Origin of the sequence: Tumebacillus lipolyticus, assembly GCF_042682745.1 — a bacterium.
Taxonomy (GTDB): Bacteria; Bacillota; Bacilli; order Tumebacillales; family Tumebacillaceae; genus Tumebacillus_A; species Tumebacillus_A lipolyticus.
The window spans coordinates 1-203,066 of sequence record NZ_JBHUIO010000011.1; the positions used below are offsets into that span (position 1 = coordinate 1).

Here is a 203,066-nt window from a genome sequence, read left to right on the forward strand (position 1 = left end):
AAAGTTTGTATCTTGACTCGCATCTCTCTTCATAACACTCGTTTAGTTTTCAAGGATCAATCATCTTCGCCACAGTGGCGACGTTTCATAGATTATCACATCGCCGCTATCAAGTCAACTGGTAAGTTATCCGCATCATTCATAGCTTCGTTTGCGGCGACAGGGACTATCTTATCACGGCATCCGTCCCATCACAATCCTCCGTTTCGCAGAAACCAAAACAAATTCACACATCGCGCTAGAAGAGCGACCGATACGCGCCAGATGCGCGCATTTCCGCCCGCAAACACTAGATCAACAAAAGCAATAAGAAAAGGCTCCCGCAAGATGCGGAAGCCTTTTCGAAACGAGATCTTACTTGAATTGGGAAGCGATTTTATCCCATTGGTCACGAGAGATCTTCAGATCGTTTTTCGTGATCGCTTGCTCCGGGTAGCCGCGCAGAACTTCGTCGTACGCTTGCTTTTCCGGGTTGTGGTACAGAACGCCCGTCACCAGTTCTTCGTGCTCTTCGATCTTGTGAATCGCACCGAAACGGTCGGTCTTGTCGTAGCTAGCATCTTCGTCGACGTTGACGAGGTTTGCTTTGTAGAAGTCGTACGTGTTCACCTTGTTAAAGGTGACGCAAGGAGAATAGATGTTGATCAGGGAGAATCCGCGATGCTTCATCCCCTTCTCGATCAGCTCGGTCAGCTGTTTCAGGTTGCCCGAGTAGCCTTGAGCAACAAAGCCACAGCCTGCCATCAGCGCCATTTGCAGCGGATGTACCGGCTCCTCAACAGATCCTTCCGGAGCTGTCTTGGTCTTCGTCCCTTTATCGGAAGTCGGAGAGGTTTGACCGGTGGTCAAGCCATAGATATGGTTGTCCATGACCAGATAGGTGATATCGATGTTACGGCGCATCGCATGGACGAAGTGACCCATCCCGATGCCGTAGCCGTCACCGTCACCGCCAGCAGCTACAACGGTCAGATCGCGGTTGGCCAGCTTCACAGCGGTTGCCACCGGCAACGAGCGACCGTGCAAGGAGTGGAAGCCGTAGGAACCCATGTATTGAGACAGTTTACCCGAGCAGCCGATACCCGATACGGTCACCATTTCCTCCGGCTCTAAGCCGATGTTGACAGCCGCCTTCTGCAGAGCTGCCAGAACGGTGAAGTCCCCGCATCCAGGACACCAGTTCGGTTTTTCAGCACGAAAATCAACGAGAGTTGCCATTAGAGCGTCACCTCTTTCTTCAAGCTGTCCGCAAGAGCTTTCGCCTTCGCGTAGATTTCGTTCACCAGGAACGGATCACCGCTGTACTTCAGGCAGGACTCGTATTTGTTGTGGTCGCCGTTGATAAATTGGCGCAGCTGGTTTTTCAACTGACCATGCGAGTTCATCTCGGTCACGAGAACTTTCTTCGCATTGGTGATGTAAGGTGCGATCTCCGCAGCCGGGAACGGCAGCAGGCGAGCCAAGCTCAGATGCCCAACGCTCACGCCTTCAGCGGTCAGTTCCTCATACACTTCACGCTGCGGGCCGGTGATCGAGCCGAAATCGACGAGCAGAAGCTCTGCGTTCTCCGGTCCCACGTAGGAAACGCCCGCGAGATCTGCAAAGTTCTCCAGCTTCTTCGCGCGCTTTTCCATCTGCTTCACGCGCAGTTCCGGCTCTTCCATCTCAACGCCCACTTCATCATGCTCGTTGCCCATCGCCACAAAACGACCGTTCTTTTGGCCCGGGATCGAGCGGAAAGAAACGCCATCTTCAGCGGTGACATCGAAGCGCTTGAACGCGCCTTTTTCCAGTTCAGCCAGCTGCTCGTCAGAGATCAGCTTGCCGCGGTTGACCATAAATTTATCATAGTCGATCGAAGAGATCGTCTGCTTGTTCATCCCCATGTACAGGTCGGTTGCCACGATGACCGGACATTGGTATTTCTCTGCCAGGTTGAACGCTTCCATCGTGAAGTAGAAGCACTCTTCCACGCTGCGCGGCGTCAAGATGATGCGCGGGATTTCGCCGTGCGAACCGTACATCATCGTGTAGACGTCAGATTGCTCCGTCTTGGTCGGCAAGCCGGTCGAAGGGCCAGCGCGCTGAACGTCGATGATGACGAGCGGAGTTTCGGAGATGCCTGCCAGGCCGAGCGCTTCCATCATCAGCGAGAAGCCCGGGCCGGAAGTTGCGGTCATCGAGCGAACGCCGGTGTAGTTTGCACCGATCGCCATCATGACTGCTGCGATCTCATCTTCCGCCTGAACGACAGTGCCGCCAACTTGCGGGAAGTTCTTGATGATCTGATACATGACTTCTGTCGCCGGAGTGATCGGGTACTGTGCGAGCAAACGGCAGCCGCCAGCGATCGCGCCGAGCGAAACAGCTTCGTTGCCGGAGATGTACAGGCGCTCCGGCTTCAGTACCGGACGAGCCGGCAGCTCCAGCTGTGCGGAGAAGTTCTCTTTGTAGAAATCATAGCCCTTCTGGATCGCAGCGATGTTGCTCTCGACGATCTCGTCGCCTTTCGAGCCGAACTTGTCGAGCACGACCGAGCGGAAATCTTCTGGAGTCAAGCCGATGATCGCCGCGGTCACGCCCATCGAGACCATGTTTTTCATGATCGGGCTGCCCGCTTCTTTTGCCATCTCAGTCAGCGGAACCGGACAGATGTTCACTTTGTCGTTCTCCGGTACAGATGCATCCTTGATCGCAGTGTCATAGATCAATACGCCGCCTGCCACCAGCTCGTGGAAGTTGTGGTTGATCGTCTCTTGGTCAAACGCGAGCAAAATGTGCAGATCGTCGCCATGATGCCCTGTGAGATCAGAAGTTACGCGAACTTTACCGTTCGTGTGTCCTCCTTTGATCAAGGACATGAAGTGACGATACGTGGAAACATAGTAACCGAGTCGGAACAGCGACAGTGCGAAGATCTCCTGTGTGGAGTCGATGCCCTCGCCTTGTGCGCCGCCTACTTTCCAGCCTAAATCTTTGATCACGATGGTTCACCCCTGTTTATAAAACTTTATGGATAACAACCCTGTATCAGTGAAGAAACAGCATCTGTTCCATTGTATCAACAGTATAGCAAAAATAGAATAGGCTCGCACACAAAAAAAGAGATTTTGCTGTTTTCCCTGCTTTTTTGTACTGATCGGTCAGGCCAGTGCCATCCTTCCACACCTTCTGTATCACCGTTTCCAACAAAAAAAGACCTCGGTTCAACCGAGGTCTTTTCCGCCCGCTCTTCACTAGGCGCGCAGCGCTTGATCGAGATCGGCGATGATATCCTCCACATCCTCGATGCCGACCGACAGACGGATCAGGCCGTCGGTGATTCCCGCCGCCTCGCGATCCCCCTTCGGCATGATCGCGTGCGTCATCGACGCAGGATGCTGAATCAACGTGTGCACATCTCCGAGCGATACTGCCAGATGGGCGAGTTTCACATTGTTCATCACCGATTTCCCTTTTTCGAACGACTTCACTTCAAATGCGAGCGTGCCGCCAAATCCGCTCATCTGCTTCTTCGCCAGCTCATGCTGCGGGTGACTTTCAAGTCCCGGATAGTAGACGGCGGTCACCTCTGGATGAGCTTCCAAAAAGTTGGCCACTTTTAATGCATTTTCATTATGCTTCTCCATCCGCAGCGCCAGCGTGCGCACCCCTCTGTTCAACAAAAACGCATCGAACGGCCCCATGATCGGCCCGATCTCCTTGAGGTCAGCAAAGAGCGGCTTGATGATGTCGCTGTAACCGACCGCGATCCCGCCCACCACATCGCCATGCCCGCCGATGTATTTGGTCGCCGAGTGGATCGACACATGCGCTCCGAGGTCGATCGGACGCTGAAAATAGGGGGACATAAACGTGTTGTCCACCACAACTTTGATCTCCGTTCCTTTGGTCAGCTCGGCGATCGCTGCGATGTCTGCCATCTTCAGCGTCGGGTTCGCCGGCGTTTCCAAATAGATCACACGCGTGTTCGGCTTGATCGCATCTTTCACCTTTTGTACATCAGATGTGTCGACCCAATCGATCTCAACACCATATTTGTTTTTCAGCGTCTTTTCGAACAGAGCGAAAGTCGCACCGTACAGCGCATCTGCTGCCACAACATGATCGCCCGTTTTCACAAGATGAAACATCACCGTCGAGATGGCAGCCATCCCCGAACCGAAGCAAAGTCCCGCCTCTGCATTTTCTAACGCGGCAATCTTTTCGGCCAACGCATCTGTATTTGGATTGCCCAAGCGGCTGTACTTGTAGCCCGGGTCTGTACCGCCAAAGCGAGCCGCTCCTTGATCCGCATTTTCGAACACAAAAGTTGACGTTTGGTAGATCGGCATGTTGTGCGACCCTGTTGTCGGGTCCACCTGATGTCCCGCGTGCAAAATTCTCGTCGAATAACCAAGCTTCGAAAAATCGTGCTTTTTCATCTGAATGCTCCTCTCGACTATTTCCTTGGAAATAATCATCTTTTTCAACAAAAAACGATTCTTTTTGCATCATGGTGCAACATGTTGGGCAAGCTATTTCAAGCTGTACAACCTACACTTCGAATGGAGTGACACATCACCATGCAACCACGAAGTATGGTGATGGCCGCTTTTACCTCTTTGACGCTACTGGTTACAAGCGGCCATCACGCGAGCGAGTCGGACCGGACGTTACCGTCTCTGATGGCTCCCAACCTTTCAACTGCTCAAGCAGCGCCTCAAAAGCTATTTGTTGAGCACACCGTGCAAGCAGGGGATACTTTGTATAGCATCGCCGCACGCTATAACACCAAAATCGAACACATCATCGGCCACAATCCGAAGGTCGAACCGCAGGCGTTGACAGTAGGGCTTGTTCTGCAAGTTCCGGCCAACACAGTTCAAAAAGCCAAAACGCGCGAAGAACAAGCGCAGACTGCCGATCAGATGGTGCTCTCCTCTTCAGGTGAGCCAAACCGTTATAGTAGAAAGATTCCCTGCAAACTGACCGCTTACACCAACTCGTTCGAATCGACCGGCAAGCATCCTGGCGATCCTGGCTATGGCATCACTGCGAGCGGTCGCGCGAGCAAAGAAGGTTTGACGATCGCTGTCGATCCAGCGGTGATTCCGATGCACAGCGTAGTCTACATCCCCGGCATCGGCGTGCGGTACGCCGAAGATACAGGTGGGGCTGTCATCGGAAACCACATCGACGTGTTCTACAATGATGATCAAGACGCACAAAACTTTGGTGTCAAAAACAATATAATGGTGTACGTGCTAGAAGAAGGTCCAAGGGAGTCGTAAGGCTCCCTTTTTCATTGTATCACGATCGGTTAACTAGGCAATAGATCCGACAGAGGATCGCACACCTTTTTGAGCAAAAATCGGCCGCATGCTGCGCGAAAAAAGCTGTGGCGATTTGGCAATCCCCGTCTGGAAGTCCCCATCTGGAAATCCCTGCTCCCCGTCAGGCGAGCGCTACGTCAGTGACACATAGCTTGCGATCGAGCTTTTGATCGTATCGAAGTCTGTCGCATGCGCCTGCACCATCGCGTAAACACCGTCTGTGGACAGCTCGCGATAGTCATGTGCCAGCAACTTGCGGAAGCGAACCGCGTCGATAAAATGATCGGCAAACCCCTTTTCAAACACACCTTCCTCCGTCAAGATCAAAAAGATGTCTTCGTAGCTGGCCGGATCGCGCATGATCAGCGCGTCGATGATCAGGTTGCCGATATCTGTCAGGCATTCCAACGCAATATGTAAGGCGCGCTCCGCAGCCGCCTGCAACACAGGCTGTGCTTGAAACTCTTCTTGCGAGTGAGATTGCAAGGTGCGGAGGATAGCAGATTGTCGATCCATCACGTCAAGGTGGCTGCGAATCTGCGAACGATGTTGATCTGTAATAAACATTGCAACTTGAACCCCCTTTGAAAAATTTTGTTCATTTCCTTATTGTACCGAGAAAACGCTTTCGAGTCCATGTGACGCCGATTGTCGCTTCATTGACGGTGTTTTAGCAGAGTGGTACAATGGCGGCAGTTTTTTGTGCCCGAATTTCATCGTAGAAAGTGGGTAGCTCGCTTGTCGACAAACGGACGATTCCAGCTACATGTCATCACCGACGGCAAACGCTCGGTGGAAGAACTGCAAAAGATCGTCAGCAAAGCGGTACACGGCGGCGCTGACGTCATTCAACTTCGCTATAAATCGGCTCCCGCTCTCGACCTCTATCGGCTCGGCGAGAGCATCCAACCTCAGATACGTCGTGAGGGGGGACGCCTGTTGATCAACGACCGCGTCGATGTTGCGCTCGCTTTAGATGCTGGCGGTGTTCACCTGGCAGCCAAAAGTTTGCCGATCTCCGCTGTGCGCCCTCTGTTCGGCCAAACATCTGACAAGCTGGTCGGATGCTCCGTTCACAGCGTCGAAGAGGCAGTGACAGCGGAGCGGCTCGGCGCCACCTATGTCACCTACGGGCACGTGTTCGCCACAGGTTCTAAGCCAGGCCTGCCTCCGCGCGGGCTGGATGCCCTGCAGAGCGTCGTCGCGGCGGTAAACATTCCGGTGCTGGCGATCGGAGGCATCACCACGGAGAACATCGACGATGTCCTGTCGACAGGTGTGGCGGGGATCGCCGTCATCTCGGCGGTCATGGAAGATCAGGACCCGGAGCGCGCCTCGCGAGCACTGCGCGAGAAGATGGACGCTTCGCTCCATCGACCGCGCTACGCTCTGCCCGGCTGTAAGTAGAAAGGAGTTTTCATCATGACGGGAACTAGATACCAGACGGACGCTTTGATCATCGGCGGCGGCGTGATCGGCTGCGCGATCGCCTATGAGCTTGCCAAAGCGGGCGTAAAGGCGCTCGTGCTGGAAAAGGAGACGCTCGGCTCTCAGTCGACGCGCGCTGGAGCGGGCATGCTCGGCGCGCAGGTGGAGATGATGGAACCCGGCCCCTTTTTCGAGCTTGGCATCAAAAGTCGCGCCCTGTTCCCCAACCTGCAAGAAGAGCTCCGCGAACTTTCGGGCATCGATATGGAGTTGCAGACGCCCGGCATCTTCCGCGTCGCGGTCGATGAAGCGGATCGCGCCGCGCTGCTCGCCCGCCAAAGCTGGCAGACGGCGGCCGGTCAACGCGCCGTGTGGTTTGAAGATGAGGAATTGCGCAGCGAGTTGGGCGACCTGCTCACGCCAAAATTTGGCGCGCTCTACCTGCCGGACGATCATCAGGTTCGCAACCCGCAGCTGCTGCTCGCCCTTGCCGCCTCTGCGAAGCGGCTTGGCGTCCAGTTTATCGAGCAGACGGCGATGGTCGGATTTCTTGAGGAAAACGGCGCTGTCGTCGGCGTCAAGACGATCGAAGGCGAGGTTCGCGCCAACCGCGTCATCCTGGCGGCCGGGGCGTGGACAGGTCTGATCGCCAACCAGCTCGGGCTTGAACTTCCCATCTATCCGGTCAGAGGGCAGTCCTTCTTGCTCGACTCGTTCGCGCCGCCGACACCGTTTACGATCTATACGCACGGCTGTTATATCTTGCCCAAGCGAAACGGACAGGTGTACGTCGGGGCGACCGAAGAGCCGCAGGCAGGCTTTGATCGCCGACCCAACCTTCGATCGCTCGCCGTGTTGTCCACGCAAGCGATCAACCTGTTCCCCTCGATCGGCCAACTGCCGTTCGCAGCTCCCTTGGCTGGACTTCGCCCGGGCTCTCGCGACGGATTGCCATTCCTCGGCCCTGTTCCCGGCATCGAGGGACTGTATCTCGCATCGGGTCACTTCCGCAACGGTGTTCTGCTTTCGGCGATCACCGGGCGAGTGATCGCCGAGCTGCTGACCGGCAACGCGCCATCTGTCGATCTCACGCCGTTTGCGGTCGATCGCAAGGTCGTTCCACAGACGGCAGATACGACTCCTACGCACAGCATTTAGACTGCCCCATCCGCAGAAAAAAGAGCGCTCCGTCGATCCCTTTCGACAGAGCGCTCTTTTGGTGATTTACCCTGATGCAAGATCAGCTGCGCTGTGCAAGCAGGGGAGCGAGCAGATCGTGAAGCGCCGATTCCAGATACGGTTCGATCTGCAACAGCTCACAATAGGCGCGATATTCTTCCGCCAGCTTGCTGACATCGCCTTTGCTCTTTTGCTTCACCGCGCGGATCAACAAATTTTTCGGCGTATGCTCCAGATCGATAAACTCCAAAATCTGCGCTCGATAGCCGACCAACTCCAAAATTTGGGCACGCACCGCATCGGTCGCCAGCGCGGAGAATCGCTCTTTGAGGATGCCGTGCTTCAACAGCGGCGAGAGCGTCTCATTTTCTATCTGTCCGAACAGCTCATGCTGACAGCAGGGGACCGACAGGATGACCTCCGCGCCCCAGCGCACCGCTTTCTCAAGCGCCGCGTCTGTCGCCGTATCGCAAGCGTGCAGGGTGACGACCATGTCGACCTGCTCCAACTGATCGTAGCGGTTGATGTCCCCGACCAAAAAGTTCAAGTTATCGTACTGCAGCGAGGTTGCCAAAGCGTTGCAATGCCGAATCACATCTTCCTTCAAATCCAATCCGATCACGTTCAGATCAAACCCTTGCTCCTCTTTCAAAAAGTGGTACAAGGCAAAGGTCAGATACGATTTCCCACAGCCGAAATCGACGATGTTCAATCTGCGCTCTCGGTTCAGAAAAGGAACCACATCGTCGATCATCTCCAAAAAGCGATTGATCTGGCGAAATTTATCATACTTTTTCGCCAGCACCTTCCCCTCTTGATTCATCACGCCGAGCTCAATCAAAAACGGGACCGGTTTGCCCTCCGCCAGCAGATACTTCTTCTTGCGGTCATGGACAAGTTCGACGTTCGCTTTTGTCGCCTTCTGCTTGAGGATCGTCACCTTCTCCTTCTTCGAGATCAGCACCTGATGATCCGCCGCTTGGCTGTGGAGCATCGCCTGCCGAAACACCGTCTGCAGCAGATCGCGCAGCTTCGCATGCGCCTCCGATGGCGTCAGGTTTTCATTGGTCGTCTTCTTCTCGAAATGATAGGTGAACTGATATTTGAGCTCCTGTTTGACCAGCACCGGCTTGACGGTCACCTTGCGAAACGAAACTTGGTCTTTCTGCCGCAGATTGCTCAAGTTCGCCTGCGTGAGCTTCTGACCATCGATCAGTTCGATCAGCAGGGATTCTAACGTCGTCATTCGAATCTCCTCCACGTCGTTGCGAATAAAGAAGCACATCCCCCAAAGGAAGGATGTGCTTCGTCGATCTTAGAAGTGGGTGCGACGGCGCCCGCTTCTGCCGTCGCGATTGCCGCCCTCGCGGCCTCCTTCGCGACCACCGTCACGGCTTGCGTAGCTACCACCTTCACGGTTGCCGTAGCCACCGCCGTCACGGTTGCCATAACCGCCGCCGTCACGGCTGCCATAGCTACCGCGCTTCTCGCCATACCCGCTGCCATAACCGCCGCCAGATGCGCGACGATCTTTGTTGTAGCCGGTGCCGGTGCCGCTCTTCTTGTAGCCACCACCGCCGCCGCTGCCTCCGGTGCGACGATCGCCATAGCCACCGCGATCACCGCCGCGATAGCCGCCGCCACCGCTGCGACGATCGCCATAACCACCGCGATCACCGTAGCCGCCCGTGCGGTTTTGTTGGCGCTGTTCACGGAAGCGCTTGGAGAAGTCGATCACTTCGGACAAGCTCTTGTCGATCGAGGACAGCTCTTGGTCGCCGACCAGATCATCGCCGATGATCTTCAGGGCAGCTGCCAGCACGGCAACCGAGTTGTGCTGGCTGAGCAATTCGGCAGCCAGCTCTTCAAACTGCGAGCCGGTCTCGTCGATCTCGGCAAGCACCTTTTGCATGATTCGCGCTTGTTGACGCTCTTTGAGCTCCATCAGCGTCGGCAACAGCGACTTGTGGATGCGCTTGCCGATCGCCGACTCGATCATGCGCAGCAGTTTGAACTCGCGCGGGGTGATCAGAGTCAGCGCCTTGCCTTCCCGTCCGGCGCGACCGGTACGGCCGATGCGGTGAACGTAGGAGTCAACATCCTGCGGGATGTCGTAGTTGAAGACGTGCGTGACGCCCTCCACATCCAAGCCGCGCGCCGCCACATCGGTTGCGATCAGCAGGTCGATCGTGCTCTGACGGAACTGATGCATCACCTGATCGCGCTCGCGTTGGGTCATGTCCCCATGCAAGCCGCTGGCGAGGTAACCACGGCTTTGCAAAACGCGCTGCAGCTCATCGACACCTTTTTTCGTGCGGCAGAAGATCACGCCGAGCTCAGGAGATTCGACATCGAGCAGACGGGTCAGCGCGTCCACCTTGTTCTTCTCCGCCACTTCGTAGTAGATCTGAGCGATCTTCGGCGCGGTCACGCCTTGCGGTTGGATCTTGACGATCTGCGGGCTGGTCATGAACTTCTCGGCCAAGCGACGAATCGGGTCTGGCATCGTCGCGGAGAAGAGCAGCGTTTGGCGCTCGGTCGGAATCTCTGCGAGGATCGACTCGATATCCTCCAAGAAGCCCATGTCGAGCATCTCATCCGCCTCGTCGAGGATGACCACTTGCACTTCGTTCAGCTTGATCGTGTTGCGGCGAATGTGGTCGAGCAGACGACCCGGCGTACCGATGATCATCTGCGGGCCACGCTTCAGCGCCTTGATCTGACGCTCGATCGGTTGGCCGCCATAGACGGGCAGAACGTTCACTCGCGAGTATTTGCCAAGCTTGGAAGTCTCTTCCGATACCTGGATCGCCAGCTCGCGCGTCGGCGCCAACACCAGCACCTGAATCGCTCGTTTCTCCATATCGATCCGCGAGATCGTCGGGATGACAAAGGCGGCCGTCTTACCGGTGCCCGTCTGCGCCTGCCCGATCACATCGTGCCCTTCGAGGGCGAGCGGAATTGTTTCGCTCTGGATTGGAGTCGCTTGCTCGAACCCCATCTCTTCAAGGGAACGCATGATATCTTCCCGTATATTTAACTCTTGAAATGTTGCCATTCTAGTTCCTCCTATTTTTCAAAAACCTTGCTGGTCGTAGTATGCCCATTTTGTGCAGAAAAAAAGAAGAGCATTTGGAGCTCTTCCCGGCCTTGTGTGCTCACTCAACTAATCATTATACAGCAAAACCTTCTCACGTGCGAACTTTTTTCCAATCACCGCGAACAACTTTTTCCAAGCTGATCGTCTCATCTCCCCACAGCCCTTTGTTGAGAATGAATCGCACCGCAGTTTGGTCATCAAACCCCATCTGGCAAAACCCTGCCTCCGCATGTTTCACCGCCCATTTCATCTCTTCCAGCTCCAACTCCCCAAGATCGGCGACTTCGATCTTGTCCTCCGCCAAAAAGCAGACGACCGACAGCCCTTCCTCCTGCAGCTCTGCCATCGCGAGATCATGCAACAGCTCGATCGTGAACGCGTACAAGACCCCTTGCTCTGTCAGCAGCACTCTGCATTTATCAGGGTACTCCGTCTGCTTGGCCAGTTCTTTCAGGTCGCTTGGGGTCGGATCTCGATAGACCTCGTAGTAGCGCTGATCATACTTTCCGAGAAATCCGCTGTAAAAAGGCATCCGCTTGTCCTCCAACCTGTCAGGATTATCCCTCGTTTTGCCCTGCCGATCCGTCCGCCCTAGCCGCCCTAGCCGGCCTGCGACTCGCGCGAGTCCATTTCCAAATTGGCTCAAAAAAATATGTGTCAAACGCTCGGTAGAATCTGAAAAGCTTCCTATTATATTGTCTAGCAACAGGCTTAGAAACACTAGATCAAGTTCATTCCAAAACTGAGTTCAGCACGCCGTGCAACCGATCTGGGAAGTTGGTGATCACCGCATCGACACCAGCCTGGACACAGGCGCGCATCTGAGCTAGATCATCGACCGTCCACACGTTCACCATCAGCCCTGCCGCCTGAGCGGTGGCGAGCAGTTCGGACGTGACCGTCGCATAGTAGGGGTGCAGCGCCGATGCGCCGATCGCCCGCGCGTAGTGAATGACATCTTCGAGAACGCAATCGTACAACAGCCCGGTCCTGATCTCTTTCGCCAACCGATGTACAGCTTTCATCGAACCGTGATGGAAAGAGGAGACGATCACCCGCTGCTCCAGACCGTAGGCGCGGATCAGCTCGATCGTTTTCTCTTCTAAGCCGGGCATGCGAAAATACGAATTTTTCAACTCCAGATTGAGCAGCAGATCTCCGTGCGTCCGCAACACATCTTCCAGCCGGGGGATTTTTTCGCCTTGAAACTTCGCATCAAACCAGCCGCCCGCATCGAGGCGGCAGATCTCTTCGTACGTATGCTGAAAAACATAGCCCTGTGCGCCGGTCGTTCGCACGAGCGTTTCATCATGGATCACCACCGGCACGCCATCTTTGGTGATCTGCACATCGAGCTCCAATCCGTCCGCCTGAAGTTCCTTGGCGAGGCGAAACGCAGCCATCGTATTTTCCGGCGCATACCCGGATGCGCCCCGATGTGCGAGATTTAACACTCTGTGGTTCCGTTTGGTCATACGAGCACCCTTTTCTTCGTGATCTCTTCTTAATTATGCCGAATGTTGCCCAATCTGCAAATTTAACTTTCCGTAAAAGGTTTGCGGGTGTATAATGTTGGCGAAGCAAATTATTGACGAAAGAGTGACGAAAGTGGATCAGATTCACTTTCGCGAGGTGAGCACATGTCTTCTCCGATCACCCGAAAAAGCGGAACTCCCCTCTACATCCAGGTGAAGGAGTCAGTTTTAGCTGAGATCAAGCGTGGAGAGTGGAAAGCGGGCGACAAGCTGCCGACGGAGCGAGAGCTTTCCGTAAAGCTGAAGGTCAGCCGCAATACGGTATCTCAAGCATACCAGGAACTTGAAGCGGAAGGCATTCTATCTTCCGTACAAGGACGTGGTACTTTTGTATGCGACCGTGACAACGCTGTACGCTTGGAGAATCGCAAAGAACTGCTGCTGAAAATCATCGATGTCGCGATGGAGGAAGGCATGCAACTCAGTTTCACACTGGAAGAGTTTGTGGAGTTGACAGCGCTTCGTGCGAAGGAAAAGATAGACTTATTGCGTCAGGTGCGCGTCGTCTTCATCGAGTGCAACCGCGAGCAGGTCGAATATTTCGCCAAACGCTTGCAGACAGACTCGGGAGTGTCGATCACCCCGCTCGTGCTGGATGATTTCCGGCAGGATGTCGGGCGTTGGCAACCGACCGTCGCATCATCCGACCTTGTCATCACCACATTCTTTCACTATGATGAAGTTAAAGAATTGTTAGGAGTGCGTAAAAACGTGCTCGCGATCGCGCTCGACCCACAGATTGAGACGATCGTTCGCATCGCTCGCATCCCAGCCGGAAAAAAAATCGGCCTGGTGTGTAAATCTGACAATTTTGCGGGCAAAGTATTACTGGCGCTTAAAAATGCGGGGATCGACAACTTGGCGATCGAAGTGTTCGCCAGCCTGTCCTCTCAAGCGCCGATCACGGAGATCTTATCACAGCTCGATGTTGTGATCTGCTCGCCCGGACGGCGCCGCGAAGTGGAGCAATATGCGCACAGGCGTCAGGAGATCATCGAATTTGTTTACAAGCCGGATGTAGCATCGATCAATTTGTTGCGCGCCGCTTTGATAGATTTACGACGCCAATAGCATTGTGCAAGTCGACAGCGCATTCGAGACTGTAGGATTCAATCACTTTCGAATCAACGAGGAGTGGAACTAAGAATGTTAGATCAGCTTTCTTGGAAAGTTGGGGGCCAGCAAGGTGAGGGGATCGACTCCACCGGCGCAGTATTGGCAACCGCTCTGAACCGTCACGGTTATTTCATCTACGGGTATCGTCATTTCTCGTCTCGTATTAAAGGCGGCCACACGAACTACAAGATCCGCATCGCAACCAAACAGCGTTTGGCAAATGCGGACTACTTGGACATCCTGATCGCCTTTGACCAAGAGACGATCGACTTCAACGCACACGAGCTGCGCGATGGCGGCGTTCTGATCGCCGATGCGAAGTTCAACCCGGTCGCACCGGAAGGGAAGAACATCCGCTTCTTCTCCGTGCCGCTGACGAAAATCGCAGAAGACAACGGTTCGGCGATCATGCGTACGATGGTAACTGTCGGCGCTTCTGCTGCTGTGCTCGGGATCAACCCGGACACCTTCCTGTCCGTCATTCAAGACCGCTTCCTGCGCAAAGGTGAAAACGTTGTCAACGCTAACATGGATGCTCTGAGAGCGGGCATGCAATACATCATCGACCAAGGCATCGACCTGTCCGACCTTGAGTTGGCAAAAGGTGACGGCAAGGAACGCCTGTTCCTGACCGGTAACGATGCATGCGGCATGGGCTCTTTGGCAGCCGGTGCTCGCCTGATGCCGGCGTACCCGATCACGCCTGCGTCCGATATTATGGAATACCTGATTAAAAAGCTGCCGAAAGTGGGCGGCCATGTGATCCAGACCGAAGATGAGATCGCTGCGATCACCATGTGTATCGGATCTTCCTTCGGCGGTGCACGCGTCTGTACGTCGACGTCCGGCCCAGGTCTGTCCCTGATGATGGAAGCGATCGGCCTGTCTGGGATCACCGAGACGCCGCTGGTCATCTTCGACACGCAGCGCGGTGGCCCATCGACCGGGATGCCGACCAAGCATGAACAGTCTGACATGTACGCTGCCCTCTGGGGAACGCACGGTGAGATTCCGAAGATCGTACTCTCCCCGTCCAACGCAGCAGAGTGCTTCTACATGACGGCAGAAGCGTTCAACTATGCGGATAAGTACCAAGTTCCGACGATCGTCCTGACCGACTTGGCACTGTCGCTGGCCGACCAGACGGTCGAGCCGTTCGACTACAGCAAGATCACCATCGACCGCGGTCGCTTGGCAACTGCTGAAGAGCTCGCAGCGACTCCGGACGGCGAGCTGTTCAAGCGCTACAAGTTCACCGAAGACGGCATTTCCCCGCGCGTGTTCCCGGGCAGCAAAGGTGGCATCCACCACGTGACCGGCGTCGAACATAACGAAGTGGGCCGTCCGATCGAGGATGCGGGCATCCGTACCAAGATGATGGATAAGCGCTTGGGCAAATTGGCCAACCTCGAACTGCCGAACTCCTACTCGTTCAAAGGCGACGAAGATTACGAACTGTTGCTGATCGGCATCGGTTCTACCGCTGGCCTGATCGAAGAGGCGATGGAAAGAATGCACGCGGACGGTAAAAAAGTGGCTCACCTGCATGTGAAAGCGCTCAACCCGTTCCCGACCAAGTCTGTTCAATCCTATGTGGATCGCGCGAAGAAAATTCTCGTCATCGAGAACAACGCGACCGGTCAGCTGTTGAACATCATGCGCTTCAACGGCATCAAAGGCGACTTCCAATCGCAAGTCAAATACGATGGCAACCCGTACGTGCCGTCTGAGATCTATAACTTTGTCAAGGAGATGAACTAACAGTGGCGACAGTAAAAGATTTCCGTAACAATGTACGTCCGAACTGGTGCCCGGGCTGCGGCGACTTCTCCGTCCAAGCGGCCATTCAACGCGCACTGGCTGAACTCGGCAAAGAGCCGGAAGAGTGCGCAGTCATCTCCGGGATCGGATGCTCCGGTCGTATCTCCGGTTACATCCACTCCTACGGCTTCCATACGATCCATGGCCGTTCGCTTCCGGTTGCACAAGGCGTCAAGCTGGCCAACCGCAACATGACCGTAATCGCTTCTGGCGGCGACGGCGATGGCTACGGCATCGGTTTGAACCACTTCATGCATGCGGCGCGCCGCAACATGGACATCACCTACATCACGATGGACAACCAAATCTACGGTCTGACAAAAGGTCAAACCTCGCCAACTTCTGCACACGGCTTCAAGAACCCGAAGTCCACTCCAGAAGGCAACATCGAGAACTCGCTGGTTCCGACCCAAGTCGCGCTGGCAGCAGGCGCTGGATTTGTCGCTCAATCGTTCTCCTCCGACATCAAACAGCTGACCGAGATCCTCAAATCGGCGATCGCGCATAAAGGGTTCTCCGTGGTCAACGTGTACTCGCCGTGCGTCACCTACAACAAGGTGAACACGTACGACTGGTACAAAGAGCACCTCGTGAACCTCGAAGAGGTTGAAGGCTACGATCCGACCAACCGCATCCAAGCGATGAGCACCGTCTTGGAAAACCGCGGCCTGGTAAAAGGGATCATCTACCGCAACGACGAGATCAAAGCATACGAAGATCTGATCCCGGGCTATCGCGAAGAAGCGATCGTCCACCACGATCTGAAACTGTCTGCTGAAGACTTCGAAAAAGTGATGAAAGAATACGCGTAAGACGGCATCCTGCATGCCAAAAGGCGACCCGATCGGGTCGCCTTTTTATTTTCCTTATATTCCCCTCTGTTTTTACATACTCCTTCCACATTTGAAGCGTATCATTGAATTATGTTCACTCCATACGGACAAAAAGAAGCGTTCTGGGACGTATTCAATGAGAGAGATAGAAGGAAAAAGGGAGGATACTAACCTTGTCCGATTACAAAAGCACACTTTCTTCCACATCGTCACAACATGAGGGAAAAGCGATGCGCTTCGCCAGAGTGTGTATCAGGTTGCTTACAGGGGATGCCCTGAACTATATGAAAAGCATTTATTGGACGTCGAAGATCACCAACACGTTTTCCATGCCGCTGCGCGTCTTCACGCATTGGAAGACGCGCTGGAGCATCGCGAAAACGGCGACCGTCGTCGTCAAGGAGCAGTTGATCGTCGGCCGTCTCAACACGCAGATCGGCCAAAACGGTCAGGAAGGCATCGACCGCAATGTGATTCAAGTCGGAGAACAAGCGACGCTTGAGATCGACGGCAAAGTTCGCTTCGGCCCTGGTGTGCGCATTCTCGTCGGCCCGAAAGCGCGGCTGAAAATTGGGGATCGCAGCTATATCACCGCCAACTCCAAGCTGATCGTCAAGTCGGAAGTGGAGATCGGCACAGACTGCGCGATCTCGTGGGATGTTCAACTGATGGACACCGACTTTCATAAGATCGCAGCAGGTGCTGCGAACACGAAGAAAATCACGATCGGCAACAACGTGTGGATCGGTTCCCGCGCCACGATCATGAAAGGTGTCACCATCGGCGATGGTGCGGTCATCGCCGCCGGCGCGGTCGTCACCAAAGATGTTGCCCCCGGCGCGGTCGTCGGCGGCAACCCGGCACGCGTGTTGCGTGAGAACGCAAAATGGGTTCCGTAAACGATTGCAAAAAACCTGTTGACCTCAGCGGTCAACAGGTTTTTCTGTCGAGAAGCTCACGTTTTCCCGAGCGAACGCCAGCCTGCCTGCGCTCACCTCGCATACCGATGTTCCCGCGCCCGCAGCAAGGCGTGCGCATATACATCGTCCTTCAAGATTAGGCTATATGCTGCATCCGCCTTCACCTCATCGGCGGCGGGTGGCTCCGCAAACAGCCGCACCGCTTCCGTCTCATATCCGTCCGGCAAGGGGTGCATCTGTCCCACCTTTGCCACATAGATCGTCTTGACCATCGGCTCCATGCTGTCCGCTTCGATCACATACTGTCCGATCGGTTCGATCGCCGTCAGCTCGGCTCCCGTCTCTTCATACACTTCGCGAATCGCCGTCTGCAGTGTCCACTCGCCCGGCTCTCGCGTGCCACCAGGCAGTTCCCAGCCCCGTTTGCTGTGGCGTGTCATCAACAGCTTCCCTTCGAAGAAAGCGAAGACCAGCACATATCCGGCCTCCACCAGATCCTCCAGATCGAAGCTCAGCCGAACTCGCTGTCCGGCGTACGAGCCGGCAAACGTGTGCTTCATCGCCCCTCACCCCTCTGTTCCATCGAGAGTGACACCTGTTTGACCGCCGCCATCGCCTGCCCGACAGCAGACGCAATACTCGAATACAGCGGCCGGGTGCACACATCTCCGATCGCATAGACACCTTTTGCGCTCGTCCGCCCGGTGGCGTCGGTCAACAGATACCCATCTGGGTCAGCCTTGACCTGCCCCTGCAACAGCTGCGAGTTTGGCTCGACGCCAATTCGCACCAGCAGCGCTTTCACTTCTACGCGATGTGACGACCCATCAGCCGAAACGACCTCGATCGCCTCGACCGCCGAGTCCCCAAAGATCTGTTGAACGCGCGCGTGGTTCCACCTTTCGATCCGTGGATGAGCGAGCACAGGTTGAACAAACTCTTCACGCGCCCGATAGCGATCCGATCGGTGGATCAACAGCACGTCCGACCCGCGCTCCGCCAGCAAAAGCGCACCTTCGAGCGCCCGATCCCCGCCGCCGACCACCGCGACTCGCTGACCGGCAAGCAGACTGCGATCCCGTGTCGCCGAGTAGACCTCTCCTCGCTCGATCATCGCAAGCTCCCCTGGCACGCCGAGCCTGCGCTCCGCAGCGCCCGTCGCCACGATCAGCGCGCGATAGGCGATCTGTTCCGCTCGACCGTCCGCCCCTTGCACCGTCAACAGCCGCCGCGCCACATCAACATCGCGTACCGTCACCCCTCGCTGGAGCTGACAGCCGAGCCGCAGCACATGCGCTTCAAACTGCGCCTGCACATCATGTCCACTCTCGGCGGACACACCAGGATAGTCGATCACCTCGTTTTGGATCGCAAACAGTTGCCCGCCCAAGCGCTGCTCCGCCTCGATCAGCAGGTGCGACAGACCGAGCCGCTGGCACCAGATCGCAGCCGCCATACCGGCTGGGCCACCGCCAAGGATCACCACATCATGTTGTCTCTTCAACCGCTCTCCTCCCCTCCTCGCGTTCGGCCAGCTCGGCCAACAGCGATTCAAATTCGAGCCACCCGGATACGCGCGGCACATCGATCGAGCGATTGTATGGATAGTCCATCGCGACCGCAAGCCTTCCCGACGCCCGAAACGCGGTCAGATTGTGCGGAGCATCGTCGAACAGCAGATCGCCTACGATCATGTCCTTGCGATGTGCGAAGATCAGATTGGCGCTGCCGATAAACGGCAGATGCTCGTTCACCCACTGCTCTTTCTCCGTGTACGCGTATGTTCGCGAGCTGGTCACGATCAAAATATCGTACCGCTTCGCCAGCCGCTCTAGCACTTCCACCGCGTCTGGCAGAGGTGACAGCTCGCGAAACAGACCTGGCGCATCCAGATAGTCATAGATTTTTTTGCCGCATTCTGCCTTCACATACTTCTCTGTCTGCCAACACTGGAGCCGCTCCACCGACAGATCGTCCCCATGCTCCTCGTTGTACCGTTGAAACCACTCGGTCATCAGATCGACGATCACCGAGTCCATGTCTACTAGCAAGGTCTTGACTTCCACCAAAAGGCCCTCCCTGTCGTCACTCATCCAGCGTAAATGTAAGAGCCCCAAGCTTTCCTTCGATTGCAGCCGGTTCCATGCCCTTTGCTTGAATCAACACTTTGAACACCTCGCCCAGCGACTGCGGCATGAACAGCGAGAGCATCTTATGTAGTTCCTCATCTGCCATCAGATCGAACTGTTGCCGAGAGCGATTTTGCAGCTCGGCCACTTTGTGCAAAAATCCGTTTCCGCCGAGAAAATGCATCTGATCGGTAAAGCCGACCTCGAACAGTCCCGCCCGTTCGCCTCGGCGCACCAGCAGCGAAAAGTCGACATCTGCTGTCAAGTCTTGCTCGCCGACCCGCTCCAATGGATCGACCAACTTCTGCTTCCAGAATGCTCGCACTCCGGTCCCTTTGCGATGCCGGAGATACACATCTGGCGCCAGGTTGCCATAGTCGATCGTCAGCACAAATCCCGTTTCGAGCAAACTTCCCATCTGCTCGATCACAGCGCCGGCAGCCGGACACACTTCCAATCGCTCCCCGACCTGCAACAGCTCCTGCGTCGTGGCATCGATCAGCTCAAGCAAGGCTGGATCGGACAGCGCCCCTTCCACCTCGCGATATCCAGCTCCATCCTCGACGATATAATACTCCACAAAGCCCGCTTCCCGTTTGCCCAGCCGATGCACAGGCAGGGCGTCGAACAGCTCGTTGCTGAAGATGACCCCAACCTGCTTCCCCGGCACTTCATCGAGCGTCTGGTACCATTTTATCTTCCCGAGGTAGCCCCGCTCGGCAGCTGCTGCCCGCTGGCGTTCGGAAAGCACCGCCCCCTGCTCGACGATCTGATAGCGAACGGCAGCGAAAAACGCCGCGTCCCGCTCCGCCATCTGCAAAAAATCGACCGCGAGCGTCCCGACGCCCGCTCCCATCTCCAAGACGAAAAACGGGTCGGGCTTGCCGAGCAGATTCCACATCTGCCACACCTGTCGGGCCACACACGCTCCGAAAATCGGATGCACCATCGGGCTGGTGTAAAAATCCCCGCCCGGGCCGATCGTCATCGCTTGGCGGTTGTAATAGCCTGCCGTCGGATGATACAGCGCTATGCTCATAAACTCGGCGAACGTCAATTTTCCCTGCTCGCGCAACCGCTTCGCCAACTCGTTCCGAATCAACTCGCTCAACTTCGATTCCCCTTTTGAATGAATTTACAAAATCTTGTTAAAATCTTCTTGTCGAACGACTCGCTTTCCGCTATTGTATCATAAAAAGGAGGTTTCCCCTGATGCTGATCATCCGTCCTTCCACCTTGGAAGATATACCGCAACTGGTCGCCCTCGACAACATCGCTTGGGCGGACGATATCAATCCAGTTCCGATCCATTGGGACTCAACAGAGGACTATCTCTCATCCTGCCCGCCCGGCTCCCAGCTGGTCGCCGAGGAGAACGGGATCATCTGTGGCTATACGCACAGCAAAAAAGTCACCCCGCTGCCGAGCAACTCCCATGTGGCGGAGCTGGTGATCGCCGTCCATCCGGAGCATCAAGGCAAAGGCGTCGGGAAGAAGCTGTTGACAGCGCTGGAAGCGCAAACGAAGCAAGAGGGACATCGCAAGCTCACGCTCCGCGTGTTGGCGAGCAATGAGGGCGCGGTCGAGTTCTACAAGCGTTGTGGCTATCAGGAACAGGGCCGTCTGATCGAAGAGTTCTATCTGAGCGGACGATATGTGGACGACATTCTGATGTACAAAATGTTGTGATCTGCCAGCCTGTCAGCAGTTTGCAGACGGGCATACAACTTTCATTTTGCGATCACGCACAGGTCGCAGCCAACAAGAAGGGAAGGGCCTAAGCGCCCTTCCCTTCTTCTAGCGCCCGCAGGAATCGGGCCGAATCATCCACTTTGAGCAACACTCGACTCACCACTGTCCGCATGCCGAACGGCCCGTGCACAATCGCCGGTTGGTGCAACTTGATCTCCAGCTGTGGTTCTTCGAAAAACAGCACCGCATAAAACGCTTGCTTGTCGCGCTTTTCCTCATAGCTGAACGGAATGCGCTGAACGGACGCGATGTTTTGCTTATCGATCACCGCATGCGAGGTAAAGCCGATGCGCAGGTAAAGCACCTCCTCGCTCACCAGGATCGGACTGTGTTTGACCGACTTGTAATAGCCGATCAAAAACAGGATCGCGTACAGGCTGGAAGCGGTCGCCACCCACGCTGCCACAACGCTCCACAGCTCGATCACCAAGTGGAAGAGCACCGTCTCCAGCAGGGTGATGCCGACAAAGACGATCACCAGCGCCTTGATGCTGGTGTCTTTGTGATAGGTGAACGCCTCCACGCGATCTCGCTGTACCTGCTGTGGCTTGCCAAAATGAAATGCATAATAGATCATGCCAAGCTCCATCGCCAGCATCTCCACCAGCCGCGATTTGCCGAAAACATCGCCCAACGCTTTTCGCAGCGCATCCAGCCCATGAAATTCGGTCTGCCGATAGACTCGAAATCGATCGATCAGCTTGCGGATCTTCAGCAGCAGAAAGATCAACAGCCCCGCCTCGATCGCCGGTGCGAGATAGATCAGCAGATCGAAAAACTCCCGCTGCGAGGCGGGCAGGATATACTTGCCGACGAGCGTGCCCAGAAAGAAGATCGGCAGCACCGTCAGCCACGATTTTTTATGTTTGCGAACGATGAGAAAATAGTAGAGCAGCGGAATCGTAAAGGTCAGGTCGAGCGCCACGCCGAGCGCGACAGCACTTTCTTCCCCCGGAAACTTGGCGACAACCTGCAAAGCAGCATAGTCTGCACCCGCGATCAAGATCGCCAAGAGGAAAAACCATTGCATCGGTTTGATTCGAAACTGCGTAAAGCTCATTCAACCCCCTCCGATCGGTAAGTTTTACCTGTTCTTCAATCATAGCACAACCGTTTTGTCAAAGCTGTGAAGAAAGAAGCAATCATGTACAATAGAAAGCGAAAAGGAGTGAAGTCACGCAATGCAAATGCCGAAAGAATGGACCGAAGCGGAAGTCCCAGAAGGGGGAACCCTGCTTCGCAAAGAGCTATACGAGTACCAGACCGAAAAAGGAGACTTTCTGATCGAAGTCTATGAGAACCTTAAAGGCGAATATTATGCGATCGGCACCCCGATCGGCGGGGACAAGCTGATCGTCTACGGCAGCAACATCACCGTCTCGCGCGCCCTCGCACTTTCTGTCGTCATGGAAAAGATTGAGCGCGAATAAGCAAAAAAGCACCTTCTTCTCTTTCGTAGAAGAAGGTGCTTTTCATCGTTCTCCCCTCGTCGATCAAGCGAGGTAGATCATTGCTTCGGCAGCGTGTTTTTCAATTCTGGCACCCATTGCTTCATATGAGTGTTGATCTCCTCATACAGCTCTTTCGCCTTGGGCAACTGTTGCGGTGTCACATCTGCCAGCGGGTAGACCTTATATTGTCGCCAATTGCGCTTGTGCGTCCAAACGGGCAAAAAGGCTGGGTTTTTCAGAATGATCTGCTTCGCATCCCCTTTGGTTACCTTTTCCACCTCAAGCTCCAAAATGCCACCGATCTCGCGATAGATCTCATCCTGTCCCGAGATGAAGTTGCCCAGCGAATAGATGACAAATGATTTTCTGCCATCCCCATTGTCGATCCACTCCACCGGTTGCAACACATGCGGATGATGGCCGAGCACGATGTCGACGCCTTCCTTGGTCATCTCTTTCACCAGCGCCTTTTGCTCGTCGCTTGGCAAACGCTGATACTCGTTGCCAGCATGCAGGTTCAGGATCACCACATCGGCCATCTCCTTCGCCTTGCGCACCGCCGCTTTCATCTTTTCAGGGTCGATTAAGTTCACCAGATATTCCTTCCCTTCCGGAAGGGGAATTCCGTTCGTTCCATACGTATAGGCTAAGATCGCAAACTTGATATCGTTTTTCTCCACCACGCGAATCCGATCCTGGTCTGCCTGCGACTCGTTCGCGCCCACATAAGGAATCCCCAGCTCATTCCAATGCTTGATTGCGCTCCGAATCCCGCGCTCCCCCGCATCGAGCGAATGGTTGTTCGCGATCGATACCACATCGATGCCAGCATCTTTCAGCGCGTCGCCCACCTCATACGGGCTGTTGAACATCGGGTAATCGGATAGGCCGACTTCCACACCGCCGATCATCGTCTCCTGATTGGCGATGGCGAGGTCAGGCTTCAACAAGTAGGGCTTGACCAACTCGAACTGATAGCGGAAATCATAGCTCCCATCAGCCTTTTGCGCATCCTTATACAACGAAGAGTGGATCAAAATATCCCCGATCGCAGCGAGCGTCGCCTGCGATCTCACCTCTTCTGGCTCCTTCACCACTTCCGGCGGTTTTTCTTGCGGGTTCGGGTCGCTTGGCGCACCCTGATTTGAACTGCATCCACTTCCCCCGATCAACAGCGCGATCGAGAGGGCGATCATCCATGCTTTTTTCACGAAACAAGCTCCTTTTTTCCCATTCTAGCAATCCTAGCTCAATTATACAGAAATAATTTACTGATTTTAATCATTGCTTTTTCTGCCATCATCTGCTTTTCTTTTACCCCATCGGACAGAAAAAAACACTCCACCTCCCTCTATTTTCTCGACGGGGCAGAGCGTTCCTTTTTTCTGTCCGATTCTGATCAGGCTTCCGACTTGCGAATGGTCGGGTTGAGCAGCATCATCACGACCAGCAGGATGCCGAAAGCGCCGATGTACATAAAGAACGCGCTGATCGACACCATCGCCAGCACCGTTCCGGACAGGGACAGGGCGAGCGGCTGTGAGCTCATCGTCAGGACGCCGATCGCACTGGAGGCGCGTCCTAACTGCTCGCGTGGCACTTTCAGCGCAAACATCGTCGAAAGCGGCACATTGGTCATCGGCATTCCCACACCCAATACGAACATCAATCCGATCGCAATCACAAAGTTCTCGACAAAAGCGAGTGCGAAGAAGGAGAGCAAGATCAGCGATACACCGCTGATCACCAGCGCGATCTTCGGCCAGCGGGTCAGCCAGCCCAGCACGATCGAGCCTAACAGCACGCCGAGAAAAAAGGCGATTTCAAACGTTGCCAAACCGGTCGCTCCCATGCCCGATACCTCGAAGGCATAGATCGGGATCAGCACACTGCTTGGTGCCAAAAGCAAGTTTAACAAGACGACATAGTAGACCAACGAACGTAAGACTTTCGATCTCATGATCGTATGGTAGCCTTCTAACAAGCTCGTTTTGAATACGGAAAGGCTGAGCTTGCCGGCCACCACCTGTACCAATTCCTCATTGCGGATGAACGAGATCATCAAGAGCGACAGGAAGAAGGTGACCGCGTTGAAGAAAAACGCCAGCGAAAGATCGATCGCGATCAGCGCAGCCCCGATCGCAGGCGCGACCAGCATGACGATCGTGTTAAGCGAAGTGGAAAGCGACTTCGCCTGCATCAGCGCATCATCTGGCACCAAGAATCGCACCGCGACAGCCCTTGCAGGAGTGAAAAAGGCGGTGTAAGAGGCAAGGATCGCCGCAGCCACGATCAACATCCACGGCTGCAACAGCCCACCCCACCATAAGAGGCCGACTCCACCGACCACCACTCCGCGGAAAAAGTCGGCCAACAACATATACCGGCGCTTGTTGCCGCGGTCCACCATCACGCCAGCGAAGATCCCAAGCACGATGGTCGGCACAAGCTGTGCGATCAGCACGGCTGAGATCATCACCGCAGAGCCTGTCAGCTGCATCATCGCCCATGTCAAGGCGATGCGATAAATGCCATCTCCTAGATCGGCGACAAACTGCGCACATAATAGATAAAAATAGTTGCGAATTGAAAGCAGTTGTTTGTACCCGATCGGTTTCGGCTCTGCCGATTGGGTTGTCATCTGTACCTCTGCCATCTCCATCCAGCTCCTTTTCTTCTTAGGTAAAAATTATTATTAATAAAATTGATCTATTCTAACAGGTAAACAAATTGCTTATCTCAACCAGAATTATACACTAAATAAATTTTTCAGAAAATACTTGTAATTGAACTTTTTTCATGGCATTATGTAGTCAACACCAAGTTACAACCTTCATGAATATTATCAATCTCAATATTGAAATTATTAGGAGGTGTAATTTATGGAACGCAATGTAAGCATCGAGATCACGATCACGATCAAGTTCTAATTTGATTTCCGCCTAAAGGAACACAACTTAATTGATAGGAGGTGCCCTTCATGGAGCGCAACGTAAGCATCGAAATCACCATCACCATCAAGTTCTAATCTTCGTTTTGCCCGCATGAACACAACTCTCAATTGATAGGAGGTGCCCTTCATGGAGCGCAACGCAAGCATCGAAATCACCATCAAAATCAAGCTGTAATGTTCGTTTGGCCCGCATGATCTCAACTTTTAATCGATAGGAGGTGCCCTTCATGGAGCGCAACGGAAGCATCGAAATCACCATCACCATCAAATTCTAGTTCTCTCTTTGCCCGCATGATCTCAACTCTCAATCGATAGGAGGTGCCCTTCATGGAGCGCAACGGAAGCATCGAAATCACCATCACCATCAAATTCTAGTTCTCTCTTTGCCCGCATGATCTCAACTCTTAATCGATAGGAGGTGCCCTTCATGGAGCGCAACGGAAGCATCGAAATCACCATCACCATCAAATTCTAGTTCTCTTTTGACCACGCTTGAACACAACTTTTACTTGATCGGAGGTGCCTTTCATGGAGCGCAACGGAAGCATTGAAATCACCATCACCATCAAATTCTAGTTCTCACGTTCAAGTTTGAATCAAAAACCGCCTTCTCTGAACAGAGAAGGCGGTTTTCGTTTGCTTTAGCGATCGGAGCTGTCATCATAATCGTAGCGAAATCCATCTCTTGCTGCCAACGGCTGCCCGTCTCCGTCATCATCATCGTGCCCTGTGTTGATGCCGAACTCTTTCTCCCGCGAAGAGCTTTTCCCCTGCTGACTCACCACTTGTTCCTGTCGATTCGCCGCGCGATGTTTCAACGTAAAGCTCCCCTCCGTCTCCGCTTCATACTCTGCCTGCAAAGCGCTCCGAATGTGATCCTGCTTTTTCATTCTGATCACTCCTATGTAGTTTGGCTTCGACTGTAATGTACTTTTGGCGTGATAAATCTACTTTCAACGACATCTTTTTGGGCAACATCTTTTGTTTAATTGCTACGAGCCTTCCACAACTGACGTGAAAAAGGGACGGTTCCCATCCTGTAGTATCGCGTGTGCCTAATATGTTAGCGATATTGTTAGCAACCTTGTTTACGAAAATGCATGATTGGTGAAAGCAAAAAAAGACCCCGTTCGTTAGAACGAGGCCTTTGTTGTGCTACTTAAGTGATAGGCTCTGAAGGGAGCACCGAGTGCAGGGATGGTTCGAGCCCGACGATCTGCTCGAACTCATCTTCTGTAAGTTGACCGAGTTCCACCGCTTGCTTCATGTCAGACTCGGTGGCCCACTGTTCTTTGAAACACATCTTCCAAAACTCGTAATCGTTCATTACTTAACACCTGCCAATCGTGCCCGAACAGCAAGTTGCCCGAGATAGTTCAGGCGGTCTTCGGTTTGCTGCTTGCTTTTGATAAATTGAAGCTGTGTGAGTACCTCTTCCGAGGTGAATGTATCCAAAAGATCCGGAATACCTACGAGGAATACGCATGGTGCAGCTTGGATGGGGAGACCTTGAATTTCGTCGAAGCGGAGAAAATGGGTCTCCTCTTGTAGTCCTGACCGTTGAAGTGCGTCTTTAATATCGCGACTTTTGGCATCATGTGGGTTCTCGATAAACAACAATTTGTACATCACTCAAACACCTCGCTTAAAGTAGGTTAAGGTCGTACACATTAATGGATCCTATCGTTCCCGCAGCCCCGGCACCAGCTGGTACTGCTGGGGCGGAGTTGTAAAAACCGGCACCCCCGGCGGCACCACTGGTGGCATTCACTTGTATACTCCCAGAGTTAGAATACGTGCCCTTATGGATAAGGGTCACAGTACCCCCGCCGGCTCCACCACCACCGCCGCCACCACTAACATCATGGACGCTACCGCCAAGACTTTTACCATCGCCACCTTTTCCAGCACTTCCCACAGCATTGGCCAAAATTGTCCCCGTTGCCCCTATGGAAATGTTTCCACGGCATATAAGGATAATGGCGCCGCCACCGTAATTACCCCCGGGACCACCCGCTTGTGCGATCGGCGTGCTATTTCCGTTTCCGTTTGACGCACCACCGCCGCCACCTCCGCCTCCGCCAGAGTGGCTATTACCCCCGGCACCGCTGGTGGCCTGCCAATTGCCGAGTCCGTTCGATCCGCAAGCTACCGCACCGCTGGCGCCGGCCCCAGGCTGTCCTAGATTACCCGCTTTAAATGTATTGTAAGTTACCGCAGCTCCACCGGCACCACCCCCTGCAGAACCTTTCCCTCCTAGGCCGCCTAGAATAGAGCCAGAATCACTATCAGCCGATCCGCCACCTCCCCCCCCGCCAGCACCTCCACCATACCAAGTACCAGTACCACCGAAACCGCCCCTTCCGCCAAGTCTACCGGAAAGTGTAGTTCCCCCATTTCCTCCCGTGCCCCCGGCACCTCCGTTAGGAATTACAATCACTTTATTATTTGCGGGATCAAATTGCATAACGTGGCGCATAGCTACTGGAAAAGTAATTTGAGGGAGATTGGCCGTATCGATATATGCAGCTTTTCCAGAGATATCCACAGTTCCAGCGATGTTTATATTCCCACGGGCGTACACAATTAGACCACGACAACGTTTATCTACAGTGAGTACACAGTCAGCTCCGATAGAAAGATTTTCGTAGTTCTTGACTACTGTAGTTACATCTTCGGTTGGCACACTTATAATATGGGCAGAGCCTATCCGAAAACTATTGATCCAATGAGGTCTTGAGGAATAACTTTCTACATTGAAGACGAGAGCAACATAACGGGCTTGAACAGGTGCAAATACCGCGACAAATTCCCTGACCGAACTGGGATACACCGGAAGCTGGTTAGTGCCCCCATCTACCGGAGTAAAACCGTCTTTAGGTATACTCCAATTGATTCCATCTACAGAGGTGCGTACCGCATAACGCTCGCTGAACGAAATGGAGAAATTAGGGTCTGTCCATCCAGAGAACCACATATTGCGTATCCAACGCACTGACCCTAGATCTACGGATATTACTGTAGGCCGTGCTGTGTTTGTGGCGTTTGTTTTGAAGATAGTTGCACGATCGTTGTCGTACAAGTTATTTACGTTACCTCCAATTGGCGCAGTAGTCATGGCCACCGTGAGCGTAGGGGCGGTAATGGTGAGGTCTCCATCAGCCCCTGTACCAAAATAAGGCGCATTGCTATTGCCAGAAACCGCACCAACTCCGTGATCACGCAGCACACTGGAGAGCTTACTCATATGCCATCACCTCGCTTACAATCTTGTTGTTGGAATCATAGGTGATCGTCCACCGGATCGCGGAGATCACCGAGGTGCCTGCATCGTTGTAGAACTGCCAGAGAGCAGTTCCGTAATTGAAGTTCGGATCTGGGTTGCTGAGCGTCGATTGCATATACAACGTACCGTCTTCTCGCTTGTACTCGACGACCGTGTATTGCCCCATTTCGTCAGGAGCGCTTCGATAGGCACTATAGCCGTCTAGGGTTCGTTTCAGTTTTGACAAGTCAGCTTCGATCACGTGCTGAAGAACGTCTACCTTTGTCTGTGCTCCCCCTGGCGTCTCTGCCCCGATCTGCTCAGGTGTAACGCCATGCGGATTGTCCATTCGACTCGTATGCGAGTCTACTTTCTCCAGCGCCTCTACGATTCCACCCTCGATACGGTTCAAGTCTTGTTCAGTTACCACGTCATCGAATTTCCAGTTGGTTTTACTTTGGTATGGCATGCACTCTCGCACCTCCGTGATTTTAATCGTCTGTCACAAGTGATCAGCGAATCGCAATCGCTACTTCCCCTCCTTTTGTCTTTGATCGAAAAACAGACGGCAAACAAAAAAGCTCATCACAAGAGTGAAGAGCTTCGATCAAATGTCTGTCATTCGGCTATGCTTTCGCCATCCATCGAGAATTTCTGACTGAATTTCCTTACTACCATAGTACCCTGTCAAGCGAGTCCGTAACTCCGAAGAAACTCCAATACGGCTCCAACTGAACTCCAATAACGTGTGTTCAAAAAAAGGAAGCAATGCGCCCCTCATGAATCATCACTCTTTTTGCCAAGCCTGCAAGAGAACAACTCTTGAGCGCATGTCCACTATGTAAAATACTCGATCTTTGACGCGGGGAAATATTCCTCGATCAGCCCGCGCAGGTGCAAGTTAAGCCGATCCGCATCGCTGCCTTGATACACCCATTTCCCCCGTCCGTACTTTCCATACTTATATTTTCGTTTCTCTTCCTCCATCTCAAGCTTCGTCGCCGGATAGTTTTGCAAGATGATTCGCTTGGCCGCCGCCGTGAAGCGATGTTGAATCAGCTCAAACGTCAAATCCTGCTTCGCCTCTGGAATCAGCTCTCGACTCATCCGCTCGAACAGCTCTGCATACCCGTCTTCCCACCCCTCATAGATGATTAAAGGAGCGACGATAAAACCGAGCGGATAGCCAGCCTTCGCCACTTTTCCCGCCGCTTCGATCCGCGAGTCGAAGGCGGAGACACCCGGCTCAAAATTTTTGATCACATACCGTGAGTTGATCGAGAAGCGAAAGCGCGTATTCCCATTGTGAGCAGCATCGAGCAGATGATCCACATCGTCATATTTGGTAACAAACCTCAGCTTTGCGCGCTCCTGCCGCCCCATAAACTCGATCATTCGCTTCAGATTGCCCGTCAGATGTTCGACCGCGATCGGGTCTGACGTGCAGGCCGCCTCAAATGTCGTAAGCTCAGGCGCTCGCTCCTCAATATATTTTTGCGCGTTGTCTAAGATCTCGTCGATGTTCACATACACCCGCACATACGGCTTCTTGCCCATCGTCGTCTGCAGGTAGCAATAATGGCAATGGCCTGGGCAGCCAGTTGAAACGGGCAACGCATAATCGGCCGATGGCTTCGATGTATCCAACTTCATCGTCCGCTTCACGCCGACGACAAGCGTGCGCTTCGCATTGGCGTACGCTTTTGCCGGAGTATCGCCAGGTATCCCCGTCACACGATTGTGCGAAGGGGTGACCTTGATCGGGATGCCCGTCTTTTTCAATCGGCGGTAGAGCGCATCTCCCACCGGATATTCGAGCGCTTTCGGCTCGAAGAAGACCAGATCAGGATCAAAGCGCGTCACGCGATCAACTCCTTCCCGTTCGCTCAACAGTTCTATCAATAGTACCCGTTAATAGTACCCTTCAATAGTACCCGTGCAGAAAAAGCCCAAAGGCGATCCCAAATGCAGCTCCCCCCGCCACCTCGATCGGCTGGTGGCCGAGCAATTCCTTTAGCCGTCTTTTTCTGCTTCGCGCATGGGCGCGCGAGAACTTCGGATCATCCGTTTCAAGATGCTGATTCAGTTCGATCGTCAAATCGTTGATCGCAATCGCCTGCTCGCCCGCATGACGCCGAATTCCCATCGCATCGTACATCACGACCAGCCCCAAGACGACAGCCAAAGCGAACCACGTGGAACTGAGCCCCTCCTGCACGCCGATCGCCGAGGCAAGCGCGGTCACCCCAGCAGAATGGGAACTCGGCATCCCACCCGCCCCGACGATTCGGCGCCAGTCCCACTTGCGGTGATAGAGGTAGTGCAGGGGAATCTTTAAAACCTGTGCGACGATGATCGACAACAGGGCTGCTACCAGCGGGTAATTGTGCAGAACGCCCAACAGGTTCTTCACTCCTTTCCCCTCGTAGTATGGGCAAAATAAAAAAAATCCCTCATCCGTCGGATCAGGGATTTTTAACGTCTTGCCTTTTTGCCTACCAGTTCTGAATCGCGTCCACTGTCTTGCGGTCGAGCTTTTTGATCACAGCGACGAGCAGATCTGCCGCCTGCTCCCAATCTTTCTTCGAAAGAATCGCCGTGTGCGAATGGATATAGCGAGTCGCAAAGCCGAGCGCGATCGTCGGGCAACCGATGCCGGAGATGTGGAACTTGCCGCCATCTTGACCGCCTCCGGTCAGCGCGTCCACCTGCAGGTTGATGCCGAGCTCCTTCGCCGTGTCATGCACCAGGTCGCGCAACGGCACGTTCGGAATCATCGACAGGTCGTAGATAAAGCTGAGCGGGCCTTCGCCGAGATTGCATGTCTGCTGGTAGCCTTCAAAGCCCGGCGTATCATACGCCACGCCAACATCGAGCGCAAACGCAATGTCCGGCTCGACCAGGTTGGCGAGCACACCTGCACCGCGCAGCTGAATCTCTTCCTGCACCGTTGCGCCCCCGTACAGCACGTTCGGGTGCGACTCATTTTGCAGGCGCTTCATCACTTCGACCGCCAGCCCACAGCCTGCGCGGTTGTCCAACGCTTTGCCGACCCAGAGATCGCCGCCGCGCATCGTGGTGAACTCGGAGAGCGGGACGATCATGTCGCCAGGGCGAATGCCCATCTCCTCGACCTCTTCCTTGCTGGTTGCGCCGACATCGATAAACATCTCTTTGATGTCCAGCACGCGCTCGCGATCTTTCGCAGCCAACACGTGCGGAGCTTTCGATCCGACGATCCCCACGATGTCACCTTTGCGACCTTTGATCTTCACCCGCTGGGCCAAAACCACATGCGGCCACCAGCCGCCCATCGTTTGAAAGCGCAAAAAGCCTTTTGACGTCACGTATGTAACCATGAAGCCGATCTCATCGAGATGGCCTGCAAAAAGAATCTTCGGGCCGTTCGCATCCCCGACCTTTTTGCCGACGATCCCGCCGAGACGATCGGTCAGGATCTCATCTGAAACGGGAGTCAGGAGTTCGCGCATCTTGTTTCTGACCTCTCGCTCAAAACCTGGCACACCGTCCGCATCGCACAGCTCTTTTATCATCTTTGTCTGCTCATCCATTGTAGAACCCCCTTTTCTTTCCCCAAGCTTACCACTTCCATCGTACCATCTCAAAATCGTTTCGGAAAGCAAAACAATGACGTACGCTACCGATTTTATGTTAAACTTAGAACAATCAGAATACTATCGCTATTTTTATCCCATTTACATACCGTGCGTTTTTCGCACCTTGTCTTCCAAAAAAAGATCTTCCAACTTTCGATCCAACACCCGCGCGATCTCGAATGCAACGCGAAGCGACGGCGCATGTTTCCCCCGCTCGATGTTTGCCAAATAAGCGCGCGTGATCCCGACCGCTTCTGCAAGCTGCTCCTGTGTCATCCGTTTTCCCTTCCGCGCGTTGATCAGTGCTTGCCGTACCTGCATCTCGGTCGCCATGGAAAACACCCCTCCAGAATTTTGTGCTTAACTCGCACTCTCACAGACTATCATACGTTTCCTCACTCAACGATGTCAACAGATCGTGCGCTAGACGCACTGTTTTTATTCCGCACGGTGAATGATAAGATGAAAGATAGCACTTGATCAAAGAAGGTGAACAAGCTATGGGATTTCCACAGCGTCTAAAAGAGCTCCGCAAGAGCAAAAAATTGTCCCAAGAATCGTTGGGCAAAGAGGTTGGGATCGACCGCACCTCCATCTCGCATTATGAGAATAGCGAAGAGAACGACGAACGCATCCCACGCTTGGACACCCTGAAGAAACTCGCCGATTTCTTTGATGTTACGTACGACTACCTGCTGGGGCGAACCGATGCAGCAGAACCTTCCTCTCTGCTCAAGGAGTCAAAAGGTCGCTACCAAGCTGGCCGTGTGGAGCAGCCTTCCGCTGCTGATCCGGTCGAGCGCTTTTTGCTCACCCTGCCTGACCGGCTCCTTCAAGTTCCCGAACAGGACCGAGAATCGCTGATTCAAAAGCTTGAAGAGACGATCAGCGATCATATAGTGAAAGAAAACGAGACGCGCCCTTAAGAGGCGCGTCTTTTCGTTTCACATCGATCATCGAGGTTGAATTTGATCATCCCTGCAGCTGCAGCGATTTGACCGCACTCTTCTTGCAGGTGAAAAACTGCGGCTCCTGTTTCTGACCTGGCTCATAGTAGGTGAGCAGCAAGTGCTCTTCGCCCGACTCAAAGGCGAGCCCTTTCTGGTCGAGCAGTTGAAACGGCACCGTCTCCAGCAGACAGTGCTTATGAATATCCTGCTCGCTCAACTTCAGCTGCTCATACTGTTTACCGAGCACGCTCGGGTCGGCCACAAACGATTGGATGTACTGCTGAGTCGCGCGCTTGTCCAGCGTGCGCTCCCACCAGATGCCGCGCGGCTTGTTTTTGAAGCCGATCAGATAGTCGATCTTCATCAGGCCGAGCACCACCTCCGCCCGTTTCAAGCCGTGTACCTGCAGAAACTGGTGCAGGCGCCTGAACAGATCTTCCACCTGATGTCCGATGCGGTTCCACCCCTGCTCTTCCCAATAGTCGCCAAACGATTGGAAGAAGTCGAACGCAGAGGGAAACTCTTCTGCCACCAGATAGCGCACCGTGCGGTTGGTGCGATGCGCATTCCAATATTTCTCCAGCACGTCCTCCACCCGCTTGATGCGGATCACATCGTCGAAGGGCAAGACATCGTTGCTCAAGATCTCATAAGGTGCCTTGTCCATAAAATGATAGCCGTACTTCTGCGCATCGAGCCGCACCCCGACACCGCGAAGCATCTTTAAAAAGCCGAGCTGCAACTCTTCGATCTCCAGCGCAAACACATCGTTAAACGTCTTTTTAAAAGACTGATAATCTTCCATCGGCAGACCGGCGATCAGATCCAGATGCTGATCGATCTTGCCGGTGCGCTTGACGCTGAGCACCGTGTTGGTCAGCTTCTCCCAGTTCTGCTTGCGCTGCACCAACTCGTTGGTCACATCGTTCGTCGATTGCACGCCGATCTCAAAGCGAAACAGTCCGGGCGGCGCATGTTCGGCCAGATAGTCGACCACCCGCGGCTTCAAGATGTCTGCTGTGATCTCAAATTGAAACACCGTGTCCTGATGATTTTGAATCAAAAACTCGAAGATCGACAGCGCATACCGCATGTGGATGTTAAATGTGCGATCGACAAATTTGATCGTCTTCACCCCACCGTCGATCAGCCGTTTCAAGTCCGCCTTAGTGCGCTCCAGATCGAAATAGCGAACGCCCGTCTCGATCGAGGACAAGCAGTATGAGCAGGAGAACGGGCATCCGCGCGAGCATTCGAAATAGACCACGCGGTTGACCAGCGTGGGGATGTCCTCCTCCTCAAAGGGAGATGGGATCTCATCCAGCTCCAACTTCTCCCGGAAAAAGGTGCGTCGTACCGCGCCCGTCTCCTCGCGATACAAGATTCCAGGCACCGTCTCCCACCGATCGTTGCGCTCGATCGCCTGCAGCAGATGGTGAAAAGTCTTCTCCCCCTCGCCGACGACGATCGCATCCACCTCGCGAATGCGCGCCATCCACTCTTCCGAATCATAGGAGACCTCTGGCCCACCCAGGACGATCTTCACATCGGGCAACACTTTGCGCAGCATCTCCACGATCGGGATCGTCTCTTCGATGTTCCAAATGTAGCAAGAAAACCCGATCACATCCGGCTTGCGCTTGTAAATATCGGCGACGACGTTCATCGCTTGGTCTTTGATCGTATATTCGCAGAGATCGATGTTTGGAAAATCTTTTTTTGCATAGGCGCGCAGGTAGCGCAGCGCGAGTGAGGCGTGGATATATTTTGCATTGAGAGTTGCCAGCACAATTTTCATTTCGTTCCTCCGTGACTTCTAGTGATCCTGCCCTGATCATATCGTGTTAGTGAATGGCACCTTTGACAAGGAGGAGTTCGATGATCAACGTCATTCCCATCCCATTCGAGGATCGCATCGCACTTGGAATTTCGGTTGTACTCCCAAAGACCAACCTCGTGATGGTCACCACCGAAAAAGGATACATCATGTGTGGTGCGCTCGATGTCGGGCTGCTCAACGAGAAGCTCGCCAGCCGCGAGATCATCGCCGGTCGGGCGGTCGGCGTCAAGACGCTCGATGAACTGCTGGCAGCACCGCTTGAATCGACCACATTCAAGGCGCAAGAATTGGGCATCGTCCCAGGCACTTGCGGTCGCGACGCCATCAAGATCATGCTCGGTCTCGACGGCGAGGCGAAGATGAACTGACAGGCGTTCCTCCTTACTTTTCCCCACAAAGGATACACAGAAACACCCCCTGCTTTCGCGGGGGGTGTTCATTTTGCTTAGTTGCTCAGCTCATCCAAGCGAATCGCGCGGGTATGCTCCGTATGGCTCCACTTCTTGTTGTTCTTCGTAAAGTAAGCGAACAGCGTGATCGGGAACCATGTGAGCAAGAAGATGGGAAAGATCGGCAAATACAAGTATGACTTCCAATGCGCTTTTTCCAAGATCATCGAGAGCGGAAGTTGCGCATACAAGAAGATGTTGATCACCACCCAATATGGGGTCGGCAGCATCACATCTTGGATGTCGGTGATCGCCCACCAAGATGGCATCATCCACTGCAAGTACAGAATGATCGTGGTGAACAGAATGATCAGCACGCGCATCGGCTGGAACAGATAGAGAGCCGCATCGAGCATCGCCCAATTGCGGTTCTTGATGCTCTTGCCCATCAACGGCCAGAAATAGCGGGACGCGCAGTCGAAGTGACCTTGCATCCAACGCAGCCGTTGGCGCCAAGAAGCGCGCATCGTATGTGGCTTCTCATCGAACACTTTCGCGTTGTGCGCCCAGGTCGGATAGATTCCACGCTCGACACAGCGAGCGGTAAACTCCACATCTTCTGTCAAGGAGTGAGCACCCCAGCCCATTTCCTTGAGCAAATCTGCGTCGATGCAGATCCCCGTACCGCCCAGCGCGTTCGCAAGCCCCAAGTTGTAGCGGGCAAACTGCCACGTGCGGTTGGCGATGCAGTAGGAGATCGCATAGGAAGCGGTGATCCAAGTGTCGTTCGGGTTCTTCGTGCCCAGGTACCCTTGGATGACCTTGTCGCCGTTCATCAGCTTCTCGTTCATGTGTACGAGAAAGTCTTTGGCTGCCAAGTTATCCGCATCGAACATGACGACCGCATCGTACTTCTTCTCCTGTTCCCACAGGCGTTCCAGCATCCATTCGATCGCATACCCTTTGCCGCGCTTCGTATCATCAAAGCGCTCAAATGCGAGCGCATTGGCGTTGCGAACGATCTCAGCCGTGTTATCCGTACAGTTGTCACAGATGACAAAAATATCATAGAGCTCTCTCGGATATTCCAACTGATGCAGGTTTTCGATCAAAGGCTCAATTACTTCCGCTTCATTATGCGCCGCGACGAAGATCGCAAACGACTTCTTCGGCGCATGAGTTATCGTATCTTTAGGCTTTCTGTAGCCGAAAAGGGATACGCCAACCTGATAAGCACTTAAAGCACCCGTCAAACCTTGAAGTGCAATAAATGCACCGTCCGCCAGAGTTCCTAATATGCTCATGTAAGTTTTCCCTCGCTTTTGATGGTTGCATCTCTCAACCATATTTTGATTGAGAAGATCAGTTTCTGTCAACTGCAATTGTTCTTCGAAAACACATGCTAACCTACTATAACAGATATGCCTTTGCAGGACAAGTATACGCAGATCATTATAATTTTCCTGACGCTCGCACCATACATTGTAGAAAGTTTGCTCTACTGAATGCGGAGGTGAGCGTCGCTTGCTCTCAGTTCAACATCTGCTTGAAACGCACTGGCAGCTCGCCGTCGAAAAGGTAATCCCAGTCGGCCCTGTCTGGAAGATCGAAGCTGTACAGGGTGACTTCTGCTTGAAGCGCGGCAAACGCAGCCTTTCGCGCCTGATGTTCGATCATCATGCGATCGAATATCTGTGGCGACAAGGATTCACCCGCACACCTCGGCTGATCCCCACCGTTCACGGCGAAGCGATCAATCGGACGGACGACGGCAACTTTTTCCTGACCCGCTGGGTAGGCCGTCCGCTCAACCCGCACGCAAAAGCGGAATGGCTCGCCGCAGCAGCTGTGCTTGGCGATTTTCATCAGCTGTCCAGCGGGCTCTCCCTCCCGCCGCAAAGCACTGCGGTCTTCTTTTCCAGCAGATGGACGCGCCGCTTTGCGGAGCGCACCGAAGAGCTGCAGCTTGCGCTTGCGACGCTTGAGCGACCACAAAACGCTTTTGAAGATGTGGTTCGCCGCGATGCTGCACAGATTCTGTCGCAAGCGAAGCGTGCGACCGACCTGCTGATGCGATCCGACTACGAGCGAATGGTGCAAAAGGTGCAGCGGATGCCTTCGCTGGTGCACGGCAACGTCAAGGGGGAGAACTTCGCGATCGACGCTCACGGTCAGGTCTCGCTGATCGACTTTGATGCGTTTCGGCTCGACGTTCCTGCGTCCGACCTTGTCAACCTATTTCAAAACGTGCTTCCCGGCTTGAACTGGTCACCAGAAGATGCGCTCGACATCTTGGCTGCCTACCACCGCGCACGCCCTGTCGCGCCAGCCGAGATCGAAGTGCTGCTCGCCCTGCTCAGCTTCCCTCATCAGGCGTATAAAGAACTACACAAATACAAGCAGCAAGCGGATCGCCCTTTGGAAAAGGCACTGCGCAAATGGCACCCTGCTGTGAACGAAATGTATCAGACTGATGAATTTTTGAAAAAATGGGCAATTCTCCTCGAAAAACGTGTACAATAGGTAGCAGATTGAACAAGACAAGCGAGGTATTGTACACATGCTGCATTCACTGCTCGAATGGCTCTCGAGCATCGCGACAGGGCTGATCGAAACTTTGGGGCACTGGGGTATCTTCTGGGGGATGTTGATTGAAAGCGCATGCATCCCGCTGCCGAGCGAAGTGATCATGCTCTACGGCGGTTTCAAAGCGGAAGAGGGCCTGCTTTCCTTCTGGCCTGTCGTCTGGGCTGGAGTCTTCGGCAATCTGGTCGGCTCTGTGCTCACCTATTGGATCGGTGCAAGCGGCGGTCGCGCCTTTTTGCTCAAGTATGGCAAGTATATCCTGATCAGCGAAAAACATATCGTCACCGCCGACCGCTGGTTCAGCAAGTATGGCGATTGGGCTGCGTTCTTCGGGCGCAACCTGCCGGTCATTCGCACGTTCATCTCATTGCCTGCCGGTATCGCCCAGATGAACTTCTGGAAGTTCACCATCTTCACCTTTATCGGTTGCATCCCCTGGAACTTGGCACTCACATGGTCCGGATTTAAACTGGGCGCCAACTGGGCGAGCATCGAACCGTACATCAAGCCGTTCTCCTACGGCATTTTGGCCCTGCTGATCCTCGCGATCCTCTGGTTTGTCTACAAAAGCTTGCGCACACGCATCGCACATTAATCCAAATGCAAAACCCGCGCCTGCCTCGATGGCAGTGCGCGGGTTTTTTTCTTCGTCTTTCTTCTAGGCGGCTGGCTTCGCGTCACCCGCACGCCCCACGTAGATGCGATAGAGCACAAAGGCGATGATGGTGAGCAAAATCCCGCCGAGATATGGGAAGTTGATCGAGAGCGCGAAGACGGCTCCCCCCAGCGGCGGCCCGACGATTCGGCCGAGCGACTCGAAGGAGGAGAGCAGACCTGTTGCCGCCCCCTGACCGACCTTCGTGCGCTTGCTGATCAGCGCGGAGACAGCAGGGCGGATCAGGCCGTTGCCGATCCCGAAGACAGACAGGAAGAGGGCAGCCGTCCAGAAGCTGTCGGTGAGCAGGATCAGTCCAAAGCCCACAGCGGAGACCACCAGGCCGAGTTGAATGACCAAGCTCTCCCCGCGCTTCTTGATCAGGCGACCGACCAGACCCCCTTGCACAAAAGCGCCAGCCAGACCCATGATCATGAAGATGTAGCCCAGATGCACCGTGTCCAGACCGGCTTTTTCTGCAGCGTAGTAGGCGAACGTGCCTTCCAGTGCAGCCAGCGAGAAGGAGACGAAGAACATCAACACGTACAGGATCGAAAGCGAGCCGGAAAACGCGCTCCAGCGAGACTCTTGCGCCCCGCCCTTTTTCAAGCGTCGCTCAGGCGGCAGCGACTCCTTGAGCACAAACGCGACGAAGAGGAACGTGATCGCCGACACGATGCCTGCGATCAAAAATGGCGTCGAGTAGCTTTCGGCTGAGAACACGCCGCCGATCGCCGGGCCAAAGATAAAGCCGAGCCCGACTGCCGCTCCGATCATCCCCATGCCCTTGCCGCGATTTTCTGGCGAGGTGATGTCCGCCACATACGCCATGACGGTCGGCATGTTCGCCGAGGAGAGGAAGCCGGCGAGGATGCGCGAGGCGAACAGCATCCAGAGCTGATCAGAAAACGCGAAGAGGAAGAACGACAGCGACAGACCGGAGATCCCGATCATGATGACCGGCTTGCGGCCGATGCGGTCGGAGATGCCTCCCCAGAACGGGGCGAACAGAAATTGCATCACCGAGTAGGAGGCCATCAGCAGACCCAGTTGAAACGGCGTCGCGCCCAACTGTTCCGCGAAGAACGGCATGACCGGGATGATGATGCCAAACCCGAGCATGACCAAGAACATGACTGCGAACAAAATGCCCAGCGCTTTCTTGTTCACCTTCTCTACACCCTTTCTTGCTCGTTACGATTAGCGTCCGCGACGGAGCGCTTTCGCTGCGAATGCGCCGAGGAACGCACCGATCAGCGCTAAGACGATATCGGTCAAAACTGGCGTTGACGTACCCCCGATCTCGATGATGGGTCCAACGTACAGTTTCAGCATATGACCGCCGACAAACATCAATCCCTGAGCCAAAATCACGCCAAACAGAATCGAAAACAGCTTGGGCGCTTTCAATAAAATCGTCGCGATCAGAGCGCAGACGATCGCAACGCCCCAAGTGAACAGCATAAACATTCCGGACACGACAGAAGCCTCCTTTTGATCTACACGACCGCTTGCTCAATATGTACTTCCCTATTGTAGACTACTTGCCCGCTCTCTGCCACTCAAACGAAAAGCCCGGTCGTCGAGGACCGGGCTTTCGGCGTGAGAAGATTATACCAAGCGCTTCCGAATCGCACCGGAGATCGTGTCGATCGCCATGACGACAAGGATGATCCCGATCAAGATCGCACCTACGCGATTCCAATCGTGCCCGATCAAAGCGAAGAGCAACGGCGTACCGATACCGCCGGCTCCTACCATCCCGAGGACGGAGGCAGCGCGGACGTTGATCTCAAACTTGTAGAGCGCATAGGACATAAACTCAGGCAACACTTGCGGCAGGACGGAGAACCATAGCGTCTGGATGCGGTTCGCACCACAGGCGTTCATCGCCTCCATCGGGCTTTCGTCCATGTTCTCGATCGCCTCAGAGTACAGTTTGCCGATCATCCCGATCGAGTGGAAACCGATCGCCAAAACCCCGGCAAACGGACCGGGACCTACGGCGACGATAAAGATGATCGCAACGATCAGCTCCGGCAGCGTCCGGATCACGTTGAGAATCCGCTTGCCCACCGAGGAGATCCAGCGATTCTTTTTGCTCATGTTCGTCGCAGCCAAGAAGCCGAACGGAATGGCGAGGGTCGCAGCGATCGTCGTCCCGAGCAGCGCGATCGCAATCGTCATGAACATGTTGTCGATAACGCCCTCATCTTCGGGGATGAACGACCACTCGACGTCGAAGATGTCCGAGATGATCCGACCTGCGACAGGCAAGCTCTCCTTGATCTTGCTCGTATCCAATTCGATGCCCGAAAAACACCAGGCGTACAAGAGGATGAAGAAGATCACATAGAGGGCGAGCTTAATCTTCTGAAAGAGTGTCTTTGGCGGCGCTGCCAATGGCTTGTTTTGTTGGCTCATATCAATTTCTCCCGAATTCTAGTAGAGATCGTGTCAATCAAGATCACGATGATCAAGGTGAACAGAATGATCGATGCGACATGCGTATATTGGTACATCGCAAGCGCCGTATTCAATACGAGACCGATCCCGCCAGCGCCGACAAGACCGAGAATCGCGGAAGCGCGCACACAAACTTCAAACGTATAGAAAACATAAGCGACAAACGCGGGGAGCGCTTGCGGCACGACGGCAAACCCGATGTATTGCAGCTTGTTCGCCCCGACTGCGGTCATCGCTTCCAGCGGGCCTGGATCGATCGTCTCGACAGACTCGTAGGTCATCTTGGTGATGATCCCGAAGGAGAACAGCGTGAGCGCCATGATGCCCGCGAACGGCCCCAAGCCTACGATCGCAACAAAGATACCTGCGAAGAGCAGTTCAGGAATCGTCCGGGTCACGTTGAGGATCGCTCGGGTGATCAGCACCACCTTGCGGCCAAAGATGTTGCTCGAAGCGAGCAAGATCATCGGAATGGAGAGCAAGGCGCCAAATGTCGTCCCGAGGATCGCCATCTGGATCGTCTCCAGCATCGGATCGAGAATTTCAATAAAATAGTTAAAGTCGGGTGGCCAGAGCTGCGCCATCATGTCCCCGATGTTCGGAAGTCCGTCGATCAGCTCTCCGATGTCACCTTTCACGCCCCGCCAAGAGACCACATAGAGAGCTGCGAGGATCAAAAATGCGATCGTATACTTCAGCTTCGATGGAGGCTTGATCTTTTTTTGCGCTTGGCTCATACCCCTTCCTCCGTGGTGCCAAGCAGTTCGTCCTTCTTGATCTTACGGCCGTAGATCTCGGAGAACACATCGTCTGTCGCCTGCTCGACCGGACCGTCAAACACGACCTTGCCGGCGCGAAGACCGATGATGCGAGTTCCGTATTCGCGAGCCAGATCCAAGAAGTGCAAGTTGACGACGGTGGTGATCCCGAGCTCGCGGTTGATGCGCTTCAGGTCGTCCATGACCTGACGAGTGGTCAGCGGGTCCAAAGAAGCGACCGGCTCGTCCGCCAAGATGATCTTCGCTTCCTGTGCCAATGCACGCGCGATCGAAACGCGTTGCTGCTGACCGCCAGACAGCTCATCCGCACGCGCATACGCTTTTTCGCGGATGTTGACCCGATCGAGCGCATCGAGAGCAAGCTCGACGTCGCGCTTCGGCCACAGCCCGAGCAGCGTGCGCATCGTGCCATGATAGCCGACGCGCCCAGAGAGGACGTTGCGAATGACGGAGACGCGCTTGACGAGGTTGAAGTTCTGGAAGATCATGCCGATATCGCGGCGGAAGTGACGCAGTTCTTGGCCCTTCGCCTTGGTGATCGACTTGCCGTCGATCAGGATCTCGCCATCGGTGATCTCATGCAAGCGGTTGATCGAGCGCAGCAGGGTCGACTTCCCTGCGCCAGAAAGCCCAACAATAATAACAAATTCACCCGGATGAATGGTCAGATTGATATTATCCAGGCCGACGGTCCCATTGGGATAAACTTTTCTCACTTGCTTAAATTCGATCATTCTCTTCCCAACTTTCATTTCGGTCTCATATTTTGACTAGTGGATACTTCATGCGAATGGACAGGTGTCTATACGGCAACAACGTTAGAGTGTATCCAGCGAAAGGCAAGTTCAATTGTATCGAAAAGCGCTTTCAAAAGAAAGACATACTTTGTATATTTTTTTCTCGATATGTGCGCAAATCAGATGTCTTACCTCTCGTTTGCGCTATAATAGAGCCTAGGAAAGGATGGGATGACCCAATGGATCTTTCACGCGTCAATCTGATCGTCTATGATTTGGACGGAACTCTCTATGAAGATACTCACCATTTCGACTATTACGCAAACGAGTTAAAGAAGCGTTTGCATCAAGATGTGCAGGGCAAGTTTCAGTCCGACTACGAGGCTGCGCTTCAGGATGAGCACCCGCTCCGCATCGGCCGTACATATGACAGCAATCGAGATCTGATCCTCGTGCAACTGAAGGGCGAGGTCACGCAGGCGTTCCACTGGGACGGCACCGAGCTTCCAGCTGATGAGGTGCGCAAGCTCTACCCGGAGCGAGTCACCGTCAACCTCGAAGATATGTTTTCGATCGGCGACATGTGGTGGGTACCCGGTTGCATGGCGCGCCACTACGGGCTGCAAGATGCGGGGACGAGCGAAGCGTTTCTCGCCACCCGCGAGTTTATGATGGGCCCCGATTTCCAGATGAACCGCATCCCAGGCCTGATCGAATCGATCGCCACCTCTCGCTCAGGCGGCGTGAAGCAGGTGCTCGTCACCAACTCGCCAGAGGTCGACTCGACCAAAATCTTGGAGAAGCTCGGCCTGCTCGACTCGTTCGACCTCAAAGTGTTTACCGCTCGCAAACCCTCGGGTACGAAAGCGGTGTTTGCACGCATCCACGAGCAGTTCGACCTGCCGTACGAAAACTTCCTCTCCGTCGGCGACAACTGGGTGAACGAAATCCTCCCCGCCCATGAGCTCGGCTGCCAGACGATCTACATCGATCCGCATGGCATCGGTCAGGGGCTTGAGTGCGACGCGCGCGTCACCTCGATGCAAGAAGCGCTCGCCTCGATTCGCGAGGCGGGAAAATAGTCGACACGCTACAAAAGGCACAGCTGCCGATCGGCAGCTGTGCCTTTTTTGGATGAAACGCTATCGTTTGAACTTGTCCGCATCATTTTGTAGTTCTTCTGCCAGCTCGGCCAGCCCGTTCGAGTTTTCGGCGATCGTGTGCACCATCGCGACCATCTCCTCGGTCGCAGCTGTCGTCTCCTCGACGCTCGCCACGATCTCAGATGCCATCTCTTTGACGGAGAACACAGCCTCAGCGCCCACTCCGGTGATCGCTTCCTGCTCGCTCGCGCCCTGACCGATGTCGACAACTTTGTTCTCCACCTCATCGATACGATGCAGGATTTCCGCAAAGGCTGCCCGCGTCGCATGCACAGCGTCCACGCCTTCTTCGAGGCGAAGATGCAAATGTCCGGTCGTATCGCACACATCGACCACGCTCTGCTTGATGCGCTCGACGAGCCGCTCGATCTCCTCGGTGGTGATGCGAGTCTGGTCGGACAGCTTGCCGACTTCGCTGGCAACGATCACAAATCCACGGCCGTTTTCCCCCGCTCGCGCCGCTTCGATCGACGCGTTCAGCGCGAGCATCCCCGTCTGTTTGGAGATCGCTTTGATCTGCTCCACCATGATGACGATCTCTTCTGCCACCGACTGCAGAGCGAGCACCTTGCGCTCGCTCTCCTGTGCGGACGACCTGATGATCCCCATCGTGCCGATCGAGCGATCGACCTCCTGATGCCCCTTGCCGGCCGCTTCTTTCATCTGGCCAGCTGCGAGAACGGTCGTCTGCGCGTGGTGAGAGATCGTCTGCGCCCGCTCAGACAGCGTGTGCAGTTGCGCTGCCGCCTCTTCCACCTGGGTGAACGAGCGGTCGACCAGCGACCGAATGTCTTCGGCAGAGGCGGCGATCAGCTGCAGGGAACTGCGCGCCTCCTCGGTCGATGCGGCAAACTCGCGGGAGTTTTCCGCGATTCGGTCGGAGCCTTCGTGCACGCCGGCGACCAGCTTGCGCAACCCCTCCGTCATCGCAGTAAACGCGCGGGTGATCTCGCCGATCTCATCTTTGCGATCGCTCTTCAGCGACGAGCGCTTGTCGTCCGACTGCGTGAGGTCGCCGGCAGCCACTCGCGCCATCTCCCCGCTGATGCGGCGCAGAGGACGCGATAGATTTTGATAGAACAGCCAGGAGAGCAATGCTCCGATGACGACCAGCAGGCCGATCGCCACCGAGCCGACCAACAGCAGGTTCGCGCGCACCTGTGCGCCCGTCGCCGAGACAGTTTCTGAGGCCAAGAAGCCGATCGGCTCGCCGAAGATGTCGACCAGCTTGTCGGCGCTCTCCGTGTGCTGACCAGACTTCGAGGCGGTCGAGGTGATCTGCGGCTGTTCGGTCGCACGCACTTCGGAGGCCAACAGCGGCGCTCGGCTCACATCGAACTCCTTGTTGGTCGAAACGACATTCTCCCCGTCAAAGACTGTGATGTCCGTCCGGTTGACACCGCGCACCGTCTCCAAAAAGTTTTCATTGACACTGCGGGTAAAGATCAGCACTCCGTTTGTCGGAGCGGTGCCCTCCTCGTTGGTGATCTTCGATAACGAGACCATCTGCAAGCCGCGCTCCGTTCGGATCAGGCCGATCATCCCCATCTCTTTGCCCATCTGCTCGACCATCTTCGGCAATTGCGCATCGAGGAAGAACGGTTGGTGCTCCCGCTTGATGATCAGATCACCCTCAAGATCGGTGATGTAGACAGAGGAGAGCGTCCCGACCACATCGAGCACCGAGAGCACGCTCTCTTCAAGAAACGCGCGGTTCCTCTCGGCGATCGCCTTATGATGTTCAGCCCAGAAGGCATTGTTCTTCACGCTCGACGCTAACTGTTCACCAACATAGTCGAACATCTGGTGGGCCGCTTGCAAATTGCTTGCCCCGCGCTCCGACTCGATGTCGTTCAAACTCGATTGAAGATCTTGATAAAACCACAGGCCCGCTGCGGAGAGCGGGACAAAAAGCAGGATAAAAATAGTGAGCAATATTTTAGTAGTGATTGAACTCCCCATTCTGGACTCCCCCTCGCCCATGACTTTAGACCCAAGGATAGTATTTCTACACCTGCCACCTTTTACCTCCCTTAAATCTGACAAAGAGGAGAATTCAGAATGGAGTTTTCACTATTTTAAGATGCGCTCATGGATCAGGTAGGCGACGCCATCCTCATCATTGCTTCTCGTCGTCCAATCGGCCGCTCGCTTCAGCTCTTCCACACCTTGCGCCATCGCGACGCCAAGACCTGCATACTCGATCATCTCCATGTCGTTCAAGTTGTCACCGACCGCGACCACCTCTTCGGCGGCGATGCCGAACTGTTTGGCCAGATGATCGATGCCAGCTGCCTTGCTCGACGCGTGATCGAACATCTCCAAGAACGTATACCCTGGGAAATCATAGGTCGAGACGAACATGCTAAACTTGTGATCGTCGATCTTCTTCAGGTCTTCGATCAACGGATTGACCTTTTCCGGCCGATCGATCAGGAGCACTTTCAACGGGTCGATTCCGGTCAGCTGCCGGAAATCTTCCACCTGCCGCGAGATGCTCGGGTCGCGATTGACAAACAGATAGGCTGCGTCAAACCCAGGGTCGCGATCATAGTAGGTGTCGATGCCTTCGAACGTGTGGACGAAGATGCTCGACCACAGTCCGTGACCGGCGATCACGTCTAAGATCTTGTGCGCCGTATCCACCGGAAGCGGACGGTGCAACAGCGTCTCTTTCTTCAGCGGGTCGACGATCACCGTTCCGTTCCCGAGGATGACCGGGACGTTCAAGCCCAACTCCTCGACCAGCGGGAGCACGCCCCGTAGGTTGCGCCCGGTCGCAAGCGTCACGATCACCCCTTCCGCATGAAGTTTGCGCACCGCGCTTTTAACTCCTTCTGTCAGGCGACCTTGCGAGTTGAGCAAAGTGCCGTCGATATCAGATACGATCATCTTGTAGTTCATGCTGCCGTTCCCCTCTCTAATCTCTCAGCGCATCCAGCCAGCCGCGAATCGGCTTGTAGTTTCCTTCCCCGCGCAAAACCTCTTTCGGGCAGAAGATGCGAAATTTTGATTCGGGCACCAGCGACCGCACCAGGGCGGAATGCTTGGAGATGTCGTCCAGTTGGCGCCCCTGCTCATCGATCAGGTTGATGCCCTGCATGTACATGTGGTATCCGTCTGTCGTCGCCGTTTGAAACGACAGGTAATAGTCCGGATCGACGCCGTGCGAGCGGAACATCTCCGCGATCGTCTCGCGCTCCACCTCTTTGAGCGCCCGCGTATCGACCGACCCGAACAGGCGGCGGTTGGTCAGACGGTCGGCAAGATCGCGCAAGATCGGGTCCTGCGCCCGCATCCAGCGCTGCAGCGTATAGGTCATCACGCTCTCGTCCAGTTCGAGATATTCCTTGACGGTGATCTCTTCGCCGGAGAAGAACGGCTTCAGCTCATCCGGCAAAAACAGATCCTCGTTTCGCTCCCACAGCTTTTGGGCGCGGGAGACCACATGGCGCAACAGCACATCGCTGCCGACCGTCACCGGATGCAAGTACACCTGCGAATACATAAAATAGCGGGCTAGGATGTATTGCTCCACCGTCTTCATGCCCGACTTTTTCACCACCACATCATCGCCGTGCGGGCGCATGATGCGGATCAGTCGCTCCAGTTCGAACGTCCCATAGGTCACGCCCGTGTTCAGCGCATCGCGAAGCAGATAATCCATCCGATCCACATCGAGCTGAGAAGAGATCAGCTTGACGACCAGCGGATATTTGCTCTTTTTGGCGATCACGCTGGCAACATCTAAGGCGAACGCATCATCGACTCGCTTCAGAATGTCATTCACTTCCGGGTCCTCGATCAGAATGCGCTGCGTCCACGTCTCATGATGAAAGGGAAAGACGCTTTCGATCGTATGGGAAAACGGACCGTGTCCGATATCGTGAAGCAGAGCGGCGCACAGGGCGAGCATTCGAACCCGCTCATCGCCCGGCCAACCGAAATTGCGATCAAAATGGGACAGCACCTTGCGCATCGTCTCATACGTCCCGAGCGAGTGGGTAAACCGGCTGTGCTCCGCACCGTGAAACGTCAAAAAGGATGTGCCCAACTGCCTGATGCGGCGCAAGCGCTGAAACGCTCGCGTGTTGATCAGATCCCAGATCAGGCGGTCTTTCACATAGATGTAATCATGCACCGGATCTTTAAAAACCTTCTCTTTGTCGACCCATTCGACCATAAAATCCTCCCGTAAACTTGTCTGTCCTTCAGGAGAAGGATATCATATCTCTTTGAAAATCACATAACCTACAAGGAGTCTTTTCTGACAGGCATGGTTTTTTTCACTAATCTTTTCTATAATAATCATGGATCAAGACAAAACTACTTGCGTTCAAAGGGGTACTAAGAACGATGAATAAACACGACCGACTGACGTATCTGTTTGATCGATTGACAGAAGAGCAGCAACAGGACCTGCTCAACCTGATGGAAATGTGGAACAACATGCCGCGCCCGGCAGAAGGCGCGGGGGAGACGACGCTCAATCCGGCGCTCGAAGAGACGCTCGGCCGCGAATGGATGTGTCTGAACGCCTTGAAGAAGGTGGTGGCGACACATTTCCAACCGCGCTTAGAGCTCGGCTATGTCGCCTTCCACCCGTATCTCGACTCCGTCTCCAACGCCAAGTCTCGCCAAGCAGCCAAGACGATGTACACGCTCGAAGCCGCCTATGAGCTGAAGCGCATCTTCGAAGCGGAGCCCGACTCCGAGCTGTTCACCGGAGAGGTGGCCGACACGCTGCACTCCCTTTTGCATGCCAACGAGGAGGCGGACCGCTAAGCGGAGCGGTTTGATCGCGCTGACCGCTTTACACCACCTGATTACGACCCGATCGGAGGAGATCACATGGTAGAGATCGCCGTTGGCGTTCCAGCACCAGATTTCACACTGCCGGCAAGCGACGGAAATCATGTTCGACTGAGCGATTTCCGGGGAAAAAACGTTGTGCTCTACTTTTATCCAAAGGATATGACGCCAGGATGTACCCAACAGGCGTGCGATTTTCGCGATGCACACGCGCCCTTCGAACAGGTCGACGCGGTCATCCTGGGCATTTCGCCCGACCCGATCAAGCGACATGAGAAGTTTATCGAAAAGCATCAGCTGCCGTTTCTGCTGCTCGCCGACGAGCATCATGAAATCTGTGAGCTCTACGGGGTATGGAAAGAAAAGAGCATGTACGGCAAAAAGTTTTGGGGCGTTGAGCGCACCACCTTTCTGATCGACAAAGAGGGGAACATCGCGCAGATCTACGCCAAAGTGAAAGTCAAAGGCCATGTCGAAGCGGTGCTCCGCGATGTGACAAGCAGCTGATCGCAGATGATGAAGCATTCCTCATTCAAAAGGTACAGACATCCTCTTCAGGAGGGCGACAGAAGTTGCCCTCCGCACACCTTTCGACTCCTACGACATCACTCACACCTGAACGCGTTTTTCAAATGCAAAAGATAATCGGCAACAAGGGCGTCCGCTCGCTGTTTGCAAAAGCGATCCAACGAATATCGATTCCTGCCGGTGGCTATGTCGATACGATCATCACAGACTTGCCTGATATCCTGAACCAAACAGCTCCCTCCAAGTTCTCATTCACAAAGTTTCCTCCACACACAGATAAACATTGCGCCAGTTGGACGACACCACCTCAAGGTGCTTTCTCGACAATCTCACCAGCCTGCTCGACGAGCAATCGGTGACGATAGGGTGAGATCGCAAAAGACTGCGCGATCTGGTATCCTTTTCCTAAACAGAGACTTCCTAAACAGAGATCGATCAGATAAAAGGAGCGGACGTATGCTTTCCTTCGTGTTGAAACACCGCTATTCATTGATCAACTTTGCGCTGTGGGCGCTGTTCTTCTCGCTGGTCTATCTCGGACTGCGCTTCGCCCTGCCCTTTGTATTACCGTTGATCTTCGGCATCCTGATCACCATTCTGATGGAGCCGGTGGTCAAGCTGCTGCTCAAGGTCAAGCTGCCGCGCTGGATCGCTTCGCTGACCACCTTGATCCTCTTCTTCGGCGGAGGCGCCACCCTTTTGCTCCTGCTCGGCGCCAAGCTGATGATCGAGCTCGCCCACTTTAAAGATCGCGTGCCCGAGATGACGAAAGGCTTGGTTGGAAAAGGGTCAGATCTGCTGCATGAGGCGGTCGCCTTCTACGGCTCGCTGTCCCCGGAGATGAGCGAAAAGGTGCGGGAGAACCTCGGCAAGCTAGGCGAAGTTCTCGGCAAGATCGGCAAGGACGTATCCGACTGGGTGCTCAACGTGCTCGGCCAAGTCCCGAGCGCTGTGACGATCTTTTTGCTCTCCCTGCTGATCTCCTACTTTCTGTCCAAAGACTTTCCGCTCTGGCAGAGCCGCCTGTTCGGGCTGATCCATCCGAGCGTTCGTCAAAAAGGGGATGTCGTGCTCGACGACCTCGGCAAAGCGACGTTCGGCTATGTGCGCGCGCAGGCGATCCTGATCTCGATCACCTTCTGCCAAGTGCTGGTCGGACTGCTGATCCTCGGTGTGGACTATGCGTTCTCGCTGTCGGTGCTCGCCGCCTTTCTCGACATCTTGCCACTGCTCGGGACAGGCACGCTGTTCATTCCCTGGGCGATCTACATGTTCGTCACCGGCCATGTGAAGCTGGCTGTCGGCCTCTTGATCGTCTATGGCCTGATCGTCGCCGTGCGTCAGCTGCTGGAGCCGAAAATTCTCGCACAATCGATCGGCCTCGATCCGCTGGTCACGCTGGTCGTCATGTATGCCGGCTATCAGGCGATCGGATTCCTCGGCGTTTTGCTGGCGCCGTTTTTGATCATCACCTTCAAGTCCTTGCAAAAAGTGCGCGCCTTCGATTTTCTGATCGTCGATAAAATAGCAGACAAGAAGTGAGGAACATAGCCATATAGTAGCAATAGACAACCCGTCCAGAAGGGAGACCTCGATGAACCCTTACCTGAAAGCTCTCTGGATACTCCTGTTGATCGCAGCCGGCTATTTCATTCTGCCTCACAGCTTTCCCATCCTTGCCGCCCTGATCACCGCCGTCGTCTTAGAGCCGCTCGTCAAGCTGTTGCAACGCCTCTTCAAGATGAAGCGAATCTACGCGGTGATCGTCTCCTTCACCAGCTTTTTGTTGCTGTTTGGCGGTCTGTTGTTTTTCATCACCACGCGAATCGTCATCGAAGTGGTCGAGCTGTCCCGCTGGCTTCCCGGCTTCGTGCTCAATCTGGCCGACCCGATGCGAGAGTGGGCCAACAACATTCAGGCCTACTTCTCCTCGCTGCCGCCCGGATCGGTGCAAAATTTGCAGAGCACGTTGACCAAGACGATCGACTCCTTGAACGATCTGACGCTCTACCTGCTCAACGGGCTGGTCGGCCTGATCGGCTCGCTGCCCAACCTGATGGTGATCGCCGTCGTCTACATCATGGCGCTCTTCCTCTTCTCGCTCGACCTGCCAGCGCTGGTGCGCAGTTTTCTCGATCTGTTCGAGGAAAAAACACAGGCCAAAGTGCGCTTGGTGTTGAACAACCTCAACCGCGCGATCATCGGCTTTTTGCAGGCACAGGTGCTGATCTCCTTTCTCACCTATGACCTCGTGCTGGTCGGCCTGTGGATTCTCGGCGTCAAATATGCGCTCGCCATCGCTCTGATCATCGTGATCGTCGATGTGCTTCCCGTGTTTGGCACAGGCATTGTGATCGTGCCGTGGGCGCTGTACGCCTTCGCGACAGGCAACAGCTCGCTTGCGATCGGCCTGTTGGTCCTCTATCTGGTCATCCTCATCTTCCGGCGCATCATCGAGCCGAAGATCCTCGGCAACTCGCTCGGCATCTCTGCGCTCGCCACGCTGATCTCCATGTATCTCGGCTTCATGGTGCTCGGCTTCATCGGCTTGATCGTCGGCCCCACGCTGATCATCCTCTATCAAGCGCTTCGAGACGCCGGATTTTTCAAGATTCACATCCGGCTCTAATCTTTCTTTAAACGAGTGTTCGCTTGCTCTCCCCCCGTGATTTGTGATAATTTGAACGAAGGGAAGGAGCAGATGAACCTATGAAAAAAGCACTGTCTTCACTGCTGGTGGCCGCTCTTTGCGTAACTGCCCTCACCGGTTGCGGTGACAAACAAGCTGAGAACAACGGATCGACCGATAAACCGAAAACGGAAGTGCCCAAGCTGAACGAAGGGGAGAAGAACCCCCAAGGACAAGATCAGAACGAAGCCGAGAATGGCGAGGATAAAGTTCCAGAATCAACAGACGAGTCGCATCTGGAGATCAAGGAAGCGTTTGGCCTCTCCGGCTACCGCGCGATCTCGACTCGTCACCTGACCGGGATCGCCCTCGGCAAGCTGGAGCTGCCGATCGACGATCAGTTGCGCCTCACGCTGGCGAAAGCGATCAGCCTCGGCATTTCCGGGATCGAATGGCAACCGGAAGACGCACCGCCCGGCATCTTCTTGAGCACCGATGCTACCGAGTTTGCGATCGGCACCAAGCGCAAGAACGGCGAGCTCGTCCTCGATCGGTACAAGCTGGAAGGACAGGATTGGAAGAAGACCGGACGTGAGACCAAGCCGGGCAAATAACCGCCCGATGACACAGAAACACCCCCTCAGACAGCAGGGGGTGTTTCGCTTTTTCTACCAGTTCCGAACAGATGGGACGCCTGACGCTGACCCGCCCAGTAGAAGAGAGTGCCGATCTGCGCCACCACGGCGACGATCACAAACAATGTCTGCGCGCCCGAGCCGGACAGCGCGATCGCGCCGAGCGACGGACCGATCGAAGTGCCCAAATATTTAAAGTTCTGTGTGCCAAAATAGGCACCGCGCATCCCCTCGGGAGCCAGCCGATCGAGCAGGACGCTTCCGGCTGGAAAGCACAACACCTCGCCGAGCGTGAAGATCACCATCGCGATGATCATCATCGTCCAACCGTCCGCGACGGCGAATCCGAGAAAGCCGAACGCATAGAGCAGATTGCCAATCCAGATGTTTTGCAGCGGGGTCCGCCGTTCCGCCCAGGCGGAGAGCGGCATCTGCAGCAAGACGATCAGCACCGCGTTTATGGTAAGCAAGATGCCATAGAGCGTCACCCCCGCTTCGAACTGAAAGCCGACGTGCTGCGCCAGATTGGTGGTGATCTGGGAGTAGCAGAGCGTGCCCATGATGCTGCCGAGGATGAACAGCAGGAGCGCTTTGTCACCCCATACCGTCCAGAGCGCCTTGCGAAACGTCACGACCTCCTTTCGTTCCCCCTCCGCTTGCACCACTTCAAATCGAGTCAACAACACCTGCATCATCACGGCAAACCCGAGAAAGACAGCACCGGTGAGCAGAAAGGCGGACGCGCCTGCCGACATGCCGAGCGCAGCCCCGATCAGCGGTCCGACGCCCCAACCGAAATTGTTAAACGTATAGCGCAGTGAAAACACTCTGTATCGCTGCTCAGGTGTGGTCATATCGCTGAGCATCGCCTGGCCGACCGGCTCATAAAAGGCGCGACACAACCCTTGAAGGGCGGTCAGGGCGATAAACATCCAGAGCTCGGTGGCGAACGCATAGCAGGTGAAGACGGCCGTCCACAGGTACAGTGCGCTCATCATAATTTTTTTGCGGCCGAAACGATCGGATAGAGTCCCCCCGATAAAACCGCCGATCATCTCACAGAACATGCCGAGTCCGATCGTGATCCCGATCAAAGTCGGGCTGAGGTCGAGCTGCCGCGAAAGATAGAGCGCCAGAAACGGCATGCTCATCGAGGAAGCGACCCGGGCCATCATCGTGCCGAACAGGATGGAATGAACGATCGGATGATAATTGCGAAAATATGCTTGTAAGCGATTCATGATAGCTACCTCCTCGCAACTGCTTGATCTGTATGGTACTCCACATTCGGCAGTTTGTGTTATAGAATATTGATAGCAACCAATTCAAATATTCTATAACACGAGGCGCAAATGAATCTGGAAAACTTGGAAATGTTTCTGATGATCTCTCGCTTTGGCTCGATCAACAAGACGGCCGAGACGTTGTTTTTGGCGCAATCGACCGTCACACACCGCTTGAAGCAGCTGGAAAAACAGCTGGGAGTCACCCTGTTTGTCCGCACGGCGAACGGAGTTTCGTTGACCGCCGAAGGAAAAGGGTTCGTTCCAGTCGCCACCAGCATCGTCGAACAGATTCGCACCTTCACGCAAAATACAGCCCTGCTCAAACCGCTGACGATCGCTGCGGGCAAAGCGTTCGCCTCCTACGAACTTCCCCGCTTGCTCGGGCAGTACCGCAAAAACCATCCCGCTCTTCGCTGCTATGTGAAATCGACCTTGTACGAGGAGTCGATCACCGCGCTGCTCACCGGAGCGGCCGATATGGCGTTGCTCGGCAACGAAGTCTACCATCCACAGCTGTTGCAGATCGACCTGCCGAGCGACCGCATCGTGCTGATCGTAGCGCCCGAGCACCGTTGGGCCTCCGGTTTTAGCGGGTTTTCCGACTGGGGCGCCCAAGAGATGATCGTGTTTGGCGATGCGTCCGCACCCTTCCGCCAGCGCGTCGACCGCTTTTTGGTCGAGCGGGGCGTGTTTCCCAATGTGATCATGGAGCTCGATTCGTTCGGATCGGTCAAGCAGATGGTGATGCAAAACCTCGGCGTCGCGATGCTCCCCGAGCGGGTCATCCGCGAGGAGGTCGAGAGCGGACAGCTGATCGCACACGATCTTGCTGAGGGGACGCTCACCCGTCCGACGCTGATCGCCTATCCGAAACACAAACAGCAAGATCGCGACTTTCAATCCTTTCTCTCCTGGATCGTCGCCAACTATTGACCTGCTTCCCAACGAAGCAGGTCTTTTTGTTTGCCTTCTTATCCCTATCCATGACTGAGAAACAATTTCATGTAAGAAAAATACACATTATAAAATATCTCTAAATTGTAATTTTGTTTATTGACAGAAATATGAGATTCATGATAGTCTTGCATTAAGAATTATATATACTATGTTACTAGTTATTAGGAGGTTAAATCGAATGTTCAAAAAGATGTTGGCTTCAATCGCTCTTTCCGTAACTGTAATGGCTGCTGCTGTAGCAGTTCCGGGCATGGTTGCTCCGCAAACTGCGGAAGCTGCTTTCTCTGCACCGCTGTTTAAGCAAAACGCTTCTCCGTGGGGAACCGCGCTGATGGGCGGCGGCGACACGATGACGAAATCCGGTTGCACCGTGTCTTCTGTCGCGATGGCACTCCGCCACAAAGGCATCACCATCAGCGGCTCTGCTGCTGATCCGGGCACCCTGAACACCTGGCTGAAGAGCAATGGCGGCTACTCGGGCAACCTGCTCGTATGGGGCGCTGTACCGAAGCTCTCCAGCAAAATCACCTTCGACGGCCGCTACACTTCCGGCACCAGCCTGTCTGCAGCTACCCTGCGCTCCTACCTGGACGGCGGCAACAAAGCGATCATCGCAAACGTTCGCTCCGGCGCACACTGGGTACTGCTGACCAACCACAACGGCGGCACCGTGTTCAACGTAAACGACCCGGGCTACAGCACGACCACTCACAACTACTCCGACTTTGTCGGCTACGGTGTATACACCATCAACTAATCACGATCTCGTTGCGCGCACCGCTCAGGTACCGCAGCGAAACGCCAAGAAGACCACCCATTCGGGTGGTCTTCTTGCGCGTCAAGCTATCGTCGAAACTGATTGAGCAGCGCGGACATCTGCTCTTGGCTCAGCTGCAGGTTCTCTTTGACCGTACCATGCTCGGTCGCCCCGAGCACCACCTCATGAAAGGCGGGACGATCTTCTCGATAGATGATTCCGGTGCAGACGCCTTGCGCTTCATGCACGCGACGCATCGCTTCGTATTTGTCAGCTCGGTCATAGTCGAGCTGATCGAAATTCACAATCTGCTCCTTGAACCATTCGTACGTGTTCACCCGATTGAACGTGACGCAGGGCGAGAAGATGTTGACCAAGGAAAAACCTTTGTGTTGCATCGCTTCGAACAGGATTTGGGTCATCTGCTTCAGATCGCCAGAAAACGCTTGGGCGACGAACGACGCCCCTGCGGTCAACGCCAGTTCGATCGGTTTGATCGGCTCTTCGGCAACGCCGGCCGGAGTGGTTTTCGTCTTGAAGCCCTTTTTGGAAGTCGGGGAAGATTGACCGGTGGTCAGCCCATAGATGTGGTTGTCCATCACCACATAGGTGATGTCCACATTGCGGCGGCAGGCGTGAATGAAATGCCCCATGCCGATCCCATACCCATCCCCATCGCCGCCCGCTGCGATCACGGTCAGCTCCTGATTGGCCATCTTGATCCCCTGAGCGGTCGGCAGCGATCTTCCGTGGAGGGAGTGAAAACCATAGGAGCCAAAGTGTTGCGATATTTTGCCCGAGCAGCCGATCCCCGAGACGCAGCAGACGTTCTCCGGCTCTAAGCCCATCTTGACGCAAGCCTGTTGCAGTGAAGCCAACACGGTAAAATCACCGCAGCCTGGGCACCATGTCGCTTTTTCATATCGAAAATCTGCTAAGGTAGCCATGATCTGATCACCCCTTCACAAACGACACAATCTCGCCCACAGTAAACGGATTGCCATCATATTTTGTCAGCGTTTCTGTCTTGTCATGATAGCCGAGCTGCTGGTGCAACAGCGCGGTCAGCTGGCCGGTGAAATTGTTATCGATGACGACCACCCGCTTGGCGGCTGCCATGCGCCCGTCGACCGCCTCCGCCGGAAATGGCATCAGACAGCGCAATTGCAGGTGACCGATCGACATTCCCTCCAAGCTGTGAATCGCCTCTTCGATCTGCGCGTGTGTGGAGCCGAAGCCGATCAGCAGCACCTCTGGCGAATCCGCCCCGCTGTAATCCACGCCCCAGTCGTTCACTTCCCGCCGCAACGGCTCCAGCTTCCGAAAGCGCTTCTGCATCTGCGCGATGCGCATCGGCACATCTTCAATCTCCAGGCCGGTTTCCTCATGCTCGTTGGTCAGCGCGCAGTAGCGACCATTGGTCATGCCGGGGAACGAGCGCGGTGAGATGCCATCTTCGGTCAGCGCATAGCGCTTAAACGCACCCTTTTCCAGCGCATCGAGCTGCTCTTGCTTGACCAACGCACCGCGATCGATCTGAAAGCGAGCGAGGTCGAGATCAGAAAAGGTCATCTTGTTCATCCCGATCAGCAGATCGCTCAACACGATGACAGGACACTGGTACTTTTCTGCCAGATTGAACGCATGAAACGTCTGGTAAAAACAGTCTCGGATCGATGTCGGTGCCAGCACGATGCGCGGAATCTCACCATGCGACCCGTAGAGCGCTTCGTTCAGATCGGACTGCTCCGTCTTGGTCGGCAGGCCGGTCGACGGCCCGCCGCGCTGTACGTCGACGATGACCAACGGCGTCTCCGAGATCCCCGCCATGCCGAGCGCTTCCATCATCAGCGAAAGGCCCGGTCCAGAAGTTGAGGTCATCGAGCGCACGCCGGCATAGTTGGCACCGATCGCCATGATGCAAGCGGCGATCTCATCTTCCGCCTGCAACACCTTGCCGCCAAAATCTTTCATGTTGGCCAACAGCCAATACATGATCTCCGTCGCCGGGGTGATCGGATAGGCGGCCAGGATGCGACATCCGCCGAGTAAAGCGCCCAGACCGATGCACTCGTTGCCGCTCATCAGCAAGTTTGGCGTTGCCGGCTTGGTCGCCGGCGATACCGGACGCTGGACATGCGGATAGTTTTCCTTCAGATAGTCGTACCCTTTGTTAAAAGCGGTCTTGTTCAGCTCGACCAGCTCCGCACCTTTTTTGCCAAACTGCATCTCGATCACTTCATAAAAGTGATTGGGCTCGATGCCGAGCACATAGGACGAGGCGCCAGCAGCCACCATGTTTTTGATGATCACATTGCCGAGATCTTTCGCCATCTGCGACATCGGCACCGAGCAGATCTGCAGCCCTTCGCGCTTCGAGCTGCTTTCAAACTTCGCGTCGTACAGGATCACGCCGCCTGCGATCAGCTCATCCTCGTTTTCGTCGATCGTCGTCTGGTCAAACGCGATCAGAATATCGAGCGTGTCGCCATGATAATCGACCTGTTTCGCGTTGTCAGCTCTGATCTTGTAATTGGTATGGCCGCCTTTGACCAGCGACATGAAATGGCGGTAGGCAAATATGTAATATCCCATCCGGGTGAGGACTGTCGCCAAGATCTCGCCAGTCGAGTCAATCCCTTCGCCTTGTGCACCGCCCACCTTCCAGGTGAATTGATCGGTCATAACTGTCACCTCGTAGTCCATTCTTGTGGAGCCTGTTCTGACGGTAGTATGTCCAACTTCTGCTCCCTGATGCTAAGCAGCGGCACTACCGCGAACAGCAGGATGATCACCGCCGCCACCACGCCCGAATCGTTGACCAGAAAGGCGGCGCTCGCCGTGACCAGCTGGACTTTCGCGTTGTGCAGCAAAAAGGGAGTCTGCATCCCGCGCATCCGCCAGACCAACAGCGTGATCATGATCAACAGCAACAGCTTGCCCCAAGCGGAAACGCGCAACAGGTGCAAGTTGAGCTCCACCTTGCGCAGGGCGATCTGCGACAGCTCCCCATAGTTGCCAGTCAGCAGGAGCGATGCTGCGCGGCCGATGTGCGTCTGCTCTCCTCCGAGGTTAAGAAAAAAGAGCAACACCGCTCCTCCCAGTCCGGCCGCACCGAGCCACAGCCAGTGGCGAGCGGTCAGCTTCACCTTGCTCCGCGCCAGCAGCACATATGCTGCTCCGACAGCTGCTGCGATCGCTCCGCCGGCGTTCGTGCCGAAAGCGGGCACTGCAAACAGGTAGACGATGGCGAGAAACAGGAGTGTGGTGATCAGCTTTTCCTTAGCTGGACGCAGCTTGAACAGAACGCTCTGCAACAGGAGCGCCGCGCCGAGCAGGATGCCCATGTACTCGTTGCCGATGCCGTAATAGCGCGCCCCGACGACCGGATCGTAGGAAAACAACGACCGTTTCATCAACGGCGCACCAAGCAGCATGTCGCCCAAGATCATGACGACGAACAGCCCTGCGATCACCCCCAAGCGCACCACGCGGTCGCGCAGGAACTGCAGCGCCCCCCATCCGACCAGCGCGAGCAGGAGGGAATCGAGCACCACCTGCTGTTTTGTCAGCGGCTCGAAGAGCGGTACGCACAGCCAGATCAGCGGGAAGAGCAGCAGGAATTCGGCGAGCGGGGCCAGCCAGAACAGCCATGCCTGTCGAAAAACGGTTCCGATCAGCAGCAGCGCCGCCACCCCGATCCAGACGTTCAGCCACGGCTTGACGAGCAGACTTCGAGCGCCCCCTTGCAACAGCATCTTCTCGATCATGCTCCCCCCCACCGCGCTCTTCATCTCGTCTGGCGAGGTGGTGGTCGAGGCAGGCTGTCCCAGAAACGGGTAGCGCGCCGGATCGCCGCCGAGCGCGCGCACCACAGTCGGAGCGAGATCGTAGTTGGCGATCAACCCGGCTCGCTTCGTCGTGCTCGACGTGAGCAGGCTGCCCGGTGCAACATCGCCACCTGCGAGGAAGACAGGCGTTAACTGTGAGGTTTCCGGCAGCGGGGATACGTCGGGCGAGATCACGAGCAGCGTCAAGTTCGCTCCGACATGGGGCAACAGCTTCCCGACCAACCGATCCGCTTCGGCGATCGTCTGCTGGTAGATTCGCTCGACCTGTGCGTCTGTCAGCATGTCTTTCACCTGTTGCAACCGCCCCATGTCACCCGTTTCCAGCACGATCAGATCGGAGCTGTCTTTGAGCTGCAAAAATTTTTGATAAAGCCCGTCCAGATCGCTGCGCACCCCAAAGGGCCGCGTCCGATCGACGAGCGGCGGGACTTGCAGGCTGCCGCTGTCCACCGTGCCGCGCTCATCCATGGCGATCAGCGCAGCGGGGCGATCGATCTGACTGCCGAAGTCGGCGTTGCCGAGCAGCGCAGTTCTGCCGCCCAGATCGTGCACAGCGCTTCCCAGCAGCCCAGGCAGGACGCGATATTTCACCTCCGCCATCGCAGACTTGATCTGCGGCAATTGCGGCACCACCACTTCGCTTTCCGGCGTGCGACCGAGATGGCGCACATACAGTTCATGCCCGGTGACCGGAAGCATCTCTTCGCGAACCTGTTCATCAGCGCCGTAGGCGAGCACGCGAGCGAGCGGGGCGCTCGCCTTCGCGCCCGCACCGATCGTCAGGTAGGAGTTCGCCTCCGACTTCGCGCCCAGCGTGTTGTGGTTCATCACCCCGACAGCTCCGATCGCTCGCATCTGCGCGAGGTTGGGCAGCTCATCCCCGATCATCGCTCGATGCGACAGGCCGTTGATCACCACCACGACCACCTTGTGATCCAGCGCGGCCGATGACTGTTCAGGCGCAAAACAGGGCAGCAGCAACAGCGCGATCAGCAGCCAGATCACCCTCATAGGAGCACACCTTGCCGCTTGGCGATCACTTCACGGTATTCGCGTAGTGTCGCTTCGATCATCGCCCGTTTGGAAAAGTGCAGCTCCGCTCGCCGTCTGCCTGCCGCGCCGAGCTGCGCGCGCCGATCTGCATTTTGCAAGAGCGACCGAATCGCATCTGCCAGCTCCTCCGCCGACCGCGGTCGAACCAAAAGCCCCGTCTCGCCGTGCACGACCACCTCGGGCAGGCCACCCACATCGCTTGCGATCACCGGGCAACCTGCCAGCATCGCTTCGATCGGCACGATTCCCAAGCCCTCCGCATAGGACGGTTGGACGACAACATCGACCGCCGAGAACAGCCGACCGGCCTGGGGCACATCGCCGAGAAAGCGCACGCGGGCAAGGCCGATCTTTCCCGCCTGCTGCTGATAGTGGGACAGCATCGGGCCATCTCCGATCAGCACCAGCTCCGCATCGCAGCCGCCGGTGAGCAAGAGGGCAAACGCTTCGATCAGCGTGGCGATCCCCTTCTCCTCGACCATCCTGCCGATCGCGCCGATCACCAACCGGTCTGCTCCTTCGCAGCCGAGAATCTGGCGAGCATGCTCGCGCGACATCATCGGCACAGGGTCGACCCCGTTGTGAATCGTCACCGCACGCCAAGCGGGCCCGCGATGCTGCATTTGCACGTCGCGGGCCAACCGATGCGAGACGGTGATCACTCGGTCCGTCTCCACCGCAAGCAGACGCTCCACCCGATCGAGCACTCGTTTGACCATCCCCCCCTGTGGCAGCACCTGATTGTGCACCGTATAGATGACCGGTGGGCGGATCGAAAGTCGGGACAAGGCGAGCCGACCGACCAACCCCGCTTTCGCTCCGTGCAGATGCACCAGCTGGAAGCTCTGCTCGCGCATCAGTTGAACCAGTTGGCGGATCGCCCGCACATCTTTGCGCAGCTGAACGCCATCGACCAGCTCCAGCGGCAGACAGGGCACACCGCTCAACTCCGCTTCCCTGCGCAGCTCAGGTGGGCAGGCCACCGTCACGCGCACCCCCGCTTCCACGAGGCCTGCGATCAGATCGAGCACGTGCCGACGCATGCCTCCCTGCATCGGACGCAACACCTGTAGCACATGAAACTCTCCCACGCGCACTCACCTCCACTCTTCCTCCCATGCTGTCCAATTTGCACGACAAAAAACCACCTGCCTACGCGGTAGACAGGTGGTCGCTGGTGATCGTTTCAACTATTTGAGCACATACAGCTTTACGTTCTGCATGCCAAACTGATTGAGCTGCGCTTGGGTGCCTTCGATGTAGATGTCGATGCGGTTCCCCTTGATCGCGCCGCCGGTGTCTTCAGCGGTGGCAACAAAGCCGCCAGCCGGAAGCAACGGCGTGTTGTACCCGGTCACATACACTTTCGTGCCGAGCGGGATCACCTTCGGATCGACCGCGATCACGCCCGGGCGAACTTTCGTTCCCGAGTACGTATAGCCGCCCCATTCGGACATCACATTGGCCGGACCGTATGCGGTCGCCGTCATGTTGATCGCCTTGCTGTACGCCATGCCCGCGACGGTCGGAGCGACAGGTTGCGGCTTCGGCTTGGCGACAGGCGCCTGCGCTGCCGGGGTCGGGATCGCCGGCTTCGTGACAGGCTGCACCGTAACTTTCGGCTTGCCGGTCATGCCAGCCGGAATGATGATCGTCTCACCCGCATAGAGCAGATCGCTCTGCATGCTGTTGATCTTTTGGATCTGTTCGACTGTCGTTTCGTATCGTTCGGCAAGATAGCCGAGTTGATCGCCAGTTGTCACTTTGTAAGGAAAGGAAATGTGTAGCTTTTGACCTGCATAGATCAGGTCGGAGTCCAATTGGTTGACCGCTTTCCAAGTCTGAACGGACGTTCCGTATTGGGAAGCCAGCTCGGACAGCGTCTGCCCCTTTTGCACGATCACTCCATCGGTGATCCCGGCCGCTTCCGCCTGCACGACCGTCACGGTCAACATGCTGACAGCGACGAGCGCTGCTGTAGCGAAGCGTTTCAGAGAGTTCACTTTCTTCTTCATCATCTTTCAAACACTCCTTCCATCGCCTGCGGAGTTAGCTGACGGGTTCGGGTGAAGGAAGTTACCCGCTCGCACCGTTGCGAGTTCACCCCAGTTGTGGTTCCTCCGCTCCTCATCAGATTTGAGGATTCGGCCTGTCTTGTGGTCGAGTGCAAGTGTAGCGCAGATGATGCATCCTTTTCACTAGCAGTTTGCTGGAAATAGAATGGAAGAATATGCAGATGTTTGCTCGATCCCGCGCGGGGACAGCGATGCGCGCGACCCAATTTCGCAACAAGAAAAAGTTCCCTTCCGAAGAAGAGAACTTTTTATGCAGGGCAGCCTGTCCAATTTTGCGTTATTTTAACACCTTGATCCACTCGATGTTCGGATCGTCCGGCCCTTGCACTGGAAGGCCCGCCTTCACATTTTCAAGGATGTACTCGATGTTGTCCTGCGTGATCACTTCACCAGGCATGATGATCGGGATGCCGGGCGGATAGACCATGACCGACTCTGCCATGATGCGACCTGCCGCCTCGCGCAGCGGCACCACCTCGGTCCGCTTGTTGTAGAAAGCATCGCGGGGAGACACGGCCAACAGCGGCATCGACGGAATGCGCACCTCTGGGAGCTCTTGCTTTTCTTGCAGCTGGAAGCGTGCGGCGATCTGGCGCAGCGCATCGAGCAGCGCTTCGACCGTCTCTTCCGTATCGCCAAACGTGACGATGCAGAGGATGTTGTACAGGTCTGACATCTCCACCTCGATATTAAAATCGGTGCGGAGAATCTTCTCGATCTCCCAACCTGTGACGCCGAGCTCCTTGACGGTGATGTTCAGCTTCAGCGGGTCGTGGGCGAACGTGGCAGACGTCTGCAAAATCTCTTCGCCGAAGCAGTACATGCCGGGGATCTCTTCATTGATCGTCCGGCGCGCGCCTTGAGCGAGGCGGATCACCTTGTCGATCAGCTCATGTCCGTGCACCGCCATGTTCTTGCGCGCCACATCGAGCGATGCGAGCAACAGATAGGAAGTCGAGGTCGTGTGCAACATCGACAGCACCGCCTGCACGTGCGCCGGCGAGACGAACCCTTCGCGAACGTTCAAGACGGAGCTTTGCGTCATCGATCCACCGAGCTTGTGCACCGAAGTCGCCGCCATGTCTGCGCCCGCCTGCATCGCCGAGAGCGGCAGTTGCTCATGAAACTGGAACAGCACGCCGTGCGCTTCGTCCACGATGACCGGAACGCCGCGCTGATGGCTGAGCTCGACGATCGACTTCAAGTCGCAGGAGATGCCAAAATAGGTCGGATTGATCAGCAGAACGCCTTTCGCATCCGGGTGGGCGTCGAGGGTGACGCGCACCGTGTCGACCGAGATGCCGTGCATGATGCCGATGTTCGAATCCACCTCTGGATGCATGAACACCGGATGTGCGCCGGAGAGGATGATCGCCGCCATGATCGACTTGTGCGCGTTGCGCGGCACGAGGATCTTCTCGCCGGGGCCGACGACCGACATGATCATCGTCATGATCGCACCTGACGTGCCTTGCACAGAGAAAAAGGTGTGGTCAGCGCCAAAGGCCTGGGCTGCCAGCTCTTGCGCTTCTTTGATAATTCCTTTTGGCGAATGCAGATCGTCCAAAGGTGCAATGTTGATCAAATCTATGGACAAAGCGTTCGGGCCAATGAACTCGCTGAATTCGCTCGGCATGCCGAAACCTTTTTTATGTGCGGGAATGTGGAACTGAATCGGGTTCCGGCTCGCGTGCTCGACGAGCTTCGTAAACAGTGGAGTTTTATTTTGCATCGCGATCAATCCCTTTCGTTTAGAAAGATAACGAATGCAATTATAGCACGCTTTTTCTGTGATTGCATTGCCGATTTTGTATAACAATAAATCTTTTTGCATAGCATATGTTCGCAATTCGAAACGTTTGTGACAGATCCGATTCTCAACCTTTCAATCAGGCTGAAACCTGACAAATGAGCGAGCTGTTCAGCTTGGTTTCGATCGACTGCTCGCACCTGCACGATCAAGCTTCCCAACCTGCGCGAACCGCCGTCACAGCGTCAAAACCAACGCAAAAATCAACCGCATGCCCTCGCACCAATCTTTACGATCCGCAATAGAATAGAAAGAGAACGGACAGCTCACAAACGATAGATCGATCCGGAGCGTTCGACCGCTCGCTCGGCGAGCAAAGTCAGAAATTTGGCAGAAGATTGACTTTCTGCCGATTCCGCAATACAATCGAAGCGCATAACAAATATGGAACCCACTCCCGTTAGGTGAGGCTCCATGGCAAACATAGGCCACTGCCCGGAAACGTCGAAAGACGCCAATGGGTAGAACAGGTTCTGCCGGCTTAAGGCTTAACTTAATGTGGCTGAGTGCAATTGCTCTACGTTGCCATGTGCTAAAACTCAACAAGGGGAAGTTGTATTTGGTGTTGTTTTGTATGGCGCCAATAGCTTTCCCTTGCCCGGGAAAGCTTTTTTTGTTGCCCTCGCACTTAATCGTTGAGGAAAGGAGGTGACGCGCTTTCGACACCCTGATCGGCAGTTATGAGACGAGCGAAGAGGACAGTTTGCAGAAAGGGGAGCGCAGAAGCGCGCCACCTTTCACTCGACAATTAAGAAGAAGGTGATCATCGTGATTCAAGTTTTCCAAACGGACAAAGACGGCAAATTGATCAAGACGGAGCAGATGGAGAAAGGATGTTGGATTCACCTGATGAATCCGACCGAAGAGGAGAAGAAGCGAGTTGTCGCCGAGCTGAGCATCGATCTGGATTTTCTGCACGATGCGCTCGATGAGGAAGAGCGGGCGCGGATCGAAAAGGATGAGGAGCAGGTGATGCTGTTTGTCGAACTGCCTTACATCTCCAAGACGGAAGCGAACGAAGAGATGTTCTCGACCGTGCCGCTGGGCATTTTGATCAAAGGGGACTACCTGCTGACCGTCTGCCTCAAAGAGACGCCGGTGCTCAACGACTTTTTTCAAGGCAAGATCAAAAACTTCTTCACGCACATGCGAACTCGATTCGTCCTGCAGATTCTGTTTTTGACAGCCACCTACTATCTGAACTACTTGAAACGAATTCATCGCAAAACGGAGCTCGTCGAGCACCAGCTGCGAGTGTCGATGAAAAACAACGAGCTCTTCTCCATGTTGGAGCTGGAGAAAAGCCTCGTCTACTTTACCACCGCCTTGCAGACGAACAAACTGCTGATGGAAAAGCTGTCCTACGGCAACTACCTGAAGATGTATGAGGAAGACAAAGAGCTGCTCGACGAAGTGATGATCGAAACCAAGCAGGCGATCAAGATGTCAGAAGTGTACAGCTCGATCTTGAGCTCGATGATGAACGCGTTCGCATCGGTGATCTCGAACAACGTCAACCATGTTGTCAAGCTGTTGACTGCGATCACGATCGTCATCGCGATTCCCACGATGGTCGCCAGCATCTACGGCATGAACGTGCAGCTGCCCATCCAAGAGAATGCGCACGCCTTTTCGATCATCATGCTCATGTCGGTCATTCTTTCCATCGCGACGACGCTGATCTTCTGGAAAAAGAAATACTTCTAGGAATCGGTCACCTGCGATCAGCTCTTTCTCGTGATCGTCGTCCGGTCAAACTCGACCGAACTTCAATATTCAACTCATCCGTATATTTATGCATATTATGCAAAAAGTGACAGCTGCTGCCTTACCGTTCGGGGAAGCTCTGCTGTCTCGATCTTATACAGTGCTGCCCCATTTCGAGCAGATCGAAGGTCGCACATCCCCTCTGCGCAGTTCCCAAGAGGCGGTGTGCGACCTTTTGCTGTTCAGGTCAGCAAGTGTTCGAAACGAGGAGACACTTCGAAAAAAAACCGCCAGGACGGCGGTTTTTTGCATCGTTACACAAGCTGTGCTTTCACTTCATCTGGCGTGTTCGCCCAGAGATCGGCGCGCAGGTTTTCGAGGAAATGCGCAAGCTTCCCCTTCTGCTCCCCGCTCAGGTTGGACAGGTCCACCTTGCCCTTCATCGCGCGGTCCATCTGATTGACCAGCGGTGCCATCGGCTTGTAGCCGACCTTCAACTCTTTGTTGATCACGATCTGCGCCGCTGTGATGCCGGAGAAACCTCGCCCTTGCTCATAGGTCTTCAGCGTGACCCACACGATCGAGACCGGCTGTCCATCCGGCACTTGGTCAGCCGAGCTGGCACCGCGAAAATCGATCCCGCGCTCCACGCGGCTCTTGCCATGAATCGCCCCTTGATCGACAAAGATCTCCTCGCCATCGATCAGCACGGCGGAGAGGGTCGCCAACTCATCTGGTGTTCCGTGTCTATCTCGTCCTGTCAGGTTCAATTCCACTTGCGATCATCTCCTTGTGAAAAGGTCTTCAGAGTGAAAAGGTCTTCAGAGTGAAAAGGTCTTCAAAATATTGTATCTGTTTTCGTCCGAAAAAACTACCGCTTCAAGCGCTCTGCGAACTCCGGTCTGGCTCCACCACTTTCCACCGCACCCAGATCAGGTTGAGCAGGTAGAGCAGACAGGTGAGCCCGAGCATCACCCGAATTCCGAACACGGCCGATCCAAGACCTCCGAACAGCGGGCCGGCAAACGAGCCGAGCAGCATCGCCGAGGCGGAAAATCCATAGACCCTGCCCCGGTGCTCTTTCGGTGTGAGCCGGCCGACCATCGCGTTTGCGGTCGGCATGATGCCGCCGATGAACAGCCCGAGACCGAAGCGAGCCGCGATGAACACCCAGATGTTCGGCGCGAGCGCTTGCGGCAGGTACATCAGCGCCGCCCCGATCATGCTGATCGTCAACACTTTGCGATAGCCGATCTTGTCGCTGCGCTTCCCGAGAAAAGGAGATGCGATCAGGTCGGCCAGCCCTGTCGCCGCCGTCGCGAACCCGGCGATGATCCCCAGATACTCAAGCCCGGTCAACTCCTTCATATAGACGGGAAGCACCGGCAGGACGCTCATCACCGAAAACTGGGCCAAAAACAGGACGAGAAACAGCGTCCGCACGCCCTTCAGCTCTTTGACTGCGCGAAACTGCTCGATGATCGACCCCTTTTTCTGCGCCCCTTTTTGCGGCGGCTCGAATCGCTCCTTCACAAAGAAGAAGGTGACCAGCGAGGCGAGCAGCGCGAACCCGCCCGTCACAAAGAAGGCGACGCGGTAATTGTGGAACAGATCGACCAGCACCCCGCCGACGAGCGGCCCGATCAGGCTGCCGAACATGCCGGCAGATGCGAGCCAGCCGAGCGCATAGCCGAGCCGCTCCTCTGGGATCACCGTCGCGACCAGCGCATTGGCGGCGGCGCTAAACCCGCTGAAGATCCCTTGGATCGTCCGCGTGATCAGCAGGTGCCATACATTTTGCGCAAAGCCCATCAACAACATGAAAAAAGAGATCGCAAACGTCGTCCGCATCACCATCAGCTTGCGCCCCTTGCGGTCTCCGATCGCCCCCCAGATCGGGGAGACGATCGCGGCGATCAAAAAATTGCAGGAGGAGATCACCCCTGCCCAGATCGCGACCGTATCCCAATTCTCAACACCCAGCTCGTTTATGTATAAGGCCAAAAAAGGACCGCTGGAGGTGAACGCCATCATCATCAGGCTCTGGACGATCGCCATGATCCACAAGGTCCGCCGCCACGAATATCCGGCTTCCTCGCTTCCGTTTTCCATTCCCACAGCTCGCTTCCCCCTCCCCCGTTTTTTTCTATTATACGAAACTTTCTGAATTATTTCGACTCCCGAAGATAATAAAAAGGGCAGGAACATCTCCTGCCCTTCTGCCTGCTCGCCGCGATGTGCTTAAAGCGCTCGATCGCGGCGAAATGCACTATAGCATCTTTTCCAAAAACTGCTTCGCCCGCTCGCTGCTGGGCGCTGAGAAAAATTCGCTCGGCGTTTTGTCCTCCAAAAGCCGCCCCTGATCGAGAAACAGAATGCGGTCGGCCACCTCGCGAGCAAATCCCATCTCATGGGTGACGATCGCCATCGTGATCCCCGTGTGTGCCAGCGACTTCATCACATCGAGCACCTCTTTGACCATCTCCGGGTCGAGCGCCGAGGTCGGCTCGTCGAACAGCAGCGCCTCCGGCTCCATCGCCAGCGACCTGGCGATCGCCACGCGCTGCTTTTGTCCGCCAGATAGCTTGGTCGGGTAGACGTCCGCTTTCTCCGCCAGCCCCACGCGCTTCAGCAGCTCCATCGCCGACGCTTTCGCCCGCTCTTTCGCCACCCCTTTGACCTTGATCGGTGCATAGGTCATGTTCTCCAGCACCGTCATGTGCGGAAAGAGGTGAAAGTGCTGAAAGACCATGCCGACATTTTGTCTGATCGTCATGATGTCTGTTTCTTTGGCGGTGATGTCCTGGCCATCGATGTAAATCTTGCCCGCAGTCGGCACTTCCAACAGATTCAAACAACGGAGGAAGGTCGATTTCCCCGATCCGGAAGGACCGATGATCGCCACGACCTCCCCTTTTTTGATCTCTGTGGAGATGTCTTTTAGCACATCCAACTTGCCAAACGATTTATACAGTTTCTCCACCTTAATCACTGCGTCGCAACCTCCTCTCCAACAGGCGCGCGCCGAAGGTCAAAGCCATGACCAGCACGTAGTAGATGATCCCCGCGACGATCAGCGGTTCGAAGTACACATATTTTTCTGCGCCGACGATCGTGGCGCGCCGCAGGACATCTGCCGCTCCGATCGTCGAGACCAGCGCCGACTCTTTGAGCAAAGCGATGCTCTCATTGACCAGCGCGGGCAGGATGTTTTTCAGCGCTTGGGGCAAGATGATGTCGATCATCATCCGGCGATATGGCACGCCGAGCGCCATCGCCGCCTCGCGCTGCCCTTTGTCCACCGCCAAGATCCCCGCGCGAATCGTCTCCGAGATGTAGGCGGCCGAGTTGAGCGAGAAGGCGAGCACGCCCGCTTCGAGCGCTGTGATCTGATATCCGGTCAACTGCGGGGTGGCAAAATAGACGATCGTCAACTGCAAGATCAGCGGCGTGCCGCGAAAGATCGACGTATAGGCGATGCCGAACCATTTGAGCGGTTTGACGCTGGAGATTTTAAATAGAGATAAGACCGTCCCCCAGATAAAGCCGAGCAGTGCTGAGAGGAGCGTATATTGCAATGTGACCTTGATCCCTTCGAGAATATAAGGGATCGAGGGCACGATGCGATCAAAATTCAGTTCCATGCCCTTGTCACCGCCCGAGTTTTATTTCGCTTCAAACCACTTTTTGATCAGCTCTTCGATCTTGCCGCTGTCTTTCAGCTCTTTGAGCGCTTTGTTGAAGTCGGCCGTCAGCTTGGAGTTTTTCGGGAAGGCGATCGCCGAGCCCGCCTCTTCCGTCTTCGGGATGGCGTTAAACTCCAGATCTTTATTCGCCTCGATAAACCCTTTGGCGACCGTGTCCTCGATGATCGCCGCATCGACGCGACCCGCTTTCACCTCTTGGATGATCTCGCCCGTCTTGTTCAGCGGCACGATGTTCAAACCTTTCATCTCTTTGGCTGCCGTCTCTTGGATCGATCCGAGCTGCACGGCCACCTTTTTGCCGCTGAGATCATCTGCCAGCTTCAGGTTGCTTCCTTTTTTGGCGACGATCGTGTTTTTCGCTTCGAAATACACATCGGAGAAGTCGACGCTCTGCTTGCGCTCCGCAGTCGGCGTCATGCCGGCCATCACGAAGTCGACAGTGCCCGCTTGCAGGGCAGGAACCAGCCCGTTAAAGTCCATATCTTTCACTTCGACCGAGTAGCCGAGCTTGTCGGCGATCGCTTTGGCGATCTCGATGTCAAAGCCGACCACTTCGCCACCTTTTGCCGTATCGTGGTATTCATAGGGTGGATAGTCTGCAGACGTGCCGAGGGTGATTTTCTTGCCGGCCTCGCCGCCCGCGTTGTTACCTGCATTGTTGTCAGTGCCGCAGCCGACGGCGCCCAGTGCGAGCACAGCTGTCAGTGCGAATGTGCAAAGAGCTTTTAATTTTTTCATCGTGGTGACCTCCCAGATTTCCTAGTCTGTGTTTACTATGCGTTAGAAACATCCGTTTCATGAACGTTGCCGACAGGTGTACAGATCGAATAATGATTTGTATCATACACCCGATCAGTATATTTATGCAATACTACAAATATATATAAAACTTTTCTGATAGTTTGCTTGCGGGTATGATAAGACAAAAGAGCATGTAGAAAGAGGGAATGTGAGGATGGAAACCAACTGGACGTCCTATTTTTCAGGACAGATCGAGGAAATCTTGACCCTGTTGCAGCACGATGTGGAGTTGGAGACGCCGAGTGATCAGAAAGAGCGGATCGACCGCCTCGGCGCGGTGATCGCCGAGCGGTTTGCAGCGCTTGGCTGTGCGGTTGACAAGATCGAGCAGCCGGTGCAAGGAGATCAGCTGCGCATCTCATACGGTGAGGGAGCGGAGCAGATCTTGGTGCTCGGACATTTTGACACGGTCAAAGAGGTCGGGACGCTGGCGCAAGAGCCGTGGCGGATCGAGGATGGCAAAGCGTACGGGCCTGGCGTGTACGACATGAAATCGGGCATCCTGTTCGCCTATTTCGCGCTGAAGGCGATGGTGGAACACGGGCTCAAGCCGAGCAAGCGCTTGGTGTTCTTCTGGAACACCGACGAGGAGATCGGCAGTCCGTCCGGGTCGGCTCCGATCTTCGAAGAGGCGAAGAAAAGTGCGTTGGCGCTGGTGGTCGAGCCAAGCTATGGTGCAGGCGACCTGAAGACATCGCGCAAGGGCGGCGGTGTGTTTACCGTGCGGGCGGAAGGCAAGGCCGCCCACGCTGGCAACGAGCATGCGATCGGCATCAACGCGATCGAGGAGCTCGCCCACCAGATCTTGACCATTCAAAGCTGGACCGACTACGACCTCGGCACGACGCTGTCTGTCGGCAAGATCGTCGGCGGTACCACCTTTAACGTCGTCCCCCAACAGGCGGAGATGGTCGTCGATGTACGGGTGCAGACGGCAGCCGAGTCGGAGCGGGTGACCAAGCTGTTCGCCGAGCTCACGCCGGTGCTCTCTGGCGCTCAGCTGCATGTCAGCGGCGAGATCGACAAGTTTCCGATGGAGCGCACAGCAGACACGGAGCGCCTGTTCCGCCACGCGCAGGAGCAAGCGCGCTTGGAAGGGTTGGCGCTCGGCGAGAAGGGCGTCGGCGGCGTGAGCGACGGGAACGTGGCTGCGCTGGCCGGCATCCCGATCCTCGATGGGCTCGGACCTGTCGGCGATGGAGCGCACGCCTCGCATGAACACATCGCGATCGAAGAGATCCCGAGGCGCATCGCGCTGCTCCTGCGGCTGCTCACAACGCTGTAACCAACCGCGTGCACGTATCCCCTCAAGCAAAAGAGCAGCCTAGGCCGGCTGCTCTTTTGCTGTCTTTCGCCCGTTTTGCAGTTTTGATTTCGACTGTGAGGTGCCGAGATAGATCGCGAAAAAGGCGAGCACAAACCCAAATCCGTGCACCCAAGTGATCGTCTCGTTGAGCAGCAGGACGGAGAAGACCAAGCTCATGATCGGCATGCCGTTCAAAAACATCGCCGTTCGTCCCGCCCCGATGACGCGAATGCCCGAGTTCCACCAGATCGCGCCCAGCGCTGTCGACACCCAGCCGGAGAAGATCAGCACGCCCCACACGAACCAGTCGGAGGAGAGCACCACGCTCTGTCCGCTGATCAGATGGTCGCCCGTCGTCGTAAGCGCCAGCAGCACGGTGGCGAGCACATGGCTATATCCGGTCACGACGAGAACGGGCGTCTTCTCCGTCGCCTTTTTGATAAACAGGCCGCTGACCACGTAGGCCAACATCGACACAAAGATCAGCAGCTCTCCTTTGCCAAAGGAGATCGAAGCGGTCCGCTCCTATGAATCGCCGAAGATGACCAGCATCACCCCGAGGAATCCGAGGCCGACGCCGCACAGCTTGCGCGCCGAAAGCGGCTCGCGCAACACAGCATAGGCGAGCAGCGAGGTCGCCAGCGGGTTCAACCCCAAGATCAGCGAGGAGGTGGACGCATCTGTCGTCTGCACGCCTGCGCTCAGCGTGATCTGATGCAAGAAAATGCCGCTCAGGGCGATCCCTGCGATGTACAGCCATTCCCGCAACGACAGCTTGACCCACCCGTACGACTTGGCGACAAACACCGCCAACAGCAGCGCTGCCGCCCCGATGCGATAGGTCGCAAGCTCAAGCGGTGGAAAAAAGCCTGATAGGTACTTGACCATCACAACGTTCAAGCCCCAGAGGATCACGACAAACAATAGCAAGGACTTGGCTTTTCTCTCCTGTTCCACAAGAACACGCTCCCACTACAGATAATTCGATTTCCGAAACGTTTACTTAACGAACGTATTATAGCGCAAGGAAGGAAGGCTGTCATTGGATGGTGTTGGATGCTGGGCAGCAAAAAGGCCCAAAACATTTCGTTTTGGGCCGTAGATTATGAAAATTTAGGTTGATAAGGCCCGACGGTGACAGCTGTCATCTTCTCCAGATCGAGCACCTCATGGGCGAGGCGCAGCGCCTCTTCCACGCTGACCGCTTCCAGCTCCGCCAAATCCTGTTCGTACGGACGATAGGTGGCAAACAGCAGTTCATCATCGATCAGCTTGTGCACTTTGTTGCCCAGCTGATCACTGCTCATCAGCAAGCTCGATTTGAGCATCGCCTTGGAGCGGAACAGCTCATCAGGCGTGATCTCCGCCTTCAGCTTGCAGATCTCCGAACTGATCTCCGCGATCACGCGATCCGTTTCGGACGGCTGACATCCTGCGTAGATCATATAAGTTCCCACATGCGGCCACCCGGAGTAGCTTCCGTCCACCTGATAGACGAGACCGAGCTCATTGCGCAAGCGCTGAAACAGCCGCGACCACGAATCGCCGCCCAAGATCGTCATCGCCACATCGAATGCAGGCAGGTCGCGGCGAGTGACCTCAGGCGCGCGAAAGCCGAGAAACACCTGCTCCTGCTCGCAATCTTCCGCTCGGTGCAATCGATCGATCTGCGAGAGCGATAGATCGGGCAGCGCTGCACGTCTGCGCGCGATGGTGCCAAAATGTTTGGCGATCACCTCGACCACCTGCTCATGCTCCACATTTCCCACCACGCCGACGATCAGGTTGTCCGGCGTGTAGTGCTGCTGGGCGAACTCGACAACATGGCGGCGCGTCAGCAGGTCGATCGACTCTGGCGTGCCGATCGTCGGGTGGGCAAACTCCCCGAGCAGCGCATGGTAGGCGAGGTCTTCGCCCCAAGCGGAAGGGTCGTCCTGGATCATCTTCCACTCTTCCTGAATCACATCTTTTTCCTTGTCAAACTCCTCGGCAGGCACATGAAAGCCGGCGATCACGCTTGCGAAGACGTCGAGGCCTTGCAGGACGGTCTCCGCCGGACCGTCCAGCTCATAGGTGGTCGATTCAAAGCCTGTGGAAGCGTTGGTCGAGCAACCGAGCCGTGCGATCTCATTGCCGAACGCCACCTGATCGAGCGCCTCCGTACCTTTGAACACCATGTGCTCCAAGACGTGGGCGATTCCTTCGAACTTGTGCGACTCATGGCCGGAGCCAACGCCAAAGCGCAGGTGTGCGACCGCACCGCGCAGATATGGAGTTTTTTCCGTCAGGATCTTCAGCCCATTGGGTAACACTGTCTTCCGAATCAATTTGCTAGCACGCTCCTATCCGAGCACCTTTTCAAACTCTGCTTCTTTAAAGCCGAACGTCGCTCGATCTCCGCGCACGAAGATCGGGCGTTTGATCAACATGCCGTCAGATGCCAACAGTTCGAGCATCTCCTCTTCGCTCATCTCTTTCAGCTTGTCCTTCAGCCCGAGCTCTCTGTATTTTTGACCGCTGGTGTTGAACAGCTTTTTGATCTCCAGGCCGCTCTTCACCAAAAAGGTGCGCAGCTCTTCCTTCGTCGGAGGATGCTCGACGATGTGACGATCGACAAACTCAACCCCGCGCGACTCCAGCCATTTTTTCGCATTGCGGCACGTACCGCACTTCGGATATTGAAGAAAAAGGGACTCTGCCATGATCGGTCTCCTCCTTATATACCTTATGTATCGGACTCACAATGCCCCCAATGTATCACGTTTGTCCTCTTTTGTCTAAATGAACGTAAGGCACACAACAGTTTTTTATGCGAAAACGGGGTATGCTGGTAACAAGAACCAACCTTACGGAAAAGAGGATGATGAGCATGTATCAAGAACCGACCCGTGAACAGTTGAAACAGTGGCTTGAAGAAGCGAAGATCATCGCCGTCGTCGGCCTTTCGGATAAGCCGGAGCGCACTTCCTATATGATCGCGGAGACGATGCAAAATCGCGGCTATCGCACGATTCCGGTCAACCCGATGGTCGAAGAGGTGCTCGGCGAGACGTCCTATCCGACGATCGACGATGTGCCGGAGAAGATCGATCTGGTCAACGTCTTCCGCAGAAGCGAAGAGCTGTACAGCGTCGTTGAGGCGGCGATTCAAGCAGGCTGCAAGCGCATCTGGGCACAGTCTGGCGTCTATGATGAGAAAGCGGCCGAGCTGGCCAAGCAAAACGGCGTGGAGATCGTGATGGATCAATGCATCGCGGTCGCGCACACCCAGTTGGTAGGAGGACAATTCTGATGGCGAAGCTCGATTTCTACTTTGACTATGCCTGCCCTTGGTGCTACATGGCGAGCTATACGGTTCGCGAGCTGAGCGCCGAAGGGGTGACGATCGACTATCATGTCTGGAAGATGCCAGAAGCGGCAACGCCGCCGCCCAAGCCTGAAGGATATTATGAAGCGGCGACCGCCAAGCTGCGCGAACTGCGCACAGAGCTGAACATCCCGCTTTCCAATCCGGTGCAATCGGAGACGATCCCCGCGCTGATCGCCACCAAAGCGGCCGAAAGCTTGGGACATGCGGAAGCGTATGTGAAAGCGGTCTTCCACGCACACTGGGGCAACAAGCAGGACATCTCCAGCGAAGAGCTGTTGGTGCAGATCGCCGAGGAGATCGGTCTGGACGGCGCATCCTTTCAAAAGTTGCTTCACGAAGAGGCGGCAAAAGGCGCGTACGATGCGGATCTGCAACTGGCGGCTGAGCAAAATATCGACACGATTCCTTCCTATTTGAATGGCGGCGATCGCCTGTTGGTTCATCACTTTGAAGATATGCCGACCTTGGATCGGCTGCGCCAACTGGCAAATAACAAATAACCGTTTGACTGGGGGACGTTTTGAGTCAAAACGTCCCTCTTGTCAACTTACGCGCAGCCATTTGCACTCCGTTTGAAAGCTTGACATTATTCTGGCAAGTTGTAAACTTGAAATATGAACGGCACTACAAAACTAAATTTTTCCAGCACTCGAACTGCGAGATGCTGGTTTCGTCGTGTCGCGTAGGGGAATTTAGAGGGAAAGGAATACAAAAATTATATGGATACTTTGCGTTATGTTCAGCAGTTTGGCCGCTCGAAACGGGATAACCTGAAACCCAGTTTGTTAAGCAAGTACCATGTTGGTTCGATGATTGAAGTCTATCCGTTTCGCATTATGGACTTCGGCTGCTTTGCCTCCACCTCAGATGGGTTGAGCGGATTGATTCACAACAGCGAAATGTCCTCTGTGATGCAGACCAACTTGCAGGAGATGATCGACAAGCAAGTGCCGATCACCGCCCGCATCAATAAATTTGATCGCCGCACCGGAGAGATCGCCTTTTCACTGGAAAACAAACAGAAAGCTTCTTCGCACATCGAATCTGCGCGATCGACCGATCAAGAATCAATTGAAGTCAGCGCATCCCCCCTGTCAGAAGAGACAGAAGTCGTTCTTACAGCCGAGCCCTTGGATCTGGCGGATGACCTCCAACCTCACCAATTCAAAATCAACCAACCTGTCCATCCCGAACCCCCGATTCAAAAGTCGATTACAACCGATCTCTCCGCTCGCTTAGATCAGGAGACGTCAGACATACAAAAATTCCTAGAAGGCGTATTGAAGCAAGAACTGTCATCCGCAGCTCGCAAGATGTTGCGCGACCTGTTGCAAGAAACGTCCACCTTCCGTTTCACCTATGCGATGCAGACTGCGGTCGATTCGTTCGAACCCGATGTGGGCATCCAGCTGATGACTTCGATCGAACGCACCTTGCGCGAAAAATCATAACATAAGCATTGTTGAAAAAAGAGCTGTCCATCTCATCGAGCGCCTTGCGATCAGCTCCTCCATTCGAAGATCCCGCTTTCGAATAAACAACCCCCAACTCCACGCAGAGCGTGGGTTTGGGGGTTGTGTCGTTCCTCACTTCATCAGTTTGAGCCGCGAACCGAGCAGGTCGTCGATCATCTTCAGCTTCGGATCGTGGGTAAAATCATGCCCTTCGCCAAAATAGTGGCGGTACAGCTCCTGGGCACGCTTGTAGTCCTTTTTGACATAGAGCGAAAAAATTTCCTCCAGCTTCACTTCGTTGGAAAGCGCGATCTGTTTGTTCAGCTCGTGCGCCTCGCGGATCTCCCGTCGAAATTGATCCATCTGCAAATCGAGCTCATGAGCGCTGTCTGCCGCCTTGCGCAGTTCGGCCCGCATATCATCGGGAAGCTTTTGATCATATTTATAGCGCAGTTCGTGCTCGTTGGTCGCCCAAAAGTTCATTGCGAGCGTGCGCAGTTGAATTTCACAAAATACCTCTTTTTTCGCCGCACCATGGTAGGTCGGGTAGCGAACGATCATGTGGATCGAGCGATATCCGGAGTCTTTCGGGATCGTGATATAATCCTTCACCTCTTCGACCACGATGTCTTCGCGCTGGCTCAAGATCTCCTGCGCTTCGCGCAGATCTTCGATATAGCGCGAGACCAAGCGCAGGCCGGCAATATCCTTGACCTGCTTCTCCACCTCATCGATCCAATTGCCTGCGCCGAGCTGTACCCCTTTGCTCTCCGCCTTTTTTAACATCGACTCGGTCGATTTGACACGACCGACGACAAATTCGATCGGAGTATATCCATTTTCTTGCAGACAGCCATATTTGATGCCTTTCAGCTTGACTTTCAGCTCATCGATCGTCTGCTGGTAAGGCGCCTTCATCCGGGCCAGCTTTTCAAAATCACCCTTGCTCGGCATGTAATTCTTACTCATAGTTTCCTCCACTGTTGTTTCAAAATCATCAACTCTGTTAGAAATTCAATTCCCTCTATCAATTTCCTTCCCCTTGTCACTAAATGTTTGGTATTGTCGAAAGAAGAAGTATGATAGTATGGAAGTACCCTTTTTGGGAGGTAGAAAAAAGCGAATGAACCATTATGTAAGCGAATACGGTTCGGGAATTCCGGTCGTTTTCATACACGGATTTGCAGGCAACTCCCGCACCTGGTTGCCACAAGTTCGGATGTTTCAAAAAAAGTTTCGCGTCTTGCTCTACGACCTGCGCGGTCACGGCAAGACGGGAGGCTCCAAAGTCGATGCGTACGATGCCAACCTGTACGCAGACGACCTCGCCCTGATGCTCAAGGAGAAAGGCATCGAAACGGCGCACATCTGCTCCCTCTCGATGGGTGCGCTGGTCGCCCAAGCGTTTGCCAGCAAGTACCCGGAGATGGTGCGGACGCTCACGCTCGCCGGAGGATTCTACCGCCTGCCGTGGTACTTCCGAGCGGTGATCTCCCCGCTCAATCGCACGATGACGCGGATCATGCCGCCCAACCTCATCGTCCGCATCGGCTCGAAAGTACTGATGCCGCGCCGCCGCGAGCAGGTGGGGCGACAGGCGTTTATCAAAGCGAGCCGCGAGCTGTGCCCGCGGGAGTTTGAGAAGATCATCTCCTTTTTGACCTCGGCGAACGGGAGCGCGATCTGTCGCAAGCTGCGAGTGCCGACCCATCTGATCTCCGGAGATGCAGACTATTGGTTTATCGGTCAGGTCAAAAAGATGAAAGAGTGGATTCACGGCGCGAAGCTACACCTGTTGAAAGGGTGTGCACACGTTGTGACCATCGAGCGATTTGCCGAGTTTAACGCGCTGTACCTGGAGATCTTAGAGCGATTCGAGCAGCAGCACCAACAGTCGCTCGCCACCTAGCGCGAGGTTGTCCGACCGTAAATTTCAGATTTTTCAGCCCTGCTCCCTCTTTGCTCTAGGAGCGAAAGCAACCCCCAAACACCCTGACTCTCCGGTGTTTGGGGGTTGTTCGTTTCGGTTGCCGATTAAGGAGAGGGGGATTCTCAAGCCCCCTCCATCCATTAAACGGAGATCACCTGCAAAGCTTTCGGATAGGAGGTCAGCACCTCGACACCGTCTTCCGTGACGACCACATCGTCTTCGATCCGCACGCCGCCGACGTCAGACAGGTAAATGCCCGGCTCGATGGTGAAAACCATGCCGGTCACCAACTCATGCTCGTTGTTGCCGTGCACCGAGGGGAACTCGTGGATCTCGATGCCTAAGCCGTGGCCGACCCGGTGGTTAAAATATTCGCCATAGCCGGCTGCGGTGATCACGTCGCGCGCTGCGCTGTCGATCTCCTTTGCTTGGCGGCCCGGCTTGGTCGCCGCGATGCTGGCGAGGTTGGCGGCGAGCACCGCCTCATAGATCTCTCGCTGCTGTGCGGTCGGTTCGCCGACGACGACCGTCCGCGTGATATCCGAACAGTACCCTTCATAGACTGCGCCGAGGTCAAACAGGACAAAGTCTCCCTGTTGAATCGCTCGGCTGCCCGGCGTGCCGTGCGGCAGCGCGCTCTTCTCCCCGGCGAGCACGGTGGTCGAAAAGGACGGGCCGGAAGCGCCGAGCGCCATCATCGTCGATTCGACCACGGCGACCAGCTCCTGCTCGGTCTTGCCGATCGCGATCGCAGCGATGCCCGCTTCGATCGCTCGGTCGGCGATCTCTGCCGCCTTCTTCATGATCGCCACTTCTGCCGCATCCTTCTGCAGGCGCATGTTGAGCAACAGCTCTTCTGCCGCCACCGCTTTCTCCTCGCCGAAGACGGTCTGCAACTGCTCATAGCGCGCCACCGTCATGTGCTCTTTCTCCACCGCAAGCTTTCCGTAAGGCCCATCTCCGATCACCGTGCGGAGCTTCGCCATCGGGTCGTCCGTATCCCCCACGGTGACGATGTTCGTGCAGCCCGCTTTTTGCGCAGCATCGCGCTCAAGCGTTGGCACGAACAGCGCTGTCTCACCGGAAGCTTGGATGCAGAGCGCCATAAACCGCTCGTGCGGATGGCAATCAAAGCCGGTCAGATAAAAAACGTTCGGCGGCGAAGTCACCAGCGTCACGCCTACGTTCTCCTGTTTCATCCACTCTTTGATTCTGGACAAACGAACCTCATAAATCGACATGTCTTCCGTCTCCCCTTTTGCGCAACTCAACTTTTTTTCAGTGTATCATACTCCCTGCTAAATCGTGGCATACTACGAAAAACTTTTTCGCTGTGGAGGAGTGATGAAAGTGAGACGATTTCTGGCAGCGTTCCTCAGCTCGCTGATGCTATCCGCACTGCTCGTCCAGCCGAATGGGCTGGCGCGGGAAAGCGTGCAGATCGAAACCCCGCTCTTAAAATTTGCCGCCTTTTCGGACACGCACGTGATGGACGCTTGGAACATCGACCCTTACAAAAGAACGCATAAATTCACCCATGCGCTGCGCGACATCAAAGCGTTTCAACCTGACTTTCTCGTCATCAACGGAGATCTGAGCAACGGGCGGGAGCAGGATTTGAAGCGGCTCAAATCGATTCTGAAAGCGAATGGCAACTACCGGCTCTTTCCAAGCATGGGCAATCACGAATATTACTACCAGTGGGAAAACTCGAAGTGGAACGATGAAAAGGCGAAAGCGCAGTTCCAGCAGATGTTTGGGCTGAAACAGCTCTACTACGACCATTTTGAGAAGGGCGCTCACTTCATCCACCTCTCCCCGGAACAGTACATGCCGATGCAGAAGCAGATCGGCGAGGCCGCTTGGCTCTCCGACAAGCAGATCGAATGGTTCGAAAAGACGTTGCTCGCATCTCAGGCACCCACGTTCGTCTTTCTGCATCAGCCGCTCGACAACACCGTCGGCAAAACGGACCCCGGCGTGTCTGCCGTGCAGACAGAGAAGCTGCTCGCGATCGCCAAACGGCACCCGCAGGTGGTCTGGTTCTCCGGCCATTCCCACGTCTCGGTCACCTCCCCGACCGAGGTGGTCGAGAAAGAGGGCATCACCTTTGTCGGGCTCGGCTCCGTCTATCAGCCGATCGAGCTGGTGAAGAAGCGCTCAGTCGGCGAGGCGAATCAGGGAGAGTCCTCCTTCCGCGTCGATCAGTTTAAGAGCGAATCGCGCTTCGTCACGCTGTACCGAGACCGCATCGTCATCCGCGCTCGACTGCACCACAACAACAGCTGGGGCGATCAACATGTGATCCGCTTGAAACGGCAAAAGGCTGTTGACAAGAGATTGTCAACAGCCTGACCGCGGATCGGAACTACCTTAGATCCACTTGCTTACATAGCCGTTATAAGTCGCATAGGCGAATGAACCGGACTCGTAGCAAGAGACTTTGTACAGCCACCCGCTATAGCCATCAAAAGTGGTGTGATAGAACTGAACGGGAGCGCTTTGACAAGTGCCATAATGCGTCTGATACTCCCAGATGAACTTCTGATCATACGCTTCTGGAGCTACGACCGCGTTCACATCTTGTGGTGCTGCCGACGCTGCCGCCGGAGCCATCAGCATCGCGGACAAAACGGCCGCTGTGAGCAATTTTTTCATTGTTCAAATCCCCTCTCATCACATCATGTTATTTGAATCGATTCAACAATTTTATTATATCAAATTCTAATGAAATAACAATAGTTAATATAAGTAAAACAAATTACTATTTGTATGCATATTTTTAGAAATTCTAAATTTCCTTCCCGAAAAATCGAGAGGGTGCGGTGACCAGCGACCACTTTGTTGACGAGCATGAGCGACCAACATGCGATTTCCTGGAAATAACAACAGGCTGTTGACAAAAGATTGTCAACAGCCTGAGCGTGGATCGGATACGCCTTAGATGTACCTGCCTACCCAACCTTGATAATACCCATAGGCGAGGTTATTTTCCGGAGATTCAGAGCAATAGTATTGAGTCAACCACCCGCTATATCCATCAAAAGTGCTGTGATAGACCTGAGCTGGAGTGTTTGCACAAGTTCCATAAAACACCCGCTGCTCTCCCATGAGAAACTTCTGTTGATACGTCGCTTCTGGAGCTACTACCGCGTTGACATCTTGCGGTGCTGCCGACACTGCAGCCGGAGCCATCAGCATCGCGGACAGCACAGCTGCTGTGAGCAATTTTTTCATTGTTCAATCTCCTCTCATCACATCTAATTTTATTGAATAGAATCAATAATTTCATTATATCAATATCTAATAGAATATCAACTATTTATAAATTAATCTTTGTTCGGTTGCATATTTTTGGAGATCTCAAATTTCCCTCCCAACAAAATCGATAGGATGCGGTGACCAGCGACCACTTAGTTGACGAGCATGATCGACCAACATGCGATTTCCTGGAAATAACAACAGGCTGTTGACAAAAATCGTCAACAGCCTGTTCGTCTGTCGTAGCATCTTATCTAAATCTGCTTACCCATCCGGTATAGGTAACGCTTGCGGTGATCCCACCGTTATCGTAGCAAGAGATTTTACTCAGCCAGCCGGTAAATCCGTCAAAGGAAGAATAGTAGATGCTCCCAGGAGCGGAATTGCAATCACCATAATGGATTTTGTTCTCGGTAACATACCTTTGCTCAAACCCTTCCGGTGCTACGACCGCGTTCACATCTTGCGGTGCTGCCGACACTGCAGCCGGAGCCATCAGCATCGCGGACAGCACAGCTGCTGTAAGCAATTTTTTCATTGTACAGTCTCCTCTCATCCATCAAAATTATTGAATCGATTCAACAATTTCATTATATCGAAATATAGTAAAACTATCAAGAATTAATTTAAGTTCAATTAATTACTATCTAGTAGTATACATATTTTTAGAATTTCTAAACTATTTTCTCAAATCACTGTACACGCTTCCTCTCACCTACTTCCCTTGCACATCAACCTACCTTTCGCCTTGCCACTCTCTCTGCATTCCGAAGAAGCGATCAGCTTGGATCGTCCTCCCTCCACAATAAAAAGCACACAACGCATCGGCGAAGTGTGCTTTCCTTTTTCACATCGTACTCGCTCATCCGAACTACTTGACGGGCGAATACTCCCAGACGCCCGCATCGGTGACGCTTTTTTTGATCATCCCCTCTGCGGTCATCCAGTCGAGGTGCCCGAGCGTCTCCGACATGATCAGCGGCAGGTAGTTCATCGATTTTGGGAATAAGGTCGAACAGATCTCGATCCCCTTCCGCTTGCCCGCCTGCACCAGCTCGACGACCGACTTCGCCCGCTTCTCCTGCGAGCGAAAGCGCTTTTCGATCAGCGCGCGATAGTCGTAGATGTCTTCAAAGTGGCCCGGATAGCCGACCTTCCACTCCAGCTCATTCACTTTGCGCAGCGCTTCCCGATAGATCATCAGCGTTTTCGGGCGCTCTTCCCCCGCTGTGGACGGAGGCTCGATAAACGCGTTTGATGAGATGTTCTGCAACAGGTGATCGCCGAGCACCATCAAGCCGTCCTGCTCCTGATACAGGGAGATGTGATCCTGCGAGTGGCCAGGCGTGTAGATCACCCGCCAGCGATCGTGCCCGGGCAGGCGATCCCCCTCGTGCAGCTCCACATCGATCCCCGCTTGCCCCATCTCCTCCTGATACCCGACAATTTCGTCGACAACCGTTTGGCGCTTGATGTTGTCGGTGATGCCCATCCCCAGATAGACGCTGTCAAAAAAGCTCGCTCGCTCTGCCAAGCTCTCCGCCGTCGGCAGGATCAGCCGCTCGGTCAGCGGATGTGCGTACACTTTCGCTCCGCTTCGGCTCACCAAGCGCTCCAACAGCCCCGCATGGTCCGCATGATAATGGGTGAGCACGATCTGATCGAGATCTTCTACGCAATGCCCCAACTCGGCCAAACTTTTCTCCAGCGCCTGCTCCCCCACGCTGCTCGACGTGCCTGTGTCGATCAGCGTCAGGCACTCTTTTTCCCGGAGCAAGTATACGTTTACATCCCCGATCTCAAACGAAGTCGGGAGTGGAATTTTGTGAATGGACATGTTCTCCTCGCTCCTCTTGCACTCACTGGTCAGTTTATCTCTTCCAAAATCGTAAGCCATTTCTCGACAAAAAGGAACCCCTGTACAGAAAAAGCTCCCGCACGCTGCGCTGGGAGCCTTTCCTCTCAATGGTAAAATGAAACCTTGCCCTCTATCGTCTGCCAGCGCCCTTCGTCGCAGCGTCGGTGATCCCAAAGAGGGTCATCAGCGTCTTCCAGATCCCTCCTTTGCGGGACGAGATGCCGAACGTGAGCGTCGCCAGCAGGATCAGCAGAGCGAGCATCAACAACCATGCTTTCATCTGTTCACACCTCCGACACATAGCATGCCCTCTTGTGTGACATTTCGCACGGTGAATATCGTAAAAAGAGTGTATCCTAACAACTGTAACGATCAACTCGAAACTGTTGGAAGGGATGATTCTGATGCAAGAAAACATGACGTTGTTCGAAAAGCTGGGCGGTCAATCTGCGATCGCAGCAGTCGTTGACAATTTTTATGAGCGCATGATGAAAGATGACCTGGTCAATTCTTTCTTTGCAAACACCGACATGGAGAAACAGCGCCGCCACCAAACATCCTTTATCTCCTTCGCGCTGGGCGGTCCGAATCAATATACAGGCAAGAGCATGGCAAAAGCGCATGAAGGGATGAACCTGCAGATGGAGCATTTCATGGCGGTCGCCAACCATCTCTCCGCTGCGCTGCGCGACTTTAACGTCTCCGAAGAGGACATCCAGACGGTGATCTCCCACCTGCTCACCTTGAAAGACGATGTACTCGGCAAATAAAAATAGGGAACAGTAGAACCTAGACCAGAGCTTCCGGTCTAGGTTTTTCTTTGGGGGTGGCAAGCATGAATGTCGATGCGGAAAGTTTGAGCGAGCTGGGCGTCAAAGAAGTTCAGGCACTCGCCAAACGGCTCCAAATTCATCCTTCCTACAAAGTCGGGGGGCTGCGCGTCCGCAAAAACAAAGCGGAATTGCTGCGCGATATCAGGCGCCAAGTCGGGCGCAGCAGCTTGCAGTAAACCTCCTCGCAACCGCAAGAAAAGACGGCGCCGCTGGCCCGTCTTTTCTTGCATCCTCACCCGTTCAGTTCGATCTGATACATGCCTGGCCCCGACTCGCGCAGGCGGCGCGTCTGAATCAACGCTTGCTGTTCCTGTTCGGACAGCCCCGCAACCGATAGCTCTTCTGCAGTCACCGCATCGCCTTTCGTACCATGCAGTCGCACCAACGTCCTCAGCACGTGCGGGGTGATGATCTCCAACAGCTCAGCTCGTGAAAAGCGCATGATCTTCACCCTCCTCGATCCTCAGTTCTATCATACGTACAAACTGTTGCGGCGTAAACATAAATCACCATACCTGCGTCAGGATCGAGGAGGTTATGACCTTATGCGGAATCTGCTCACCATGCTCCAAGCGACTGTCGATGCGCATCCTGGACGGGATGCTCTGATCTGGAAGGAAGATCACCGCTGGCACCGCCAGACGTATACTGCGCTCTGGCACGAGATCGGGTCGCTCGCTCACAGCTTGCTACAGCTTGGCGTCGCTCCCCAAAGCAAGGTCGCTCTGCTCTCCACCAACCGCCCCGAATGGACGATCGCCGATTTTGCCATCCTGTTCTGCGGGGCGATCTCCGTCCCGATCTATCCCACCTCGACAGCTCAGCAGATCGGCTTCATTCTGGCGGACAGCGATGTGGAGATCCTCTTTGCAGAGACGCGGGAGTTGGCGGAGCGAGCGAAGGCAGCAGCGCCCGCGCACCTGCGCTGCATCATCCTGTTCGAATCGAGCGAATCGAGCGGTGCTGGTTCGCCGGAAGAGGCGCCATCGTGCCGCGACTATCGCGAGCTGGTGGCGGCGGGGGACGAGCTACGCAAGATCTTCGGCACGCCCCGATCGTATGAAAGCGTAGGCGAACACGAGATCGCCACCATCTGCTACACGTCCGGTACGACCGGACCGCCTAAAGGCGTGATGCTCACCCACCACAACCTGATCTGGAACATCGAGCAGTTCCATCACTACCTTCCAGTCTTACTGACCGACACCACGCTCTCCCACTTGCCGCTCTCCCATATCTTCGAGCGCACTTGCGGTCAGTTCACCATCTTGTTCGCCGGCGGCGCGATCGCCTACGCGGAAGACATGGCGAAAGTGGCGCAAAACATCGCGGAGATCAGACCGACGCTGCTGTTGTCTGTGCCGCGCTTCTACGAGAAAGTCTATGCGAGCATCATCAACAGCGCAGATCAGTTCTCCTTCTTCAAACGCCTGCTGTTCCGTGCGGCGCTGCGCATCGGCAAACAGCATCAGCAGCGCAAGACACCTTTGACCTCGCTGCTCCACCCGCTGTTTGACCGGCTGGTCTTTGCGAAGGTTCGCGCGAAGCTTGGCGGCAACTTGCGCCTGCTCGTCGCAGGAGGTGCAGCGCTCCCCCCGTATCTGGCCGAATTTTTTCTGGCGCTCAAGCTTCCGATCAGCGAAGGGTACGGCCTGACCGAAACATCTCCGGTCATCGCGACCAACCCGATCGACCAGATCCGCGTCGGCACGGTTGGCCGCCCGCTGCCCGACCTGCAGGTCAAGACGGCGGAGGATGGCGAGATCCTGGTCAAGGGACCGAGCGTGATGGTCGGCTATTACAAAAACGAGGAGGCGACCAGCGCGGCGTTTGACGAGCAGGGCTGGTTTCGCACCGGTGACATCGGCGTGTTGGAAGCGGGCTACTTGCGAATCGTCGAGCGCAAGAAAAACATCCTCGTCCTGACGACCGGCAAAAATGTCGCGCCCTTCCCGATCGAATCGGCGCTGGCCCAAAGCGCGTTCATCTCGCAGGCGATCCTGTTTGGCGACGGTCGCAAATATGTGACGGCGCTGATCGTCCCCGATTTCGCCCAGCTAAAGCTCTATTGCGAAGGGCGCGATCTGCCTGTTGCGATTCCAGATCTGCTGACGACGCAGGCGGTACATGAACTGTACGCCCGCGAGATCGAACAGGCTCTGCAAGCGTTCGCTCCCTTTGAGATCCCGAAGCGCTTCGCGCTGCTGCCCCGCGAGCTCACCCTCGAAGCGGGGGAATTGACCGCAACGCTCAAAGTGCGGACGCACGTCCTGCTCGCCCGCCACCGAGAGCTGATCGAATCGATGTATGACAGCGGTGAAAAAAAGGCTGACAACCTCTCAGCCATGTAGTAAGATATTTTGAAATCATGGAATTTGTCAGTTTGATCAGGAGGTTTACCGCTCATGCTCGGCTATTTGCGCTCTATTTTCTCCCTGCCGCCTGCTGTCCTTTTCTATCTGTTGTCAGAAATGCTCTTTGGCATCGGCATCGGCATGGCGGTCATCATGAATTTTCACTATTTGGCGCTCGGCTTTGACACGGTGGTGATCGGATTCGCTGTCGCCTGTCACACCTTGACGGTCGCCGCCCTCTCCTACCCGGCCGGGATGATCACCGACCGTTTCGGATCAAAATTTACGATGATCTTCGGCTCGTCCTTCGTCGTGCTCGGCTACTTCCTGCTCGGGATGGTCGAGACTCCGCTGCAGCTGTACCTCGTGCAGATCGTGATGGGGTTTGGCTTCTCGTTCGTCATCGCCTGTGAATTCCCCTACATCATGTCATTGTGTGAGAAAAAGGAGGATGAGACGACCGCCTACAACCTGCTGACGTCCGCGTTTACGCTCGCACTCGCCGTCGGCAACATCTTGGGCACCAAGCTGCCGGCGATCATGCCGGTGGGCACGACCAACTATCAGACCACCGTCTTCCTGATCGCCGGAGCGTTTGCGATCATGCTGTTCATGCGCTGCTTCCTGCCCGCCAAGAGCAAGCGAGTGACCGAGGCGGAAAAGCACACCCCGAAAAAGTCTGGCTGGAAAGTGATCCCGAGCAGGCAGGTGATGCTGTACGTGCTGTTTGCGACCACCAACGGATTGATCTGGCAGATGATCGGCCCGTTTGAAAACGTCATCCTGCGCGAGCGGTTCGAGCTGTCTGACAACAGCATCGGCTATATGCTGGCATTCAACTCGTTCTTGCTGTTCCTCTCCTCGCTGTTCACACCTTTTATCATGAAAAAATCTTGGCGGCGACTTGCGCTTTACTCCGCCTATGCGCTCTACATGCTGACGATGCTGTTCATGGGCTTCCATGTGATCGTCTACGCCTTCTACCTGTTCCTGCTCGGCAAAGGGTTTAGCGGCACGCTGTTCAACTCGTTTATCGACTCCTCGATGATGAAGGCGACAGCGGACAATGAGCGCGGACTGCACTCCGGCCTGCGCAACCTGTTTCGCTCAGGCGCAGGTGCGATCTCCTCTGCGTTTGCTGGCTATCTGCTGCTCGGCGGCAATTATAATTCGATCTACTTCGTGACCTTTTTCGTCATCCTGGTGCAAGCCTTGCTCTATCTGTTCTTGGTGCGCCACCAGCTCCGTCACGACCTCGGCGAATCGTTCTGATCGGCATCACCTGCAAAAAAGGAGCCCCGCACGCATGCGGGGCTCCTTCTCATTTCTAGCTGTGGATCGCGCAGGTGATCGAGCGATTACTGCTCGTTGATCAGCGCTTCCAGTTCGTCCAAGCGCTCTTTGAACACTTCGAACGCATCGTGGATCGGCTTCGGAGAAGACATGTCGACGCCCGCTCCTTTGAGCAGGTCGATCGGGTCTTCGGACGATCCTTTGGAGAGGAAGTTCAGGTAGCGCTCGACAGCCGGAGCACCTTCCTGTTGAATTTGGCGGGACAGCGCAGCTGCTGCTGCGAAGCCGGTCGCATATTTGTACACGTAGAACGCGTCATAGAAGTGCGGAATGCGCGCCCATTCGTTCTTCAGCTCCGGATCGACCACAAGCTCCGGTCCGTAATACTTGATGTTCAGGTCGAGGTAGACTTCAGACAGGAGGTCTGCGTTGAGCGGTTGGCCCTCTTCGACCAGACCATGCACGATCTTCTCAAACTCGGCAAACATCGTCTGACGGAACATCGTCGAACGGTACTGGTCGAGCGAGTGCGTCAGCAGGTACATGCGCTTCTTCTTGTCCGTCTCCTCGCGCAGCATTTTGGAGAGCATCAGGTTTTCGTTCAACGTCGATGCCACTTCGGCGACGAAGATCGTGTAGTTACCGTAGATGAACGGCTGCGTCTTCATCGTGTAGTAGGAGTGCAGGGAGTGGCCGAGCTCATGGACGGTGGTGAACACGTCGTCGAGCGTGTTGGTGTAGTTTAGGAACAGGTAGGGAGCGGATGTGTAAGTTCCCCACGAGTACGCGCCGGTGCGCTTGCCTTCGTTCGGGTAGACATCGACCCAGCGCTCATCAAATGCGCGCTGTACGGTGGTGACATATTCCTCGCCGAGCGGTTTGAGCGCATCGAGCGACATCTCTTTTCCCTTTTCCCACGGGATGGTCATATCGACAGATTCGACCATCGGCACGAAGAAATCGTAGTAGTGCAGCTCGTCAAGGCCGAGCACCTTTTTGCGGAGCGACAGGTAGCGCTGCAGTTGGTCGAGGTTGTCGTGGTTCGCTTGGATCAGGTTGTTGTACACGTCGACCGGCACGTTGTCTGCAGACAGCGACATCTCCAATGCGGAGCCATATTTTCTCGTCTTCGCGTAAAAGACGTTTTTCTTGATGCTGTTGTAATAGGTGGAGCTGAGCGTGTTGCGGAACTTGGTGTAAGAGCCGAACAGGGACTGGAACGCGCGCTGGCGCAACGTGCGATCTTTCGATTCCAGCAGGTTGCGGTAGCGACCTTCGTTCACCTCATGCTCTTCGCCTGCTGTGTCCTGAACGGACGGCATCTTCAGATCGGCATAGGCGAACAGCGAGAAGATCGAGTGCGGAGCTTCTGCGATCTCGCCCACTTTTGCCAACAGCTCTTCGAGCTCCGGGGACAGCACATGCTCTTTTTCGCGGAGCAGGCGCTCGAAGAAGATCGTGTACAGCTTCAATTCTTCCTTCTCTTCCATGAAGCGCTCCAGCGTCCCGTCTGGCAGGCCGATCAGCTCGGGGCTGAAGAAGGAGAGCTCGCTTTGCACCTCGGAGCCGAGCATCGACGCGCGCTCCGAAACGGTCTGGTAGAAGGAGTCTGCCGTATTTTGATGGTAGCGCATGTGCGCGTACACCAATACGTTGTCAAACGTCAGCCCGATCTCTTCATTCAGGCGCATCCATTGCAACAGCGTCTCCGCCGATTCGCCGAGGCGGTTGCGGAAGCCTGCCACTTGCTTCAGCAGATCTTGCACCTTCTTAAAATCTGCTTCCCACGCATCTTCTGTCGCGTACATCTTTCCCAAATCCCATTTGACATCTTCCGCCACTTGATCGCGGGTCAAAAGTTTGTCAGTACTCAAGGCAGGTTCCCCCTTTAGTCGGTTGGTTTACTCCACAACATAGCCGGACCCTTTTTCGGCCCGCTTTTTCTCAAGAATTGCAAACTCGGCGATCTCGATGAGGCCGAGCGCGTTTTTTTCAAGCAAAGCTTCCGCTCCTGCAAACGCTTGCTCCTCATCTTCAGCGAGGACGAACACCTGAGAGTCGGGGAATCCTTTCCCCTTTGCTTCGAGGCGATACAAAAACATGCAGACTCCCCCTTATACTAGCAATTATACTCGAATCTCTTAATTTTTCCATCTCTCTGGCGCGTCCTCTCGCCAAGAGGAGCCTACCGCGCGCACTCGTCCGAGTTATTTTTTTATTTTTCTGTAAAAAAGCAGTTCTCGGTGCAGGTTTTCTCGCGTACACCCTTGAACAAATACGTTGATTTCAAACTTCACTTTTTCCTCAAAGGAGGAACCTCATGGAACCGCAGATCGAACGAAGTGCGAACCGTCAGGCCAGTCTGTTCTTCTCGTTGCCGATTTTAGCTTGGGCGATGTACGACCTCGCCAACACGATCTTCTCGATGAACATCGTCTCTCGCTATTTCCCGCTCTTCATCACCGAAACGCTCGGACAGCCTGACATCGTGTTCTCGATCGCCGTCTCGATTTCGATGGTCCTGATCGCCTTGCTGTCCCCGATCTTCGGCGTGCTGATCGACGTGCGGCAGAAAAAGCGCCCCTTTCTGCTGCTCTATTCGCTGCTCTCGATCGCAGCGACCGCAGCCATCGGACTGGTCGGGCAGGCGCTTGGCACTCATCCTTCCATTTTATATGTAGGATTGGGCCTTTTTATCCTTGCGAACTTCGCCTACAACGCCTCGCTGATCTTCTACAACGCGCAGATCACCGACCTCGGCTCGCGGCGGGAGATGGGGCGCATCTCCGGATTTGGCGTGGCGATGGGCTATGTCGGCACGATCATCGGTCTGTTGTCGATCGAGCCGTTCGTGACCGGGAAAGTGCCCGAGTGGCTCTCGACCGCGCTGCTGCTCGCGCCTGTGGACGAGGCGAGCAAGGCGGGCGTCAACCTCAATGCGTTTGTGCCGACCGCCCTCCTCTTCCTGATCTTCTCCTTACCGATCTTCTTCCTCGTCAAAGACCGCCGAGAGCAGGCGATCGGAGGAGAGACATTTCAGGGTTCGATCTTCAAAGAAGGGTATGCCCGCGTGTGGCGCACCTACAAGTCGGCCAAAGAGTATCGCGGATTGTTTCGCTTTTTGATCGCCTACTTTTTCTTCACCGATGCGATCAACACGGTCATCGCCTTCATGTCGGTCTACGCCCAAGGAGTGATGGGCCTGTCCGCATCTGAGCTGACGATGTTTTTGCTGGTGGCGACCGCCTTTGCTGTGATCGGTTCGTTTCTGATGGGGTTTGTCACCGACAAGATCGGCTCGAAAAGGTCGATCTATCTGGTGCTCTGGCTCTGGGTGGCAGCGCTCACGCTTGCGGCGACCTCCAACTCGATGCCCCTGTTCTGGGTGACCGGCATCCTGATCGGGATCGGGATGGGCTCGACCTGGGTGTCGACCCGCACCTTGATCGTCGAGCTGTCTCCGCCGGAGAAGCGCGGTGAGTTTTTCGGGCTCTTTTCGCTCTCCGGCAAAGTGTCGGCGATCATCGGTCCGCTCGTCTGGGGGGTGATCACCTACACCCTGCGCGACTATGGCGACCTCGGTTCCCGCATCGCCATCTTCTCCTTGCTCCTGTTCGTGCTGATCGGCATGTGGCTGATGCGCAAGGTACCGGACGGTTCCAAAGTCCTTGACTAGTGTTGACCGGGCTTGGTCAATTCGGCATCTCATCAAAATTGCCGTTTCGAGAGATAGTCAAAATCGAAAGCATTGATAAGGAAGGGAAGTCTATTCCCTTTCTTTTTTTGCTTTTTAGACATCCTAAGAATCTTTGCTTGCACCTCTTTCGCAAAGAAAAAGCGACTTCCCCAAAAGTCGCTTTTCGCTAATTCACTTCTCGCTGCTTCAAAGGACAACTCTTGGATGTCCCCTTTAGTGGAGCTGGTGAACCCCTTTGATGAAAAAACAACATCTCAATTGAATAGCCAAGACGGATTGCGAGCCTGTAAGCTACTTGAAGCGAGGGGACATGCCTGCCGCATTCAATATTTGCAAGATAGGCTCTAGTAATCCCAACAGCGCCTGCCAGTTGCTCTTGTGTTAATTTCTTACCCTTTCTCGCCTCTACGAGAGAGTTCAATTGTCCCATTACAGCACAATTCCTTTTTGTTCGAGCTTTTGCTTCATGAAACTTTGAAACTTCGCCAGCAGTTCAAACGCTTCTTTGTGCATTCCTCTATCGATCAGATGCTCGCACAACTGATTGTTCACTTCTTCAAACTCTGCGACTTTGCCATGCTGTTGAAAAATCTTGATCGCATTGTGGAGATGCTTCTCAACTTTTTCGTTATCTCTGCGCTCACGATATACTTTTGCAAGAACTCGGTGGACGATTCCCATTGCTGGATGAAGATCAGAAAGCGATAATCTTGCACGCTCCGCATATGCCCAAGCATCTTCATATTTACCATGTTTAGAGCAGATCATAGCGATATCTGCAAAAATAGCTCCGATTTTTTCCTTTTCGGAACTATCTTGATAATGCTCCGCGATCTGCAACAATGCATCCACAGACTTCCTCCAATCTCCCTTTTTACTTTTCAGCTTGACGAGGCGATATTTTAGTGCCTGTTCCTGTTCGACGTTCTTCAACTCGTCCAAGAGCATAGATGCTCTTTCTGCATACTCCTCCGCTTTTTCGAAACACTGTGCTTTGTGATACGTCTCTGCTAACTTCAGATACGACTGACCACGTTCTTCAATCTTCCCTTGACCTTCCCCCAAGGCACCCTCATAGAACGTTGCCGCTTCTTCAAGCTTTCCCATCTGTTCGTAGACGCTTCCCAAGAGAGTGAGCACTTTGGAACGAAGGATCGGGTCATGCTCATCCACCTTTTCCAACTCCTCAAAAGCTCGTTTGGAGTGGAACAACGCAAGAGCCGATTCCCCTTTCTTCTGATAAGCGCTCCCCAAACGCATGAGGGTTGTGACGAGCATTTCATGACCTTGCTTTCGATTTGCCCACTCATACAAGCCATTCAGCAGTGTGATTGCTTCTTCAACATCCCCAAGCTCCAGATGGCAGGTCGCAAGTTCAAGATGAATTTCACTGCTTTTCATTCGAGGATGGGAACTGTCGATAAGTTCCTGCAAAAATGGGATTGCAGTTCGAAATTCCTTTGCACGAACGAACCCAACCGCCATTTTGAGCTTACTTCTAAATTCAAAGTCAAGATTTACGTCTGACAGAAGATGCTCGATCGAAACGGACAACCTTTCAGCGATAGCGACCAGAATTTTGTGCGAGGGCTTCGCTCGATCAGATTCGATCTGTGAAATCATGGATGGTGTACAAAGACCTCTTGCAAGATCAATTTGCGTAATTCCTTTCTTCAAGCGAAATTCTCGAATTCTTTTTCCAAGCGAGAACAAATCAATCACCTCCAAAAAATTATCCTATAAACAAAATAAACCACCCCATAAAATTTAGGGCGGTTTTTCTGTATATCATTTGTTGAGCATTCACTTGCACATTTTAATGTCAAATCTTTAGGTGACAATCGAGCAACACAAAAACTTATGACGGTTATGACCAAACTGTCGGTTTTACAATAAAATTTAAATCTGGCGGAGCAGTAGAAGCAACCTTACTGGAATTGCTGGCGTTTGGCGAAAACGCTACAACCGAAACTGCGATCACTACGATCACCATACCCAGCTTGAAAAGTTTCTTCACTAAAATCCCTCCTCGAAATATTCATTTTTCCTTGAAGACCTTACTTGTTCATAGTAACGCATAAGAGAAACAGCGTCACCTTTTGATGCGTAGTAATCCATAAGAGATCTACATGCTATATTACGAATCCACCGACTCATGTTTGTATCTTCACTCACAGAAATTGCAAACGACGGATTATCTTGTACGACCGAGTACATGATCTGAAACATGCCCATAAAATCGGGGTACTCACTGGCGAGAGTGGAGTTCGCCAAAATCACCTGGCTTGCTTTATCATTCTCATTAAGTTGCATCAGCACTTTAAGATAATCCTTGACAGCAAGTAGGTAAAAGTAATCGATAGATTTTAAATTATCCATAGCAAGAGTCAGTTCTTCTTTTGCCTTCTGGTAGTTCCCCATCAAATACTCAAAATGAGCAACGTTTAGCTGTGCCTTTCCGATCTGACTTTTGCTTTTCGTTTGAGCAAAATAATCTAAAGCAATATATGCGTGCGTTTTTGCCTGTTCGAAGTTTCCCCTATGCTCATCCCATTTCATTCGCGTGTAATGCACATAGCCCATCTTCTCAGGATCATCTGCAAAGACTTTCTCAACAATATTTAATGTATGTACGATATTTGTGTATTCCTTTCTGATAGTGAACGATACCATCAGAAAGGAAGTAACGTGATAAAGCAATGTACTATCACCAAACGACTCATTTACTTTCTCCGCATATTCCATTGCAGTCAAGAATGACTCGTGAGCAAGATCGTATTTTTGTAGGTAATATTGTGCGCGACCCAAATTTGCCCAACACATGCAACGCTCTGTAAAACCCAGCGCCACTTTCACAAGTTCACTCGCCAGTGTTTGGGCGCGAAGCATCGTCTCTTTCGTTCTTCGAGATGTGTTCAATAGAGAAATTAATTCTTCTTCCATTTTATAAGTATCACGTTGGCGTATACGATCTTCATCAATCTTAAGTCCTCTTGAGATATTCTCTAGTAGCGTTATCGAAACAGGACGTTCCCCTAATAATGTGAGTCTAAATGTCTCTCGATTGACTCCTAATCGCTCCGCAAACGCACGAATTGAAAAAGCATCCCCTTTTTCTTGCATCAACTCGGAAATTCTTCTCCCCAAAGGTATCTTTCCAATTGTTACACTTGCTGTATGTTCAATCGTTGACATATTCGAACCCTCCGTGAACAATATCTAATCACCTTAAAAGATATATGAACTTTCTCCCTATTTCAATTATAACAACGATCATATAATAAGTATATATTTCTATTTGAAAATATGAGCATAACGCTCGATTTGTTCACATTTGTTTACCGATACCGTTCCCTCTTTCAGATGCGCGATTAGGTGAAGATGGCGAAGATCGGAATGAAATAGAGATGAGCTTCTGTGAGCTTAAAGGGAGTTGACGAAGGGATGACAGCCATAGGGAGAACGGGTGTCCAACTTCAATTGTGCAGGAAGGTGTATTAGGGGGATTCCACATAATGCGAAAGGTAAATAAGTGTAGTACAGCTATACAGAATTTTTACTTCCATAAACTAGTAGACTATCTATATTTTATATGATATTGTAAAACAAAAATTATAAATGGAGGGATTGGTCGAATGATGACAAGCAAGCGCATGAAGAGTACCGTTGCTTTTGTGGTGGCTATTTCCTCTGTTGGAATTCTCGATGTTGCATATTCTGCATACTATAATCGAGATGCTTTTTTTTCGGGAAATGGTTTACCTGACGCAGCCATCGCTGAACTTGTGTACTGGGAATCGCAAGGAGTTTCTGACTTGGGTTACTCTGGGTTTTGCCTAGATGCTAGATGGGAGTTTGACAAAGTGGAAAATGCAGTAATAAATTTTCGGCGAGCAACATCTAACGAGATCAATAATTCAAAACTGCGGTTCTGGGCGGATGATTTCGGAGATACGTCTTGGTATGGACACATGACCCCTTACGATATATATGGAAATCCTTTAGTCAACGAAGGTACTGCTTGGAGTAAAACTGACGTTCAACTAAATGATGCTAAGATGGATAAACATAACTTTGTAGCTAATGAACGCAGAAAAGTAGTAGTTCACGAGTTAGGACATGTTTTGAGTATGAGACATCAACCTGAAGGTACAAGTTCTGTCATGCAAGATGATCGGAATACCTACTGGTATCTGTCTCCATTAGATGTTAGCAATCTTCAATACATGTACTAAAAAGGAGGGTGGAAGATGAAGAAAAGAGCATTGACCGCGACGGTTGCCGTACTGCTGATTGGTGGGATCACTATTTTCACCTTAATGAAGGAAGACCCTTATGCAAACATCGAAATCGCAACATCAAGTGCGATGTTTGAAAAGTTCCATAACATTGATGAGTTGGAAAAAGGGTCAGAACTCGTAGTGATAGGAAATTTTACAGGTGAAAGGGAATTGTTCCATCGTCCAGACAATTACGGAGGTCCAGGAATCACCCTATCCAAATCGACAGTTAATATCGAAAAAGTTCTAAAAGGGGAAGCGAAAGAAAAAGAAACGATTCCAGTGTTTGAAGAGAGCTACATCAAGAACGATTATTATGTGAACACCGCAGACTACAAATGGATGAACAAGGATGGGAGGTATCTCTTATTCCTCGAATGGAATACGAGAAAAGATACCTATATCATCGTTGGTATTTATCAAGGGAAATATGACTTGAAGCTGACAAAGAAAATAAAGCAACACGAATCCAGCAAAAAAGCATTTCTTGATTCGGAAGTTGAATTTTTGGGGCGTGACCATGAACTCGAACACTTCTACAAGCTCAAGGAAGAAGCGCTCAAGAAGTACAAATTGTAGCAAATCCAGATCCCCCAAAATAAAGGAAGTTGACGAGAACATTTGGTCAGCTTCCTTAAAAACAGAAATGACCCTCAGATCTGAGGGTCATTTTTCCATTCACGCGATTGTTCCGTTCCCTACATCTACATCCAGGAAATCTTCCGCTCTGTGCCGGTGACGATGCGATTGATGTTCGACCGGTGTAGCCAGATGAGAAAGATGACGAGGATGAAGGTGACGAGGGAGAGCGTCGTATCGCCAAAAAGGATCGAATATGTATGGGCGATGATCCCCGCCACGATGGAGGAGAGGGAAACGTACTTCGATAGATAAAGAGTGATCAAAAAGGCCGAAATCGCCACCACAAAACAGAGCGGGCTATAGAGGACCAGAACGCCAGCCGAAGTCGCCACCGCCTTGCCCCCACGAAATCCGGCAAAGATCGGAAAGCAGTGCCCCACCACCGCTGGCAGACCGGCTACCATCGGATTCAAATCGATCTGAAAAATGTACGGCAAACTTGCCGCCAAAGTGCCCTTGAGAGCATCAACAACCGTGACGATCAGCCCAGCTTTGCGTCCGAGCGTGCGAAATGTGTTCGTTCCTCCCAAATTGCCGCTGCCCAGAGTGCGAATATCAACACCGTAGCCGAGCTTGCCGACGATCAAACCGGTCGGAATCGAACCGAGGAGATAGCTGATGATCAGTACCCACAAAACTGACATGATTCTTGTGCCCCTTTCATTCCCTTGCAGGCATGTCCAATCAAGGGACTGTTCCCACATATTGTAGCACAAAACCGGCCGGGAAAGAACCGACCCGACCGGCCGCAGCAACATCAACCTCCGATCCGCACCCCCGCCTGATACACGCCAGCCCAGTACGGGTTGGACAGAGCGGCCACGGCGATCCCTCGATCCGCATCCGCATGAACGAACTGTCCGCCCCCGATGTAGATGCCAGCATGGGACATCGCCACACCTCCGATCGAAAAGAAGAGGAGGTCGCCAGGCTGCAGCTGCCCTTGGGCGACTTGCGCACCTGCGCTCGACTGCGCATAGGTGGTGCGAGGAAGCTCTACTCCTACCTGCCGATAAACGTATTGGATAAATCCGGAACAATCAAATCCTTGCGGTGAGACGCCTCCATACTGATAGGGAACCCCTTGATACTGCATCGCCACCGACACTGCTCTGCCGCCCAGCGGAGCGGTCGCGCCCGAATTGGGCTGCAAGGTTGGCGGCTGGTTGCTCGTTTTCTGCCCCGTCTGCTGTTGCGGTTTCGCTTCCCGATCTTGCGGCGATCCCGCAGCTGCTGACTCGGGTGCGGTCGGCAGTCTCATTCCACCGCGGCTGGCCAGGAGCGGTGGAACAGCTACCTGCTGACGCGCGTTCGTGTCGGCACTCCTTGTTACGATGTCCAACTGTTCGAGTTTCAGCCTGCTGGCAACCCCCTGCGCCAGATCAGCGTTCACCTCCGGTATGAACTGCTGCCGGTGCAGTTCATACCGCTCCTGCCACAGCTCTTTCACGACCGTTCTCGACGCGAGATCGCTTCTCGCTCCCCCCTTGAGCGGCGATTTGCTCGCCCAGTCGAAGCGGGGTGACATCTGCAGATCTGCCCGCTGCAGCCCGACGACCGTCGCCACGGCGTTCTGTTCCCACAGCATCGAAGAGAAAAGACCGATCAGCAAACTCTTCTTCCAATTGACCATTCTCGACCTCCTTTGAATCATTTAAGTTTGAACGCGATCGAAGCGTTCGTAACAGGATATTCGGTCGAACGAGCTGGACGGGCATCTTTTTTTCTGGACAAAAAAACGGCCCGGTCCACTCGACCGAGCCGTTTCCACTATGCATGATTGATTTCTGCACTGCTTAAAAGCTTTTGAAACGCGCTGGACGCACCGCCATCATACCCTTGCATCTGAAAAAAACGATGCGACTCCTGACGGTTGCTCATCAGCATGATCTTGGTCGCCCGCTGCTCGCGGGCAAGGTTTTCAACCTCTTGCATCAAGCGACGACCGATACCGTTTCCTCGCCGTTCCTGATGAACGACCAGATTCTCCACCACCGCATACGGCAGGGTGCCAAACTTCAGGTCTGGACAGAAGTTCACAAAAACGGTGCCATCCACCTGTCCGTCCGCTTCATGCACGAGCAGAAAGTGGTGCGGGTCCTCGGCGACCGCCTCGATGCGCGAAGCGATCACGCGAACGGGCTGACCGGGGCAGAGCTCCTCGTAGAGCCTCTGGACGGCCGCCCTGTCTTCAGCTGTTGCTCCTCTGATCAAATGCGCTCTCCCCTAGACGATCTCGACGATCTCAAATTCGATCTGACCGCCCGGCGTGTTCACGGTGATCTTATCGCCGACGGTGCGGCCGATCACAGCCGCTCCGATCGGAGATTCATTCGAAATCTTGCCATCGAACGGGTCCGATTCGGTGGATCCGACGATCGCATACGTTTCAAAGTCGCCATCCGGCAACTCTTTCAGCTTCACCGTCGAGCCGAGGGCCACCATCGATTTATCATCGTTGCCCGGCTCGATGATGCGAACGTTGCGCATCATCTTCTCAAGTTGCACGATGCGCGACTCGACGAACGCCTGCTCATCTTTTGCCGCATCGTATTCGGCATTTTCGCTCAAGTCACCATAAGAAACTGCGATCTTGATCCGTTCCGCAACTTCTTTGCGTTTGGTGCTCTTCAAAAAATCAAGCTCTTCTTCTAATTTCTTGAGCCCTTCGCGGGTCAGAAATACTTCTTTCTCGCTCATTTCGTTCCTCCTCTGGAAATTGATACTCCCAATAGAGTGTTACAGGAGACGATTCCTAATACATTATAGCCGCCACATCCCCGCAAGACAAACATTACCTGATCATCTTTGATCTGGCCGCATTCTGTAAGGGTCGATCGCCCACAGCTGTTCGCCCGGTGCGGTGTTCGACACCGGCAGCTTGCCTATTTCTCAAGCCCATGCCCCGCATAGACCGCGTCCCAATCGACCGGTCTCGCCATCCTGTTTTCGACCTTATCGATCGGTTGAAACCCATATTGCGCATACAGACCGTGCGCATCGTTCGTTCCCAGATTGAAGCTGGTGCCCTTTAGCTTGGGATGCTCGACAATGATGCCCATCATCCATTTGCTCAGCCCTCTGCCCCGATATTCGGGCAGGACGAGCACGTCCCCCAGCCAAGAAAATCGAACGAGGTCTGACACCACGCGGGCAAAGCCGACCTGCTTCGCTTGCCCCTCCCGCGGATCGCCTTCGTAGATTCCGTAGCAGAGCGTCGAATGCTCGATCGAAGCGCTGACCAGCTCCTTGCGAATCGCTTGTGCCCAATACGACTCATCGCGCAAAAATTGATAGATCATCTCGATGTCGAGATAGCTTTTCTCCGTGCTGATCGTGAAACCATCATCTCGCGTCCACAGCGTTTGCTCGTCCAAAGAAATGCACCCTCTCAAAGAGATTAGTATAAAAATACATAAAACAACATAAAAACACACTTCTTCATCGGTCGAATCGTTGCGTGGAACGATCGGATCGAAGGGAAGCAAGCGATTGTTGGGCATCGACTGCTCATAAGTTTCATCGGGCAAGGTCGCCTGCTCTCCATTTTCTCAGAATATTATAACGCTCGGAGTTTCGGGCGACAAACATTGTTTATATTCACGATTTTATCAGGTACAAGCAGTTAGATGCTTTGCTGATTGCAGATGCGAAATTTAATGACGTGGCAATCTATCAACGCTTTATTTGCTTTTTTAATATAATGTTATATAATTACAAAAAGGAGGTGGGTAATCATGAGAAAAGTGGTGAAAATTAACATGTCGAAAAACAAGGCTGTTGCAGCGATGCGCGGCAAAATCATTACAGACATCTATTTCGGCAATCCGGAAAGATGCTAGTACATCTTCGATGGCACCCGCTCTGGGTGCCATTTTTAAAATAGAGGAGGTGCCTCCCCATGCTAGATGAACGCCTGTTTGCCCGCTATCAACTGTTAAGAGAGCGCGCTTCCGATCCTGACGCATGGATTGAGACGCGGGAAGGGTCCGACCTGTGGGTCGATGGTGTAAACGTTTTTCTGACAGTCGATTCGGATGATTTCCAAGCGGGACTGGAATTATATTACCAGACCGAAACGTTCGACTCAGACTCTGTGACCTCACTTCTGCAAGCGCTGCATCGCTTTTGTAGCCAGGCTGCCAAGCGAGGAGAGTTTGAGCTGTACCAAGCGTTATGCGTCGGCATGACCGCGCTGTCGCTCCATCCTGAGATCAACGGCCAGCTGTTCAACCTGCCTGCCCAAGTGACCAACCACAGCCTCGCGCTGCTGCTGAGCCCGACCTATCATACGATCTGGATTCACAGCTACAACGCTGGGATCGAGCTCGTGCTCGATCTCGAAAAAGAGGAATATCAGATCTTCCGACCTGAACATGGACGAATCTATCAAAAAGCGATGCGGCTGGAACAAGGGACTTTTCTCAAGTTTCCCTTCCATACTTACTTTCATGAGATCGCCCATATCCTGCTCTTTCATGACCTCTACCCGCGAGTGCTGGGCACGCCGGAAGAGGAGTGGAGCATCTGGGCACACCTCGAAGCGTCGATCTCCTGCTTGGAAGAGATCGTGCTCGCTGAGATCATGAGCATGCAGGAAGACCTCTCGATCTTGCTGGACGGCTATTCGATGAGCGCGATGTATCAGGAGTATGGGGACTATCGCTTCCAAGTGTTGCGCGGCCAATCGCCAGCCGGGGTGACCGGCCGCGATCTGGCACTCTATCGCAAGCGCTGGATTCAACAAGGTCAGGGGGAGGCTGCCGTCCCTGACAACAAGGTCAAGCGAGCGATCCTTGCAGCTCATCCGGTGGCGCAGGAAAGGGAGATCGAGATCGCACGATCCTTTTCTGCCTACATCCAGAACCAACAGCAACACACGTTTTGGGGCCAGGCAGCAAGTCGGCGCAACCGAGTGTCCGCCTTCCGCGAGGTGATCGACCTGTTGCCATCCGACCCGTTTTGCCAGCAGAAATATGCGGAGTCGCTCGATCCAGATGCGTGGCGTTCGCCCGGCTCTGTCATCGCTGGGTCGCCGCCTGCGCTCTGCACGGCGACGAGACAGCGAAATCGCCAGATCTTCGAGTGGCGCGAACTGATCTGCCGCATCGCCGAACTGCGCGGATTTTTGCAACAGGAGCACGCGGAGCAAGAAGCGCTCGATGCGCTGCTCGCAATCGCTCAGCGCTCCGCTTCCGCCTTGACAGGATCGGAGCCGGACGACCTGCACGAACTGCGCGATGCCGCCCTGCATTGTCTTGCCGCTGTCTCCAACCAACCGGTGCGCGAGCGAGCCGCCCGCCTGCTCCAAAACCAGTTCACGCACCTGCTCGAACCGCATTGATCGAGCCCGTTCCTCCGCATGCGCCCAATTCGATCTAGGTGAGTGTCCTGTGCGTTTGCCCCTGCATACTGTGGGGATAACACGACAAACGGGAGGTAGTGGCCGATGTTCACCCCGCGCAAGTTTTGGCATCCGTACGTCTCACCGTTCGACCCTTGCAAGCCAATCCTTGTCAAATCCTATTCGACGCCCCCCTCGCTCTATATCCAAGTGCAACCGCCCAATCTCCCGCAGTTCGATCCCCACACCGCCCTGTGCAAAGGCACACTCTGGCCGCTGTATTACGATCCCTATCACGGCCCGGTCGAAGGAAAGCATCCGGAGGTTGAACGATGAGCAAACAGATGCCCGATGAATACTATCAACTGCTCCACGACCTGCAGACGGTCGACTTTGTCTTGGTTGAGCTTAACTTGTATCTGAATACGCACCCACATGACCGCAAGGCGATCGAGCAGTTCAACTTCTATGCGCAGAAAAAGCAGGTGCTCAAACAGCAGTTTGACGCGAAGTTCGGCCCCTTGCAGGGGTTTGGCAACTCCTATTCCAGAGCGCCATTCGAGTGGGGAGACGCTCCCTGGCCCTGGCAAGTCTAAGGAGGAGACGCAGCGTGTGGATCTATGAGAAGAAGTTGCAATACCCGGTGCGCGTGTCCAAGTGCGACCCTCGCATGGCAAAGTATCTGATCGAGCAGTACGGCGGTGCGGACGGTGAGCTGGCAGCCGCCCTGCGCTACCTGAACCAGCGCTACACCGTGCCAGATAAGGTGATCGGCGTGCTCAACGACATCGGGACGGAAGAGTTCGCCCATCTGGAGATGATCGCAACGATGGTCTATAAATTGGTCAAAGATGCAAGCCCTGAGCAATTGAAGGAAGCAGGTCTTGGGGAGCATTATGCGAACAACGACCGCGCCCTCTTCTATCACAACGCGGCTGGCGTCCCCTTTTCGGTGCAGTACATCGCCGCCAAAGGGGACCCGATCGCCGATCTCTATGAGGACATCGCAGCAGAAGAGAAAGCGCGCGCCACCTACCAATGGCTGATCGACATGACGGACGACCCCGACCTCAAGGATGGGCTCGCCTTTCTGCGCGAGCGGGAAGTGATCCACTCCCTGCGGTTTCGGGAGTCGGTGGAGATCCTCAAGGAGGAGCGCGACCGCCAAAAGATCTTCTAAAGATCTTCTAATGAAAAAAGCCCTTGCCTAAGCAAGGGTTTTTCGCCGATTCAACAGGAGCAACAGAGCGGCGCCTGCGATGAACAGAATGTCTTTGAACACATCGAGAAATCCGACCGCCTGCGCTTCATTCGGACCGAAACAGCCACAACCGTAGGGCAGAATCTCACCGTAGTTGTAGAGCAGACCGCCAGCAAATGCGAGCGACAACAGGATCACACCCCAGGCGGCGATGCGCTGTGTAAACGGGATCAAAAGCCCGATTCCGACAAACAGTTCGACGATCGGGAGCAAGATCGCCAGCAGCTTGATCGAGGCGTCAGGCAACAGGTTGTAGGAACGCAAGATTTCTCCGAATGTAAAAATGTCCATAAACTTAGCGATGGCCGACCAGAGAAAGATGCCGGCGAGAACGAGACGCAGGACGAGCTTTAGCAGAGAGATCATGCTATTTTTTGAGGAACTCTTCAAATGTGGTTTTCGATTGCTCTCCGACAAGGCGACCTACCTCCTTGCCTTCTTTAAAGTGAATCAAAGCGGGAGTGCCCTCCACTTGGTATTTTTCCCATGTTGAGTTTTTCCCGTAGATGTTGACCGGAAAGAGAGCTTCGTTCATTTGCTTCGCCATCGGGATCAGCATCGGCGAGACGACTTTGCAATGCTCGCAGCTCGGCTGATAGAAATAGGCGAAGAAATCATCCTGGCTGGAAACTTTGCTCTCCATCTCCGAGACGGAGATCTCATCTTGGTACAACGCCTTTTGCTCTTGCTTGGTCTCATCATACATGTTGGACAGCACAACAGCGCCGATCAGGATGATGACGCAAGCCACGACGGAGCCAAAGATGATCGGCAAGCGCTTTTTCTTGCGGCGCTCACGCTCACGGCGCAACTGTTTTGATTCTCGTTTTCCTTGATTGCGATCCTTTTTTCCCATCTTTACTTGATGACCTCCTCTGTCTACAAATGATCGATCAGCCTCTATTTTTCATGCCAATCTTTCATTCGCCATCATACCATAACGTCCTTCTTTCATGTTGTGACGTTTTTCACAATGTTGTCACCCCTCCCCCTCGCCCCACCATTGTTTCGCCATCTGGAGGTGCGTATGCTAAAAGCAGAAGCGCTTCTACATGAGATAGAGAAAGGGTGTGGCTTTGATGATCGATCTGCTGTTCAGCCGTATTTTAACTGGCACAACTCTCGGATTTCACATCTTTTTTGCCACGCTAGGTGTGGGGATTCCCGTCCTGATTTCACTTGCGGAGTTTATCGGAATTCGCAAGCGAGACCCAGAGTATCTGCTGCTCGCCAAGCGTTGGGCAAAAGGCTTCGTCATTCTGGTCGCCGTCGGTGTCGTCACCGGGACGACGATCGGATTTCAACTGAACTTGCTCTGGCCGAACTTCATGCAGTTGGCAGGAGAATTGATCTCCCTTCCGTTTATGATGGAAGCGTTTGCCTTTTTCTTGGAAGCGATTTTTTTAGGCATCTATCTCTACACGTGGGGTCGGTTTCGCAACCCGTGGGTTCACTGGGCGTTTTCTCTGCCGGTGATCATCGGCTCTTCGATGTCGGCAGCCCTGATCACGACGGTCAATGCGTTTATGAACGCTCCGGCAGGCTTTCGGATCGAAGCTGGCAAGCTGGTCGACATCGATCCGCTGGCTGCCATCTTCAACCCGGCGACGCCGAGCAAAGTGTTCCACGTGCTGACATCCGCCTACTTCACCACCGCCTGTGCGCTGGTCGCTCTGACCGCCTTCTATATTTTGATCCGCAAAAAGCGGATTCCCTATTTTAAAAAAGCGCTGACGCTCACGATGTCTTTTGCGCTGGTCACCGGAATCCTGACAGCTGTTGCCGGAGACGTGTCCGCCAAATATATGGCCGCCTACAACCCGGAGAAACTTGCGGCGGCAGAAGCTCTTTTTGAAACGACCGAAGGAGCACCGCTGCTCGTCGGCGGTCTGATCGATCAGGAGTCACAGGAGATCCACTACAAGATCGAGCTGCCGAAGCTGCTCTCCTTCCTCTCCTTCGGCGATTTTAATGCGGAAGTTCGCGGGCTGAACGCGTTCCCCAAAGAGGTGCAGCCCCCGGTGGAAATCCACTATCTGTTCCAAGTGATGGTCGGTGCCGGCACGTTTGGCATCCTGCTCTCCCTGCTCTACCTGTTTGGAATCTGGCGGAAAAAACATTTCCCGCAGTCGAAGTGGATGCTCGCGCTGGCCGTTCTGCTCGGGCCGATCGGCATCGTCGGCATGGAGTGCGGGTGGATTTTCACCGAGATCGGACGCAAGCCGTGGATCATCTATGGCGTGATGAAGATGGAGGATGCGGTCACCTCGATGACCGGCATCCGCGAATACTTCTTCCTCTTCGTGCTGGTCTATCTCCTGATCGCCATCATCACCAGCATCGTGATGATCCGCTTCTTCCGCAAGCGTCCGGTCGATCTCGACCCTGAGTATCAAGCGATCCGCGCGCACGAAGGAGCACACGAAGGAGGGATCTCGCAATGAGTGGGCCGGAACTGTCCATCTCGCTGCTCTGGCTGTTCCTCTTCTCCTACATCATTCTCGCGTCGATCGAGTTCGGCGCCGGATTTCTGCTCTTCTGGGCGCGCTGGCGCAAATGGTCGCGCGAGGTGGAAGAGGTGATCGAGCGGTACCTGTCTCCGTTTTGGGAAGTGACCAACGTGTTTTTGATCGCCTTTGTGGTCGGTCTGGTCGGCTTCTTTCCGCAGAGCGCCTACGTCTATGGCACCATCTTGCTCTTGCCCGGGTCGATCGCGCTGATCCTGCTGATCATAAAAGGCACCTTTTTCGCCTATTTTCACTACGCAAAAGTGCGCAAGCCGCTGCCCACCTTCCTGCAGGCGATCACCGGACTGCTGTTGCCGATGGTCTTGGTCAGCATCATCCCCGTCTCGGAAGGTGGATTTGTCACCGAAGAGGGCGGCCGCTTGGTTCTGCTGTTCGGCGAGGTGTTAAAAAGCCCCTTGCAATGGTCGTTCGTGCTGTTCGCCTTGCTGAGCGTCCTGTTCGTCTCCGCCGTGTTCTTGCACTTTTACGCGAGCCGAGCGGGGTCTGAGTCCGCGCAGGCCAAATTTCGCCAAGTGGCGCTGAACACAGGTTTGCCGGCGCTCGGGGCTGGCGCGTTCCTGCTGCTGCCGTTGGCCGACCATCGACCGGAACACTTTTTGACGCTGGCGACCGAATATTCCTGGCTGCTGTTGCTGTCCGGCTTCCTGTTCGTCAACGCGTACATGTTCCTCCAGCGCGGCAAGTGGCCTGGCATCACCTTTGTGCTGGTGATCGGGCAGTATGCGGCAGCCGTCGCAGCATACGGATATTCGCACATGCCCTATCTGCTCTATCCGCTGCTCAACATCAATGACGCCTATGTCAACCAGACGATGGCGAAGTTTCTCACCTGGACGCTCGGGCTCGGCTATCTGGTGCTGATCCCCGGCCTGCTCTTCCTCGCCTGGCTGTTCCTGTTCTCCGATTCCTACGTGAAAGGCAAGGCGAGAAACTCGTAAGCGGTGCAAAAAACGACCTGACTTGGAAACGCTAATCAAAGTCAGGTCGTTTTCCTTTCCGAAATTCACTATTCTTTCGTTTTTCGAAGGGTCGACAAGCAGAAATGGGACGTGTATAATCGGTAACAACAGAAAAAATCGAACATTGCATTGCACCCTAGAATAAATTGTTCGCTATTTCAGGAGGATCGAAAGATGGCACAATCATTTAAAGGCAAGCCGGTAGCCGACCTCGTCCGCGAAGAGGTTATCCAAGAGGTGGCAGTTTGGAAAGCGGGAGGACATGCGCCCAAGATGGCGGTGCTGTTGGTCGAAGGCGACCCCGCTTCCTACCATTATGCGCAAGCGAAGGGCAAGGCGGCGGAGAAGCTCGGCATCGACTATGAGCTGCACACCTTTTCATCCGAAGTGACAGAGGACGAACTGCTGAAGACGATCGGACAGCTCAACGAAGATCAAAGCGTGCACGGCATCATGTTGGAACTGCCGCTTCCCAAGCATATCGACACGAAAAAAGCGACCGCAGCGATCGACCCGGCCAAAGACGTGGATGGGCTGACCCCGCACAACCGCCTTGCCACCGTCACCGGCGAGGCCGGACTGTACCCGGCGACACCGCAAGCTTGCATCCGCTTGCTCAAGCATTATGGTCACACGTTGGCCGGTAAAGATGTTGTGCTCGTCGGCCGTGGGGAGACGGTCGGTCTGCCTCTGATCCACCTGCTCCTGCGCGAAAATGCGACCGTGACCGTCTGCCACTCGCGCACACCCGATATCGGTGCGCACATCCGCAAAGCGGATATCGCATTTGTCGCGGTCGGTCGCAAGCGGCTGATCACCCCCGAGATGGTTCATCCGGACCTGCTGGTGATCGATGCGGGCATCAACGAGACGGAAGACGGAGGTATCACCGGCGATGTGGCACCCGAAGTGATCGACAGCGTCGCCGGCATGTCCCCGACGCCCGGCGGTGTCGGTTCGGTGACCACCGCCCTTCTGTTCGCCAACCTGATGCGGGCGATGAAGCTGCAAAACCTGCAAGCCAAGGAGGTCGAATGCAATGGCAACGTTTGATGAAACGATTCGCTCTTTTGTGAGCAGAGCAGCTTCTGACGCCCCGACGCCCGGCGGCGGCTCTGTCGCCGCGCTCGTCGCCGCGCTTGGCGCTTCGATGACCTCGATGGTCGGCAACTTGACGCAAGGTGCCAAGTTTAGCGAGGTAGAGCCGGAGATGAAGGCGATCGTCGCGCAGATGGAAGCAGCGATCACCAGTGCTGAACGGTTGCTCGAAGCGGATATGCTGACCTTCGACCGCTACATGAGCGCGCTCAAACTGCCGAAAGACACCGAGGAGCAAAAGGCGATCCGCGCCAAGTCGCTGCAGGAAGCGACAGAAAACGCGACCGAAGTGCCGACCAACCTCGCGCAGTTGTGCCTCGACGCGCTGCAAGCTTCGAAGACGATCGCCAAGACGGCGAACAAAAATGTGATCTCCGACCTCGGCATCGCAGCCTTCCTGCTCGAAGCGGCCGCACAGTCCGCCTTGCTGACAGTGGACATCAACCTGCCCGGTCTGAAAAATATTCAGCTTCGCACCACCTATCAGGAAAAACGCGATCAGATCGAATCATCGATCATCTCGTTGCGTGACGAGATCGTCACCACCGTTCGCGAGCGCTTGGCATAAGCACAACAAAGGAAGGCCGCCCCCAATTGAATGGGGGCGGCCTTGTCGTTTGTAAAGCTTGCTGTTACACCATGCGCGGGTCCAAGAGGAACGGATCGCTCACAAACCCGACCACGATCACAAAGAACAGATAGAGCGCAAACAGGATGAAGTAGAGGATCACATAGGTGATGAACGGGCCGAAGAACGCTTTGACTCCGGAGATGTTGTAGATTTTTTTGATCGCCAGGACGCGCACGATGATCATGTAGACGAACAGTCCGAGCGAAAGCAGTTGTGTCGCCGCGCTCCAGATGATCAACTTGATAATGATCATGGCAAAATCGGCTCCGAGCTCGTCGTCGCTCAGCAGCCCCATCTCACTCTGCTCCACCAGATCGATAAAGGACGACAGGTCGAAGAACATCGTAATGAAGGGCAGCGTGATCACCGAGGCGAGCACATAGATCCATGCGGTGTAAGGTTGAATCAGCGCCAACAGACGCCGCTTTTCCAAGCGCTCTGCCGGATCGGTCGGATACTCGTTCGCAGCGACCATGCGCAATCCGAGCACGACCAGCCACTCGAAGAAAAATCGAGCGAGCACATAGGTGAGCACGATCCCAACGAGGGCGAACACGCCGATGATTCCCATGCTCACATAGAGCACCGTCAGATCGAGCGGTTCTAAGGCCACCTGATTGGCCATTTCGAAAAGTTCATTAAATTCAATCGCAAAGAAAATTCCAACCACGGCGAGACAGAGCAGATTGATCCCGACCAAAAACCAGGTCGCACCCCACGACTGACCCGATTTGCGCTCCTCAAGCAATCGATCGACCGTCGCTTGCGGGCGGAAAAGAATCATAAATAAGTTCTTGAACAAAAGAAGCGTCCACCTTTCCTCATCGCATCATAATGTTTTCCAATCAAAAACCGCCTCATCAACTCGCGCAGATGAGGCGGTTTTATCAGAGCCGCTGTGCCGTTTTGATAAACAGCGTTTCAGTGCCGCTTTGCCCGCAGATCGCACATTCGACCAAGCGAGACTCCCCTTTGTACGGATGTGCCATCGGATCGCCTTGGTCTATGTAGGCCATGACCTCTCCCGACTGCGGGTCCAGCTTGACCGACACAGGGTTTTGCTCACAGATATGAAACCTCATCTTGTTGTGGCAGCTCGGACACGCGTATGGATTCACTTGCCCACACCTCCTCAAACGAGATGTAGGTAGTATTCGGCAGCCCGACCTGCGCTATTCAGTTGGGAGGGATCGGGGACAGCTCGCCCCCGATCCTGTGTTACGCTCGGAGCAGCAGCACCACCTGATTCAACGCCGCTTCGTCCAAGCGGGTGGCGAGGCCGAGAAACAGCTTCTTCGCCTCCTGATCCTTGAGCTTGGCATACATCGACTTGGCAAGACCCAGCTTGACGAACAGCTCGTTCAGCTTCATGCGCGGAAGCTCCTGCAGCGACTGCCAGACGGAATCGAGCGTCTTCTGCCTGCTCTCCATAGATGCAGCACCCCTTTTTGGCTCAAGGATGCTAGTTAGCTTGCCCTCAGTCCAACCAATTACCCACCACCGGATAGCGGTAGTATTCGCCTTCGACCGAGCGGATGATCGCAATGATCGTCACGACAATGCCGAAGATCGCGATGACAGGCAAGAGCAGGAAGCCGATCAGCACGAGGCACAAGATCCACGCGACAATCCCTGCCACGAAGAGCGACGCATGGAAGATCAGCGCCTGCTTAGCATGATGTTTGACAAACTCATCCTCCTGTTTGATCAACATCAAGATGACCGGCAGCAGGATCGGAAAAAAGAAGTACGACACATGGGATAAGACCGCAAAAATCTTTGCTTCACTGGACAAAGTAAACGCCCCTTTCTCATATGGTTAATCATACGATACAGGGGCGAAAAAGTTTCGAAGTTTTGTCTTATTTGTGACTGTCGGTCAAATTTTGTACAGGCGCAAGGCGCGCGGTGAAGTGGCGCAAGATCTCCGGTTCGTACGTGAAGCGCACCCCTTCGATCTCATCCTTGCGCTCCAAGATGCGCGCAAACGTGTCGACGATAAAATCCATGTGGTTGTTCGTATAGGTTCGACGCGGGATCGTCAGGCGCAGAAATTCGACCGGCGAGATCAGCTCTTCACGCGTCTCCGGATCGCGGCCGAGCAGGAAGGAGCCGATCTCAACCCCGCGAATGCCGCCTTCCAGATAGAGCTCGTTGGCCAGCGCTTGCGCTGGGAAGTGCAGGTTCGGAATGTGCGGCAAAAGCGCTTTCGCATCGACGAACACCGCATGCCCACCTGTCGGGTATTGGATCGGCACCCCGATCTTGCGCAATTGCTCGCCCAGATATTCGACCTGACCGATGCGGTGTGCAAGATAGTCCTCTTCCACCCCTTCGCGCAGACCTTGCGCCAGCGCTTCCATGTCGCGGCCGGACAGCCCGCCATAAGTGGGGAAGCCTTCAAAGGGAACGACCATCGACTGGCACTTCGTGTAGAGCTCCGCATCCTCTTTGATCGCGATCATGCCGCCCATGTTGACCAGCCCGTCCTTTTTCGCCGACATGGTCAGTCCGTCCGCATAGGAGAGCATCTCGCGAACGATCTCCTGCACAGACTTATCGCCATATCCCTCTTCGCGCTGCTTGATGAAATAGGCGTTCTCCGCATAGCGCGCCGCGTCGAAGAACAGCGGGATCTGATGCTTGCGAGCGATCTCGTGCACGCCGCGGATGTTTTCCATCGACACCGGCTGACCTCCAGCCGAATTGCAGGTGACGGTGATCAGGATGAACGCGATCTCGCCTGCCGTCTTCTCTTCGATAAACGCATCCATCTTCGCCAGATCGAAGTTGCCCTTGAACGGATGGTAGGTCGAAGAATCGTACGCGTCCTCGATGACGAAGTTCAGCGCGCGACCTTTCGCCAGCTCAATGTGCGCCTTTGTCGTGTCGAAGTGCATGTTGCCGAGCACGTACTGCCCCGAATGCTTGATGATCAGCGGGAACAGCACCTGTTCAGCACCGCGCCCTTGGTGAGTCGGGATCAAGTATTGATAGCCGAGCACATCCTGCACAGATTTCTCCAAGCGGTAAAAGCTTTTCGAGCCCGCATAGGACTCATCCCCCACCATCATCGCGCCCCATTGCGCATCGCTCATCGCACCCGTTCCGGAGTCGGTGAGCAGATCGATATATACGTCCTCAGAGCGCAACAGGAACGGGTTGTAGCCCGCCTCTTTCAGCTTCTCAACGCGCTCTTCACGAGGAATCAGACGAATCGGTTCCACCATCTTAATCTTGTACGGTTCTGCCAAACGCATGAAGTCATCTCCTCCTGCCCCTTTGTCGAAAAATAGTTAATGCAAAAATCATGCCAACTATTTTTCTGCCGATTGGCGTGGACGGAGTTGCAGCTTCGAGTTTGAGAAGTTGCAGCTTTGTTTCAAAACGAGACAATGATGTATCAAAATGATACATCATTGTCTGACAAACCGTATTTTTCGAGTTTTCGGTACAGCGTCGCGCGGGAGAGCCCGAGTGCGTCAGCCGCCTCCCCTTTGGTTCGAAACGTGCGCAGCGCTTGGCGCAACAGTTTTTCTTCCACCTCTTGCAGCGTGGGAAACGTCCGTTCCGCCGCCTGTGCGAGCGGCACATCTGCCACCGCTTGATCCCCGAAGCGCTTGGGGAGATCGTGCGTGTCGATCAGTCCGTCCTCATCGAAGATCGCCGCCTGCTCCAGCACGTTTTCCAGCTCGCGAATGTTGCCCGGCCAAGCGTAGCGACGAAGCGCCTGCATCGCGCTGTCGCCGATCCGAAGCGGCGGCAGGCCCAGCTTTTTGGTGATCTTGTTGAGCGCGTACGTAGCGAAGAGCGGGATGTCCTCCCTGCGCTCCCGCAGCGGCGGAAGGTGGATGCTCACCACCTCCATCCGGTAGTACAGATCTTCGCGGAACGTTCCCGCAGCGACGCTCTCGCGCAAGTTGTGGTGCGTGGCAAACAGGAAGCGCACATCGACCTTTTTGGTGACCGATCCACCAACAGGTCGAATCTCCTGAAACTGCAGGGCGCGCAGCAGCTTCACCTGCAGGTGCAAGCTCATGTCACCCACCTCATCGAGAAAGAGCGTGCCGCCGTCCGCCAGCTCGAACACGCCGGGGCGCCCGCCCTTTTTCGCCCCGGTGAAAGCGCCCTCCTCGTGGCCGAACAGCTCGCTTTCCAACAGGTTTTCCGGGATCGCCGCACAGTTGATCGGCACAAACGGCATGCCTTTGCGCGGGCTTTGCTCGTGGATGTAGCGCGCGATCACCTCTTTGCCGGTGCCGCTCTCCCCTTGGATCAGCACCGGCGAGGAAACGCGGGCCGCCTTTGTCGCCAGCGCGAGCGCCTTTTGCATGCCTTCGCTCTCGCCGACGATCATCCCGCCGCGCCCCTCCGCATCGATCAGGCGCTCCAGATGCTCGATCGTCTCGTTCGCCTTCGAGAGCTGCTGTGCCAGTCGGCGCAAGTCTGTCTCATCGCGAAACACAGACACCACGCCGACCAGCTCCCCCTGCTCGCGAACGGGCACGATGTTCGACACGACCAGATGCTCGCCCACTTGGGTGCGAATGCCGATGCACGGCTCCCCTGTCACCAGCACGTCTACGATGTGCGCGCTGGGTATCGCATCTTTCACATGCCGACCGACCAGTTGCTCCCGCTTCAACCCCGTGATCCGTTCATTGGCCGGGTTCACGTACACGATGCGCCCCTGATCGTCGATCGCCGCCACCCCGTCGTACACATGGTCCAACACGGCTGCTGCCGTCCGCATCAACTCGTTCATCCCCATGTCCGCACCTCCTCAGCCTTCCCTGTCATTGTATCAGAAATCGGATGCCTTCTCGCAGTGGAAGTGGTATCATGTCAACGAGGTGAATCACAGATGTCCTACAAAGCGACCGTACACATCCATCCACGCGGAGAAAAAGCCATGCAGGTGGCGACCGCACGGGTGGCATTTTTAAATGGGGAACTGCAGCTGTTCGAAGTCGAAACGCCAGATGGCATGCTGTGGGAAGGCCCGCTGGAAGCGGATGAGCTGGGGCGGATGCTCGAATGCGCCTACCTCGTCCTGCTCGAAGATGGACGCAAATACCGAGTCGCACCGCAAGAGATGAGCGACAAGTGGTATGTGCAGAGGTTGTCCTCATGATCCGCATCGTATTTTTCGATGTGGACGGCACACTGCTGAGCGACAAGGTCGTCCCCGATTCGACCCGACACGCGATCTCGCTGTTACAAGCGCAGGGCATCACGACTGCCCTCGCCACCGGACGGCCTGAGTTTGAGCTGCACGAACTGCGCGAGCAACTCAGCATCGACTGGGCGATCACCTGCAACGGCGCTCATCTCGGTCATCGCGGTCAGACAGTGACGGGCACTGCGTTTTCCACAGAGCGGATCGACGAATGGGTGGAGCGCGCCCAGCGCACACCTGGCCACACGCTGCTGCTCTATGGTGCCCAACATACTTTTTCCACAAGCTCGATCGCCGACTGCCCCTACCTGTCCCAAGCGGATGAGGAGATCGGCTTTTTAGAGCCGATCCCGGTGAGTGAGGCTGGCCGATTGCCGGAGATCTACCAATGCATTCTGTTCGCGCCAGAGGAAGAAGCCAGCCCTTACACGGAGCGCTATGCGGACGAGCTGTATCAGCACCGCTGGCACCCGTGGGCGCTCGATCTTACCCCCCAAGGGATCAACAAATCGACAGGCGTGCAGCTGTTGCTCGATCGCTTGGGCATCTCCCGCGAGGAAGCTGCCGCGTTTGGCGATGGCAAAAACGACCTGGAGATGATCCAACATGTCGGCCTGGGGATTGCGATGGGCAACTCCTGTCCCGAATTGCTCGCTTGCGCTCGCCATGTGACCGCCCATGTCAAGGATGACGGCATCCTGCAGGCTGTCACCAACCTGATCTTGCCAAAGAGCCTCCGCGTCTAAGCGGAGGCTCTTTTTCTTCATTGCGCAAACGGGATGCCGATCACAAAGATCGTCCCCACCCCTTCTGTCGAGCGCACGGTGAGCATGCCGCCATGCCCTTCGATGATCCGGTGCGAAATCGGCAGCCCGAGGCCTGTGCCATGCTCTTTCGTCGTGTAAAACGGCTCGAAGATGTGCGACAGATCTTCTGCCAGAATCCCCGGCCCTTCATCGATCACTTCAAAATTCACGATGCTCGCCTCCACCTTGACGCGCAAGACGAGCTTGCCGCCCGGCGGGGTGACGTCGAACGCGTTTTTGCAGAGGTTGAGAAACACCTGCTTCATCTGCTGAACGTCGAGGTGCAACGAGGGCAGATCGCTCGGCGCGTCCACTTCGAGCATCACCCCGCGCAGATTGGATTCCGACTCGACCAAGCGCAGCACATCGATCAAAAAGGTCTGCGTGTCGACCAACTGTCGCTGCGGCGCTTGCGGGCGGGAGACCATCAGAAAATCGGAGAGGATCGTGTTCGCCCGATCGAGCTCCGGGATCAGCAGCTTGACGGTCAGATCATGAAAATTGTCCGGTTGGACGGAGCGCGACGCAAAAAGCTGTAAAAAGCCGAACACGGTGGTCAGCGGGTTGCGGATCTCATGGGCGATGCCCGCCGCAAACTGGCCGATCAGCGCAAACTTTTCATTGCGCATCATCGCCTCGCGCATCGCCAGCAACTCGGTCTGATCGTCGATGATCAGGATGTACCCGACGGGCACCCCGTGCGCATTTTTGATCGGGTTGCCGTCGATGCGAATCGTCAGCCCTCGACCGTTCAGCGTGATCGAATACTCTAGGCTCCTGATCGGGAGCCCGCGCTTCATCGCCGAGTAGAGCTTCGAATGGCTCATATCCTTTTCGGTGTAGCGCTGATACAGTTCGAGCACAGAGGTGCCCAACACCTGTTCGGCAGACAGCCCAAAGATCTCCTCCGCCTTTTTGTTGTAAGCGGTCAGCGAGAAATCTTGATTCAAGATCAACAGACCGCTGTTCATCGAGTTGAGCACAAAAGAAAACTGCTTGTGCAGGTTGTACAGCCGCTCCTTCTCGCTGACCGCCGGATAGACGATCGTCATCGAGCCGGTCACAGCTCCCGCCTCATCGAGCAGTGGGATCATCTCTTTTTCGATCAGCAGCAACCCATCTTCTTCTGAGGTCATCTCCGTGCGCAGCTTGACAGGCTCGCCGGCCATCACCTTGCGCCATGTGCCGTCCGGCTCCTGAGAACGGCTGTCCCTGACTCGCAGTTCCGCCCGCGTCATGCCGATCACCTCTTCGCGCGTCAGCTTGGTCGACTTGATCGCAAGGTCGTTCGCAAACTGCAGACGCCCCTCCTGATCATAGATCGTCACCGAGAACGGCAACTGCTCCAGGATCTGGTTGCGCTCCTGCACGATCATCCTGTTGATCTTCGCTTCCTGCCATGCATGAAACCCGAGCACCATACGATTCATATAGGTGTTAATCTTCGCAGAGAGATAGAGCATGCGCCCAAACGCTTCCTGTTCCTCATGCGAGAGCGGATAGTTTCGCATAATATGAGTGAAAATCGTCTCGTGAAACATGGTGCCGAGCTCCAACACCATCTCCAATGTCATGTTCCGGCTGCCCATCAAATAGCCAAACTCTTGCCCATATTCAAAAAACGGAATCCATGATTGCTCATTCCGCTCGCCTGTCGCCATCACTTCATTCACAAAATGGATCAACTCCCGAACGTGTTGGGAGTACGAGAGGTACTCATCTTCTTGCATGTAAGTACCTAAATCCTTCCAAAAAATCTTAAGGATCGATTCGACCACATTTACTCCCCTCCACATCGGAAGAATTTACTCCATTTAAATTTGACATTTAGCATAAAAAATCCTTCCTGTAAAAGTGAACAACAAAAAATCCCATGTCCATTAAGGACAGGGATCTTAGGAGTTCTCGACGCTGCCAGCAGCCGTTTTGCGTTTGCGCGAGCGGCGCCTTCTCTTTCTTTTTTTGCTTTCCTCACTGGAAGAAGCGGCCGTTTCACCAGACGCGTCCTCCACTTTCTCGATCGGTTGGGCGGAAGGATCGGCCTGTGGCACCTCTTTTGGAGCGCTGTTCGGCCGTTTTTTGCGCTTCAGTTTCTGCCGGGGTTTGTCCGCTCCGTCGACCGTCCGCTCCGCCGGGCGCTCCTTTTCCTGCCCATCCATCCACGCGCTGACCAGATAGTCTTCCCAGCGCAGGTGAAAGTGCAGATCGCAGATGATGCGAGCCAAGCGCAAGTTGTTCACCACATGGTCGCGGTGGCGCAAGATCAGCGCTTCCGTCTTGTTCTTGCCCTTTTCCAGCGCCAAAAACTGCTCGATGTCCGGATACTTCTCGATCACGCGCAGCACGTTGGGACGCCGCAGACCGGAGATCCCCTTGATGTTGTCGGTGCGATCCCCGAGCAATGATTTGATCGCCGGCACCTGCTCAGGCCCCACATCGAGCAGCTCTTTCACATTTTTCTCCGTCACCCAGGAGCCGGTAAAAATGCCCGAATTGATCAGGTACAGCTGAGTCTTGGCAGACACCAACTGCGCCAGATCCATGTCGCCGGAGAGCAGGATGACCTTCCGGCAGCGATGCAGCGCTTCCGCCCGCGCGGCGATCGTGCCGAGCAGATCATCGCCTTCGTGGTTGGACGCGAATAAATAAGGGATGTTCTCCTCGCGAAACTGGGCGTAGATGCTCTGTTTCAGCGGATGAACTTCCTTCGGTCGCTCGCGGCGGTTCGCTTTGTAGATCGGCGAGATCTGATGACGGAAATTGGTCGCGTCATTGTCAAAGATCACGCACATGTGCGTAGGTCGAAAGCGTCTGACCAGCTTCTTGATGATCTTCGTATACTGGGCGGACGTCTTTTCCACAATCTCCGCGGTCGCTTCCTCATAGTCGCCACGCTTCTTCGCCTTGGCGATAAAACGATACAAGACCGAATACATGATGTGATTGCCATCGATCAGCAAAAGTTGCAAAAGTATAGCCTCCTAAAGCTCTTACAGCTCATCTTCAAGATCTTCTAAGATCATCATCAGATCGGATCGAAGCACATGACCTGCCTCTTCGAGCGTCAATTGTTGCATCGGGATCGTCGCGCCACCTTGCACGAGTTGGAACAGGGCCATCTTCTCCTGCATTACCACCTGAAACTGCACATCTTCCAGCAGATGGCTGTATTCGACGAAAAGCAGGCCTGCCGCAAGCTCCTTGGGCTGCTGGGGTGAATGAGTCCGTTCAAAATTGCCCATGCGCTCCGGCAGCGGCGTGTGCTGCATCATCGTCACCAGTTCTTCGTGCGTCATCTTTCAGATCCCCTCTCTACCCGTCCGTACGATCATCTCTACTCATTATGCGCCATTCATGCAAAAAAAGACAGCGTTTCATTCCGCTGCCTCTCCCGATTATTTTTCTCTGTTGGTATGCTCTTCTGCGATGCCTGCGCCTTCCGCTTCGAAAACTGGCGAAACGTACTGTTCGACGTTCTTCCAGATGTTCAGATCATTGATGATGCTCGCAACGCGAAAGATCTCCTGGTACAGATCGCAGACGGTGTCCCAATCCTCTTCCTGTGCAGCCGCCAGCTGTTTCTTGTTGATCACCGCTTCCAGCTCGTGCACGCGATCTGGAATCCTCGACTTGATGCGCTCCCACTCTTCGATCATCACTTCCTGCTCATCTCGGCTGTACAGCAACCAGTCGAGCGAAAGTTGCGGCAAGTGGATGCCAAGCCGCTCATCTAGGACAAACTCCCACGCTTTGCTCATTCTACCGCCTTCTTCCCGCTTTAGAAATGCGCTTTCGCCAAATCTTCAAACACACTGCGAGCTAAAATATTCAAATCACAGGCGACGCTGGCAAAATCCATCATCTGATCGTTCAGCTGATGCATCTCCTCTTCGTCCTGTGCCGTGTAAATCGCTTCGATGCGATCCATCATCATCACTTCAAGCTCGGCCACTCGGTCGGTGAGCGCCGAACAGATCAACACCCATCTGGCGGCGATCCGCTTGCGCTCCTCCTCGGTAAAGCGGCTCCAATCCAGATCGGAGTTCAGCGTATAGATGCCAAGACGTGCATCGAAAGTAAAAGCTTCTGCGAACGGTCTTTGGCTATATTCGTTCATTCAGTTCCCTCATTTCTACAAGTCCTACTTCCTTGTATTGTAGAACTTCGCCCATGAAGGGTCAACGGTATCTATTACCGCCCTGCATATTTTCTTGTACAATTGAGAGAAAAGGAGGATTCTGCTGATGAAGACGATCTATACGAACGGCATGATCTACACGATGGATAGCCGCGAGCCGCAAGCGACCGCTTTGGCGATTGAAAACGGCCGAATCCTCGCGGTCGGCACGACGGAGGACATCCGCTTGCAGTGCGGACGCGCCGATGTCGAGGAGATCGACCTTGGAGGCGCGACCGTCCTGCCCGGCCTGATCGACAACCACCTGCACGTCGCCAACCACGGCATCAAGCTATCCACCCTCGACTTCACCTCCGCAACCTGCGTGGCGGAGATGTTGAAGATGCTGCGTGAATGGGTGATCACCGTGCCGCAGGGCGAATGGGTGGTCGGCGTCGGGTGGAACGAAAATCAATTTTCCGATCGCCGTCCGCCCAGCTTGCGGGAGCTGAACGAATCGGCTCCCCATCATCCGCTCCTGCTGACCCGCGTCTGCAACCACGCCTACCTCGCCAACTCGCTCGCCTTTGAGCGCGCAGGCATCACCGGGACGACTGCCGATCCGGCGGACGGCTCCTTCGGGCGCGATGCGTCTGGCGATCTGAACGGCATGATCTATGAAAACGCATCCCAGCTGCTGAAAGACCTGATTCCCAAGCGCAGTCGCAGCGAGCTGAAAGACGTCCTGCGCCGCGGCGTTCAGCATGCCACGTCCTGCGGGCTGACCAGCGTGCACACAGAAGACCTCCGCGAGCTGGACGGGTTTGTCAACACCTGGGAGCTCTACCGCGAGCTGATCGTCGAGGAGGACCTACGACTGCGCAGCAACCTGCTGATCTACTATCCGCACCTCGACGAGTTGAAGGCGACCGGGCTGACCACCGGCGATGGCGATGAATGGGTCAACATCGGCGCGCTGAAGATCTTTGCGGATGGCGCGATGGGCGGGCGCACCGCCCTGATGACCAAGCCGTATGCGGATGCGCCGCACACGTTTGGCACGGCGATCGTGTCGCCAGAGGAGCTATTGCGGATCGCAAGCCTCGGGCGGGCGCATGGGATGCCGATCGCCGTCCATGCGATCGGCGATGGCGCGACCGACATGGTGCTCGATGCGATCGAAAAAAACAGCGTCGCCGGACATCGCCACCGCCTGATTCATGCGCAGGTGTTGCGCCCCGAGCAGATCGAGCGGATGAAAAAGCTGGGCGATACGCTGGCGCTCGATCTGCAGCCGCGCTTTGTCGCCTCCGACTATCCGTGGGTGATGGAGCGCATCGCAGCGGAGCATCTGCCGACATCCTATGCGTGGAAGACGCTGCTCGACGCGGGGTTGCTCTGCGGAGGCGGCTCCGATGCGCCGATCGAGCCGATCGAACCGCTGCTCGGCCTGCATGCGGCAATCACGCGCAGGTCGCCAGGTGACACGCACGCCGGCTATCAGCCGGAGCAGAAGCTGTCCGTCCGGGAGGCGGTGCGCCTGTTTACAGTCGGCGGCACGTACGCCACGCGGGAAGAGGAAGTCAAGGGCACGATCGCACCAGGCAAATTTGCCGACCTGACCATCCTCGACCGAAACATCATGATCGAAGAGCCTGATGCGCTCTTAGCAGCGAAAGTCGTCCGCACCGTCATCGGCGGCAAGACAGTCTATGAAAAATGACAAGAGTCTGGGGATATCCCCAGACTCTTGTTTTTAACGATCCCACGGCTTTTTCTGGCTGAACTCCTCGGCCAGCTTTTTCCGCTCCTCGCGACGGGCGCGACGCGCTTCAGCACGGGACGGAGCGCTCTCATAGAGCCGCTTCTCCTCCGAAGTCTCCGGCGTCACGTGCGGTACAGGGGTCGGTCGATTGTCATCATCGAGCGCGACAAAAGTCAGAAAGGATGTCGCGCACAGCAGGCGATGTCCGGTCAGCAGATCTTCTGCCGTCACCTTGACAAACACTTCCATCGACGTCTTGTGCGTCCATGTTACGTACGATTCGAGGCAGATCGAGTCGCCTTCCTTGATCGGATTCAAAAAGTCTACCGAGTCGGTCGATGCGGTGACGACGCGCTTGCGGCAATGCCGCATCGCGGAGATCGCCGCGATATCATCGATATAGGCCATGACCTTGCCGCCAAACATGGTGCGGTGGTTGTTCGTATCGGGCGGCAATACGATGCTCGCTTTGACCGCTCTGGATTCGCTCGCTCTTTTCGATGCCTGTTGTTCGATCATCTCAATCTCCTCTTTTCTATCTCAACTCCCTTCATTATAACCAAACTGAGCGTTTGTGCACCTTTTGTAATTTTCTAAATAAATAAAGGTGGAAATGATCATTGCCATCCAAGGGCAAAACAAAACCCCTTTCTGAAAACGGACTGAACAAGAGCTTTCCACCGACGATCTGGAGATCATAATTCAGTTCCTACCGTTCAACTTTTCGCTTTGGCTTCAAACTCGCTCTTCAGCATGGAGAACATCACCGAATCGTGATAGCGCCCGCCAAAAAACATGTATGCTCGCAAGATGCCCTCCTGCGTGAAACCGCCCTTTTCCAGCACGCGCAACGAACCGACGTTTTCTGGCGAGACCAGCCCCTCGATGCGGTTCAGGTTCAGTTGATCGAACCCATACCCCAACACCGCCTGCAGCGCTTCGCTCATCACGCCTTTTCCCCACAAGGAACGGTTGAGCTCATAGCCGACTTCGGCGCGAGACGATTCTCGATCAAAGCGGTGAAACCCGATCGTGCCAATCAACCGATCCTCTTCACGAAAGGTGATCGCCCACCTGATCGCCCGGTCCTCCTCAAATGCTTGCAGGCGCCCCTCGATCGTCTGCACCGCCTGCTCAAGCTGCGTCAAAGGCTCCATCCCAAAATATCGCATCGTCTCTTCATCCGAAAAGTTTGCAAAAAAATCACCCGCATCTGTCTGGCGCAACTTTCTCAACACCAAGCGCTCCGTCTGCAACGTCGGAAAACTTTTCACCATCGTCCACTCCCATCCAACTCTACTTTAATGATCAATTAATTCCATCTTAACACATTCCAACTCCTCGCCAAGACACACCCTCCGGCATTGCCAAAAAACCAACAAAAAGCGTGTAGACCTCGCACCAAGAGCACGCTGTCTACACGCGATAAACTTAGCCTTCCTCCTACAGATCACCTTTCGTCTCGAACAGCTCCAGCCATTCTCCTTCTTGGCCGTGGAAGAACATGTAGCGCGATCCGTTGGGCAGCGTGGTGATCTCCTGATCGATCCACTTTACATCATGCTGCTTCAACCGCTCGATCTCCGCTTCGAGGTTGTCCACCTGAAAGGCGAGATGATGAACCTTGCCCTCTTGCGGCAGGTTGCCATCATACCCCTGAATCAGTTCCAACTGCGTCTGTTCCGCCCCAGGAAAGCGGAGGAATGCCAGCTCGATCACGCCGTTCGTATGCGCGATGCGGTCGACCAATTCCATGTTTAACACTTCCGTATAAAACTTGATCGATGCTTCCAGATCTTGCACCATCAGGCCGACATGTTCAATCTTGCGAATCGCCATTCTGATCAACCTCCACGCTCATCTTTACGCTTCGAATTCGCTCTTCAACAGAGCGTACACCACCGCATCATGAAAGCGCCCGCCAAAATACATGTACTCTTTCAGCACGCCTTCCTTCGTAAAGCCGGATTTTTCCAACAGGCGAAGCGAGCCGACATTTTCTGGCGAGACCAGCCCCTCGATGCGATTGAGGTTCATCTGATCGAACCCATAGGGAAGCACTGCCAGCAGCGCCTCTCGCATCACGCCTTTCCCCCACAAGGAACGGTTGAGCTCATAGGCGATCTCCGAGCGAAACCAAGCGCGATCAATATGATGATACCCGATCGTGCCGATCAACCGATCCTCTTCACGAAAGGTGATCGCCCACCGAATCCCACGATCTTCCGCATAGGTCTGCAGGTTCTTCTCGATGATCGGTTCCACCTGTTCGAGCCGAGTCAGCGGGTCCATCCCAAAATATTCCATCGTCTTCGCATCTGACAAATTGGCAAAAATCGCGCCCGCATCTGTCATCCGCAACTCGCGCAACACCAAGCGCTCCGTCTGCAACGTCGGAAAACTTTTCACTATCGCTCACCTCGATCCAACTTCACTGAACTTTTAAAATTCGGTAGACTCTATTCTACCACGTTTCCCCAGCTCGCCAAGAACAACTTCGGACAAAAAAACCTCCCGACACACGGGAGGTTCGTCACGATTCATTCGGATAGGCGAGCATTCCGCCCGTCATGTTTTTCACATTGCGAAACCCTTCCATCGTCAAAACTTGACAGACTGCCAAACTTCTTCTACCGGAGCGACAGACAAAGATGATCTCTTCCCCGCGATCCCAATCTTGGTAGCTGTCCGCCAGTTCGAACATCGGTATGTGAATCGCCTCTCGGATCATCCCCTGTTCCACTTCTTCATCGGTCCGGATGTCGATGATCTTCAGCGCTTCCTTGTTTCGCAACCGCTCCGCCACCTCAGCGGGCAATATTTCTTGCACCTTGGACATCACGTGTTTCACCTCATCAGCAGGCCCTCTTGTCGCCCATAATGCTTCAGTCTATACCCTTAGTTCCTTTTTGAAAGTAATGAACCTCACATTCGACAACTTTGCCGATTTTGAAAATAATCGAACGTCTCCTCCTTGTCCGCCTCCGACTCAAACAGGTTCAACTGCTCATAGAGCGCAACGGCAAACTCTACATAAGCATTCCCTTTTGCGGTCACAAGATTGCCTGCGACCGTCACATCTTCATCGGTAAAGTGCTCCCAAGCGAACAGATTGGCAGCCGGCTCCTCCTCTTTCGTAAAGGAGGTGGTAAACTTGCTGTCCGCCAAAACGCCTGCCGCAGCCAACAGAGCAGGTCCGGCACAGATGGCGCCGATCAGTTTACCCTGGGCATGGAACGCCCTGATCAGATTCAAAACGGCCTGTTGATCGAGCAAGTGTGATAGATCGCCGCCTGGGATCGCCAGCAGATCATACTCGGATGGATCGACCTCGGAGAGCTGCACATGCGCGACAGTTCGAAAGTTTCCAGTTCCGGTCACAAAATCGGTCTCGCGATCGGCGACCATCTCGACTTCTCCCTTTCCTTTCATAAACAATCCCACCAGGTTGACCTCAAATTCAGCATACCCGTCGTAGATCAAGATCAAAGTTTTCATCGATCCACCCCTCCTCTTGATAACCGGCGCTCTGGCCGATCTGTACAGAAGCACAGAAAATATTCCTTCTCACCTTTTCGACTGCTCGCACATCCGCTCGCTCCGCAAGTTCAGCCATTCACTTCGACTGCGCCCAGCCTTTCCGCCCCTGTGAGAGACGTGTTCGCAGTACATATCTACTCGCAGAGGATTGCCGATGTTCCTCCTCTGGCAACACGCGCCCGCCCGCTCAAAAGGACGTAGTGCTCGCTGTAGATATATGTACGATGGAAATAAGAGGAATCCTGCAATCTGCTTCCCCTCTGCCGGTCGGTTATGTGAAAGGACGATCATCCGCTCCGCAAAAACGGAAAGACCGCTGCTCGCCAAATGGCGCAACGGTCTTTCCCTTCGATCTGATCCTGCTGTTGACCACCCTGCGTCTGCTGTGGCTATCCAATTCATCAGCTCGGCAGCGCGATCAGCATTCAGGAGATCATTCGACAGAGATCTGGGCGAGTTCGTTCAATTCATGGATCAATTTTTCCAGATCGCGGAACGAGTCGACGATCATTTTGATGCGGTTCATCTGCTCATCGACAGAGGCGGAGACTTGCTCCATCGCCGCCGAAGATTCTTCGGTGATCGCCGAGATCGAAGCGGTCTCCTGCACGATCACAGAGGAGGTCGCTTGCAGCTGATGAATTCGCTCACCCATCATGTCGGAATTGCGCTGCATCTCTTCGTCATCGCGGATGACCTCGCCGATAAACGTTTGCGTTTCGGCCGTCGCGCTCATGCTCGAACGAATCGCTTCTTGCCCCTTTAACACCTGATCGGAGATGATGCGGCTCGTCTCCTGAATGCGCCCCAAGATCGAAGCGATCTCCTTGGCCGACTTTTGCGAACTCTCGGCCAGCTCTCGCACTTCATTCGAGACGACAGCAAAGCCGCGGCCATGCTCACCCGCGCGAGCAGCTTCGATCGCCGCGTTCAGCGCGAGCAGGTTGGTCTGGTTGGCGATGTTGCTGATCGTGACCAGAATATCGCCGATCCGCTCGTTCTGCTGTTCCATCTCCTGCATCGAGCGCACCGTGCCTTCGATGATTTCGAACACCCGATCCATCGCTTGGGACAGCTGTTGGATCTGTTCGCTTCCGTAAGCAAGCTTCGCCTTGCGCCCGGAGCTCGTGGCGAGCAATGTCTCGTAGTTGCTGCCCACATAGTCGATCGATTGGCCGACCGCCTGGATCGAATCGCTGATCTGCACAGAGCTTTCCGCCTGCTCGACCACACCTTTTGCCACCTCGGAGAACGCCTGTGACACCTCTTCACTGATGCGGCCAGTCACGTCCACGTTTTCGGACAGCGTGGAATTGAAAGTCTTCAGCGTCGATGTGGTCTGTCTGATGCGCTGGAGCACATCAGACATCTTTTCTTGCGCCTCGCGCGTTTTGTCGCTCTGCTCTTGCACTTTCGCTTTCAACTGCTTGCTGACGACCACCTGCATGTAGACCGCCGACAGGGCGAAGGCGAAGATCATCGCCGTATAGCCCCACGTCTGATAGAAGGCAAACGAATCGCTCACATATTGTTCATAGGCTGCGATCGCAGAATGCTGAATATAGATCAACGCATTAAATATAACGAACGATAAGAACAAGCTGATCGACAGGATCAACCGATGATTGTACAGCATGAGCACCGTAACGAAGAAAAAGATGTCTGCTGTGTAAGACCATTCTGGAAAACCTGCCATCAAGTTGTTGACAAAGTCGGACCCTTCTACCCCGAACAAAGTCAACAGCACGAGATAAGGGGTATAGAAGACGCCGATCTCCCGCTGATGCAAAAACCAGAGCAAGAGGAACATCACCAAGCCGGGCAAGTAGAAGTACAGAAAACTTTCTTCGAATTTCCCGGTGAAAATCAGTGAGGTCACCTGCCAATACAGGAACGAAGCGCCATAGAACAGCGCGAGATAGATGATCGAAATCTTGTGCTTCTGTCTCATTTCCCATCTCGCTTGCTCGAATTCGTTCTGATTGGTAATTCCGTAGATGATAGATTGTACCTTGGTCATCCAAATCCTCCATTCGATGAGAAACTGATCCTAACACTTGTACTATTCGCGCGATTCTTGCTTGAATCCTTTCGCCAAAATTAATCCCAGAATAAAAATTTGTAAACTAGATTACTATGCAATACAAATATTACTTCTTTTGACATCCTTTGAGGATTGGGAACAACTTTCTGATCATTCGCACCAAAATTGCTTTTCTCCAGCGTTTCCGGCTCGTTGCTCCCCCTAAAACATCGTACAAATTTTGAGATTTGGACCTACTTCCGCTAAAATGAGAGCAAAGGAAAAAAGTCAGCGATCGAGCGCTGACCTCAAGACTGATCGATCTGAAAAGAAAAATTCTTGAGCGGGTGAGACAGGAGTGAGCAACATGTGGACACAGACCAGCGTGACCCAAGCGTTACACCTTGAAGTTCCGATACTCCAAGCGGGAATGGCGGGCGGATCGACGACGCCCGAATTGATCGCAGCCGTTTCCAATGCGGGCGGTCTTGGCACTTTGGGTGCTGGCTATATGACTCCTGAGCAGATGCGCGGTGCGATCAGAGCGATTCGCCAGCTGACCGATCGCCCGTTTGCGGTCAACCTGTTTGTCAATCAGATCCCCACCCCTGATACGGAGCAGGTGGCGACCATCCAAAACATCATGAGCAAACACCGCCAGGAGCTGGGCATCCCAGAGCCGCAGCTCCCAAGTAAATATGCGGAAGCGTACCAAGATCAACTTCGGGTGGTCATCGAGGAAAACGTCCCCGTCTTCTCCTTCACGTTCGGGATACCGTCCCGCGAAGAGATGGATGCGCTCAAGCAGCGCGGCATCGTGACATGCGGCACCGCCACCACGGTGCGGGAGGCGATCGTCCTCGAAGAGCACGGCGTTGATCTGATCGTCGGTCAAGGCAGTGAAGGAGGCGGACATCGCGGAACGTTTCTCAGCTCGGCGGAGCAAGCGCTGATCGGCACGATGGCGCTGATTCCGCAGATCGTCGACCGGGTGAGCGTGCCGGTGATCGCAGCGGGCGGCATCATGGACGGTCGCGGCATTGCGGCCGCCCTGTCGCTCGGTGCGGATGCGGTGCAGCTCGGCACCGCCTTTTTGACCTGTTCGGAAAGCGGCGCACATGCGCAATTCAAAGAAGCGGTTCGCAACAGCACAGATGAGTCCACCGCGCTGACCCGCGCCTTTTCGGGCAAATATGCGCGCGGCATTCGCAACACGTTTCTGTCTGAGCTGGCAGCACACGATGCGGACATCCCCGAATATCCGATCCAAAATGCACTGACCCGCGACATTCGCCAAGCGGCCGCACAGCAAAACAATCCAGCCTACATGTCGCTTTGGGCTGGACAGGCGGCCGCTTTGAGCCAGTCGATCGGCGCGTCCGATCTGATGCGCAAGCTCGTCGCGCAGACGAACGAAGCGATGCGTCGCTTCTCCTAAGCACGGTCGTCGAGAGCGATCGACACGCCCCGCACCTGCCCCGGTGTTGGCCTTGCCGATCGCTCTTTCATTTTTTGACGAGTTTGACCGTTTTTCGCTTGTCATCCCGTCTTATTCAATAGGAGGTGAGCAGATGAATGATCCTGCCGATCAACAATTGGTACATCAGTCTGTGCAGGGAGATCAAGAAGCGTTTGGTCGATTGGTCAAAAAGTATTCAAACGCCGTCTACAGCGTCGCAATCGGTCTGTTGAACGATTTACACCTTGCGGAGGACATCGCGCAAGAGGCGTTTGTCAAAGCGTGGTTCAAACTGGATCGATTGCGCGAGCCGGAAAAGTTTTGTTTTTGGGTGATGGCGATCGCCAGACGTCTCTGTATCGATCGGCTGCGAAAAGATCAGCCCGCTCTGCACGCGCTCACCGATCTGGAGACGATCGCCGATCCGATTTCGCTGGATGACCAAATAGAGCGAGCGGACAGCCGGGCTGCGATCCAAAAAGCGCTCCACACGCTGGATGCAAAACATCGCACCGCCGTTGTGATGTACTATTTTGGCGGCTATCATGCCCGCGAGATCGCAACGCTGCTCAGCGTCCCGCTAACCACCGTCGAGAGCCGTCTGCGCAGAGCCAAACAAAAACTGAAAAAGGAGCTGTTCACATTGGTTCAAGAGTATGTGCATTCGAACCGGTTGGAAGATGCGTTCGAAAAAAAGGTGCAGGCGCGGATCCACTCTTTGTTTCACATGCAAATCCCCGTCAGGCAATTGGATGAATCGATCGAATGGTACAAAACGCACTTGGGCTTCGGACTGAAAGAGCATTACGGGAAATGCGCCTTTCTCAGCCTCTCCACCGGCCCGCTGCTCATGCTGTGGCAGACGGCCGACCAAACGACCGCCAATTTCACCGTCGATGGCAATACGATGCCCGTGCTGTTGTACGCGACAGACGATGTCCATGCCCTGCACGATCATCTGAAAGCGCTCGGCACCCAGATCACCCATTATCAGGACGATGGCTTTGGCTGGGTTTTGAAATTTTTTGATCCGAACGGAAACATGTGGGGCGTCATTCAGGAAAACGGCTGATCGAGGGCAAGGATGCGAATCACTCAACAACGATCTGTTCAAACTCTGAATCGTTTCATAATAAATTACTTGACTTGTCGGAATGCGTTTGACTAGAATATGTGATATTATTATGAAAATGATTCTCATTCTTCTTTGATTTCGAACTATTACCCTATGAAATGAGTGATTCGATTGCTACGACGCTTCTTTTCGTATTACCAACCTTATCGCGGACTGTTCCTGCTCGACTTTTCCTGTGCGGTGATCGCCGGTCTTTTAGAGCTCGGTTTTCCTTTAGCTGTCAATCAATTTGTTGACAAGCTGTTGCCAAGCAAAGACTGGTGGCTGATCTTGTGGGCCTGTCTGGCCCTGCTTGCCATCTATGTTCTCAACACAGGTTTGCAGTATATCGTCACCTACTGGGGGCATATGCTGGGCGTCAACATCGAGACCGATATGCGCAGAAAGCTGTTCGATCATTACCAAAAACTGTCCTTCCGCTTTTTTGACAACAACAAGACCGGTCACCTGATGACGCGCATCACCAACGACTTGAACGAGATCGGGGAGATCGCGCATCACGGGCCAGAGGACGTCTTTATTGCGGTGATGACGCTGATCGGCGCCTTTATCCTCATGCTGATGATCAACTGGGAGCTGGCGGTGTTGACCTTCCTCATCATCCCGTTTATGGCTTGGCTGACCATCCATTTCAGCAACCGGATGACCAAGACGTATCGCCGCTTGTTCGGAGATGTGGCCGACTTTAACGCGCGGGTTGAAAACAACATCGGCGGCATCCGCGTCGTTCAAGCGTTTGCCAATGAGGATCACGAGAAAGAACTGTTCAAAGTCAACAACAGCCAGTACCGCCAGACCAAGCTTCTGGCCTATAAGATCATGGCGAAAAGCATCTCGATCACCTACATGATGATGCGCTTCATCTCGCTGTTTGTGATGGTTTGCGGAACTTGGTTCGTCATCAACGGCGAGCTGACCTATGGTGGGTTTGTCGGCTTCCTGCTCTTGGCAAACGTGTTCTTCCGTCCGATCGAGAAGATCAACGCGGTCATCGAAACCTATCCAAAAGGGATCGCCGGCTTCAAGCGGTACACGGAGATCCTCGATACGGAGCCCGATGTGGCAGACGTGCCAAATGCGAAGAAAGTGGATCACTTAGAAGGCGATATCCGCTTCGACTCCGTCTCGTTCGGATATGAGGAGCAGAAACAGATCCTGAACAACTTCAACCTGGCTGTCCACGCGGGCGAAACGGTCGCCTTCGTCGGGCCTTCTGGCGCGGGGAAAACGACGATCTGCAGCCTGTTGCCTCGCTTCTATGACTGCGATCAAGGCAACATCACGATCGACGGGATGGACATCCGCCAGATGACCTTGCAGTCGCTGCGCAGTCAGATCGGCATCGTGCAACAGGATGTGTATCTCTTCTCCGGGACGATTCGCGAGAACATCGCCTACGGCAAGCTGAACGCATCGGACGAGGAGATTTGGCAAGCGGCTAAGCGTGCACAGTTGGAAGCGTTCATCCTGCAACAGCCGGAGGGAATGGATACGGTGATCGGTGAGCGCGGTGTCAAACTCTCTGGCGGGCAGAAACAGCGCCTCGCCATCGCGCGGATGTTCCTCAAAAATCCGCCGATCCTGATCTTGGACGAAGCGACCTCCGCTTTGGATACGGCGACAGAGGCTGCCATCCAGCAGTCGCTGACCGAGCTGTCAGAAGGGCGCACCACGCTGGTCATCGCCCATCGACTGGCGACCATCAAAAATGCGGATCGCATCGTTGTGGTGACCGAACAGGGTGTGGCAGAAGAAGGGCCGCATGATGAGCTCGTTGCGGCGGGCGGAATCTACAGCGCCTTGCATCAAGCGCAGTTTGGCGAAGCATCGGAGATGGCAACTGCCGCGAAGTGATCACTGCTCAACGTGAAAAGTGGATCATGAAAAAAGCACCTGCGGGTGCTTTTTTCATTGTCGGGGCGGAAACGCGCAAGATGGGCAAGGGAGCTCTCCTGTTGGGGGAGCTCCCTTGCCCATCGCTATCTGAATACCTGTCCAACTCTCTGCTGTTCTTTGCCCTTGCCGATGCAATGCCTCTGTCAAACGTCGCGTTGCACGGCACTGTTAGACTAAAAGCCGCAATATCTGAAATAGAGATTGCCAATTTCTAAAATGTGGAGTTTTTGAATATGAGCTTTGAGCTTTACGACTTTTATCAGCTGTAGGTGCAGGCGGTTGCCAGATAGGGGCTGTAATCGAACAGATACTATCATCGCGCAGTTGGATCGGACGATTCTTCTGATCCATTCGATCCATTCGATCCATTCGATCCATTCGATCCGTTCGATCCAATCTTCTTCAAGTGATTGTAAACCGACGCCTCAAAAGCGACAAAGGATCGCGAAGCGTCGGTCTGCAATCTATGTCCTCGACGATCCGTCTCAGACGATTAGAAGTGATAGATCTCTCCGCTCCCTTTAGTGTCCAGCTGCCAATTCGGCGATGCGGGTATTCACCTGATCGCCAAAAGCGCCACCATGATAGCAGATGACCGTCTCTATGTCGTAGCGGGTGAGCTTTTTCAGCGAACGCATCGCTTCGTCCAGATCGAGCGTGTACTGTGGGTCTGGGCCGAACAGTTGACCGTCCCGCACGACCATCGCATCGCCTGCGATCAGCGTCTTGCTCGGCTGATGATACAGGCTGATGTGACCCGGCGTGTGTCCGGGAGTGTCAATGATGGTGATGCCTCCACAATCGGGAAGCTCCGCTCCATCTACCACGATCGTATCAACCTGTGCGTGCGGCGGATTTTCCAGCAACCGCTTAAATGCATTGCGCCACTCCTCCGGCACATCTGGCGGAAAGTTCGCATCAACTTGAGCGATAGCCTCGTCGGTGATCTTCAGCAGTCTTTTCTCGCCTTGAATAAACGGTTTTTCAATTTCGTTGGCAAGCACCTCGATCTTTTGCTCCGACTCGGTCAGAATGTTCGGCAAACTCCCGATATGATCAAGGTCTTGGTGTGTGAGGATCACTTTGCTGAGCGTTTCAAACGAAATGCCCGCCTGCTCCATCGCTTGGCGAATCAGCGGCAGTTGACCAGGATATCCTGTATCGACCAAGACTGCCGATTGCTCGTCCCAGAGCAGCGTGGGACAGATAACGCTCTGTTTGCCCATCATGTTTGCTGAGATTTCCAGCATTTCAACTCCATTTGCGATCCGCATCGTACCCCTCCGCATCATGGTCTCTTACGAGATGTTGTTTCTCTCGTTACTCCCATATCTTAGCGGGCATACGTATGCAAGTCAAATAAAATTTTAATTATAACACAGTTTTATATTTTTGTCAATGATTTTTTCTGAACTATAAACATCACCACTGCCAACCAGACACTTCTACACTGTAGTATTCTGCACTTTGTTATTCTGCGCTTCGGTAGAGAAACCCTTACTTCCTCACTACAAAATCCCGTCCCACTTGATGATATACGTGACATTGTCCAGATTTGGCATCGGAAATTCGGAGCAAAACTCCGGCAAAGTTACCTCTAGTTTCGGATACCTGTCGATCGCTTGCTGCAAATCGAGACTGATGTCTTCAAATTGCCCTTCTTCCCCTTTCGAGTTTCGACTCACCTTGTAGAACGCAGTCTCGCCCATTCACCAACCGGTGGATCGAAGACTTGTCACAACGGCGGTCATTTCTGACCCAGGCGTAACGAGTTGATCCTACCCAATTCGGAGATTTGATAGCATTGAGCCTAGCTCCCCGCATATGATAGAATCAAACTGTACGTTCCCCATAAAATGATCGCTTTTGTGCAATGGAGACTGCTCATCATCGCATCGACGATGTCTAGGCAAGCTTTGCACAACAGTTGCTAGAAATAGACCTTTTCCTAGCCGTTTTCGTCCAAAGGAGGTCTATTTCTTTTTGGTCAGATTACACAACTAGAATTTTTATTCGCATCATTAGAAAGGGTTATTGCTCTTATGACAACCTCTCGTATGAACCACTTTACCTTCCTCACCCTTCTACTCGTCGTGGCGATCGCCGGGATGAGTCAGGGGCTGACACTGCCACTGTTGAGCGTCATGCTCGAACATGAAGGTGTCTCCTCCTTGGCCAACGGGTTCAATGCGGCAGGTCTGTACATCGGAATCTTGATCGTCTCACCTTTTATGGAATGGCCCTTGCGCCGTCTTGGCTACCGCAATACGATCTTGATCGGGCTTTGCGTCGTCACCGTGAGCACCCTGCTCTTGCCGATGTTTCGCGGCTTTACGATCTGGTTTATCCTGCGGCTTTTGCTCGGCATCGGCGATATGGCGCTCCATTATGCCTCCCAGATGTGGGTGACTGCTCTCGCTCCCCCCGAGCGACGCGGGCGCGATATGTCGATCTACGGCTTCGCATATGGAGCTGGCTTTTCGATTGGGCCGCTCGGCATGCTGCTGGTCGACTTTGGTGATTGGGTGCCGTTTTTGGCGATCTCCGTTTTTTACGCGGCGGCGTTCATTATGCTGTTCCGACTGAAAAATGCATTCCCGCTGCCAGCGGAAGCGAGCGAGAAGGGGCAAAACCGCTATCTCTATGTCCTGCGCCTCGGTTGGTTGGCGCTGATCCCGCCCTTCCTGTACGGGTACATGGAATCGGCGCTGAACGTCAATTTTCCCGTCTACGCGGTGCGCAACGGCATTCCCCTCGAATGGGTGTCCCTGATCCTGCCTTCGTTCGTCGTGGGGAGCTTGGTGCTCCAGATGCCGCTCGGACGCTGGTCAGACAAAGTAGGTCGCAAAAAGGTGATGATGGTCTGTGCAAGCACCGGTGCGCTCTGCTTTTTGTTGCTCCCGCTCGCCAGCAACAACATCCCTGCGCTCATGGCATTGCTCGCAGTGGCAGGTGCCACAGTCGGCTCGTTCTATACGCTCGGCCTCGCCTACGCGGCAGACGTTCTGCCGCCTGGCTTGATCTCAACGGCCGGTGCGATTGCGAGCATCAACTTCGGCATTGCCAACATCCTTGCACCGAACGTCAACGGTTTCTTCCTCAGCACCTCATCTCCCGGGCTGATGTTTAGCGTGCTCGGTGGCTTGTTGGCACTTTTCGTGGTGGTCGGCTATCTGTTTGGCAAGAAACCCGCCGATGTGCGGGCGATGAATAAACTGAACGAGGCAGGCTAATGCACACAGGGGAGAGCTTGGAAGGTTTGATTCGCATACCTTCTGCTCTCCCCTTATTTTGGACATTTTTACAACTGATGATTTGATCTCCGTCTCAAAGTCAGATCGACAGTTGTTTCATGTGTAAGGCTCTCGCACCTCCCTTCTACGCGGTCAGAATAATAAAACCTCCTGTGCTTTTGAACAACACCCTCTAAAGTATACATAGGAAAACCCTCTTGAGATTCCAAAATCTATTCTTAGGGATGCTTTTCTATGTTAGTAACAGGGCATAAGTATTGTATGTATCCATTGGAACTTAAGAAACAGGTGATCGAAATGCGTTTACGCGGAATGACGAAGAAACAAATAGCGGTGAAATTAGGGATTTATGATGTGAATCGTATCAAGATTTGGATGAGGAAATTTAGAGCGGACGGTGAGTTCAGTCTTGTAGACCAAAGGGGAAAACAGGAGAAGTATATGAATTGGAACGTTATGTCCGCTGATTGGAGATGGAGAATCTAACACTAAAAATAGTCTTTGAATACTGGAAAAGGAGGGGACTCGACTGAAACAAAAGGCGGTGGAAGAACTGATCACACATTATACGATTCAAGAGCTTTGTTCTGTTCTTGGTATACCACGAAGTGGGTATTACAAATATTTTAAGCGAAAAACAAAACCAGATATTAATCAACCACTCAAAGAATCCATTCGAAAGATATACGTCGTCTCATGCGAGGGGAGTACTATCGTAAACATAACTGGATCATCAATCACAAACAAGTACATCTCCTGATGCAGCATATGGGGCTTCAGTCAATCATTCAAAGGAAATTTCGTTACAACGCCTATACCAAGGCAAAAGTCAGCATCAGAGTTACTGAGAACATCTTGAGCCGTTCATTCGAGGCATCTGCACCCAATCAAAAATGGGTGACAGATGTGACTCAAATCCTGCTCATAGTTAAAAAATGTACCTATCGGTCATTTTGGACCTCTTCAACCGAGAGATGGTTCCCTGTCAGATGAGCGAACAAAATGATAACTCAATGGTGCTTTTAACGGTTCAAAAGACGATAAAAAAAGTAAGGACGCATTCACGACCATCCTGCATAGTGACCGCGGACACCAGTTTACGTCACACAAACACCACGACTTGTTTTCAAAAGTTGCAACTTCAGCGTAGCATTTCGCGAAAAGGCAATTTCCTAGACAATGCCTGTGTCGAGAGCTTCTTCTCCCATCCCAAGGCAGAAGCACTCTATCGCTATGATATACAATGTTTTACAGGAGCACTAAAGAGAATTTGAGGTTTCATTTGGTTCTGCAATGAAGAACGAACCCAACTGAACTCAAAAAAGCTGACATCTGTTTAGTCAGATGTCAGCTTGCAACCTAACAAGGTGTTTTTCGGTGTCTACAAAGTAGGTCTTGAGCAGCGTACCATCGAGGTTTCTTACCTCAACTAACAAATCGTATTGCTCGTTTCGTCAAACAGTATTGGCGATGTTCGGCTTTATTACGACTCGTTAGCATCCCTACTCCCCAGTAATCATCTACACACTCAATATCCTGCGAATGCTGTAGCCATCCGTAAAGTTCCCCATGAGGAGATTGCCAACTCGTCGTAACTGACGACAGTTCCAAAGGCGCCTTGGTTACCTCGATTTATTCTTTACTTTTTCCTTTGCAACTTTTATGAGAGACTCTTCAGAAAGTTTCTCGACTTCTTGACGTACAAGGTCTTCTCCAAAGCCTTTAATTTTTCCGTTTTCAATTTTAAATTTCCCTGAGAAAACCCCTTGAACGACATATCGAGGATACGGCCGTTCTTCATGTGGAGGGTTCTTGCTTAAAAATACCAAATACTTTCCTGGGCCAAATGGTTCATCTCCTGCAACCGATAACGTTTCGCCGTTATACGTGCCGCCCGTTTCAGTAATTACAATTTCTTGACCCTTCAATTCTTCCTCACCTTTCAGAACCTGGCTAACCTTAAACACCTTTTCAGTGAGTACTGTTCCCGAAATTTTATAAGTAAGCTTTGGCTCCTTATAATCTACCAAAAGGACATATGGTGATTCCATCAGTTCGTCTAAGTTGTCATATGCCTGATAACGCATAAGTTCAATGGCGGTAGTGTGTTTTTGTTCAGATTTTGTCTCAGTTGTGGGTTGGATATCTAGAACTTGCTTTGACACTCCAGTAGTTGATTCTAAAGATCCTCTTGTGATAAAAGTCACTCCGATGATTGCTACAGCCACTACTGCGGTACCGACTAGAAATTTTTTCATAATTCACCCTCCTGTTAATAGCCGTATTTCGACACCATTTGAGCCTTTTCGTTGACAGCTGCGTAAGTTGAAGTAACTGATTTTGCATCAGGATACATAATGAAAGTTTTACTTGTATCATGACCTGCGGCTAAGGAATGGCCCAATTCGTGACCAGCAATTGCTATCTTTTTATCTGTTCCTAGGTTGTGGACATGTGTAATAGTTTGTTCATTTAGATCAATCCACGCGAATTGATATGGAATGCTTGCATCCCAATTAGCGTAAGTTGCGGTTTCGGGGTTCTTCTTCTCGCCGTTTTGAAGAGTAACATATGTGGCACCTACCCATGCTGCATCATAAAATCTTGCAGAAGATACCCTTACCTGATGATAAGCAGGCGGATTGGATGCACCGTAGTAGTAAAAGTAATTTGCAGTCCCGAGATTGTTCCAGCCCGTTACAGCAGAGTACACCGAGTTGTAATAATTACTCGTGTCGTATACTGTAAGTTTGGGATTTTGCCAATAACCAGGGTTTAATCTCCAAGTTGTAGCAGAGGCAGAGCCTGTTGTTAGAGTCACCAGTGTAAAAGCCATAACTAACGATAAAAATCCTTTCTTATTCATAAACACACTCCTTTTTATTTTCTTCACTTACTTTTATATCAAATTTGGAAATGAAAGTCAATAACACTGATGAATTATTTCTAGATAATGACATGCTTCAGTATTTTTCTCGTTGCTAATTATATCGAGTATTAGATGCGTATCTTTGGATTGTCAAATTTCATGATGATAATATACCTATCAATATTGGTATGATGAATCGAAAATATGCCAGATAGTTCAAGGAATTCCTTACTCTTAGAGTTTGACCCCCATATGGAATAGATGGCTTACTTATGGTCGAATATAAAAAGACCCATCGATTATTGTCAACGCCGGGGTTAATTTGACCAACTATCGCTGTTTCAAAATTGACCCACCCCGGCGATTATTCGCCTACACTCTTTGGCATCCCGTAGGCACCAGACTTCATCTTCTCTCGCAAGCGATAGCTGTTCCCGCGTATATTCACGATGTGCGAATGATGGAGCAGCCGGTCGAGGATCGCTGTAGCCAATATTGAATCCCCGATAAGTTCTCCCCATTCCCTGAAGTTCTTGTTACTCGTCATGATGATGCTCCCCCGTTCGTACCGAGCACTAATCACCTGAAAGAACAGATTTGCCGGCAAACGGTCCATCGGTAGATAGCCTACCTCGTCAATCAACAGAAGCTTGGGCCGAGTGTATACTCGTAGACGCTTGTCCAATCGGTTTTCCTCGTGTGCCTTTCGCAGGTCTTCAATGAGGTGTGAGAGAGTAACGAAATATACAGATAAGCCATGCTTGATCGCTTCCATAGCCATTGCCACCGACAAATGGCTTTTGCCAACGCCTGGCGGCCCAAGGAAAAGTATGTTCTCTGTGCGAGTCGCAAAGCTCATGCTGGCCAGTTCTCGCATAAGCCGTTCATCAATGCTTGGCTGGAATGAAAAATCGAACTCATCAATTGTCTTACGATAGGGGAGGTGTGCGAGTTTTGTACGCACCTCGAAGTTACGTTGTTTACGTTGTGCGATCTCTTGCCCTAGAAAATCATTCAGGAATCCGATATAGGTGGGTTGCTCTCGCGTCGCACGCTCAAGACAAGCATCCAAGGCGGCGGCCCCTTGATAGATTCCTAGATCTTCAAGTCGACCACGGACTTGTTCTAACTCGATCATGCGCCCACCTCCACAAGTTGCTCATACACATCGAGTGAACGTACCTCGACCTGCTCAGGTGAGACCTGTTTTGCTGCCGGTTGCGGATGTGTTTTGCCATTTGCAGTCGAAAGACCCGCATACTGTTTGGGACAATTACGGATGGCTCAATCGGTGAACGGCTTCATGTCTTGCGACTCGAAGATGATTGACCCATATCTCGATCCAACCATAGCAGACTCGAACGGTCACTTCACGTCCGCTATATTGCCAAGGGACACCATAACGAACCCCATCATAACTCACAAATCCGTCTCGACTCACTCGTCGTACCTCTCGGCGGTATTTGACCAAACGATCATCTGAAGGAAGCGACTGAAGTTTCTCTGTGGAAAGCCTGTCGCAGGGACGTTCGCCTGTTGTACCATGAACTCGACGGTTTATCTCTTCACACCATATGCGTGCCTGTCGATTCAGATCGCCAATATCAACAAACTGTCGCCCTGGAATAAAGTTCTCCTTCACGAACCGAACAGCGCGTTCTACCTTTCCTTTCGTCTGGGGTCGACGTACGCGACAGACTTTGGTCAGCAACCCTATGCTGGTAGCAAAATCTTCGTAAAGCGGGTGCCAGCGCGGCTTCTTATCATCTCCCATTCCGAGTATGACTGTCTTCATGTGATCAGTCAGCATGACGCGAGGGATGCCGTGGAAGAACTCGAAAGCATGAATCATACAACGCAAGAAGCTATGAATGTCGCAACGTTTGGTGAATTCGATGTATGTGGCACGAGAGTAGCCTAGTACCATCACGAAAACTGCTACCTTGCGCTTCTCTCCATTCTCATCTACGTAATCACAAAATCCCCAGTCCACTTGCGCGTGTTCGCCTGGTTTGGTTTCGTAACGCTGAACGGCTTGCGCCTGTCTAGGCGGGCGATAGCCTTGAACATAGTCCTTGAGGATCGTTCGTCCCCCGTTGTATCCTTTCTCACGCAGAAGACGCAACAATACTTCGCAATTGTAGATTCCGTTCGCAAAACTCTCCTGCAAAAAGGGCTTAAAGGGGTCAAGTTTTGATGGCCGTTTCTGAGTACATTTGGATTGCGTCAGTTCGCGATTCCTCAGGTACTTCTGGATTTTATTGCGTGAAAATCCCGTCTCTCTGACAATGGCTCGAATACTCTTGCCCATAGCTTTCATTTCGTGTAAATTGATCACAGTCCCACCTCTTAGCATTTGGATGTCTCCCCTCGATGACTTGGCCGTTTTCGAGGAGATATTCGCTATTTGGTGGGTCATTTCTTTTTCGGCTATGCTGGGTCAATTATACTCCGGCGGTAACAATTATGATGCTTAGTAGGTCTTCAATGTTACTTGAATCTAAATGTCATTTCTCCACTCTTGGATTTCCATTGCTCGATGTTGACATATATACTCCCGCTTCTTGCGCAGTAGCTTTGCGAAAAGTGACTCGTTTCTTGGACATAAGAAAAACCTCCCGTGCTTAGGTTTATCACAACGAACCAGCATTTTCGTCAAATCAAACGAAACAATTCCCCGTTCGGTTCTCTGTAGCAGTAACTCTCGAAAGGATACACATTCCCCTACGCTTGCTTCTGCAACTCACTTTCATCATACTCCGCGACCTAGCTATCCTTACTTCCAAAGATGCGGATCACCTTCACTTTGAGCGAGTCGGTCAGTACGGAGATCAGGTCGTCCTGTTAAAGGTCAAGTCTATGGATATCACAAGCTAACGATTGCCTACAGCATGAAAATGACCTTATGATCAACAAAAAGAATGTCTATCGACTCTACAATGAACTTGACTTGCTACGACTACAACGCCAAATCAAGTTCAAACATCCACGAAAGTTTGCGGTCTAACGAGAGGGTCTCAAACCAGCTTTGGGAGACAGACATCAAGTACGGCAATGTCGAAGGAACAGAACGATTCTTCTTTTTACTCTCAATTCTTGACGTGTACAATCGCGAGACAATCAATTATCACTTCGGGATCTATCGAATTGTTAAACGAATATTATATTTTGTATTTTTCGAAAATTTCAGTACGCATATACTTGAGTCAAATCGAACCAAGGAGTGAATCATGATGAGTCTCGTGGAAAAAATTCGCAAACATCCCGACGACCTGTTTGTCGGATGCCATGCAGGAGCCGAACAATCGCAATCCCTCCATCAAGCCTTTTGACAAAAACATGACCATAGTAGGTCGAGCATTCCCTGTCAAGTTGCCTGTTGGAGACAATTTGCATTCCTAAAAGAGATCCGGGAAACCCAACCAGGCAATGTCCTCGTGGTCGATGTCAAAGGTGACGCATACAGAGCGATTACAGGTAACTTTATCCTCAGTATGGCGCAAACGCTTGGAATCGCAGGTCTCGTCCTCGATGGCTTCATTCGCGATGTTCGAGGATGCAAGGTGCTGAATTTCCCCATTTTTTGCAAGGGTGCAACAGTAGCTGCTTCCGGCAAGGCAGGGATGGATGAAGTCAACGTTCCGATCTCCTGCGGAGGTGTTTCGGTTTGACCAGGGGATATTATCGTAGGCAATGCGGATGGCGTCGTTGTCATACCACAGGCGATCGAGAACGAAGTCTTGGAAAAAGCGCTGAAGCGTCTCACGTTTGATGAGCAACGAGCTGCTCAAGTTCCCGATAGCCTCGAGGAGATCCTACGCTACATCGACAACATGCTGTCCAAAAATTGGGCATATGTATATTTTCCAATAAAAAATGACTCGCACCCCTCCGCTGTATTCCTTGCCGTAGTTTCTAGGAGCAGATTCAGGCACCTATGTAACCCCCCCTTTAAGTAGGATAGGAGGATACTTGCATTACTTACCCAACCACCATACAAGATAATACATTGATATTTCAATTAAACTATATTATTATCATATTAGTAATACAATAATTGAAAAGGGAGTGTTTCGATTTGAAAAAGAAAATGCTCATGGGTCTGTTTGCGATTACTTCTGCGCTTGTCCTTACGTCGCCCGCCAATGCGGCTGGTACCGTGAATACCACTGCGCCTGAGTTGTCAGCTGGTGTAAGCGTTCAGGCTGCTCAAATTACTCCTCTCGCTGTCCAAAAATGGGTGAGAGTCGTTCGCTATTATGATTTTGGTAAAGCCCCGGAGAAAATTTGGTATACGGACGGGAACTATGAAGGTTGGCTCTACGCCGATATCTCTTCCATTGAAATCGTAGGAGAGAAAACGAAAGTGGCTTACGAAGGCTATATCCATATCTAAGTTTTTAAGCCAACTAGCAAACTAGAATATTTTTTTACAAAAGGGATTCGGAAGCAAACACTTCCGAATCCCTTTTCGATCGGGTCGTAGGTTCTGTACCCTTACGAGCCATCTGGATTTAGTGGCATATTTCGCCGATCGCCACAGCTACGACTAATCTCATCCCCTCGACACAAAAACCCCTCCGATGTTTACCTTCGGAGGGGTTCAACACGCTACCTTCCCCCAACGAACTCGTCGTTCCGTCAAACCGCACTAGCGATTCTCAGACTCATTTCGTCGTGGTGAGCAACACTCTATCGCTTACCAAATCATTCGCCTACGCCTTACTTCCCCAACTCGCTCTCATCATACACCGCAACCCAGCCATCCTTGCTCTCAAAAATGCGAATCGCCTTCACCTTGCGCAACTCCGTCAGGGTGAACCAGTGACGCGTATTCGTCGGCACGGAGATCAGGTCGCCCGGGTACAGGAACACGTCATAGTACGTGTCATCGTTCGGCCCTTTCAGCGTGAAGATCGCCTCGCCATCGACGATGAAACGAACTTCGTCCTCCGTGTGATGATGCTCGTCTTTAAACTTGGTCAGCAGGTCTTCCAAGTTGGGCGTCTGGTCGGACAGCACGACGATGTCGGACGATTTGTACCCTCGCTTCTCCGACAGGGCGTCGATCTCCGGGCGGAACGTGTCGAGGATCGCCGCTTGCAGCTCAGAGGTCACCTGGTAGTCTTCTTTCAGCTCGGTCGGGAGCTTCGAGATGTCCCAATGTTCGTAGACGATCCCTTGCGTGTTCAGGTAGGCAGAGACTTGTTCAACACCTTCGATGCGTTCGTTCGATTCAACAAAGCGGATGGACGGCATGCGATTTCCTCCTCTGTGGTTCAATTCCCTGGTTATCTTTGATTCGCTCTACAGCGCGTTTGCAACGGCGAGCTGTGCTGCATTGCCGGAGCGCAAGAATTGCTGGTACAGGAACTGGTATTGGAACATAAACTCGAAAGCTTGGACGTGGCGCTTCGCTGCCGCCACATCTTCGCCCCAAGCGTAGATGCCATGCTTGCGGATCAGGACGCCCGGCACGCGCGGGTCGAGGCGCTTGCCGATCTCGGCTGCCAGTTTCGGAATATCGGCAAAATTCTCAACGATCGGCACCTCGATCGTCGCGCCCTCTTCCCAGATGTTCAGCCCTTTGATCAGCTCCATGTCGGTGATGGTCACCGAGCCTTGCTCCGCATACACCTCGGAGATCAGGTTGTTGTAGATCGTGTGCACGTGCAACACCGCGCCTGCCCCCGCCCCGATCTTCTTGTACACTTCGGCGTGTACCAGCGTCTCGGCAGACGGCTTGAGCGAAGTCGGTTCGAGCGCCTTGGAGTCCCCGTCGACAAACAGGATGTCGTGGATGGTCAGGCTCTCTTTGTCACGGCCGCTGGCGGTCACGCCAAACATCAAAGGATCTTGATTCAGCTTGACAGACAGGTTGCCGCTGGTCGCTGGGAACCAGCCTTTTTCCGCAAAGTTTCTCGACACGTTCACCAACTGTTCCGCGATGCGGAAACGATCTTCTTGAAAAAATGTTTGGCTCATGACAGAACCTCCTCCTTCAGTTTGTCGATCAAGTCTTGCAAGGCGCTGATGCAATCGTAAAAAGTTGCAAACTCCGCATGCGGCAGGTCGAGCTCCTGACATTTCTGCAAGAGCAGCGCGCGGGCCAACACGAAGTCTGCCTGCTTGGCCGCCTGCAGATCGGTGATGGAGTCGCCGATCACCACTTTGAACGTCCGCTCGTCTGGAAACTTGCGCAGCACGGACGGCTTGCACATCCCACAGCCGTTTTCGCACTGCTCATCACAGCTGTGCGGCCAGAGGATCTCGATGTTCTCGCCCGCAAAACTGCTTCCGTTGCAGTAGATCGGGTTCTCGATCTGATAGGGAGCGAGCAGGGGCAGGACGAAAAAGTCGATGCCGCCGCTCGTCACCCAAAAGTCGATGTTCCGCTCTTGGCAAAAGGTGAGGAATTCAGGAAACCCTGGGCGAATCGCCGCAACTTCTGCCGCGTAGCTTGCGATCTCCTCCCGCTTGTCGGAGGAGATGCCGGCGAACAGTTGTCCGACGCCGCTTTGGATCGTAACCTCTTGTCCAAGAATTTGATCCTTTATCGCCTCCCAACCGGGCGCGCCGAACTGCTCCATGATCGTGATGATCATGTCCCGCTCGGTGATCGTGCCGTCAAAATCACAGAAGATCGCGATCGATTTGCTCATGATAGTCTGACTCCTTCGCTTTCAATTTCGCTCTGAATCTATCGAGTGCTCGGGTTGCCCCACAGTGTAAGCGCGGTGCGCAATTCCTCCGATGTCTCTGCCGCCTCGGTCAGCGTTCGCCCGGCTACCACCGCTTCGATCGCCGCCCCAAAAGCGCGTCCACCTGCTGCCGCCCCTTGCGGATGTCCGTGAATGCCGCCGCCGGCGTTGATGATCTGGTCGTTGCCGAGGTCTTCGTACAAGAACGGCACCAACCCCGGGTGGATGCCAGCTGACGGAACGGGAAATGACCGATGCACGCCGCTCTGCTCTTCGCGCAAGGCGGAGGCGATCTTCAGCGTCTCCGCTCGTTCGAGCGCGACCGAACCGTAGGCGGAAGGGTAGAGCACAAAATCTGCTCCTGCCGCCCGCATCAGCTTGCCGAGCAACACCGGAGCTGCAATCCCGTACTGTGCGGAAGGGTACATCGCACCTGCAAGCGCCGGATGCGCCATGATCGGGACTGTGATCGCCCGATCGGCAGCCAATCGATGCAGCACGTCATACCCGTAGGTCAGCACGTTGAGCAGGAGCGCGCTGGCGCCTGCGTCCACCGCCCGCTTCGCCTTGTCAAAAATCTCGGTGACCGGCCCGGTCAGGTTGGCCGCGTAGAGCGTGTGCTTTCCGGTCTGTTCGCTCGCCCGCTCTACCGCTTTCCGACACGCTTCGATCCGCTGTTCAAACGGAGCGTACGTCTCGTCAAAAAAGATCTCATCATCCTTCACCAAGTCGACGCCGCCGAGCGCCTGTTGGTAGAACGCTTCTGCCAGCGCATCGATGTCATAGCCGATCACCGACTTGAAGATGCTCATCAACAGCGGGCGATCCTGCACGCCAAGCTGTTGGCGAATTCCGTCGATCCCATATTTCGGACCGGGAAACTGCTGGCGAAACCGTTCGGGCAGCTGCAGGTCGAGGAGCCTGATCTGACCGTCCATCGACAGCTTGCCGAACACGGAGGTGAGCAGCGCCGGGACATCTGGCGTGAAGTTGATCGTCGGATAGGCGATGGTCAGCAGCGCTGCGCTTTGACCATCCGCCCCTCCCCCGATCTCCTCTGCCGCCACGACATGGCCGAGATGCTTTTGCATCGACTCTTTGCGCGCTTCCGGAAGGTCGGTCCACGAGCCGACCGTCAGGCCGACCGCGATCCCTTGCGCTTTTTTCTGCCAATCTGTGCCTGGCTTGCCGTGAGCCAGATAGGTGACGTGGACGAACTCAGGTGCGTTCACGAGGCACATCCTCCTCTATCGGTGTTTTTCCAATATAAAAAGCCTCTTTCCATGTAAAGAAAGAGGCGCAGAAATTGATCTTCAGCCTCTTATCTTTCAGGATTCTTCCTGTAGGAATTAGCACCGTGTGATCATACGCTGATGAAAACCGGTTGCCGGGCATCGTAGGGCCAGTCCCTCCGCCTGCTCTGGATAAGAGTTGTCATATATGTGTGAAAAGTTCTGTAGACGATATTACAGCTAACGACGGGCGGTGTCAATGACTTTTGCGAAAAATTGATCAGAGGGAAATCCTGCACATCCGATCGACCGCTTCCTGCAATCGCGCCTCATCTGTCAGCAGGCCGACGCGCACATATCCTTCGCCGCTCGGGCCAAACCCGACCCCAGGTGCTACCATCACATGCGCCTGTTCGAGCAGCGTGTTGGCAAAATCGACCGATTTGAACCCTTTGGGCACGGGCACCCAAGTGAAGAAGGAGCCACGCGGGGTCAAGACGTCCCACCCCGCCTCGCGCAACCCGCCGACAAACACGTCGCGGCGGCGCTGGTACGTCGCTGCCAGCTCGCGCACGCACTCCTGCGAAGAGCTGAGCGCGGTGACCGACGCGCGTTGGATGAACGCTGGCAACGAGACGTAGTAATGATCTTGGATCAGGTTGATCAGGCGGATCACCTCTTGGTTGCCCAGCGCAAAGCCCACGCGCCAGCCCGCCATGTTGTACGTTTTGGAGAGGGTGTAAAACTCGACGCCCACCTCTTTTGCGCCTGGCGTTTGCAGGAAGGACACCGGCTTCTCTCCATCAAACCCGATAGCGCCATAGGCGAAATCGGAGGCGACCACGATGTTGTTCTGCTCAGCAAACCGCACCGTGTCCTCGTAAAAGGCGCGCGGCGCAACAGCAGAGGTCGGATTGTTCGGATAGTTGAGGAACATCAACTTCGCTTGGGCCAGCTTGTCCGCCGGAATCTGGCTGTAGTCGGGCAGAAACGAGTTGTCGCGCAGCAGCGGCATCATCACCATCTCAGCGCCGGAGAGCGCCACACCCGACCAGTAGTCTGGATAGCCCGGGTCGGGCACCAAGCAGACATCTCCTCGATTGAGCAAGCATTGGGAGATCTCGACGAGCCCTGTCTTCCCGCCGAAGAGGATCGCCACCTCGGTCGCCGGATCGAGGTCGACATCATGCTCCGCCTTGTACCAGTCGGCGATCGCCTGCTTCAGCTCAAAGAGGCCGGAGAACGGCGGATAGCGATGGGTGATCGGATCGAGCACTTCCTGTCGCAACGACTCCACGATGTGCGCAGGCGTCGGCAGATCTGGATTGCCTTGACCGAGGTTGATCACATCGTGACCTTGGGCGATGGAGGCGTTAACCTTTGCGACCATCGTCGAAAAAAATTGGGTGGGCAGTCCGCGCAGGCGGTCGGCCGATTGTATGTTCATGGGTGAATACCCCTTTCTGAAAAAATAAATCGCTCGCTACATACTATACGACGAGTTGAAATCGAAAGACAAGTCAAAAAATGAGCGAGCAACCTGACAGTTCTGTGCGCTTCGCTCAGATATGCGCGCAAAAAGAGGCTGTTGAACAGGTCAACAGCCTCTTTTCGCCATTAGGAAGGCATCGGCGTGGGGGTAGGTTTCGCATAGCCTTTTTTGTATTTTTCATCGATGTAGGTGCGAATCTCTTTGACCGTTTTGCCCTCTTCTTTCATCTCCGCCGCTTTCAGCGCGATGTTCATGCAGGTGTCGCAACGGGTGCCGTGGTCGTCCCAGACCACCACGCCATCTGGGCGCACATCGCGAACGAAGCACTCCGCGTTGCTCATATGCCCTGCGTGCTCGCCGCATCCGCAGTAGCAGGGGATGTATTGCAGGATGTCCACATTTTCGACAGCCGCTTTATACGAGTCTTTCATTTTGGCGTTTTTGTTCATCAGGAAAGCGGGGAGGCTCGTCTTGTTTGCCGTCGCCTCCTGCAGGTCGCCGATCGTCGTCAGCTTGACAGACTCGCCAACTTTCAGCGTTTTGTACGCTTCTGCTTGTGCACCGGCAGGGTGTCCGGTGCTGCCGCTTCCGCCGTTGTTCGTCGCAGGATGATCATGCCCTGCATGCTCATCGTTCTGCGCGGTCTTCTCCGTTGTACCACAGCCTGTCGCGACCGTGAGGGTCAACAGGCTGGCAACCATGATCTTGGTCAACTTTTTCATCGTCACTGCTTCCTCCTGCTTTGTGGGAATCCTTTATCGAACTCTGATCAATCTCATGCCGTTCAAGATGACGAGCAGCGCCGCTCCTGTATCTGCAAACACGGCCATCCAAAGGTTGGAAAGACCTGCGATGGTCAGCAGTAAGAAAGCGAGCTTGACAAGCAAGGAAAACCAGATGTTTTGTTTGATGATGCGCAGCGCAATGCGGCTGAGCCGAACGGTGAACGGCAATTTCCCGATGTCATCCGACATCAAGACGATGTCTGCTGTCTCCAGCGCAATATCCGTCCCTGCTCCCCCCATCGCGATTCCGATGTCTGACGCTGCTAGCGCGGGTGAGTCGTTGATGCCATCACCGACCATCGCGACAAGTCGATGACGCTGTTTCAGTTCGGAGATGCGCTCCAATTTTTGCTCGGGAAGCTGATCTCCGTGGTATTCGTTGATGCCCACTTCTTGCGCGATCGCTTTGGCGATGCGGGCATGATCCCCCGTCAGCATCACCGCATGTGCGATGCCAGCGCGGCGTAAACTTTTGATCGTCGCTTCGCTCTCCTCGCGGACCGTGTCCGCAACTGCGATCAGCCCGACGACGTTTTGCTCGTCCCCGATCAGCATCACGGTGCGCCCCTGGTCGTGCTGAACCGACAGGATCGTCTTCAGCCTGTCGATCCCCGAGTAGCCGAGCGACTCAAACCATGAGGGCTTGCCGATGCGATAGAGGATGTTGTCGATGCGAGCTTCCGCCCCTTTGCCAGCGTGCGCTTGGAAGTTTTGCACCGGCAGCGCGCGGATGCCTTTTTGTTCTCCGTAGCTTGTGATCGCACGAGCTAGCGGATGTTCGGAGCGCGCTTCGATCGAGGCGGCCACCGTCAGCAGCCGCTCGTCGCCAAAGCTGTCGAGCGGTTCGAGAAAGACGACCACCGGCTTGCCTTTGGTCAGCGTTCCGGTCTTGTCGAACGCGATCGCCCGAATCTGTCCCATCTTCTCAAGGAACGAACCGCCTTTGATCAGCACGCCTCGCTTCGCCGCATTGCCGATGGCTGCGACGATGGAGACCGGCGTGGAGATGACGAGCGCGCATGGGCAGGCGATGACGAGCAGCGCCAGCGCGCGGTAGATCCAGTCGCCATAAGGATCTCCGGTGAACATCGGCGGAAAGATCGCGATCAGCACGGCAAGCAGCACGACGATCGGCGTGTAGTAGGCGGCGAAGCGGTCGACAAACTGTTGCGAAGGCGCTTTTTGGTCTTGCGCCTCTTCCACCAAGTATATCATGCGGTTTAGTGTGGAATCTTCAACTTTTTTGGTCACAATCACTTCCAGCCCGCCCGTCTCGTTGAGCGTTCCGGCAAACACTTCATCGCCTAGCTGCTTCAATACAGGGATCGACTCGCCGGTGACCGGCGCTTGGTTGACGGTGGAAGCGCCCGCTTCCACACGCCCGTCCATCGGAATGCGCTCACCGGGGCGGACGATGATCAGATCCCCGATCTGCAGATCATCGACGGCGATCACCCGCTCCGACCCATCTCGTCTCACCAGCGCCTCTTTCGGGGCAAAGCCGATCAGCGAGCGGATCGAGCGGCGCGTGCGCTCCATCGTGTTCGCTTGCAACCAGTTGCCGACCGAGAAGAGGAAGACGACGGTCGCTCCCTCCGACCATTCGCCGATCGCAGCCGCACCGATCGCGGCGACGGTCATCAGGAAATTCATGTCGAGCGTGAAGGATTTTAACGCGTAAAATCCAGCTCGTGCCGCATAAAAGCCTCCGGAGAGGATGGCGATCAGGTAGAGGACGATCGAGGTCGTCTCATTCCAGCCGCCAAATTCGACGATCAGACCTGCTCCTAGAAACAGGCCGGAGATGGCGGTCAGCACAGTTCGCTTGTATGTTTCCCAAAAAGCGGGCTTGGCGCTCGTGCCCTCGCCCTGCACCGGAACGTCAGGCTGCTCAAGCGTAGTCTGCAGGACGGTCGCCCGATACCCCACATCTCTTACCGTCTTTTGAATCGATTCGAGCGATGCGTTGTGAACAACTACCATCTTGGTCGTGCTGAAGCTGACTTGCACTTCGCGCACCCCATCCAGCTTGCCCATCACCCGCTGTACGGTGCGCGCGCACTCGCCGCAGTCCATGCCGTCCACCTGAAAGACGGAGCGCGCTTCACCCGCTCTTAGATCTGCAGAGGACTCTCGCCGCTCTGCCCCATCGGGAAGCAAGGTGAGCTCCTCAAACGCAGATGAGTCTGAACAGCAGGTGTCGCCTGTAGAGCAGCAGCTGCTAGCTCCCGCAGTCTGGTCGCTCCCTCGCTCCGGCGCACAGCATGAACCACCATGTGCATGATCGTGCCCGTGTTCATACCCGTGTTCATACCCGTGTTCATGCCCGTGTTCATGCCCGTGATCGTGTTCATGATCGTGCTCATGATTGTGTTCATGCTTCTGTTCATGATCGTGCTCAGGGTTCCCGTTCCCATGTTTGTGATTCAAGGCGAATCTCCTCCTCTCCGAAAGGTGATCTAGCGGTGAGAAACGTGTTCGAGGCCCGTGTTGAAAAGCGTGAGGATATGGTGATCATCGATGCTGTAATAGGCGATGCGGCCCTCTTTGCGGCGCTTGATCGTCCGCAGATTGCGCAAGGTGCGCAACTGGTGCGAGACGGCAGACTGCGTCATGCCGAGGACTGCTGCCAGATCGCAGACGCACATCTCCTCCTGCATCAGCGCATGGATGATCTTCAGACGTGTCGAGTCACCCAGCGCCTGAAAGATCGAGGCCAACTCAACCACCTGCTCTACCGGCAGCTCCGCCGCTTTCACCCGCTCCACCGTGTCTTCATGAATCACATTGCAACAGGCTGTCTCCACCTTCGATTCCGCTTGTTTTGCGTCCATTTGCCTTCCTCCTCGTACATTCAACATATGTATATATATGATCATTTGTTCATACGTTTTCCATAACATATCGCACTTGTCCTCCACTGTCAATGCACGTCTATTTTTTTCCTCGACGAGCAAAAATCAGCAACTGCGGAATGCTTGTACGCCAACCGTTTCGTAGGATGATCATAAAAGAGAAAAAGGAGGTATTTTGCAAATGCCTATTTCTTATGCGAATGCACGAGGCTACCTTGGTCAGACTGTTGTCGCTCATTGCAGAGGTGCGAGACACGTCGGCGTCGTCCGCAATGTGACCCAAGATGGTATCTGGCTTGAACGCTCCTCTGGCAGAGGTGTACCTGTATCCGCCACTGGGAACAGCCTGAACGTTGAAACGGCAGATCGGGCGACACGAGCGGAAGGCGAAGAAGTGTTCTTTCCGTTGCTGTTTCTACCGTTCTTTACCCTGCTGGCTCTGGCGCCGTTTTACGCACGGCCCTATGGATACTGGTGGTAAAACGAAGACCAACGCTTCCCACAAGCGTTGGTCTTCTCTTCGCGCTCACTCGGAGATCGGTTGCGATCGCGATCACTCAGAGATGTTCCCCGCATTCGGGTCGGGCGTAAAATGCGGTCGATAGCCGCGATATTGCACAGTTGTCATCATGCCGGCCGCCGCATGATGCAATTCGTGACAGTGAAACATCCAGTTGCCATCGTTGTTCGCGACAAACGCCACCTCATACGTTTCACCTGGGCGCACGTTGAGCGTGTCTTTGAGCAGGGGGGAGCCCTGCAGCGGCTTGCCATCCTTGCGCAGCACTTGGAAGAAGTGACCGTGCAGATGCATCGGGTGGTCGACCGTTCCGACGTTGGTCATCGTCAGCTTCACCTGCTGTCCCTTCTGCACTTGCAGCGGTGCAATATCTGGATAGACCTGCCCATCGATCGTATAGACCGTCTCTTGAGCGCCATCTTTTTCGATCACCTTGTTGTCGAGGGTCAACTTGCGCTCCACGTCATACGCGACGTTTTGATCGATCGGCTTCGCTTGTCCATACTTGGTGATGTCGAGCAAAGGGAGCTCGCCAGGCGGCAAGCTGTAGGCGCGGTCTTTCTTGCCATCCACCTCCACATGAACGGTCATGTCTTGACTCGCCGTCGATCGATTGGCGCAGAGAATCGGGAAGTTGTCTCCCTTGGAGATCAACTCCAGATCGTATCGCTCCCCAGGCGCGATCGCGAGCAGTTGATCTGACACTTCTGGACTTCCGAGAAGCGGCTGACCGTCAACGTGGGTGATGCGAAACGGTTGGTTCGCCAGGTTGATCTGGTGTGTTTGATAACCGGCGTTGATCAGGCGAAGCTTGACCTTCTCCCCCGTTTTGACTTGCAACGGCTTGATCTGATCGCCCGCTTTTCCGTTGACCGTATAGATGTTGTACATCTGTTGCATCATCGCATCATGATCGACTGCAGGTGCCGATTCGCTGCCCCCATGCTGGCTGTGGTCAGCATTTGCACCTGCACTCGATTCCCCTTGCTTGCCATCGCCTTGACCCGCATTGCTGTTTGCGCCATGTTGGCTGTGGTCAGCATTTGCACCTGTGCTCGATCCTCCTTGCTTGCCTTCGCCTTGATCCGCCTTGCTGTTCGCGCCGTGCTGACTGTGATCCATCCCACCGCCCGATGCACCGCTCTCTCCTCCGGCTGCCAACATCTCGGGCGACCATTCATCAAGGATCAGCGTGTAATCGCGGTCGTACGTGGTCGACTCCGCTTTCGGCTCGACGATCAGCGCACCATAGAGACCTCTGTCCACCTGATTGGCGCTGTCCTGATGGGAATGATACCAATAGGTGCCCGGCACGCTCGCCGTGAACTCATAGGTGAAGGACGCCCCCGGCTGCACCGCATTTTGCGTCACGCCAGGTATCCCGTCCATCTCGTTGGGTACCGGATAGCCGTGCCAATGAATGCTCACCGGTTGCGCAAGCGAGTTCTGCAGCACCACTTTCACCCGCTGCCCCTCTTGGATGCGAAGTTCCGCCCCCGGCACCGTTCCGCCAAACGTCCAGGCGGTGATCTTCTCCACTCCCGCTTTCAGCTGCCAGCTCTCCGCTTGCGCTTTCAGCACAAACTCCCGATAGGCTCCACGCTCATCTTGCTTCTCCACACCTTGCATCACCTCTGTCGTCTTTTGCTCGATCAGCCTGTATCCCACAAAAGACGCCGCGATGATCGCACCCCCACACAGGGCGCTGATCAGGATCGTTTTTCTCATCCACACTCCTCCATTTCGCTCCTTCGATCTCTTTACGTTACCCAGCAATTGTGTAGAAATCGTGTCGATCTCGAAGCGAGTTGGGATCGTCCATAAAAAAAGAATCCTGCCATCACAGCAAGGATTCTTTCTGGATTAGGCGAGCGGCAAGGTGAAGGAAAAGGTCGTCCCGCTCCCCTCAATGCTTTCCACCCAGATCTGACCGCCGTGGCGGTCGATGATCCCCTTGGCGATCGCAAGACCTAGCCCCATGCCGCCCCGCTCGCGGTTGCGCGACTTCTCCACCCGATAGAAGCGGTCGAAGATGTGCGGCAGATCGCTCGCCGGAATGCCAGCGCCCGTATCTTGCACCTGTACGTGTAACTCCTTTTTCTCCACTCGATAGCGCAGGACGATCTGCTCCCCCTCCGCGGTGTGCGAGATCGCGTTGGTCAGCAGATTGAACAGCACCTGCTCCAACCGATCGGGGTCGCCGATCACCAAGAGCGATCCTGCCGTCCTCCGCTCCACGCGCAGCCGAATCCCTTTCTCCTCAGCAGCAGGCAGCAGCTTCGCCTCCGTCAGCCGCACGATCTCGGCAAAATCGGTCTTGACCCGCTCGACCTTCAGGCCGTCCGCATCGATTTCGGACAGCTCGGTCAACTCGCTGACCAAGCGCTTGAGCCGGCGGGTTTCGCGGACGATCAGCGCCAGATATCGCTTGCGCTCCTCCTCATCCTGCACCCAGTTCTCCTCCAGCACTTGGCTATACCCTTGCAGATAGGAGAGGGGCGTGCGCAGCTCATGCGTCACATCGGCCAAAAAATCTTGCTGTCGCTCCTCGTGATGTTGCAGCCGCGTCGCCAGCTCGTTGATCGACTTGCTGAGCTGTCCCACCTCGTCCTCGCCGCCGACCTCAACGCGCACGCGATAATTGCGGTTGGCAAGGTGTCCGGTCACATCTTTCATCTTCAGCAGGGGCGCGACCATCTGCCCGGCCATCGCATACAGCAGCCAGGCGGCGAGCATCAGCGCACCCGTTCCTAACAGCCCCATCATCAGGCGAAATTCTGTAAGCGCCTTGTTGACCGGTTCCATCGATGCGAACAGCAGCAGGGCACCATGCACTTCGCCTTCCGTCCCTTTGATCGGCCCCGCGTTAAAATAGAACAGATCCTCCATCCCCGATGGCGGATGGGTGCTGGTGCCCGTCACTCCCTGCAGCACTCGCTGCACCACGTCGCGGTCGAGCAGCTCTTCGGTGATCTCGGCCGGCAGCGTCGAGATGACCACCTTTCCGCGCTGGTCGAGCAACAGGTAGTCGCGCACCGACACTTCTGCGAGATCGGCGATGATGCTCTGCAGATGATGCTGCTGATCATCGACAGGCAATTGGCGCAGCTTCTCGCTCTCTTCGTTCAGCTCGTCGATCAGGTGGTCGACATAGAGGTCGCGCACCTGATGATCGACCAACAGGGTGAGCGGGACGAGCACCAAAATGAAGATCAGCAGTTGAAGCCCCATCACTTTGCGGCGAATGTTCATGTGAGCGCTCCGTCAAACTTATAGCCGAATCCCCAGACGGTGGCGATCCAGTTGGCCTCGCCGCCAGCTTCGCGCAGCTTTACGCGCACCTTTTTGATGTGCGTATCGACCGCTCGCAGCTCGCCCTCGTAATCGAATCCCCACAGCCGCTCGACCATCTGCTCGCGCGAGAACACCTGCCCGGGGTGCATCGCCAACAGCTCGAACAGCTCATACTCTTTCGGCGTCAACTCAAGCAGAGTCGACTCGACGCGCACCGCTTTGGCAGCGCGGTCGAGGTAGAGCGGCCCGCGGCGGATGACGCTCTTGTTTTCCGGATCTTGACGACGAAGCAACGCCTGCACGCGCGCGATCAGCTCACGCATATCGAACGGCTTGATCAGATAGTCGCTCGCGCCGAGCTCAAGCCCTTTGATCCGATCTTCTACCGTCCCTCGCGCGGACAGCACGAGGGTGGGCATCTTGCCTTGCAGTTCCTGCAACACCTGCCATCCGTCCAACTCCGGCATCATGATGTCGAGGATCAGCAGATCGACCGCTTCCCGCCTGAGCAGCTCACAGGCGGACGCGCCGCTGTCCGCTTCCAGCGTTTCATACCCTTGACTTCTCAGCGCGATCTTGAGCAATGTGCGCATATCCGCCTCATCGTCGGCGATCAAAATCCGCTCCGCCACACTCTGTCCCTCCCTTCCAAAAAAGGCTGCCAGCGGCAGCCTTCTTCATCCTGTCTTCACTTTGTTCTCGCCAAAAAAATGATCCACGACACCTGCGAGGACGGCGAGCAACAACCATTGCCACTGCACGACTGCCAAGCCGAAATGCGTGTACGGATGCACCTGCAACAGCGAGAGCAGCAGCATGGCTCCACCGAGCAGGCTCAAGGTGAACAGCCCTCGGCGCCGCAGCGCAAAGAGTCCGAATGCGATCGCCGCCTGATACAGGTTGAGCGGATGATAGCTCCCCTCGCCGATCGTCACCGCCCACGGCAGATCGGTCGCCGCTCCCGCTTTCGCATAGAACAGCGAATAGACGGCAAATCCGAGCACGAGCGATCTGACGACCGCATCTACCGCTGCCCAGCTGAAAAAGTTGTGCTTCTTCTGCTGCCAAAGCGCATAGAGCAGCGCAAACGCTAGCCCGATCCACCCGCCATACGGCACTTCGCCGTTGACCAGCGTCAGGATCGGGTGGGCAAACGACTCGCTCGGCGCGTAGACAAAGGAGAGGATGCGCGGCGTCAGCACCCAGATCGCCGCCATGCCGACCATCACATCGGTGACTTTCTCACCGCCGATTCCGCGCCTTTTGATCGCCCACCCGGCGTAGTACAAGCTGACGAGAGCGGCTATGATCCAGCCGATCAGCCCCGATTCGTCAAAGGCGATCGGGCCGAGATAAAATCCGGAAGGTAGTATCGACATCGAGCACCTCTATTGCTTCGCGTTGGCGACCAGGCGCTGCATCATGCCGTCCATCACCACTTTGCTGATCTGGCCTTTGTGAATCTCCGAGATGATGCCGTTCTGGTCGATCGCATAGGTCATCGGGACGGAGAAGATCCGGTATGCTTTTCCCGCCTTCTCCTTCTCATCGATCAGGCTGGGAAAGGTCACGCCCATCTCTTGCATAAACTTCTTGGCCTTGTCCAGATCGTCTTGGGAAGTCAAGTTGACTCCGTACACCTGCACCCGATCGCCATACTGTTTATGCACCGCTTCCAGGTCGGGCATCTCCTGCCGACATGGACCGCACCACGATGCCCAGAAGTTCAGGACGACCGGCTTGCCTTGCAGTTCGGACAGTTCGACCGTCTTGCCTTCGAACGTTTCGAGCGAAAAGTTTGGTGCGCGATAGCCGACCACTGGCATCTCCGCCACCTCGCCCGCTTTGCTCTTGTCAGCCTCTTGCTCTTTCGTATCTGTGTTGGCTCCCCCGTTGCTCAGGATGGCCGCGATGACGAGCACGGCGATCACGACCGCGCCAAGCAACAGTTTGATCGTGCGATTCAACGCGATTCCCCCCTAGAACCCGGTAAATCCGCCGAACAGCGGAATCAGCCAAGTTGTGATTTTTGTCAGCGAATCGGTCAACAGCAGGATGCCCATCAAGATCATGCCGACACCGCCGATTCTGGAGATCGTCTGGGCGTATTTCATCATCCAGCGAACCGAGCCGAGCGTATACGCCATGACCAGGAAAGGAAGGGCAAAGCCGATCGAATAGAACAGCATCAGGCTCATCCCGCTGCCCGGATTGCTGGCAGCGATCGCCAGCACAGAAGCCAGGATCGGGCCGATGCACGGCGTCCAGCCCGCCGCAAAGGAAATGCCGACGATCACAGCGCCGAGGTAGCCTGCCGGACGCCATTTCATCCGCATCTGCTTCGTCTTCAGCAGCGAATCGATCTTGATGAAGCCGGCGAGGAACAGACCCATCACGATGATCAGGATGCCGCCGATCTGCCGAATCAGATCCCCATAGTTGGAAAAGATCGCACCGAGCGAGCTTGCCGACATCCCGAGCACGACGAAGATGATCGAAAACCCGAGCACGAAGAACAGCGAATAAGTAAGCGCTTTCCGACGCACCGCCCGTTGATTGCGGTGCTCATACATCTCTTGATAGGAAACGCCGGTGATGTAGGTTAAGTAAGACGGATACAGCGGCAGGCAGCACGGGGATACGAAAGAGAGCAATCCCGCGAAAAAGGCCACGATAAACGTCGGATTGGATGCATCAAACAACGTCCGTCTCCCTCCTTATCTCTCTGAGAATTTCGGAACTTTTTTCGAAGATGACCTTACCAAATCTATCATACACCACCTGCCCCCGCCTGCACACGTCAGCCACCTGCGAAAATCGACACTCTTGTGTCGAAGTCGAATGCCCATTCGCATCTTGTGGCAAGGTAAAGGCAGAGGTGATGCTCGCATGGTTTCGTTTCTCCCCACGCTCGGTCGCGCCATCTGGGTGCTGCTCGGCGGCATCCTGTTCACACATCTCGGATCGTACATGTTGCTCCCCTTTTTCGCGATCATCCTCTCGTCCGAAAAAGGGCTTTCTTTAGGCAACACCGGACTTGTGCTGGGCGCAGGTTCGATCGCCTTTCTGATCGGCAGCCTGCTCGGTGGCATCCTGTCAGATCGCCTCGGGCGCAAGCTGACGATGGTCGGCGGACTGCTGATCCGAGCGGTCGGTCTGTTCGGCTTTATCTGGGGATACTCCTTTCTCACACTGCTCGCCACCAACCTCGTCGCCGGCATCGGCGGCGGCATCTATGCGCCTGGCGCCAAGGCGGGGATCGCAGCGCTCGCCAAAGAGGGCACCAAGACGACCGCCTTTTCCTATCGCGGGATCGCAGCCAACATCGGCGTGACGCTCGGCCCGTTGCTCGGAACCTATCTGTTGACCAAAAGTTCAACCGTGCTGTTCGCAGGCGCCGCGACCGTCTATCTGATCTTGGCGGTCGCCCACCTGCTGTTGCTGGAGCGAGAATGCATCGGCAAAGATTGCCCGCAGGTCGAGCGCGGGGGGATCAGACAGATCTTGTCCGACCGGCCGTTCCTGCTCTTTTCGATCGTGACGATCTTCGTCTGGGCGCTGTTCACCCAGTTTACCCTTTCGCTCCCCCTGCGAGCCGAACAGCTCGCGACCAGCCGCAGCATCGGCCTGATCTGGACGACCACCTCGCTCCTCGTCATCCTTTTTCAAGGGTCGGTGACACGCTTTTTCTCCAAACATCTGCACCCGCTCTCGACGATGGCCGTCGGGATGGCGCTGATCGGAACAGGGCTCGGCTCTGTCGCCCTGTCCTCCTCCTTCTGGCACCTGCTCGGCAGTGCCGTCCTGTTCACGCTGGGCGAGATGTTTGTGATGCCCACCTCCGATTCGATCGTATCGGACCTCGCCAAACCGGAGCGGATCGGAAGCTATTTCGGCGTGTCGGCGTTCGTCTTCGGCGCGGGAGAAGCGCTCGGCAACATCGCGGGAGGCCAGCTGATGCAGACTGCAGTATCGCTCAACTACCTCAACCTGCCCTGGTTGCTCTTCGCAGGTCTCGGCCTGCTCTTGAGCGGCATCTACTTTCTGCTCTCCCGTTGGCAACCGCTCGCCAAACCTCTGACGAGCGAGCTTGAACGGCAAGCAGAGCGCAGCGCAGCTCCGATCAGACGCAAGCAGAAGACATGAGAAACGGCACAGTCCCCTTTAGGACTGTGCCGATTTTTTGCGAACGATCGAGCTGCCCGCCTGCTGTTTGGCCAAAGATTTGACGTGCGCAGCCTTCGCTGCGATCTCTGACGGTTCAAGGTTGCTGTTTGCCGAAATGTCGAGCGCAGCCAGCGTCACCGACAGCTGCACGCACTCCCCTCTTTCCCGCAGATTGCCCATGATCTGGCGCACCGCCCGATCGAACAGCCGGATCGTCCGCTCCGCCAATCGGTCGACCCGCTCCGGCGAGGTGATGATCACAAAATCATCGCCACCGATATGCCCGAGAAAATCTTGGCGATCCCCATACTTTTTCACCTGCCTGTCCAAGAGGGTGGAGACAAACAGGATCATCTGGTCGCCATATTCAAACCCGTACAGGTCGTTGAACCGCTTAAAATAGTCGAGATCGACATAGAGAATCGAAAACGCATCCCCCCGCCGCACGAACATCCGCAGTTCCTCTTCGATGCGCAGGTTGCCAGGGAGGCCGGTCAGCGGATTGGCATATTTGGCGATCTCGATCTTCACCTTGGACATCACATCGAGCAGCGTCTGCACCGACACCACGCCGCGATACTCCCCCTGCGAGGTGACGATCACATCATCATAGCGCTTCAAGTTGTTGCGCCCGGTGGCGAGCGACGACACCTCATCGATCAGCATGTTCTGCTCCACCGTCAGCGGATGGGGGTCCATCAGCTCAGCGACGGTGCGCTTGTAATAGAGGGGCACACCGTATTGGGAGCCGAGCATCGCGTAGAGATGATCGCGAGTCAAGAGCCCGATCGGCCTGCCCGCGCCCGCCACCACCACCGAGGAGATCTGCCGTCTGTTTTCCAGCAGCTCATGCACCTCTTTGACCGTCGCATCGGGTGGGACGACAAATGTGGACGTCGCGATCGAGCCGACCTGCAGCATCGAGTTGTTCGGCACCTGCATCTTCTCCGTCCGCCTGCGATCGATCGACTGCATGACGCTGATCGGAATCAACAGGGTCATCTGCCGCTGGGGACGCCCGAGCAGGTAGCCTTGTCCATAATCGATGCCCAGCCGCAACAGCGTTTTGAACTCTTCCTCCTGTTCGATCCCTTCGGCGATGATCTTGCAGCGGATCTTGCGCGCCAACGCGACAAACGCCTCCAACAGCGCTTGCTTCACCGGGTCGTTATGTACACCGCGCACCAAAGACATGTCCATCTTGATAAAATCGGGACAGAGCTCGACGATCGACTGCAAGGACGAGTAGCCGGCCCCCGCATCATCGACTGCGATCAGATACCCCTGCTGGCGGTAGTGTTCCAGCGTTTTGCGAAACCCGGCGTAGTCCTGAATCGAATGGCGCTCGGTGATCTCAAACACCACCTGCGACGGCGACAGACCACAGCGGTCGAGCAGCCGCTTTGTCTCCCCTTTGGTAAACTGCGGGTCGTGGATCGTCCGCGGGTTGATGTTTAAGAACAGCTTGGCCCCCTGGGCCAGACCTGACGCCCCTTCGATCGCTCGCTCGCGGCAGATCTTCTCCAGCCGGTACAGCTCCCCCGCCTCTTCCGCATAGGTGAACAGCGTGTCCGGCCGCTGAAAGCGGCTGCCCTCAGGGCCGCGCGACAACGCTTCCCATCCGAGCGCCTCCCCCGTCTCACAGGAGATGATCGGCTGATAGACCGATTGGATCGCGCGCTGGTTCAACACCTCCTGAAATTCTTGGAGCAGCTGATCCCCGCCCTTTGCCGTCTTGCGCGCCATCTTGACCGCCTGCTTGATCGTCCGGTAGAGCTGACGTTCGAGCGGCTCATACGATCCGCTCAGCACCGCATACCCGAGGTGCAAATCGAGCGGTGCGGACAGCAGCTGCGGTCGCTTCTGATTCACATCCTGCACGATGCGGTTGCGAAACTCGGCCGCAAACTCGTACATCTGCTGCTCGTCCATCTGCGCTTCCAACTGATAGCAGACCAGAAAATCGTCGCCCCAGAAGTTCTCCACTTCCAACAGGCGATCATTGTCGATCATCTCGTGGCTGATGATCCGAATGCAGGTCTCGACCAATTCGATCAGCTCGGCTGCCGTTCGCTCGCCAAAACGCCGCTCGATCTCGGCGAACTGAACGATGTCCAAGTAGAAAAAAGCAACTTGCTCTTTCTCCGCCAACAGCTTCTTCAACCGCTTGCTCACCGGATGATACCGCATCACTTCCTTGATGATCGAGGCGCGCTCCCCATCGTAGCGCCCATTCTCTCCCAGAATAAATTGAAAAGCACGTGTCCATTCCATGACGCGCTCACCCTTCCCCAAATGCCCTATCACCAGTTTATAAATTCTATGTAAAGATTCCGCAAACGTATCCTCATTTTTTTGTGAATTTAAATTTACCGGCAGTAAACTCCACGTTTCGGCAAAAACATGGTATGCTGAACAAAAAAAGGAGTCACTGCGATGAACCCGTCTCGCCTCTTGATGCTGTTCTTGACGATCAACGTGATTAACTATGTGGATCGCCAAGTGCTTTCCGGGGTCTTCCCGCTGTTAAAAGAGCACTTTTTGTTATCCGATACAGCGCTGGGGTTGCTCGGTTCGGCCTTTATGATCACTTATTCGCTGACCTCCATCCCCTTTGGCGCTTGGTCAGATCGCTGGATGCCGCACAAGGTAGCCGCGATCGGCGTGGCGGTGTGGAGCTTGGCGACCGTCTCCTCGGCGCTCGCCTGGTCGTTCGCATCCCTGTTCATCTTTCGAGCGCTGATCGGTGTCGGCGAAGCTGCCTACGTCTCGACAGCAGGCACGATTCTCTCCAACGCCTATCCGGAGCGCAAACGCTCTGGCGTGCTCGGTCTGTTCAACCTCGGGATGCCGATCGGCGGCGCGCTCGGCGTCGTGCTCGGCGGATGGCTCGGCGCGACCTTCGGCTGGCAGTGGGCGTTCTTTCTCGTCGGGGTACCCGGCCTGATCCTCGCTTATCGAGCATGGCGCCTGCCGCTGCCCAAACAACCGACCGCTGAAAAACATGAAAAATTCAGTATTCGCGATCTTTTCCGACTTCTGAAAAACAAACCGTATCTGTACACCTGTCTCGGCTATGCGGGCATCTCGTTCGCGTTCGGCGCGATCGTGCTGTTTGTGCCCACCTTCTTTGAGCGCTCTTTCGGCTACTCGCTGGAAAAAGCAACCTTGCTGGCCGGCGGTTTGCAAGTGGGCGCCGGACTGCTCGGCGCGCCGATCGGCGGTTATATCGCCGACTTCTGGCAGAAGCGAAACGGGCGCGGTCGGGCGTACACCTTGATCCTGTCGATGGCGCTGTCAGCCATCTTCCTCTGGGGCGGGCTGATGTTCGAAAGCTTCGTCTGCTTTTTCTTCTCCGCTTTCTTCATGCTCTGGCATGTCGGCGTTGCGAGCGCTCTGGTGTTCGACGTGACCGACAAGGCGATCTGGAACACGGCGGCTGCGCTGGCTCTGTTCGTGATGCACTTTCTCGGCGACATCCCAAGCCCGGTGATCGTCGGATTCATCTCCGACCAGACCTCGCTGTTCACCGCGTTTTCGCTGCTGCCGATCCCGATGTTGCTCGCCTCCTTCTTCTTCTGGAAGGCTGGCAGCTATTTGCACAAGCGCCCCGCTATCTAAACAAAAAGCATCGCACGAAAAAAGACCACCCGCTCAGGTGGTCTTTTTCCGTCGGTCAAATCTTCCAGACGACAAACGCCATCAAGATCATGCCGATCGTAATCCAATAGGACAGCTGCAACCACTCCTGCTTCTCTTTTGTGAAGCGCTCAAGCGTCACCTCATGGACAGGTCGACCGATCTTCGGCTCATTTTTCAAAAAGATGCGCTCCCAGTTGGGCAGGTGGCGGTACAAGACGCCCGCCACCATCAAGAACAGGGCGACCTGTTCGGCGAGCACCTGCGGAGTGAACAGAAACACGCACAGCGCCCCCACGATCACAATCGTGGTCGCAATCACGATATAACGGATGAGGAAGGCCAAGATCACATAGCTGGCCACTGTGATCAGCAGGGGGTACGGTTGGAGAAACAGCAGGGCGCCGCCAGCGGTCGCCAGCGCTTTTCCGCCGCGGAATTTGGTGTACATGGAGAACACATGTCCAAGCACCGCTCCCGCCGCGGTCCAGAAGGCGAGCGTCTGATCCTGCGTCACCCACGCGGTCAACATCGTCGGGAAAAACCCTTTGCTCACATCGAGGATCAGCACGACCGCCGCCGCTCGCTTGCCGAACAGGATCAGCGTGTTCGTAGCGCCCGGATTGCCGCTGCCCTGTTTAAAAATGTTGGCGCCCTTTTTCTGGCCGAGCAGAAAAGCGAACGGCGTCGAACCTACGAGATAGCCGAACAGAAGCGCCATGCTGATAGAAAAGATCATCAAAGCTAACACACCGCCAATCATAACTGAATACAAAATTGCAAAAATTGATACAAACGGTTCAACCATCAGGCGAGACTTGCGCTAGCGCAGTCCCATCTCTTTCATCACTTTGACCACGCGATCCGGATAGTCGCTGCAGATGCCGTCGACGCCCCACTCCAGCAGTCGCCGAATGTCCGGTTCCTCGTTGATCGTCCACACGTGCACCTTCACGCCATGATCGTGGGCGACCTTGAGCATCCGCGGCGTGACCACTTTCACGCCATACCCTTTCTCCGGAACTTGAAACGCATCGACAGGAGGTTTGTAAAACTTGTGCAGCCCCGATTGCAGGTAGCAGATAAACTGGACCATGTCCCGCGTGTTCGCACCTGTCGCGATGCGGGACGAGGCCAATTTGCGAAAGCGCTTCATCGTCACGCTGTGAAACGAGGCGACCAACACTCGATCTTCCGCTTTGCACGCTTTGATCGTCTCGACCAACGCCGCTTCCATCGGCGGAGATGACTGCTTGATATCCATGTTGATGCGAATCGTCGGAAATTCGGTCAGCACGTCTTGCAGAGTCGGGATCGTCACACCGGTGCCCCGAAACGGAAACGTCTTCCCGCCATCTGGCGTAAATCGATAGCCGAAATCGAACTCGCGCAGCTCGGCGAGCGTCTTGTACTTGATCATGCCGCTGCCGTCTGTCAGCCGGTCGATCGTGTCGTCGTGGCTGATCACCACATGACCGTCCCGCGTCATGTGCACATCAGTCTCAAACGCGTCCGCGCCCATCTGAATCGCGAGCTGAAACGCTTCCAGCGTGTTGGATGGCGCGTGCGCAGATGCTCCCTGATGGGCGAGCACCATCGGGCGCGGCAGATTCAAATATGGTTTGACCCCCATACCTCTCCCCCAATTTCTTCTATTCTGGCTTGTGCAAGCCCAGTCTGTCAAAGATCAATTGACGCTTCGCTTCAAATTCTTCCACCGAGAGTACCGGCACCAGATCGGTGTCGGTGATCGGATCGGTCAATTTCAACCAGGATTTGCACCCGATGTACGACCGATCCACCTTGACCCGCTTCGGCTCGGTCAGCGCATAGGCCCGCACCGTCAAGATATGCAACGGTTTGTCATGCTTCCACTGCAGCCGTTCTGTCGCATAGTCATGCGTCATGATATGAAACGGATCGAGCTTCTTCAGATCCTCCTCCGCTTCCAGCGAGATGTCGTCCACCACGTGGGCCGCATGGGTGATCATCACTTCCTCCGGCGGGAGCTGAACGCCTTGCAGACTGCTTTCGACTCGCGCTTGAAACGCCGGCTTGATCAGGTGCGCCTTTTGATGCTCATAGGTCGGGTAGAAATAAAAGGATGTCTCCTCCAAGCGAAACTCCCTCGTCTCCTCTGTGATCCCGCCTTTGCGCACGAGCACCACCTGTTGACCGCTGGCGATCGCATCGATGCAAACCGCCCATTCTTTGAGCGCCACCTCTTTGACCGGCAAGTAGGGGCTATGCAGATCTACCGAAAACGAACGCACTCCGATTCCCATCCTCGCTCACTCCTCTCGATCGCTCGTCTTGAGCTCTTCCTTCGCCTTCCTCCGCCTACCGCTCACGATGCGCCACAAAATTGGTGTCAGCACCGAGAGGACGATCATCGCGATGATCCAGAAGCGGTACGGATACAAAACTTTCTCCAGATGGTGCAATTGATCGCTGAACAGCATGCCGAGCAACAAAAACGTCAACGTCCAAAACAGCGCCCCCAGATAGGCGACCGGGGCGAACAGACGAAATTTCATCTGCCCGAGCCCAGCCGATATCGCGGTCAGATGGCGGACCCCAGGCACGAAGTAGCCAAAGAACAGGGCGATCCCACCAAAGCGCTCCATGTTGCGCTCCACACGCTGAAGCCGCTCTTCTGTCAGGTGCAACAGCCGCCCCCATCTGGAGACGACCTCCTTGCCCAACACGCGGCCGATCAGATAGGACAGCGTGATTCCGACCGAGCTGCCCAAAAAGGCGGCGAGCAGCGCTCCAGTAAAGTTCAGATGACCTTGTGAAACCAGATAGCCTGTGAACGTGAGCAACGTCTCATCTGGCAATGGCAACCCGACGATCCCGAGCACGAGCAGACCGAACAGCCCCAGGTACCCGTATTGATCGAGCATCGAAATCAAATGTTGATCGATAACAGCATCACCTCTTCCCCCAAAACCGCTGAGCGATTCAGCCAACCGGTCGATCCGCCCCCACTCGTGCGAACGGCTGGCCGACTCTCGCTCTCCGTGCAAACTGCCTGCCCTCTGATCGTACCATTGCTTCGCTCAGATTTCACTGCTTACGTCAAATCCTGCGAGCCGAGCCATAAGTCATTCGGGAATCAGCGTGTCAAACCAGACGCCTGCCGCATAGATCAGCAGGACGGAGATGACAGAGAGAAGGACGACGATCACAAACTGTCGCATCTTTCCTCCTCCTTTCCACTAAAAAGGCATGCAGGGTATCTGCATGCCTTTTTATCCTTCCCAATTCTTACGGCGTCACACTTTCGAGTGCAGGGCCGGCGATCAGCTTTGCTTCCACTCCGTTTTCGCCCCACTCTTTGATCAGCGTGTCGATCGTCTCTTGGGCGAGCGGATACACTTGGATCATCGTCAGCATGTCGAGCATCGCCTTCTGCTCATTTTTGCGCGTGCGGGAGAGGATGTCGGCGATCAGGTCCATCTCATCAGGTGTCAACCCGCTCTCGATGGCGCGAATGTTGATCACCGTCTCGCCGAAGGTGACCTCATACACGTTGTCCTGCTCGGTCGCGATCGGAAATTCGCGCCCTTTGAAGCGGCTGGACAGCGTCATCTTTTGTACAGGGTTGAGCTTGGTGCGCTTGAGCGCCGATTTGAAATCGAATAGTTCGACTGTCATATAGAGTCCTCCAAGAAAGCGTATTGTTCCTAGTATACCGAAAAACTGACAAACTTTTAAGTGACCGTCGTAGAAATCGAACCGATCGCCCGCTCATCAGGTCGATAGGGCAGCCAGATCGCAACGACGGTGCCGCAGTCGACGGTGCTCTCCACCGTCATGTCGCCTCCGTGCGCCTGGATGATCGCCTTGGCGTTGGACAGGCCCAAGCCCGTCCCCCTGCTCTTCGTCGTATAGAAGGGCTCGAACACATCGGTCAGACGATCGTTTGGAATCCCCTGTCCCGTGTCGGAGATGCGAATCACCACCTGCTCCGACTCCGCGCGATCCTTCTGGACGACAACTTCGATCGTTCCGCCCTCCGGGGTGGCGTCGATCGCATTTTTCAGCAGGTTTAAAAACACCTGTTGCAGTTGGTCGCAGTCGGCGCGGATGATCCCCACCTGCTCATACTGTTCGATCAGCTGTAAGTTTCCTTGCAAAAAAGTGTTTTGCATCAGGTTGCAAGTATCCCGCAGCGTCTCGACCACATTGCAGTCGCAAAAGGTCGGCGTCTGCGGCTTCGATATATTTAAAAAATGATTGACCAGATTCTCTATGCGTTGCAACTCGGATAAGATCATCTTGCCTTTTTTCTCCGACTTTTCCGAGAACTTTTCCTGTTTGAGCAAAAGCTGCATGGCGAGCTTGATCACAGCGACCGGGTTGCGGATCTCGTGCGCGATCTGCGCCGAGAACTTGCCCATCGTCGAGAGGCGCTCCCCCTGCTGGATGCTGCGTTCCATCCGGACAAACTTGGTCATGTCGCGCCCGACGAGCAACAGCGTACACGACCCGTTGTTCTCATCTTGAACCCAGTGCGCGTCCCAGAAGATGTAGCACTGCTCCCTGGTTCCCGGCTTTTTGACCACCTCTAAAAAATCGGTCAGCTCCTTGTGACCGCGCAGGGCGGCAAGGGCTGCGCTCTTCTCTTCAAACATCTCCTGCAGCTTGTCGGCGCCGCTCGGCGCGAGCATGCTGCGGGCCGCATCGTTCATGTGCAAGATCGAGCCGTCATCCGCGGTGACGACGATCAGATTGTTTGACGTCTGGATGATCTTCTCTTGCAGGAGCAATGTGCGATAGTGCTCCGACTTGAGAATCATCGTCTTGTTGACCGCATGTCCGATCGACAGCACCGTGCCGAGCATGTATGGGCTGTGCTCCGATTTATACGACCCGATCGCCAGCCCCCCGACCAGACTGCCTTGCGCGTCATACAGCGGGGTCGCCGCGCAGGACATGCCGTGCAGCGCTTCCATATAGTGCTCCTCGCCGACCATCTGGATCGGTCGACCTTCTGCGAGCGCCGTTCCCAAGGCGTTCGCCCCATAGATATCTTCCCGCCAGCAAATCCCTGGCGTCGTGTGTTGCAGCAACAGCCACTCGGGCAATCGTTCGCCGCGCGTGGCGAGCAGATAGCCGTCCGCATCGCAGATCGCGACGACGCACTCGCTCTCCACCGTGCGGTATAATTGATCCACATAGGGGAGTGCAGACTCTAGCAGCAGCCGGTTGTGATAGATGCGTTCAGCCAGTTCTTTCGCTGTGAGCGGTTTCATCTCCGGAAATGCTGCCGGATCCACACCGTACCGTCTCGACCTGTCCCTCGCATCGTCAAATTGGTTCTCTTGGCTGATTTCGATCATGATGAAAGACTCCCTTTCCCCCGAAATCTTTCCTTGCAAATACGTATTATAACAGATTCTACGAGAGGTTTGCGCAATTTCGTGTCGAAGTTGTAAGTAGATGTACGGATATGGAGGAAGCGCATGAAGTTAGAAAGGCATCGTCCTGATTTTGTGCTGTTCGTTGTTGTCATTCTGTTGGCATTGTTCGGATTGGTCTGCATTTACAGCGCGAGCCAGAGTGTCTCGCTCAAAGAGGGCAACAGCACCGACTTCTACTTCTTGAAGCAATTGCGATGGGTCGTCCTCGGGCTGCTCGTCATGCTGTTTACGATGAACGTCTCGTTCATGCGTTGGTTTAAGCTCTCACGCCTGATGATGCTCGCGTCATACATCGGGCTTCTCATGTGCTTCATCCCAGGGATCGGCGTTGAGATCGAGGGCGGCAAGCGGTGGATCGACCTCTGGGTTGCCACCTTCCAGCCTTCCGATCTGGCGATGTGTGCGATCATCATCCACATCTCCTACCTGCTCTCGCGCAAACAGGATCGCCTCGACAACCCGAAAGCGTCCTTTTGGCCGCCGATGATCCTGATCGGAATCGGGTTTGGCCTGATCATTCTGGAGCCGGACATGGATACGGCGGTGACGTTTGCGCTCTGCCCGTTTGTGATCATGTTCGCAGCAGGCGTCCCGTGGAAGTACCTGCGCAACACGATGATCGCCGGGATCGTCGTGTTGGTCCCGCTCGCGCTGCTCGGCTATCGAGGCGCGCGGATCAGCACCTACCTCGATCCGTTTGCCGGCGAGATCAACGATGACAACCTGCAGATCGTGCAGTCGATGTTTGCGATCGCGACGGGCGGCTTTTCCGGCCGCGGGCTGGGACATTCGATCGAGAAGTTCTCCTATCTGCCCCAGCCGCACACCGACTTTATCTTCTCCATCCTCTCGGAGGAATGGGGGTTGATCGGCGGTCTGGTGCTGATCGCGCTGTACGGCGTGCTGATCTGGCGCGGGATTCACATCGCCTTGCACGTGCCCAACCGCTTCGCCTCTCTGGTCGCGATCGGCTTTACGACGCTGATCAGCATCGCCGTGTTTCTGAACATCGGCTCGGTGACAGGGCTGTTGCCAGTCATCGGGGTGCCGCTGCCGTTCATCTCGTACGGCGGTACATCGCTGTTGGTCAAAATGTTCTCGATGGGCATACTGCTCAATATCTCCCGCTACACGGTGCAGACGCCGGTCAAAGAGGGAGCGTCTCGACAGCGGGCGGGCGCAAACATCACCCAGTAGCCCGCCACACATCATGATCTTGAAAGTGAAGGTGAACGACATGCAAGTCTATGTGGAGGATCTCGGGTCTGGCGTTCAGATGATCGACCTGATGGAACAGCAGGAGCGCGGTCGATCCGCCTGCTATGTGGTGCGCGGTGACAAGATCGCGATCATCGAGACAGGGTCCTCGTTGTCAGGCCCTTATATCTTGGCTGGGTTGAACGAGCTGGGCATCGAGCCCGCCCAGGTGGAATATGTGATCGTGACGCACATCCACCTGGATCATGCGGGCGGGGTCGGCTCGATTTTGCCCCATTTCCCACATGCGACGGTGGTCGCGCACCCGCGAGCTGGCCGACATCTGATCGACCCCTCGCGACTGATGCAAGGAGCCCGCGCCGTCTATGGCGACGCGCTGGAACGGCTGTATGGCGAGATGCTCCCCGTGCCGGCAGATCGGTTGCTGATCCGCGACGAGGGCGAGCAGCTCGATCTCGGCGCTGGGCATCTGCTGACCTTTTACGATACGCCCGGACACGCCAAGCATCATTTTTCCATCCACGACCCGGCCGCACGGGGGATCTTCTCCGGCGACACGGTGGGCGTGCGCTATGTGCAACAGCTGACCGGTTGGGACTTCACCTGCATCTTCCCGTCCACCTCGCCGACCGACTTCGATCGCGATGCGGTGTTCAGCTCGCTGGATAAGTTGGAGCGTCTGCCAGGCGTCGATCGCATCTTTCATACGCACTTCGGCCCAACCGAGCCGGCCAGCCTCGCCTTTGCGCGCACGCGCAAGACGGTGGACGATTTTGATCGCTTGGCGCGCGAGCTGTTCACCCCCGGCATGGACGGATCGGTGCTTGCGGAAGCGATTCGCGACTACATTCGCGCCGATCTGGCAAAGGAAGGACATATCGTCGACCAACTGGGCGGTATCGAGCTTGACATCGGGCTGAACGCGCAGGGCATGATCTACGTGCTGGAGCGCGAACATGCGAAAAAAAGCCGGTCGCTTTGATGATCATCGAGCGATCTGGAGCGAACAGACGAAAACAGGCTGATCAGGAAGGTTCCTGATCAGCCTGTTTTATTGCGGGAAATGAAACGTGTGTCGAATCGGATAGTGCGGGCCTGCTGCTCCTGCCGAGACAGACTCGAACAGATGGATGCTCGTCACGTCCCACCGCGCCCCTGCGAACAGGTCGGTGTAATCGGCAGGCTGCCAAGCTGAGTCTGCCGTTCGCAGGCGGCCGAGCGTGATGTGCGGACGAAAGCGGTCATGCAGAAACCGATCGGCGCCAAACGACCGCAGCGGCACCGTCAGAACGTCGTACAGCCGATGCAGAGCGGCCAGATCGCCGCCGACGCCACACCAGACCACCTTGGCCTGCGGAAACGATCCCACACGGTCGAGCTGCAGAGAAAATGGGGCGAACTGCTGCACATCGAGCGAGATGCGCTCCAGTAAGCTCGCCACCTGATCGTCTGTCAGCTCGCCGAGAAAATGGGTGGTCAGGTGAAACTGCTCTGGCTTGTACCATCGCTTGACGTCCAGCTCCTCAGCGAGCTGATCTTCCACCCGTACCAGCGCCTCTCCACATCGATCCGGCGGCACCGCGATGCCGAGGAAAAAACGACCCATCATGCGTCACCCGCTTTTTTTGAGTCTTAGCCGAAGATCTGCTCTGCGCGCTTCAGATCGGCGTGATCGTCCACTTCCACCCAGCGCAGGTCGCCAACATCGACCACTTTCAGCTTCCAACCTTCGCCGATCATCTCTTGAAACGCGCGCTCATAGTATTCGTTCTCTTCGCCCTGTTCAACCAGCTTGGCGAGATGTTCGACCACCGCCCCCGCGTCGGAAGCGTTGATCTTGCAGAGGCCGATCGATTCGCCCAAGCCCCGCTCTACCGAGATCTCTTTGGAGAGCTCGGTGACGTATCCGGCCTCGTCGAGCACGAACTTCATCGCCTCTTCGTCCAGCTTCATCTGCATGTCGACCGCCAGATGCGAGTCTGCCGATGTTGCGACGCGATGCAAGATCCCCTCTTCGAGCAGCAGATCGCCATCTGTCAGCACAAAGCCGTCCATCAGGTATTCTTTCGCGCACAGCAGGGTGTAGCCGTTGTTGGTCACATCGTAGCGCTCGTTGTGCACCAGTCGCACCGGCAGCTTGTGCGAACCTTTCCACGCCTCGACCGCGTCGGCGATCTGCTGATGACGGTAGCCGGTGATCAGCACCACCTCTTGGAAGGCGTCGACCGCTTCCGCCTGTTGCAAAAAGCGGTGCAAGATCGACTTTCCACCGATCTCGACGAGGCATTTGGGACGGTCATCTGTCAGCGGGCGCAGGCGCGAACCGACGCCTGCGATCAAAATTACGAGTCTCATCTTCTCTACTCCTCACTGCTTCACAGAAGTTTTTGTTTGGGTCAGGGCGAAACCGCGCTCCATGATGTCGAGGAAGGAGCGCACATGCTCTTCGCGGACATGGCCGATGTTGGCGATCTGGAACGCTTTGCCCAAGAACGGGCCTTTGCCGCGATAGATCACATAGTTGTTCTGTTTCACCCAATCGTGAAACTCCTCCACGTCGATCCCTTCCGGATAGTACACGGTGGTGAGCACTCGCGACATCTGCTCCTCTTCGATCACAAACTGCAGCCCGAGCTTTTTCAGCCGGTTGCGAATCAGGCTCGCCAGATAGCCGTAATGTCTCATCCGCTCCGCCACCGTATCTTGCAACAGCTCGTCCAGCGCCATCTCCAGCGCGTAGAACAGCGAGACGGCCGGCGTGTTCGGCGTCTGGAAGGACAGCGCCTCAAACTCGTAATGGCGATACAGATCGAGGTAGCGCGTGCGCGCTTTTTGCCCTTTCAGCGCTTGGAAGGCCGACTTTTTCCCGCAGACGAACGACAGGCCGGGCAGCGAGGCCAACGCTTTGTTTGCCGAGGCGGTGCAGAAGGTGATGTTCGCCTTTTCCACCGCCAGCGCTTCCGCCCCGATCGAAGAGACCGCATCGACGAGAAAGTCGACCTGATACGCTTGCAGCAGGGCGCCGATCTGATCGATCGGGTTGAGCATGCCGCAGGACGTCTCATGATGGACGACCATCAGACCGTCGTACTCGCCCGTCGCGACCAGCTGCTCCACCCGCTCCAGATCGATCGGATTCGCCCAGCCGAACTCAAGCGGCGTGTGATCGACCTCATGGCAGCGCGCCAAGTCGATCAGCCGGTTGCCGAACTCTCCGTTGGAGAGGATCAGCAGCTTCTTCCCTGGGCCGTAGGAGGAGATCAGCGCCTCGTTCGCCGACGTGCCGGAGCCGGTGATGATCACGTTCGTATAGTCTTTGCCGGTGACGCCGTACGCCTGATTCAGCTTCGCCCGGCAGCGGGTCAAGATCTCGATAAACTCTGTCTCTCGGTGTCCGATGTCCGAGTGGAGCAGAGCGGACTTCACCTTTTTCGATACCATGACCGGGCCTGGGCAGAGCAGGATCTGCTCGGAGATCAGCGGGGTGACCCCCTCGCGCTGTTCGGTGAACATCCGCACCGCTTGCAGGTAGTCGGTCACAAAGTCGATCTCGATCCAAGTGCCCTCTTCTACTGTCGCCAGCGCGAACGGGAACTGCGCTGCGATCATGTTCAGCGCCACTTCATAGTAGCCTTGGGACTGCTCGCGTAGCGCAGCAAAAAACGCTTCGCCCGCCCCTGCCGAAATGCGAGCCGCGCCGACAAACTCGCCGAGCGCCGCCTCCCCTTCGCTCGTCTTGGACAGGTAGACGCTGTCGCCCGATTGGGACACTTTCATCTCTTCCGGCGAGGAGATCGACTTCGGCTGATAGATCAGCACATTTCCATCCTCTGCCGCCAGCTTCTCAAACAGCGCTGCGTCTGCCACCACATCTCCATCGAGCAGATAGAACGGGGAAGCTCCCACATGCGGCTCTGCCAGCAGGGCAGAATAGGCGGTCGAGGTCGTCCGATAGTCGGGGTTCTCGATCAGGAACACGTCACAGGGCGGGGGAGATGCGGCCAGATGTTCGCGGATCGCCTCTCCTTCATACCCGATCACCACAAAGACCTCTTCCACCCCATGCTCTGCCAACTGGCGGATTTGGCGGGAAAGAATGGTTTCCGAACCGATGGGCAACAATGCTTTTGGCAGGGTTTGTGTGATCGGAGCCAAGCGCTTGCCCACTCCTGCAGCTAAGATGACAGCTTTCATGCCTATATCTCCCTCAATTCGTTCTAAAATAGCGAAGCCAAGCTTTTAGCGGTTTGTAGATGGCGAACAGCGCTGCGATCAGGACGAGGCCGATCAGCGTCCAGCGCCCGCCTGCGACTGCAGCCAGCAGGCAGACGACCGCATACTGCTCATCGATCGAAAAATCGACGACCAGCTTGCGACGGCCGGCAGATGGCCGCCCCAGCTGCGGCGTGGCAGGCTCAGACGCTGCGGCCGTCTCCTGCGCCGCTTTCGACTCTGGAATCGCCCGGTTCATCTGCCCGTAATACTCCAGCAAGAACAGGAAAAACAGCGCGCAGAGCGCCCAGTAGAACATGCTGACATCGGCGGTCACCTGATAGGCGCCGTAAGCGAGCGAAAAGACGTAGGCGAACTCTTTGATCCGGTCGCACATCTGATCGAGCCAGCCGCCAAACGGGCTCATCTTGCCGGTGAAGCGCGCCAGCTGCCCGTCGCACCAGTCGAGGACATACGAGACGTACAGGATCACCGCGCCGATCAACAGCGACGTGCGATCACCGTTTAGAAAAAAGCCGCACGCGGTCAGGCCCAAGACCAGCGAGATCAAGGTCATCGCATTCGGATGCAGACCCATTCGTGCTGCGAGCTCGGTGATCGGTGTCGACAGCCACGTATAACAGCGACCCAAATAGTAGTTGCTATACTTCGTAACCGACTCGATCTGTCGGTAACGCTCTTGAAGGTTCATCTCTTTTTCCCCCATCAGAATCTTTACAGAATCTATGACAATCGATAATAGATACGAGATACTCGTCTTAAAGGATACACCTTCAGGGACGACAAGACAACCGCTTGGCAACACAAAACAAAACAGGCAGTCCCGCACATGCAGACTACCTGTTTTGCGTTGTACAGCGAGGAGAAATCCCTACATTTTGCTCCAGTCGGTCTGCTGGTTGAGCACGGCGACAAACTCCTCCAGCCCCGCGCGATCCCCTTCGTCAAAGCGCTCGACCACAGGCGCATCGATGTCGAGCACCCCGATCAGCCTGCCATCGACGACGATCGGCACGACGATCTCCGAGCGGGAAGCTACGTCGCAGGCGATATGGCCGGGAAATTGATGCACATCTGGCACGATCAGCGTCTCCAAGCGCTGAGCGGCCGTGCCGCACACGCCTTTGCCCAGCGGAATCCGCACACAGGCAGGGCGCCCGATGAACGGACCTAAGATCAGCTGCTCATCGCGCCACAGGTAAAAGCCCGCCCAGTTGATGCGCTCCAGATGCACGTCGAGCAGGCTCGCCGCGTTGGCCAGGTTGGCGATATAATCATCCTCACCTTCGAGCAGATAGCGAAGCTGCGTGTTCAGCTCTTTATAAAAGGCGCTCTTGTCGCCTTCGATCTTCTTCGTCTCAAACATCTTTTTTGACTCCTTTCCCCAAGCTATCCCTATTGTACCATTCCGAGCGGAATTATGTTATTATTTCGGGGGATTCTAAGTGGATAATTCAACCTAAAGGAGTTTCTGTGATCATGCTAACACGGCATTCTCGAACTGAACTTGTCATCGGCCCTGAGGGCGTTGAAAAATTGCAAGGCAGCACCGTCGTCGTACTCGGCATGGGCGGTGTCGGCTCGTTCACCGTCGAGGCGTTGGCTCGCGCGGGCGTCGGCAAGCTGATCCTCGTCGACAAGGACGAGGTGGATGTGACCAACATCAACCGCCAGATTCCAGCGTTGACCTCGACGATCGGTCAGGATAAAGTCGATGTGATGATGAAGCGGGTGCACGAGATCTCGCCCGACATCGAAGTGGTGCCGCTGCGCATGTTTTATTTGGAAGAGACGAAAGAAGAGATCTTCCACTACAACCCCGACTTTGTCGTCGATGCGATCGACACGATCTCCGCCAAGATCTTGCTGATCGTCGAGTGCACGAAGCGCGGCATTCCGATCGTCTCCTCGATGGGAGCTGCCAACAAGGTGGACCCGACGCAATTTCGCGTCATGGACATCTCCAAGACGAAAGTGGACCCGATCGCCAAGATCATCCGCCGCAAGCTGAAAGACTACGGGATCTACAAAGGCGTGAAAGTCGTCTGCTCGCTCGAACAACCTGCTGCGCCGCGCGTCGATGTCACCGAAGCGATCGTGCCACAGCACGTCAAAGAGGGCGAAGCGCCGCGCAAAGCGAAAAACCCGCCGGCGTCGATCTCCTTCGTCCCATCTGTTGCCGGTCTCATCCTCGCCTCTGTCGTCGTTCGCGATCTGTGCGGCATCCACTATAAGATGTAAAAAAAGGGGAACTGCTCGCTGAGCAGTTCCCTTTTTATCACGATTCCACCGCAAGCTCTCCCACCGCGCGACGATTTTTCACCGAGGTGTACATCGTCCAAGCGGCGAGCGCAAAGAAGATCACATCCTGCCAGAAGTGAAGATCGGTCTTGTAAAACAGATAGGAGGTGCAGTCTGCGATCGCAAAGGACAGAAAGAGCAGACCGCCCCAAAAGTAGACGGCGACTCGCGCATCGTCCTTGCGCTTGTAAAACATGAATTTTACCAATACCATGATTGCAAAAAAGATGTAGGCACAATACATCACCCACCGAAACACTTCCAAAGACATGTCGAATCACACCTCTCCTCGTCTTTGTCTGAGCTCTCGTCTCTCTACTTCTGTTAGACGTGAGCTACCGAAAAAAAGTTACATTGAGAGTGTGCGTTTCTGTCTCACATCCACCTGGGGGTGATCGCCAGTGGACGCTCCCAACTATTAGAGATCCAATGCGCTGATAAACTTTTGATATTCATTGGCGCGCACGCCGCCAGACGGCACGAGCACCTCAAGCGAGTTGGTGCTGGTAAGCCCCAGCATCTGCGCCACATGCCCGATGTCGATCCCCTGCTCGATCATGTGCAGAGCGAGCGAGCGGCGCAGGGATTGCAAGGCGACATGCCCTTCGATCTTCGCCTCTTTCACCGTCTCCGCAAACATCACCTGCAGCTTCGCCATGCGGACCGGCCCCTTCTCATCGACAAAAACGTTAGGCAGTTTGTCCTTGCGGGAGCGAATGTATTTTTTCATCAGGTCTTTCAGCTTGCGGGAGAAAAAGACTAAGCGATCTCGCTCACCCGCTCTGTTTTTGACCACCAGATACAGATCATCCCAGTTGATATCATCCTGCTCAAGTCTGCGCAGTTCGTCTGGACGAAGCCCCGTCTCGTACATCGTCGTAAAGATCGTTCGGCGTCTGACATCAGAACATGCGATGATCAGGCGTTTCATCTCGTCGATCGTAAGCGGTCGCGGCAACGAGAGAATGTAGGACCTGCTCTCGGAGATCGTCTCCTCCATATCGCCCGAGTCCCCACGCGCTTCGAGGAACTTGTAGAAAGATTTGATCGCCTTGAACTTGCGATGAATCAGCTTCTCCGACTTTCCCCCCTGCCGAAGTTCGCCGCCAAACTCATTGACGTCCTCCTCGTTTAGCGCTTGGAACGCTCTGTCCCGCCGCGCTAGAAAATCGGCAAACTGACCAAGATCGAGCAATACCCCTTGCACCGTTCCTGGCGATTTCTTCTTCTCTTCCAGGTAATTTCCGAACGCCTGGATCTGTGCGTCGTGTTCAGCAGTACCTGCCATTTGTTCCCCTCCACTTTCATTCTTACCGTATGTTATTGTGAACCAAATCGGCCGGAGAATGCAACCCACTCGTCGCACTGTAAAGTATAAGAGGGAAAGAATCGGGTCAGAACCACAAGTTTCAGGCATACTACAGTCAGTCCGATTTTCCAGTGACGAACTTCGCCACTTTTTGCTATAGTGGTTGTTGAATCTATTTTTTTGGAGAGGACGAGCCCTGATGACGAGAACGCCCTACCACAACCGAGAAGTGTCGGTCACCAAAATCTTTACGTTCGACTCGGCACACCGCTTGGACGACTATGTTGGCAAATGCGCAAACCTGCATGGCCATACCTATAAATTGGAAGTCACCATCAAAGGCCGCACCGACCTGCGCGGCATCGTCGTCGACTTTGGCGACATCAAACAGATCGTAAATGAACAGATCATCTCCAAATACGATCATCGCTTCCTGAATGATCTGATGGACTTTCACACGACGGCCGAAAACATGGTCTTTCATTTTTTCCAGCTGATCGACACCTATTTGGGCCAGATCGCCGACAGCTCTCCCTGCCGACTGATGCGCGTGCGGCTGTGGGAAACGCCGACCTGCTATGCGGAGCTTACGCGGGAGGATTACGATGCGGCTGAATGAACTGTTTCTTTCGATTCAAGGTGAGACATCGTCGGCCGGCTTGCCGACGATCTTCGTTCGCTTCACCGGCTGCAACCTGCGCTGCACCTATTGCGATACGACCTACTCCTATTACGAAGGGGATGCGATCACGCCGGAGGACGTGATGGAACGCATTCGCTCCCTCGCCTGCAAGCGCGTCTGCCTGACCGGGGGGGAGCCGCTGATTCAGCCCCGCGCTGAAATGCAAGCGCTGCTCGACCTGCTGGCAACCGAAGGGTATGAAGTGTCGATCGAGACGGACGGCTCGATCGACATCTCCAAATTCAACCTGCATCCGCGCCAACGCTTTATCGTCGACATGAAAGTTCCCTCCTCGGGGATGAGCGACAAGATGCACCTGCCGAACCTGCAACATCTGGTGCCTGAGCGCGACGAGGTGAAGTTTGTCGTCGGAGATCGCGCCGACTATGAATGGTGCACCGCCCTGATCGATCAACATGGCCTCGATCCGCAAAAGGGATATCAATTGCTGTTCTCCCCCGTGTTTGGCGAGATCGAGCCGGTCGAGTTGGTCAACTGGGTGCTCGAAGACCGGTTGGATGCGCGCTTCCAACTGCAACTGCACAAGATCGTCTGGGACAAAGACAAGCGAGGAGTGTGAGCACATGAGCAAAAAAGCGGTCATCATCCTCTCCGGCGGGCTTGACTCCACCACCTGCATGGCGGTGGCGCAAGCGGACGGATATGAGCTGTACCCGCTCTCCTTCCACTACGGGCAAAAGGCGGCGATCGAGCTCGAATCGGCCAAACGGGCGAGCGCTTTTTACGGCGTGCAAGATCGCCATTTTATCGCCGACCTGAAAGGGTTGATTCGCGGTTCCGCGCTGACCGATGCGGACAAGGAGATCCCCACCGGACGCAGCGGGGACGAGCAGGACATCCCCGTCACCTACGTTCCGGCGCGCAACATCATCTTTCTCTCGATCGCCTTATCCTACGCGGAGACGATCGGTGCGGACGCGATGTACATCGGCGTCAACGCACTCGACTATTCGGGCTATCCGGACTGCCGCGCCGACTTTATCGCCGCCTTCCAAGAAGTGATCAACAAAGGCACCGCCGCCGGTGTATCAGGTGCAGGGATCGCGATCAAAACTCCGCTGCAGTTCCTTTCCAAAGCGGAGATCGTCAAGCTCGGCACCGAGCTTGGCGCCCCGCTTCACCTGAGCCACTCCTGCTACTTTGGCACCGACCCATCCTGCGGCGTCTGCGAATCCTGTGCGCTGCGCATCCGCGGGTTTCAAGAGGCGGGCGTGAAAGATCCGATTCCCTACGCTGTCGAGATCGACTGGAAGTTGGCTTGACGCCTGTGGAGTCAGCCCAGCCAAAACAACCCCCAAACGCCACGTTCGCGTGGCGTTTGGGGGTTTTCGCTTCTGCGGAGCGCAGAGCAGATCACAGGTGCCTTGTGCGCTGTTCGAGGTGATCTCCCTCAGGCTGTGCCCGCTTCCTCGGTGAGCGATTTCTGATACAGCTTGCCTTTTAGCCACAGGAACAGCACCGCCGCCGAGATCACGCAGATCGCGCCGAGCATAAAGCCGCCATAGTTGCTCGGGATGTATCCGCCGATCACAGAGAAGAGCGGAAGCGAGATCCCATAGGCGAGGCGGGACATGGAAAGCCAGGTGGCGACCACTCGCCCGCGCAGCTCCGGCTTGGAGTAGGTCATCAGCGACGTTTCGGTGATCACGTTCACCTTCGATTGGAAGATGTTCGCCAGCAGCATGACGGCGAAAAACAGATAGACGTTGTGGATCACGAACATCACGCCCAGCCCGATGCCGTACAGCATGTTCGAGGGGAAATAGATTTTGAAATAGGCGCTGTCGTCAAACTTGTTCTTCTTAAAGTATTGCTTGAGCAGGAACGCACCGATCACATATGCGGCCGCCGTCACCGAATAGCCGAGTCCGACCCCGATGTCGCCCGCCTGCAGTTCGTTGAGCGCATAGAGCGGGAACAGGATGTAGATAAACCCGAGGCAGAAGTCGCGCCAGAACTGGAGCCAAAACACGCTGACCAGCTGCGGACACTTTTTGACAAAGTCGATCCCTTCGCGCACCTGCTTGAGATAGGGCAAGCGCGGCCCTCCTTTTTTCGCAAGCGGGGTGTACTTGATCATGGCGATAAACACGGCTGAGACCAGATAGGAGAATGCGTCAAAGTACAAGACGTTGATCGCCCCTGCCCACACGGTCAAGAAGCCGCCCAGCGCGCTCGCCACCACCATCGTCGTCGACGTGAGCAACGCCATCGAGGTGGTGGCTTGAATGATGTTTTGCTCTTTCAAAATCTCTGGGATCATCGACGCTCGCGCCGGCGCGAAGGCGGCGGAGAGAAAGCTGCCCAACACGATAAACAGATAGATCAGCCAGACGTTCGCCGCCAGACATCCCCAGATGATGCCGATCGTCGAGCCCGCCCGCAGGATGTCGATCCAGAACATCATATACTTCTTGTTCCAACGGTCGACCAGCGGCCCCATGATGATCCCGCCGAACAGCACGGGCAGGACGCTGGCGATAAACAGGCCGCCGACCGATGCCGCTTTCGGCACCAGCGCGTAGATCGCCGAGATCAGGGCGACCGTCTTAAACCAGTCGCCAAACTGCGAGACCATCTGTCCGAAATATAGCATCGTAAAATTTCGGTTTTTAAACGGAGAAGGCAACTTCTCCTGCGTTGCGGTCGACATGTTCAACCCTCCCTTTTGGCTGTAGGCACGCAAGGCCAGCATGAAGCGTGCGAGCGCTTCATGCTGGCAGTTGCCTATTGGATGACCGCGAGTTCTGTGTTTTCGTAAAACTCCCGATCCTCTTGCAGCGTCTCCACATAGCTGTCGTAGATCTTCTTTTGATCGTCTGGCAGCAGTTCGATCATCACATGCATGTACCAGATCTTCCCGAGCTCGGTCAGGTGCAACATTCCCTCTTTCTGCTCGACCAAGCCCATCGTCTCCAACTTCTCAAGCTTCTCCCAATACTCGGATGGGAGGTCGTGTTGGCGCAGATATTCCATGCTGACCTTCATATGCTTCGGGAAGTAGATGAGGCCCTTTTCTTTCGCCTGATATTCATTCGCTCGCATGACGGGCAGCGTTCCGTTCTCGACGGCACGAATGTATTCGTCCGTCTTCGCGCTGTTCATGTGCGACAGGCCGCTGAGGTAGGAGGCGGCCGCCTGCCCGCAACCGATATACTCGTCCTCGTAGCGGCCGTAGATCGTGCCGCCGAACCTGAACTCTTTGTATTTCGCATCTTGACGAGCAAACGTGTAGATATGCGTCTGCTCATACCCGTGATTGAGCAGGTACGAGTTAACAAACTGATGTTGCAACACTTTGTCGTCCGCTTTTGGCGGTTCGGGGACTTTCCCCGCTTTGATCATGTTCAAAAAGCCCTTTGAGGTGACCAGATATTCGAGCGGATAGACATCGACGGTGGTGGTGGCCAGCTGGCGCACTTGCTCCAGATCTTCATGCAGCTGTTCCATCGTCTGCCCCGGCAGTTGATAGAGCAGGTCCATGTTGTACGCCTTGAAATATTTGTCGGCCAGATCGCGAGTTCGCTTGATCTCATCGATCGTGGCGGTCAGGTTGAACACTTTGCGGTAGTAGGGATTGAATGTCTGCACGCCGAACGAAATCCGGTTGACACCGTTAGCCGCCATCGCTTTCAGTTTGTCTTCCGTAGCGCTCTTCGCCTCGACTTCAAAACTGAACTCCACATCGTCGGTCAGCGTAAAATTCTCTTGGATCGTCGTGCAGAGATCTTCGATCATCTGCGGCGAGAGCACAGACGGCGTGCCACCTCCGACATAGATCGCATCCAGCTTAAACTGGGAGATGTAGGGCGTTGCCGCGATGACTTTCAACTCTTTGAGCAGCGCATCGACGTACGGCTGCAGCTTATCCTGATAGTTGGTCGAACGGATGAAGGGACAGAACGTGCAGATCGTGTCACAGAACGGAATGTGAACATACAGCGACTTCGTTCCTGGCAACGGCGTGCGCGTCGAGTTTAAAAATTGGCTAACGGTCTCCACCGGATTGGGACCTGCCGAAATAAACGGGTAAAGATAATTCCACATGTTCGGCAGTTTTTTGTAGGGCAATGCGTTGTGCTGCGACATCTTGGTAAGTACCCCCTTTTCATGGTCAGTGCTGACAGGGGCGCTTCCCCCTGTCAGCATTATGTGAAGAGCCTTGCAACCGCTATGTGAAGCAGCGAAGATCTGATCGCAAGCTTCGGAACAGACTGCTCACCAGAGAACGCTGTGACCCAGATGATGGATCGCTCCTCCGCTCGCTCCGCCCTCCCGAACGCTTCAGCCGCACAGGGATCGCTCAAGTTCGATCACGATCGATTGGCGAGTTCCCAGCACCCGATCAGAACTTACAGACTGCCGCAAAATGACCTCAGTTGATGACCAGCCATTCCCGCATAGCCAACACCTCCACGGAGCAACAAAGCTGTTCCCTGCAGCTTCAACTCGCACCGAACGCCATTTCCGGCGAGCCGGGCTACTCGAACGGAGCGTCGAAAAGCACGACATCGGCGACTACAGTTCTACCACCGAAATCCACTCACGCATGCCCGACACCTCCCTTTTTTCAAATGCATGCTGTGCAAAGATGCGATCGTCGCTGACCATCATCTCCGCATCGAAGGCGACCATCGGCGCGAAAAGACTCACGGTGGGGACTACGCTTTTACAATCGGAATCCATTCCCGCATGCCCGACACCCTCTTTCCTACTGCTTCAAGCGATGGTGCAGAGGGCAGTCGCTGATGGCGATCTCCCCAGACTGGCGACTTACTACAGTTCCACTACCGGCAGCCATTCCCGCATGATCGACACCTCCTCTCCAGCGACAGCGACTGCTGAATGCTGGTGCGATCACGAGCCATTCATGCCTGTCGCCCCTTTTACCTGACCGTCCCCGATCGGTTGCAGATGATCTTTACGCTGCTACGATGATCCACTCACGCATGCCTGTCACCCCCTTTCCAGTCAGGCAAGAAACGGTGTCGATCAATAGGTGCCATCCGGATCTCCGATCACGGAAAGCCATTGACTCCTACCTGTTCTCTCGCTCTGGTCGACTAAAAACTGCGATCGATTATGCAACAACACCGCCACTTGTATCGCCAAAAACCGGGAGCCATTCACGCATGCTCGTCACCCCCTTTCCAGTCAGGTACGATGCGCTGCCGTTTACTTCGGATCGTCTACAACCGAGATCCACTCACGCATGTTCAACACCTCCCTTTTTTCCTCTCGTTATATCTGTATTTAAGGGTGAGTGAAATTATCACACAGAGGTTCAATCACATCCTAAAAATTCTTTCTTACCGAGATGTAAATTTTTCCTATCCACGAGGCAAAAGAAAAACCCGGACTACGCTTCCAGTCCGGGTTTTGTTGCAGTTGGATGTTGCTTAAGCTTCGCCCTCAGCCAGATGAACAGGATCAGCGCGGAGAGCGCACAGATAAAGGTCAGCAGATAACCGCCGAGATGAGTCGGAATGTATCCGCCGATCGCCGAGAAGAGCGGAAGCGAGATCGCATAGGCCAGTCGAGACGACGAGAGCCAAGAGGCGACGACTCGCCCTCTGTTTTCCGCCTTCGAGTAGGTCATCAGCGAAGTCTCGATGATGATGTTGACACCTGAGGCGAAGATGTAGGCGACTACTAACACGAAGAGGAACCAAAACCAGCTCGTCATCGAGAACATCACGCCGAGTCCGATGCCATACAGCAGATGGAAAGGGAAGAAGATCTTGAAGAAAGATTCGTCGCTGAACGACTTCTTCCGAAAATACCATTTGATCAGCCAAGCTCCGAGCAGATAGGCGATCGCTGTCACCGAGTAGCCGACACCCATGCCCGTATTTCCGGCCTGAACCACTTCCAGCACAAAGATCGAAAACAGGATGTACACGAAGCCGAGCACAAAATCTCGGGCAAAGGTGATCCAGAACACGGAGAGCAGTTGCGGCGACCCTTTGACATAATCGAGCCCCTCTTTGATCTGTTTAAAATAGGGCACATGCGCTTTCGCCACTCGCACCCGCGGTCGATAGCTCATCAGGCTGATGAAGAGCGCGGAGACCAGATAGGAGATCGCGTCAAACCAGAGGATCGGCAGCGCCCCGATCTGATCGGCAGCAAAACCGCCTAAAGCGCTTGCCGTCACCATCGTGATCGAAGTGAGGATCGCAAACGAAGAGGTGGCGCGGACCGTATCCTGGCTGTCGATCACCTCCGGAATGATCGCCGTGCGAGCCGGCTGAAAAGCGGATGAGAAGAGGCTGGCGATCGCCGAACAGATATAGATGATCCAAAGTGACTTTTGTTCCACGCCATAGATGACGAGCATCAAGGTGAAAAATCGCAGAATGTCGACGGTGATCATGATGTGCTTTTTGTTCCACCGATCGATCAGCGGTCCGACGAGGATCGAGCCGAACAGCATCGGCAACGTGCTGGCGATAAACATGCCGCCAACAGCCGCTTCGGACGGATGCAGCTCATAGAGGATGACGAGCATGATCACCGTTCGAAACCAATCACCAAATTGAGAGACCAGTTGTCCGAGATAGAGCATCGTAAAATTGCGGTTGCGAAACAGGCTGGGTCTTCGCTCTGCAGCGGGTACCATGAAGCGAGCTCCTTTCGTAGTTATGAATCGGGCAACGAAATACCAGCATGCAGTCAAAAATTCTGCATGCTGGTCTGCACAACCGCTTACGTGAACATGATCAACTCCTCATCAAACGTGAAGTCGGCTCTCTCGTTTAGCGTCGACGCGATTCGCTCGTGCAGGTTGCGCGTTCGATCTGGCAACATTTCAACCATCATGTTCATATACCAGGGCTGGCCTTCGCGGGTCAGCCTGATCTGGTTCCCCTCTCGCACGATCAGCCCTTTTTCCTCAAACTGATCGAGCAATTCATAGTAGTGAGCATCGAGCTCAAGGCGATCGATATCCTCGATGTCGATCACCATCCGTTTCGGGAAGTAGATCAGGCCTTTCTCACGCGCATGATATTCGTTGGCCACATCGACAGACAGACCGTTCGTCTCCACCGCGCGAATGTACTGCTCGACCGTATCAAAATTCCGATAGGCCATCCCCGCCTGATACGAGAAGGCGGACAGGCCGGCGCCGATGCATTCGTCCTCATAATGACCGTACAGCGTCTCTCCGAAGACGAAGCGTCGATGTTCCGCATCTTGGCGAATGAACGTGTAGATAAACTCCTGCTTGTAACCATGCTCGACCAGAAAGTGGGTGACCGCCTCCTGCTGCTCCACCTTTTCGTGCGCGTTGGGCGGCTTGGGAATCCGATCCTTTTTGATCTGCTGCAAAAACCCTTTCGAAGTGATCGTGTAGTCGAGCGGATACGCGTCGATGCTCGTCGTGTTCAGCTCCACCGCATGCTGCAGATCCTCGTGAATCTCATCGACCGTCTGACCGGGCAACTGGTAGAGCAGATCCATGTTAAATCCTTTGAAGTATTTGCCCGCCAGCTCGCGAGTGCGCTTGATCTCGTCATGCGAAGCGGTCAGATTGAACAGCTTGCGGAATTTCGGATTGAAAGTCTGAACGCCAAAGGAGATGCGGTTTACGCCGTTTTCGGCCATCGCCCTTAACTTGTCTTCCGTTGCGCTCTTCGCCTCTACCTCAAACGTCCATTCAAAGCCTGGCTTCAGCTTGAAATGGCGGTGAATCGTCTCGCCGATCTGGTGAATCTGATCGGGGGAGAGGACAGAGGGAGTCCCCCCGCCAACGAAGATCGCGTCGAGCGCCACGCCTTGAATCCGCGGCGTGCTGGCGATCGCCTTCAACTCTTTGATCAGCGCGTCCACATACGGCTGCAGTTTATCCTGATAGTTGGTCGAGCGAACGAACGGGCAAAACGTGCAGATCGTGTCACAAAATGGGACGTGCATGTAGAGCGTTTTCTTCCCTCGCTCAGGAGCTGGTTGCTGTAAAAACTTTCGCACATCGTTCACCGAAAGCTCGGTGCGCTGCAAGTAAGGATAGAGATAAATCCACATCTTCGGGAGGCTGACAAACGGCAATTCCTTCTTGTCCAACTGAGTCATCAAAAATCCTCCTTCACCTTCACGCTTCTCAATCTCTTGTATGCGAACTCGAAGAGTCTAACAGAAAGGAGAAAGGCTGGGAGGGAGCGACTCCTCCCAGCCTGAGAAAACATTGAACTATTCCAGGATGATCCAGTTGCGCGACATGTCTTTCACCTCCTTCGATATTCGATGTTCTTCTATTACAATGTCATTATATATTGAACTTATAAAATAGATCAATAGTGTTTTTTCAATTTTCTAATTTATATAAAAGCAATCAATTTGAGCTCCAGCGAACGATCTGCCACATAAGCCACCGCTGAGCAGAGGAACCGTCTGGAACGGATGAACTTGCACCCCATTGCGCTTCTTCCTGTCCAGCTAAACAACGCCAAAAGGTCATTTTGATTGAAAAAAGGCTGAAAAGAACAAGTTCTTTTCAGCCTTGGTAGCGATTAGGACTCAACGATCGTGATCCAGAATCTCTCCATTCTGTCCACCCCCTTCATTCATTTGTAACTCTGTGTTTACAATAATATCACCACCAAAACTAGCAATCAATACTTTTCTTATTATTCAAATAATTGATAGAATAAAAGAATCGCCTTTTGAACAAAAAAAAGCCAGCGCGCAGAGTCGATCTGCGTGCTGGCTTTTCCGATGCTTACATCTCTTTCGGCAAAACGAGTGACACTGTGCGCATCTCCGGAACCAGATGCTCGCGCAACCGTTGGTTGACCTGTTCGAGCGTCAATCCTTCCATCACGCCGATGATGTCAAAAAAGTCTGCATCGCGGAAGAAGTAGGAGGAGAAGGAGCGGGCGATGCCTTTCGCCGAGTCGAGTGTTGCGACCATCTGACCGATCATCTTGTTGCGAGCTCGCTCAAAGTCGGCTGCGGATATCCCATTTTGGGTCGCATCTGCGAACGCCGCTTCAACCAGTTGCAAGACGCGATCCGGATCTTTCGTGTTCCCGCCGAAAATCGAGTGGGCGAAGCGAGGCGTTCCCTCGTACGACCAGCCAAAGCGCTTGTCGACCAGACCTTCTTCGTACATGCGATTAAAGAGCGCCGAACTTCTCCCGATCAGCGCTTCCAAACCGATCGAAGTCGCGTACTCGTTGATGATCATCTCTTTACCGACAGGGCGGCTCATATCCTTATAGCCGAATTGGAGCTTGGGCATCGACACCTGCATCCGTTCGATATGGTGCTCACGGCGCACCTCGCGCGGCTCTTCGACCATGATGCGCTCAATCTCCGGCTGACGCTGAAAATCTTTCGCTGCCTGGTTGTTTTTGATCAGCTCGTGGGTGTGCAACGGGTCGACATCGCCAACGACGACGATCGACATGTTGCTCGGATGGTAGAACGTGTTGTAACACTTGTACAGCGTCTCCTTGGTCACCTCTTGGATCGTCTCCGCCGTGCCGGCGATGTCGATCGCGATCGGGTGCACTTGGTAGAGCCCTTCGATGAAGTTAAAGTAGACGCGCCAGTCCGGGTTGTCATCATACATGCGGATCTCCTGTTCGATGATCCCTTTCTCCTTCTCCACGCTCTCATCGGTAAAATAGGGCGCTTGCACAAAGTCGAGCAGGACGGTCAAGTTCTGATCGATATTGTCGGTGCTTTGAAACAGATAGGCGGTGGTGTCAAACGAGGTGAAGGCGTTCGTCATCGCACCATAGCGACCAAACGTATTGAACACGTCCTCGCCGTTTTCCTGTTCGAACATCTTGTGTTCCAGAAAGTGTGCGATACCATCTGGGACGATCGTCGCTTCGCTTTCACCTGGCACGACAAACTCGCGGTCGATCGAACCGTATTTGGTGGCGAACAGCGCGTAGGTCTGCTTAAAGCCCGCTCGTGGAATCACGAATACATCCAGCCCGTTTTCAAGCTGATCGTAGAACGCCGACAGTTTTAATTGCTCATTGCGAATCTCACGCATCGTGATTTCCCTCCTCATTGCGCAGCGTATAGATCGTGTCAAACTGCATGCCTTGCGCCACCCGGATCACATCTTCGATCGTCACGCGTTGGAACTTCTCGATCATCTCTTCGCGGGAGCGGATGCGACCTGCGATCAGCCCGTTCAGGTGGAAGTCGGCGATCGAAGTCGGCGTGTCCATCGCCGTCTTGTACGCGTTGACCAAGCCTGCGATCGTAAACTCCATCTCCTCTTGGCTGATCTCGCCTTTCTTGATCGCTTCAAACTGCTCTTTGATGATCGCGAGCGCCTGCTCGATCTTGTCGATCTCGACACCTGCAAAGATGGTGATGACCCCCTTGTGCCCATCCAAGCGAGACATGCAGTAGTATGCGAGCGAATGCTTCTCGCGGACGTTGACGAACAGCTTCGAATGGGGGAACACACCGAACAGGCCGTTTAACACCTGCATCGCCGCATAGTCTTCCGATTCCCACGCCACGTTTGCCCAGATCCCGACGTTCAGCTTCCCTTGCGCCACATCGAAGCGATCGACCACCTCTTTGATCTCGCTCGTCTCATGAACGATCTTGACCGGAGCGAAATCAACCTGTGGCTCACGCTCCATATCGAATACGCTGAAGATCGGGGCGAACACTTCCTCTGGCTGCACATCGCCGATCACATAGATATGGATCGGAGCGGTGCGCAGCACATCTTGATACAGCTGATAGAGCGACTGGGGCGTGACATCATCCAGCTTTTCCGCATAGCCGAGGCGCGGGATCGCATATGGTTCTCCCTTGGTCATCTCCTCGGTGCATCGGTCGCCCGCGTAATTGATCTTGTCATCGACCGCCGCAGCGATGCGCTTCTTTTGTTGCTCGACCTCTGCCTGCACGTACTCGGCCAAGAAGCCGTCCGCCTCGGTGCGCGGTCTGAGCATCACATCGGACAGGATGCCGAGCGCCTTCTGAAACAGACCTTCTCCTTGCTTGAGGAATTTCTCATTCGGCACGTTCATCGAGAAATCCACCACCAGGCGCTCTCCTTTTTTATCGATCGAAGCGAACAGCGAGGCGCCATACAGCCCGTCGAGCGCCAACTGCAATTTTTCTGGCGTCGGGTATTGCTCCGAGCCTCTGTTTAAAAGGTAGGGAAGCAAAGCTAACGGCGTCACCGTCTCTTCGCATAGCTCTTGCGTAAACGTCGCGACGATCGTGTTCATGCGAAACTTGTCTGTCGGCAAGACATGAACATGAATCCCGCGTTCCTCACGGGTTTGAAATTGGTCCATGTACGATTCATCCTTTCGAATTCCCAATCGGGATATGATTACTCACCGTTTCCGAGCTATCTGGCATACTATATTTGCCCGCATGACTATATAGTACCCAGAAAAGTTATCCAATGCAAAAATCCCCTGCAACGCTCTCAAAGGGTGCAAGGGAAGTTATGTAAGCGGCTGCGCGTCAGGAGCGCTTGACGAGGTTGCGCGCCGCCGCCTGTGCCACATCGAAGTCTACTTTTGAGATTATGGTTGACTCTTTGATCCAGTTTTGTACTTCCCGACTCATCGTGGGGGTCACGTATTTGGGGGCCCCGAAGTTGTCAATCAGTTCCTTTTTTGTCATGCCGTGATGTCTGATACAATGGTTGTTCGTCAAGATCTCCATCAACTCGCCACAAGCAGGACACTGAAACATAGACACAACCTCCTTGTTCGAGCACCGTGAACGCGCTACGACCGGCACTCTTCGTCAGGGTTCGGTCACACGATGACCGTATCAACAGGGTCAGTCAGTTGTCAGAAAAGAGTATCTATTTATTTATACCTACCAGTCTACACCGCTTGACCGTCTTTCTCATGGGACTAAAGTCTTATTTTACTGTAATTTTTATGTAAAAAGCACCTTTCCCAACTTCGGAAAGGTGCCAATCGCTTGTAAAACGGTTAGAGTTTTCCTTTGATGCTCATCAGATACTTCCAGATGACGCCGATCCCAGTCAGGTAGTACAGCGCAGACAAGATCCAGCCGCCTGTCGGGTCGAGGTCTGTCAGGTTGAGATTGGCGAGGAGCAGCAAGGGGAAGACGCTGGTGAGCATCCCGCCTAAGAAGTTGGACAGTTGATCAAGTGTAAAAGAATTGCTCTTCAAATTCGTGTACACGCTGACCAGCAGGTCGAGCGTCATCAGCCCGAGCACCGCCCACATCGTATACATCATCCAACCGGTCAGAACGAAAGACATTTGATTCACCCCTTTGCTAAGGTCGTTTCATCCTTGTAGTAACACAATATGAAACATGCAGTAGCAGGGGGATGGGCAAGCGCGGATTTACAGATCTTTTGGGAACGGCTTGCTGAGCACCATCAGGATCGTGACCACCAAGATCAAGATCGAGATGGCGATCATCAACTGCCCGATCATGAAAAAACCGAGGACGAGCCCGAAGATCACGTTGGAGAGCGGTTGGCCGGCCATCAGCCCTGTCGTCAGCAGACCGAAGACGCGACCGAGCTTCTCGCGCGGCACCGCCTGTTGAACCAGCGTGCTGAACGTGATGTTGGTGCAGATGTTGGTCGCTCCCACGACGAAGAGCATCAAGGCGCCCAACCAGACGGCGGTGCTCAAGCTGAGCCCAAGCATGCCGATCCCGGTGCCGAACAGCCCGAAGAAGAAGATCGCGCTCTTCGAGAACTTTTTCGACAGCAGGCCGACCAGCAGCGAACCGATCAGCATGCCCGCTCCGACCGCCGCTTCCAGATAGCCGAGCTCTTGCGCTCCACCGCGATAGACATCTGTGATCAGCTTGGTCAAAAAGAGGCTCAGCGGCGCGAACAGGAAGTTCAAGAGCAGTGCCATCGGAATCACAGCGCGCAGGATGCGGATCTCTTTGATCACGCGAACCCCTTCGCCAAACTCCTTGGCGAACTGCTTGCGGTCCAATTTTTCGGCCGGCTTCTTCTCTTCATGGAAGCGGATGAAAAGCAGGAAGACGAAGGAGAGAAAGAAGCTCGCCGCATCCAGCATGAACACGATGTACGGTCCGAACAGCCCGATCAGCACACCAGCCAAGACAGGTCCGCCCAGCATGCAGATCGTCTGCACCGTCTGCGAATAGGAGTTGGCAGTCATCAGCTGCTCCCCTTTTACGATTCCGGTCAAAAGCACCTGTTTGGAAGGTGTGAAAAAGATGGTGGCGCTGGAGATCAGCAAGGTCAAGACGATCAGCAGCGCAGGTGACAGCTGCTCGGTGAACGCCAGTCCGGCCAGCACCGCGACCAGACCGCCGGAAATCAGATCGCTCATCCGCATCGTGCGCAGCGAATTCCAGCGATCGACCAACACGCCTGAGATCGAGCCGAAGACGATCTTTGGCAGCAGCTGGGCGACTGCGACCATCGCCAGCCAAAATGGATTGCCCTCTGTCAGCAGGTTCATCATCCAGATCAACGTTAAGCTGTTCATAAAATCGCCAACGTTTGAGACGAGCTGCGCACAGATCAAAGCGACAAAGTTGCGCTCCCGAAGCAGCGACTTAGGAGCTGTGGGTACAGGTGTGGTTTCCGGTTGCATCAGCAAAACTCCTAACCGACATGATCACATCGTTATTGTGAGGTAGGAGCTTCGAACGAAGCTCCTTTCGAACCCCCATATTGACAAAATACACGAACAAAAATCAAATCGTCAATAAGGAGACATTAAAATATTTGTACTTCAACATGGTGATAATCGTTGATCGCTCAAATCAACACCACAATCGCTGGAATCGCAAAAACCCTGCTTCAGCGTGGTCGCCAAAGCAGGGTTCTGTCATTCGCATCGATCAGACGCGTTTAAACTTGTCGAGGATGATCGCCCGCTCCTCTTCCGTACATTCAAAATTGGCCGGAGCAAAGCGGTGCTCCGCCCAGCGCTGCATCTCTTGGCGAGAGGCGAAATCATAGGTCAGCTCCCCTTCGATCGAAGAGATTTCAGACACCACATAGCGGCGCCCGTGCTGGTGGATGTTCATCTGGTTCCAATTATCGATCTTATATACATTTTGCTTCTTTCCGCCGTTTTGGGCCATGCGGACACACTCCTTCGGAAAAGAAAGCCCTTCCCGAAGGAAGAGCTTGTTCGGTTTTATTTCGACTTGAGCAATGCGCCAATCTTCGCCAAGTAGCGATATTTGGAAGCATCTTTGACGCGATACGCCAACCAGCCGGTCGCTTTCATCTTCTTGCCGAGCGAGCCGATCGCATTCTTGCGACCCAAGGAAGCGACTGCGCCGAGCAATACTGGAGCGAACGCCTCTTTCTTCACGTGCTTCATCGAAGCGTAGATGTTGACCGCTGCGTTTTCGCCCATCTGCGTCGAGATCTGCGCAGTCGGTGGATAAGGGCGACCGTTCGGCGACAAGACGAAGCAGGAGTCGCCGATGATCCACACATCTTCCTCACCGAGCGCACGCATGTACTCATCCACTTTCGCACGGCCGCGCGGTTCGGTCTCAAAGCCAGACTCAGCTACGATCGGAATGCCGCGCACGCCGCCCGTCCAGATCATCGTGTCCGTCGGGATGGTGTCGCCAGTCTTCAGATGCACGATGCCCGGCTCGACCTGAACGACAGGAGTGCCGATGATAAATTTCACGCCGCGACCTTCAAGGCTCTGTTTCGCATGCGCGACCAGTCCTTCATCAAAGCCGGGCAGAATCATCGGAGCTGCTTCCACGTTGAGCAGCTTGACCTTCTCCTTCGGCACGTTGTACTTCTGTGCCAGCTGCGGCAACATGTCTGCCAGCTCGCCGACCAGCTCGATGCCGGTAAAGCCTGCACCGCCGACCACAAAGGTCAGCTTGCTGTCTTTCTTGTCCTGATTGTATGTTTGGAAGCACTGCTCGATGTGTTCGCGAATACGGTTGGCCTGATTGACCGATTTCAAGGTGTAGCTGTACTCTTTCAAGCCTGGGATCCCGAAATACTCGGTCTCCGAACCAAGCGCGATGACGAGATAGTCATAGGACAGCTTGCCGCTTTCAAGCGTTACTTCTTTCGCCGTCTTATCGATTGAAACGACAACGTCTTTGACAAACTTGATCTTCTTCGCGCCGAGGATCGAGTTGATCGAGATCGTAACGTCTTTCTCTTCTTTCGCACCGACAGCCGGTTCATGCAACTGCGTGACCAGTTGATGGTACTCATGCTTATTGACAAGGATAATCTCAGCTTCTTGTGCGGTTGTCAACTTGTTCAATTCCAGTGCGCAGACGAGACCAGCGTAGCCGGCTCCTAAAATTACGACTTTTTTCGCCATGATTCCCCACCCTAATTGTGTCGAATTTCACATACTTGATTCTCATTCTAGCAAATTTGTGACATTCGTCAATGAGATTTGTTACTTTTTTATGAATTGTATTGTCTGACAATTGCAAAACATTCCGAAGATGTGGTATCATATAGCGGATTTGCGATGAGCGGTCAGCCCTTGTCGAAGGGTGTCGACCTTTGCTAGAATGCTCTATGAAAATTGTCCCCGAACTTCTCGCTTTCCACACTGGAAATTACATGGCGTCCCCAATTGGGGACGCTTTTCTGCGCTCAGAACACCTTATCTGAAAACGAGTTGGATCGCATAGGCGAGCTTGGAGACGGAGCTCTGTTCGACAAGCGCACCGTACTTGCTCCGAAACTCTTCCGCAAGTTCCAACAGGCGATCTTCCTCCCCTTCGATCAGCTCGAATTCCACCTCATGCAGCGGATGCTCTTGGCCGTTTCCGGTGATGGTCACATCGTCAAAACACACTTCGATTTTGACCGTCTTCTCTTCAATCATATACACGTGGCGCTCGGTGTGCATCGCGACAGAAGCCACGATCTCCCCGTAGCTGCAGCCGATCTCCGCGAGCAGGCTTTGCAAGATCGGGCTGTGCTCTGGCAGCGCCAGCAGCGTGCCTGGATAGACCTCCTCCACCTCTTGCCGCTTGTGCGACTCCTTCGTGTCCCGCTTGATGTTGACGATCGAGCGCCCCTTGACGACCCGCAGGCGCAAGCCGATGCGGAGGCGATCGAGCTCGCCGCCCTTCGTATTGAAATATTGATTGGACTGCTCTTCCGTATGGTCAAGTTGGTACAGTCGATCAAAATCATCTTTGATCTGCTCCCAAGATGCTCGCTCCATGCGAAACTTTACTTCCGTTTCGATTGCCATCTGTCGGCTCCTCTCGAATTGCGTTGTGTTTTCATAGTAGCACAGCAAAAGCCAACCGGGGAATCACCGGCTGGCTTCCGAATTTGGCGCACCTGTCTACCGTCTGATAAACTGCTGTGTCCAATACACGCTGTACGAACCGCCAAAGGCGACCCCACACCCGATCTCCGTAAATTCTGCCTTGAGGATGTTCGCTCGGTGCCCCGGGCTTTTCATCCACGATGCTACGACCGATTCTGGCGTTTGCTGGCCGGCTGCGATGTTCTCACCTGCGGTGGAGTATTGAATGCCGAAGCTCTTCATCATCGTAAAGGGTGACCCGTAGGTCGGGGAATTGTGCGCAAAATAGTTGCGGCTGCGCATGTCTTCCGATTTGACCCGCGCGCACCGCTGCAGCTCCCAGTTCATCTTCAGCGGGCGCAGGCCGCTCTTGGCGCGCTCCGCGTTGGTCAGCTGCACGACGCGCTCTTGGAACTGCACGACCTTCGGGTCGAGCCGCGGGATGATCAGCTTTTGCCCCGGGTAGATCAAGCTTGGATTTTTCAGCTTGTTCGCGCCGACGATGTCGGAGACGCCGATCTGATACTTGACGGCGATCTTCCAGACGCTGTCCCCCCGCTGTACGGTGTAGGAGACGGCCGCTTCCGCTCCGGCGGTCGACTGAGCGGACGGCATGGCAAAAGTTGAGGCCATCAGCAGTGCAGCTACGGTCGTCTTGATCCACTTTTTCATGCGTTCAACTCCTCCTTCTCCTTAGCTTGCAAGGTTAGTTTGCACGGAGGCGGATTCATTCCCCCTCGAAATCTCTGGTACAATAGGGGCAGAGGACCAAAAGGGGGCCTTTTTGTGATCAACACGCACCTGCAAGTGTTTGCGACCGTCGCGGAGAAGAAGAGCTTTTCGCGGGCAGCAGAAGCGCTCTGTCTGACCCAGCCGGCGATCTCGCAGCAGATTCATACATTGGAAGATTATTATGGAACGAAGCTGTTTGAGCGCACGAGCAAGCGCGTCGATCTGACGGCGGCAGGGGAGGCTCTGCTCCCTTATGCCAAGCAGATCCTCGATCTATCAGCGCTCAGCAAAGGAGCGATCGACGACCTGATCGGGCGCGTGACCGGGACGCTGACGATCGGTGCCACGCTGACGATCGGCGAGTACATCCTGCCCCATGTGCTGGCCGAGTTTACCAGGCGCTTCCCCGACGTTGCGCTCAACCTGTTGATCGCCAACACGGAGGAGATCGGCGAGATGATGCTCAACGCGCAGATCGACGTCGGCGTCGTAGAAGGTCAATTGCGCCACCGCCACCTGACGCTGACCCCCTATCTGGACGATGAGGTGGTATTGCTCGCCTCGCCTGGCCACCCGCTCGCCACCTGCACCGAGATCAGCGCAGCGCGGTTGGCCGAGGAGACGTTCATCCTGCGCGAGGCCGGCTCGGGCACGCGAGCGACATCGGAAGAGTTTTTGCACCAGCTCGGCATCGAGCCGCGCAAGGTGATCACGATCGGCAGCACGCAAGGCATCAAGGAGACGGTGGAGGCGGGCATGGGCCTGTCGATCCTCTCCAAGTGGTGCGTGCGGCGCGAGATCGGCTACGGCGCGCTGACTCGCCTGCACCTCGCAGGCTTTTGCTATCTGCGCCCGCTGTCCGTCTTGGAGCGCATCGGGCGCTTTCAGTCGCGAGCGACCGCCGAATTTGTGTCGATGGTGCGCACTTTCGCATATCCCGCCACCTGATCGCACAGGCTAAAGTGAAATCTGCCTGCGGAGGTGAGCGAGATGTTGAGCAATATTGGCGCACCGGGCTTTCTCTTGATTCTCATCATCGCCTTGATCCTGTTCGGTCCGAAAAAACTCCCAGAGCTTGGGCGAGGCATCGGCAAAGGGTTGCGCGAGTTCCGAGAATCGATGAAGGGCGTCCTCGGCGAGGAAGACGCCAAATGAGGAAGAGCTTCCCCACCCTTGCGTTTCAATTCGCAGCAAGCGTTTCAATTCGCAGCAAAAAGGTCGTGTCGAAATGGACACGACCTTTTCTCATTTCCAGATGTCTTGAATATGATCGGCCAGCGCATGAACGCCTTCGTTGACTTCGCCTTTCTTCGCCTGACCGGAATAGCGTTGGAAGCTCTTCACATGCTCGGTGTTCGCCGTGATGTGCACGACCTCGATGTTCGCGTCGAGCGCGTGCAACTTCTTGGCGATCCGCTCGGGCATCGCCTGCGGGATCTCGCCTTCCACCTTCACCTGCAACCCCTCGACCGCCTTCTGCTCCTGCTTGTCCCCGCTTGCCGTTTTTTTCTGCCCATGCAGCGCCACGAACGCTTTGTTCTTCGCATCGACAAGCACGGTCGCCGAAGCTACCCCCTCCAGCTGCGAGACGGCTGCTGACAGCTCCGGGCTGTAGCGCAGTTGCGGCACGATCTCCGCCTGCCGCCCTTTTTCGGCGGCGATCTTCGCTCCCTGTTGCACCTCTTGGACAGGTCGATTGCGCTGTCCGGCTCGCTGCGCTTTCCGAATATCTGCCTGAATCTTTTCTTTGGTCGCCTTTGGCAAGATGTAGATCAACCCTTGCCCCTTGACGCGCTCCTTTTTTTCCCCTTTGCTTTCAGCACGGCCTGGGTGAATTTTCTGTTCACCCTCTTTTTTCTCCCGGGCGATCATCATGTTTTCGATCGGTTTGCCCGCTTGCTTTCCCCCACCCTTTCCGCTTTCTTTTTCCTTCTCCGCCTCTGCTGCCGCCTTTTTCTTCAGCGAGCCGCCCTTTTCCTGAATCTTTTGCCGCTCGTAAGGAGTTCGCAAGATGCTGCAAGCGGTCGTCGCGCCAGACAGCAGCGCGACCGTAAGCGCCAGTGCAACCCATCTGGTTCTGCTCATCACGACACCTCTTTACCCTCAAGATCAGTTCTCCCGTAGTATCACCTGCATGCCCGCGTTCTATTTTTCATGGAGCACCGAATGATGGCGCGAGTAGAGGAAATAGACGAGCAGACCGATCCCGATCCAGATGATGAACGCATACCAGGTCATCGCCGCCAGCTGAGTCATCAAGGTCAGACAGAAGAGGATCGACAAGAGCGGCACATAGGGAACTCCCGGCACAGAAAAGACGCGCGGCAGATCGGGCTGCGTTTTCCGCAACACCAAGACAGCGACGGAGACCAAGGTGAACGCAGACAGCGTGCCGATGTTCGCGAGCTCGGCAAGTTGCCCGAGCGGGATGAAACCACCGACGAGCGACGAGATGATGCCGACCAGCCACGTGGAGCGAACCGGCGTCTGAAACTTAGGGTGAACGCTGGAAAACATCTTCGGCAGCAGCCCATCGCGAGACATCGCAAAAAAGATTCGCGTCTGCCCGTAGGTCATGACGATCAGCACGGTCGTCATGCCGAGGATCGCGCCGAGATCGATAAAGCCGGCCACCCAGTCTTGACCTGCCACCTGCAAGGCGAGCGACACCGGATGCGCCACACCTTCAAACTGCGGATACTCGACGATTCCGGTCATCACGCTCGATACGACCACGTAGAGCAAGGTGCAGACCAGCAATGAATAGATGATCCCGCGGGGCAGATCCCGACGCGGATCGCGCGCCTCCTCCGCTGCTGACGCCACCGCGTCAAACCCGATATAGGCAAAAAAGACGAGCGCTGCCGCCTCGACCACACCTTTCCAGCCAAACGGCATGAACGGCTGCCAGTTGACCGGTCTGACATAGCTGACACCCACCGCGATGAACAGCAACACCACCGCCACTTTGATCACCACCATGATGTTGTTGACGCGCGTCGACTCTTTGATGCCGACTGAGAGCAGCGTGGTGACAGCGATGACGATCAAGAAGGCGGGCAGGTTGAAGTAGGTGGTCACGCCGGAGATCGCGCCAGGCGCCGCCTGAAACGCCGTTGGAATCTCCACGCCAAACCCTTTCAGCAACGATTGCGCATACCCGGACCACCCGGCGGAGACTGCCGATGTGGCCAGCGCATATTCTAAGATCATATCCCAGCCGATCAGCCAAGCGATAAATTCGCCGAGCGTCGCATAGCTATACGTGTAAACCGAGCCGGAGACGGGCACCAAGGAGGCGAATTCTGCGTAGCAGAGCGCCGCGAAGGCGCAGGCGACACCGGAGAGCAAAAAGGAGATGACCAGAGCAGGCCCTGCTGTGAGCGCAGCCTCCCCGGTCAGCACAAAGATCCCCGTCCCGATGATCGCGCCGATGCCTAACATCGTCAGATCCCAAGTGCGCAGCGTCTTTTTTAAGGTTCGTCCCTCATTTGCGGTTCGGATCAATTCCTCGATGCTTTTCGTGCGAAACAGCGACATCGCCACATCCAGCCCCTTTTGCCAATATAAAAACGGTGGATTTCACAATCGAATCCACCGTTAGGGTTGGTTGAGGCACCGATTCTCATGCAGTCACTTTCTCTTTTGCCGCACGCGCCGCTCCAGTCTCGAAGCGGATGATTCCGCATCGCGCTCGCACATGGGTCGCGCGATCGCAGTTCCGCTCTGCACTGAGCTTCGCGATCAGTCGGCCAGCCTTTTTTTCAGCTGTTCGATCTTGACGACCGGCGTCGGATCGAGCCCGTACAGAACAGCCAGATAGGCGGACGCGTAGTCGCCGATCAACAGCAGGGAAAACATCTGTGCCAGCGCGCTCTCGCCGCGCGCAGCCAACTGTGAACGACCGCAGCGCGCATCGGCCAGCACCTCGCTCATCGTGATGCTGATCCGCTTCTGCACGCGCGGATGATCGAAGGTGGAGGACAGCGCGATCACCTCTACCCGTTCGATCAGCTCGCTCGGCACATCAAAGCCGACGATCTCATTGTGGTTGAGCTCAGGATAGCTGTGGGCAAAAGCGAGCGTCTGCGCGTTTTCGTTGATCTGCGTCTTCCACCGATAGGCGATCGCTTCGGTCAACCCGGTCGAACTGTGAATCAGGGGAATCTTGCCATGCAGGCGCAAGGCGATCTGCTTGGCGAGGTTGTGCGCAGTCTGCGCGGTCGGGGCGAGCTCATCGCGCATATCGCGCAGCAGCTGCAGCGTCTCCTCCATCTCCTCCACACGCTCCGCGACGAGACCGGATTTCTGCACAAGCGAGAGCAGCGGAACGAACAGATGACCGACCGCCGCTCTCGGCTGCAGACCGCTCGGCACGCTCACCAGCGGAACTCCATCCCGCCGCGCTCGCTCTGCCAGCTCCCCGCCGGAGGTGATCGCAGTCAGCTGTGCGCCCCGCGCTTTCGCCTCCTCATAGGCGGACAGCGTCTCCTCCGTGTTGCCCGAGTAGGAGATCGCGATCACCCAGGTGTCGTCGCCCACATAGGAGGGCATCGTGTACCCTCGATTGACCAAGATCGGCACCGGACACGTGTCGCCCACATAGGTGCGCAGCAGATCGCCACCGACTGCCGAACCGCCAAGCCCCGTGATCAGGATCGTCTTCACCCGAGAACGGTCGAGCGAAACGGCGGTGCGCTTCATCAGATCGAGCGCCAGTTCCATCTGCTCGGGCAGCTTGTAGATCGCGCCGAGCATATCGGCCGCATCGTGCGCTTGCAGTTGGGAGACATCGTCGAGGTTGATGCGTTTCACAAGAGCTTCCCCCTTCCAGCAAACTCAGTCTTCTTCCCCTAATCAATAGTTCACCTCACTGGTGAATATGACAGAAAAAACCCCCTTTGAGTAAACCCAAAGGGGGTTGCTGGTGGTTGCAGGTGCGCTTAGCGCCAACCTGCTCGCTTCCAATATCGATAGACGTCAAACAGCAGGTGCCAGAGCAGCGTCAGCACGAGCGTCACGAACAGACCTGCGATCGGAACTTGCAGAATCGGCAGCAGGCAGAAGATGATCGCTTGGCTCTCGATGACCGAAAAAGGAGTGACGATCATAAACTTCCGATACAGGCGAGCTTGGAAGGGGGTCATCACCATGCCGTTGATGATGATCGGCTCGGACTGATCCGCTTGCTGCTCCGCCTTCGTAGCATCGCTATCTGCGCTCTTGCTGCGCTCGATCGTCTCCTTGATCAGCAGATCGCCTTTGGCAAACGCTCTCGTGTAGACGTACAGAGCGGCCATCACCCAGGAAGCGGTGAGCAGCCAGCCGTCGATCTGCTGCAGGCGCTGCTGTCCGTAGACCAGCGCGATGACCAGCAGAGCGAGCTTCAGCTCATCCAAGATGTGATCGAGCCAAAACCCGAAGTTGGAGGACAGCTTCTTCTTGCGTGCGACATAGCCGTCACAGCAGTCCAAGATGTAGGAGAGCTGGTAGAGCAAGCCGCCGAGCACCAGCATCCACGGCGTGCCCAAGAAGAAACACCACACTGCGATCAGTGCGATGAAAAAAGAAATCAGCGTGATCTGGTTCGGTGTGATCTTCGTCTTGGCAAGCGCTTCGGAGATCGGCACCGCAAATGGAAGTGTCGCGTATGCGTCCCACGGGGACGGATAGCGCACATAAGGGTTGTCGCGCAGTTTAAACAAGGGGAGCATCCTCTCTTCGACAAATTTCTACCCACTAACTTACTCGTATCGCCCCGGTTTGTAAAGATGAGCTTCCCACAGATGATATGATAGACTACAGACAATGGTTGGAAAGAAAGGACTGATTTGATGACGACTTCGACAGTTTTTCAAGATATAGCCGAAATATTCCGGGGGCAGGTCAGCGATGCGTTCCTGCTCGACTACAGCGAAGACAGCTTGAAACAGGTGGACAAATTGATCTCGCTGGTCAGCCAGCCTGGGGAGAAGCCGGACGAGACGCTCGTCCTGTCTGCTGGCGCTTACCTCGGCGAGACGACGCTCAGACTGCTCGGCGGCAGTTGGAAGATCGACGAGGCGGAGCTTGCCGACTCGTCTGTCCGCTTAAACGGCTGCGAGCTCTGGCCGTTTCGTCGCGTTCGCCAGCGCATCTACTACGGGACGCAAAATCCGCTCTACGCCTGGTTTGAAATGGCGCGCGCTGGAGCGACCCAAGAAGTGGAAAAGCTCCTGCAAGGGCAGGAGCAAGCCACGCTGATACGTCCGACCGGATATGATCCGCTCGTCATCAAAATAAAAAAACGGAGAAAGATAGAAGAATAAGTGCGCTGCTCGATCTGTTACAAATGGTCTGTCACAAACGGTCTGTTACAAAATTTCCTCGCACTCCACGATCATCAGGGTCAGATCCTGCGAGAGATCCACTTCGCGCGGCGCTGTCAGCTCTGTGCCGTCCGCATCCTTCAAGACGCGCAGGATGGGGCGATGCGGAAATCTGGTGTTGATGTCGACGACGACAGCCAGCTCTCCGTTGTTCAACGTCACCGTCAAGCCGAGCGGGTACAGCGCCACATTGTCGCGAAACTTGCGAATCAGATCCGAATCGAATTGCCCGGTCGATGCGAAGAGGATCTCCAGCGCTTCGTGGGGCAGATACGCTTTGCGATAGATGCGATTGGATGTGAGCGCATCGTACACGTCTGCAATCCCGACGATCTGCCCGTAGAGGTGAATCTGGTCGCCGACCAGACCGCGGGGATAGCCGGAACCATCGAGCCGCTCATGATGTTGCAAGGCGCAGTGGGCGGAGATCAGCGGAATGTCCGCATGATCTTTTAACAGTTCATAGCCGAAGAAAGCGTGCTGTTTCATCGTCGCATATTCCTCTTCGGTCAATCTCCCCGGCTTGAGCAAGATCTCCATCGGCACCATCGTCTTGCCGATATCGTGCAGGATGGCGCCGATCCCCAGGTCGATCAGCTCATCGCGCTTCAGGCCGACCGCCATGCCGAGAGCAGCCGAGTAGATCCCAACATTTACCGAATGGCTGTACAGGTAATTGTCGGTCGTGTAGATGCCTGTCAACTGCAACATCACCTGTTTTTTCGATTGCAGATCATACAGAATGTCTTCAAACACGCCGCGAAACTCCCGGCCTAAGCGCGGGTTGGCGATCGAGCGCACCCATTTGCGCGACTCGATCATCTGCGAAAAGGTCTCGTAGACCACCTTCATCGCCCGCGCGCGCGTCTGTTCGGAGATCGCATCCTCGATGATCAGATCGCTCGTGCGGGGATCGTCGATGTACACTTGCGAAACGTTCAGGTCGAGAAGTCGCTGAATCATCGCTGCGCTCAGCTCTTTGCCAGCGGCAAGCAAGACGTTGCCATTGCTGCTGTAGATCGGCTTTGCTAAGATCGCTCCAGGTTGCAGAGCGCTGGTCGCGGTCATATGCATCTGCTGCTCACCCTCGACTTCCTGTCTTCATTTCTGGAGGGTATTCGACAAAATCTGCAAATCACCTGCCAGCGGCAAAAACTGCTGTGCATCCGGAAGGAATTTCTTTTATCGCGAGAGCCGGTTCTGATCAGAAACGCATCCATTCAAGGAGGGTTCGAACCTATGTACATACAGGAGCTGTTTGAATTGCACGGGCAAACCCCGACTCTTGTCGAGCTGGAAGATCTCGCAGCTCGCGAGGATTCCCACTTCGAACTGCACAGCACCAAGCCGATTCGCTTTTCTGTCTATCTGCGACCGGAGCAGATCGAGCGCGTGAGCGCGCTCTTTGTCGAGCAAGGCTGTATCCGCATTCACTCGACCGAGCTGATCACCAAGCCAGCGCCAAAGGACGGCGTGGTGCCCGATGAGTTTCACTCCACCTCCAACAAGCCGACCTTCATCTTCAGAGCGGGTGAGTGGGTTCCGGTGCAACGCCTCCGCATGGATGGCGTGATCACCTTTGAGAAAGATGGCACCCCGTTTTGCAACCTGATGCGCAAGGTCGTCGCCGGAGAAGAGGTGGTCGTCGGCCATAGCGGTGTGCGCATCGCTCTGCTCGACCTGCCCGTCAAAAGCGAAGAGGAGTTTGGCTTCATGCAGGGGGAGGTGTCTTCCGAACGGCAAAATCCGGTGATCATCCGCAGGATCGCAAGCGAGATGAAACAGATTCGCGATGCCGGAGGGCGCATCGTGTTTGTCGCAGGTCCTGGCATCGTCCATACGGGAGGTATGACCCCCTTTTGCGGACTGGTCGAGAAAGGATATGTACAAGCTCTGCTTTCCGGCAATGCGCTGGCGACGCACGATATTGAAAACGCGCTGTACAACACATCGCTCGGCGTGAACACGCAGACGGCAGATGTGGTGCCCGGAGGCCATCGCCACCATCTGTCGGCGATCAACCGGATGCGCTTCCACGGCTCGATCGAAAACGCCGTCCGTGCCGGCGAGCTGCGCTCAGGCATCATGTACACGCTGGTCGAGCACGGCGTCCCCTTCGTGCTCGCCGGCTCAATCCGCGACGACGGCCCGCTGCCCGATACGGATATGGACTTGGAGCGGGCACAGGATCGCTATTCACAGCTCGTGCAAAACACCGACATGGTGATCATCATCTCGACCATGTTGCATGCGATCGGCACCGCCAACATGATCCCTGCCACCTGCCGAACGATCTGTGTCGACATCAACCCGGCGGTCGTCGCCAAGCTGAGCGATCGCGGCTCGACCCAGACGATCGGCGTGGTCACCGACGCTGGCCTGTTTGTCGAACAGCTCAACCGCGAGCTCGAACTGTTCGAGGGCGGCTGATCCGCTGGAAAAATCGACCCGGCATCTGATGCCGGGTTCTGTTTTTTGCGCTATACTTAGCAGAGAGAGACGCAGATAGGAGGAACTTCACTTGTTGTCATTACTCGGGGGACTGCTGTTCCGCCCTCAAGAAACGCTCCACAAGATCTTGCAAAAACCGAACTTCGATTTGGCAAGCCGCCTTGTCAACGTCGTGATCGTGCTGCTGATGATCAACCTGGCATTCTATTTTGCCACCGAACCGTATCTGGAAAAAACATTGGGGATCTACAAGTGGCTCGGCGTGCTGCTGTTGCCACCTCTTCAATATTTCCTGCAGCGCTTTTTGTTCGTGCTCACCTCAAGGCTTGGCCTGTTGATGTTCGCCGCCGACAGACTCCCCCTCGACCCGCAAGAACGAAAAGCCAAGTGGGAGATGCTGAAGCGATTGTACCCGTTCACCTACTATCCAAGCGCCGTTTTAAGCGTCTTGGCCGCACCGCTCAGCCCGTCCTTCTTCTTGGTCTTTCTCGTGTTCTTAGGGTTGATATACATGTATCTGTTGCGCGTGTACTTCCTGAAGCAAGTGTTTGGCGTCTCCGGCAAAGTCGCGTTCTTCGGACCGCTGCTGGTCGAGCTGTTGATCTCGTTCGCCTTGACGGTGGTGATCATGATCATCTCGTTCGTCGTGATCACTCTGTTT

The 203,066-nt window shown here is 54.7% G+C and carries 210 protein-coding genes, 3 pseudogenes and 3 riboswitches; of the genes and pseudogenes, 68 read left to right on the plus strand and 145 right to left on the minus strand.

Going from position 1 to position 203,066, the window contains the following annotated elements:
* Positions 1-354: 354 nt before the first annotated feature.
* From ACFSOY_RS16190 to ACFSOY_RS16200, 3 genes are all read right to left on the minus strand, one after another.
* Complete coding sequence (locus ACFSOY_RS16190) at positions 355-1,218, minus strand: 2-oxoacid:ferredoxin oxidoreductase subunit beta (RefSeq protein ID WP_386048382.1); 864 nt, start codon at positions 1,216-1,218, stop codon at positions 355-357.
* Positions 1,218-2,984, minus strand: coding sequence for a 2-oxoacid:acceptor oxidoreductase subunit alpha (locus ACFSOY_RS16195; protein WP_386048384.1), 1,767 nt, complete (start codon positions 2,982-2,984; stop codon positions 1,218-1,220). Before ACFSOY_RS16195 ends, ACFSOY_RS16190 begins: the two co-directional genes overlap by 1 nt.
* A 252-nt stretch (positions 2,985-3,236) precedes the next feature.
* The gene (locus tag ACFSOY_RS16200) at positions 3,237-4,424 is read right to left on the minus strand and encodes a trans-sulfuration enzyme family protein (RefSeq protein ID WP_386048386.1); all 1,188 of its coding nucleotides are present in this window, start codon (positions 4,422-4,424) and stop codon (positions 3,237-3,239) included.
* A gap of 141 nt (positions 4,425-4,565) precedes the next feature.
* Here ACFSOY_RS16200 and ACFSOY_RS16205 point away from each other — a divergent pair, with 141 nt between their 5' ends.
* Positions 4,566-5,273 carry a 3D domain-containing protein gene (locus ACFSOY_RS16205; RefSeq protein ID WP_386048388.1) on the plus strand — a complete coding sequence of 236 codons (708 nt, stop codon included), beginning with the start codon at positions 4,566-4,568 and terminating at the stop codon, positions 5,271-5,273.
* Positions 5,274-5,447: 174 nt separating this feature from the next.
* Here the strand turns inward: ACFSOY_RS16205 and hepT are convergent, their stop codons facing one another.
* On the minus strand, positions 5,448-5,882 hold the full coding sequence (hepT, locus tag ACFSOY_RS16210; RefSeq protein WP_386048390.1) for a type VII toxin-antitoxin system HepT family RNase toxin: 435 nt from the start codon (positions 5,880-5,882) through the stop codon (positions 5,448-5,450).
* Positions 5,883-6,053: 171 nt separating this feature from the next.
* On the opposite strand from hepT, the gene thiE reads away from it, so the two are divergent.
* Both thiE and thiO read left to right on the plus strand, forming a co-directional pair.
* On the plus strand, positions 6,054-6,722 hold the full coding sequence (gene thiE / locus ACFSOY_RS16215; protein ID WP_386048392.1) for a thiamine phosphate synthase: 669 nt from the start codon (positions 6,054-6,056) through the stop codon (positions 6,720-6,722).
* 15 nt (positions 6,723-6,737) lie between these two features.
* Positions 6,738-7,901: a glycine oxidase ThiO gene (thiO, locus tag ACFSOY_RS16220; protein WP_386048394.1), complete on the plus strand. Its 1,164-nt coding sequence runs from the start codon at positions 6,738-6,740 to the stop codon at positions 7,899-7,901.
* Between the two features lie 82 nt (positions 7,902-7,983).
* Here the strand turns inward: thiO and ACFSOY_RS16225 are convergent, their stop codons facing one another.
* The 4 genes from ACFSOY_RS16225 to ACFSOY_RS16240 form a co-directional block, all read right to left on the minus strand.
* Positions 7,984-9,168 (minus strand): class I SAM-dependent methyltransferase, encoded by a 1,185-nt coding sequence (locus ACFSOY_RS16225; protein WP_386048396.1) that lies wholly within the window; start codon positions 9,166-9,168, stop codon positions 7,984-7,986.
* Positions 9,169-9,237: 69 nt separating this feature from the next.
* Positions 9,238-10,980, minus strand: coding sequence for a DEAD/DEAH box helicase (locus tag ACFSOY_RS16230; protein WP_386048397.1), 1,743 nt, complete (start codon positions 10,978-10,980; stop codon positions 9,238-9,240).
* Between the two features lie 133 nt (positions 10,981-11,113).
* Positions 11,114-11,554, minus strand: coding sequence for a hypothetical protein (locus ACFSOY_RS16235; RefSeq protein ID WP_386048399.1), 441 nt, complete (start codon positions 11,552-11,554; stop codon positions 11,114-11,116).
* A 199-nt stretch (positions 11,555-11,753) separates the two neighbouring features.
* Positions 11,754-12,497 carry a glycerophosphodiester phosphodiesterase gene (locus ACFSOY_RS16240; RefSeq protein ID WP_386048400.1) on the minus strand — a complete coding sequence of 248 codons (744 nt, stop codon included), beginning with the start codon at positions 12,495-12,497 and terminating at the stop codon, positions 11,754-11,756.
* A 165-nt stretch (positions 12,498-12,662) separates the two neighbouring features.
* On the opposite strand from ACFSOY_RS16240, the gene ACFSOY_RS16245 reads away from it, so the two are divergent.
* The 4 genes and pseudogenes from ACFSOY_RS16245 to ACFSOY_RS16260 form a co-directional block, all read left to right on the plus strand.
* The gene (locus ACFSOY_RS16245; protein WP_386048402.1) at positions 12,663-13,628 is read left to right on the plus strand and encodes a GntR family transcriptional regulator; all 966 of its coding nucleotides are present in this window, start codon (positions 12,663-12,665) and stop codon (positions 13,626-13,628) included.
* A gap of 75 nt (positions 13,629-13,703) precedes the next feature.
* Positions 13,704-15,434 (plus strand): 2-oxoacid:acceptor oxidoreductase subunit alpha, encoded by a 1,731-nt coding sequence (locus tag ACFSOY_RS16250; protein WP_386048403.1) that lies wholly within the window; start codon positions 13,704-13,706, stop codon positions 15,432-15,434.
* A gap of 2 nt (positions 15,435-15,436) precedes the next feature.
* Positions 15,437-16,306, plus strand: a complete 870-nt coding sequence (locus ACFSOY_RS16255; RefSeq protein WP_386048405.1) for a 2-oxoacid:ferredoxin oxidoreductase subunit beta — start codon at positions 15,437-15,439, stop codon at positions 16,304-16,306.
* A gap of 746 nt (positions 16,307-17,052) precedes the next feature.
* Positions 17,053-17,226, plus strand: a pseudogene (locus ACFSOY_RS16260) (DapH/DapD/GlmU-related protein); the annotation flags it as partial.
* 92 nt (positions 17,227-17,318) lie between these two features.
* Here the strand turns inward: ACFSOY_RS16260 and ACFSOY_RS16265 are convergent.
* Genes ACFSOY_RS16265 through ACFSOY_RS16280 form a run of 4 tightly spaced genes read right to left on the minus strand, consistent with a single transcriptional unit; the run spans position 17,319 to position 20,487 of the window.
* A complete protein-coding gene (locus ACFSOY_RS16265) occupies positions 17,319-17,807 on the minus strand; it encodes an NUDIX domain-containing protein (protein WP_386048406.1) in 489 nt (162 codons plus the stop codon).
* The gene (locus ACFSOY_RS16270) at positions 17,804-18,751 is read right to left on the minus strand and encodes an NAD(P)/FAD-dependent oxidoreductase (RefSeq protein WP_386048408.1); all 948 of its coding nucleotides are present in this window, start codon (positions 18,749-18,751) and stop codon (positions 17,804-17,806) included. The genes ACFSOY_RS16265 and ACFSOY_RS16270 overlap by 4 nt, the downstream gene beginning before the upstream one ends.
* Complete coding sequence (locus ACFSOY_RS16275) at positions 18,735-19,313, minus strand: 5' nucleotidase, NT5C type (RefSeq protein WP_386048410.1); 579 nt, start codon at positions 19,311-19,313, stop codon at positions 18,735-18,737. The genes ACFSOY_RS16270 and ACFSOY_RS16275 overlap by 17 nt, the downstream gene beginning before the upstream one ends.
* 19 nt (positions 19,314-19,332) lie before the next feature.
* Positions 19,333-20,487, minus strand: a complete 1,155-nt coding sequence (locus ACFSOY_RS16280) for a class I SAM-dependent methyltransferase (RefSeq protein ID WP_386048411.1) — start codon at positions 20,485-20,487, stop codon at positions 19,333-19,335.
* Positions 20,488-20,588: 101 nt separating this feature from the next.
* Between ACFSOY_RS16280 and ACFSOY_RS16285 the strand changes: the two genes are divergently transcribed.
* Positions 20,589-21,065 (plus strand): GNAT family N-acetyltransferase, encoded by a 477-nt coding sequence (locus ACFSOY_RS16285; protein WP_386048413.1) that lies wholly within the window; start codon positions 20,589-20,591, stop codon positions 21,063-21,065.
* 88 nt (positions 21,066-21,153) lie between these two features.
* Here the strand turns inward: ACFSOY_RS16285 and ACFSOY_RS16290 are convergent, their stop codons facing one another.
* On the minus strand, positions 21,154-22,188 hold the full coding sequence (locus ACFSOY_RS16290; RefSeq protein WP_386048415.1) for a hypothetical protein: 1,035 nt from the start codon (positions 22,186-22,188) through the stop codon (positions 21,154-21,156).
* Positions 22,189-22,309: 121 nt separating this feature from the next.
* Between ACFSOY_RS16290 and ACFSOY_RS16295 the strand changes: the two genes are divergently transcribed.
* On the plus strand, positions 22,310-22,558 hold the full coding sequence (locus ACFSOY_RS16295; RefSeq protein WP_386048417.1) for a hypothetical protein: 249 nt from the start codon (positions 22,310-22,312) through the stop codon (positions 22,556-22,558).
* 77 nt (positions 22,559-22,635) lie between these two features.
* On the opposite strand, the gene ACFSOY_RS16300 is transcribed toward ACFSOY_RS16295, so the two are convergent.
* The 13 genes from ACFSOY_RS16300 to ACFSOY_RS16360 all read right to left on the minus strand — a co-directional run bounded on the left by ACFSOY_RS16300 (position 22,636) and on the right by ACFSOY_RS16360 (position 32,747).
* Positions 22,636-23,790, minus strand: a complete 1,155-nt coding sequence (locus tag ACFSOY_RS16300; RefSeq protein WP_386048418.1) for a CapA family protein — start codon at positions 23,788-23,790, stop codon at positions 22,636-22,638.
* 188 nt (positions 23,791-23,978) lie between these two features.
* Positions 23,979-25,235 (minus strand): MFS transporter, encoded by a 1,257-nt coding sequence (locus ACFSOY_RS16305; protein ID WP_386048420.1) that lies wholly within the window; start codon positions 25,233-25,235, stop codon positions 23,979-23,981.
* Between the two features lie 361 nt (positions 25,236-25,596).
* Entirely contained in the window at positions 25,597-25,797 is a 201-nt protein-coding gene (locus ACFSOY_RS16310; protein ID WP_386048422.1) for a hypothetical protein, read from the minus strand.
* Between the two features lie 32 nt (positions 25,798-25,829).
* Positions 25,830-25,997 (minus strand): hypothetical protein, encoded by a 168-nt coding sequence (locus tag ACFSOY_RS16315; protein WP_386048424.1) that lies wholly within the window; start codon positions 25,995-25,997, stop codon positions 25,830-25,832.
* 176 nt (positions 25,998-26,173) lie between these two features.
* Positions 26,174-26,422, minus strand: a complete 249-nt coding sequence (locus tag ACFSOY_RS16320) for a hypothetical protein (RefSeq protein WP_386048425.1) — start codon at positions 26,420-26,422, stop codon at positions 26,174-26,176.
* A 269-nt stretch (positions 26,423-26,691) separates the two neighbouring features.
* Positions 26,692-26,859 carry an XkdX family protein gene (locus ACFSOY_RS16325; protein WP_386048427.1) on the minus strand — a complete coding sequence of 56 codons (168 nt, stop codon included), beginning with the start codon at positions 26,857-26,859 and terminating at the stop codon, positions 26,692-26,694.
* Entirely contained in the window at positions 26,859-27,161 is a 303-nt protein-coding gene (locus tag ACFSOY_RS16330) for a hypothetical protein (RefSeq protein ID WP_386048429.1), read from the minus strand. Before ACFSOY_RS16330 ends, ACFSOY_RS16325 begins: the two co-directional genes overlap by 1 nt.
* A 16-nt stretch (positions 27,162-27,177) precedes the next feature.
* Positions 27,178-28,779 (minus strand): hypothetical protein, encoded by a 1,602-nt coding sequence (locus ACFSOY_RS16335; protein ID WP_386048430.1) that lies wholly within the window; start codon positions 28,777-28,779, stop codon positions 27,178-27,180.
* The gene (locus ACFSOY_RS16340; protein WP_386048432.1) at positions 28,772-29,266 is read right to left on the minus strand and encodes a hypothetical protein; all 495 of its coding nucleotides are present in this window, start codon (positions 29,264-29,266) and stop codon (positions 28,772-28,774) included. The genes ACFSOY_RS16335 and ACFSOY_RS16340 overlap by 8 nt, the downstream gene beginning before the upstream one ends.
* 368 nt (positions 29,267-29,634) lie before the next feature.
* Positions 29,635-30,660 (minus strand): spore photoproduct lyase, encoded by a 1,026-nt coding sequence (gene splB / locus ACFSOY_RS16345; protein ID WP_386048433.1) that lies wholly within the window; start codon positions 30,658-30,660, stop codon positions 29,635-29,637.
* 61 nt (positions 30,661-30,721) lie between these two features.
* Positions 30,722-31,210: a divergent PAP2 family protein gene (locus ACFSOY_RS16350; RefSeq protein WP_386048435.1), complete on the minus strand. Its 489-nt coding sequence runs from the start codon at positions 31,208-31,210 to the stop codon at positions 30,722-30,724.
* Between the two features lie 82 nt (positions 31,211-31,292).
* Positions 31,293-32,369 carry a M42 family metallopeptidase gene (locus ACFSOY_RS16355; RefSeq protein ID WP_386048436.1) on the minus strand — a complete coding sequence of 359 codons (1,077 nt, stop codon included), beginning with the start codon at positions 32,367-32,369 and terminating at the stop codon, positions 31,293-31,295.
* 144 nt (positions 32,370-32,513) lie between these two features.
* Positions 32,514-32,747, minus strand: coding sequence for a helix-turn-helix transcriptional regulator (locus ACFSOY_RS16360; protein WP_386048438.1), 234 nt, complete (start codon positions 32,745-32,747; stop codon positions 32,514-32,516).
* A 167-nt stretch (positions 32,748-32,914) separates the two neighbouring features.
* Between ACFSOY_RS16360 and ACFSOY_RS16365 the strand changes: the two genes are divergently transcribed.
* On the plus strand, positions 32,915-33,340 hold the full coding sequence (locus tag ACFSOY_RS16365; protein ID WP_386048440.1) for a helix-turn-helix domain-containing protein: 426 nt from the start codon (positions 32,915-32,917) through the stop codon (positions 33,338-33,340).
* Between the two features lie 46 nt (positions 33,341-33,386).
* Here ACFSOY_RS16365 and ACFSOY_RS16370 read toward each other — a convergent pair whose 3' ends face one another.
* Positions 33,387-35,162 carry a B12-binding domain-containing radical SAM protein gene (locus tag ACFSOY_RS16370; protein ID WP_386048442.1) on the minus strand — a complete coding sequence of 592 codons (1,776 nt, stop codon included), beginning with the start codon at positions 35,160-35,162 and terminating at the stop codon, positions 33,387-33,389.
* 80 nt (positions 35,163-35,242) lie between these two features.
* On the opposite strand from ACFSOY_RS16370, the gene ACFSOY_RS16375 reads away from it, so the two are divergent.
* Positions 35,243-35,572, plus strand: coding sequence for a YunC family protein (locus tag ACFSOY_RS16375; protein ID WP_386048444.1), 330 nt, complete (start codon positions 35,243-35,245; stop codon positions 35,570-35,572).
* Positions 35,573-35,649: 77 nt separating this feature from the next.
* Here the strand turns inward: ACFSOY_RS16375 and ACFSOY_RS16380 are convergent, their stop codons facing one another.
* Positions 35,650-36,897 (minus strand): glycosyltransferase family 2 protein, encoded by a 1,248-nt coding sequence (locus tag ACFSOY_RS16380; RefSeq protein ID WP_386048446.1) that lies wholly within the window; start codon positions 36,895-36,897, stop codon positions 35,650-35,652.
* 220 nt (positions 36,898-37,117) lie between these two features.
* Here ACFSOY_RS16380 and ACFSOY_RS16385 point away from each other — a divergent pair, with 220 nt between their 5' ends.
* Both ACFSOY_RS16385 and ACFSOY_RS16390 read left to right on the plus strand, forming a co-directional pair.
* Positions 37,118-38,116, plus strand: a complete 999-nt coding sequence (locus ACFSOY_RS16385; RefSeq protein ID WP_386048448.1) for a hypothetical protein — start codon at positions 37,118-37,120, stop codon at positions 38,114-38,116.
* 37 nt (positions 38,117-38,153) lie between these two features.
* Positions 38,154-38,774 carry a DedA family protein gene (locus ACFSOY_RS16390; RefSeq protein WP_386048449.1) on the plus strand — a complete coding sequence of 207 codons (621 nt, stop codon included), beginning with the start codon at positions 38,154-38,156 and terminating at the stop codon, positions 38,772-38,774.
* Between the two features lie 63 nt (positions 38,775-38,837).
* On the opposite strand, the gene ACFSOY_RS16395 is transcribed toward ACFSOY_RS16390, so the two are convergent.
* From ACFSOY_RS16395 to phnC, 5 genes are all read right to left on the minus strand, one after another.
* On the minus strand, positions 38,838-40,004 hold the full coding sequence (locus ACFSOY_RS16395; RefSeq protein WP_386048451.1) for an MFS transporter: 1,167 nt from the start codon (positions 40,002-40,004) through the stop codon (positions 38,838-38,840).
* Between the two features lie 30 nt (positions 40,005-40,034).
* Entirely contained in the window at positions 40,035-40,313 is a 279-nt protein-coding gene (locus ACFSOY_RS16400) for a hypothetical protein (protein ID WP_386048453.1), read from the minus strand.
* A 132-nt stretch (positions 40,314-40,445) separates the two neighbouring features.
* Complete coding sequence (gene phnE / locus ACFSOY_RS16405) at positions 40,446-41,258, minus strand: phosphonate ABC transporter, permease protein PhnE (protein WP_386048455.1); 813 nt, start codon at positions 41,256-41,258, stop codon at positions 40,446-40,448.
* Entirely contained in the window at positions 41,255-42,037 is a 783-nt protein-coding gene (gene phnE, locus ACFSOY_RS16410) for a phosphonate ABC transporter, permease protein PhnE (RefSeq protein WP_386048457.1), read from the minus strand. The genes phnE (ACFSOY_RS16405) and phnE (ACFSOY_RS16410) overlap by 4 nt, the downstream gene beginning before the upstream one ends.
* Complete coding sequence (gene phnC / locus ACFSOY_RS16415) at positions 42,034-42,813, minus strand: phosphonate ABC transporter ATP-binding protein (RefSeq protein ID WP_386048459.1); 780 nt, start codon at positions 42,811-42,813, stop codon at positions 42,034-42,036. Before phnC ends, phnE (ACFSOY_RS16410) begins: the two co-directional genes overlap by 4 nt.
* 242 nt (positions 42,814-43,055) lie before the next feature.
* Between phnC and ACFSOY_RS16420 the strand changes: the two genes are divergently transcribed.
* On the plus strand, positions 43,056-43,898 hold the full coding sequence (locus ACFSOY_RS16420) for an HAD family hydrolase (RefSeq protein WP_386048461.1): 843 nt from the start codon (positions 43,056-43,058) through the stop codon (positions 43,896-43,898).
* Between the two features lie 60 nt (positions 43,899-43,958).
* Here ACFSOY_RS16420 and ACFSOY_RS16425 read toward each other — a convergent pair whose 3' ends face one another.
* The 3 genes from ACFSOY_RS16425 to ACFSOY_RS16435 all read right to left on the minus strand — a co-directional run bounded on the left by ACFSOY_RS16425 (position 43,959) and on the right by ACFSOY_RS16435 (position 48,162).
* The gene (locus ACFSOY_RS16425) at positions 43,959-45,941 is read right to left on the minus strand and encodes a methyl-accepting chemotaxis protein (protein ID WP_386048462.1); all 1,983 of its coding nucleotides are present in this window, start codon (positions 45,939-45,941) and stop codon (positions 43,959-43,961) included.
* A gap of 111 nt (positions 45,942-46,052) precedes the next feature.
* Positions 46,053-46,883, minus strand: coding sequence for a Cof-type HAD-IIB family hydrolase (locus tag ACFSOY_RS16430; RefSeq protein WP_386048463.1), 831 nt, complete (start codon positions 46,881-46,883; stop codon positions 46,053-46,055).
* Between the two features lie 16 nt (positions 46,884-46,899).
* A complete protein-coding gene (locus ACFSOY_RS16435; RefSeq protein ID WP_386048465.1) occupies positions 46,900-48,162 on the minus strand; it encodes an HD domain-containing protein in 1,263 nt (420 codons plus the stop codon).
* A 173-nt stretch (positions 48,163-48,335) separates the two neighbouring features.
* Here ACFSOY_RS16435 and ACFSOY_RS16440 point away from each other — a divergent pair, with 173 nt between their 5' ends.
* The 5 genes from ACFSOY_RS16440 to ACFSOY_RS16460 all read left to right on the plus strand — a co-directional run bounded on the left by ACFSOY_RS16440 (position 48,336) and on the right by ACFSOY_RS16460 (position 52,562).
* Positions 48,336-48,764 (plus strand): hypothetical protein, encoded by a 429-nt coding sequence (locus ACFSOY_RS16440; protein ID WP_386048467.1) that lies wholly within the window; start codon positions 48,336-48,338, stop codon positions 48,762-48,764.
* A 66-nt stretch (positions 48,765-48,830) separates the two neighbouring features.
* Positions 48,831-49,298 carry a thioredoxin-dependent thiol peroxidase gene (gene bcp / locus ACFSOY_RS16445; protein WP_386048469.1) on the plus strand — a complete coding sequence of 156 codons (468 nt, stop codon included), beginning with the start codon at positions 48,831-48,833 and terminating at the stop codon, positions 49,296-49,298.
* Positions 49,299-49,775: 477 nt separating this feature from the next.
* Entirely contained in the window at positions 49,776-50,861 is a 1,086-nt protein-coding gene (ytvI, locus tag ACFSOY_RS16450; RefSeq protein ID WP_386048471.1) for a sporulation integral membrane protein YtvI, read from the plus strand.
* Between the two features lie 52 nt (positions 50,862-50,913).
* Complete coding sequence (ytvI, locus tag ACFSOY_RS16455) at positions 50,914-51,948, plus strand: sporulation integral membrane protein YtvI (RefSeq protein ID WP_386048472.1); 1,035 nt, start codon at positions 50,914-50,916, stop codon at positions 51,946-51,948.
* Between the two features lie 80 nt (positions 51,949-52,028).
* Positions 52,029-52,562, plus strand: coding sequence for a hypothetical protein (locus ACFSOY_RS16460; protein WP_386048474.1), 534 nt, complete (start codon positions 52,029-52,031; stop codon positions 52,560-52,562).
* Positions 52,563-52,588: 26 nt separating this feature from the next.
* Here the strand turns inward: ACFSOY_RS16460 and ACFSOY_RS16465 are convergent, their stop codons facing one another.
* A complete protein-coding gene (locus tag ACFSOY_RS16465) occupies positions 52,589-53,908 on the minus strand; it encodes an MDR family MFS transporter (RefSeq protein ID WP_386049506.1) in 1,320 nt (439 codons plus the stop codon).
* A gap of 27 nt (positions 53,909-53,935) precedes the next feature.
* Between ACFSOY_RS16465 and ACFSOY_RS16470 the strand changes: the two genes are divergently transcribed.
* Positions 53,936-54,802 (plus strand): LysR family transcriptional regulator, encoded by an 867-nt coding sequence (locus ACFSOY_RS16470; protein ID WP_386048476.1) that lies wholly within the window; start codon positions 53,936-53,938, stop codon positions 54,800-54,802.
* A gap of 274 nt (positions 54,803-55,076) precedes the next feature.
* Positions 55,077-55,583 carry a C39 family peptidase gene (locus tag ACFSOY_RS16475; protein ID WP_386048478.1) on the plus strand — a complete coding sequence of 169 codons (507 nt, stop codon included), beginning with the start codon at positions 55,077-55,079 and terminating at the stop codon, positions 55,581-55,583.
* 86 nt (positions 55,584-55,669) lie between these two features.
* Here the strand turns inward: ACFSOY_RS16475 and ACFSOY_RS16480 are convergent, their stop codons facing one another.
* From ACFSOY_RS16480 to ACFSOY_RS16505, 6 genes are all read right to left on the minus strand, one after another.
* The gene (locus tag ACFSOY_RS16480) at positions 55,670-56,530 is read right to left on the minus strand and encodes a 2-oxoacid:ferredoxin oxidoreductase subunit beta (RefSeq protein WP_386048479.1); all 861 of its coding nucleotides are present in this window, start codon (positions 56,528-56,530) and stop codon (positions 55,670-55,672) included.
* A gap of 7 nt (positions 56,531-56,537) precedes the next feature.
* Positions 56,538-58,268, minus strand: a complete 1,731-nt coding sequence (locus tag ACFSOY_RS16485) for a 2-oxoacid:acceptor oxidoreductase subunit alpha (RefSeq protein WP_386048481.1) — start codon at positions 58,266-58,268, stop codon at positions 56,538-56,540.
* A gap of 5 nt (positions 58,269-58,273) precedes the next feature.
* Entirely contained in the window at positions 58,274-60,445 is a 2,172-nt protein-coding gene (locus ACFSOY_RS16490; RefSeq protein WP_386048483.1) for a hypothetical protein, read from the minus strand.
* A complete protein-coding gene (locus tag ACFSOY_RS16495; RefSeq protein ID WP_386048485.1) occupies positions 60,442-61,578 on the minus strand; it encodes a glycosyltransferase family 4 protein in 1,137 nt (378 codons plus the stop codon). Before ACFSOY_RS16495 ends, ACFSOY_RS16490 begins: the two co-directional genes overlap by 4 nt.
* A 99-nt stretch (positions 61,579-61,677) precedes the next feature.
* Positions 61,678-62,505: a 3D domain-containing protein gene (locus ACFSOY_RS16500; protein ID WP_386048486.1), complete on the minus strand. Its 828-nt coding sequence runs from the start codon at positions 62,503-62,505 to the stop codon at positions 61,678-61,680.
* 5 nt (positions 62,506-62,510) lie between these two features.
* Positions 62,511-62,647, minus strand: a riboswitch (cyclic di-AMP (ydaO/yuaA leader).
* 192 nt (positions 62,648-62,839) lie between these two features.
* Entirely contained in the window at positions 62,840-64,294 is a 1,455-nt protein-coding gene (locus ACFSOY_RS16505; RefSeq protein ID WP_386048488.1) for an aminotransferase class I/II-fold pyridoxal phosphate-dependent enzyme, read from the minus strand.
* Positions 64,295-64,761: 467 nt separating this feature from the next.
* Positions 64,762-64,930, plus strand: a riboswitch (M-box (ykoK) riboswitch).
* A gap of 210 nt (positions 64,931-65,140) precedes the next feature.
* Between ACFSOY_RS16505 and ACFSOY_RS16510 the strand changes: the two genes are divergently transcribed.
* Positions 65,141-66,079 carry a magnesium transporter CorA family protein gene (locus tag ACFSOY_RS16510; RefSeq protein WP_386048490.1) on the plus strand — a complete coding sequence of 313 codons (939 nt, stop codon included), beginning with the start codon at positions 65,141-65,143 and terminating at the stop codon, positions 66,077-66,079.
* A gap of 314 nt (positions 66,080-66,393) precedes the next feature.
* On the opposite strand, the gene ACFSOY_RS16515 is transcribed toward ACFSOY_RS16510, so the two are convergent.
* From ACFSOY_RS16515 to ACFSOY_RS16535, 5 genes are all read right to left on the minus strand, one after another.
* Complete coding sequence (locus ACFSOY_RS16515) at positions 66,394-66,855, minus strand: YwhD family protein (RefSeq protein WP_386048492.1); 462 nt, start codon at positions 66,853-66,855, stop codon at positions 66,394-66,396.
* A gap of 103 nt (positions 66,856-66,958) precedes the next feature.
* The gene (locus ACFSOY_RS16520) at positions 66,959-68,191 is read right to left on the minus strand and encodes an MFS transporter (RefSeq protein ID WP_386049507.1); all 1,233 of its coding nucleotides are present in this window, start codon (positions 68,189-68,191) and stop codon (positions 66,959-66,961) included.
* A gap of 157 nt (positions 68,192-68,348) precedes the next feature.
* On the minus strand, positions 68,349-69,071 hold the full coding sequence (locus ACFSOY_RS16525) for an amino acid ABC transporter ATP-binding protein (protein WP_386048494.1): 723 nt from the start codon (positions 69,069-69,071) through the stop codon (positions 68,349-68,351).
* The gene (locus ACFSOY_RS16530; protein WP_386048496.1) at positions 69,064-69,723 is read right to left on the minus strand and encodes an amino acid ABC transporter permease; all 660 of its coding nucleotides are present in this window, start codon (positions 69,721-69,723) and stop codon (positions 69,064-69,066) included. The genes ACFSOY_RS16525 and ACFSOY_RS16530 overlap by 8 nt, the downstream gene beginning before the upstream one ends.
* A 21-nt stretch (positions 69,724-69,744) precedes the next feature.
* Positions 69,745-70,524, minus strand: a complete 780-nt coding sequence (locus tag ACFSOY_RS16535; RefSeq protein WP_386048498.1) for a transporter substrate-binding domain-containing protein — start codon at positions 70,522-70,524, stop codon at positions 69,745-69,747.
* 217 nt (positions 70,525-70,741) lie between these two features.
* Between ACFSOY_RS16535 and ACFSOY_RS16540 the strand changes: the two genes are divergently transcribed.
* The gene (locus ACFSOY_RS16540; protein ID WP_386048500.1) at positions 70,742-71,872 is read left to right on the plus strand and encodes a M20 family metallopeptidase; all 1,131 of its coding nucleotides are present in this window, start codon (positions 70,742-70,744) and stop codon (positions 71,870-71,872) included.
* 39 nt (positions 71,873-71,911) lie between these two features.
* Here ACFSOY_RS16540 and ACFSOY_RS16545 read toward each other — a convergent pair whose 3' ends face one another.
* The 4 genes from ACFSOY_RS16545 to ACFSOY_RS16560 all read right to left on the minus strand — a co-directional run bounded on the left by ACFSOY_RS16545 (position 71,912) and on the right by ACFSOY_RS16560 (position 74,595).
* Positions 71,912-72,403: a DMT family transporter gene (locus tag ACFSOY_RS16545; RefSeq protein WP_386049508.1), complete on the minus strand. Its 492-nt coding sequence runs from the start codon at positions 72,401-72,403 to the stop codon at positions 71,912-71,914.
* Positions 72,404-72,418: 15 nt separating this feature from the next.
* A complete protein-coding gene (locus ACFSOY_RS16550) occupies positions 72,419-72,850 on the minus strand; it encodes a DMT family transporter (RefSeq protein WP_386048501.1) in 432 nt (143 codons plus the stop codon).
* A 146-nt stretch (positions 72,851-72,996) separates the two neighbouring features.
* Positions 72,997-74,220, minus strand: coding sequence for a M16 family metallopeptidase (locus ACFSOY_RS16555; RefSeq protein WP_386048503.1), 1,224 nt, complete (start codon positions 74,218-74,220; stop codon positions 72,997-72,999).
* A gap of 15 nt (positions 74,221-74,235) precedes the next feature.
* Entirely contained in the window at positions 74,236-74,595 is a 360-nt protein-coding gene (locus ACFSOY_RS16560) for an arsenate reductase family protein (protein WP_386048505.1), read from the minus strand.
* 167 nt (positions 74,596-74,762) lie between these two features.
* Between ACFSOY_RS16560 and ACFSOY_RS16565 the strand changes: the two genes are divergently transcribed.
* The 3 genes from ACFSOY_RS16565 to ACFSOY_RS16575 all read left to right on the plus strand — a co-directional run bounded on the left by ACFSOY_RS16565 (position 74,763) and on the right by ACFSOY_RS16575 (position 76,714).
* Entirely contained in the window at positions 74,763-75,185 is a 423-nt protein-coding gene (locus tag ACFSOY_RS16565) for a CoA-binding protein (RefSeq protein ID WP_386048507.1), read from the plus strand.
* A complete protein-coding gene (locus ACFSOY_RS16570) occupies positions 75,185-75,763 on the plus strand; it encodes a DsbA family oxidoreductase (protein ID WP_386048509.1) in 579 nt (192 codons plus the stop codon). The genes ACFSOY_RS16565 and ACFSOY_RS16570 overlap by 1 nt, the downstream gene beginning before the upstream one ends.
* A gap of 309 nt (positions 75,764-76,072) precedes the next feature.
* Positions 76,073-76,714: a S1 domain-containing protein gene (locus tag ACFSOY_RS16575; protein WP_386048511.1), complete on the plus strand. Its 642-nt coding sequence runs from the start codon at positions 76,073-76,075 to the stop codon at positions 76,712-76,714.
* Between the two features lie 135 nt (positions 76,715-76,849).
* Here the strand turns inward: ACFSOY_RS16575 and ACFSOY_RS16580 are convergent, their stop codons facing one another.
* On the minus strand, positions 76,850-77,686 hold the full coding sequence (locus ACFSOY_RS16580) for a GTP pyrophosphokinase (RefSeq protein ID WP_386048513.1): 837 nt from the start codon (positions 77,684-77,686) through the stop codon (positions 76,850-76,852).
* A gap of 154 nt (positions 77,687-77,840) precedes the next feature.
* On the opposite strand from ACFSOY_RS16580, the gene ACFSOY_RS16585 reads away from it, so the two are divergent.
* Positions 77,841-78,626, plus strand: a complete 786-nt coding sequence (locus tag ACFSOY_RS16585) for an alpha/beta fold hydrolase (protein WP_386048515.1) — start codon at positions 77,841-77,843, stop codon at positions 78,624-78,626.
* Positions 78,627-78,787: 161 nt separating this feature from the next.
* Here the strand turns inward: ACFSOY_RS16585 and ACFSOY_RS16590 are convergent, their stop codons facing one another.
* Complete coding sequence (locus ACFSOY_RS16590; protein ID WP_386048517.1) at positions 78,788-79,888, minus strand: M24 family metallopeptidase; 1,101 nt, start codon at positions 79,886-79,888, stop codon at positions 78,788-78,790.
* 109 nt (positions 79,889-79,997) lie between these two features.
* Here ACFSOY_RS16590 and ACFSOY_RS16595 point away from each other — a divergent pair, with 109 nt between their 5' ends.
* Entirely contained in the window at positions 79,998-81,002 is a 1,005-nt protein-coding gene (locus ACFSOY_RS16595) for a metallophosphoesterase family protein (RefSeq protein WP_386048519.1), read from the plus strand.
* An 18-nt stretch (positions 81,003-81,020) separates the two neighbouring features.
* Here the strand turns inward: ACFSOY_RS16595 and ACFSOY_RS16600 are convergent, their stop codons facing one another.
* The 5 genes from ACFSOY_RS16600 to ACFSOY_RS16620 form a co-directional block, all read right to left on the minus strand.
* Positions 81,021-81,305, minus strand: a complete 285-nt coding sequence (locus tag ACFSOY_RS16600; RefSeq protein WP_386048521.1) for a hypothetical protein — start codon at positions 81,303-81,305, stop codon at positions 81,021-81,023.
* Between the two features lie 282 nt (positions 81,306-81,587).
* Positions 81,588-81,884, minus strand: coding sequence for a hypothetical protein (locus ACFSOY_RS16605; protein ID WP_386048522.1), 297 nt, complete (start codon positions 81,882-81,884; stop codon positions 81,588-81,590).
* Positions 81,885-82,158: 274 nt separating this feature from the next.
* Positions 82,159-82,446, minus strand: coding sequence for a hypothetical protein (locus tag ACFSOY_RS16610; RefSeq protein ID WP_386048524.1), 288 nt, complete (start codon positions 82,444-82,446; stop codon positions 82,159-82,161).
* Positions 82,447-82,779: 333 nt separating this feature from the next.
* Entirely contained in the window at positions 82,780-83,745 is a 966-nt protein-coding gene (locus ACFSOY_RS16615; protein ID WP_386048526.1) for an MBL fold metallo-hydrolase, read from the minus strand.
* 151 nt (positions 83,746-83,896) lie between these two features.
* Positions 83,897-84,046 carry a hypothetical protein gene (locus ACFSOY_RS16620; protein WP_386048527.1) on the minus strand — a complete coding sequence of 50 codons (150 nt, stop codon included), beginning with the start codon at positions 84,044-84,046 and terminating at the stop codon, positions 83,897-83,899.
* 124 nt (positions 84,047-84,170) lie between these two features.
* Here ACFSOY_RS16620 and ACFSOY_RS16625 point away from each other — a divergent pair, with 124 nt between their 5' ends.
* Both ACFSOY_RS16625 and ACFSOY_RS16630 read left to right on the plus strand, forming a co-directional pair.
* Positions 84,171-84,536, plus strand: coding sequence for a group I truncated hemoglobin (locus tag ACFSOY_RS16625; RefSeq protein WP_386048529.1), 366 nt, complete (start codon positions 84,171-84,173; stop codon positions 84,534-84,536).
* Positions 84,537-84,601: 65 nt separating this feature from the next.
* The gene (locus ACFSOY_RS16630; RefSeq protein ID WP_386048531.1) at positions 84,602-84,775 is read left to right on the plus strand and encodes a hypothetical protein; all 174 of its coding nucleotides are present in this window, start codon (positions 84,602-84,604) and stop codon (positions 84,773-84,775) included.
* Positions 84,776-84,831: 56 nt separating this feature from the next.
* Here the strand turns inward: ACFSOY_RS16630 and ACFSOY_RS16635 are convergent, their stop codons facing one another.
* A complete protein-coding gene (locus tag ACFSOY_RS16635; protein WP_386048532.1) occupies positions 84,832-85,041 on the minus strand; it encodes a hypothetical protein in 210 nt (69 codons plus the stop codon).
* A 103-nt stretch (positions 85,042-85,144) separates the two neighbouring features.
* Here ACFSOY_RS16635 and ACFSOY_RS16640 point away from each other — a divergent pair, with 103 nt between their 5' ends.
* A complete protein-coding gene (locus ACFSOY_RS16640) occupies positions 85,145-86,950 on the plus strand; it encodes an AMP-dependent synthetase/ligase (RefSeq protein ID WP_386048534.1) in 1,806 nt (601 codons plus the stop codon).
* Between the two features lie 54 nt (positions 86,951-87,004).
* Positions 87,005-88,225 carry an MFS transporter gene (locus tag ACFSOY_RS16645; protein WP_386048536.1) on the plus strand — a complete coding sequence of 407 codons (1,221 nt, stop codon included), beginning with the start codon at positions 87,005-87,007 and terminating at the stop codon, positions 88,223-88,225.
* A gap of 86 nt (positions 88,226-88,311) precedes the next feature.
* Here ACFSOY_RS16645 and pepF read toward each other — a convergent pair whose 3' ends face one another.
* Together pepF and ACFSOY_RS16655 are read right to left on the minus strand one after the other, a co-directional pair.
* A complete protein-coding gene (gene pepF / locus ACFSOY_RS16650; RefSeq protein WP_386048537.1) occupies positions 88,312-90,120 on the minus strand; it encodes an oligoendopeptidase F in 1,809 nt (602 codons plus the stop codon).
* Between the two features lie 27 nt (positions 90,121-90,147).
* On the minus strand, positions 90,148-90,348 hold the full coding sequence (locus ACFSOY_RS16655) for a DUF3906 family protein (protein WP_386048539.1): 201 nt from the start codon (positions 90,346-90,348) through the stop codon (positions 90,148-90,150).
* 218 nt (positions 90,349-90,566) lie between these two features.
* On the opposite strand from ACFSOY_RS16655, the gene ACFSOY_RS16660 reads away from it, so the two are divergent.
* Positions 90,567-91,922: an MFS transporter gene (locus tag ACFSOY_RS16660; protein WP_386048540.1), complete on the plus strand. Its 1,356-nt coding sequence runs from the start codon at positions 90,567-90,569 to the stop codon at positions 91,920-91,922.
* A 32-nt stretch (positions 91,923-91,954) separates the two neighbouring features.
* Here ACFSOY_RS16660 and ACFSOY_RS16665 read toward each other — a convergent pair whose 3' ends face one another.
* From ACFSOY_RS16665 to ACFSOY_RS16685, 5 genes are all read right to left on the minus strand, one after another.
* Positions 91,955-92,140, minus strand: coding sequence for a hypothetical protein (locus ACFSOY_RS16665; protein WP_386049520.1), 186 nt, complete (start codon positions 92,138-92,140; stop codon positions 91,955-91,957).
* On the minus strand, positions 92,110-92,373 hold the full coding sequence (locus ACFSOY_RS16670; RefSeq protein WP_386048542.1) for a helix-turn-helix transcriptional regulator: 264 nt from the start codon (positions 92,371-92,373) through the stop codon (positions 92,110-92,112). The genes ACFSOY_RS16665 and ACFSOY_RS16670 overlap by 31 nt, the downstream gene beginning before the upstream one ends.
* Positions 92,373-93,665, minus strand: coding sequence for a helix-turn-helix domain-containing protein (locus tag ACFSOY_RS16675; protein WP_386048544.1), 1,293 nt, complete (start codon positions 93,663-93,665; stop codon positions 92,373-92,375). The genes ACFSOY_RS16670 and ACFSOY_RS16675 overlap by 1 nt, the downstream gene beginning before the upstream one ends.
* A gap of 145 nt (positions 93,666-93,810) precedes the next feature.
* Complete coding sequence (locus ACFSOY_RS16680; RefSeq protein WP_386048546.1) at positions 93,811-93,960, minus strand: hypothetical protein; 150 nt, start codon at positions 93,958-93,960, stop codon at positions 93,811-93,813.
* Positions 93,960-95,138 (minus strand): helix-turn-helix domain-containing protein, encoded by a 1,179-nt coding sequence (locus tag ACFSOY_RS16685; protein WP_386048548.1) that lies wholly within the window; start codon positions 95,136-95,138, stop codon positions 93,960-93,962. The genes ACFSOY_RS16680 and ACFSOY_RS16685 overlap by 1 nt, the downstream gene beginning before the upstream one ends.
* A 440-nt stretch (positions 95,139-95,578) precedes the next feature.
* Here ACFSOY_RS16685 and ACFSOY_RS16690 point away from each other — a divergent pair, with 440 nt between their 5' ends.
* Positions 95,579-96,178: a zinc metalloprotease gene (locus tag ACFSOY_RS16690; protein WP_386048550.1), complete on the plus strand. Its 600-nt coding sequence runs from the start codon at positions 95,579-95,581 to the stop codon at positions 96,176-96,178.
* A 15-nt stretch (positions 96,179-96,193) separates the two neighbouring features.
* The gene (locus tag ACFSOY_RS16695) at positions 96,194-96,802 is read left to right on the plus strand and encodes a hypothetical protein (RefSeq protein WP_386048551.1); all 609 of its coding nucleotides are present in this window, start codon (positions 96,194-96,196) and stop codon (positions 96,800-96,802) included.
* 125 nt (positions 96,803-96,927) lie between these two features.
* Here ACFSOY_RS16695 and plsY (ACFSOY_RS16700) read toward each other — a convergent pair whose 3' ends face one another.
* The 5 genes from plsY (ACFSOY_RS16700) to ACFSOY_RS16720 form a co-directional block, all read right to left on the minus strand.
* Positions 96,928-97,509, minus strand: a complete 582-nt coding sequence (plsY, locus tag ACFSOY_RS16700; RefSeq protein ID WP_386048553.1) for a glycerol-3-phosphate 1-O-acyltransferase PlsY — start codon at positions 97,507-97,509, stop codon at positions 96,928-96,930.
* A gap of 113 nt (positions 97,510-97,622) precedes the next feature.
* A complete protein-coding gene (locus tag ACFSOY_RS16705) occupies positions 97,623-98,498 on the minus strand; it encodes a C40 family peptidase (protein ID WP_386048555.1) in 876 nt (291 codons plus the stop codon).
* A 137-nt stretch (positions 98,499-98,635) separates the two neighbouring features.
* Positions 98,636-99,079, minus strand: coding sequence for a GNAT family N-acetyltransferase (locus ACFSOY_RS16710; RefSeq protein WP_386048557.1), 444 nt, complete (start codon positions 99,077-99,079; stop codon positions 98,636-98,638).
* A gap of 12 nt (positions 99,080-99,091) precedes the next feature.
* The gene (gene greA / locus ACFSOY_RS16715; protein ID WP_386048559.1) at positions 99,092-99,565 is read right to left on the minus strand and encodes a transcription elongation factor GreA; all 474 of its coding nucleotides are present in this window, start codon (positions 99,563-99,565) and stop codon (positions 99,092-99,094) included.
* Between the two features lie 185 nt (positions 99,566-99,750).
* Positions 99,751-100,242 carry a GNAT family N-acetyltransferase gene (locus tag ACFSOY_RS16720; RefSeq protein ID WP_386048561.1) on the minus strand — a complete coding sequence of 164 codons (492 nt, stop codon included), beginning with the start codon at positions 100,240-100,242 and terminating at the stop codon, positions 99,751-99,753.
* Positions 100,243-100,766: 524 nt separating this feature from the next.
* On the opposite strand from ACFSOY_RS16720, the gene ACFSOY_RS16725 reads away from it, so the two are divergent.
* From ACFSOY_RS16725 to ACFSOY_RS16740, 4 genes are all read left to right on the plus strand, one after another.
* Complete coding sequence (locus ACFSOY_RS16725; protein ID WP_386048563.1) at positions 100,767-102,209, plus strand: hypothetical protein; 1,443 nt, start codon at positions 100,767-100,769, stop codon at positions 102,207-102,209.
* A gap of 105 nt (positions 102,210-102,314) precedes the next feature.
* Complete coding sequence (locus tag ACFSOY_RS16730; RefSeq protein ID WP_386048565.1) at positions 102,315-102,545, plus strand: spore coat associated protein CotJA; 231 nt, start codon at positions 102,315-102,317, stop codon at positions 102,543-102,545.
* Positions 102,542-102,805: a spore coat protein CotJB gene (locus tag ACFSOY_RS16735; protein WP_386048567.1), complete on the plus strand. Its 264-nt coding sequence runs from the start codon at positions 102,542-102,544 to the stop codon at positions 102,803-102,805. The genes ACFSOY_RS16730 and ACFSOY_RS16735 overlap by 4 nt, the downstream gene beginning before the upstream one ends.
* Before the next feature lie 14 nt (positions 102,806-102,819).
* Positions 102,820-103,389: a manganese catalase family protein gene (locus ACFSOY_RS16740; RefSeq protein ID WP_386048570.1), complete on the plus strand. Its 570-nt coding sequence runs from the start codon at positions 102,820-102,822 to the stop codon at positions 103,387-103,389.
* Positions 103,390-103,416: 27 nt separating this feature from the next.
* Here ACFSOY_RS16740 and ACFSOY_RS16745 read toward each other — a convergent pair whose 3' ends face one another.
* Positions 103,417-103,836, minus strand: coding sequence for a MauE/DoxX family redox-associated membrane protein (locus ACFSOY_RS16745; protein ID WP_386048571.1), 420 nt, complete (start codon positions 103,834-103,836; stop codon positions 103,417-103,419).
* Position 103,837: 1 nt separating this feature from the next.
* Positions 103,838-104,326 (minus strand): thioredoxin family protein, encoded by a 489-nt coding sequence (locus ACFSOY_RS16750; RefSeq protein ID WP_386048574.1) that lies wholly within the window; start codon positions 104,324-104,326, stop codon positions 103,838-103,840.
* Between the two features lie 223 nt (positions 104,327-104,549).
* Between ACFSOY_RS16750 and ACFSOY_RS16755 the strand changes: the two genes are divergently transcribed.
* The 4 genes from ACFSOY_RS16755 to ACFSOY_RS16770 all read left to right on the plus strand — a co-directional run bounded on the left by ACFSOY_RS16755 (position 104,550) and on the right by ACFSOY_RS16770 (position 108,623).
* Positions 104,550-105,914: a cytochrome ubiquinol oxidase subunit I gene (locus tag ACFSOY_RS16755; RefSeq protein ID WP_386048575.1), complete on the plus strand. Its 1,365-nt coding sequence runs from the start codon at positions 104,550-104,552 to the stop codon at positions 105,912-105,914.
* Positions 105,911-106,936, plus strand: a complete 1,026-nt coding sequence (locus ACFSOY_RS16760) for a cytochrome d ubiquinol oxidase subunit II (protein WP_386048577.1) — start codon at positions 105,911-105,913, stop codon at positions 106,934-106,936. Before ACFSOY_RS16755 ends, ACFSOY_RS16760 begins: the two co-directional genes overlap by 4 nt.
* Before the next feature lie 195 nt (positions 106,937-107,131).
* A complete protein-coding gene (locus tag ACFSOY_RS16765; RefSeq protein ID WP_386048579.1) occupies positions 107,132-108,010 on the plus strand; it encodes a bifunctional 5,10-methylenetetrahydrofolate dehydrogenase/5,10-methenyltetrahydrofolate cyclohydrolase in 879 nt (292 codons plus the stop codon).
* On the plus strand, positions 107,997-108,623 hold the full coding sequence (locus tag ACFSOY_RS16770; protein ID WP_386048581.1) for a cyclodeaminase/cyclohydrolase family protein: 627 nt from the start codon (positions 107,997-107,999) through the stop codon (positions 108,621-108,623). Before ACFSOY_RS16765 ends, ACFSOY_RS16770 begins: the two co-directional genes overlap by 14 nt.
* Positions 108,624-108,687: 64 nt before the next feature.
* Here the strand turns inward: ACFSOY_RS16770 and ACFSOY_RS16775 are convergent, their stop codons facing one another.
* The 6 genes from ACFSOY_RS16775 to ACFSOY_RS16800 form a co-directional block, all read right to left on the minus strand.
* Entirely contained in the window at positions 108,688-109,488 is an 801-nt protein-coding gene (locus ACFSOY_RS16775; RefSeq protein ID WP_386048583.1) for a hypothetical protein, read from the minus strand.
* 85 nt (positions 109,489-109,573) lie between these two features.
* The gene (locus tag ACFSOY_RS16780) at positions 109,574-109,804 is read right to left on the minus strand and encodes a hypothetical protein (RefSeq protein WP_386048584.1); all 231 of its coding nucleotides are present in this window, start codon (positions 109,802-109,804) and stop codon (positions 109,574-109,576) included.
* Positions 109,805-109,904: 100 nt separating this feature from the next.
* Entirely contained in the window at positions 109,905-110,117 is a 213-nt protein-coding gene (locus ACFSOY_RS16785; RefSeq protein WP_386048586.1) for a hypothetical protein, read from the minus strand.
* Positions 110,118-110,163: 46 nt separating this feature from the next.
* Positions 110,164-110,481, minus strand: coding sequence for a DUF4870 domain-containing protein (locus tag ACFSOY_RS16790; protein ID WP_386048587.1), 318 nt, complete (start codon positions 110,479-110,481; stop codon positions 110,164-110,166).
* A 67-nt stretch (positions 110,482-110,548) separates the two neighbouring features.
* Positions 110,549-111,946 carry a tryptophanase gene (locus ACFSOY_RS16795; protein WP_386048589.1) on the minus strand — a complete coding sequence of 466 codons (1,398 nt, stop codon included), beginning with the start codon at positions 111,944-111,946 and terminating at the stop codon, positions 110,549-110,551.
* A 143-nt stretch (positions 111,947-112,089) separates the two neighbouring features.
* Complete coding sequence (locus ACFSOY_RS16800; protein ID WP_386048591.1) at positions 112,090-113,457, minus strand: sigma-54 interaction domain-containing protein; 1,368 nt, start codon at positions 113,455-113,457, stop codon at positions 112,090-112,092.
* A 93-nt stretch (positions 113,458-113,550) separates the two neighbouring features.
* Between ACFSOY_RS16800 and ACFSOY_RS16805 the strand changes: the two genes are divergently transcribed.
* Together ACFSOY_RS16805 and ACFSOY_RS16810 are read left to right on the plus strand one after the other, a co-directional pair.
* Positions 113,551-113,820, plus strand: a complete 270-nt coding sequence (locus tag ACFSOY_RS16805; RefSeq protein ID WP_386048593.1) for a hypothetical protein — start codon at positions 113,551-113,553, stop codon at positions 113,818-113,820.
* Entirely contained in the window at positions 113,817-114,611 is a 795-nt protein-coding gene (locus ACFSOY_RS16810) for a Cof-type HAD-IIB family hydrolase (protein WP_386048594.1), read from the plus strand. Before ACFSOY_RS16805 ends, ACFSOY_RS16810 begins: the two co-directional genes overlap by 4 nt.
* 17 nt (positions 114,612-114,628) lie before the next feature.
* Here the strand turns inward: ACFSOY_RS16810 and ACFSOY_RS16815 are convergent, their stop codons facing one another.
* The 5 genes from ACFSOY_RS16815 to ACFSOY_RS16835 all read right to left on the minus strand — a co-directional run bounded on the left by ACFSOY_RS16815 (position 114,629) and on the right by ACFSOY_RS16835 (position 118,788).
* Positions 114,629-116,401, minus strand: a complete 1,773-nt coding sequence (locus ACFSOY_RS16815; RefSeq protein WP_386048596.1) for an ATP-binding protein — start codon at positions 116,399-116,401, stop codon at positions 114,629-114,631.
* A gap of 165 nt (positions 116,402-116,566) precedes the next feature.
* A complete protein-coding gene (locus ACFSOY_RS16820) occupies positions 116,567-117,640 on the minus strand; it encodes a 5'-3' exonuclease (protein ID WP_386048598.1) in 1,074 nt (357 codons plus the stop codon).
* 21 nt (positions 117,641-117,661) lie between these two features.
* A complete protein-coding gene (locus tag ACFSOY_RS16825; protein ID WP_386048600.1) occupies positions 117,662-117,967 on the minus strand; it encodes a hypothetical protein in 306 nt (101 codons plus the stop codon).
* 99 nt (positions 117,968-118,066) lie between these two features.
* The gene (locus ACFSOY_RS16830; protein ID WP_386048601.1) at positions 118,067-118,429 is read right to left on the minus strand and encodes a hypothetical protein; all 363 of its coding nucleotides are present in this window, start codon (positions 118,427-118,429) and stop codon (positions 118,067-118,069) included.
* Positions 118,430-118,449: 20 nt separating this feature from the next.
* Positions 118,450-118,788: a VOC family protein gene (locus tag ACFSOY_RS16835; RefSeq protein WP_386048603.1), complete on the minus strand. Its 339-nt coding sequence runs from the start codon at positions 118,786-118,788 to the stop codon at positions 118,450-118,452.
* 127 nt (positions 118,789-118,915) lie between these two features.
* On the opposite strand from ACFSOY_RS16835, the gene ACFSOY_RS16840 reads away from it, so the two are divergent.
* Complete coding sequence (locus ACFSOY_RS16840) at positions 118,916-120,511, plus strand: amidohydrolase (protein ID WP_386048605.1); 1,596 nt, start codon at positions 118,916-118,918, stop codon at positions 120,509-120,511.
* 33 nt (positions 120,512-120,544) lie between these two features.
* Here the strand turns inward: ACFSOY_RS16840 and ACFSOY_RS16845 are convergent, their stop codons facing one another.
* From ACFSOY_RS16845 to ACFSOY_RS16875, 7 genes are all read right to left on the minus strand, one after another.
* Positions 120,545-121,072, minus strand: a complete 528-nt coding sequence (locus ACFSOY_RS16845; RefSeq protein WP_386048606.1) for an acyl-CoA thioesterase — start codon at positions 121,070-121,072, stop codon at positions 120,545-120,547.
* A gap of 197 nt (positions 121,073-121,269) precedes the next feature.
* Positions 121,270-121,830 (minus strand): GNAT family N-acetyltransferase, encoded by a 561-nt coding sequence (locus ACFSOY_RS16850; protein WP_386048608.1) that lies wholly within the window; start codon positions 121,828-121,830, stop codon positions 121,270-121,272.
* Between the two features lie 166 nt (positions 121,831-121,996).
* Positions 121,997-122,392, minus strand: coding sequence for a VOC family protein (locus ACFSOY_RS16855; RefSeq protein ID WP_386048610.1), 396 nt, complete (start codon positions 122,390-122,392; stop codon positions 121,997-121,999).
* 24 nt (positions 122,393-122,416) lie between these two features.
* Entirely contained in the window at positions 122,417-122,962 is a 546-nt protein-coding gene (locus tag ACFSOY_RS16860; RefSeq protein WP_386048612.1) for a GNAT family N-acetyltransferase, read from the minus strand.
* Between the two features lie 124 nt (positions 122,963-123,086).
* Positions 123,087-123,392 carry a rhodanese-like domain-containing protein gene (locus ACFSOY_RS16865; protein ID WP_386048613.1) on the minus strand — a complete coding sequence of 102 codons (306 nt, stop codon included), beginning with the start codon at positions 123,390-123,392 and terminating at the stop codon, positions 123,087-123,089.
* 86 nt (positions 123,393-123,478) lie between these two features.
* Positions 123,479-124,051 carry a DJ-1/PfpI family protein gene (locus ACFSOY_RS16870; protein WP_386048615.1) on the minus strand — a complete coding sequence of 191 codons (573 nt, stop codon included), beginning with the start codon at positions 124,049-124,051 and terminating at the stop codon, positions 123,479-123,481.
* Positions 124,052-124,526: 475 nt separating this feature from the next.
* The gene (locus ACFSOY_RS16875) at positions 124,527-126,113 is read right to left on the minus strand and encodes a methyl-accepting chemotaxis protein (RefSeq protein WP_386048617.1); all 1,587 of its coding nucleotides are present in this window, start codon (positions 126,111-126,113) and stop codon (positions 124,527-124,529) included.
* Positions 126,114-126,483: 370 nt separating this feature from the next.
* Here ACFSOY_RS16875 and ACFSOY_RS16880 point away from each other — a divergent pair, with 370 nt between their 5' ends.
* The 4 genes from ACFSOY_RS16880 (at position 126,484) to ACFSOY_RS16895 (ending at position 130,821) form a co-directional block, all read left to right on the plus strand.
* Complete coding sequence (locus tag ACFSOY_RS16880; RefSeq protein ID WP_386048619.1) at positions 126,484-127,554, plus strand: NAD(P)H-dependent flavin oxidoreductase; 1,071 nt, start codon at positions 126,484-126,486, stop codon at positions 127,552-127,554.
* Positions 127,555-127,687: 133 nt separating this feature from the next.
* Positions 127,688-128,647 carry a sigma-70 family RNA polymerase sigma factor gene (locus ACFSOY_RS16885; RefSeq protein ID WP_386048621.1) on the plus strand — a complete coding sequence of 320 codons (960 nt, stop codon included), beginning with the start codon at positions 127,688-127,690 and terminating at the stop codon, positions 128,645-128,647.
* 174 nt (positions 128,648-128,821) lie between these two features.
* Positions 128,822-130,564 (plus strand): ABC transporter ATP-binding protein, encoded by a 1,743-nt coding sequence (locus ACFSOY_RS16890; protein ID WP_386048623.1) that lies wholly within the window; start codon positions 128,822-128,824, stop codon positions 130,562-130,564.
* Between the two features lie 26 nt (positions 130,565-130,590).
* Complete coding sequence (locus ACFSOY_RS16895) at positions 130,591-130,821, plus strand: hypothetical protein (RefSeq protein WP_386048625.1); 231 nt, start codon at positions 130,591-130,593, stop codon at positions 130,819-130,821.
* Between the two features lie 306 nt (positions 130,822-131,127).
* Here ACFSOY_RS16895 and ACFSOY_RS16900 read toward each other — a convergent pair whose 3' ends face one another.
* Positions 131,128-131,880, minus strand: a complete 753-nt coding sequence (locus tag ACFSOY_RS16900) for an MBL fold metallo-hydrolase (protein ID WP_386048626.1) — start codon at positions 131,878-131,880, stop codon at positions 131,128-131,130.
* Positions 131,881-132,648: 768 nt separating this feature from the next.
* Between ACFSOY_RS16900 and ACFSOY_RS16905 the strand changes: the two genes are divergently transcribed.
* Positions 132,649-133,839, plus strand: coding sequence for an MFS transporter (locus tag ACFSOY_RS16905; RefSeq protein ID WP_386048628.1), 1,191 nt, complete (start codon positions 132,649-132,651; stop codon positions 133,837-133,839).
* A gap of 282 nt (positions 133,840-134,121) precedes the next feature.
* Positions 134,122-134,346: a helix-turn-helix domain-containing protein gene (locus ACFSOY_RS16910; protein ID WP_386049509.1), complete on the plus strand. Its 225-nt coding sequence runs from the start codon at positions 134,122-134,124 to the stop codon at positions 134,344-134,346.
* 1,136 nt (positions 134,347-135,482) lie between these two features.
* On the opposite strand, the gene ACFSOY_RS16915 is transcribed toward ACFSOY_RS16910, so the two are convergent.
* From ACFSOY_RS16915 to istA, 4 genes and pseudogenes are all read right to left on the minus strand, one after another.
* A complete protein-coding gene (locus tag ACFSOY_RS16915) occupies positions 135,483-136,118 on the minus strand; it encodes a hypothetical protein (RefSeq protein ID WP_386048630.1) in 636 nt (211 codons plus the stop codon).
* Positions 136,119-136,132: 14 nt separating this feature from the next.
* On the minus strand, positions 136,133-136,726 hold the full coding sequence (locus ACFSOY_RS16920; RefSeq protein WP_386048631.1) for a hypothetical protein: 594 nt from the start codon (positions 136,724-136,726) through the stop codon (positions 136,133-136,135).
* Between the two features lie 367 nt (positions 136,727-137,093).
* Complete coding sequence (gene istB / locus ACFSOY_RS16925) at positions 137,094-137,867, minus strand: IS21-like element helper ATPase IstB (protein ID WP_386048633.1); 774 nt, start codon at positions 137,865-137,867, stop codon at positions 137,094-137,096.
* Positions 137,864-139,085: pseudogene (gene istA / locus ACFSOY_RS16930) on the minus strand (IS21 family transposase). The gene istB and the pseudogene istA overlap by 4 nt, the downstream one beginning before the upstream one ends.
* A gap of 932 nt (positions 139,086-140,017) precedes the next feature.
* Between istA and ACFSOY_RS16935 the strand changes: the two are divergent.
* Positions 140,018-140,577: pseudogene (locus tag ACFSOY_RS16935) on the plus strand (RraA family protein); the annotation flags it as partial.
* Between the two features lie 230 nt (positions 140,578-140,807).
* The gene (locus tag ACFSOY_RS16940; RefSeq protein ID WP_386048635.1) at positions 140,808-141,125 is read left to right on the plus strand and encodes a hypothetical protein; all 318 of its coding nucleotides are present in this window, start codon (positions 140,808-140,810) and stop codon (positions 141,123-141,125) included.
* A gap of 326 nt (positions 141,126-141,451) precedes the next feature.
* On the opposite strand, the gene ACFSOY_RS16945 is transcribed toward ACFSOY_RS16940, so the two are convergent.
* The 9 genes from ACFSOY_RS16945 to ACFSOY_RS16985 form a co-directional block, all read right to left on the minus strand.
* Positions 141,452-141,988 carry a 1,2-dihydroxy-3-keto-5-methylthiopentene dioxygenase gene (locus ACFSOY_RS16945; RefSeq protein WP_386048637.1) on the minus strand — a complete coding sequence of 179 codons (537 nt, stop codon included), beginning with the start codon at positions 141,986-141,988 and terminating at the stop codon, positions 141,452-141,454.
* Between the two features lie 48 nt (positions 141,989-142,036).
* Positions 142,037-142,714 carry a methylthioribulose 1-phosphate dehydratase gene (gene mtnB / locus ACFSOY_RS16950; RefSeq protein WP_386048639.1) on the minus strand — a complete coding sequence of 226 codons (678 nt, stop codon included), beginning with the start codon at positions 142,712-142,714 and terminating at the stop codon, positions 142,037-142,039.
* Entirely contained in the window at positions 142,711-143,391 is a 681-nt protein-coding gene (locus ACFSOY_RS16955; RefSeq protein WP_386048641.1) for a 2-hydroxy-3-keto-5-methylthiopentenyl-1-phosphate phosphatase, read from the minus strand. Before ACFSOY_RS16955 ends, mtnB begins: the two co-directional genes overlap by 4 nt.
* Before the next feature lie 38 nt (positions 143,392-143,429).
* A complete protein-coding gene (locus ACFSOY_RS16960) occupies positions 143,430-144,662 on the minus strand; it encodes a 2,3-diketo-5-methylthiopentyl-1-phosphate enolase (RefSeq protein ID WP_386048643.1) in 1,233 nt (410 codons plus the stop codon).
* Between the two features lie 86 nt (positions 144,663-144,748).
* A riboswitch (SAM riboswitch) is annotated at positions 144,749-144,861 on the minus strand.
* 81 nt (positions 144,862-144,942) lie between these two features.
* The gene (locus tag ACFSOY_RS16965; protein WP_386048645.1) at positions 144,943-146,109 is read right to left on the minus strand and encodes a pyridoxal phosphate-dependent aminotransferase; all 1,167 of its coding nucleotides are present in this window, start codon (positions 146,107-146,109) and stop codon (positions 144,943-144,945) included.
* Between the two features lie 170 nt (positions 146,110-146,279).
* Positions 146,280-146,876 (minus strand): PCYCGC motif-containing (lipo)protein, encoded by a 597-nt coding sequence (locus ACFSOY_RS16970; protein WP_386048647.1) that lies wholly within the window; start codon positions 146,874-146,876, stop codon positions 146,280-146,282.
* A gap of 33 nt (positions 146,877-146,909) precedes the next feature.
* Positions 146,910-149,099 (minus strand): heavy metal translocating P-type ATPase, encoded by a 2,190-nt coding sequence (locus tag ACFSOY_RS16975; protein ID WP_417852008.1) that lies wholly within the window; start codon positions 149,097-149,099, stop codon positions 146,910-146,912.
* Positions 149,054-149,305, minus strand: coding sequence for a hypothetical protein (locus ACFSOY_RS16980; protein ID WP_386048648.1), 252 nt, complete (start codon positions 149,303-149,305; stop codon positions 149,054-149,056). Before ACFSOY_RS16980 ends, ACFSOY_RS16975 begins: the two co-directional genes overlap by 46 nt.
* A 93-nt stretch (positions 149,306-149,398) precedes the next feature.
* Positions 149,399-149,773, minus strand: coding sequence for an ArsR/SmtB family transcription factor (locus ACFSOY_RS16985; RefSeq protein ID WP_386048650.1), 375 nt, complete (start codon positions 149,771-149,773; stop codon positions 149,399-149,401).
* A gap of 202 nt (positions 149,774-149,975) precedes the next feature.
* On the opposite strand from ACFSOY_RS16985, the gene ACFSOY_RS16990 reads away from it, so the two are divergent.
* Positions 149,976-150,275, plus strand: a complete 300-nt coding sequence (locus ACFSOY_RS16990; RefSeq protein ID WP_386048652.1) for a hypothetical protein — start codon at positions 149,976-149,978, stop codon at positions 150,273-150,275.
* Between the two features lie 72 nt (positions 150,276-150,347).
* Here ACFSOY_RS16990 and ACFSOY_RS16995 read toward each other — a convergent pair whose 3' ends face one another.
* From ACFSOY_RS16995 to ACFSOY_RS17020, 6 genes are all read right to left on the minus strand, one after another.
* On the minus strand, positions 150,348-152,042 hold the full coding sequence (locus ACFSOY_RS16995) for a multicopper oxidase family protein (RefSeq protein WP_386048654.1): 1,695 nt from the start codon (positions 152,040-152,042) through the stop codon (positions 150,348-150,350).
* Positions 152,043-152,177: 135 nt separating this feature from the next.
* Positions 152,178-153,566, minus strand: coding sequence for a sensor histidine kinase (locus ACFSOY_RS17000; protein ID WP_386048656.1), 1,389 nt, complete (start codon positions 153,564-153,566; stop codon positions 152,178-152,180).
* On the minus strand, positions 153,563-154,240 hold the full coding sequence (locus ACFSOY_RS17005) for a response regulator transcription factor (protein ID WP_386048657.1): 678 nt from the start codon (positions 154,238-154,240) through the stop codon (positions 153,563-153,565). The genes ACFSOY_RS17000 and ACFSOY_RS17005 overlap by 4 nt, the downstream gene beginning before the upstream one ends.
* A 45-nt stretch (positions 154,241-154,285) precedes the next feature.
* Positions 154,286-154,987 (minus strand): hypothetical protein, encoded by a 702-nt coding sequence (locus ACFSOY_RS17010; protein WP_386048658.1) that lies wholly within the window; start codon positions 154,985-154,987, stop codon positions 154,286-154,288.
* Between the two features lie 9 nt (positions 154,988-154,996).
* The gene (locus tag ACFSOY_RS17015) at positions 154,997-155,575 is read right to left on the minus strand and encodes a TlpA family protein disulfide reductase (RefSeq protein WP_386048659.1); all 579 of its coding nucleotides are present in this window, start codon (positions 155,573-155,575) and stop codon (positions 154,997-154,999) included.
* A gap of 12 nt (positions 155,576-155,587) precedes the next feature.
* On the minus strand, positions 155,588-156,310 hold the full coding sequence (locus ACFSOY_RS17020; RefSeq protein WP_386048661.1) for a cytochrome c biogenesis CcdA family protein: 723 nt from the start codon (positions 156,308-156,310) through the stop codon (positions 155,588-155,590).
* Positions 156,311-156,497: 187 nt separating this feature from the next.
* On the opposite strand from ACFSOY_RS17020, the gene ACFSOY_RS17025 reads away from it, so the two are divergent.
* Positions 156,498-157,754 (plus strand): MDR family MFS transporter, encoded by a 1,257-nt coding sequence (locus ACFSOY_RS17025; RefSeq protein WP_386048663.1) that lies wholly within the window; start codon positions 156,498-156,500, stop codon positions 157,752-157,754.
* 18 nt (positions 157,755-157,772) lie between these two features.
* Here ACFSOY_RS17025 and ACFSOY_RS17030 read toward each other — a convergent pair whose 3' ends face one another.
* Positions 157,773-160,049, minus strand: a complete 2,277-nt coding sequence (locus ACFSOY_RS17030; protein WP_386048665.1) for a GGDEF domain-containing protein — start codon at positions 160,047-160,049, stop codon at positions 157,773-157,775.
* Positions 160,050-160,211: 162 nt separating this feature from the next.
* Between ACFSOY_RS17030 and ACFSOY_RS17035 the strand changes: the two genes are divergently transcribed.
* Positions 160,212-161,396 (plus strand): spinster family MFS transporter, encoded by a 1,185-nt coding sequence (locus ACFSOY_RS17035; protein ID WP_386048667.1) that lies wholly within the window; start codon positions 160,212-160,214, stop codon positions 161,394-161,396.
* A gap of 55 nt (positions 161,397-161,451) precedes the next feature.
* Here the strand turns inward: ACFSOY_RS17035 and plsY (ACFSOY_RS17040) are convergent, their stop codons facing one another.
* From plsY (ACFSOY_RS17040) to ACFSOY_RS17065, 6 genes are all read right to left on the minus strand, one after another.
* Positions 161,452-162,153 carry a glycerol-3-phosphate 1-O-acyltransferase PlsY gene (gene plsY, locus ACFSOY_RS17040; protein WP_386048669.1) on the minus strand — a complete coding sequence of 234 codons (702 nt, stop codon included), beginning with the start codon at positions 162,151-162,153 and terminating at the stop codon, positions 161,452-161,454.
* Between the two features lie 84 nt (positions 162,154-162,237).
* Complete coding sequence (locus ACFSOY_RS17045; protein ID WP_386048672.1) at positions 162,238-163,047, minus strand: glycerophosphodiester phosphodiesterase family protein; 810 nt, start codon at positions 163,045-163,047, stop codon at positions 162,238-162,240.
* A 19-nt stretch (positions 163,048-163,066) separates the two neighbouring features.
* On the minus strand, positions 163,067-163,699 hold the full coding sequence (locus ACFSOY_RS17050; protein ID WP_386048673.1) for a DUF1802 family protein: 633 nt from the start codon (positions 163,697-163,699) through the stop codon (positions 163,067-163,069).
* A 6-nt stretch (positions 163,700-163,705) separates the two neighbouring features.
* Positions 163,706-164,443 carry a DedA family protein gene (locus ACFSOY_RS17055; protein WP_386048675.1) on the minus strand — a complete coding sequence of 246 codons (738 nt, stop codon included), beginning with the start codon at positions 164,441-164,443 and terminating at the stop codon, positions 163,706-163,708.
* Between the two features lie 241 nt (positions 164,444-164,684).
* The gene (locus ACFSOY_RS17060) at positions 164,685-165,074 is read right to left on the minus strand and encodes a hypothetical protein (RefSeq protein ID WP_386048677.1); all 390 of its coding nucleotides are present in this window, start codon (positions 165,072-165,074) and stop codon (positions 164,685-164,687) included.
* Positions 165,075-165,130: 56 nt separating this feature from the next.
* The gene (locus ACFSOY_RS17065) at positions 165,131-166,762 is read right to left on the minus strand and encodes an ATP-binding protein (protein WP_386048679.1); all 1,632 of its coding nucleotides are present in this window, start codon (positions 166,760-166,762) and stop codon (positions 165,131-165,133) included.
* 123 nt (positions 166,763-166,885) lie between these two features.
* Here ACFSOY_RS17065 and ftsW point away from each other — a divergent pair, with 123 nt between their 5' ends.
* Together ftsW and ACFSOY_RS17075 are read left to right on the plus strand one after the other, a co-directional pair.
* Positions 166,886-168,040 carry a putative lipid II flippase FtsW gene (ftsW, locus tag ACFSOY_RS17070; RefSeq protein ID WP_386048680.1) on the plus strand — a complete coding sequence of 385 codons (1,155 nt, stop codon included), beginning with the start codon at positions 166,886-166,888 and terminating at the stop codon, positions 168,038-168,040.
* Between the two features lie 13 nt (positions 168,041-168,053).
* Positions 168,054-169,043: an MBL fold metallo-hydrolase gene (locus ACFSOY_RS17075; protein ID WP_386048682.1), complete on the plus strand. Its 990-nt coding sequence runs from the start codon at positions 168,054-168,056 to the stop codon at positions 169,041-169,043.
* A gap of 69 nt (positions 169,044-169,112) precedes the next feature.
* On the opposite strand, the gene thpR is transcribed toward ACFSOY_RS17075, so the two are convergent.
* The 5 genes from thpR to ACFSOY_RS17100 form a co-directional block, all read right to left on the minus strand.
* Complete coding sequence (gene thpR, locus ACFSOY_RS17080; protein WP_386048684.1) at positions 169,113-169,670, minus strand: RNA 2',3'-cyclic phosphodiesterase; 558 nt, start codon at positions 169,668-169,670, stop codon at positions 169,113-169,115.
* Between the two features lie 23 nt (positions 169,671-169,693).
* Positions 169,694-170,416: a phosphocholine cytidylyltransferase family protein gene (locus ACFSOY_RS17085; RefSeq protein ID WP_386048686.1), complete on the minus strand. Its 723-nt coding sequence runs from the start codon at positions 170,414-170,416 to the stop codon at positions 169,694-169,696.
* A gap of 12 nt (positions 170,417-170,428) precedes the next feature.
* On the minus strand, positions 170,429-172,255 hold the full coding sequence (locus ACFSOY_RS17090; RefSeq protein ID WP_386048687.1) for an aminotransferase class V-fold PLP-dependent enzyme: 1,827 nt from the start codon (positions 172,253-172,255) through the stop codon (positions 170,429-170,431).
* A gap of 13 nt (positions 172,256-172,268) precedes the next feature.
* Entirely contained in the window at positions 172,269-172,985 is a 717-nt protein-coding gene (locus tag ACFSOY_RS17095; protein ID WP_386048689.1) for a CDP-alcohol phosphatidyltransferase family protein, read from the minus strand.
* Positions 172,986-173,165: 180 nt separating this feature from the next.
* Positions 173,166-173,660 (minus strand): GAF domain-containing protein, encoded by a 495-nt coding sequence (locus ACFSOY_RS17100; RefSeq protein ID WP_386048692.1) that lies wholly within the window; start codon positions 173,658-173,660, stop codon positions 173,166-173,168.
* 113 nt (positions 173,661-173,773) lie between these two features.
* Between ACFSOY_RS17100 and ACFSOY_RS17105 the strand changes: the two genes are divergently transcribed.
* Entirely contained in the window at positions 173,774-174,535 is a 762-nt protein-coding gene (locus tag ACFSOY_RS17105; protein ID WP_386048694.1) for a tRNA threonylcarbamoyladenosine dehydratase, read from the plus strand.
* Between the two features lie 37 nt (positions 174,536-174,572).
* Here the strand turns inward: ACFSOY_RS17105 and ACFSOY_RS17110 are convergent, their stop codons facing one another.
* Complete coding sequence (locus ACFSOY_RS17110) at positions 174,573-174,866, minus strand: hypothetical protein (protein ID WP_386048695.1); 294 nt, start codon at positions 174,864-174,866, stop codon at positions 174,573-174,575.
* Positions 174,867-175,013: 147 nt separating this feature from the next.
* Positions 175,014-175,883 carry a tyrosine-type recombinase/integrase gene (locus tag ACFSOY_RS17115; protein WP_386048697.1) on the minus strand — a complete coding sequence of 290 codons (870 nt, stop codon included), beginning with the start codon at positions 175,881-175,883 and terminating at the stop codon, positions 175,014-175,016.
* Positions 175,884-176,103: 220 nt separating this feature from the next.
* Here ACFSOY_RS17115 and queD point away from each other — a divergent pair, with 220 nt between their 5' ends.
* From queD to queC, 3 genes are read left to right on the plus strand one after another with little or no spacing between them, the layout of a single operon-like run.
* Entirely contained in the window at positions 176,104-176,523 is a 420-nt protein-coding gene (gene queD / locus ACFSOY_RS17120) for a 6-carboxytetrahydropterin synthase QueD (protein ID WP_386048698.1), read from the plus strand.
* The gene (locus ACFSOY_RS17125) at positions 176,510-177,166 is read left to right on the plus strand and encodes a radical SAM protein (protein WP_386048700.1); all 657 of its coding nucleotides are present in this window, start codon (positions 176,510-176,512) and stop codon (positions 177,164-177,166) included. The genes queD and ACFSOY_RS17125 overlap by 14 nt, the downstream gene beginning before the upstream one ends.
* Positions 177,167-177,170: 4 nt before the next feature.
* Positions 177,171-177,869 carry a 7-cyano-7-deazaguanine synthase QueC gene (gene queC, locus ACFSOY_RS17130; RefSeq protein ID WP_386048702.1) on the plus strand — a complete coding sequence of 233 codons (699 nt, stop codon included), beginning with the start codon at positions 177,171-177,173 and terminating at the stop codon, positions 177,867-177,869.
* A gap of 128 nt (positions 177,870-177,997) precedes the next feature.
* Here the strand turns inward: queC and ACFSOY_RS17135 are convergent, their stop codons facing one another.
* The 14 genes from ACFSOY_RS17135 to ACFSOY_RS17200 all read right to left on the minus strand — a co-directional run bounded on the left by ACFSOY_RS17135 (position 177,998) and on the right by ACFSOY_RS17200 (position 193,526).
* The gene (locus tag ACFSOY_RS17135) at positions 177,998-179,260 is read right to left on the minus strand and encodes an MFS transporter (RefSeq protein WP_386048704.1); all 1,263 of its coding nucleotides are present in this window, start codon (positions 179,258-179,260) and stop codon (positions 177,998-178,000) included.
* 74 nt (positions 179,261-179,334) lie between these two features.
* Positions 179,335-180,696: a coproporphyrinogen-III oxidase family protein gene (locus ACFSOY_RS17140; RefSeq protein WP_386048706.1), complete on the minus strand. Its 1,362-nt coding sequence runs from the start codon at positions 180,694-180,696 to the stop codon at positions 179,335-179,337.
* Positions 180,697-181,125: 429 nt separating this feature from the next.
* Positions 181,126-181,260, minus strand: a complete 135-nt coding sequence (locus tag ACFSOY_RS17145; protein ID WP_386048708.1) for a hypothetical protein — start codon at positions 181,258-181,260, stop codon at positions 181,126-181,128.
* Positions 181,261-181,966: 706 nt separating this feature from the next.
* The gene (locus ACFSOY_RS17150; RefSeq protein ID WP_386048710.1) at positions 181,967-183,229 is read right to left on the minus strand and encodes an MFS transporter; all 1,263 of its coding nucleotides are present in this window, start codon (positions 183,227-183,229) and stop codon (positions 181,967-181,969) included.
* Between the two features lie 86 nt (positions 183,230-183,315).
* On the minus strand, positions 183,316-184,680 hold the full coding sequence (locus tag ACFSOY_RS17155) for a coproporphyrinogen-III oxidase family protein (protein ID WP_386048712.1): 1,365 nt from the start codon (positions 184,678-184,680) through the stop codon (positions 183,316-183,318).
* A 646-nt stretch (positions 184,681-185,326) separates the two neighbouring features.
* Entirely contained in the window at positions 185,327-186,616 is a 1,290-nt protein-coding gene (gene yfmH, locus ACFSOY_RS17160; protein WP_386048713.1) for an EF-P 5-aminopentanol modification-associated protein YfmH, read from the minus strand.
* Positions 186,609-187,892, minus strand: a complete 1,284-nt coding sequence (gene yfmF, locus ACFSOY_RS17165) for an EF-P 5-aminopentanol modification-associated protein YfmF (RefSeq protein ID WP_386048715.1) — start codon at positions 187,890-187,892, stop codon at positions 186,609-186,611. Before yfmF ends, yfmH begins: the two co-directional genes overlap by 8 nt.
* A 175-nt stretch (positions 187,893-188,067) precedes the next feature.
* Positions 188,068-188,301, minus strand: a complete 234-nt coding sequence (locus tag ACFSOY_RS17170; RefSeq protein ID WP_386048717.1) for a hypothetical protein — start codon at positions 188,299-188,301, stop codon at positions 188,068-188,070.
* A 248-nt stretch (positions 188,302-188,549) separates the two neighbouring features.
* Positions 188,550-188,846: a hypothetical protein gene (locus ACFSOY_RS17175; RefSeq protein WP_386048719.1), complete on the minus strand. Its 297-nt coding sequence runs from the start codon at positions 188,844-188,846 to the stop codon at positions 188,550-188,552.
* 87 nt (positions 188,847-188,933) lie between these two features.
* Positions 188,934-190,175 (minus strand): MFS transporter, encoded by a 1,242-nt coding sequence (locus ACFSOY_RS17180; RefSeq protein WP_386048721.1) that lies wholly within the window; start codon positions 190,173-190,175, stop codon positions 188,934-188,936.
* 250 nt (positions 190,176-190,425) lie between these two features.
* Entirely contained in the window at positions 190,426-190,671 is a 246-nt protein-coding gene (locus tag ACFSOY_RS17185; RefSeq protein WP_386048723.1) for a hypothetical protein, read from the minus strand.
* Positions 190,672-190,727: 56 nt separating this feature from the next.
* The gene (locus ACFSOY_RS17190; RefSeq protein ID WP_386048725.1) at positions 190,728-191,900 is read right to left on the minus strand and encodes an NAD(P)/FAD-dependent oxidoreductase; all 1,173 of its coding nucleotides are present in this window, start codon (positions 191,898-191,900) and stop codon (positions 190,728-190,730) included.
* 294 nt (positions 191,901-192,194) lie between these two features.
* Positions 192,195-192,794: a CYTH domain-containing protein gene (locus ACFSOY_RS17195; RefSeq protein WP_386048727.1), complete on the minus strand. Its 600-nt coding sequence runs from the start codon at positions 192,792-192,794 to the stop codon at positions 192,195-192,197.
* Between the two features lie 96 nt (positions 192,795-192,890).
* A complete protein-coding gene (locus tag ACFSOY_RS17200) occupies positions 192,891-193,526 on the minus strand; it encodes a CAP domain-containing protein (protein ID WP_386048729.1) in 636 nt (211 codons plus the stop codon).
* A 114-nt stretch (positions 193,527-193,640) separates the two neighbouring features.
* Between ACFSOY_RS17200 and ACFSOY_RS17205 the strand changes: the two genes are divergently transcribed.
* A complete protein-coding gene (locus tag ACFSOY_RS17205) occupies positions 193,641-194,534 on the plus strand; it encodes a LysR family transcriptional regulator (RefSeq protein ID WP_386048730.1) in 894 nt (297 codons plus the stop codon).
* Positions 194,535-194,576: 42 nt separating this feature from the next.
* Entirely contained in the window at positions 194,577-194,741 is a 165-nt protein-coding gene (gene tatA / locus ACFSOY_RS17210) for a twin-arginine translocase TatA/TatE family subunit (protein WP_386048732.1), read from the plus strand.
* Positions 194,742-194,831: 90 nt separating this feature from the next.
* Here tatA and ACFSOY_RS17215 read toward each other — a convergent pair whose 3' ends face one another.
* From ACFSOY_RS17215 to ACFSOY_RS17230, 4 genes are all read right to left on the minus strand, one after another.
* Complete coding sequence (locus ACFSOY_RS17215; protein WP_386048734.1) at positions 194,832-195,671, minus strand: hypothetical protein; 840 nt, start codon at positions 195,669-195,671, stop codon at positions 194,832-194,834.
* Between the two features lie 60 nt (positions 195,672-195,731).
* A complete protein-coding gene (locus ACFSOY_RS17220; RefSeq protein ID WP_386048736.1) occupies positions 195,732-197,132 on the minus strand; it encodes an amino acid permease in 1,401 nt (466 codons plus the stop codon).
* A gap of 198 nt (positions 197,133-197,330) precedes the next feature.
* Positions 197,331-198,401, minus strand: a complete 1,071-nt coding sequence (locus ACFSOY_RS17225; RefSeq protein ID WP_386048738.1) for a bifunctional phosphoglucose/phosphomannose isomerase — start codon at positions 198,399-198,401, stop codon at positions 197,331-197,333.
* A gap of 128 nt (positions 198,402-198,529) precedes the next feature.
* Positions 198,530-199,291 (minus strand): CDP-alcohol phosphatidyltransferase family protein, encoded by a 762-nt coding sequence (locus ACFSOY_RS17230; RefSeq protein ID WP_386048740.1) that lies wholly within the window; start codon positions 199,289-199,291, stop codon positions 198,530-198,532.
* A 129-nt stretch (positions 199,292-199,420) separates the two neighbouring features.
* Between ACFSOY_RS17230 and ACFSOY_RS17235 the strand changes: the two genes are divergently transcribed.
* Complete coding sequence (locus ACFSOY_RS17235; protein ID WP_386048743.1) at positions 199,421-199,894, plus strand: hypothetical protein; 474 nt, start codon at positions 199,421-199,423, stop codon at positions 199,892-199,894.
* Between the two features lie 45 nt (positions 199,895-199,939).
* On the opposite strand, the gene ACFSOY_RS17240 is transcribed toward ACFSOY_RS17235, so the two are convergent.
* The gene (locus ACFSOY_RS17240; RefSeq protein ID WP_386048745.1) at positions 199,940-201,028 is read right to left on the minus strand and encodes an HD-GYP domain-containing protein; all 1,089 of its coding nucleotides are present in this window, start codon (positions 201,026-201,028) and stop codon (positions 199,940-199,942) included.
* A 165-nt stretch (positions 201,029-201,193) separates the two neighbouring features.
* On the opposite strand from ACFSOY_RS17240, the gene ACFSOY_RS17245 reads away from it, so the two are divergent.
* On the plus strand, positions 201,194-202,384 hold the full coding sequence (locus ACFSOY_RS17245) for an ornithine cyclodeaminase, nickel-pincer nucleotide-dependent (protein WP_386048747.1): 1,191 nt from the start codon (positions 201,194-201,196) through the stop codon (positions 202,382-202,384).
* Positions 202,385-202,475: 91 nt separating this feature from the next.
* A partial coding sequence (locus ACFSOY_RS17250; protein WP_386048748.1) for a hypothetical protein occupies positions 202,476-203,066 on the plus strand: 591 nt, incomplete at its 3' end.

Bases quoted from the DNA above. Each gene is read 5' to 3' on its own strand.
- ACFSOY_RS16805 (WP_386048593.1), top strand. From the start codon at position 113,551: ATGTCCTACAAAGCGACCGTACACATCCATCCACGCGGAGAAAAAGCC.
- ACFSOY_RS16885 (WP_386048621.1), top strand. From the start codon at position 127,688: ATGAATGATCCTGCCGATCAACAATTGGTACATCAGTCTGTGCAGGGA.
- ACFSOY_RS16225 (WP_386048396.1), bottom strand. From the start codon at position 9,168: ATGACGACGTTAGAATCCCTGCTGATCGAACTGATCGATGGTCAGAAG.
- ACFSOY_RS16505 (WP_386048488.1), bottom strand. From the start codon at position 64,294: ATGCAAAATAAAACTCCACTGTTTACGAAGCTCGTCGAGCACGCGAGC.
- ACFSOY_RS16850 (WP_386048608.1), bottom strand. From the start codon at position 121,830: ATGGTGAAAAGTTTTCCGACGTTGCAGACGGAGCGCTTGGTGTTGAGA.
- ACFSOY_RS16430 (WP_386048463.1), bottom strand. From the start codon at position 46,883: ATGAACTACAAGATGATCGTATCTGATATCGACGGCACTTTGCTCAAC.
- ACFSOY_RS17085 (WP_386048686.1), bottom strand. From the start codon at position 170,416: ATGAGACTCGTAATTTTGATCGCAGGCGTCGGTTCGCGCCTGCGCCCG.
- ACFSOY_RS16240 (WP_386048400.1), bottom strand. From the start codon at position 12,497: ATGACCAAACGGAACCACAGAGTGTTAAATCTCGCACATCGGGGCGCA.
- ACFSOY_RS17185 (WP_386048723.1), bottom strand. From the start codon at position 190,671: ATGGCCCAAAACGGCGGAAAGAAGCAAAATGTATATAAGATCGATAAT.
- ACFSOY_RS16440 (WP_386048467.1), top strand. From the start codon at position 48,336: ATGAATAAACACGACCGACTGACGTATCTGTTTGATCGATTGACAGAA.
- ACFSOY_RS16435 (WP_386048465.1), bottom strand. From the start codon at position 48,162: ATGGTCGAATGGGTCGACAAAGAGAAGGTTTTTAAAGATCCGGTGCAT.
- ACFSOY_RS16915 (WP_386048630.1), bottom strand. From the start codon at position 136,118: ATGAAAAAATTTCTAGTCGGTACCGCAGTAGTGGCTGTAGCAATCATC.
- ACFSOY_RS17245 (WP_386048747.1), top strand. From the start codon at position 201,194: ATGTACATACAGGAGCTGTTTGAATTGCACGGGCAAACCCCGACTCTT.
- ACFSOY_RS17140 (WP_386048706.1), bottom strand. From the start codon at position 180,696: ATGTCGCAGCACAACGCATTGCCCTACAAAAAACTGCCGAACATGTGG.
- greA (WP_386048559.1), bottom strand. From the start codon at position 99,565: ATGAGCGAGAAAGAAGTATTTCTGACCCGCGAAGGGCTCAAGAAATTA.
- ACFSOY_RS16765 (WP_386048579.1), top strand. From the start codon at position 107,132: ATGGCACAATCATTTAAAGGCAAGCCGGTAGCCGACCTCGTCCGCGAA.
- ACFSOY_RS16480 (WP_386048479.1), bottom strand. From the start codon at position 56,530: ATGGCTACCTTAGCAGATTTTCGATATGAAAAAGCGACATGGTGCCCA.
- ACFSOY_RS16840 (WP_386048605.1), top strand. From the start codon at position 118,916: ATGAAGACGATCTATACGAACGGCATGATCTACACGATGGATAGCCGC.
- ACFSOY_RS16340 (WP_386048432.1), bottom strand. From the start codon at position 29,266: ATGCCATACCAAAGTAAAACCAACTGGAAATTCGATGACGTGGTAACT.
- plsY (WP_386048553.1), bottom strand. From the start codon at position 97,509: ATGTCAGTTTTGTGGGTACTGATCATCAGCTATCTCCTCGGTTCGATT.
- ACFSOY_RS16945 (WP_386048637.1), bottom strand. From the start codon at position 141,988: ATGCCGTCCATCCGCTTTGTTGAATCGAACGAACGCATCGAAGGTGTT.
- ACFSOY_RS16865 (WP_386048613.1), bottom strand. From the start codon at position 123,392: ATGTCCAAGGTGCAAGAAATATTGCCCGCTGAGGTGGCGGAGCGGTTG.
- ACFSOY_RS16470 (WP_386048476.1), top strand. From the start codon at position 53,936: ATGAATCTGGAAAACTTGGAAATGTTTCTGATGATCTCTCGCTTTGGC.
- ACFSOY_RS16335 (WP_386048430.1), bottom strand. From the start codon at position 28,779: ATGAGTAAGCTCTCCAGTGTGCTGCGTGATCACGGAGTTGGTGCGGTT.
- ACFSOY_RS16290 (WP_386048415.1), bottom strand. From the start codon at position 22,188: ATGAGCTTTACGCAGTTTCGAATCAAACCGATGCAATGGTTTTTCCTC.
- ACFSOY_RS17030 (WP_386048665.1), bottom strand. From the start codon at position 160,049: ATGGAATGGACACGTGCTTTTCAATTTATTCTGGGAGAGAATGGGCGC.
- ACFSOY_RS16685 (WP_386048548.1), bottom strand. From the start codon at position 95,138: ATGTCAACGATTGAACATACAGCAAGTGTAACAATTGGAAAGATACCT.
- ACFSOY_RS17035 (WP_386048667.1), top strand. From the start codon at position 160,212: ATGAACCCGTCTCGCCTCTTGATGCTGTTCTTGACGATCAACGTGATT.
- yfmF (WP_386048715.1), bottom strand. From the start codon at position 187,892: ATGGACCAATTTCAAACCCGTGAGGAACGCGGGATTCATGTTCATGTC.
- ACFSOY_RS16305 (WP_386048420.1), bottom strand. From the start codon at position 25,235: ATGGCAGAGGTACAGATGACAACCCAATCGGCAGAGCCGAAACCGATC.
- ACFSOY_RS17215 (WP_386048734.1), bottom strand. From the start codon at position 195,671: ATGAGCAGAACCAGATGGGTTGCACTGGCGCTTACGGTCGCGCTGCTG.
- ACFSOY_RS16520 (WP_386049507.1), bottom strand. From the start codon at position 68,191: ATGGAAAACGGAAGCGAGGAAGCCGGATATTCGTGGCGGCGGACCTTG.
- ACFSOY_RS16250 (WP_386048403.1), top strand. From the start codon at position 13,704: ATGTTAGATCAGCTTTCTTGGAAAGTTGGGGGCCAGCAAGGTGAGGGG.
- ACFSOY_RS16645 (WP_386048536.1), top strand. From the start codon at position 87,005: ATGCTCGGCTATTTGCGCTCTATTTTCTCCCTGCCGCCTGCTGTCCTT.
- ACFSOY_RS17065 (WP_386048679.1), bottom strand. From the start codon at position 166,762: ATGATCGAAATCAGCCAAGAGAACCAATTTGACGATGCGAGGGACAGG.
- ACFSOY_RS16620 (WP_386048527.1), bottom strand. From the start codon at position 84,046: ATGAAAGCATGGTTGTTGATGCTCGCTCTGCTGATCCTGCTGGCGACG.
- ACFSOY_RS16690 (WP_386048550.1), top strand. From the start codon at position 95,579: ATGATGACAAGCAAGCGCATGAAGAGTACCGTTGCTTTTGTGGTGGCT.
- ACFSOY_RS16910 (WP_386049509.1), top strand. From the start codon at position 134,122: ATGTATCCATTGGAACTTAAGAAACAGGTGATCGAAATGCGTTTACGC.
- ACFSOY_RS17095 (WP_386048689.1), bottom strand. From the start codon at position 172,985: ATGAACCTTCAAGAGCGTTACCGACAGATCGAGTCGGTTACGAAGTAT.
- ACFSOY_RS16815 (WP_386048596.1), bottom strand. From the start codon at position 116,401: ATGCAAGAAGATGAGTACCTCTCGTACTCCCAACACGTTCGGGAGTTG.
- ACFSOY_RS16205 (WP_386048388.1), top strand. From the start codon at position 4,566: ATGCAACCACGAAGTATGGTGATGGCCGCTTTTACCTCTTTGACGCTA.
- ACFSOY_RS16325 (WP_386048427.1), bottom strand. From the start codon at position 26,859: ATGAACGATTACGAGTTTTGGAAGATGTGTTTCAAAGAACAGTGGGCC.
- ACFSOY_RS16360 (WP_386048438.1), bottom strand. From the start codon at position 32,747: ATGGCGACCGAGATGCAGGTACGGCAAGCACTGATCAACGCGCGGAAG.
- ACFSOY_RS16475 (WP_386048478.1), top strand. From the start codon at position 55,077: ATGGTTGCTCCGCAAACTGCGGAAGCTGCTTTCTCTGCACCGCTGTTT.
- ACFSOY_RS16375 (WP_386048444.1), top strand. From the start codon at position 35,243: ATGATCAACGTCATTCCCATCCCATTCGAGGATCGCATCGCACTTGGA.
- plsY (WP_386048669.1), bottom strand. From the start codon at position 162,153: ATGATCTTTTCTATCAGCATGGCGCTTCTGTTCGGCTATCTCGTAGGT.
- ACFSOY_RS17150 (WP_386048710.1), bottom strand. From the start codon at position 183,229: ATGGTACCCGCTGCAGAGCGAAGACCCAGCCTGTTTCGCAACCGCAAT.
- ACFSOY_RS16955 (WP_386048641.1), bottom strand. From the start codon at position 143,391: ATGAGCAAATCGATCGCGATCTTCTGTGATTTTGACGGCACGATCACC.
- ACFSOY_RS16875 (WP_386048617.1), bottom strand. From the start codon at position 126,113: ATGACCAAGGTACAATCTATCATCTACGGAATTACCAATCAGAACGAA.
- ACFSOY_RS16590 (WP_386048517.1), bottom strand. From the start codon at position 79,888: ATGTCGATTTATGAGGTTCGTTTGTCCAGAATCAAAGAGTGGATGAAA.
- ACFSOY_RS17180 (WP_386048721.1), bottom strand. From the start codon at position 190,175: ATGCAACCGGAAACCACACCTGTACCCACAGCTCCTAAGTCGCTGCTT.
- ACFSOY_RS17105 (WP_386048694.1), top strand. From the start codon at position 173,774: ATGCTAACACGGCATTCTCGAACTGAACTTGTCATCGGCCCTGAGGGC.
- ACFSOY_RS17190 (WP_386048725.1), bottom strand. From the start codon at position 191,900: ATGGCGAAAAAAGTCGTAATTTTAGGAGCCGGCTACGCTGGTCTCGTC.
- ACFSOY_RS16535 (WP_386048498.1), bottom strand. From the start codon at position 70,524: ATGAAAAAATTAAAAGCTCTTTGCACATTCGCACTGACAGCTGTGCTC.
- ACFSOY_RS16785 (WP_386048586.1), bottom strand. From the start codon at position 110,117: ATGGAGAGCAGGCAGAAGACGCTCGATTCCGTCTGGCAGTCGCTGCAG.
- ACFSOY_RS16880 (WP_386048619.1), top strand. From the start codon at position 126,484: ATGTGGACACAGACCAGCGTGACCCAAGCGTTACACCTTGAAGTTCCG.
- ACFSOY_RS16315 (WP_386048424.1), bottom strand. From the start codon at position 25,997: ATGGTGATGGTGATTTCGATGCTTCCGTTGCGCTCCATGAAGGGCACC.
- ACFSOY_RS16825 (WP_386048600.1), bottom strand. From the start codon at position 117,967: ATGACGCACGAAGAACTGGTGACGATGATGCAGCACACGCCGCTGCCG.
- ACFSOY_RS16570 (WP_386048509.1), top strand. From the start codon at position 75,185: ATGGCGAAGCTCGATTTCTACTTTGACTATGCCTGCCCTTGGTGCTAC.
- ACFSOY_RS16565 (WP_386048507.1), top strand. From the start codon at position 74,763: ATGTATCAAGAACCGACCCGTGAACAGTTGAAACAGTGGCTTGAAGAA.
- queD (WP_386048698.1), top strand. From the start codon at position 176,104: ATGACGAGAACGCCCTACCACAACCGAGAAGTGTCGGTCACCAAAATC.
- ACFSOY_RS16610 (WP_386048524.1), bottom strand. From the start codon at position 82,446: ATGAAAAAATTGCTTACAGCAGCTGTGCTGTCCGCGATGCTGATGGCT.
- ACFSOY_RS16500 (WP_386048486.1), bottom strand. From the start codon at position 62,505: ATGATGAAGAAGAAAGTGAACTCTCTGAAACGCTTCGCTACAGCAGCG.
- ftsW (WP_386048680.1), top strand. From the start codon at position 166,886: ATGAAGTTAGAAAGGCATCGTCCTGATTTTGTGCTGTTCGTTGTTGTC.
- ACFSOY_RS17170 (WP_386048717.1), bottom strand. From the start codon at position 188,301: ATGTTTCAGTGTCCTGCTTGTGGCGAGTTGATGGAGATCTTGACGAAC.
- ACFSOY_RS16635 (WP_386048532.1), bottom strand. From the start codon at position 85,041: ATGCGCTTTTCACGAGCTGAGCTGTTGGAGATCATCACCCCGCACGTG.
- phnE (WP_386048457.1), bottom strand. From the start codon at position 42,037: ATGAGCCAAGCGCAAAAAAAGATCAAGCCTCCATCGAAGCTGAAGTAT.
- ACFSOY_RS16485 (WP_386048481.1), bottom strand. From the start codon at position 58,268: ATGACCGATCAATTCACCTGGAAGGTGGGCGGTGCACAAGGCGAAGGG.
- ACFSOY_RS16855 (WP_386048610.1), bottom strand. From the start codon at position 122,392: ATGGCGATTCGCAAGATTGAACATGTCGGCCTGATGGTGCAAGATCTG.
- ACFSOY_RS16835 (WP_386048603.1), bottom strand. From the start codon at position 118,788: ATGAACGAATATAGCCAAAGACCGTTCGCAGAAGCTTTTACTTTCGAT.
- ACFSOY_RS16810 (WP_386048594.1), top strand. From the start codon at position 113,817: ATGATCCGCATCGTATTTTTCGATGTGGACGGCACACTGCTGAGCGAC.
- ACFSOY_RS16970 (WP_386048647.1), bottom strand. From the start codon at position 146,876: ATGAAAAAGTTGACCAAGATCATGGTTGCCAGCCTGTTGACCCTCACG.
- ACFSOY_RS16370 (WP_386048442.1), bottom strand. From the start codon at position 35,162: ATGAAAATTGTGCTGGCAACTCTCAATGCAAAATATATCCACGCCTCA.
- ACFSOY_RS16985 (WP_386048650.1), bottom strand. From the start codon at position 149,773: ATGGACGCAAAACAAGCGGAATCGAAGGTGGAGACAGCCTGTTGCAAT.
- ACFSOY_RS17175 (WP_386048719.1), bottom strand. From the start codon at position 188,846: ATGTCTTTCGTTCTGACCGGTTGGATGATGTATACGATGTGGGCGGTG.
- ACFSOY_RS16460 (WP_386048474.1), top strand. From the start codon at position 52,029: ATGAAAAAAGCACTGTCTTCACTGCTGGTGGCCGCTCTTTGCGTAACT.
- ACFSOY_RS16770 (WP_386048581.1), top strand. From the start codon at position 107,997: ATGGCAACGTTTGATGAAACGATTCGCTCTTTTGTGAGCAGAGCAGCT.
- ACFSOY_RS16605 (WP_386048522.1), bottom strand. From the start codon at position 81,884: ATGAAAAAATTGCTCACAGCAGCTGTGCTGTCCGCGATGCTGATGGCT.
- ACFSOY_RS16310 (WP_386048422.1), bottom strand. From the start codon at position 25,797: ATGGTGATGGTGATTTCGATGCTTCCGTTGCGCTCCATGAAGGGCACC.
- ACFSOY_RS16235 (WP_386048399.1), bottom strand. From the start codon at position 11,554: ATGCCTTTTTACAGCGGATTTCTCGGAAAGTATGATCAGCGCTACTAC.
- ACFSOY_RS16845 (WP_386048606.1), bottom strand. From the start codon at position 121,072: ATGATCGAACAACAGGCATCGAAAAGAGCGAGCGAATCCAGAGCGGTC.
- hepT (WP_386048390.1), bottom strand. From the start codon at position 5,882: ATGTTTATTACAGATCAACATCGTTCGCAGATTCGCAGCCACCTTGAC.
- ACFSOY_RS16585 (WP_386048515.1), top strand. From the start codon at position 77,841: ATGAACCATTATGTAAGCGAATACGGTTCGGGAATTCCGGTCGTTTTC.
- ACFSOY_RS16755 (WP_386048575.1), top strand. From the start codon at position 104,550: ATGATCGATCTGCTGTTCAGCCGTATTTTAACTGGCACAACTCTCGGA.
- ACFSOY_RS16990 (WP_386048652.1), top strand. From the start codon at position 149,976: ATGCCTATTTCTTATGCGAATGCACGAGGCTACCTTGGTCAGACTGTT.
- ACFSOY_RS16295 (WP_386048417.1), top strand. From the start codon at position 22,310: ATGCAAATGCCGAAAGAATGGACCGAAGCGGAAGTCCCAGAAGGGGGA.
- ACFSOY_RS16575 (WP_386048511.1), top strand. From the start codon at position 76,073: ATGATTGAAGTCTATCCGTTTCGCATTATGGACTTCGGCTGCTTTGCC.
- ACFSOY_RS16905 (WP_386048628.1), top strand. From the start codon at position 132,649: ATGACAACCTCTCGTATGAACCACTTTACCTTCCTCACCCTTCTACTC.
- ACFSOY_RS16630 (WP_386048531.1), top strand. From the start codon at position 84,602: ATGAATGTCGATGCGGAAAGTTTGAGCGAGCTGGGCGTCAAAGAAGTT.
- ACFSOY_RS16800 (WP_386048591.1), bottom strand. From the start codon at position 113,457: ATGGGGATGAACGAGTTGATGCGGACGGCAGCAGCCGTGTTGGACCAT.
- ACFSOY_RS16540 (WP_386048500.1), top strand. From the start codon at position 70,742: ATGGAAACCAACTGGACGTCCTATTTTTCAGGACAGATCGAGGAAATC.
- ACFSOY_RS16900 (WP_386048626.1), bottom strand. From the start codon at position 131,880: ATGCGGATCGCAAATGGAGTTGAAATGCTGGAAATCTCAGCAAACATG.
- ACFSOY_RS16670 (WP_386048542.1), bottom strand. From the start codon at position 92,373: ATGGGACAATTGAACTCTCTCGTAGAGGCGAGAAAGGGTAAGAAATTA.
- ACFSOY_RS16420 (WP_386048461.1), top strand. From the start codon at position 43,056: ATGGATCTTTCACGCGTCAATCTGATCGTCTATGATTTGGACGGAACT.
- ytvI (WP_386048472.1), top strand. From the start codon at position 50,914: ATGAACCCTTACCTGAAAGCTCTCTGGATACTCCTGTTGATCGCAGCC.
- ACFSOY_RS16750 (WP_386048574.1), bottom strand. From the start codon at position 104,326: ATGGGAAAAAAGGATCGCAATCAAGGAAAACGAGAATCAAAACAGTTG.
- ACFSOY_RS16870 (WP_386048615.1), bottom strand. From the start codon at position 124,051: ATGAAAACTTTGATCTTGATCTACGACGGGTATGCTGAATTTGAGGTC.
- ACFSOY_RS16425 (WP_386048462.1), bottom strand. From the start codon at position 45,941: ATGGGGAGTTCAATCACTACTAAAATATTGCTCACTATTTTTATCCTG.
- ACFSOY_RS16995 (WP_386048654.1), bottom strand. From the start codon at position 152,042: ATGAGAAAAACGATCCTGATCAGCGCCCTGTGTGGGGGTGCGATCATC.
- ACFSOY_RS17045 (WP_386048672.1), bottom strand. From the start codon at position 163,047: ATGGGGGTCAAACCATATTTGAATCTGCCGCGCCCGATGGTGCTCGCC.
- thiO (WP_386048394.1), top strand. From the start codon at position 6,738: ATGACGGGAACTAGATACCAGACGGACGCTTTGATCATCGGCGGCGGC.
- ACFSOY_RS16245 (WP_386048402.1), top strand. From the start codon at position 12,663: ATGTCTTCTCCGATCACCCGAAAAAGCGGAACTCCCCTCTACATCCAG.
- mtnB (WP_386048639.1), bottom strand. From the start codon at position 142,714: ATGAGCCAAACATTTTTTCAAGAAGATCGTTTCCGCATCGCGGAACAG.
- ACFSOY_RS17125 (WP_386048700.1), top strand. From the start codon at position 176,510: ATGCGGCTGAATGAACTGTTTCTTTCGATTCAAGGTGAGACATCGTCG.
- ACFSOY_RS17075 (WP_386048682.1), top strand. From the start codon at position 168,054: ATGATCTTGAAAGTGAAGGTGAACGACATGCAAGTCTATGTGGAGGAT.
- ACFSOY_RS17000 (WP_386048656.1), bottom strand. From the start codon at position 153,566: ATGAACATTCGCCGCAAAGTGATGGGGCTTCAACTGCTGATCTTCATT.
- ACFSOY_RS16560 (WP_386048505.1), bottom strand. From the start codon at position 74,595: ATGGCAGAGTCCCTTTTTCTTCAATATCCGAAGTGCGGTACGTGCCGC.
- thpR (WP_386048684.1), bottom strand. From the start codon at position 169,670: ATGATGGGTCGTTTTTTCCTCGGCATCGCGGTGCCGCCGGATCGATGT.
- ACFSOY_RS16795 (WP_386048589.1), bottom strand. From the start codon at position 111,946: ATGCGTTTGGCAGAACCGTACAAGATTAAGATGGTGGAACCGATTCGT.
- ACFSOY_RS17090 (WP_386048687.1), bottom strand. From the start codon at position 172,255: ATGAAAGCTGTCATCTTAGCTGCAGGAGTGGGCAAGCGCTTGGCTCCG.
- ACFSOY_RS16705 (WP_386048555.1), bottom strand. From the start codon at position 98,498: ATGGTCAATTGGAAGAAGAGTTTGCTGATCGGTCTTTTCTCTTCGATG.
- ACFSOY_RS16190 (WP_386048382.1), bottom strand. From the start codon at position 1,218: ATGGCAACTCTCGTTGATTTTCGTGCTGAAAAACCGAACTGGTGTCCT.
- phnC (WP_386048459.1), bottom strand. From the start codon at position 42,813: ATGATCGAATTTAAGCAAGTGAGAAAAGTTTATCCCAATGGGACCGTC.
- ACFSOY_RS16830 (WP_386048601.1), bottom strand. From the start codon at position 118,429: ATGAGCAAAGCGTGGGAGTTTGTCCTAGATGAGCGGCTTGGCATCCAC.
- ACFSOY_RS16615 (WP_386048526.1), bottom strand. From the start codon at position 83,745: ATGTCCATTCACAAAATTCCACTCCCGACTTCGTTTGAGATCGGGGAT.
- yfmH (WP_386048713.1), bottom strand. From the start codon at position 186,616: ATGCGTGAGATTCGCAATGAGCAATTAAAACTGTCGGCGTTCTACGAT.
- ACFSOY_RS16380 (WP_386048446.1), bottom strand. From the start codon at position 36,897: ATGAGCATATTAGGAACTCTGGCGGACGGTGCATTTATTGCACTTCAA.
- ACFSOY_RS16920 (WP_386048631.1), bottom strand. From the start codon at position 136,726: ATGAATAAGAAAGGATTTTTATCGTTAGTTATGGCTTTTACACTGGTG.
- ACFSOY_RS16730 (WP_386048565.1), top strand. From the start codon at position 102,315: ATGTTCACCCCGCGCAAGTTTTGGCATCCGTACGTCTCACCGTTCGAC.
- ACFSOY_RS16530 (WP_386048496.1), bottom strand. From the start codon at position 69,723: ATGGAACTGAATTTTGATCGCATCGTGCCCTCGATCCCTTATATTCTC.
- ACFSOY_RS17100 (WP_386048692.1), bottom strand. From the start codon at position 173,660: ATGTTTGAGACGAAGAAGATCGAAGGCGACAAGAGCGCCTTTTATAAA.
- queC (WP_386048702.1), top strand. From the start codon at position 177,171: ATGAGCAAAAAAGCGGTCATCATCCTCTCCGGCGGGCTTGACTCCACC.
- ACFSOY_RS16265 (WP_386048406.1), bottom strand. From the start codon at position 17,807: ATGAAGCACACGTTTGCCGGCTCGTACGCCGGACAGCGAGTTCGGCTG.
- ACFSOY_RS16695 (WP_386048551.1), top strand. From the start codon at position 96,194: ATGAAGAAAAGAGCATTGACCGCGACGGTTGCCGTACTGCTGATTGGT.
- ACFSOY_RS16600 (WP_386048521.1), bottom strand. From the start codon at position 81,305: ATGAAAAAATTGCTCACAGCGGCCGTTTTGTCCGCGATGCTGATGGCT.
- ACFSOY_RS16655 (WP_386048539.1), bottom strand. From the start codon at position 90,348: ATGTTTTTGTATCGCCTCGAAGCAAAGGGGAAAGGATTCCCCGACTCT.
- ACFSOY_RS16355 (WP_386048436.1), bottom strand. From the start codon at position 32,369: ATGGATGAGCAGACAAAGATGATAAAAGAGCTGTGCGATGCGGACGGT.
- ACFSOY_RS16725 (WP_386048563.1), top strand. From the start codon at position 100,767: ATGCTAGATGAACGCCTGTTTGCCCGCTATCAACTGTTAAGAGAGCGC.
- ACFSOY_RS16980 (WP_386048648.1), bottom strand. From the start codon at position 149,305: ATGAGCACGATCATGAACACGATCACGGGCATGAACACGGGCATGAAC.
- ACFSOY_RS17025 (WP_386048663.1), top strand. From the start codon at position 156,498: ATGGTTTCGTTTCTCCCCACGCTCGGTCGCGCCATCTGGGTGCTGCTC.
- ACFSOY_RS16320 (WP_386048425.1), bottom strand. From the start codon at position 26,422: ATGAAAAAGCAGGATCACATTCGGAGCGCTTTGCAGGCAGAGTATGAA.
- ACFSOY_RS17110 (WP_386048695.1), bottom strand. From the start codon at position 174,866: ATGTCTTTGGAAGTGTTTCGGTGGGTGATGTATTGTGCCTACATCTTT.
- ACFSOY_RS16285 (WP_386048413.1), top strand. From the start codon at position 20,589: ATGCTGATCATCCGTCCTTCCACCTTGGAAGATATACCGCAACTGGTC.
- ACFSOY_RS16580 (WP_386048513.1), bottom strand. From the start codon at position 77,686: ATGAGTAAGAATTACATGCCGAGCAAGGGTGATTTTGAAAAGCTGGCC.
- ACFSOY_RS17200 (WP_386048729.1), bottom strand. From the start codon at position 193,526: ATGAAAAAGTGGATCAAGACGACCGTAGCTGCACTGCTGATGGCCTCA.
- ACFSOY_RS17060 (WP_386048677.1), bottom strand. From the start codon at position 165,074: ATGACAGTCGAACTATTCGATTTCAAATCGGCGCTCAAGCGCACCAAG.
- ACFSOY_RS17010 (WP_386048658.1), bottom strand. From the start codon at position 154,987: ATGTCGATACTACCTTCCGGATTTTATCTCGGCCCGATCGCCTTTGAC.
- phnE (WP_386048455.1), bottom strand. From the start codon at position 41,258: ATGAGCCAACAAAACAAGCCATTGGCAGCGCCGCCAAAGACACTCTTT.
- ACFSOY_RS16390 (WP_386048449.1), top strand. From the start codon at position 38,154: ATGCTGCATTCACTGCTCGAATGGCTCTCGAGCATCGCGACAGGGCTG.
- ACFSOY_RS17155 (WP_386048712.1), bottom strand. From the start codon at position 184,680: ATGACTCAGTTGGACAAGAAGGAATTGCCGTTTGTCAGCCTCCCGAAG.
- ACFSOY_RS17235 (WP_386048743.1), top strand. From the start codon at position 199,421: ATGACGACTTCGACAGTTTTTCAAGATATAGCCGAAATATTCCGGGGG.
- ACFSOY_RS16230 (WP_386048397.1), bottom strand. From the start codon at position 10,980: ATGGCAACATTTCAAGAGTTAAATATACGGGAAGATATCATGCGTTCC.
- ACFSOY_RS17195 (WP_386048727.1), bottom strand. From the start codon at position 192,794: ATGGCAATCGAAACGGAAGTAAAGTTTCGCATGGAGCGAGCATCTTGG.
- tatA (WP_386048732.1), top strand. From the start codon at position 194,577: ATGTTGAGCAATATTGGCGCACCGGGCTTTCTCTTGATTCTCATCATC.
- ACFSOY_RS16200 (WP_386048386.1), bottom strand. From the start codon at position 4,424: ATGAAAAAGCACGATTTTTCGAAGCTTGGTTATTCGACGAGAATTTTG.
- ACFSOY_RS16365 (WP_386048440.1), top strand. From the start codon at position 32,915: ATGGGATTTCCACAGCGTCTAAAAGAGCTCCGCAAGAGCAAAAAATTG.
- ACFSOY_RS16965 (WP_386048645.1), bottom strand. From the start codon at position 146,109: ATGAACATACAATCGGCCGACCGCCTGCGCGGACTGCCCACCCAATTT.
- ACFSOY_RS17240 (WP_386048745.1), bottom strand. From the start codon at position 201,028: ATGCATATGACCGCGACCAGCGCTCTGCAACCTGGAGCGATCTTAGCA.
- ACFSOY_RS16625 (WP_386048529.1), top strand. From the start codon at position 84,171: ATGCAAGAAAACATGACGTTGTTCGAAAAGCTGGGCGGTCAATCTGCG.
- ACFSOY_RS17115 (WP_386048697.1), bottom strand. From the start codon at position 175,883: ATGGCAGGTACTGCTGAACACGACGCACAGATCCAGGCGTTCGGAAAT.
- ACFSOY_RS16640 (WP_386048534.1), top strand. From the start codon at position 85,145: ATGCGGAATCTGCTCACCATGCTCCAAGCGACTGTCGATGCGCATCCT.
- ACFSOY_RS16895 (WP_386048625.1), top strand. From the start codon at position 130,591: ATGAAAAAAGCACCTGCGGGTGCTTTTTTCATTGTCGGGGCGGAAACG.
- ACFSOY_RS16745 (WP_386048571.1), bottom strand. From the start codon at position 103,836: ATGATCTCTCTGCTAAAGCTCGTCCTGCGTCTCGTTCTCGCCGGCATC.
- ytvI (WP_386048471.1), top strand. From the start codon at position 49,776: ATGCTTTCCTTCGTGTTGAAACACCGCTATTCATTGATCAACTTTGCG.
- ACFSOY_RS16760 (WP_386048577.1), top strand. From the start codon at position 105,911: ATGAGTGGGCCGGAACTGTCCATCTCGCTGCTCTGGCTGTTCCTCTTC.
- ACFSOY_RS16735 (WP_386048567.1), top strand. From the start codon at position 102,542: ATGAGCAAACAGATGCCCGATGAATACTATCAACTGCTCCACGACCTG.
- ACFSOY_RS16490 (WP_386048483.1), bottom strand. From the start codon at position 60,445: ATGAGGGTGATCTGGCTGCTGATCGCGCTGTTGCTGCTGCCCTGTTTT.
- ACFSOY_RS16660 (WP_386048540.1), top strand. From the start codon at position 90,567: ATGGAACCGCAGATCGAACGAAGTGCGAACCGTCAGGCCAGTCTGTTC.
- ACFSOY_RS16330 (WP_386048429.1), bottom strand. From the start codon at position 27,161: ATGTACAAATTGTTGTTTATCGAGAACCCACATGATGCCAAAAGTCGC.
- bcp (WP_386048469.1), top strand. From the start codon at position 48,831: ATGGTAGAGATCGCCGTTGGCGTTCCAGCACCAGATTTCACACTGCCG.
- ACFSOY_RS17135 (WP_386048704.1), bottom strand. From the start codon at position 179,260: ATGTCGACCGCAACGCAGGAGAAGTTGCCTTCTCCGTTTAAAAACCGA.
- ACFSOY_RS17050 (WP_386048673.1), bottom strand. From the start codon at position 163,699: ATGGGAATCGGAGTGCGTTCGTTTTCGGTAGATCTGCATAGCCCCTAC.
- istB (WP_386048633.1), bottom strand. From the start codon at position 137,867: ATGATCGAGTTAGAACAAGTCCGTGGTCGACTTGAAGATCTAGGAATC.